Below are 227794 nucleotides of genomic sequence, written 5' to 3'. Positions count from 1 at the left end.
GTCCATGCAGGCCACGAGCCGCTCCGGCCGGTGGTCCCTGACCAGGCGGTCGATGAAGTCCAGCAGCCCGCGCACGGCGTTCACCGGCGTGCCGTCGGGGGCCCTCACGGAGTCCGGGACGCCGAAGTAGGCGCGGAAGTACAGCGATGCGGTGTCGAGGAGCATGAGTCGTCCGGTCACGTTCGCATCATGCCGCACGGCACTGACAGTCCCGGTGAGCCGCACGTCGGTGCGGAGCCGCGCGATATGAGGTGGATCACTTAAAAGTTTGACCATCTCCATACCGGGGAGGCGCGGCTTCTGTTCTGTCCACAATCCGAGAGGTACGCGTGTCAGCCAGGCTTGAGGCGGAGCACCTGTTCAAGGTGTTCGGAAGACGACCGGACGAGGCAGTGGAGCGCTTGAGGCAGGGCGTTGACCGGGAGGAACTGCGCGCCGACGGCACCACCGCCGCCGTGATCGACGCCTCCTTCAGCGTCGGAGAGGGGGAGATCTTCGTCGTCATGGGCCTGTCGGGCTCCGGCAAGTCCACCCTGCTGCGCATGCTCAACGGGCTGCTCGAGCCGACGGCGGGCAGCGTGCGCTTCGATGGCGAGGACCTGACCACGCTCACCGACCGCGCACTGCGCGAGGTCCGCTCCCGGAAGATCAGCATGGTCTTCCAGCACTTCGCGCTCTTCCCGCACCGCAGTGTCCGCGACAACGCCGCCTACGGCCTGGAAGTGCAGGGCGTGCCCCGCGCCGAGCGCGAACGCCGCGCCGACGAGGCGCTCGCCCTGTGCGGCCTGGCCGGCTGGGAGAAGTCCTGGCCCGACGAGCTGTCCGGCGGCATGCAGCAGCGCGTCGGCCTGGCCCGCGCCCTCGCCACCGACGCCGACCTGCTGCTCATGGACGAGTCCTTCAGCGCACTGGACCCGCTGATCCGCCGCGACATGCAGGACCAGCTCCTCGAACTGCAGAAGACCCTGAAGAAGACCATCGTCTTCATCACCCACGACCTCAACGAGGCCATGCGGCTCGGCGACCGCATCGCCGTGATGCGCGACGGCCGGATCGTGCAGACCGGCACCGCCGAGGACATCCTGCTGCGTCCCGGGGGCGACTACGTCGCCTCCTTCATCCAGGACGTCGACCGCTCCCGCGTGCTGACCGCAGCCGCCGTCATGGACACCGACCTGCGGGGCAACGAGGCGGACTGCGGCTGCGAGACCGCCGCTGCGGACACGCCGTTCACCGAGCTGTGCGCCATCAGCGCGCGCGTGCCCCACGCCGTCGCCGTCCTCGGCAAGGGCCGCACCCTCCTGGGCGTCGTCCCCCGGCAGCGTCTGGTCGCCTTCCTGGGGGACGAGGACGCGGAGCCGACGCCGTGCGACGGCGAGGGCGACGACAAGGGTGGCAAGAAGGTGATCACGCGTGCCTAGGATCCACCTCGGCGACTGGGTCGACTCCGGCGTCAACTGGCTGGTCGACCACCTCTCCTGGCTCTTCGACGCCATCAAGGCCGTCATGGAGGGTATGTACAACGGCATCGACACCGTCCTGGGCGCGCCCCAGCCGCTGCTGATGGCGGGCATCCTCGCCGTCATCGCCTGGTGGCTGCGCGGCCTCCTCGCCGGTGTCCTCGCCTTCGCCGGATTCGCGCTGGTCGACTCGCTCCAGCTGTGGGACCAGGCCATGTCCACGCTCGCCCTGGTCCTCGTGGCGACCGTGATCGCGCTGGTGATCTCCGTCCCGCTGGGCATCTGGGCCGCCCGTTCCAGGACGGTCAGCGCGGTCGTCCGGCCCGTCCTGGACCTGCTCCAGACGATGCCGTCGATGGTCCTGCTGATCCCGGCCATGCTCTTCTTCGGCCTCGGCACCGCCGCCGGTGTCGTGGCCACCCTGATCTTCGCGCTCGCGCCCGGCGTCCGCATGACCGAGCTGGGCATCCGTCAGGTCGACGCCGATCTGGTCGAGGCCGCCGAGGCGTTCGGCACCTCCCCGCGCGACATCCTGTGGCGCGTCCAGATGCCGCTCGCCCTGCCGACCATCATGGCCGGCGTCAACCAGGTGATCATGCTGGGCCTGTCCATGGTCGTCATCGCCGGCATGGTCGGCACCGGCGGCCTCGGCGGCGCCGTGAACGAGGCCATCGGCCAGCTCGACATCGGCTACGGCTTCGAGGCGGGCGTCGGCATCGTCGTCCTCGCCATCTACCTCGACCGGATGACCGGCGCCCTTGGCACCCAGCTCTCCCCGCTGGGCCGCAGGGCCGCCGCCAAGGCGCGCACGCGCGCGTGGTCGTACCGCCCGCGCCCGGCCGTCGCCGTCGCCGGTGTGGTCGTGCTCGCGCTCGTCGCGGGCGGCCTCGGCATCTTCGGCTCCGGCTCCGGCGCCTCCTCCGAGGCCTCCGGCACGAACGTCGGCAAGGGCAAGCAGATCAAGATCGGCTACATCCCCTGGGACGAGGGTGTCGCCTCGACCTTCCTCTGGAAGGAGATCCTGGAGGAGCGCGGCTTCAAGGTCAGCACCACCCAGTACGCGGCCGGCCCGCTCTACACCGGCCTCGCCACCGGCCAGCTCGACTTCGAGACCGACTCCTGGCTGCCCACCACGCACGCCGAGTACTGGAAGAAGTACGGCAAGCAGCTCGACGACCTCGGCTCCTGGTTCGGCCCCACCTCCCTGGAGCTGACCGTGCCCTCGTACGTGAAGGATGTGAATTCGCTCGCGGACCTGAAGGACCACGCCTCCGAGTTCGGCGGGAAGATCGTCGGCATCGAGCCCAGCGCGGGCGAGATGAGCCTGCTCAAGAACAAGGTCCTCAAGGCGTACGGCCTCGACGGCACGTACGACGTGATCGACGGATCCACTCCGGCCATGCTCGCCGAGCTCAAGCGGGCCTACGCCAGGAAGCAGCCGGTCGTCGTCACCCTGTGGTCCCCGCACTGGGCCTACAGCGACTACGACCTGAAGAAGCTGAAGGACCCCCAGGGCGCCTGGGGCAAGGGCGACGGCGTGCACACCCTGGCCCGCAAGGGCTTCGCCGCCGACAACCCGCAGGTCGGCGCCTGGCTGAAGAACTTCTCGATGACCGAGAAGCAGCTCACGGGCCTGGAGTCGCAGATCCAGCAGGCCGGCAAGGGCAAGGAGCAGGACGCCGTGCGCGCCTGGCTGCGGGCCCGTCCGGGCCTGGTCGACAAGTGGGCCCCGGTCGCCAAGCAGGCCGGCAAGAGCCAGGCGGCCGGGTGACCTGACCGGTCCGGACCGCCGCCCGAGGGGCGGGCCCCGCCGTACGCCACAGGGCGTCCGCCGGGGCCCGTCCCTCGCGGGCGTTCGGCGTCCTGAGACCCGTCCGTCTCACGCGCATCCGCGTACGAAAAGGATCCGGCCAACCACGGAACGTGACCTCCCTTGGCCCGGGCTCGGGCTCCCGGCCCAGCTCGTCGGCGTCTTCCTCACGGGCGGGAGGCCGCCGACGGCGGGTGCACGACCGCGACATAGTGGCGCGAACCATAAGGGTGGGGACGCGCGGACATGACAGGGATGTGGCAGCCGCGTGAAACGGTTTGCCGAACATGCGTAGGGTGCAGAGAAGTCATCATGAGCGACCGCGGCACGACGAGCGAGGGAGGGAGCCGGAGCGATGGGCGACCACAAAGAGCAACAGTCCGTGCGGGTGGGCGCGGCCGTCCGGCGCCGCCGCCGCGCGCTGGAACTGACCCTTGCCGCCGTGGCCGAGCGCAGCGGTCTGTCCGTGCCCTTCCTCAGCCAGGTCGAGAACGACCGGGCCCGCCCCAGCCGCACCTCCCTGGAGAAGCTCGCCGACGCCCTGCGCACCACGGCCGTCGAACTCCTCGCCGCCGCCGATCCGGCCGCCAGCGTGGACGTCGTCCGCGCCGAGCCCGTGGCCGAGTCCGACTTCGAGCCGCGCACGCGTTCCCTGGTCCGCGGTCACCACCAGCTGCACGCCTCCGAGTTCACCGGCGACCACGAGGCCGGCCGTGAGTTCCAGTACCGCAACGACCAGCTGATGTACGTCGCCGACGGCGCGGTGGAGATCGAGGCCGAGGGCCGCGCGTACCGCCTCGGCCGAGGCGACACCCTGTACCTGACCGGTGGGGTACGGCACCGCTGGCGGGCGACGGTTCCGGATACGCGGATCGTCGTGGTGGCGGTGGCGGAACACATCGAGGCCGTGCAGGACCGGCCCCGTCGGTGAGGGTCGTCTCCCTCGTCCCGTCCCTCACCGAGGCGGTCGCCGTGACCCTCCCCGGCGTCCTCGTCGGCGCCACCGACTGGTGCAGCCGTCCGGCGCACCTGGACGTCACCCGGACCGGCGGTACCAAGAATCCCCGGCTGGACCGCATCCTCGCGCTCGCCCCCGACCTGGTGATCGCCAACGAGGAGGAGAACCGCGCCCCCGACCTCGACGCGCTGCGCGAGGCGGGGCTCGAGGTGCTGGTCACGGAGGTGCGCAGCGTGCCGCAGGCCATCGGCGAGCTGGCCCGGGTGCTGGCCGCGTGCGGTGCGCCGGAGCGACCGCGCTGGCTGCAGGAGGCCGAGGCGGCCTGGGACGCGCTGCCGGAGCCGGCGGCACGCAGGACCGCCGTGGTGCCCGTCTGGCGCAGGCCCTGGATGGTCCTGGGCCGGGACACCTTCGCGGGCGACGTCCTGGCGCGGCTCGGCGTCGACCACCTCCACGCGGGCCACCCCGAGCGCTATCCCCGCATCCCGTTGGACGAACTGCGTGCGGCGGCCCCGGACTTGGTGGTCCTGCCCGACGAGCCCTACCGCTTCACCGCCGAGGACGGCCCGGAGGCCTTCGGCGGCCTGCCCTGTGCCCTGGTCAGCGGACGGCACCTGACGTGGTACGGCCCGTCGCTGGCCGAAGCGCCGCGGGTGCTGGGCGCGGCGCTGCGAGCAGCTCGCCGCTGACCAGCCCGCGCACGGTCCCGGTGGCGGCGGCCAGCCATGCGGCGACCAGGACGGCGTACAGCCCGAGTGCCAGCCCGTCGTAGCAGGCGAGGCCGGTGTGCCGGGCCAGGCCCGCGGCGCCGGTGACACAGGTGCCCACCGGGAAGGTGAAGGCCCACCAGGTCATCGCGAACCCCATGCCCTGGCGCCGGGCCCGCACCACGTGCGCGACCGAGAACGCAAGCCACAGCAGGGCGAACCCCATCACCGGCACTCCGTACAGCACGGCGAAGACGGCGAGACCGCGGTCGTACGGAGCCGGTACGACACCCGGTGCCGTGTCCGCGATCTTGCCGACGGCGGTGGTGGACTGCCCGAGCGGGCCAAGGACCAGGAACAGGGTCGGGGTGAGCGCGAGCGGCAGCGGGCCGCGGCTGATCAGCCGGGCGAAGACCAGCGGCAGCATCAGCAGCGTCGCGAACAGGCTCAGCCCGAACATCGCGAAGCAGGCCAGCAGCAGGGTCTCGCGGGGCTGGCCAGGCGGCAGATGCGGCACGAGCAGCGGACCGAGCGCCGCCGACACCATCGGCGCGACCAGGGGCAGCAGCCACACCGGGGTCGCCTGTGAGGGCTCGACGCGGTGCCGTACGGCCATCAGGTACGGCACGGCCACCGCGGCCGTGAGCCCGACTGCCGTACCGGTGGCGAACAGCACGGCGTCCAGCGCGACGGCCGCGTCCGTGCCGATCAGCGGACGCCCGGCGATCAGCGCGCCGCCGCCCACCGCCAGCAGGGCCATGGACAGGCAGCCGTAGAAGGGCGCCACGGCCGGGTCCAGGAGGTGGGCCCGGGCCTGGTCGCGGTGGCGGGCCCAGTGCAGGGCGCGGGCCGCCAGCAGGGCCGTCAGCGCGAGCAGGGACAGGGCCCAGACCCCCGCGAGCACACCGCTCCTCACCGACCCGTGGCCGGGCAGCGCGGCACCGGCCGAGCCGACGATGGCGGTGCCCATGACCGCGGCGTACCAGTTCGGGCCGAGGTACCGGACCCGGGCGGCATACAGGACGGAGGAGGCGGGCGGGGGCTGCGCTGCGATGACCATGACTCCACGGTCGCGCCGGGATCCGCCCCTGACCAGGGAGTTCCTGTGTATGAGGGCATAAGCTGGTCTTATGAGCGAGGCGGAGGGGCAGTACGAGCGCAGGGAATCGCTGGCGCACCGGGTGCCGGACCTGGCCGCACTGGAGCTGCTGCTGGCGGTGGCACGGCTGGGCAGTCTCGGCGCGGCGGCGCGCGAGGTCGGCATCACCCAGCCCGCGGCCAGCAGCCGGATCCGCTCCATGGAACGGCAGCTGGGCGTGGCCCTGGTCGACCGCTCGCCGCGCGGCTCCCGGCTCACGGAGGCCGGTGCCCTGGTGACGGACTGGGCCCGCCGGGTGGTGGAGGCGGCGGCGGCCTTCGACGCGGGCGCGCGAGCGCTGCGGGACCGACGGGACTCACGCCTGAGGGTCGCGGCGAGCATGACGATCGCCGAGTACCTGCTGCCCGGCTGGCTCCTCGCGCTGCACGCCGGGCGCCCCGACACGGCGGTCTCGCTGCTCGCCGGCAATTCGACGAAGGTTGCGGAACTGCTGCTGTCCGGCGAGGCGGACCTCGGCTTCGTGGAGGGGCTGACGGTCCCGACCGGCCTGGACTCCACGGTCATCGCCCACGACCGCCTGATCGTCGTCACCGCCCCCGGCCACCCCTGGGCCCGCCGCCGACGACCCGTCACGGCGCAGGAACTCGCCGAGACCCCCCTGATCCTGCGCGAGCGCGGCTCCGGCACCCGCCAGGTCCTGGACGCGGCCCTCGGCGGCCCGGCCCGGCCCCTGATCGAGCTGTCCTCGACCACCGCGGTCAAGGCCTCGGCGGTCAGCGGCGCGGGTCCCTCGGTCCTGAGCGAATTGGTCGTGGGCGAGGAACTGTCGCTGCGACGGCTGGTCAGCATCCCGGTGGAGGGCGTCTCGCTGCGCCGCGATCTGCGCGCGGTCTGGCCGACGGGACACCGCCCGACGGGGCCGGCCCGGGAGCTGCTGTCGCTGACGCGGGGGTGACGGAGCGGCACTTGGGGGTGCGCAGGGGCTACGGCGGCTGCACGGCCTGGTGGGGACCGCGACTTCGCGGTGGTGCGGGCGGCTGCGCGGCACACCACGGCGGACCCGCACCCGGCAGACGGCCGCGTCTGCTACGGCGCGACCCCGCCCGCCGCGGCGATCAACCCCCGTACCACCCGCAGGTCCTCGCCCATCTCCGGATGCCACTGGACTCCGAGCACCCAGCCTTGGGCCGTCGGCAGTTCCACCGCCTCCACCGTGCCGTCCGTCGCGTACGCGGAGGCGACGAGGCCCCGGCCGAGGCGGTCGACGGCCTGGTGGTGGTAGGTCGGCACGGCGGTCCGCTCCGGTACGAGCCCGGCGTACAGGGTCCCTGCCACCGGCTCGACCGGATGGTCACCGAACACCCCGACCACCTCCGCGTGCCCGTCGAGATGCTGGACGAGCGTGCCGCCGAGCGCCACGTTCAGCAGCTGCATGCCCCGGCAGATCCCGAGCAGCGGCACCCCCGCCGCCAGCGCCGCGTCGATCAGCGCCAGCTCCCACGCGTCCCGCTCCCGGGCCGGCGGCCCTGTGCGCGGCGAGCGTTCGGCGCCGTACCGGGCCGGTTCCACGTCCGGGCCGCCCGCGACGACCAGCCCGTCCAGCCGGGCCACCGTCTCGGCCGCGCGCCCGGGGGCGTCCGGCGGCAGCATCGCCGCCAGCCCGCCTGCCCGCTGCACCAGCCGTGGATAGCCGGCCGGCAGCAGCGCCGCCTCCAGCTCCCACACGCCCCAGCGCGCACCGGACTCCAGATACGTGCTGATGCCGATCAGCGGTCGCACGGTCATTGCACCCTCCCCGGAAATCAAAGGTTCAATCCCATACCTTTGCAGAGCTGCTCTACGTCAGGAAGCCCCGCAGCAGGGCCGCCGTGCCCGCGCAGTGCTCGCGCATCATCTCCCGCGCCCCGTCGGCGTCCCCGTCCAGGACCGCCTCCACCAGCGCGGTGTGCTGGCGCTGCGAGTGCTCCAGGTTGCGCACCAGCAGCGGGATGCAGTCCAGCAGGTCGTTGACGGTCGCCCGGACCGCCGCGTACTGCGCGGTCAGGGACGGGGAGCCGCACAACTCGGCCAGCGTCAGATGCAGCAGGGTGTCCAGGCGCCGGTAGTCGGCGAGCGGGGCGTCGTGCGTACGGGCCAGCGCCTCGCACAGCCGGTCCGCCTGCTCCTCGTCGAGGCCGTGTGCCGCGCACAGCCCGGCCGCGCCCACCTCCAGGACCTCGCGGAAGCGCAGCACGTCCTCGACGTCGACCTCGGCGATCCGCCGTCGCAGCTCGTCCTCGCCGCCGGCGTCCGTGCGCGGCAGGACGAACGTTCCGCCGTACCGCCCGCGCCGCGCCTCCACCAGCCCCTGGTCCTGGAGCACCTTCAGGACCTCGCGCAGCGTCACCCGGCTGATCCCGAGCCGCTCCGCCAGCTCCCGCTCGGCCGGCAGCCGCTCGCCGCCCGGTACCAGGCCCAGCCGTACGACCTGGAGGATCTGCTCCAGCGCCTCCTCGAAGCCGTTGCCGGCCCGCACCGGCCGCAACACCGGAGTGAGCCGGTCGCCCACCCCCCGGGTGCCACTCTCCCAGGACATCCGGTCGTACCCCCTTCCCAAGCAATGGTTCTGAGCAATACCTTATGGCTCCCGGCCCGGCCGAAAAAGCGCGAAGGCGCCGAAGGAGGCTCTCCCGTGGCAGACCGCACACCCCCGCTCGGCGTCGAGGAACTGCACGCCCTCGTCGTGAGTGGTGAGATCGACACTGTCGTCCTGGCCTTCCCCGATATGCAAGGGCGCCTCCAGGGCAAGCGGTTCGCCGCCCGCTTCTTCCTCGACGAGGTCCTGCACCACGGCACCGAGGGCTGCAACTACCTCCTCGCCGTCGACACCGAGATGAACACCGTCGACGGCTACGAGATGTCCTCCTGGGAGCGCGGCTACGGCGACTTCGCCATGCGCCCCGACCTCGCCACCCTGCGCCGCATCCCCTGGCACCCCGGCACCGCCCTGCTCGTCGCCGACCTCGCCTGGAACGACGGCTCCCCGGTCGTCGCCGCGCCCCGCCAGATCCTGCGCCGCCAGCTGGAGCGGCTCGCCGCACTCGGCTACACCGCCCAGGTCGGCACCGAGCTGGAGTTCATCGTCTTCAAGGACTCCTACGAACAGGCCTGGGACGCGGGCTACCGCGGCCTCACCCCGGCCAACCAGTACAACATCGACTACTCGATCCTCGGCACCGGCCGCATCGAGCCCCTGCTGCGCCGGCTGCGCAACGACATGGCCGGTGCAGGCCTCACCGTCGAGTCCGCCAAGGGCGAGTGCAACCCGGGCCAGCACGAGATCGTCTTCCGCTACGACGAGGCCCTTGTCACCTGCGACCAGCACGCGCTGTACAAGACCGGCGCCAAGGAGATCGCCGGCCAGGAGGGCGTCTCGATCACCTTCATGGCCAAGTACAACGAGCGTGAGGGCAACTCCTGCCACATCCACCTCTCGCTCACGGACGCCGACGGCGGCAACGTCATGGCCGACGGTGACGGCATGTCCGAGGTGATGCGGCACTTCCTCGCCGGACAGCTCGCCGCCCTGCGCGACTTCGCGCTCCTCTACGCCCCGAACATCAACTCCTACAAGCGGTTCCAGCCGGGCTCCTTCGCCCCCACCGCCGTCGCCTGGGGTCACGACAACCGCACCTGCGCCCTGCGCGTGGTCGGCCACGGCCGCTCCCTGCGCTTCGAGAACCGCCTGCCCGGCGGAGACGTCAACCCCCACCTCGCCGTCGCCGGTCTCGTCGCGGCCGGCCTCTACGGCATCGAGCAGAAACTCGAACTCCCCGAACCCTGCCCCGGCAACGCCTACACCGCCGACCTCGCCCACGTCCCGACCACCCTGCGCGAGGCCGCCGAACTCTGGGAGAACAGCCCCATCGCCAAGGCCGCCTTCGGCGACGAGGTCGTGGCCCACTACCGCAACATGGCGCGCGTCGAGCTGGAGGCCTTCGACGCCGCGGTCACGGACTGGGAGCTGCGCCGCTCCTTCGAACGCCTGTGAGCCGTTCCCGCGACCGCCTGTGAACCAGCCCCGGAAAGGTCAATTCGTGTCCGACTCAGACGAGTTGAAGGTCCTCAACCCCGCCACGGAAGAGGTCGTCGCCACCGTCCCCGCCGCGCGCGAGGAGGACGTCGCCGCCGCCGTCGTACGGGCCGCACGCGCCCAGACCCGATGGGCCGTCCTCGCTCCCGCCGACCGGGCCCGGCTGCTGCGCCGCTTCGCCGACACCGTCGACAACCACCTGGAAGAACTGGCCCAGTTGGAGGTCCGCGAGGCCGGCCACACGATCGGCAACGCCCGCTGGGAGGCCGGCAACGCCCGCGACCTGCTGCTGTACGCGGCCGGTGGCGCCGAACGCCTCATCGGCAGGCAGATCCCGGTGCCCGGCGGCTGGAACGTCACCTTCCAGGAACCGCTCGGCGTCGTCGGCGTGATCGCCCCCTGGAACTTCCCGATGCCCATCGCCGCCTGGGGCTCCTTCCCGGCCCTCGCGGCCGGCAACGCGGTCGTCCTCAAGCCCGCCGAGACCACCCCGCTCACCGCGCTCCGCCTCGCCGAACTCGCCCTGGAGGCGGGCCTGCCCGAGCACGTCCTCCAGGTGCTGCCCGGTCATGGCCACACCGCCGGACGCGCCCTGGTGGACCACCCGGACGTCGCCAAGATCGTGTTCACCGGGTCCACCCGCACCGGCCGCGAGGTCATGGAGCGCTGCGCGAAGCTCGTCAAGCCCGTCACCCTGGAACTCGGCGGCAAGAGCCCCAACGTCGTCTTCGCCGACGCCGACCTCGAGGCCGCCCTCGACCCCTTCTCCTTCCTCGACAACTCCGGCCAGGACTGCTGCGCCCGCACCCGCATCCTGGTCCAGGAGGCGGTGCTGGACCAGGCCCGGGACTTCCTCGCCGGTGCGCTGGCCGCCGTGGTCGTGGGCGACCCCGCCGACGAGAAGACGCAGATGGGCCCGCTGATCTCCCGCCGGCAACTGGACCGCGTACGGTCGTACGTCCCCGAGGGCGCCCCCGCCCTGCGCGGCAGCGCCCCCGACGGCCCCGGCTTCTGGTTCCCGCCGACCGTCCTCACCGGCGAACGGCACGACAGCGAGGCGGCCCGTGAGGAGATCTTCGGACCGGTCGCCGTCCTCCTGCCCTTCACCGACGAGGAGGACGCGATCCGCCTCGCCAACGACACCCCCTACGGCCTCTCCGGATCCCTGTGGACCCGGGACCTCGGCCGCGCCCTGCGGGTGTCCCAGGCCGTCCGCGCGGGCAACCTGTCCGTCAACTCCCACTCCAGCGTTCGCTACTGGACCCCGTTCGGCGGCTACAAGCAGTCCGGCCTCGGCCGCGAACTGGGCCCCGACGCCCTGACCGCCTTCACCGAGACCAAGAACGTCTTCATCAGCAACGTCTCCCCCAGCACGGAGGGCCCCGCACAGTGACCGCAGAAACTGTTTGCCGCCGCCTGGTCGGCCGTACCGCCGTCGTCACCGGAGCCGGCAGCGGCATCGGCCTCGCCACCGCCCGCCGGCTCGCCTCCGAGGGGGCCCACGTCGTCTGCGCGGACGTCGACGAGGCCCGCGGCAAGGCCGTCGCCGACGAGGTCGGCGGACTGTTCGTGAAGACCGACGTCACCGACCCCGAGCAGGTCGAGGCGCTGTTCAGGACGGCGTACGACACCTACGGCAGCGTCGATGTCGCCTTCAACAACGCCGGCATCTCCCCGCCCGACGACGACTCCATCCTGGAGACCGGTCTGGAGGCCTGGAAGCGGGTCCAGGAGGTCAACCTCACCTCCGTCTACCTGTGCTGCAAGGCCGCGATCCCGTACATGCGCCGCCAGGGCAGGGGCTCCATCATCAACACCGCCTCCTTCGTGGCGCGGATGGGCGCTGCCACGAGCCAGATCTCGTACACCGCATCCAAGGGCGGCGTGCTCGCGATGTCGCGCGAGCTGGGTGTGCAGTTCGCGCGGGAGGGGATCCGGGTCAACGCCCTGTGCCCCGGGCCGGTCAACACCCCACTCCTCCAGGAGCTGTTCGCCAAGGACCCCGAGCGCGCCGCACGCCGCCTGGTGCACATCCCGCTCGGCCGGTTCGCCGAGGCCGAGGAGATCGCCGCCGCCGTCGCCTTCCTGGCCAGCGACGACTCCTCGTTCGTCAACGCCAGTGACTTCCTGGTGGACGGCGGAATCGCGGGCGCGTACGTCACGCCACTTTAGGGCGGACACCAGCGTCGGCCGGCCGGACACCAGCGCCCGGCCGGCGCCTGTCGCCGACCGGGCCCGCGCGGCGGCCTGCGGCACCGCCGCGGGCGCAGGAACCACCGGCGCACGGTCCTGCAGTACGCCTGGGTCGCGGCGGGCGCCGAGCCCGTCGACCGGGTCCGGTCCCGCGCCGACGGCACGCTCGGGCCCGCCCTACCGGACGCGGCCCGCGGACGCGGCCTGCCGAGCGGCGCGGCTCACAGGAAGGTGCGCCCCTCGCCGCGGTAGGTCGGCACGGTCGCCGTCACCGCGTCCCCCTCGATCAGCTGCAGTGCCTCGAACCGCTCGCACAGCTCGCCCGCCTTGGCGTGCCGGAACCACACCTTGTCGCCGATCAGCAGATCGTCGGCGGGCGAGCCCAGCAGCGGGGTCTGCACCTCGCCGGGGCCCTCCTGCGGGTCGTACCTCAGGCCCTCGGGCAGATACGGCACCGGCAGCCGGTCGCCGCCGGCCGCGCCGGAGGCCGGATAGCCGCCGCCGAGCACCGTGACGACCCCCACGCCCGGCCGCCGTACGACGGGCTGTGCGAACAGGGCCGCCGCACGGCCGGTGAACGACGTGTAGTTGTCGAAGAGCCGCGGCACGTACAGCCCCGAACCGGCCGCTATCTCGGTCACGGAGTCCTCGGCCGCGGTGTGCTGGACACTGCCCGTGCCACCGCCGTTGACGAACTCCAGGTCGGGCACGACGGCCCGGACCGCACGCACGACCGCGGCCCGCCGCTCCGCCAGCTCGCGGCGGGCCGTCGCCTGCATCAGCCGGATCGCCCGCGACCTGAGCGGCCGCCCGGCCACGGAGTCCCCGACGCCGGCGATGTGCCCCTCGTAGGCCATGATCCCCACCAGCCGGAAACCCGGCCGTCGGGCCACCGTCCGTGCCAGGTCGGCGAGTTGGGCGGGGGAGCGCAGCGGAGAGCGCCGGGCCCCGACCCGGACCCGGCCGCCCAGCAGCTGCAGTGAGGTGTCCAACTCCAGGCACACACGGATGAGTTCACGGCCGCCCTCGCGGGCCGCGTCGATGAGGTCGAGCTGGGCGACGTCGTCCACCATCACGGTGACGGCACCGGCGAGCTTGGGATCGGCGGCCAGTTCCGCGAAGCCGGTGCGGTCGGCGGACGGATAGGCCAGCAGGACGTCCTCGAAACCGGACCGGGCAAGCCACAGCGATTCGGCCAAGGTGAACGACATGATGCCCTGGAAGCCGTCCTTGGCCAGAACCCGTTCCAGCAGGGCCCGGCAGCGAACCGACTTGCTGGCGACCCGGACCGGTTTGCCGGCGGCCCGGCGGACCAGATCCTCCGCGTTGGCGTCGAAGGCATCCAGATCCACGATCGCGAGAGGGGCGTCGAGATGGGCGGTGGCCCGGTCGTAACGGGCCCGGTCAGCGGCGCGCGCAGTCATGACGGAAGCCTGCCAGAGAGGATTACCGCAGGGTAGGGGGACGTACCGGGCAGATGCCACGGGGCCGCGGACTGGTTCTCTTTCTCTCCGGGACAACCCGTAGAGTGACGCGCACGTACGGCGGAACGCGCCCGGCCGCTTCGGCTGAACCAGGATGCCGGTCCGGCCGTACGGGTATGCGTGCCCGCAACGGAGCTTCCGTGCCGGGTGCGGCCGAACGGTGGAACGGCCCGCGTACGTGAAAGACGGCCCGGGCATGGGGAAACGGGGGGTGCATGAGCACGGAAGCGCGCCACGTCCCCATCCCTCCACGCCCGTCGACTCCGCCTCCACGTCCGTCGGCCCCACCATCGGCCGCGCCGACTTCACCGCACCCGCCGGTTCCTCCCGGCCCGTCGGCGTCCCCGGGGCCGTCGGCTGTGCCGCGCCCGGCTGTGGTGCAGGGACAGTCGGCTCCGCCCGTGCCGCCACGCCCCGCGACCGCGCCAGGCCTCTCGACGGCGCCAGGCCGGTCGGCCTCGCCGGGCCGGTCGGCCTCGCCGGGCCGGTCGGCCTCGCCGGGCCCGTCCGTCTCGCCCGGGCCGTCGGCTGTCGCGAGTCCTTCGCCCTCGCCGGGCCCGTTGGCTTCCCCGCGCTCCTCAGGTGCGGCGTGTCCGACGGGTGCGTCCGGTGGGGCGCGTTCGTCGCATCCGGCCGGTCGGCCGGCTGAGGCACCGCGTCCGTCCGGTCCGGCCGGGGCGCCGCGTCCGGCGGCGACGGGCGGCCCCGTCGGCGCCCGGCTGCCCGACCCGGCCCCGGTCGACGACCCCGACGACGAGCCTTCGGTGTTCACCCCGCCGCCTTCCCGGACGTCCGCCGGGGGCGCCGTGCGCGACGGCCTGGGGAGCGAGGGCGGCGACGGCGGGCAGAAGTCCGTGGTGCCCGAGGGGACCGCCTCCGTGAGTCCGCCTCCGCCGCCCGCCTCGGCGCGGTTTCCCGACGCGCCGCCGCGCACGGGACGGCAGCGGCGCGCAGCCCCGGCCGAGACCTCGTCCGAGACCACCGCCCGGCTTCGCCCCGTACGTCCCTCACAGGCCACGGCGCCGCAGGCCACGGCGTCGGAGACCACCGCCCGGCTGCGCCCGGTTCCCGGTTCCCCGCGGACCCGGCGCCCCGACGCCGCGCCCGCCCCTGCCCCGACGGGCGGTGAGCGCCGCGGCGGTGCCGCCCCTGCCCCCGCGACGCCCACGCGGGACGGCACCGCCTGGAGCCCCCTGGCACCCGCCCGTCCCGTCGGTCCGCCCGCACCGGACTCCGGTCCCGACCCGGCGCTGTCCTGGGTCGCCGGCGCGACCGCGCGGCCCGTCGTGTCGTTCGGGCAGCCCGAGGCCTTCACCGAGACCAAGGGGCACCGGGTGGGCCACCGTACCGCCGTCGCCGCCGCCTGCCTCGTGCTCGGCGTCGGCCTCATCGGCGGTGCCGTGGCCGGGAGCTTGCTCACCGGGGACGGCGGGGACGCCGCCGCCGTCGACCACTTCACCAGCGCCGCCGCGCTCTGGCACAGCGTGCCCGTCGACCAGTTGTTCCCGACCACCGTCGAGGGCGTCGGCGCCGGACCCGGCGGTGCCGACCGCACCTGGACCAGGGTCGCCGTCGCCCCGGACAGCGGCTGCGCCCACGCCTTCGACCCGCTGCTGCAGAAGGTCCTCGCCCCGCTCGGCTGCCAGCGCCTGCTGCGCGCCACGTACACCGACGCCACACAGAGCTACGTCACCACCGTCGGCCTGCTGTTCACCAAGGCCGACCCCGCCGCCATGTCCGCGCTCGCCACCCGCTTCCGCACCGAGCGCCTGGACCGGCGCACCGACCTGATGCCCCGGCCGTACGCCGCCGAGGGCAGCGTCGCGGCCGCCTTCGGCGACAAACAGCGCGCCTCCTGGACCGTCTCCGTCCTCACCGACGCCCCCGTGGTCGCCTACGCCGTCTCCGGCTGGGCCGACGGCCGAGGCGTCGACTCGCCCCAGCCCGCCGCCGACGCCGTCAGCTCCGGCGCCACCACCGCACCCGCCCAGGCGGGCCTCGGCAACGAGGCCCAGGGCCTGGCCGACCGCATCGAACGGCGCCTGCGCGAGCACCTCGGCACGGCCACGGAGAAACCTTCATGAAGCGATCCGCCGGAGCGGCGCTGAGCCTGCTGCTCACCGGCGCCCTCACCCTGCTGCCGTGCGCCGCGGCCCACGCCGACGGCATCCGTGCCCAGCAGTGGGGGCTCGACGCGCTGCGTCTGGACGAGGCCTGGCAGACCACCAAGGGCCGGGGCGCCACCGTCGCCGTCCTGGACACCGGCGTCGAGGACGACCATCCCGACCTCGCCGGAAACGTCCTGCCCGGCAAGGACATGATCGGCTTCGGCGCCAAGCGGGGCGACCGTTCCTGGGCCCGGCACGGCACCGCCATGGCCGGCATCATCGCCGGGCACGGACACGGACCCGGCGGCTCCGCCGGCGTCATGGGCGTCGCCCCCGAGGCGAAGATCCTGCCCGTCCGGGTGATCCTGGAGGACGGCGACCCCGCCCGCACCCAGGCCCGTACCGTCCGGGGCAACGCCCTTGCCGACGGCATCCGTTGGGCCGCCGACCACGGCGCCGACGTCATCAACCTCTCCCTCGGCGACGACTCGAACTCCGCGCACCCCGAGCCGAGCGAGGACGAGGCCGTCCAGTACGCCCTGAAGAAGGGCGTGGTCGTCGTCGCCTCCGCGGGCAACGGCGGCGACAAGGGCGACCACATCTCCTACCCGGCGGCCTACCCCGGGGTCATCGTCGCGACCGCGGTCGACCGCTACGGCACCCGCGCCTCCTTCTCGACCCGCCGCTGGTACGCCACGGTCAGCGCGCCCGGCGTCGACGTGGTCATCGCCGACCCCGACCACAAGTACTACGACGGCTGGGGCACTTCGGCCGCCTCCGCCTTCGTCTCCGGTGCGGCGGCCCTGGTCAAGGCCGCCCACCCCACGCTGAGCCCGGCCCAGATCAAGAAGCTCCTGGAGGACACCGCCGAGGACGCGCCGGTCGGCGGACGGGACGACTCCCGGGGCTTCGGCATGATCGACCCGGCGGCCGCACTCAAGGCGGCCGACCGCATCCGGCCGCAGAGCCTGCACGCGGCCTCGTACGCAAAGAAGTACTTCGGCGCCGGACCGGACGCCCCCAGGGCCACCTCCTCGCCCGCCGACTGGGCGGGCCCCCTGGCCGGCGGCACCGGCGGGGTCCTGCTGGTGGCGGGCGTGGTGCTGTGGCGGGGGCGCAGGCGGAGCGCGGCCTGAGGGCGTCCGGGGCAGCGGGTCGCTAACCGGCGATGTACAGGATCTCCGGATGGCGCGGCGAAGCGCCCCGCAGCAGGTGCCCGGTGTCCGGACGGCCGCGCAGCTGGAGATCGAAGAAGGCCCGCACGCTCGCCCTTACGGCGGCGACGGCCCGGTCGGCTGGGATCGTGCCGGCCTGCAGCGTCCTGCGCACCGGCTCGGGCACCTGCGGGGCGAGGGCCACGATGTCGGTGTACGAGTTGTGGTCGGCGTCGGCGAGCCGCAGACAGCGGCGCCAGTCGGTCAGGTGCGCCCAGAAGGGGGGCCAGCTCGGGTCCTGGTTCAGCCCGTCGTAGATCGCCGTGTCCATCAGCAGGAACGGCCGGTCGAGGCCGTGCTCGACCACCGGCCCGAAAAGGCCGCCGTCCAGGTCGATGCCGGCTCGCACCCGCTCGTCCAGGTACATCATGGTCGCCGACGCGGCGCCGCCCCGGGAGTGACCGAAGGTGCCCACCCGTGTCAGGTCCGGCGTGCCGCGCAGCCCGCGCGGGAGCGGACGCCGTTCGGCGTCCGGGTTGCCGCCCCGGTCCAGCACGGCCAACTGGTCGAGGACGAACCGCAGATCGGCGGCGCGCACGGCGACCGCGGCCGTGACGGCCTCGAGGCTCCCGTCGTCGGGGCGAGTGCCCACCACACGGCCGTCCGGGAACTCCACCTCGCCCGAGTCGTAGGGATGGTCGACCGCGACCACGACATAGCCCCAGGATGCCAGGTCCTCGATGAGGAGCGTGTTGAAGGTGCGGTCCGCCTGGTGGCCCGGCGAGTGAAGCAGCACCGGACGACGTCCCGGCCGCACCGGCGCGCGGTCCGCGCTGTGCGTCCGGGGGAGCGCGTAGCCGTCCACCGCGCCCCCGAAGCGGGCCTTCAGCGCCCGCTCGGCGCCCGCCGGCAGCCACGGCAGCACCGCGCGGTCACGGACGTCGGCGGCCGGGTACGTCACGGTCACCATCACCTCGCGCGCCTGCCCCGACCAGGGGTCGGTCCGCGACGAGTCGACCAGGTGCAGCTCTACGGCGCCCACCGGCGCGGGACCGGTCGGCCCGGCCAGCCGGATGGGGATGAGACCGGCCGCCGCCGCGGGCGTGGACAGCGACAGCGGAACGGCCGCTGTGGCGACGGCTCCGAGGCCACCGGCTATGAGGGATCGGCGAGTTGGGCGTACGGGAGGCACTGCGTTCCTTCCGTGGCCGGTTGCGAGGCGCTCGACACAACGGTAAAGATGGCGCCATGGACCAGCCTGCTCATCGTCAAGTTCCTTGAATTCTAGGTCAATTGGCGTCCAGATCTGGATCATTTTCCGGTTCACACCGATCGCTTACCGAGGCGCGCCGATCACGCAGCAGTGAACGCCGACACCGCCGCCTTCGCCGCCGCCTCCACCAGCGTGATGCCGCTCGCCCGGCTCCCGGTGCCCTTGGACAGCACCGCCACCAGGTAGCCGGTGCCGTCCACGGTCACCTTCCCGATGCTGTTGACGTCCCACAGTCCCGTGGTGCTGCGGGCGAGCCAACCGTTCTTCAGGGCGGTGGAGTTGTCGTCCGCCGCGGCCGACACACCCCACTGCTGGCCGGTCTCCACCGACTCCATCAGCCCCTGGACATACGACCGCGAGGCCGCGCTCAGCTGCGATGCGTCCCCGAATACCTGCTGGAGCAGTACGAGTTGGTCCTTCGCCGTGGTCTGGGTCAGCCCCCACAGCTCGCCGTCGCCTCCAGAGGTCGCCGTCAGCCCGAAGCGCTCGTTGGCCGCGTCCAGGCCGTCCGCCCGGCCGATCGCGTGCCACAGCTGCGTCGCGGAGTCGTTGTCGCTGTTCTCGATCATCTTCGTGGCGTACGCCTTCTGCGTCGCCGTCAGCTGCCGGCCCGCGTCCTGCGCCTGCAGCAGCAGCGCGGCCAGGATGTCCACCTTGACGATGCTCGCCGCGTCGAAGGCCGCCGTCCCGTACCCGGCGCTCTCGGCGGAGTCCATCGCCAGCACGGCCGCCGACACCTCGGCGCCCGACGGCACGCTCACCGCGTCCATCGCCTCGCTCAGCAGCGCGTTCCGGTCCACCGCCGGCCTCGTCACCGATGCCTCCTCGCTCACCCCGGCCGAGGGGGAGGCCGAGGGCGTCGCCGCCGACGATACGGCCGCGGCCCCTGTGCGCGCCCGCGCCTTCACATAGACCGTGCCCCCGGCCGTCACCCCGGTCACGGCGACGAGGGCGAGCGCGGTGTACAGCAGCGGACGGCGCCGGGACGGGCGCCTGCGACGGCCCCGGCGGGCTCTGGTGGACTCCATGGCCGCGATGCTCGGGGCGCGCACGGTGCGCCGCGTCGGACCGGGGTGAGATCCCGGTCAGCGAAGGCTGAGATTCCCGTGAAAGCGCTGCCACCGGGGTTCCCGGCCCGGCACCGGCCCGGCCGGCTGCCCCCGATAGGGTCGGTGACCGTGGCGAACAAGAACATTCCCGACCCCGGCTTCTCCGACGACGACGGCTCCGCCGACCCCCGGCTGAGCGCCGCGCTCGCCGCCTGGGCCGAGGACCGCGGCGCCCTCGAGCCCGTCCTCGAGGCACTCAAGGGCGCCCGTCTGCTCGTCCCGGTCGTCGCCGTGCTCGGCGAGGTCGAGGAGGACGAGAAGGGTCTGCGCCGCGAGAAGACCAGCGACATGGCCGTACCCACCCTGAAGGCCGGACACCGCACGGCGCTGCCCGCCTTCACCTCCACCACCGCACTCGCCCGCTGGGACCCCGCGGCCCGCCCGGTCGCCGTACCCCTGCACCAGGCGCTGCAGGCCGCCGCCCACGAGAAGGCCGACACGGTCGTGCTGGACCTCGCGGGGCCCGTGCCGTTCGAGCTGACCGGCCCGGCGCTGCTCGCCCTCGCGGAGGGCCGCACGAGCACCGACCCGCTCACCGACCCGGCCGTGCTGGAGGCCGTGCGTAAGGCCGTGGCGGCGGAGCCCGCCGTGCTGCGCGCCCACCTCGGACCGGGTCGGGCCGACGGCACCCTCGCCCTCGTGCTCGACCCGGCCGCGGCGCCCGCGCAGGCCGCCCGCACGGTCGCCGAGCGGCTCGCGGCCGACGAAACACTGAGGGCCCGCCTGGTGCGCGGCCTCGACCTGGCACTGCTGCCGGCCGGGACCACGCCTCCGGGCGAGCCCCTGTACATGAAGGAATGAGTCAGCCGTAGACCGGGCCGGTGTACTTCTCGCCCGGCCCCTGGCCCGGCTCGTCCGGGACGATCGACGCCTCGCGGAAGGCCAGCTGGAGCGACTTCAGGCCGTCGCGCAGCGGGGCCGCGTGGAAGGAGCTGATCTCGGTCGCGCTCGCGTCCAGCAGTCCGGCGAGACCGGTGATCAGCTTGCGGGCCTCGTCCAGGTCCTTGTACTTCTCGCCCTCCTCGCTCAGCCCGAGCTTCACGGCGGCGGCGCTCATCAGATTGACGGCGACCGTCACGATCACCTCGACGGCGGGGACCTCGGCGATGTCCCGGGTCATCGCGTCGAAGTCGGGGTTCTCAGGAGGGGTCTCACTCATGCCCCACACCCTAAGCGGTTCCCGATTACGGGTTCCCGATTAGGCCTTGTCAAGCGATCCTGCTAACCTGGTTGACGACCGGCCGGACATGCCCTGCCAACACCAGAGCACCCGGCCCACAAGTGGAGGCTCCGATCTCCCACCTGACCGTCCCCCTGGGGCGGCGGGTCACCCGGTCAGGCGGCCACCATCGTTCCGTACGGACGATGGAGTCGCCCGAAAGTGCGCCCCGCGGTCACCGCGGCGGTGCTCCGGTAGTCGTTGGAGCCCCGCCTGTGATCGTCCGGGGCATTTTTTGTGCTTCGGCGCGGTTAGGTCTAACGAACACAGACGTTACGCGGCTGTCCGCCAGACAACCGTGTGGTGCTACCGAGGAGGATCCATCAGCGCCGAGCCCCGCATCAACGACCGGATTCGCGTTCCCGAGGTGCGACTTGTCGGTCCCAGTGGCGAGCAGGTGGGCATTGTCCCGCTCGCTAAGGCACTGGAGCTTGCGCAGGAGTACGACCTGGACCTGGTCGAGGTCGCGGCGAACGCCCGTCCGCCCGTGTGCAAGCTCATGGACTACGGGAAGTTCAAGTACGAGTCGGCCATGAAGGCCCGTGAGGCGCGCAAGAACCAGGCGCACACGGTCATCAAGGAGATGAAGCTCCGGCCGAAGATCGACCCGCACGACTATGACACCAAGAAGGGTCACGTCGTCCGGTTCCTCAAGCAGGGCGACAAGGTCAAGATCACGATCATGTTCCGTGGTCGCGAGCAGTCCCGGCCCGAGCTGGGCTACCGGCTGCTGCAGCGCCTCGCGGAGGACGTCCAGGACCTCGGTTTCGTCGAGTCGAACCCGAAGCAGGACGGCCGCAACATGATCATGGTTCTCGGTCCGCACAAGAAGAAGACCGAGGCCATGGCCGAGGCCCGGCAGGCGCAGGAAGCCCGCAAGGCCGAGGCGAAGGCGAACCCCGGTAAGTCGCAGAACCCTGCCGAGGCCGAGGCACCTTCCGAGGAGCCCGCCGAGGCGTGATCCCCGGGGACGGCAGTCCCCAGTGGATGTAACCGAAAGAAGAGCGACGCTCCACCGTGCCCGGTTTCACGACCGGGCACCGGAGCGCCACCGACGAGGAGATAACGGCGCTATGCCGAAGAACAAGTCGCACAGCGGTGCCAGCAAGCGCTTCAAGATCACCGGCTCCGGCAAGGTGCTCCGCGAGCGCGCCGGCAAGCGCCACCTGCTCGAGCACAAGTCGTCCCGCGTCACGCGTCGCCTCACCGGCAACGCCGAGATGGCCCCGGGCGACGCCGCGAAGATCAAGAAGCTTCTCGGCAAGTGACGTGACCGGCGCTCGCCACCACTGAGCGCCGCACGTCAGGACCGGGACCCAGTCGTTTCCGGGTCGTGTGAGTACCACCACGACCCCGCTACAAGGAGTTAACAAGTGGCACGCGTCAAGCGGGCAGTCAACGCCCACAAGAAGCGCCGGGCGATCCTCGAGCAGGCCTCCGGCTACCGCGGTCAGCGTTCGCGCCTGTACCGCAAGGCCAAGGAGCAGGTCACCCACTCGCTGGTCTACAACTACAACGACCGCAAGAAGCGCAAGGGCGACTTCCGTCAGCTGTGGATCCAGCGCATCAACGCCGCTGCCCGCGCCAACGGCATCACCTACAACCGCTTCATCCAGGGTCTCAAGGCCGCGAACGTCGAGGTCGACCGCAAGATCCTGGCCGAGCTGGCCGTGAACGACGCGAACGCCTTCGCGGCGCTCGTCGAGGTCGCGCAGAAGGCGCTGCCGTCGGACGTCAACGCGCCGAAGGCCGCGTGACGCTGCGCCGGCTTCAGCCGACGTGACTTCGGGACCCGCAGGCTTTTGGGCTTGCGGGTCCTGCTGTTGGGGCGCTCAGCTGTCGTTTTCGGCTGCGGGCCGTGGGGGCTTGTGGCGCAGTTCCCCGCGCCCCCAGGCATACTGCAGCCCGGCGGCACTCCACAGTGAGACTTTCTGAAGGTGAAGGACAGGATGCCCACCCCCGAGCTGATTTCCCCCCGGTCCGCCCGTGTGAGCGCCGCCCGGCGGTTGGCGAAGCGGAATTTCCGGGGGAAGGACCGGCTGTTTCTCGCGGAGGGGCCGCAGGCCGTCAGGGAGGCGGCCGGGCATCGGGGTGAGGGCACTGCGACCCTCGTCGAGGTGTTCGCCACCGTGGAGGCAGCCGAGCGCTACGCCGACATCATCGGCGCCGCACGCAGCGCCGGGGCCCCGGTGCACCTCGCCTCCGAAGAGGTCATCGCCGACATCTCCACCACCGTGACCCCGCAGGGGCTGGTCGGGGTGTGCCGCTTCCTGGACACGTCCTTCGAGGACATCCTCGCCGCCCGGCCGAAGCTGGTCGCCGTCCTCGCCCACGTGCGCGACCCCGGCAACGCCGGCACCGTGCTGCGCTGCGCCGACGCCGCCGGCGCCGAGGCCGTCGTCCTCACCGACGCCTCCGTCGACCTGTACAACCCGAAGGCCGTACGTGCCTCCGTCGGCTCCCACTTCCATCTGCCCGTCGCCGTCGGCGTGCCCGTCGAGCGGGCCGTGCAGGGGCTGAAGGACGCAGGCGTGCGCATCCTCGCCGCCGACGGGGCGGGAGACCGGGACCTCGACGAGGAGCTGGACAAGGGCACCATGGGCGGGCCGACCGCCTGGGTGTTCGGGAACGAGGCGTGGGGGCTGCCGGAGGAGACGCGCGCCCTCGCCGACGCCGTCGTCCGCGTCCCCATCCACGGAAAGGCCGAGAGCCTGAACCTCGCCACGGCCGCCGCCGTATGTCTCTATGCGTCGGCCCGTGCACAGCGCGCCTCCGGAGGGTGCCGCTCCGTCACCGAGAGCTAGTAGGGTGACGTGCTCGGGGCCCTGCGCCGTCTGAGAGGTGGGGTACGGGGATGAGTGTGGCCGGCACGAGCACCGCGCCGGGGGAACCGGAGGGCCGGGACGCGCGGTACGCGTCCGCGTCCCGGAACGGCGATCACGCAGGTCTCGACCCCGACCAGCTGCCCGACGGCCTGGTCGTCGCCGACGAGCACGGGCGCGTCGTCCGCTTCAACGCCGCCGCCGAACGCATCACCGCCGTACGCGCCGCGGACGTCCTCGGGCAGCCCCTGGAGAAGGCGCTGCCGTTGGAGGACCTCGAAGGCCGCCGGTGGTGGCAGCTCACCGACCCCTACGGCGGGCTCGCCATCCGGGTACGGCAGCCGGAGCGGAACCTGCTGCTGCCCGGCGGCCGGGAGGTGCTCGTCTGTGCCCGCTACGTCCGTGCCGAGCCCCTCGGGCCCGTCCGCAGCGTCCTCGTCTCGCTGCGCGACACCGAGGCCCGCCGCCGCACCGAGCGCAGCCACGCCGAGCTGATCGCCACCGTTGCCCACGAGCTGCGCTCCCCGCTGACCTCCGTGAAGGGCTTCACGGCCACGCTCCTCGCCAAATGGGAACGCTTCACCGACGACCAGAAACGGCTGATGCTGGAGACCGTCGACGCCGACGCCGACCGGGTCACCCGCCTCATCGCCGAACTGCTGGACATCTCCAGGATCGACAGCGGACGGCTCGAGGTGCGCCGTCAGCCCGTCGACATCGGTGCCGCCGTCTCCCGCCACATCCAGGCCTACGTCGCCGCCGGCCAGCCCGCCGACCGCTTCCTGCTGCGCATCGAGCAACCGCTGCCCGCCCTGTGGGCCGATCCCGACAAGGTCGACCAGGTGCTCAGCAACCTGATCGAAAATGCGGTGCGGCACGGCGAGGGAACCGTCACCATTGACGTCACGCCCTGCGCATCCCCGCGCGACGGCGAGGAAACCGGCACGTCGGTCACGGTGAGCGACGAAGGGCCCGGCATCCCGGAGGAATCCATGAACCGCGTCTTCACCCGCTTCTGGCGGGGCAGCAAACGCGGTGGCACGGGCCTCGGGCTCTACATCGTCAAAGGCATCGTCGAGGCCCATGGCGGCACCATCACGGTCGGCCGCGCCCCCGTCGGCGGCGCCGAGTTCCGATTTACGCTGCCCGTGGGCGCCCCGGCGTTCGAGTTCGAATTGCCCCGAAGGGTCGGGTAGGGCGGTGGTGGGAGACGGGTGGGCCTGACGGCCCGCGGGCTCTTCGTACACCTCCACCCCGTTAGACTCGGCCTTTGGCACCTTTGTGTCCTTCACGCGGCCCTCGCGAGTCGGTGACGGGGACCATCCGCCAGCCAATCGGAAGTACGGGAAGAGATGTCGGCACCGAATAAGTCGTACGACCCTGTAGAGGTCGAGGCGTTGAAACCGGAAGAGATCGAGCGCATGCGGGACGAGGCGCTCGCCGCCTTCGCTGCCGCGGACTCCCTCGACGCGCTCCACGAGGCCAAGGTCGCCCACACCGGCCCCGCCTCTCCGCTGGCCCTCGCCAACCGCGAGATCGGCGCCCTGCCCCCGCACGCCAAGGCCGAGGCCGGCAAGCGTGTCGGCATGGCCCGCGGCGCCGTCAACAAGGCCCTCGCCGCCCGTCAGACCGAGCTGGAGGCCGAGCGGGACGCCCGCGTCCTGGTCGAGGAGTCGGTCGACGTCACGTTGCCGTACGACCGTGTCCCGGCCGGCGCCCGGCACCCGCTGACCACGCTCTCGGAGCGCATCGAGGACATCTTCGTGGCCATGGGCTACGAGGTCGCCGAGGGCCCGCAGGTCGAGACGGAGTGGTTCAACTTCGACGCCCTGAACATCGGCCCGGACCACCCGGCCCGCGGCGAGGCGGACACCTTCTTCGTGCAGGGCCAGGGCGGCGGCACCGAGTCCGGCGTCGTGCTGCGCACCCACACCTCGCCGGTGCAGATCCGCTCCCTGCTGGAGCGCGAGCTGCCGGTCTACGTGATCTGCCCCGGCCGCGTCTACCGCACCGACGAGCTGGACGCCACGCACACGCCCGTCTTCCACCAGGTCGAGCTGCTCGCCGTGGACGAGGGCCTGACCATGGCCGACCTCAAGGGCACCCTGGACCACATGGTCCAGTCCCTGTTCGGCGAGGGCATGAAGACCCGGCTGCGGCCGAACTTCTTCCCCTTCACCGAGCCGAGCGCCGAGATGGACATGCTCTGCTACGTCTGCAAGGGCGAGTCCGTCGGCAACCCCGACCGGCCCTGCCGTACCTGCTCCAGCGAGGGCTGGATCGAGCTGGGCGGCTGCGGCATGGTCAACCCGCGGGTGCTCATCGCCTGCGGCGTCGACCCGGAGAAGTACAGCGGCTTCGCCTTCGGGTTCGGCATCGAGCGGATGCTGATGTTCCGCCACAACGTCGAAGACATGCGAGACGTGGTCGAGGGTGACGTCCGGTTCACCCGGCCCTTCGGGATGGAGATCTGATGCGGGTCCCGCTTTCTTGGCTGCGGGAGTACGTCGACCTGCCGGCCACCGAGACCGGCCGTGACGTCCAGGCCAAGCTCATTCCCTCCGGCCTGGAGGTCGAGACCGTCGAGCAGCTCGGCGCCGACCTCAAGGGCCCGCTGGTCGTCGGCCAGGTGCTGACCATCGAGGAGCTGGAGGGCTTCAAGAAGCCGATCCGCTTCTGCACCGTCGACGTCGGCCGGGCCAACGGCACCGGCGAGCCCCAGGAGATCGTCTGCGGCGCCCGCAACTTCGCGGTCGGCGACAAGGTCGTCGTGGTCCTCCCCGGCGCCACGCTGCCCGGCGGCTTCTCCATCGCCGCCCGCAAGACGTACGGCAAGACGTCCCACGGCATGATCTGCTCCACCGAAGAGCTGGGCATGGGCGACGACGGCACCCACGGCATCATCGTGCTGCCGCCGGAGACCGAGGTCGGCAAGGACGCCATCGAGCTGCTGGAGCTGGTAGACGAGGTCCTGGACATCGCCGTCACCGCCAACCGCGGCGACTGCCTGTCCATCCGCGGTGTCGCCCGCGAGGCCGCCATCGCCTACGGCCTGCCGCTGCGCGACCCGGCCCTGATCGACGTCCCGGCCCCGAACGCCTACGGCTACCCGGTCCAGGTCACCGACCCGTTCGGCTGCGACCGCTTCACCGCGCGCACGGTCACCGGCCTGCGCCCCGAGGCCCGCTCCCCGATCTGGCTCCAGCGCCGGCTGCAGAAGGTCGGCATGCGACCGATCTCGCTCGCCGTCGACATCACGAACTACGTGATGATGGAGCTGGGCCAGCCGCTGCACGCCTACGACCGGTCCCTGGTCCAGGGCACCATCGGCGTGCGCCGCGCGCAGGAGGGCGAGAAGCTCGTCACCCTCGACGGCGTCGAGCGCAAGCTGCACGCCGAGGACCTGGTCATCACCGACGACCGCGGCCCGATCGGCCTCGCCGGCGTGATGGGCGGCGCCAACACCGAGATCGCGGATCACGAGGTCACCGAGGACGGCGTCAACGGGACCACCGACGTGGTCATCGAGGCGGCCCACTTCGACGCCGTCGCGATCGCCCGTACCTCCCGCCGTCAGAAGCTGCTGTCCGAGGCGTCCCGCCGCTTCGAACGCGGCGTCGACCCGCAGGCCGCCGCGGCCGCGGCGCAGCGCACGGTGGACCTGCTGGTGCTCCTCGCGGGCGGCACGGCGGAGGCCGGCGTCACCGAGATCATCGCGCCCTCGGCCCCGCACACCATCACGGTTCCGGCGAACCACCCGGACAAGGTCGCGGGTGTCGACTACGGCCGTGAGACCGTCGTACGCCGCCTCCAGGAGGTCGGCTGCGACGTCTACGGGCAGGACGAGCTGATCGTCACCGTCCCGTCCTGGCGGCCCGACCTGGTCGACCCGAACGACCTCGCCGAGGAGGTCATCCGCCTCGAGGGCTACGAGAACCTGCCCTCCACGCTGCCCAAGCCCCCCTCGGGCCGCGGTCTGACCCACCGGCAGCGGCTGCACCGCCGGGTCGGCCGTGCGCTCGCGGGCGCGGGCTATGTCGAGGCGCCGAACTACCCGTTCGTCGGCGAGCAGGTCTTCGACCAGCTCGGCCTCGCGTCCGACGACCCGGCCCGCCGTGTCGTCAAGCTGGTCAACCCGCTCAACGACGAGGAGCCCGCGCTGCGTACGACGCTGCTGCCGGGCCTGCTCGGTGCGCTGCGGCGCAACGTCGGCCGGGGCTCGCACGACCTGGCGCTGTTCGAGACCGGTCTGGTCTTCCATCCGCGCGAGGCGCAGCGGGCCGCCGTGCACCTGCCCGTCGACCGGCGTCCGACCGACGAGGAGATCGCCGCGCTCGATGCCGTGCTGCCCGAGCAGCCGAGGCACGTCGCCGCCGTCCTCGCGGGCGCCCGCGAGCAGGCCGGCTGGTGGGGCAAGGGCCGTCCGGCGGACTGGGCCGACGCGGTGGAGGCGGCGCGTGCCGTCGCCCGTGAGGCCGGTGCCGAACTGGCCGTCCGCAAGGGCCAGTACGGCCCGTGGCACCCCGGCCGCTGCGCCGAGCTGGTGATCGTCGCCGACGGCACGGAGCAGGTCGTGGGCCATGCGGGAGAACTGCACCCGCGCGTCCTCAAGGCCTTGGGGCTGCCCGAGCGCAGCTGCGCGATGGAGCTGAACCTGGATGCCCTGGAGACGGTCGGTGACGGCGTCCCGCAGGCGCCGGGCATCTCCACGTTCCCGGTCGCCACGCAGGACGTCGCCCTCGTGGTCGACGAGTCCGTCCCGGCCGCGGCGGTCGAGGCGGCACTGCGGGAGGGCGCGGGCGAACTGCTCGAGTCCATGCGGCTGTTCGACGTCTACGAGAACGCCGGGCAGCTGGGTGCGGACAAGAAGTCCCTGGCGTACGCGCTCCGCTTCCGGGCCGGGGACCGCACGTTGACCGTGGACGAGGCCTCGGCTGCGCGGGACGCGGCGGTTGCTCTCGCGGGCGAGCGGACCGGCGCGGTGCTGAGGGGCTAGTCCGCCTCCTGGGCGGGGACTGTTCCTGTTCGGCGGCTGCGGCTCTGCCGTGGCCGGTCGTGCGGTTCCCCGCACCCCCTCGGGGCGCTTGACCCCCACTACCAGCTGCATAAATGCGGATTGACCGGCAGAGGATCACTCATTTGGGTGGGAATCGCAGGCGATCTGGTCCTCCTGGGCCATGCCCTCGACAGAATCGGACCGGCCTTTCGGGGCCGGTCCGTCTGCTCTGTCAGGGACTCATGGGGGACCAGAGGCATGATCCGCATCAAGGCACGGGCACCCACCGCACGGGGAGCCGTACTGCCCATCGTCTGGGGCGGTGCGGCGGTCGCCTACAAGTTCGGCTGCCCGCTTTCCCAGCAGGACGGGCTCGGCGCGCGCATCGTCACCAGCGCCGTCTTCTTCGCCGTCGGTACCGGGCTGATACTCCATGTCCGCCGGGCTCTGGTGCGTGAACTGCGGCAGGCCCGCCGGGTGGCGCGGGCCGCGCAGAGCGTCGTACTGCGCCCCCTGCCCCCGTGGCTCGACGGGCTGAACGTCGCCGCCGCCCAGCTCTCCGCGGACCGGGCCGCCTGCGTCGGCGGGGATCTGTACGAGGCGGTCGCCACCGAGCACGGGGTGCGGGTGGTCATGGGTGACGTACGAGGACACGGTCTGGGCGCCCTCGGCACGGTCGCCGCCGTCCTCGGCAGCTTCCGCGAGGCCGCCCACGACGAGCCCGAACTCGGCCGCGTCCTGCGCCGGTTGGACCGCGCACTCGCCCGCCACCTGAGCGAACGGGCCCGCACCGAACACCCGGTCACGGAGGAGTTCGTCACCGTCCTGCTCCTGGAGATCGGCCGGGACGGCGAACTGCGCGCCTTCAACTGCGGCCATCCGTGGCCGTACCGGCTCAGCGGTACGAGTGTCGAGCCGCTGAGCCGCCTCGAGCCGCTGCCGCCGCTGGGTCCGTTCCCGTTGCCGACGGAACTGAAGGCCCACTCCTGCGGGCATCTGCTCCCGGGAGAGTCCCTGGTCCTCTTCACGGACGGGGCGGAGGACGCCAGGGATGCCAAGGGCCGCTTCTTCTCGCTGCCGACAGCGCTGCGGGATGCGGTACGCAGTCAACCGGTCTCACCGCAGTCGGTGCTGCGCACGGTCTTCACCGCCCTCCTGCAGCACACGGCGGGCAGCCCGACGGACGACATCGCGGTCCTGGTCCTGCGGAACGGCCGGGCCAGGATGTGCACGTCGATGGTGCGGGGAACCGCGTCCTTCGACCCGGCCAAGCCGCCGCTTTTCGAGGGGGAGCCGGAAGCTTGGCCGGGACCTCAGTCAACCGGGAGAACACGCTGAGCGACACCGCGCACACGGTGCGGATTCAGGTGTTCCGTTCACACCCCGTGTGAAGGCACGCACACTACGCTGAACGGCACCAGGCCACTCGGGGGGCATCCCATGCAGCCCAACACTCTGCTCGACGCGATCCTGGACGAGGCGGGGATCTCGCACGCCGGACTCGCCGCGCACGTCAACCAGGCCGGACGCCGACGGGGCCTCGTGCTCCGCTACGAACACACCGCCGTGGCGCGGTGGTTGAAGGGGCAGCGGCCGCGCGGCCAGGTGCCCGATCTGATCTGCGAAGTGCTGGCCGGGCGGCTGCAGCGGCCGGTGACCCTCGACGACATCGGCCTCGGGGTGCCCGGGGAACCGAGCGCCGCGCACGCCGGGTCGCTGTCCGGCTTCGTGGAGCGGGCGACCGCCCTGTGGCGCTCGGACGAACAGCAGCGGCCGCATGTGCTGGACGCCGCTGCCGTCACCGGGACCCCGGCGGTCATGCCGGTGTGGGAGTGGGAGAACCCGCCCGAGGACGTCGACGTCTCCCGTGGCGGCCGGCACCGGGTCACCACGGCCGACATCGCGATGCTGCGCGCCGCCCGCACGCACTACGAGCAGATGTACCGCAAGGCCGGCGGCATCGCGACCCGCACCCGGATCGTGGGTTTCCTCAACGCCGAGGCGGCGCCCCTGCTGCGCGGCAGCTACACCGACGCCACCGGGCGTCAACTGCACCGGGCGACCGGCGGGTTGGTGGCGGTCGCGGGCATCTGCGCCTACGACTCCGACGCGCACGGGCTCGCCCAGCGCTACTTCCACCAGGCCCTCAGACTCGCAAAGGCCAGCGGTGACCGGGGACTTGGGGCCTATGTGATAGCGCTGCTGGTCAACCAGTCGCTGTACATGCGGGAGTACCGGCAGGCCGTCGCCTTCGCGGAGGCCGCGCTGCGGGCCGCCGGCCGGCACATCACCCCGGCGCTCGCCTCCGACCTGTACGCGATGCAGGCGAAGGCGTACGCCCACCTCGGCGACGCCGGCAGTGCCCTGTCCTGCATCCGGCGCGCGGAGACGGCCGCCGAGCGGATCCGGCGCGGGTACGAACCCGACGAGACCGGGTACGTGCAACCGGGCCTGGTCAACGTGCAGGTGGCCGAGGCGTTGCTCAGTCTCGGTGAACTCGCCGCCGCCCGGGAGCATGCGGCGGCGGCCGTCGACAACCCCGCCCACGACCGGGGGCGGGTGCACCGGCTCGCCATGCTGTGCACGATCGAGCTGCGCCAGGGCCAGGCCGACAAGGCGGTGGCGACCGCCGTGCAGATGGCCGAGCAGGCGCGCGGAATGGAGTCCCAGCGGCTGCGCGACAGACTCCGCACGGTGCGCGAGCACCTGGTGAACTGCGGCTCGGCCGGCACGGCCGAGGCCGCCGAACTCATCGACGGAGCACTGCGCGTACCGCTGTAGGCCCCCTGTGGGTACTCCGTCCCTGCTGCGATATTGCCACTTACTCGACGGAAGGTGGCAGAACCGTGCAGTGGACGAAACAGAACGAGCAAACTGTGTATGAAAATCGCTGGTTCAGCGTCAATCTCGCTGATGTCGAGCTGCCGGACGGCCGGCACCTCGACCACTTCCTGATCCGGCTGCGGCCCGTGGCCGTGGCCACGGTCGTCAACGAGGCCAACGAGGTGCTGCTGCTGTGGCGGCACCGCTTCATCACCGACAGCTGGGGCTGGGAGCTGCCCGCGGGTGTCGTCGAGGACGGCGAGGACATCGCCGTGGCGGCCGCCCGGGAGCTGGAGGAGGAGACCGGCTGGCGGCCGGGGCCCCTGCACCACCTCATGACCGTGGAGCCGTCCAACGGCCTCTGCGACGCCCGGCACCACATCTACTGGTCCGACCGGGGCGAGTACGTCGGACATCCCGTGGACGACTTCGAGTCGGACCGCCGGGAATGGGTCCCCCTCAAACTCGTCCCCGACATGATCGCCCGTGGGGAGGTCCCGGCCGCCAACATGGCGGCCGCGTTACTGCTGCTGCACCACCTCAGGCTCGCCGAAGGCTGACAGGAGGCCGGGGCGGGCCTAACGGGCCGAGACGGCCTGCCAGACCGTCACGACGAGCGACCCCACGGCCGTGAGCGCGGCCAGCGAGGGCAGCGGCCAGCGCGCGTGTTCGAGCGAGACCAGGCGGGAGTTCAGCTCGTCCAGTTCCTTGGCGGTCTCCTTGGTGCGGTGACTGAGCAGCGCCAGCCCTCCCTCGACCTTGGCGTAGGCCACATCGAGGCGGCGCCGTAACTCTGCGAGTTCTTCCTGAACCACGGGATGCTCCTGATCGGCGGTCACGGGTCGGCTCCTTTCGGTAGTCGGTACGGATGGTTCCGCATCCCTTGCATGCGCATGAGGAGTCAACTCGCCTGGTGGACGCGTGGGGAGCGTGTGCGACGGGCATATGCGTGCCCGGCGCGCACACGGTGTGTGAAACAGATGAGCCCGGCACCGAGTGCGGTGCCGGGCAGTAAGGAGTAGCTCTGTGTGATCAGGCGTAGGTGTAGAAGCCCGAGCCGGTCTTCCGGCCCAGCCGGCCCGCCTCGACCATGCGCTGCAGCAGCGGGGGAGCGGCGTACAGCGGCTCCTTGTACTCGGCGTACATCGAGTTGGCGATCGAGACGATGGTGTCCAGGCCGATCAGGTCGGACAGCCTCAGCGGGCCCATCGGGTGGGCGCAGCCCATCTCCATGCCGTTGTCGATGTCCTCGCGGCTGGCGATGCCCGACTCGAACATCCGGATCGCGGAGAGCAGGTAGGGCACGAGCAGTGCGTTGACCACGAAGCCGGAGCGGTCCTGGGCCCGGATGGCGTGCTTGCCGAGCACCTTCTCGGCGAAGAGCTGGGCGCGGCTGAGGGTGCCCTCGGAGGTGGTGAGCGCCGGGATCAGCTCGACCAGCTTCTGCACCGGGGCCGGGTTGAAGAAGTGGATGCCGACCACGTGGTCCGGGCGGGAGGTGGCGACGGCCAGCTTCACCAGCGGGATCGAGGAGGTGTTGGAGGCCAGGATCGCGTCCGGCCGGGTCACCACCTGGTCGAGCACCTGGAAGATCTCCGTCTTCACCGGCTCGCTCTCCACGACGGCCTCGATCACCAGGTCGCGGTCGGCGAACTCGCCGAGGTCCGTGGTGAAGCTCAGCCGCGCCTGCGTGGAGTCCCGCTCCTCCTCGGTGATCTTGCCGCGCTCGGCAGCCTTGGACAGGGAGTTGAACAGCCGGGTACGGCCGATCTCCAGCGCCTCACCGGTGGTCTCGGCGACCTTCACGTCCAGTCCGGCGCGGGCGCACACCTCGGCGATGCCCGCGCCCATCTGGCCGCAGCCCACGACTCCGACGCGCGCAATGTCTCCCGCTGGGATGCCCGTCACATCGACCCCTTCGCTGATCTACGGCACTCGCAGACCTCCGGGTTTCGGTGCCTGCTCCGACCGTGCACGTTACCGCCAAGTATCGATGATCGATCGCGCGGGTAGGGGCATCCTGGAGCCCGGGACGATCCGTGACGGAGCGGATCCTGAGCGTGTGGGGGTGTACGGATGGGGCCACTGTCACGGCGGGCCTTCGCCTTGGCGGCACTGACGTCGCTGGTCACGGCGCCGGGCGCGGTGGCGCTGCCGGGTGCCGGAGCGCCGGTGCGCCGGCCACGGGGCACCACCGAGATGCGCGGCGTGTGGGTCGCGACGGTCGCGAACCGGGACTGGCCGTCCCAGCCCGGACTGCCGGCCGACGAGCAGTGCAGGGAGCTGATCGCCCATCTGGACAGGGCGGTCCGTGACCGGCTCAACACGGTGATCCTCCAGGTGCGGCCCACTGCCGATGCCCTGTGGCCGTCCCCCTACGAGCCCTGGTCCGAGTTCCTCGCCGGAACGCAGGGCCGGGATCCAGGCTGGGACCCGCTGGGCACCGCCGTGCGGGAGGCCCACGCCCGGGGCCTGGAGCTGCACGCCTGGTGCAATCCGTACCGGATCGCACTCGACACCGACCTCGACCGGCTGGCCCCCACGCACCCGGCCCGGGAGCACCCCGACTGGGTGGTGGCCTACGGCGGCAAGCTCTACTACAACCCGGGCCTGCCTCAGGTCCGGGCCTTCGTCCGGCGGGCGATGCTCGACGCGGTCGCGAAGTACCCGGTCGACGCCGTCCACTTCGACGACTACTTCTACCCTTACCCGGTCGCCGGGCAGACGTTCGACGACGACGAGGCCTACGACCGCTACGGCGGTGACTTCGGCAGCCGGGCCGCGTGGCGGCGGGACAACATCAACAAACTGGTGCAGGAGATGGCCGCCGGCATCCGGCGGGTGCGGCCCGGCACCCGGTTCGGGATCAGCCCCTTCGGGGTGTGGCGCAACGCCTCGACCGACCCGCGCGGCTCCGACACCCAGGCGGGCGTGCAGACGTACGACGACCTGTGCGCGGACACCCGCAGATGGGTCCGCGAGCACTGGATCGACTACATCGTTCCGCAGCTGTACTGGAACATCGGCTTCGCCGCCGCCGACTACGCGAAACTCGTCGACTGGTGGGCGGCGGTCGCGAAGGGCACGAGGACCCGCCTGTACATCGGCGAGGCCCTGTACAAGGCGGGTGCCGCCGGGCAGCCCTCGGCCTGGCAGGATCCCGTCGAGCTGTCCCGGCACCTCACCCTTGCCGCCCGCCGCCCGCAGGTGCGCGGGCATGTGTTCTTCGCCGCGAAGGACGTGGCGGCCGACCCGATCGGTGCGATGGCGCGTGTGGTCGCCGATCACTACGAGCGATCGGCGAAGCCACCACGGTGAGCTAGCGCCGCCGCTCTTCCTTGTGCTTGACCTGGCAGTCGGGTCCGGGGGACATGATCGACTCGTGCCCGTTCTCGGACCGGACGCGGTAGGGCGGGGTGCCCTCGGGGCCGAGTACTTCGACGACTTCTACTTCATGGTCGTGTTGGCCGACCACCCTGCCGTGCTGGACCAGGTGGTCACCCTTGGATGCGCGCATCTGCCGGTCCTCCTCACGATCACGACCGCTGAGTGACGGCGATGCACACGAGCACTGCGACGGCGGTCAGGGGAGCCGCCGCCGTGAACTGCTCGCCCAGCAGCAGCGCCGACCACACCAGTGTGAGCAGCGGCTGAGCCAACTGCAACTGGCTGGCCCGGGGGATCCCGATGACCGCCATCCCCCGGTACCAGACGATCAGGCCGAGGAACTGCGAGCCCAGCGCCACCCACAGCAGACCCACGATCCCGTGCCAGGTCGGATGCACGGGCTCGGACGTCAGCGCCACCGCGGCGATCGGCACGGTCAGCGGCGTGCACAGCACCAGCGCCCAGCCGATGACCTGCCAGCCCGGCATCATCCGGGCCAGTCGCCCGCCCTCGGTGTATCCGGCCGCGCACACCAGCAGGGCCGCGAAGAGACAGCCGTCGGCGGCCGTGAGCGCGCCGCCGTTCTGGGTGAGGGTGAAGACGACCACGGCCGCGGCCCCCGCGAGGGCGGCCAGCCAGAACCGGCGCGAGTGGCGGCTGCCCATGCGCACCGACGAGAGCACCGCGGTGGTCAGCGGCAGGAGCCCCACCACGACGGCGGCGTGCGCGGTGGTGGAGGTCTCCAGGGCGAGTGTGGTCAGCAGCGGGAAGCCGAGCACGACACCGGCGCCGACGACGGCAAGCCCGGGCAGATGCCGCCGCTCGGGCAGCGGCACGCGCAGGGCCAGCAGACAGCCGCCCGCGACGAGTGCGGCGAGGACACAGCGCGCGGCCACCAGCGACCACGGGCCGAACCCCTCCAGGCCCCAGGCGGTGGCCGGGAAGGTCAGGGAGAAGGAGGCGACACCGAGGAGGGCCAGGGCGGTGCCGGGGCCACGCCGCTCGCGCGGAGCGGTGACCGCTATCGAAGTTGATGCAGTAGCGCTACTCTGTGTCTTCATGCATCAGCGTAGCAGTGTCAGCGAATTGGCGGATCTTCTCCGAAGGGACCTTGACCGCTACTCTCCAGGGGGAAAGCTCCCGTCGAGCCGGGCGCTGGTCGAGCGGTTCCGGGTGAGTCCGGTGACCGTCTCGCGGGCGCTGGCCCAGCTGGCCGCCGAGGGGCTGGTGGTCACCCGGCCCGGGGCCGGTGCCTTCCGGGCCCGGCCGCGCGCGGCGGGGACCCCGGCCGGGGACACCTCCTGGCAGGAGGTCGCGCTGAGCGCCGACGGCGCCGCCGAACTCGTCCCGCGCACGGTGGACGCCTCGGGGGTCACGGTCTCGCTGGCCGTCCCGCCGCCCGGTGTGCTGGAGTTCAACGGCGGCTATCTGCACCCCTCCCTCCAGCCCGAGCGGGCCATGGCGGCGGCCCTGGCCCGGGCCGGACGGCGGCCCGGCGTCTGGGGGAGGCCGCCCCTGGAGGGGCTGCCCGAGCTGCGGGAATGGTTCGCGCGCGGCATCGGCGGGGCCGTCACCGCAGCCGAGGTGCTGATCGCGGCGGGCGGGCAGTCCGCCCTGGCCACCGCCCTGCGCGCGCTCGCCCCGCCCGGCGCCCCCGTGCTCGTGGAGTCACCGACCTACCCGGGCATGCTGGCGCTCGCGCGCGCCGCCGGACTGCGCCCGGTACCGGTGCCCGTGGACCCCGACGGCGTGCGGCCCGAGCTGCTCGCGGACGCCTTCCGGGCCAGTGGTGCCCGGGTGTTCGTCTGCCAGCCCCTGTTCCAGAACCCGACCGGTGCCGTGCTGGCCCCCGAGCGGCGCGCCGAGGTGCTGCGCATCGCCCGTGAGGCCGGCGCGTTCGTCGTCGAGGACGACTTCGTGCGGCGCCTCGTGCACGCCGACGCGGGCCCGCTGCCCCGCCCGCTGGCCGCCGACGACCCGGACGGCGTTGTTGTGCACGTCGGCTCACTGACCAAGGCGACCTCGCCCAGTTTCCGGGTGAGCGCCCTGGCCGCGCACGGGCCGGTGCTGGAGCGCCTGCGCGCCATCCAGGTCGTGGACAGCTTCTTCGTGCCCCGGCCGCTGCAGGAGGCGGCCCTGGAACTGGTGGGCTCCCCGGCCTGGCCGCGCCATCTGCGGGCGCTGTCGGCCGAGTTGAAGGAACGGCGCGACGCGATGACGGCCGCGCTCGCGACGCACCTGCCCGAACTCGCCCTGCCGCACATCCCGTCCGGCGGCTACCACCTCTGGCTGCGCCTGCCCGACGGCACTGGGGGCACCGACCAGGCTTTCGGCTCCGGGGGAGAGTCCGCGCTCACCGCGGCCGCCCTGCGCGCGGGCGTCGCCCTCACCCCGGGCCGCCCGTACTTCAGCGCCGAACCCCCTGCCGCCCACCTGCGGCTGAGCTTCGCGGCGGTGGCCGGGACCGGAGAGATCACGGAGGGTGTGCGGCGGCTGCGGGCGGCCTGCGACGAGGTGTTCTAGGGCAGAATCACCCGGGCGCTGCCGAACTCCGGCGACGCGAACTCGGCCGAGGGCGACGACGAACGAAAAGGATGTCAGGTGCCACTGACATCCCTGCGATCATCATCCGATGAGCGAGACATCGGACCTCCCCGACGGCTACGAGTTCTCGGCCGACACCGCCCGCGTGGACGTCGAGCGCGTCCATGGCTGGCTGTCCACCGACGCCTACTGGGCGATCGGCCGGCCCCGCGAGAAGCACGAGCGGGCGATGGCGTCGTCGATCAACTTCGGGATGTACGACACGGCCACCGGGGAGCAGGTGGCGTACGCGCGCGTGGTCACCGATCAGGCGCTGTTCGCCTGGCTCGCCGATGTGTACGTCGACCCGTCGGTGCGCGGCAAGGGTGTCGGCACGGCCTTCGTCGGCCGCGTCCGTGATCACCTGAAGCCGTACGGCCTGCGCCGCATGCTGCTCGCCACGGCGGACGCGCACGCGGTGTACGAGAAGGTGGGCTTCGCTCCGCTGGAGCGGCCCGAGGAGTGGATGATCCACCTCTTCGAGTGAGGAACCTTTCGAGCAGGAGCCTTCCGAACGGAGACTTTTCGAGTAGGCGCCCGCACACCCGGCGTAACTCACAGGCAACACCCCTTGACCTGCGTTCCGTCGCGGCTCACCATCACCGCATGCCACTGAGGGTGACCTTTGTCGCCGCCGCGCGCAGCGCCCCGCTGCTCGCGGAGCGCTTCGAGGACGACCGGCCGCTGGACCAGGCCGGCTGGGACGAGGTGCAGCGCGTCGCCGGGGACCTGCTGCCGCTGGCCGGCGCCGAGCTGCGCTACTGTTCGCCGACCCCGCGCAGCCGGGCCACCGGTGACGTCCTGGGGTACACCCCGCTGGTCCAGCCGGCGCTGCGGGACTGCGACATGGGCCGCTGGCGCGGGCTGACCCTGGGCGAGGCGATGGCCCGCGAGCCGGACGCGGTGGACGCCTGGCTCGCCGATCCCCGTGCCACCCCGCACGGCGGCGAGTCCCTGCTGGCGTTCATCTCCCGGGTCGGCGGCTGGCTCGACACCCGGCCGGCGGAGGACGGTGCCCGGATCGTCGCCGTCGCCGAACCCGCCGTGGTCCGTGCGGCCCTGGTCTACGCCCTGAAGGCGCCGCCCGCGACCTACTGGAACATCGACGTGCGCCCGCTGTCCACGACCAGCGTGACCGGCCGCGCGGGCCGCTGGAACCTCCGCTTCGACGCCGCTTCCGCTCAGCCCTCGCGCACGTAGTCGGTGGTGAGCAGGAGGTCTTTCGCGGGTCCGCCGACGCGCCAGACGGTGCGCCAGTGGTCGGCGTCCGGAACGGTGAACTCACCCCGGTAGAGATCGGCCGCGCACGGATGGTCGGCGACGTACCGCCCCGTGCCGAGGTCCAGCAGGTGGAAGGGCCGTCCGTCGGCGAAGCGTACGTCGGCCGTGCCCGGGGCGGCCCCCGGCAGGAAGCGCAGCGTCCGGGTCGCGGGCCGGGTCACGCCCTGCCAGGTGAAGTCCCCGGACTCCTCGTGCAGCAGCCCGCCGCCGGCCAGCGGGCCGAAGAGGGTCGCCCCGACGAAGCGTCCCTCGTCCCCGCTCGCCCGATCGTGCACGCTCCGCTCGACACGCCAGCGTCCGGCCAGATGGGCCAGCACATCGGCGACCGGCCAGAACTCTCCCATCGCCGCACTCCTTCCCGGCACCGCCCGCCCCGCAGGCGTGCCCGTACCTCTTCCCTATTCTGCCGTGCGGCATTGTGCCGTTCGCAGCACAGACCGCGGTCCGGTGCGTTCACCTGCACCTTCCCGGCGGACTCCGTCACGTTCCCCGGGATCAGGCAGAAGCAGCCGGCTGCCCCGTGGGCCGCTGTCCGAGCGGCAGCAGCCCACGCTCGGCGAAGACCTTCTTCGCGGCGAAGGTCGCGTTGAGCGCCTTGGGTATGCCGCAGTAGACGGCGGAGTGCAGCAGGGCCTCCGTGATCTGCTCCGGCGTGAGGCCCACGTTCAGGGCGGCGTTCACATGCACGTCCAGCTGGGCCTCGCAGCCGCCGAGCGCGGTGAGCATGCCGAGGGTGACCAACTGCCGGTCGCGCGGGGCGAGTCCGGGACGGTCGTAGATCTCCCCGAAGGCCCAGGTGACGATCTGGTGGCCCAGCTCGGGGCTGATGTCGGCGAGCGAGTCGACGACCCGCTGCCCGGCCTCGCCGTCCACCTTCTTGAGGACCTCCAGGCCGTGGGCGAAGCGCTCTTCACGGGTGGTGCTCTCGCTCATGCCTGCTCGTCCGTTCCCGGCCGCTGTTCGTCCAGCAGCCGCTCATAGTGCTCGATCTTGTCGTCCAGCGCGGAGGCGTTGCGCCGCAGTGCCCGCATGCGGTCGGCCAGTTCGGCGCGGTGCTCCCGGAGCATCGCCAGCCGGTCGGCGACCGTCGTGTCCCCTTCCGCCCGCAACCGGGCGTAACGCTGCATGTCGGAGATCGACATGCCCGTCTCGCGCAGCCGCAGCAGGAATTCCAGCCAGAGCAGGTCCGCCGCCTCGTAGCGACGCTGGTTGCCGGTGGTCCGGCCGACCCGCTCGATCAGGCCGGCCTTCTCGTAGTACCGCAACGTGTCGTGGCTCAGGCCCGTGCGCTCGGCGACCTGGGCGATGGTCCACGACGCTTCCCGGTCCTGCGGGAGAGGCTGTCCGCTGGTCATGACAACAACGGTAGAACCTGGAGCGCGCTCCAGGTCAAGGTCTTTCCGCGATCATCTGCCGAAGTACTCTTGAGCTGCGCGGACGCCTTCCACCAGGGCGTCCACCTCGGCCGGGGTGTTGTACACGTAGAAGCTCGCCCGGGTTGTCGCCGGGATGCCGTAGCGCCTGACGATCGGCCGGGCGCAGTGATGGCCGACCCGGACGGCCACGCCCCGCTCGTCCAGTACCTGTCCGACGTCGTGCGGGTGGATGCCGTCGACCGTGAAGGAGACGGCCGAGCCCCGGCCGGTGGGATCGGCGGGGCCGACGATCCGCACGCCCGGCACTTCGGCGAGCAGGGTCAGGGCGCGGGCGGTGAGCGTGTCCTCGTACGCCGCGACCTCCGCCATGCCGAGGCGCTCCAGGTACTCCACCGCCGCCGCGAGGCCCACTGCCTGGGAGGTCATCGGCACGCCCGCCTCGAAGCGCTGCGGCGGTGGCAGGAACGTGGTGCGGTCCATCTCCACGATCTCGATCATCGAGCCCCCGGTGAGGAACGGCGGCAGGTCCGCGAGCAGCTCCGCGCGGCCCCACAGCACGCCGACCCCGTTCGGGCCGAGCATCTTGTGCCCGGAGAAGGCGAGGAAGTCCGCGCCCAGTTCCGTGACGTCGACCGGACGGTGCGGCACCGACTGGGCACCGTCCACGACCACCAGCGTCCCGAACGCATGGGCGCGGTCGGCCAGTTCGCGCACCGGGTTGATGGTGCCGAGAACGTTGGACTGATGGCTCAGGGCGAGCACCTTGGTGCGCTCGTCCAGCAGCTCATCGGCCCGGGAGAGGTCGAGCCGGCCCTCGTCGGTGAGACCGAACCAGTCGAGCCGCGCCCCGGTCCGCTCCGCGAGCTGCTGCCAGGGGACCAGGTTCGCGTGATGCTCCATCTCCGTCACCACGATCCGGTCACCGGGGCCGAGCCGGCCGGCGTTGCCCAGGGCGTAGGCGACGAGATTGATGCCCTCGGTGGTGTTGCGGGTGAAGACCACCTCGGCGGCGGCGGCCCCGATGAACCGGGCGACCGTGACCCGGGCCTGCTCGTACGCCTCCGTCGCCTCGCCCGCCAGCTGGTGCGCGCCGCGGTGCACGGCCGCGTTGCGGTGCAGGTAGAAGTCCCGCTCGGCGTCGAGGACCTGCAGGGGTTTCTGCGTGGTGGCGCCGGAGTCCAGGTAGACGAGCGGGACACCACCGTCCAGGGTCCGCTCCAGGATGGGGAAGTCCTTGCGCAACGCGTCCACGTCGAAGGCCACGGCGGTTCACCTCTCACGGTTCTTCTCACGGCTTTCGGGAAATTCACCGTGAGTCACGCTAAGCCCTCCTCATGGAGAACCGCAAGGATTACCATCAGGACCGTGGATCACGAGGCCTCTGTCTACCTGCATCAGCTCCCGGTCCCCGGCGAGGACCGTTATGTCTCGCTGGCGCTGGTCAACACACGGTTCGCCGTCAGTCACGGCCGGGTCGACCTGCTCGACGGCACCGAGGCCGCCCATCTGTGGCTGGTCCGGCACGGGCTGCTGCCCGACCGGGTGGACCTCGACGGCAGGCAGTCGGGCCGGCTGTGCGCCCTGCGCGAGGCGCTGCGCGCCCTGTTCGAGGCCCGGGCCACCGGAACGCACCCGGCCGACGCGCCCCTCGACACCCTGAACGCGGCTCTCGCGGCCGCGCCCGCCACCCCCCGGCTCGACTGGGGTGCCGACGGCCCGCGCCGTGCCGACGTCCCCGATGCCGGCAACCCGGCCGCCGCGCCGCTCTTTCTGCTCGCCGAGGACGCGGCCGACCTCCTCACCGGCGCCGACGCCGCCCAGCTCGCCGAGTGTTCGGCTCAGGGGTGCGCCCGCTGGTTCCTGCGCTCCCACGGTGCCCGCCGCTGGTGCACCACCCGATGCGGCAACCGGGTCCGGGCGGCCCGGGCCTACGCGGCCCGCAAGGACCGGTGACGGCGCCGCCGTCGGCCGCCCTTCCGTGGGGCTTTTCCATGGCGAAAACTCCTGTTGTCCTCGCCGGAGCCTGCCCATAGTTTCCTGATCACCGGCGCACGCCGTCGTTCCGCAGCAGTTGATTGCATAAAACTGCAGCGATACGTATAGTCATGCCATCAAGAGGAGGATGGACATGGCGGTACGTGCGGCGGTGGCCGGAGCGAGCGGATACGCGGGCGGAGAGATCCTGCGTCTGCTCCTCGCACACCCCGAGGTCGAGATCGGTGCCCTGACCGGAAACTCCAACGCCGGCCAGCGTCTCGGCGCGCTCCAGCCGCATCTGCTGCCGCTGGCCGACCGGGTCCTCGCCGAGACCACGGCCGGGAACCTCGCCGGTCACGACGTGGTCTTCCTGGCGCTGCCCCACGGGCAGTCCGCCGCCGTCGCCGAGCGGCTCGGCCCCGATGTCCTCGTGGTCGACATGGGCGCCGACTTCCGGCTGCAGGACCCCGCCGACTGGGAGCGGTTCTACGGCTCCGCGCACGCCGGAACCTGGCCCTACGGCCTGCCCGAACTGCCGGGTGCCCGTGCGCGGCTCACAGGGGCCAGGCGCATCGCGGTCCCCGGTTGTTACCCCACCGCCGTCACCCTCGCCCTGTTCCCGGCCTACGCGGCCTCACTTGCCGAGCCCGAAGCGGTGATCGTCGCCGCGTCCGGCACCTCCGGCGCGGGCAAGGCCCCCAAGCCGCATCTGCTCGGCAGCGAGGTCATGGGCTCCATGTCGCCGTACGGCGTCGGCGGCGGCCACCGGCACACCCCCGAGATGATCCAGAACCTCAGCTCGGCCGCCGGGGAGCGGATCGCCGTCTCCTTCACGCCGACCCTGGCGCCGATGCCCCGGGGCATCCTCGCCACGTGCAGCGCGTCGGCCGTAGCGGGGGCGACGGCGGACTCCGTCCGCGCCGCCTACGAGAAGGCCTACGCCGACGAGCCCTTCGTCCGGCTGCTCCCCGAGGGGCAGTGGCCGGCGACCGCGTCCGTCCACGGTTCCAACGCCGTTCACGTGCAGGTCGCGTACGACGAGAGCGTGGGCCGCATCATCGCGATCAGTGCCATCGACAACCTCACCAAGGGCACCGCGGGCGGTGCCGTCCAGAGCATGAACATCGCCCTGGGTCTCGACGAGACCACTGGCCTTACGACGATCGGAGTCGCACCGTGAGCGTCACGGCTGCCAAGGGATTCGCGGCGGCGGGCATCGCCGCCGGGATCAAGGAGAACGGCAACCCCGACCTGGCCCTCGTGGTCAACAACGGGCCGCGCCGCGCCGCCGCCGGTGTCTTCACCTCCAACCGTGTGAAGGCCGCGCCGGTGCAGTGGTCCGAGCAGGTGCTCAGGAGCGGCCAGGTCTCGGCGGTCGTCCTCAACTCCGGGGGTGCCAACGCCTGTACGGGCCCCAAGGGCTTCCAGGACACCCACGCCACCGCCGAGAAGGTCGCCGAGGTGCTCGGCCGCGGCGCCATCGAGGTCGCCGTCTGCTCCACCGGCCTCATCGGCGTCCTGCTCCCCATGGACAAGCTGCTGCCCGGCATCGACACGGCCGCCGCCCAGCTGTCCGAGCACGGCGGTGAGAAGGCCGCCATCGCCATCAAGACCACCGACACCGTCCACAAGACCTCCGTGGTCACCGGGGAGGGCTGGACGGTGGGCGGCATGGCCAAGGGGGCCGGCATGCTCGCGCCCGGCCTCGCCACCATGCTGGTCGTCCTCACCACCGACGCCGACGTCGACAGCGAGACCCTGGACCGGGCCCTGCGCGGCGCCACCAAGGTCACCTTCGACCGCGTCGACTCCGACGGCTGCATGTCCACCAACGACACCGTCCTGCTGCTCGCCTCCGGCTCCTCGGGCATCACCCCGGGGGAGGAGGAGTTCGCCGACGCGGTCCGCGCCGTCTGCGCCGACCTCGGCCGGCAGCTCATCGGCGACGCCGAGGGCGCCAGCAAGGACATCAAGGTCGAGGTGGTCAACGCGGCCACCGAGGAGGACGCCGTCGAGGTGGGCCGCTCCATCGCCCGCAACAACCTCCTCAAGTGCGCGATCCACGGCGAGGACCCCAACTGGGGCCGTGTGCTCTCCGCGATCGGCACGACGAGCGCCGCCTTCGAGCCGGACCGGCTGAACGTCGCCATCAACGGCGTCTGGGTGTGCAAGAACGGCTCCGTCGGCGAGGACCGCGAGGAGGTCGACATGCGCTACCGCGAGGTGCACGTCGTCGCCGACCTGGCCGCGGGCACCGAGACCGCGACGATCTGGACCAACGACCTGACCGCCGAGTACGTCCACGAGAACAGCGCCTACTCCTCATGAGCACCACGCGTAAGCACACGGCCCTGCCGAAGGCCCAGATCCTCATCGAGGCGCTGCCCTGGCTCACCCGGCACCACGGCAGGATCGTCGTCATCAAGTTCGGCGGCAACGCCATGGTGGACGAGGACCTGAAGGCCGCCTTCGCCCAGGACGTCGTCTTCCTCAGGCACGCCGGCCTCAAGCCCGTCGTCGTGCACGGCGGCGGCCCGCAGATCAGCGCCGCCCTCGACCGGCACGGCATCGTCAGCGAGTTCAAGGCGGGCCTGCGCGTCACCACCGAGGACGCCATGGACGTCGTACGGATGGTGCTGGCCGGCCAGGTGCAGCGCGAGCTGGTCGGCCTGCTCAACCAGCACGGCCCGTTCGCCGTCGGCCTCACCGGCGAGGACGCGCACACCATCACCGCCACGAGGCACACCCCGCAGATCGACGGCGAGCCGGTCGACATCGGCCGGGTCGGCGAGATCACCGAGATCGACACCGGAGCGATCGAGGCCCTGCTCGCGGACGGCCGGATCCCGGTCGTCTCCTCCATCGCCCGCTCCCAGGACGACGGACATGTCTACAACGTCAATGCTGATACGGCGGCTGCGGCACTCGCTGCTGCTCTGGGCGCCGAAACCCTCATGGTCCTCACCGACGTCGAGGGACTCTACGAGGACTGGCCGCACTCCGACGAGGTGATCAGCCGGCTCACCGCGTCCCAACTGGAAAAACTGCTGCCGGAGTTGAGTTCCGGCATGGTGCCCAAGATGGAGGGCTGTCTGCACGCCGTGCGAGGCGGCGTGCGCACAGCCCGCGTCATCGACGGCCGGGTCCAGCACTCGATCCTGCTGGAGATCTTCACCGACGAGGGCATCGGCACCATGGTCGTGCCCGACGAAGCCGAGGGGGACAAGTCATGACGGGCAACCAGGAGCTGACCGCGCGGTGGCAGGGCGCGCTCATGCACAACTACGGCACTCCGCGGCTGCCCCTCGTGCGCGGTGCCGGCCTGAAGGTGTGGGACGCCGAGGGCCGGGAGTACTACGACTTCGTCGGCGGTATCGCCACCAACGCCCTCGGCCACGCCCACCCGGCGATCGTCGAGGCCGTCACCGAGCAGATCGCCTCGCTCGGCCACATCTCCAACTTCTTCATGGCCGAGCCCACCGTCGCCCTCGCCGAACGGCTGCTCCAGCTCTTCGGCCGCGAGGGCCGGGTCTTCTTCTGCAACTCCGGCGCCGAGGCGAACGAGGCCGCCTTCAAGATCGGCCGGCTGACCGGGCGCACCCACGTCGTCGCCACGGAGGGCGGCTTCCACGGCCGGACGATGGGCGCCCTCGCGCTCACCGGCCAGCCCGCCAAGCAGGACCCGTTCCGCCCGCTGCCCGCCGACGTCACCCACGTCCCCTACGGCGACGCGCAGGCGCTGGCCGCCGCGGTCACCGAGGAGACGGCCCTGGTGGTCATCGAGCCGGTCCAGGGCGAGAACGGTGTGGTCGTGCCCCCGCCCGGCTACCTCAAGGCCGCCCGCGCGATCACCGCCGCCACCGGCGCCCTGCTGGTCCTCGACGAGGTGCAGACCGGCATCGGCCGCACCGGCACCTGGTTCGAGTACCAGGCCCACGAGGGCGTGCTGCCCGACGTCGTGACCCTGGCCAAGCAGCTCGGCGGCGGACTGCCGCTCGGCGCCACCGTGGCCTTCGGCCGCGCCGCCGACCTGCTCCAGCCCGGCCAGCACGGCACGACCTTCGGCGGCAACCCCGTCGCCTGCGCCGCGGGACTCGCAGTGCTCGACACCATCGAGGGCGAGGGCCTGCTGGAGAACGTCAAGCGGCAGAGCGCCGCGCTGCGCGAGGGAATCGAGGCGCTGGGCCACCCGCTGATCGATTATGTTCGGGGTGCCGGTCTGCTGCTGGGTATCGTGCTCACCGGGCCGCGCGCACAGCAGGTGCAGCAGGCGGCCCAGGAGGCCGGGTTCCTGGTGAACGCGCCCGCCCCGGACGTCGTACGGCTGATGCCGCCGCTGAACCTCCGCGACGACGAGGTGGGTGCGCTGCTCGAGGCGCTGCCCGGCATCCTCGACGCAGCGAACCCGGTGGACGGGGACGGACGATCCGGAGAATGAGACGACGATGAGCGAGTCGCAGGAACACGACCAGGCGGGTGCCGGCCCGGCCGTACCGCAGACCCGCACCGCACGGCACCGCCGGATCGTGGACATCCTCAACCGGCAGCCGGTGCGGTCGCAGAGCCAGCTGGCCAAGCTGCTCGCCGACGACGGGCTGAGCGTCACCCAGGCGACGCTCTCCCGGGACCTCGACGAGCTGAACGCGGTGAAGATCCGCAACACCGACGGCGACCTGATCTACGCGGTGCCGAGCGAGGGCGGCTTTCGCACCCCGCGTGCGCCGCTGGGCGAGTCGGCGAAGGAGGAGCGGATGCGGCGCCTGTCCCAGGAGCTGCTGATCTCCGCCGAGGCCTCGGCCAACCTCGTGGTCCTGCGCACCCCGCCGGGTGCCGCCCAGTTCCTCGCCTCGGCCATCGACCAGGCCGAGCTGCACGACATCCTCGGCACCATCGCCGGTGACGACACCCTGATGCTGATCAGCCGGAATCCGACCGGCGGCCAGGCACTGGCGGACCATCTGCTGCGACTGGCCCAGAACGGGAACTGAGCCCGCATACGGCGCCCACCCGTCGGCGGAGACCGGGAAGGTGATCTTCCGCGACGGGCGGGCGGGGGGGTGCCTCTATGAAGCTTCTATGTCCCGTCAACCCCCAATTCGGCCGCGGCGGCGTTGTTGAGATGACGGTAGAGGCGTCGGGCGAGGTAGCGCTTGAGGCAGCGGCGGATCTCGCGGTCTGTCTTGCCTTCGGCCCGCCGTCGGTCAACGTAGGCGCGGGTTTGCGGGTGATGCACCATGCGGACCATCGCGATGACGTTCAGAGCTCGGTTGAGACGCCTGTCGCCGCCGCGATTGAGGCGGTGGCGAGTGGTGTTGCCCGAGGAGGCGGGTATGGGGCTCACTCCGGCGAGGGCGGCGAACGCGGCCTCGTCACGGACCCGTCCCGGGTGGGACCAGGCGACCAGGACGGTGGCAGCGGTGACGGGGCCGATCCCTGTTTCCTCGGGGAGGCCGGCCGCAGGGCTGGCGTCAACGAGCTCGCCTATCCGGTTCATGTTGTCCGCGATTTCCGTGTCAAGGGCGAGGATCCTCTTGGCCAGACGGACGGCCTCGGTGCGGGCCGTCGTGGCGGCGAGGTCCTCCTCACGGGGGCGCCAGCGGGCGATTTCGCCGATCTGCCTGGCGCTGAGGGGACGGCGGGCGTCTATGCCGAGGTCGGCGATGCGCACAAGGGCAGTCAAGGCGTTCACGGCCCTGGTCCGCTCGCTGGTGAGCTCGTCCCGGGAGGTGAGGAGGATCTGTGCTGCCGCCCGAACCCCCTCGTCCATTCGTGGAGTGCGCAGCTGTTCTTCGGGGAGCGGAAGCACGGCAGCGGCTATCCGCCGGGCGTCGATCGGGTCGGATTTGCCGATGCCGCGGCGGCCGGCGCGGCCCATTCTGGCGGCTTCAACCACCTGGTAGCCGGCGCGTGCCGTCTGGCGGGCGATCTGGGCTCCGTAACTGCCCGCCCCCTCGATCACCCACAGAGCACCGAGGTCTCCACCAGTGCGACGTCCAGCCCAGTTGATGGCTCGTGCCCTGCCAGCGTGGGTGTTGGGGAATGCCTCCGTGCCCAGGTGCTCACCACTGGAGGCGAGCACGGCGTAAGTGTGCGTTTTGGCGTGGGTGTCGACGCCGATGATGAATGAATGCGCCTGGGCGACAATGGTGTTCACGCGATCAGGGTTCCTCTCCGTGAGGCGGTGGTCCCGGTCGCTGCGGACCGGCGCCGTGCCCGGGAGAGGTCACTTCGAGGCAGAACTGTGACGGGCCACGGCCCTTTGGGGCCGGGCAGGCTTCTTATCAGGCCACCGAGGTGGGCCGGGTCGGCGCCGACCGCCCGCCATAGTCGGACAGTTCATAGGCAAGGCACCCGTGGGGGCCACTTTTGTCACGAGTCACGACTACGACGAGGCGACCGACGTCAACCCTGCCAGCCGGTCCCGGACCAGCCAGATGAAGACTCACATTTCGTCAAGCGAGGCGTGGGGTTCTGGGTTCGTAGAAGGTGCCGTCGCGGAGCATCGCGAACAGCACGTTGATCCGCTGGCGTGCCAGGCGGAGAAGTGCCTGGGTGTGGGTCTTCCCGCGGGCTCGGCAGCGGTCGTAGTAGGTGCGGGAGGCGGGATCGTGCAGGGCGGCGAATGCGGACAGGAACATCGCGCGTTTGAGCTGCCGGTTGCCGCCTCTGGGCGCGTGTTCGCCGTGGATCGAGGTCCCGGACGACTTCGTCGTCGGTGCGAGGCCGGCGTAGGAGGCCAGGTGGGCGGCGGTGGGGAAGCTGGTGCCGTCGCCGACGGTGACCAGCAAAGTGGCGGCGGTCCTGACCGCGACCCCCGGAATCGAGGTCAGGACCGCGGAAAGAGGGTGAGCCTCCAGCAGTTGCCCGATCTGTGTTTCCAGAGCTCGTCGCTGTTCGTGGACGGCCGCTAGCGAGCGGGCCAGCGACGGGATCACGAGGTCGAGCGTGCCGGTCCCGGGGACGACGACGGTCTGCTCGTCGAGGGCGTCGAAGATCTCGTCGATCAGTCGCTGAGCCATGCGCGGGGCCTTGGGCCGGATGACTTCAACCAGCCTGCGACGACCGGCCTTTCGCAGGGCGGCCGGAGATCCGTAGCGTTCCAGCAGCCAGGTCACGGCCGGGTGGTCCAGACGCGGCCCGAGGACGCGTTCCAGGCTGGGGTGGAACTGGGTGAGCAGGCCGCGTATCCGGTTGGAGGTGCGGGTGGCCTCTGCCGCCAGGTCCTGGTCGAAGCCCGCCAGCACGGTCAGCTCGGCGGTGATCTCGTCGGTCAGTTCCAGCGAGCGCAGGGTGTGCGGCATCGTCCTCGCGGCGTCAGCGATCACGGCCGCGTCGCGGGCGTCGGTCTTCGCCTCGCCCGGGTAGAGATCGGCGATCCGCCGCATCGAGAGTCCGGGCAGGTAGGCAACCTTGCAGCCGGCGTCCCGGGCGACCGTCAGAGGCAGGGCTCCGATCGAGGCGGGCTGGTCCACGATCACCAGCACGGTGCCGAACTTCGTGGCCAGCTTGTCGAAGACGGCCCGCAATTTCGGCTCGCTGTTGGGCAGCTGCTTGTCGAAGACCTTCTTCCCGGCCGGGGTCAGCCCGTGCCCGTGATGGGCGCTCTTGCCGACGTCCAGACCGAGAAAGACGCCCACGTCGTCGATGTCGTCCAACCCATCCTCCCGAACGGGGTTCGTGCGGTGCTGGCCAGGGCGTTGGCGTCGTATGCGCGCATCCACGTTATGCAGACCTGCCGCCCGCAAGCGGCCGGGCATTGCACCAGGCCAGGCGGTAGTCGGACCTCTCATCAGCGTCTCCAACGGCGCCTCCCGGGCCCGGTGACACCACCCCCCAGGTCATCTCTTCGACAGGGGGGAACAGTCATGCCGGGCCCGGAGGCCAGCGGTCCCGTTGCGGAACCGCGAAGAAGATAACGGGGGGGGCGGACAATCCCGTCCGAGGACCACTCCCGGTAACCTCGCCGGAAAACCTCGCGGTCAGCCCAGCCGTGCCGCCAGCCCCCCGGTGCAGCGCACCTCGTCGCCCGCGGTGATCAGCAGGCCCTCCACGTCCGGCAGGGACTCCAGCCACGCGGATCCGGCCCGCGAGCCCATGGCGAAGGCCGCCGTGGCCCAGCAGTCCACCCATGTCAGCCGCGGCCCGACCACCGTCACGGCGACCAGGTCCGTCACCGCGGGCTTCCCCGTGCGCGGATCCACGATGTGCGCGCCGCGCTCGGCCGTACCCGAGGTCGCCACCGACAGCTCGGCCACCCCCGCCGCCGAGACCACCGCCGCAAGGCCGCCCGGCCGCAGCGGATCGGCCACCCCCACCCGCCACGGCCGCTGCGGCTCCGGGGAGCCGAGCAGCTGCACGTCCCCACCGCCGTTGACGCTGACCCCGCACACCCCGTCGACCTCCGCCAGCCGCCGTGCCGCCCGCTCGGCGGCCCAGCCCTTGACGATGCCGGTGGGATCCAGGGCACCCCGGTAACGCGGGCTGAACCAGCCCTCGCTCACCCGCTCCGCCTCGGCCGCCAGCTCCAGCACCTCGGCCAGCTCGGGAGCGCACTCGGCGACGGTCAGTTCACCCCGGGCCAGCCGGGAGACCTCGCTGTCCTCGCGGTAGGTGGAGAAGAGCGCGTCGACCCGGTGCAGGCCCGCGACCGCCTCCGCCAGCGCCGCGTGTACCGCTCGGTGTTCCCCGCCGCGGACGTCGAAGGAGAAGACCGTCCCCATGACCTCCTCCGCATGGCGCACCGCGGCGGGAGCATCGGCCGGCCCGGTCACCGTGTCAGCCACCGGCCTGGTCCAGCGCCGACTGGAGCGACTGCTTGTAGCCGGTGCTGGTGTAGGTGGCTCCGGAGACGGTGTCGATGGTCGCGCTTCCGGCCGCCACGGCCTCCTGGTTGAGCTTGGGGACGGCCATCGCCGTCTTCTGATCGCTCAGGCCGCCCTTGGGTGCCTGGACGGCCGAGGCCTGGGCGATCCTGCCGCCGCTCACGGTGATCCGCACCTGCACCGGACCGTACTGGGTCTGCGCGACCTTCCCGGTGACCGTACGGGCCTGCGCGGCACCCGAGGAGCCGGAGGAGCCCGAAGAACGCGAGGAGCCGGAAGAGCCGGAAGAACCCGAGGAGCCGGCGGTACCCGAAGCACCTGCCGAGCCCGAGGAGCCCGCCGATCCGGCCGACTTCATCCTGTCCAGCGCCGACTGGAGCGACTTCTTGTAGCCGTTGCTCGTGTACGTCGCCCCGGACACCGCGTCGATCCGGGCGCTCTGCGCCGCCACGGCCTCCTGGTTGAGCTTGGGGACGGCCTTCGCCGTCTTCTGGTCGCTCAGGCCGCCCCTCGGCGCCTGGACCGCCTGTGCGTGGGTGATCTTCCCGCCCGCGACGGTCAGCCGTACCTGCACGACCCCGTACTGCGTCTGCGTCGCGTCACCGGTCACCGTGCCGGTGGTCGCGCCGGCCGGCTGCGTCCCGCCCTGTGTCGAGGCCTGCGCCCCCGCGGTCTGCTGCGGGGCGGCGCCCGCCGCGGCCGACGTCGGATCGGATGCCGGCTTCAGCGACAGCAGCAGCACGACGCCGGACACGCTCGCGGCCGTGACCAGCACGATCCGCCGAAGGGGGTGGCTCTTCCTCATCTCTGTGACAGCTCCCGCTCACATCTCGAACGACTCGTGGTGGATGCGGCGGGCGGGGACTCCCGCGCCGCGCAGCGCCTCGTACACCGACTGTGCGAACCCGGCCGGACCGCACATGAAGACATCGTGCCGGTCGATGTCAGGGATCTTCCGCTGGAGGTTCTCCGCGGAGATGTCCGGCCGCTCGCCCTCCGGGCTGTTCACCGCGTACATCAGCCGGGCACCGCGCTCGTCGGCGATCTTCGCCAGCTCGTCCCACAGGGCCAGGTCCTGCGTGGTGTTGGCCCGGTAGAGCAGCGTGATGTCCCCGGCCGCGCCGGGCAGGGTCTCGAACAGCGCCCGCATCGGAGTGATCCCGACCCCGCCCGCGACCAGCAGCACCTTGCCCCGGCTGCGGCGCTGCGCGGTCATCGCCCCGTAGGGGCCCTCGGCCCACACCCGGGTGCCGGGCGTCAGTTCGCGCAGCCGGGCGCTGTGGTCGCCGATCGCCTTCACGGTGATCCGCAGCATGTCCGGGCGGGGCGCCGCCGACAGCGAGTACGGGTGCGAGCTGAAGCGCATCCCGGGGGCCAGGAACCGCCAGCGGAAGAACTGGCCCGCCTCGGCCCCCATCCGGTGCAGCTTCTGCCCGCTGATCAGCACCGACACAATGCCCGGCGTCTCCTCGACGACCGCCTCGACCCGCATCCGGTGCCGGACGTTCAGCCGGATCGGGGTGAGGATCCGGTACCAGATCACCAGCGCGGTCACCGAGCCGTACAGGCCGTACCAGAAGGTCTTGGTGACCGGCTCGAGCGCGAAGTCGTTGCCGTCGGTGATCTGGTGCCAGAACGTCAGGAACACCGCCGCGTAGGTCAGCAGATGCACGTGGTACCAGGTGTCGTACGGCAGCCGGCGGCGCACCGCGCCGATCGAGGTCAGCCCGATGAGCACGAACAGCCCGGCGCCGATGGCCGCCTTGCCCATGTCGGGCAGCTGATTGATGGAGTCGACGGTCTGCTGGACGATGTAGCTCAGCGACTTGCCCGCCTGGCGCGCGTACCCCCACATGATGAGGAACACGTGCGCGACGACCAGGCAGAGCGTGTAGCGGCCGCTCATCGCGTGCCAGCGGGCCACCCGGTCCGAGCCGACCCGCCGCTCCAGCGCAGGGACGCGGGCCATCTGGAGGACGACCAGCGCCATCAGATAGCCGGCGAGCAGACCGGTGATCCGGCCCGCGTTGACGATCCGGCCGGTGTCGTCGGCGATGGACGGTGTGTTGTGCCACCACAGCCACAGCACGGCCACCGCGCCCGCCCACACGGCGAGCAGCAGCGGGACGGCCGGGGAGCGGCGCGGGCGGATGCGGCGCATCGTCTGTCGGCGGGCGGCACGGCCGCCGGCGAGGGTGGTGGTCACGGTTCCTCCGTGGGGACTCGGCCCTTGGCCCACAGGTACGTGCCGCATGCGCCGAGTGTTCAGCGGCCTGCCGCGTCCAGTGCGGACTGCAGTGACTGCCGGTAGCCGGTGCTGGTGTAGGTGGCGCCCGAGACCATGTCGATCTGCGCGCCCTGCGCGGCCAGCGCCTCGCGCCGCAGCTGGGGGAGGGCGTAGCTGTTGATCTCCTGGTCGTGCGGGTTGTCCTGCGGGTACTGCAGGGCCGTCACGTCCGTGAGCCTGCCGCCCTTGACCGTCACCCGCACCTGGACCGGGCCCCAGCGGGTCTGGACGGTGTCGCCGGTGGCTGTCCTCGTGCCGGTCCTGGTGCCGTTCTTCGCACCCGAGGCGGAGGGGCCCGGGGCACTCGAAGGGGCCGAACCGCTCGATACGGCCGGCGACTTGGCGTCGGCCGTGGCCAGCGCGGGGCTGGCGTGCGGCTTCAGCGACAGCAGCAGCACCGTTCCGCAGACCGTCGCGGCACTGGCCAGCACGATCCGACGGAGCGGGCGGTTCTTCCTCAACGCGTGCACGTCTGGGGCCTCACAACTCTCGCAGCTCTCGGAACTCTCGAAACGGTCACAGCTCGAACGACTCGTGGTGGATCCGGCGGTCCGGGACCCCGGCCGCCCGCAGCGCCTCGTACACGTCCCGCGCGAAGCCGTGCGGGCCGCAGAGATAGACGTCGTGGCCGGCGATCCCGGGAAACGTCGCGCGCAGTGCGTCGGCCGAGAGGTCCGGGCGCTCCCCGCCGGGCCCGTTCAGCGCGAACAGCACCTGCGCGCCGCGCCGGCGGGCGATCGACTCCAGCTCGCCGCCGAGCGCCAGATCCTCGGCACCGCGCGCCCGGTACAGCAGGGTGATCTCGCCGGGCAGCGTCTCGAACAGTGCGCGCAGCGGGGTGACCCCGACACCGGCCGCGATCAGCAGCGAACGGTGACTGGTGGCCCGCTCGGCGGTCAGCGAGCCGTAGGGGCCCTCCGCCCACACCCGGGTGCCGGGCCGCAGCAGCGGGACGGCCGCGCTGTGGTCACCGAGCGCCTTGACGGTGATGCGCAGCAGGTCGGGGCGCGGCGGCGCCGACAGCGAGTACGGCGTCGACGTCCAGGCCATGCCCTCGCCGAGGAACCGCCAGCGGAAGAACTGCCCGGGCCGTGCCCCCAGCTCGTCCAGGTGCCGGCCGCGTACGACGACCGAGTACACACCCGGCGCCTCCCGGTGCACCGACTCGACCCGCAGCCGGTGGCGCCGGTTGAGCCGGACCGGGGCGAGGATCCGGAACCACAGCACCAGGGCCGCGACACCCAGGTACAGCGCGTACCACAGGGCGGTCGCCACCGGCTTGCCGTTGAACTCGTCGCCCAGCGTCAGCTGGTGGAAGAAGGCCAGGAAGACGGCCGCGTAGGTGAGCAGGTGGACGTAGTACCAGAACTCGTGGCTGGTACGGCGGCGCACCGCCCGGGCCGAGGTGATGCCGACCGCGAGCAGGATCAGCGCGCCGGCGGTGGCCTTGAGCATGTCCGGATAGTCCAGCACGACGGTCACCGTCTCGTGCCAGAACGACGCGTGGTCCTGGGCGGCGTACCCGGCGAGGATCAGCACGACGTGCAGGGCGAGCAGGCAGACCGTGTACCGGCCGGCCATCGCGTGCCAGCGGGCCACCCGGTCCGAGCCGACCCGGTTCTCCAGCAGCGGCACCCGCGCCATCAGGCCGACCAGCACCGCGCAGGCGTACCCGCACAGCAGCCCGGCGATCCGCCCGGCGCCGGTCAGCCAGCCGGCCGTGCCGACCACCGAACCGGTCCCGGACCACCACAGCGCCAGCGCGCCCGCCGCCCCGGCCCACAGCACGGCCAGCACGGGCCCCGCCGGGGAACGCCGTGCGGCCAAGGGCACGGGCGGGGCCGTCCGCCGCGCATCCACCGTGGTCATAGGTTCAGCGTCCTTTCGTCCGTCATGCCCGGTCACTGTGCCCGGGAAATTTCTCAGTCACCTCTGAGCGACGCCGCTGACCAGGGCTTTCGACAGGGGACTCAGAGGGGTTTCTCATCCGGCGTTCAGCGGGGCGGGGTGCGCAGTGGTGAGCGCACTCACAGAAAACTCAGAGGGGAGGCGGTAGGACCCACCCCTCGGCAGGGGCGATGCTGGGAGACGCGATGAACACCACCCGTTCCGGCCGACCCGCCCTCACCCGCCCCGACGGCACCCCGCTGCGCGTCCTCGTCGTCGACGACGACCCCGACCTCGCGGAGGTGCTCACCGGCGCCCTGCGCTACGAGGGCTGGGAGGTACGTGCCGCCGCCGACGGCGCCGCCGCACTCGGCGCCGCCCGCGAGCTGCTGCCCGACGCCGTCGTCCTCGACGTGATGCTCCCCGACACCGACGGTTTCGCCGTACTGCGCCGGTTGCACGAGGTGAAGCCCGACGTCTGCGTGCTCTTTCTCACGGCACGGGACGCGGTCGAGGACCGGATCGCCGGCATCACCGCGGGCGGCGACGACTACGTCACCAAGCCCTTCAGCCTGGAGGAGGTCGTCGCCCGGCTGCGCGGCCTGCTGCGCCGCGCGGGCATGGCCCGCCAGCTGGAGGACGGGCCGCGGCTGGTCGTGGGCGACCTGGTGATGGACGAGGAGGCCCGCGAGGTGACCCGGGCCGGTGAGCTGGTCGAACTGTCGCCGACCGAGTTCGAACTCCTCCGCTTCCTCATGCACAACCCGCGTCGCGTGCTCAGCAAGGCACAGATCCTCGACCGGGTCTGGTCCTACGACTTCGGCGGCCGGGCCCATGTGGTCGAGCTGTACATCTCCTACCTGCGCAAAAAGGTCGACGCGGGCCGCGAGCCCATGATCCACACCGTGCGCGGCGCGGGTTACGTACTCAAGCCGGTGGCCCGGTGAGGCTCCCACGGCGGCTGCCCCACCCGAGTGACGTGCGCCGGCTGCCCCGGCCGCGCACCCTGCGCGCCCGGCTCATCGCCGGTCTGGTCGTGCTCCTTGCGATCAGCTGCGCCGCGGTCGGCGGGGCGGCCGTGGTCGAGCTGAACGGCTTCCTCACCAGCCGGCTCGACCAGCAGCTCCAGCAGGCCGGCCCCGCCTTTGCGCAGAGCCTGGAACACGGCGCCCGCAAGCCCTCGGACCACGACGGCGACGAGCACGGCGACACCCGCCGCCAGGCCGCCGAGACGTTCGGTGCCCGCCTGCTGAACGGCCAGGTCACCAGCGCGGCGGTCGTGCCCGCCAGCGACAGACAGGACCTCGGTGTCCGGCTGACCGCCGCCGACCGCGCGGCCCTTGCCAGGGTCCCGGCGGACGGCAGGGGCCACACCGTGTGCCTGTCGCGGCTGCGGGACTACCGGCTGATGGCCTGGCGCGGCCGGGACGGCGACGTGCTGGTCACCGGGCTGCCGACGGAGCCGGTACGGGCCGCGGTGCGACGCCTCGAACTGGTCGCGGTGGTCGTCCTCGGCCTGGCTCTGACCGCCGCCGGCGTGGCCGGGGCCCTGTGGGTCCGCTGGTCGCTGCGCCCGCTCAGCCGGGTCGCCGCGACCGCGACCCGGGTCAGCGAGCTGTCCTTGGCCAGTGGCGAGGTGACCCTGCCGCCGCGCGCCCCGGACAGCGACCCGCGCAGCGAGGTCGGCCAGGTGGCGGCGGCGTTCAACCGCATGCTGCGGCACGTCGAGGACGCCCTGACCAAACGGCACGCCAGCGAGGAACGGCTGCGCCGCTTCGCCGCCGACGCCAGCCACGAGCTGCGCACCCCGGTCGCCTCGGTCCGCGGCCACGCCGAACTGGCCCTGCTGCACCCCGGTCCGGTGCCGCCCGGGGTCACCAGGGCCCTGGAGCGCATCAAGGCCGAGTCCTCCCGCTTGGGCGAGATGGTGGACGACCTGCTGCTGCTCGCCCGCCTCGACGCGGGCCGCCCGCTGGAGAGCCGCCCGGTGGACCTGACGCGCCTGGTCCTGGACGCGGTCACGGATGCGCGGGCCGCGGGCCCCGATCACCGCTGGTCCCTGGACCTCCCCGAGGACCCGGTCACGGTCCCGGGCGACGACCACCGCCTCCAACAGGTGTTGGCCAACCTGTTGGCCAACGCACGTTTGCACACGCCCGTGGGCACCAAGGTGACGGTGACCCTGGAGACCGGCACCGACGCGGCCGTCCTGACCGTTCACGACGACGGTCCCGGCGTCCCCGACGAGGTCCAGCCGGGCGTCTTCGAACGCTTCACACGGGCGGAGCACCGCCGCCGCCCGAACGCCTCCGGCGGCGGCGCCGGGCTGGGCCTGTCGATCGTGGCGGCGGTGGCGGAGGCACACGGGGGACGTGTGGAGCTGGAGAGCGGACCGGGCTCCACGGCGTTCACGGTCCGCCTGCCGGTCTGAGGCGGCGCGAGTCCGTATCGACGGGCGACTCCGCCGCTCGATGCGACTTCGCCGCGCGGACGCACGGGGGTCAGTACCCGGTGACCGCCGTGGCTCCGCCGTCGGTCCCGATGGCCACGTGCGGCGCCCTCTCGGGCCTGGCCCAGGCCAGGATGCGGACCATCGCATCCTCCGGAACCGACACACACCCGGCCGTGGCCGCACGCCCGTTGACATGCAGGAAGATGCCGGCGCCGCGTCCGCGCACCGGCCGGTCGTAGTTGAACCCGACGACCAGTCCGTACGCGTACTGCTCCGCGTACGTGATCAGGTGCTCGGACTCGGACGCCCGGCAGTCCTGCGGCAGCGGGTCCACCCAGCGGTTGTACGACGTCGAGTCGTTGTCCTGGCACCACCACGAGCTGTCCTTCACCGCCCGGTACGTGACGCTCGTCCCGCTCGGCGCCGCCTTGATCCCGAAGCCGAAGGGGATGCCGTACAGCCCGGTCGGTGTCGTGTTGGTCCCCTGCTTCCGTGCGGTCCCCTCCACCAGGCCGCCCGACCCGAACCGGGCCGGTGCCTCGCCCGCCTGCACCCACTGTCCGTCCCGCAGGTCCCACCAGGTGAGCGTTCCCGACGTCGAGTCCGTTCCGGGTGCCTGGGCGATGATCAGCTGGCTGCCGCCTCCCGTGTCCTTCATCTGTGCGGGCAGCGGCACGGAACCGGGTCCGGCCGGCGCGGCACCGAGCAGGGCGAGCGAGGACGCGGACACGAGGGCGAGGAGGGCACCGGGGCGCATGGCTCAGACGGTAGACGGCGGCAGTGGCAACGGCAGCCCGGGTAGTCCGTCCAGGCTCGTCGCCACGTGCTCCTTCTTCTCGAAGTACGTGCTCAGCGAGGCGTCGTCCTCGCGCGCGAAGCGCTTTCCGTGCAGGTCGCGGTCCTGCTCGTAGGCCATGAAGGGGACGGCGTACCCGCAGGTGTCCCGTACCAGCTCGGCGTGCACGACGATGATCGCGCGCAGCCCGTGCAGGCTCGTGTCGATGCCGGGGAAGCGGGCGAGCAGCTCCTTGAAGCGCGGGTCGTCACGGAAGACCGGCTCGCCGCGGCCGTGGACGCGCACGATGTTCGGCGGGCCCTGGAAGGCGCACCACATCAGGGTGATCCGCCCGTTCTCCCGCAGGTGCGCGATCGTCTCGGCGTTGGACCCGGCGAAGTCCAGGTAGGCCACGGTCAGCTCGTCCAGAACGGCGAACGAGCCCCTCAGGCCCTTGGGGGAGAGGTTGACCGTGCCCTCGCCGGAGAGCGGAGCGGTCGCGGCGAAGAACAGGGGCTGCTCCTCGATGAACGTCCTGAGCCTGCCGTCGATGCGTTCATACGTCTTTCCCATGCTCAGCGATTATCTACGGAAATCCTTCGACTGTCTAAGGAGTTTTCGGGCGCGCCGGGAGTCATGATTGACGAATCATGCAGTGGTCTGCATACTCATGCATATCGGAGTGCAGTGTGGAGGAGGATCCCGTGACCGAGCGCGTCGTACTTGCCTATTCGGGCGGTCTGGACACCTCCGTCGCCATCGGCTGGATCGCCGAGGAGACGGGCGCCGAGGTCATCGCTGTTGCGGTGGACGTCGGCCAGGGCGGCGAGGACCTGGACGTCATCCGCAAGCGCGCGCTCGCCTGCGGTGCCGTCGAGGCCGAGGTCGCCGACGCCAAGGACGAGTTCGCCGAGGAGTACTGCCTCCCGGCGATCAAGGCCAACGCCCTCTACATGGACCGCTACCCGCTGGTCTCCGCGCTGTCCCGGCCGGTGATCGTCAAGCACCTGGTCGCCGCCGCGCAGAAGCACGGCGCCACGACCGTCGCCCACGGCTGTACCGGCAAGGGCAACGACCAGGTCCGCTTCGAGGCCGGTATCGTCGCCCTCGCCCCCGGCCTCAAGTGCATCGCCCCCGTCCGCGACTACGCGATGACCCGGGACAAGGCGATCGCCTACTGCGAGGCCAAGCAGCTCCCGATCGCCACCAGCAAGAAGTCGCCGTACTCCATCGACCAGAACGTCTTCGGGCGCGCGGTCGAGACGGGCTTCCTGGAGGACATCTGGAACGCGCCGATCGAGGACATCTACGAGTACACCGCCGACCCGGCCGTCCCGCGCGAGGCCGACGAGGTGGTCATCACCTTCGAGGAAGGCGTCCCGGTCGCGATCGACGGCACTCCCGTCACCGTCCTGCAGGCGATCCAGCAGCTCAACGAGCGTGCCGGCGCCCAGGGCATCGGTCGGATCGACATGGTCGAGGACCGGCTCGTCGGCATCAAGTCCCGTGAGGTGTACGAGGCTCCGGGCGCGATCGCCCTGATCACCGCCCACCAGGAGCTGGAGAACGTCACCGTCGAGCGTGAACTCGCCCGCTACAAGCGGCAGGTGGAGCAGCGCTGGGGTGAACTGGTCTACGACGGCCAGTGGTTCTCCCCGCTCAAGCGCGCCCTGGACGGCTTCGTCCACGAGGCCGGCCGGCACGTGAACGGCGACATCCGCATGACCCTGCACGGCGGCCGCGCGGTCGTCACCGGCCGGCGCTCCCGGTCGTCCCTGTACGACTTCAACCTCGCCACCTACGACACCGGCGACACCTTCGACCAGACCGCGGCCAAGGGCTTCATCGACATCTACGGCCTGTCCTCGCAGATCGCCGCACGGCGCGATCTGCGGGCATAGCCTGACGCACACCTCGCGTAACCGACCCACTTCTCTAGGAGCAGCGCAAGTGAGCAGCAACAGCGGTGACGTTCGGCTCTGGGGCGGCCGTTTCGCCGACGGTCCCGCCGAGGCCCTGGCGAAGCTGTCCGCGTCCGTCCACTTCGACTGGCGACTCGCGCCGTACGACATCGCCGGTTCGCGTGCCCACGCCCGTGTCCTGCACAAGGCGGGGCTGCTCACGCAGGACGAGCTGACCCGCATGATCGCCGGGCTCGACCGGCTCGAGGCCGACGTGGCCTCCGGCGCGTTCGTCGGCACCGTCGCGGACGAGGACGTGCACACCGCTCTGGAGCGCGGCCTGCTCGAGCGGCTCGGCCCGGACCTCGGGGGCAAGCTGCGCGCCGGCCGGTCGAGGAACGACCAGGTGGCGACCCTCTTCCGGATGTACCTCAGGGATCACGCCCGGACGATCGGCGCTCTGATCGCCGACCTCCAGGACGCCCTGATCGGCCTCGCCGAGGCCCACCCCGATGTCGCGATGCCCGGCCGCACCCACCTCCAGCACGCCCAGCCGGTGCTCTTCGCCCACCACGTGCTGGCCCACGTCCAGTCCCTGTCCCGGGACGCGGAGCGGCTGCGCCAGTGGGACGAGCGCACGGCGGTGTCGCCGTACGGCTCCGGCGCCCTCGCCGGTTCGTCCCTGGGCCTGGACCCGGAGGCGGTCGCGCGGGACCTCGGCTTCGAGCACGGCAGTGTCGGCAACTCCATCGACGGCACGGCCTCCCGTGACTTCGTGGCGGAGTTCGCCTTCATCACCGCGATGATCGGCGTCAACCTCTCGCGGATCGCGGAGGAGATCATCATCTGGAACACGAAGGAGTTCTCCTTCGTGACCCTGCACGACGCGTTCTCCACCGGCTCCTCGATCATGCCGCAGAAGAAGAACCCGGACATCGCCGAGCTGGCGCGCGGCAAGTCCGGCCGTCTGATCGGCAACCTGACGGGCCTCATGGCGACCCTGAAGGCCCTGCCCCTGGCCTACAACCGCGACCTGCAGGAGGACAAGGAGCCGGTCTTCGACTCCTGCGACCAGCTGGAGGTGCTGCTCCCGGCCTTCACCGGCATGATCGCCACCCTCACCGTCAACCGTGCGCGCATGGAGGAACTGGCCCCGGCCGGCTTCTCGCTCGCCACCGACATCGCCGAGTGGCTGGTCAAGCAGGGCGTGCCGTTCCGTGTGGCGCACGAGGTCGCGGGGGAGTGCGTCAAGGTCGCCGAGGCCGAGAGCAAGGAGCTGGACGACCTGACCGACGAGCAGTTCGCGAAGATCTCCGCCCACCTGACCCCCGAGGTCCGCTCCGTCCTCAACGTCCCGGGCGCCCTGGCCTCCCGCAACGGTCGTGGTGGTACGGCGCCGAGTGCGGTCGCCGTCCAGCTGGCCGAGGTCAAGGCGGACGTGGCGGCCCAGCACGAGTGGGCGGACGCGAAGAAGAAGAGCTGAGGACGGCGCCCCGGGAGGGCCGTCGGCCCTTGCCGGGGCGCCGGCAACCGTGCGAGTGACCACAGCGCACCCGCACGCGCACTCGCCGAACCACCGCACGAACCGCGTTCTTGGGCGGACCCGGAGGGCATCGCGGGTTACGTTGGTCGCAAGCCGTACCGGAGCCGACCGAACGGAACCCGCGATGCCCTTCGCCCGCCTCGCAACAGCCACCACGCCGACCTGCCACATCGGCCTCGGTCTGGCCGCAGTGGGTCGCCCCGGCTAGATCAACCTCGGCCGCGAAGAAGACCTGGGAGACAACCGCAGCGCGGAGTCGCTGCGCACCCGTACCCACGAACTCCTCGACGCCGCCTACGCCCAGGGCGTGCGCTACTTCGACGTGGCCCGCTCCTACGGCCGTTCGGAGGAGTTCCTCGCCGACTGGCTGAACGCCCGCCCCGACATCGACGACGTTGTCGTCGGCAGCAAGTGGGGCTACACCTACACCGCCGGCTGGACCACCGACGCCGAGCAGCACGAGGTCAAGGACCACAGTCTCGCCGCATACGAGCGCCAGCGCGCCGAGACCGAGGCGCTGCTCGGCGAGCGGCTCGACCTCTACCAGATCCACTCGGTGACCCCGGACAGCCCGGCCCTCACCGACAAGGACCTGCACAGCCGGCTGGCCGAGGCCGCCGCCCAGGGCCTGAGCATCGGCTTCTCCACCAGCGGCCCCGCCCAGGCCGACGCGATCCGGGCCGCGCTGGAGATCACGGTCGACGGCGAACGGCTCTTCCGTACCGTGCAGTCGACGTACAACGCCCTGGAGACCTCGGCCGCTCCCGCCCTCGCCGAGGCGCACGACGCGGGCCTCACCGTGATCGTCAAGGAGGGCATGGCCAACGGGCGGCTGGCCGCGCCGTACGCCCCGGAGGTGCTGACGGCCGTCGCCGAGGAGACCTCCCTCGGCTGTGACGCGGTGGCGCTCGCCTGGATCCTGCGCCAGCCGTGGGCCGGCGTCGTCCTCTCGGGCGCCGCGACCGTCCCGCAGCTCTTCTCCAACCTGCACGCACCCGCCGTCGACCTCGACGTGGACCAGCTGACCCGCCTCGCCACGCTCGCCGAGGACCCGCGTGCCTACTGGGAGCGGCGCGGGCAGCTGCCCTGGCACTGAGAGCGTCTGCCACGACCGGCTCTCATGAATCGCCCGTGCCCACCGTGAGACACGATTGTCTCATGTGGGCTACTCTTGTCTCATGGCCCTGGATCGTGACCACGTGCTGCGCAGCGCAGCCGCCCTGCTGACCCGTAAATCCACCGCGACCATGGACGAGGTCGCCAAGGCCGCCGGGATCAGCCGGGCCACGCTGCACCGGCACTTCGCCGGGCGCGACGCCCTCGTACGGGCGCTGGAGGCGCTCGGCATCGCGGAATGCGAGGCGGCCGTGGACCGCGCCCGGCCGGACGAAGGGTCCGCGAGCGAGGCCGTACGCAGGCTGGTGCGCGAGATCCAGCCCGCCGCCGGGCTGCTCGCCTTTCTCTACGGCGAGAGCCAGCTGTGGGAGGGCGACCGGCAGAACAACGGCTGGCCGCGCCTGGACGCCCGCATCGGCGCGGTGTTCCAGCGCGGGCAGCAGTCCGGCGAGTTCCGTATCGATCTCCCCCCGGTCTGGCTCACCGAGGCGCTGTACGGGCTGGTCGCCTCGTGCGCCTGGGCCATCCTGGACGGCCGTGTGGCCGCCCGGGACTTCCCGACCATGATCGCCGAGCTGCTGCTCGGCGGCGCCGTACGAAGAGAGGAACCATGACCAGCACCCTGCAGCCGGCCCGCGTGGCGGAGACGGAGCAGCGACCGGGCCGTTGGCTCGCGCTGTCCGTCCTCGTCCTGGCCGTGCTGCTGGTGGCCGTAGACGCCACCGTCCTCGGTCTGGCAACCCCCTACATCAGCGAAGACCTCAACCCCTCGGGCACCCAGCTGCTGTGGATCGGCGACGTCTACTCCTTCGTCATCGCCGGTCTGCTCGTCTCCATGGGCAGCCTCGGGGACCGCATCGGCCGCAAGCGGATCCTGCTCTGCGGTGCCACGGCGTTCGGTGCGATCTCCGTCCTCAACGCCTATGCCACGACATCGGAGTTGATGATCCTGGCGCGGGCGCTGCTCGGTGTCGCGGGCGCGACCCTGATGCCCGCCACCCTCGCCCTGATCCGCAACCTCTTCCACGACCCCCGCGAGCGCAGCCTCGCCATCGGCATCTGGGGCGCCACCGCCTCCGCCGGAACGGCGGTCGGCCCCATCACGGGCGGTTTCCTGCTCGAACACTTCTGGTGGGGTTCGGTCTTCCTCATCAACCTGCCGGTGATGGCGGTCCTGGTCCTCGTCGGCATCCGCACGCTGCCCGAGTCCCGCAATCCGAACCCCGGCCCCTGGGACCTGATCAGCGTGGTCCTCTCCCTGGTCGGCATGATCGGCGTCGTGTACGCGGTCAAGGAGGCGGCCACGCACGGGTTCACCTGGCCGACGCTGACCGCGGGCCTGCTGGGCGTCGCCGCGCTGTACGGCTTCGTCCACCGCCAGCTCACCATGAAGACCCCGCTGCTGGACATGCGGCTGTTCAGGCGGCGCGGCTTCAGCGGGGCGGTCCTCGCCGACCTGCTGACCGTGCTCGGCATGTCCGGCCTGGTGTTCTTCCTCTCCCAGTACCTGCAACTCGTCCAGGGCAGGCGCCCGTTCGAGGCAGGACTTGCCGAACTGCCCGCCGCCGTCGGCGCGGTGGCGGCCGGCCTGGTCGCGGGACGCGCCGCCCGGCGCTTCTCGGTGCGCGCGGTGGTCTCCGGCGGTCTGGCCGGGGTCGGCCTCGCGCTGGCCGCGCTGACGACCCTGGGCGTGTCGACGGGCTACCCGGTCCTCGGTGCCGCGCTGCTGGTCGTCGGCATCGGCGCGGGCTTCTCCTTCACCGTCACCGCCGACGTGATCCTCTCCAGCGTCCCCAAGGACCAGGCGGGCGCCGCCTCGGCCGTCTCGGAGACGGCGTACGAACTCGGCGCCGCCCTGGGCATCGCCCTGCTGGGCTCGATCGTGACGGGCGTCTACCGCGACTTCACGGGTCCGACGGGAACTCCGGCGACAGCTCATGAATCACTGGGCGCGGCGGTGGAGTCGGCGACGAAAATGCCTCCGTACACAGCCGGCCGGATGCTGGAAGCGGCCCGCGAGTCCTTCGTCCACGGCCTCCACCTGGCCTCGGGCGCGGGAGCGGCGGTCCTGCTGGCGACGGCGGCGGCGGCCTGGTTCCTGCTCAGGGGCCAGAAACTGGAAAGCGCCGAATGAGCGACCCGGCCGGGGGAGCGGAGCCGTGCTCCACCGGCCGGTCACGGAGCGCAGGTCGGCCGGTGCGTCCGTGGTCATGGCCGGGGCGTACGGCAGCCCGACAAGGGTGGTGGCGAACGACGTGAGCCGAGGGACGTGCTCGCCGCTGTCGGTGCGTGCCCCCTCGTGGTGCGTGCGCGCGGTCATCGCTCGCCCCTCGGGACTGATGCCCTGCCCGGCGAGGTCGATCGGTCCATGACGTCGGCTGTGGCGTCGTGCCACGGGGCGATCTCGTCGAAGTCGGTGAGTTCGCGCCCGTCGGCAGGCCGCAGGCCGACCGGATCCCCGACGAGCCGGCGCAGCGGGGCGGATTCGGCCGGCGGCTGCTCGATCGGGAAGCACCACTGGTGGACGAACGCGAGCGCACGATGCTCGGTACCCGGTGCCTCCGCGCGTTCGAGACGCTCCCGGACACCGGTCTCGTGGCCGGCGCCGGACACGGGGAACTCCATGGCGCGTGGGATGCCGGACGGCCCGGCGGGCGCCGATGTGCCGTCACCCGGCTCACACCGGTGTGAACGCGCCGTTCGAGGGCACCCTAGGCGGCCTTGGCCTTGGTGGCGTACATGTCCACGTACTCCTGCCCGGACAGCCGCATCACCTCGGCCATCACGGAGTCGGTGACGGCCCGCAGCACATACCGGTCCCGGTCCATCCCCTCGTAACGGGAGAACTCCATCGCCTCACCGAAGCGAACGGTGACCCGGCCGGGCCGCGGGATCCCGGCCCCGCCCGGCTGCAGCTTGTCGGTACCGATCATGGCGAAGGGAACCACCGGCGCACCGGTCATCAGCGTCAGCCGCGCGATACCGGTGCGCCCCCGGTACAGCCGTCCGTCGGGCGAGCGCGTGCCCTCGGGGTAGATGCCGAAGATCCGCCCCTCCTCCAGGATCCGCCGCCCGGTCATCAGCGCGGCCACGCCGCCGTTGGCCCCGTCCCGGTCCACCGGAACCATGCCGACACCGGTGAAGAACCAGGCCATCAGGCGGCCCTTGAAGCCCTTGCCGGTGACGTACTCGTCCTTGCCGATGAAGTGCACCTGCCGCTTGGTGACCAGCGGAAGCACGATCGAGTCGATGAACGTGAGGTGATTGCCGGCCAGGATGACCGGGCCGTCCCCCGGGATGTGCTCCACGCCCTCCACCTGTGGGCGGAACATCAGGCGCATGATCGGTCCGAGCACTGCCTTGATGAGCGCGAAGCGGGACAACGGGTCCTCCGATGTCAAGGGGGGCGTTATGAGTCTGTGCAGGTGAGGACATTACTCGCGGTCCCCGGGAGAACGCACATCGAGTAAGCCCGGTTCACCCAGGTCTTACGAAGTGTTGACGCGGGTTTACCTGCGGTGGCCGCCCGGCAACGGCCCGGCGCTCCGGCCGTCCCCTGCGCCCACCGGACACACGGCGTCACCCGGGTGTTCCGGTTCAGGTCTCCCCTCGGTCACGACCACGACCCTACGATCGGCCGGACTTCACGAGAGACACGAGCTTCACGGACTACGCGCGCCACACGGGCAGCGCGTGCTTCAGGAGCGGACGCGGACGGCAGGAGACGCCATGGGCAGCGACCAGGCGAACGAGCAGACACAGGGCACCGGACGACGGGCGATACTCGGCGCGGCGGTGTTCGGCGCGAGCGGGGCGGTCCTCGGACTGCCGGGTACGGCCGGTGCGGCCGAGGCGCGGCCCGAGCGGCCCGTCGGCCGGGGCCTGAAGAGCCTGCCGGTGCCGACGATCATCGGCCACCGCGGTTCCAGCGGCTACCGCCCCGAGCACACCTTCGGCTCCTACAACCTGGCCCTGGACCTGGGTGCCGACGTGGTCGAGGCCGGTGACCTGGTCCCCACCAAGGACGGTCACCTCGTCTGCCGGCACGAGCCGGAGATCGGCGGCACCACGGACGTCGCCGACCATCCCGAGTTCGCCGACCGCAAGACCACCAAGATGCTGGACGGCGTCGCCACCACCGGCTGGTTCACCGAGGACTTCACGCTCGCCGAGCTGAAGACGCTGCGTGCCGTCGAGCGCATCCCGGCCAACCGGCCGCACAACACCCTCTACAACGGGCGCTGGGAGATCCCCACCTTCGAAGAGGTCCTCAAGTGGCAGGACGAGCAGACCCGCAAGCGCGGCAAGCAGGTCTGGATCTACCCCGAGACCAAGCACCCCACCTACTTCCGCGGGCTCGGCCTCGGCCTGGAGGAGCGGGTGGCGAAGCTGCTCGCCAAGTACGGCAAGGACGGCCGGAACTCGCCGGTCATCCTGCAGTCGTTCGAGCCCACCAGCATCCAGAAGCTCAACCAGCTGGTCGACAACCCGCTCGTCGTGCTGCTCTCCACGGCCGACAGCCGCCCCTACGACTTCGTGGCGGCGGGCGACCCGCGCACGGTCGCCGACCTGATCACGCCCAAGGGGCTCAGGGAGATCGCCGGCTACGCGCAGGGCATCGGCCCGACCCTGGACCTGGTCATCCCCAAGAACGCCGACGGCACCCTGGCCAGGCCGACCACTCTGGTCCGCGACGCGCACAAGGTGGGCCTGGTGCTGCACCCGTACACCATGCGCAACGAGAACCCCTTCCTTCCGGCGGAGTACCGCAAGGGCAGCGCGGCCGACGCCTACGGCGACCCCTTCGGCGCGTTCAGGACGTACTTCGCGACCGGCATCGACGGCGTTTTCACCGACAACGCCGACACCGGCCTGCTCGCCCGCGCCGACTTCCTGGCCGGCTGAGCCCTCGTCAACCGTTCCACCGGCAGCACCTCGTTCGGGCCGACTCCGCGCCGCCCCGGAAACCTGCCGCCGGGGCGGCGCGTCGTTCCGCATATGACGAACGACTTGGTAGCCGTCCTGCGTCCGCTGCTCACCGCCGAGGCCTCGGCCGAGGCATATGCCGCCGGGAGCGAGCCGGGCGACCTGGAGCAGGCCGTCTGGCTGCGGCTGCTGGAGCGGCTGGAGCGCGAGGGGCCGCCGCCGGACCCCGAGAGCTGGCTGCGCAAGGCCGTCCGCGCCGAGGTCCGCCGCAGCCGCCGTACCACCCGCCTCGAACGTCCCTACGGCACGGAGCCGGCCGACGACACCCGTCCCGGCCCCGAGCAGCTCGTGCTCACGGCCGCCCGGCACCGCGCCCTGCGCGAGGCGGTCCGCCGGCTGCCCGGCCGCTGCCCGCGGCTCATCGAGGCCCTGCTCTCCCCGAAGGATCTGACATACCGGGAGATCGCGGGGGAGTTGGGTATCTCACAGGGCAGCCTTGGACCGGAACGCTCCAGATGTCTGGGATGTCTACGGCGTTTGCTCACCCCGGAGGTTGCGGCGCGCGAAGCGCGGGGATAGGAGTGAGAACGACAGGCGATCAGGTGAGCGGGAGGCGTGCGCACATGGGCATGAGCGTGACCATCTCGGTGGCGACCGGGCAGGACGCGGAGCAGATCTTCAAGCTCCAGTACCTGTGCTTCCAGAGCGAGGCGGCGTTGTACGGCAACTACCGCATCGACCCGCTCGTGCAGAGCCTGGACTCCGTCCGCCAGGAGGTCGCCTCGGACTGCGTCTTCGTCGCCCGGCTCGGCGACGAGGTGGTCGGCTCGGTCCGCGGCAAGGTCACCGACGACGGCGCGGCCGCCATCGGCAGGCTCTGTGTCCACCCGCGCCTGCAGGGCCACGGCATCGGCGCCCGGCTGCTGCGCGCGGCCGAAGGGGCGCTGGCGCAGGAGCGGGGCGCCACCAGGTTCCGGCTCTTCACCGGCCACCGCAGCGAGGGCAACCTCCGCCTCTACCGCCGCTCCGGCTACGAGACGGTGGGCCGCTCCCAGGGCACCGACGGCGTAGAGATGATCATCCTGGAGAAGCAGGCGGGGACGTACGCGGCTACGGCTTGACCGCGTTCCGCGACTTCCGCAGCCAGTACATCGCGGAGATCGGCAGCAGCACGGGAATGAAGATGTACCCCATCCCGTAGTCGGACCAGACGGTGGCGTCCGGGAAGGCCGAGCTGTCGATCAGCGTCCACGTCCCCACGATCAGCACACCCGCCAGCTCGGCGGCGCAGCACACCAACGCCGCCCGCCGGGCCCGCTCCCCGCCCCGGACCAGCGTGTACGTGATGAACCCGTACACCACACCGGCCACGGCCGACAACGCGTAGGCCAGCGGTGCCCGGTGGAAATCCGTGCCGATCTGGTACGCCGAACGCGACACCGCGCCGACCACCATCACGCCGTAGAACCAGACGAGCAGCATGCCCGGTCCACTGATCAGCCGGGCCGGCTTCTCCTCGGCCGCCGTCACGTCAGCCTCCCCAGATGTCATAGAGCCGCACCTCCAGCACGGCCAGCACCACAGCGCCGGCGGCGACCGTCACCGAGCCCCAGCGGGTCCGCTCGGCCAGCGACATCATCCCCGCCGCCGGGATGCAGGCGAACGCCCCCAGCAGATACGCCACGAAGATCGTCGTGCCCTGCTCCGCCTTCTCGCCCCGCGCCAGCTGCACGATCCCGACCACGAGCTGGATCACGCCGAGCAGGGTCACCACGGCCATGCCGATGAAGTGCCAGTCCTTGGTCGGCTGGTCGCGATAGGCGGCCCAGCCGCACCAGGCGGCGAGCAGCAGCGCGGCGACCCCGGTCACCAGCGTCAGGGCATTGAGCATGCGGAGACCTTATTACGGGCGAGGTCGCGGCCGTAACGGCCCCCCGGCGCCGGTCCCGTCGTACGCCGTAGGGTCTAGACCATGACGATCCACGCACAGGCCCTCCTCTTCGACAACGACGGCACCCTCGTCTCCTCCCTCGACTCCGTCGAGCGCTGCTGGACCCGCTGGGCCCGGGAGTACGGGATCACGGCCGAGGACTTCGGCCGCGTGGAACTGCACGGCCGGCCCGCCGCCGAGATAGTCGCCGACCTGCTGCCCGCCCATCTCGTCCCGGAGGCGGTCGCACGGGTCGAGCAACTGGAGGTGGAGGACGTGCCCAACGGGGCCGTACGACTCCTGCCCGGCACGAGTGAACTCCTGGCGGCCGTGCCCGCCGACCGCTGGGCCGTCGTCACCTCCGCCACCCGGCGGCTCGCCGAGGCCCGCCTCGACGCCGTGGGCATCCTGCCCAAGACACTGATCGCCGCCGACGACATCACCCGCGGCAAGCCCGACCCCGAGCCCTACCTCCTCGCCGCCCGGCAGCTGGGCGTCGACCCGGCCCGGTGTGTCGTCTTCGAGGACGCCCCGGCCGGACTCCAGGCGGGCCGCGCGGCCGGGATGACCACCGTGGCGTTGACCACAACCCACCGGGCCGAAGAGCTGGACGCCGACCTGGTCGTGACAGACCTGTCGGCCTTGTCCGCGCTGGTCACCGACGGGGGCGTGGAGATCTCCGTCCGCGGCTGAGGTCGCGCCACGGGCTGTCCGCCGCTGTCCAGTATGCGGACAGCGGCCGCCGGTCAGGACCATGGGTCTGGTTTACTGGCACGCATGACCACGACGACGAGCCGCACCCTTGCGACCGAGGCGACCACGACGCCCGGTGCTCGTTGTACGGGTCGTCTGATGTGTCGAATGTGCGCCTTCTAGAGGGCCCCCGCATCATCTGAGCCTCGCGCCCCGAAGCGAGAGCCGTGGCATGTCCGTGCGCCGTAGGCCGTACGAGACGCACGCCCCTCCATGCCTGAACCGCATGCACCCGTGCCCGGGCACACCCACGCCCGCGCACTCGACAGTGACGGAAATCCTGTGATCACCACCTCGGGCCTGACCAAGGTCTACCGCTCGCGCGGCCGTGAGGTCACCGCCCTCGACGGCGTCGACCTGCACGTCCGCGAAGGCGAGGTCTACGGCGTCATCGGCCAGTCCGGCGCCGGCAAGTCCTCCCTCATCCGCTGTGTCAACCTGCTGGAGCGCCCCACCTCCGGCACCGTGACGGTCGCCGGACAGGACCTCACCGCCCTGGCCGGCCACAGCCCGCGCGCCGGCCGTGAGCTGCGCCGGGCGCGCAGCCGCATCGGCATGGTCTTCCAGCACTTCAACCTGCTGTCCTCGCGGACCGTTCAGGACAACGTCGAGCTGCCGCTGGAGATCCTCGGCACGTCCGGCAAGGAGCGCTCCCGCAAGGCGCTCGAACTCCTCGACCTGGTCGGCCTCGCCGACAAGGCGGGGGCCTACCCCGCCCAGCTCTCCGGCGGTCAGAAGCAGCGCGTCGGCATCGCCCGCGCCCTGGCCGGCGACCCCAAGGTGCTGCTCTCCGACGAGGCCACCAGCGCCCTCGACCCGGAGACCACCCGCTCCATCCTCCAGCTGCTGCGCGACCTGAACCGGCAGCTGGGTCTGACCGTCCTGCTCATCACCCACGAGATGGACGTCGTGAAGTCGATCTGCGACTCCGCCGCCCTCATGGAGAAGGGCCGGATCGTGGAGCAGGGCACCGTCAGCGAACTGCTCGCCACCCCGGGCTCCGAGCTGGCCGCCGCCCTGTTCCCGGTGAGCGGCGAGCGCACCGACGCCGACCGGACCGTTCTCGACGTCACCTTCCACGGCGAGGCCGCCACCCAGCCGGTCATCTCCCAGCTCTCGCGCACCTACAACATCGACATCTCGATCCTCGGCGCCGCCATCGACACCGTCGGCGGTCTCCAGATCGGCCGTATGCGCATCGAACTGCCCGGCCGCTACGAGGACAACGTGGTGCCGATCGGGTTCCTGCGCGAACAGGGCCTGCAGATCGATGTCGTCGGCCACGAGGGCCAGGAGTCCGTGCTGGTGAAGGATGGTGCCAAGTGACCTGGTCCGAGATGCAGCCGCTGCTGCAGCAGGCGTGTTCCGACACGTTCACGATGGTGGCCTGGTCCACCCTGATCGCCGTCGCCGTCGGTCTCCCGCTCGGCATCCTGCTCGTCCTCACCGACCGGGGCGGCCTGGTGCAGAACGTCGTCGCCAACAAGGTGATCGGCCAGATCGTGAACGTCGGCCGGTCCATGCCGTTCATCATCCTGATGGTCGCGCTGATGAGCTTCACGCGCTGGGTCACCGGGACCACCATCGGTACGACCGCCGCGATCGTCCCGCTCGCCATCGGCGGCATCCCGTTCTTCGCCCGCCTGGTCGAGACGGCCGTCCGCGAAGTGGACAACGGTCTGGTCGAGGCCGTGCAGTCCATGGGCGGCAACACCTGGACGATCGTCCGCAAGGTCCTCGTCCCCGAGGCGCTGCCCTCCCTGATCGCCAGCACCACCACCACGATCATCGCCCTCATCGGCTACTCCGCCATGGCCGGCACGGTCGGCGGCGGCGGCCTCGGCGACCTCGCCGTCCGCTACGGCTACCAGCGCTTCGAGACCCAGATGATGTGGATCACCGTCGCGATCCTCGCCGTCGCCATCTCGCTCATCCAGTTCGCCGGCGACTTCGCCGCCCGCTCCCTGCACCGGCGCGGCGCCCGCTCCGGCCCCGCGCCCAGGCTCCGCCTGCTGAAGGCCGAGGAGCCGGCCACGGCCGACGTCGGCAAGGCCGCGTAAGCGGCCCCACAGCCCCCGTCCCACACACGACGGGTCGCACCACCCATAAGGAAAGGCACTTTTCGTGCGTAACACCGCCAAGCTCACCACTGCCGTCCTGGCCGCCGGAGCCCTCGCCTTCGGACTCAGCGCCTGCGGCTCCTCCAACTCCGCCGGCTCCCACGACTACAGCGGCCCGCTGGTCGTCGCCGCGAGCCCGACCCCGCACGCCGAGATCCTGAACTTCGTCAAGAAGAACCTGGCGAAGAAGGCGGGCCTCGACCTCGAGGTCAAGGAGTTCACGGACTACATCACGCCGAACACGGCGACCGAGGACGGCTCGGTGGGCGCCAACTACTTCCAGAACCAGCCGTACCTGGACGACTTCAACCAGAAGCGCGGCACCCACATCGTGCCGGTCGTCACGGTGCACCTGGAGCCGCTCGGCCTCTACTCCCACAAGGTCAAGAAGGCCGACGCGCTGAAGAGCGGTGCGACCGTCGCCGTCCCGAACGACGCCGTCAACGAGGCGCGTGCCCTGAAGCTGCTCGCCGACAACGGGCTCATCACCCTCAAGGCCGGCGCCGGCAACGAGGCCACCCCGCAGGACATCGCCAAGAACCCCAAGCACCTCCAGTTCAAGGAGGTCGAGGCGGCCCAGACCCCCCGCTCCCTGGACGACGTGGACGCGGCCGTCGTGAACGGTAACTACGCCATCTCCGCGGGCCTGAAGCCGGCCAAGGACGCGATCCTCCTGGAGTCCGCGAAGAACAACCCCTACGCCAACTTCCTCGCCGTGAAGAAGGGGAACGAGAAGGACCCGCGGGTCGAGAAGCTCGCCAAGCTCCTCGTCTCGCCCGAGGTCAAGAAGTTCATCGAGGACAAGTACCAGGGCTCCGTCATTCCGTCGTTCTGAGTCCCGCAGGAGGACCGGGACGGAGAACTGAACCGATGCGCACGACCGTCATCACCGCGGCGGCCGCCGCCGTCGCTCTCGGCCTCACCGCCTGCGGCTCGGGCCCGGACTCCGGCAAGGGCGGTGGCAAGGACGGCACCCTCGTCGTCGGCGCCACCGCCGTCCCGGCCGGCGAGGTGCTCACCTATATCAAGGACCACCTCGCCGCCAGGGCCGGACTCAAGCTGGAGATCAAGGAGTTCACGGACTACGTCCTGCCGAACACCGCCCTCCAGGAGGGCTCGCTCGACGCGAACCTCTACCAGAACCAGCCCTACCTGGACGACTTCAACAAGTCCAGGGGCACGGACCTGGTCTCCGTCGTGAAGCCCTACCTGCCGCCCATGGGGGTCTACTCCCACAAGGTGAAGGCCGTTGGCAGGCTCGCCGACGGAGCCACCGTCGCCGTGCCCAACGACACCACCAACGAAGGCCGCGCCCTCGAACTCCTGGCCGCCGGAGGCCTGATCAGGCTCAGGGCGGGCGCCGGCACCGACGCGTCCCCCGCGGACGTCACGGCCAACCCCCGGCACCTGAAGTTCAGGGAGCTGGAGGCCGCCCAGCTGCCGCGCTCGCTCGACGACGTGGACGCGGCCGTCATCAACAACAACTTCGCCCAGGACGCGGGCCTCAACCCCACCAAGGACGCCATCCTGGCGGAGTCGGCGAAGAACAACCCCTACGCCAACCTCCTCGCCGTCAAACGCGGCAACGAGAAAGACCCACGGGTACAGAAGCTCGCCAGGCTGCTGGTCTCGCCCGAGGTCCGCACGTTCATCGAGGACAAGTACAAGGGGTCCGTCCTGCCGGTGACCCGGAGCTGACGGCCCGGCCACGGCGTCGGGTCGCACACGGGGTCCGCTCCCCACACCACCGGGGGAGTGGACCCCGTCGTGCGGTTCAGTGGTTTCATGCTGCATGCTGGGCAGTTCAGCGAGCCCGGTCACGGTCCTGACGGTCTCTCAAGTTCTTCCGAAGGTTACGGAGCGGCGCATGACTAGCACCTTCCCCAACATCTCCATCAGCACGGAGCGGTTGGTGCTGCGTCCCCTCGACGCGGACGACGCGCCCGCCCTGGCCGAGATGATGAACGACGAACAGGTCGGCACCTGGACCGGTGTCCCCCAGCCCTACACCGAGGACCAGGCCCGCCACTGGATCGCCCAGTACGCCCCCGCCGAACGCATCGCCGGCCGGGGCCTCGACCTCGCCGTCACCGAGTTCCTCACCCAGCGTCTGGTCGGCATCGTCCAGCTCGCCAAGACCAACTGGCACGTACGCTCGACCGAGATGTCGTACATCGTCGCCCCCTGGGCCCGCGGCGAGGGCTATGCCTCCGAGGCCGCGCTCGCCACCGCCCAATGGCTCTTCCGCGACCAGAAGTTCGAGCGCATCGAGCTGCGCACCGCCGCCGACAACACCGCCTCCCAGCAGGTCGCCCAGAAGATCGGCTGCATCAGTGAGGGCGTCCTGCGCAACGCCTGCATAGTTCACGTCCGAGGCGAGGACGGTACCTGGAGCGACGTACGCAGCGACTACATCGTCTGGAGCCTCCTCCCCGAGGACATCGAGGGCGCCGACGAGCAGCTCGCCGACACCGGCGGCTTCGCGTCGTACTCCGACTGGAACTGAGGCACACCGCAGGGCGGCATTGGCCCCGGCGCGCGTCCGACAGCTCCACCGGGTACTCTCAACCAGCCCGCCTACGGGCCCGTACCCCTGACGACCTGCGAAAACCTGGAGACTGACGACGATGGCCGACCGGGTGACGGTGATCGGCTGGGACGGTTCGCCGCTGACCGAGGCGGCACACGCTGCCCTGGGCGCCGCCACGCTGGTGGCGGGCGCGGCCCACCATCTGGCACTGCCCGAGGTCCCGCACGCCGCCGAACGCGTCCGCCTGGGCAGCGTCGCGCTGGCCGCCCGCCGTATCGCGGCCCACCGCGGCACCGCGGTCGTGTTCGCCGACGGCGACCCCGGCTACTTCGGCGTCGTGCGCACCCTGCGCGCCCCGGAGTACGGCCTGGAGGTCGAGGTCGTCCCCGCCGTCTCCTCCGTCGCCGCCGCCTTCGCCCGCGCCGGCATGCCCTGGGACGACGCCCAGGTGGTCGTCGCCCACCGGCGCACCCTGCGCCGTGCCGTGAACGTCTGCCGCGCCCACAGCAAGGTCGCCGTCCTCACCTCGCCCGGCGCCGGCCCCGCCGAACTCGGCCTGCTGCTCGACGGCGTCCACCGCACGTTCGTCATCTGCGAGGAACTGGGCACCGAACGCGAACAGGTCAGCATCGTCACCTCCGACAAGGCCGCCGACCACACCTGGCGCGACCCCAACGTCGTCATCGTCATCGGAGGGCCGGCCGGCACGGCGGAGAGCGGCGGCTGGATCGCCGGCCGCGATCCCGGGTCGGGCCCGCGCGGCTGGGTGCAGCCCGACGAGTCGTACGACGACGGATCCGGCACCGGTCTCGGCGAGGGCGAGACCGAACTGCTGCGCGCCGCGCAACTCGCCCGCCTCGGCCCGCGGGTCGGTGACCTCGTCTGGGACATCGGCTGCGGCTCCGGCGCGTTCGCCGCCGAGGCCGCGCGGGCCGGAGCCGCCGTCATCGCCGTCGACCGGGACCCGCGGGCCTGCGCCCGCACCGACACGGCCGCCCGCCGCTCGGGCGTCCTGCTCCAAGTGGTGCAGGGCAGCGCCCCGCACGTCCTCGAGAACCTGCCCGAGCCGGACGTGGTACGGGTCGGTGGCGGAGGCGCGGCCGTGGTCTCCGCGGTCGCCGACCGGCGCCCGCAGCGCATCGTCACCCATGCCGCGACCCGTGACGCGGCCGAACTGATCGGCCGCGACCTGACCGAGCACGGCTACCGCGTCGAGTGCGCCCTGCTCCAGTCCGTCGCCCTGGACACCCGTGCCTGGACCGAGACCGAGCGGAGCGTCGCGTTCCTGCTCAGCGGTGTTCTTCCGGATCGCGCCCCGTGATCCTGTTGTCGTACTGCGCGCGGTAGGCTGGCCGATCGTTGTACTGCACCGGGTGGCCCGGAACTTCGTTCGCCAATGTCCGGAAAGCGCGCCCGTTTTGGGGTGGGTGTGGTACTGCGGAACCGGAGGACGCGCAACGTGGCGCAGTCCACAGCGGGCTGTCGCGGATCATGCTGTCGCGACGGCGCAACGGCCGGGACAATGCCACTGAATGGCTTTGTCGCCTTTTCCGGCGGGTCGTTCGTGCCGCTGGGCACGGACGCTCGTTCTTCACTACGGGCGGTCGGTGCGCCGTTCCGGGTGAGCTGGTCGTAGGAGCACTAACCGATGGGCGAGGGGTACGCATGACCGACACCGGCCAGGTCCCGGGCGAGGGACAGCCGGAGAGCGCAGGCATGGTGGAACAGCCGGGCGTCGCCGCGCACGGTGCGTACACCTACCTCTCCGAAGCACCCGCCGAGGACGAAGAGCTGCTGCTGCCGGGTGCCCAGGGCGCGTGGGGCAACGAGGTGCCGCCACCCGCTCCGGAACCGGTCCTCGAGGCGTTCCACGAGCCGGGCCCGCACGAGACGGCCGGCCGGGACAGCGGTTCCGTGGACCTGAACGGTGTCCGCCTGCCGAACCCGGCCCCGGCGTCCGCGCCGCCGTCCCCCGTCATTGCCGCCCCGCAGGAGCAGCCCGCAGCCGCGCAGCCGCCGCGCCGTCCGCTGCACCTCGGCCCGCCGATCCCGGACGCCTCCGCCAGCCCGGTCCGCTCGCTCGCCGACCGCGGCCCGGCCGGGGCACCGGTACGCCAGCCCGGTCCGCCGGCGACCGGCCCCGAGTACCTCGACGCCCAGCCCCTGCGTGACATGGCCGTCCCGCAGAGCGCGGCCCCATGGGGTACGGCACCTGTCCCGGCGCCGGCCGCGGTGGCCCAGGCGGGCGTGCAGGCACCGGCTGCGGAAACGGTTGACCCGGCCGTCGTCCCGGCGGACGCCGTGGCCCCGGTGCACGCCGCGGTGCCTGTGGAGGCAGTGGCCTCCGCGGACGCCGCCCTTCCGGCCGAGGCCGCGCTCCCGGCGCAGGGCCCCATCCCCGCGGAGGCCGCCGACCAGGCCGAGCCGTCCGCCGCCGAGGCCGCCGTCGCCCGGATCGCGCACCAGGCGGCCGTGCCGGTGGTGCACGGCCATGACGGCGTGCAGAGCGCGCACGGGCATGACGGGGTGTACCCGACGGCCCCGGCGGTGGCGGCCGAGAGCGTTGCGCCGTTTGCGGTGGAGGGTGCTCCTCAGCCCGACGCCGAGGCCGCTCAGGGTGCGGCCGTGGCCGTGGTGGAGGCCGGTACCGAGGCGGTCACGGCGGTTTCCGAGAGCGCCCCGAACACGCCGGTCGTCACCGAAGTCACCGAAGTCACCGAGGCGGCGGGCACGGTGGCCCCCGCGCAGGTGGCGCCGACGGCCCCGGCCGACCAGGCCGCCGCCGTTGTTGCTGCTGCCGTCGCCGTCGAGGAGACGCATGCTTTCGCGACGCCGGGCGAGGCCGTGCCGGCGCAGGCGGCGGAGGACGTTCCGGTTGCGACTGCCACTGCCACTGCTGCCGGCGTCACCGAGACGCCCGAGCCCGCACAGCCGACCGTGGTGGCACGACCCGGCGAGGTCGCGAACGCGCCGCAGGCGGCTTTGGCCGCCGAGGGTGCCGTCGTCGCCGAAGGTGCCGCCGAGAGTGTGACCGCAGTTCCCGTGGCCGCGGTTCCCGCGCCGGACGCGCCGGAGCCGTCGGAGCCTGCTCAGATGGTCCAGGAGACCGTCGAGGCCGAGGACGCGGCTCCTGCCCCGGCGCACCAGCCCGCCCCGGCGCCCGGCGTTGCCGCCGAGCCGCAGCCCGCCACCGCGGAGCCGCAGCCCCTCGCCGCGCAGGCCCAGCCCGTCGCTGTTCAGCCCGTGCCCGCCGTCGAAGAGGCAGAGGCCCCCGAGCGCGGGGCGATCGAGACCGGTGCCCCCGAGCCGGAGGCGATCGAGACCGGTGCCCACGCCGCTCCGGCGCAGGCCGCCGTACCGGCCCCCGCTGCGGCCGTCGTGGAGGTCGCCGCCGCGCCCGAGGCGCACGCTCCTCAACCGGCTCAGGGCCCCCAGCTGGCCGAACCGGCCGGGCCGGGCGAAGCCGAACCCGCCGCCGAAGCACTGCCGGTGATCCCGGAGGTCCAGGTCGCCGCAGTCCCCGAAGCGGCCCCCGTGACCGACCTCGTGGCTCCCGCGGGCCCGCAGACGCTGCCCGGCGCCGAGTCCGCCCCGACGCCTGCCGGCCCTGCAGGAGACGCCGCCGCCGAGCAGGAGGCGGCCGAGCCGCTGCCCTCCGGCGTGCCGCTGGAACCGCAGCCGGAGCAGCCGCTCGGGCAGTTCGTGCCCGTCGAGGGACAGGTGCCCACCACTCCGCACCTGGCGCCGACGCCGCCGCAGCCCATCGTGCTCCCCGCGCAGGAGACGCAGCAGCCGGTGGCCACGGTGCCCGCGCCGCGCGAGGGCGACCAGGTTCCCGCACCGGCGGCGCAGGACGCGGCGCACACCCCCGAGGTCGTACAGCACGCGGAGGACCTGGAGACCAGGCCCGCCGAGCAGCAAGAAGAGAGCGTGGCCCAAGTGGCGGAGGCGCAGCAGTCCGCCGGACCGGCCGCGCCCGGCTACGCCGACGCCGAGCGCGAGGCCGTTCTGAAGGTCATGCGCGAGCGCCGCGACATCCGCAACGGCTTCCGCAACGACCCCATTCCGCACGAGGTGCTGCTGCGCGTCCTGGAGGCCGCTCACACGGCGCCCTCCGTGGGCCACTCGCAGCCCTGGGACTTCGTCGTCATCCGCTCCGCCGACACCCGGCGGACGATGCACGAACTGGCGATGCGACAGCGCGACGCCTATGCCAAGTCGCTGCCCAAGGGCCGGGCCAAGCAGTTCAAGGAACTGAAGATCGAGGCGATCCTCGACACCCCGGTCAACATCGTCGTCACCGCCGACCCCACCCGCGGCGGCCGTCACACCCTCGGCCGCTACACCCAGCCGCAGATGGCGCCCTACTCCTCGGCGCTCGCGGTGGAGAACCTCTGGCTCGCCGCCCGCGCCGAAGGCCTCGGCGTCGGCTGGGTCAGCTTCTTCGACGAGCGGGAGATGGTCCGCACGCTCGGCCTGCCCGAGCATCTGGAGGTCGTCGCGTACCTGTGTGTCGGGTACGTCGACGAGTTCCCGGACGAGCCCGAGCTGATGCAGGCCGGCTGGTCCAAGCGACGCCCCCTGTCCTGGGTGGTGCACGAGGAGACGTACGGCCGCCGCGCCCTGCCCGGAGAGGAACCCCACGACCTGCTTGCCGAGACCGTCGCACAGATCCGCCCGCTCGACGCCAAGGCCCTCGGCGAGGCCTGGGAGCGCCAGAAGCGCATGACCAAACCGGCCGGCGCGCTCGGCATGCTGGAGATCATCTCCGCACAGCTGGCCGGGCTGTCCCGGCAGTGCCCGCCGCCGATCCCGGAACCCGCCGCCGTGGCCATCTTCGCGGGCGACCACGGCGTGCACGCCCAGGGCGTCACCCCCTGGCCGCAGGAGGTCACCGCCCAGATGGTGGCCAACTTCCTCGGCGGGGGAGCGGTCTGCAACGCCTTCGCCGCCCAGGTCGGCGCCGAGGTGTGCGTCGTGGACGTCGGCGTCGCCGCCGACCTGCCCGCCACGCCCGGCCTGCTGCCCCGCAAGATCCGCGGTGGTACGTCCGACATGACCACCGGCCCCGCGATGACCCGCGAGGAGGCCAAGGCGGCCATCGAGGTCGGCATCGAGACCGCCCGCGACCTGGTCGCGGCCGGCAACAAGGCGCTGCTCACCGGTGAGATGGGCATCGCGAACACCACCGCGTCCGCCGCGCTGATCTCGGTCTTCACCGGCGCCGACCCGGCGGAGGTGACGGGGCGCGGCACGGGCATCAACGACGAGACGCTGGCCCGCAAGACCGAGGTCGTCCGCCGCGCCCTGGACTTCCACCAGCCGGACCCGGCCGACCCGCTCGGCGTCCTCGCGGCCATCGGCGGCTTCGAACACGCGGCCATGGTCGGCCTGCTCCTCGGCGGCGCCTCGCTGCGTACGCCGGTGATCCTGGACGGCGTCAGCGCCGGCGCCGCGGCCCTGGTCGCCCGCGCCATCGCCCCCGAGGTGCTCGCGGCCTGCATCGCGGGCCACCGCAGCGCGGAACCGGGCCATGTGGCCGCGCTCAACAAGCTGGGCCTGCGCCCCCTGGTCGACCTGGACCTGCGGCTGGGCGAGGGCACGGGCGCCCTGCTGGCGCTCCCGCTGGTCCAGAGCACGGCGAGGGCCATGCACGAGGTGGCGACGTTCGACTCGGCGGGCGTCACCGAGAAGTAGCGGCTGCCACAGGGGCCCGGGACCGCGGTGCCGGGCCCCTGTGCTGTCCACGGCCGTGCACACGGCGACGATGCCCAGTCACCGGACGGGGACGCAGCACGAGCCGCCCGCACCGTAAAATCCCCACGTCAGGGCCACCCTCCCGCCGCCACACCAGGAGCCGCACCCCATGGCCGAACACCCCGCCTACCCCGTAGGCCTCCGTCTCTCCGGCCGTCGTGTGGTCGTCCTCGGCGCCGGGCAGGTGGCCCAGCGCCGCCTGCCCGCCCTGATCGCGGCGGGCGCGGACATCGTCCTCGTGTCCCCCGAGGCCACCCCTTCCGTGGAGGCCATGGCGGACGCGGGCGAGATCACCTGGGTCAGGCGTCGCTACGAGGACGGCGACCTCGCCGCGGCCTGGTACGCCCTCATCGCCACCAGCGACCCGGACGCCAACACCGCGGCCTCCGCCGAAGCGGAACGCCACCGCGTCTGGTGTGTCCGCTCCGACGACGCCGACCGGGCGACCGCCTGGACCCCGGCGACCGGCCACAGCGAGGGCGTCACCGTCGCCGTCCTCACCACCGAGGCGCGCGGCCGCGACCCCCGCCACACCGCGGCCATCCGTGACGCGGTGGTGGAGGGCCTGCGCGACGGCACCCTGGTGGCACCCCACCACCGCACCCGCACCCCCGGCGTCGCCCTGGTCGGCGGCGGCCCCGGCGACCCCGACCTGATCACCGTCCGCGGTCGCCGGCTGCTCGCCGAGGCGGACGTCGTCATCGCCGACCGGCTCGGCCCGCGCGACCTGCTCGCCGAACTTCCGCCGCACGTCGAGGTGATCGACGCGGCCAAGATTCCCTACGGCCGCTACATGGCTCAGGAGGCCATCAACAGCGCGCTCATCGAGCACGCCAAGCAGGGCAAGTCGGTGGTACGGCTCAAGGGCGGCGACCCGTTCGTCTTCGGCCGGGGCATGGAGGAGGTCCAGGCGCTCGCCGAGGCCGGCATCCCGTGCACGGTCGTCCCCGGTATCTCCAGCTCGATCTCGGTTCCGGGTGCGGCCGGCATCCCGGTCACCCACCGGGGCGTCGCCCACGAGTTCACGGTCGTCAGCGGCCATGTCGCCCCGGACGACGAGCGGTCGCTGGCCGACTGGCCGTCACTGGCGAAGCTCACCGGCACGCTCGTGATCCTGATGGGCGTCGACAAGATCGGGAAGATCGCCGAGACGCTCGTCGCGCACGGCAAGTCCCCAAACACTCCCGTGGCCCTGGTCCAGGAAGGCACGACGGCCGCGCAGCGCCGCGTCGACGCCACCCTCGCCACGGTCGCCGAGACCGTCCGCACCGAGGACGTGAAGGCCCCCGCGGTCATCGTCATCGGCGAGGTCGTGACAGTGGGCCCGCAGCCCCTCGCGTGATCACCTACGGCTTGATCATGCGTAACCTGGGGTAACACACTCGTTCCCAGCCGTTGGCAGCACACCCAGAGCAAGGCAGTATCACCCTGTGGCCGATCTCATCACCGTCGAGGATCCCGACGACCCGCGCCTGCGCGACTACACAGGCCTGACCGACGTCGAGCTGCGCCGCAAGCGTGAGCCCGCCGAAGGCCTGTTCATCGCCGAGGGCGAGAAGGTCATCCGCAGGGCCAAGGAAGCCGGCTACGAGATGCGCTCCATGCTGCTCTCGGCCAAGTGGGTCGACGTCATGCGTGACGTCATCGACGAACTCCCGGCGCCCGTCTACGCGGTGAGTCCGGAGCTGGCCGAGCAGGTCACCGGCTACCACGTGCACCGTGGCGCCCTCGCCTCCATGCAGCGCAAGCCGCTGCCGACGGCCGCCGAACTGCTGCGCTCCACCCGCCGGGTCGTCGTCATGGAGTCGGTCAACGACCACACCAACATCGGTGCGATCTTCCGCTCCGCGGCCGCCCTCGGGATGGACGCGGTCCTGCTGTCACCCGACTGCGCCGACCCGCTGTACCGGCGGAGCGTCAAGGTCTCCATGGGCGCGGTGTTCTCGGTGCCGTACGCACGCCTGGACACCTGGCCCAAGGGGCTGGAGTCGGTCCGCGAGGCCGGCTTCACGCTGCTCGCGCTCACCCCGGACGACAAGGCCCGCAGCCTCGACGAGGCCGCCCCGCACAGGATGGAGCGGGTCGCCCTGATGCTGGGCGCCGAAGGCGACGGGCTGTCCACCCAGGCGCTGGTCGCCGCCGACGAATGGGTCCGCATCCCGATGTCCCACGGCGTGGACTCGCTCAATGTGGGCGCGGCCGCGGCGGTCGCGTTCTACGCGGTGGCCACCGGCCGCCCACAGCCCTGACCGGCGCTCACTTCCCGGTGTCGCGACGTTGCGCCACCGCGTACCGCTCCGCTGCCGGTCCTGCGGCCTTCAGCCGCTGGTGCTGCTGAACGTGCTGGCGCTGCCCGGCGCCGTCGCCGCCGAGGCCGCGCGCCGGGCCCTGGCAGCCCTGTGCCACCGCGATCCCGAGCGCGACCAGCAGCGTCACGACCACGAACACGAACAGCCGCTGCCGCAGCAGCCGGGGGTTGGCCGGGCGCCGCCCGGTTCCCGTCGTACGCTGCGCCGGCCGCCCGGAACCGCCGCGCGGACCGGGACGGTTCCCGCTGCCGGAGCGGGGGCCGGCCGCACGCGGCGCCGGTGTCGGGCGGGCCGTGCCCGGCCGCGAGCCCGCACCCGTACCGCGCGGCCCGCTGCTGCCCCGCGACGGCGCGCCGCCGTTCCGGGAGGGGATGCCGCCGCGCGGCACCGGGGTGCCGGGCGCGGTGCGCCGCTGGGTGCGCTGCTGCTCGGGATAGGTGTCGAGGAGCCGTCCCGTGGGCCGGTCCGCCTCCGCGGCGCGCGGCGCGGGCGGCCGTGCGACGGCGTCCAGGCCCTGGGCCTCACGGGCCGCGATCTCCTTCAGCCGCAGCGAGAGTTGCAGCGTGCTGGGCCGCTCGTCGGGGTCCTTGGCCAGGCAGGCCCGTACCAGCGGGGCGAGCGCGTCCGGTACGCCGTACAGTTGCGGCTCCTCGTGCACCACCCGGTACAGCATCACCTCGGAACTGCCGTGCCCGAAGGGCGAGTCACCGGTGGAGGCGTAGGCGAGCGTCGCGCCCAGTGAGAAGACGTCGGTCGCCGGGGTGACGGCCGCGCCGCGCACCTGCTCGGGCGCGAGGAAGCCGGGGGAGCCGACCGCCGTGCCGACGTGGGTGAGCGTGGAGGCACCGGTGGCCCAGGCGATGCCGAAGTCGATGATCCGCGGCCCCTTGGGGGACAGCAGGATGTTGGAGGGCTTCAGGTCCCGGTGGACGACCCCGGCCTCGTGCACCGCGACCAGGCCCTCGGACAGGGCCGCGCCGATGGCCGCGGCGTCGGCCGCGCCGAGCGGACCCTCGTCGGCGACCTTGTCGTGCAGTGAGGGCCCGGGCACGTACTGGGTGGCGAACCAGGGTCGCTCGGCCTCCAGATCGGCCGCGACCAGCCTGGCCGTACAGCCGCCCCTGATCCGGCGGGCGGCGGAGACCTCACGCGCGAACCGCGACCGGAACTCCTGGTCCTCGGCGAGGTCCGGGCGGATCACCTTCAGCGCGACCCGCTGGCCCTTCCTGTCGGAGCCGAGATAGACCACGCCCATCCCGCCCGCGCCGAGCCGTCGGTGAAGCCTGAACGAGCCGACGACGCGCGGGTCCTCGCGCCTCAGGCGCATCATCGCCATGTTCATCCCCGCTGCCCGGCCTCTGTGACGTGGCACAGCTTACGTTTCCACGGCCGCCTGCGCGCAGAGGCCGCGCCCTCCGGGCCGAACGGATTGTGCGGACGGCACGCCCGAGGTGAAACACGGTCAGGAACCCCTGCGGCGCGGCACCCTTGAGGCGGCAGCGTCCCCAACGAGGGGACGATGTACGGAGGTTGAGGTGACGACAGGCCGGGCCGGACCGGTGCGCGCACCGTCCCGGCGGTCGCGGCGAACCGGCCGCGGCAGCGTTTCCCGTGCAGACCCCGAGGCGGGAACGACGGCCCCGCGGCGCGGCACCGGAGTGACTGAAGTCACTCTTTGTCGCACCTCTCGACACACCTCTCGACCTCGGACGCTCCGGAAATGACGGGATACGGCGGACGCCCCCTCCGGGAAGACCCCGAGAACCGGAGCCGCGTCTCCACCCTGGGGAGTACGCCCCAGGTCATGGCTCATCCTCCGGGAGGCCCGGCAATCGGTACGAGGGCATGACGCCCGGCGCGGGCCGCGCGCCTAGATTTGAGGACAAGCGGCGGGTGCAGCACTCGTCCCCCGAGGTCAGACACCCGCCGCTCCGAATGACAACCGAATCGGTCAGGAGAGGGACCATGGCCCACACGGCACCGCGACGCACGACATTCGCCGCCCGCCGGACGGGCCGTCGCCACCCCTTGGTGGCGACGCTCATGGCCCTTCCCCTGGCGGCCCTGCTCCTGATCGTCTTCGACGGCTGGAACACAGTGGCCACACAGGCGTCGTCCGTGGGTGCGATGCTGGGGCGCTGAGCGGCGACCCCAGGCCCGGAAGAGCGGTCCGGGCGGGGACATCCATCCATGAAACCCCGTGGGGACGGGGGTGCGGCGGACGGCACGAATGCCGGCGCAGCTGGGGAGCTGCGCCGGCATTGCGCCGTTTCCGGGGTCGCCGACATGTAGGTGTGTCCCACGCGTGATGTGTGTGTCGTCCCATGCGTCCGGCTGTGGACCCGCCATGGCCGGCGCGCAGTTCCCCGCGCCCCTCGGGGGCCGCGGTCGCCGTACCCGGGAAGCGGTGTGGCTCCAGCTGGTCGTGCCGCGGTGCCCCTGGCTGCGTGCGGCGGCACGACGCCCGGTGCGGGCGAGCGACCCGCCACCGTCCGGCCGCGGCGCCACTGCCCGGTCCGCCCCCGCTCCCGGCACCGTCGTACGCTCACCCACACACCCCGACCCCCGAGGCTCCGTTGACCCTGCTCGCCGCACTCACCGCCGAGGTGGAGGCCGCCGCCCACCCGCACTCCGGCGGAGCTGACTGCGCATGCCCCGTCTCCTCCACCCCGCTCGCGGACCGCCCCGACGCCACGGTCGTCCGGCACCACGACACCGTCGCGAAGGCTCACGCCCCCGGCGCCGACCCCACCGAACTGGCCCTCCGCCTCGCCACGGCGGCCCGGTTTCCGGACATCCTCCTGGCCCCGCTCGACCCGGCCCCCACCCTCCTGCACGACCGTCTGGTGTCCTTCTGGCCCTACGGCACCCCGGTGGACCCCGACGACTCCGACGTGGCGCCCTGGGAGGCCACCGCCACCCTCCTCGCCCACCTGCACCGCACGCCCCCACCCGCCGGCCTGCCCCCGATGCGCGGCCCGGCCAAGGCAGCCCGGGCCATCGCCCGGCTCCACACGGCGCTGCACGCCACGGCACGCACGACCACCGACGCCGACACCGACGACTCCGAAGTCACCGGCTCCGGTGCAGCCGACTCCAGAGTTGTCGGCCGCGAAGTCCCCGTCCCGGTGGCTCCGCCCCACCGGGCCCCCGGCCCCGCAACCCCCCGGGCCGCCGCCCCCGTCCTGGCCGCCTGGGCCGCTCTCCCCGCCTGGGCGCGCGGTGAGACGGCCATGCCCGGGGTGCCGGCCCTGTGCCACGGTGATCTGCACCTCGGTCAGCTTGTCCGTCATCCGGTGCCGGACGGGGCCTGGCGCCTGATAGACGTCGACGACCTGGGGGTCGGCGCGCCGGCCTGGGATCTCGCGCGGCCCGCCGCCTGGTACGCCTGTGGTCTCCTGCCGCCCGACGCGTGGTCCCGCTTCCTCGGCGCGTACCGGCGAGCAGGCGGTCCCGCCGTACCCGCGACCGGTGACCCCTGGCCCGCCCTGGACGTCCCGGCCCGCGCGCTCACCGTGCAGACGGCCGCCCTGGCGCTCGGCAAGGCGCTCGAGGCAAACCGCCCGCTGGACGCGGTCGAGCAGGAAATGATCGACACATGTGCCCGAATGGTCCGGATTCCACACCAGTTGGCGTCCGGATCCCCGCACTAGGCTGCAACCACCAGGAGCAGCACGGAGTCTGTCCTGGGGAAACACCAAGCAGGATCGACCGGTGAGGAGTTGAGCCGACGATGCATTGTCCGAAATGCTATGCGCCGATGCACACCTACAACCGTAACGGCGTCCAGATCGAGCAGTGCAGCGGCTGTCGCGGCATCTTCCTCGACTACGGCGAGCTGGAGGCGCTGACCCAGCTGGAGGCCCAGTGGTCCAAGCCCGTCCCGCCGGCCCCGCAGGCGTACCCGGCCCCGCCCGCGCCCGCCTGGGGCGCCCCGCACGGCGGTCACCACGGCGGCCACGGGCACTACGACCCTCACGGTCACCATGGCCGGCACGGTCACAAGAGCTGGGCGCACATGCTCTTCTCCAGCTGAGCGGCCTGAGCCCACGAAGAAGCCCCCGGCCGTACGAGACGGCCGGGGGCTCCTTGATGTGTGGACGATACTGGGATTGAACCAGTGACCTCTTCCGTGTCAGGGAAGCGCTCTCCCGCTGAGCTAATCGTCCGCAGGCTGTGACGCAAGGGTCACAGTCGGTGCGCGATACTGGGATTGAACCAGTGACCTCTTCCGTGTCAGGGAAGCGCTCTCCCGCTGAGCTAATCGCGCGGGTGAGGATCTTCGAGAAGACCCGTGGATCTTGCGAGAAGATCCAGTGGACGATACTGGGATTGAACCAGTGACCTCTTCCGTGTCAGGGAAGCGCTCTCCCGCTGAGCTAATCGTCCTTGGAGGTGGAGACGGGATTTGAACCCGTGTAGACGGCTTTGCAGGCCGTTGCCTCGCCTCTCGGCCACTCCACCAGGAGTGTAGGGGATCGGGATGATCCCTACTTCCTTCGAGCGGACGACGAGGCTCGAACTCGCGACCTCAACCTTGGCAAGGTTGCGCTCTACCAACTGAGCTACGTCCGCTTGTCGTTTCGGTCCGCTTCCGCGTCCCGGCGACGTGTTGAACTCTAGCGGATTCCCGGGCCAGCACAAAAACGCGTTTGCGCAGCGTGCTGCGGTACACCCGACGGAGTACGTGGTCAGGGCCCCCTCGGGGACATCCCGGAGCCATCTTTCGGACACCCGACCTAGACTCGATCGCGTGCTTGACCACCCTTCCCGGCTCCCTGCTCTGGCCCGCTTCGGCGACCGCGTCGCCACCGGCCTCCTGGACGTCACGAGCGACCCGGCCGCCTTGGACTCCGACGGTTTCTGGGCCGTCTGCGCGGACTTCGAGGGCCGCCTGACCTGCGCCCGCTTCGCGGACGTCCGCAAGGAGCCGGTGCCCGCCCCGGTGGCCGGCGGCTGGCGGGGCCCGGCGGTGGCGGACTGGACCTCCTCCCTGGACCACCGCGCGTACACGGCCGCGGTCCGCCGGATCCGCGAGCACATCGCGGCCGGCGAGGTCTATCAGGCCAACCTCTGCCGGGTGCTCAGCGCGCCCGTGGCCGACGACGCCGACGTGGACGCCCTGACCGCCCTGCTGGCCCGCGGCAACCCGGCGCCGTACGCCGGGACGATCCGGCTGCCGGAGCACGGCGTGGAGATCGCCACGGCCTCGCCCGAGCTGTTCCTGCGCCGGGACGGCCGTGTCGTGGAGTCGGGGCCGATCAAGGGCACCGGACGCACGGCGGCGGACCTCCTGGAGAAGGACTACGCCGAGAACGTGATGATCGTGGACCTGGTCCGTAACGACATCGGGCGCGTGTGCGCCACCGGCAGCGTGACCGTCCCCGATCTGTGCGCCGTGGAGAAGCACCCCGGCCTGGTCCACCTGGTCTCCACGGTCCGCGGCGAGCTGCGGGACGCGGCCGGCTGGCCGGAGCTGCTCACGGCCGCCTTCCCACCCGGCTCGGTGACCGGCGCGCCCAAGTCGAGCGCGCTGCGGATCATCGAGGCCCTGGAGGCCGCTCCACGCGGGCCGTACTGCGGCGGCATCGGCTGGGTCGACGCCGACCGGGGCGTGGGCGAGCTGGCCGTCGGCATCCGCACCTTCTGGATCGACCGGCCGGACGAGGGTACGGCGCTGCTGCGTTTCGGCACCGGCGCCGGCATCACCTGGGGATCGGACCCCGAAGGGGAGTGGCAGGAGACCGAGCTGAAGGCGTCCCGGCTGCTCGCGGTAGCGTCGGGGGCGTACGAGTCGAGTGGAGGCGTGTGCGCATGAGGATCTGGCTGGACGGCGGGCTGCGGGACCTGGAGTCCGCCACCGTCTCCGTCTTCGACCACGGACTGACGGTCGGCGACGGCATCTTCGAGACCGTGAAGGCGACGGACGGCAGGCCGTTCGCGCTCACCCGGCACCTCGACCGGCTGACCCGCTCGGCCCACGGCCTCGGCCTGCCGGCCCCCGACCATGACGAGATACGCGAGGCCTGCGCGGCCGTCCTGGAGGCCAACCCGATGCCGCTCGGCCGGCTGCGGATCACCTACACCGGTGGCCACGGCCCGCTCGGCTCCGACCGTGGCGAGCACGGCCCGACCCTCGTGGTCGCCCTCGGCGAGACCACGCGCCGCCCCGACACCACCGCGGTGATCACCGTCCCGTGGACCCGCAACGAACGCGGCGCCCTGACCGGCCTGAAGACCACCTCGTACGCCGAGAACGTCGTCGCCCTGGCCCGCGCCCATGAACACGGTGCCTCCGAGGCGCTGTTCGGCAACACGGTCGGGCAGCTCTGCGAGGGCACCGGGTCCAACGTCTTCGTCGTCCTGAACGGCGAGATCCACACCCCGCCGGTCGCCTCCGGCTGTCTGCCCGGCATCACGCGCGCCCTGGCAATCGAGTGGACGGGGGCCAGGGAGACGGACCTGCCGCTGGACGTTCTCCGGCGCGCCGACGAGATCTTCCTGACCTCCACCCTGCGGGACATCCAGGCCGTGCACCGTGCCGACGACCGTGAACTGCCCGCCGCCCCTGGCCCGGTGACCGCCAAGGCCATGCAGATCTTCGGCGAGCGGTCCGGGGACGACCTGGACCCCTGAGCCGGGGGCCGGGCGCCGACGCGGCGGTCCCACGGTGCGGCGCGTGCAGGGGAAAACCGGCTGACTCGAGGGTCGGCCGAGGGTAGAACACCTGTGATGACCACGACCCTGCGGCCGGTCGAGCCGCTTCAGCAGCAGCCCGACGGCACCCGCTCACGCCGCTACCAGGTGTGCGTGAACAGCCGTCCCGTCGGTGAGATCCACCTCGCCACCTCACCGTCCTTCGATGACTCGATGGCGACCATCAGCGAGCTGTGGATCGCCGAACCCGACCGGCGCCGTGGCCGGGCCACGGTGGCCGCGCTCGCCGCGGAGGAGGTGGTACGCGGCTGGGGCTGCACGCAGATCGTGGCCGTCGTCCCCGCCTCCGCGGACCTCGCGCTGCGGCTGTTCGGCACCCTCGGCTACACGCTGCGCAACCGTCGCATGGAGAAACACCTCGGCACCGTCGTGCCCGAGCTGCCGCCGGGCAGCACCGCGCGGCCCATGACGGAGACCGACTTCACGGCCTGGCAGGAGCACGAGCGCGAGCGGTACGCGCGCACGTGGATGGAGCGCGGCGTCCCCGAGCCCGCCGCCCGCGCCAAGGCGCGCGGCGATCACGAACGGCTGCTGCCGCACGGGCTCGCGACCGACGGCGTGCGCTTGAGCGTCCTGGAGCACGAAGGGGCCCGGGTGGGAGTCCTGTGGCTGGCACTCCAGGACGACAAGGCGTTCGTGTTCGGCGTCGAGACCGGCGCGGCCCACCGCGGCAGGGGACATGGCCGTACGCTGATGCTGCTGGCGGAGCGCCAGGCCGTCGAGGCGGGCCGGCGGATCCTCGGCCTCAATGTGTTCGCGGGCAACACCCCGGCGGAGCGGCTGTACGAGTCGCTCGGCTACGAGACGACGTCCCACTCGCTCGCGAAGACTCTGCTGTAGGACCGGCAGGGCCCCGGTCCCGGCGCTCCTCTCCCCGCTCCCCGTCCCCGGTCCGCCCGGCCGGGCTCCGGGCCCTACGCCTGCTCGCCGCCCAGCAGCCGGTCGGCGATCTCCTCGATGCGTCCGCGCAGGCCCTCCTGGCTCTTGCCGCCGTCCAGGCGCTCGCCACCGATGACGTACGTCGGGGTGCCGGTCACCCCGATCGCCTTGCCCTCCGCCTGGTCGGCGTCCACGATCAGGATGTGCCGGCCGTCGATCAGCGCGGTGTCGAACTCCTCGGCGTCCAGCCCGAGTTCACGGGCCACCTCGACCAGGAAGGGTTCTCCCGTACGGTCCAGTTCCTCGACCCGCCCCAGCACGGCCTCCACGTACGCCCAGCCCTTGCCCTGCTCCAGCGCCTCCTCGGCGGCCTGGGCGGCGGCGAAGGAGTGCTTGTGCTTCTCCAGCGGGAAATGCCGCAGCCGCAGCTCCAGCCGGTCGCCGTAGCGGGCGCGCAGGGCGCGGATGTCGTCCAGGGCCGTACGGCAGTCGGGGCACTGCAGCTCGCACCAGACGTCGAGAACGGGGGCGCCGGTGCGCGCGGAGGAGGAGTCGCTCATGCGGCCCAGTCTTCCAGGCCGGACCCGGCCGACCCAATCGGGACGGAACGGCATGCCGGTCGGGGGCGTACGGCACTCCAGGAGGAGACGACCCGGAGATGTCCCTGATGTCCGCCGCGGCCATGGCATCGCGGGGACAGGACGGTGCAGGATGGAAGGGACGAGGCGCGCCCGCCCGGCGTGCCGCGTCCCAGTGTTGTCTGCGTGCCCCATTCCACCCGACCGAGCCCGCCAGGAGGACCGGATGATTGCCGAGACCGTCTGCTCCGCCGTTTCCGCGGCGGGCCTGGGCATCGCGGTGGTCACGGCCTACCGCAAGCGTTTCCTGGCGGCGACCCGTATCGCGGCCTACGCGCTGGTGCCGGTCGGCCTGGTGATGACAGGGGTCGTCGGCTGGATCGCCGACACCGCCTTCAGCCCCTCCGCCTGGGCGGGCTTCGGAGTGCTGGGAGTGGCCTGGCTGCTCTTCGCGGGCACGCGTGCGGTCGAACGCCGGCGCGGCGGGGGCACTCGCGCCGAGCGCAGAGCGGCCCGTGGCGCAGCTGCCGACGCCGTGGCTCCCACGGCCTCCGCACCCTCGCTGGGCGGAAGGACCCGGCAGGCCACCGGATCCGCCACCGCCCCGCGCGCCACCGGCTCCGCCGCCGACGACTTCAGTGACATCGAGGACATCCTCAAGAAGCACGGCATATGACGGCCGCAAGGCGGGCGCAGCGGCATAAGGGCACATCGGCCCGCATGGACTGAAGTGACACAGTCCGTCACGGGCGCGTCCGGAACCGTTCACAACCCGAAGCAAGTCGGACGGGACGGCACGGAATACGGCAACTACCGCATATAGGTGGCGTGTTGATCGCGCACGAGACCTCTCCTGCGCCATGATCTTCATCGAGATGCTGGACACGACACAGAGCGAGGCCGCGCCGCCGAAGGACGAGCCGCGCGGGTGCCTCTTCGCCCTTTCCCAGCCACCGCTGATGATCTTCCTTGCGGTGATCGGGTGTCTGCTCCTCATGGCTGCGCTGCACGACCTGCTGTTGCTGTGAGCCGTACGCGTCCGTCCCGGCGCCACCCGCCGGGACCGACGTCGGCATCGGCACGCCGGGCTTCTCGAAGGCGATCCGGGATCCGGGCGCCATGCGATCGGTCAGCCCGTCGCTTCCTTGCGCCGGGCCCGGTAGGCGGCCACATGCAGTCGGTTTCCGCAGGTGCGGCTGTCGCAGTAGCGGCGCGAGCGGTTGCGGGAGAGGTCGACGAAGGCGCGTCGGCAGTCCGGCGCCTCACAGCGCCGCAGCCGCTCCTGCTCCCCGGCCACCACGAAGAACGCGAGCGCCATCCCGCAGTCGGCGGCGAGGTGGTCGGCCATGGACGCGCCCGGCGCGAAGTAGTGCACGTGCCAGTCGTAGCCGTCGTGGTCCGTCAGGCGCGGGGTGGTGCCGGCCGCGGCGACCAGCTCGTTGATCAACCCGGCGGCGGACCGGGCGTCCGGGGCCGCGAAGATCGCCGCGAAGCGCCCCCGGACCCTGCGCACCGCCGAGAGGTCGAACTCCGACAGTGCGCCGACATCGCTGATTTCGTGCTTTCGTACGAAGTCTGCGAGAGCCGGGACGTCGGGCAGTCCGTCCGCCGCCGCGCCGTCCTCCGGCGCGGTGTTCACCAGATCGACCACGGTGTCGAGGGCACACCGGGTGTCGTGGGTGATCAGCACGTTTCGCTCCCTGGCCTGGGGGTCGGGCCTCGCCCGCCGATGCTGGCCGATGGTAGCGACAAGCGCGCCCATCGCGAGGGTCTCTGCCCGACCACGACTGCCCGGAGAACGCCTCCGCGCCCGGCAGGGTTCCCGGATCCGCCTGCCCGGCCGTGGGACGCGGGAGGAGCCGGACACAGGCCGGCGCCGCCCCGTGAAGGCTCACGGTGACGGCGCCGGGCTGTGCCGTATGCGGTTGTCCTGGCCCGAGCCGTCTCCCCGAGTGGACGGCGCCGGGCTGCTTTCGATGGTCGACCTAGCTTTCCGCCAGGATGTGCGACAGCTCCTGATCCAGATCGAAGTGCCGGTGTTCCGTGCCTGGCGGCACGGCGGCGTCGGTTCGCTTCAGGAAGGACTCCAGGGCCCGCGCCGGGGCCTCGAGCAGGGCCTCCCCCTCCGGGGAGCTGAGGGCGATGCAGACGACGCCCTGACCATGGCTGCGCGATGGCCAGACGCGGACGTCGCCGGTGCCCGTGGGGCGGTGCAGCCCCTCGGCGAGGAGGTCGCGGGCGAACACCCACTCGACGGTCTCCTCGGCTCCGGTGTGGAAGGTGGCGTGCACGGCGTAGGGGTCGGCCGTGTCGTACCGCAGGCCTGCGGGGACAGGCAGGGAGGACTCGCTCGACACAACGAGGCGCAGGTGCAGCTCGCAGCTGACCGTGGTGTTCATAAGCGCCAGGGCCTTTCGCTCAGTGTGCGCTCGGGGATTCGCACGTCGGCGAAATCGACATGCCACCTACGGTGCCGTTGTAAACCCCTCTGAGGGTTTTGCGTGTCTTTACGTAACTCTTCCGGCCGAGAACTCGTACCAGACCTACGACCATTCCGGTGACCGGATTCACTCCGGTAGGGTTTGTCTGTATGAATACGGGGAGTGACGAGCCGTGCGAGGCCGCTGTGGCGGCGGACAAAGCGCCGGCGGACCGGCAGGCGCCGGGGCAGCCGGCCGGGCAGGAGGCCGGGGACGGGCTCGGGTCCCGGGCGCCGGAATTCGTCAAGTCCCGCCGTGTCCTGCATCTGAGCTGGCAGGTCGGGGTCTTCGTGGTCGGCCTCGCGGTCGTTGTCGCGGGCGTCGTCCTGCTGCCGCTGCCGGGACCCGGCTGGGTGGTGATCTTCGGCGGCATGGCGATCTGGGCGACCGAGTTCGTCTGGGCCCAGCTCGTGCTGCGATGGACCAAACGCAAGGTCACCGAGGCGGCCCAGCGGGCGCTCGACCCCAAGGTGCGCCGGCGCAACATCGCGCTGACCGCCATTGGAGTGACGATCGTCGCGGCGCTGGCCGGGACCTACCTGTGGAGGTTCGGCGTCGTCGTGCCCTGGAAGATCAAGGATCAGTGACCCGGCCTCGCCGTCCGGGGCGCTCGCCGCCCCACCCCCGTCGGAGGCACCCCCTGACATGCGGTAATGTTCTTCCTGCGCCCGGGCGATTAGCTCAGTGGGAGAGCGCTTCGTTCACACCGAAGAGGTCACTGGTTCGAACCCAGTATCGCCCACCCGGACCGACGGCCCATCTGCGAAACAGCAGGTGGGCCGTCGTCGTACGCCCCGGCTTCGGGTGCGGGAGGGGCAGGCGGCCGAGGGATCCGGTTTTGCCGGACCGGCAACAAGCCTCGTGCCCGGCGGGCCGCTCGAAGGATCATCGGGCCAGGCGCCGCGATCACCGGCACAGCGATCGGGCAGGCGCCGCGCAGGCCCTCATCGGTTCCCGCCCGCCCCGCACCCTTCAGGAGCCCCCATGCCCCAGGTCCCGACCCCCACGCCCGACCGCGCCCACCGCCTGGTTCCGTCGCCTGCCGGGCGGATCCACCTCGTGGAGCAGGGGCGCGGCCCGCTGGTGCTGCTGGTGCACGGGTTCCCGGAGTCCTGGTACTCCTGGCGTCACCAACTCCCGGCGCTGGCCGCGGCCGGCTACCGCGCGGTGGCCCTCGACGTCCGCGGCTACGGCCGTTCCTCCAGGCCGGCGGCCGTGGACGCGTACCGGATGCTCGACCTCGTCGCGGACAACGTCGCCGTGGTGGAGGCGCTGGGGGAGGAGTCCGCGGTGGTCGTCGGCCACGACTGGGGCGCCTCGATCGCCGCCGCCTCGGCCCTGACCAGGCCGGACGTATTCCGTGCCGTGGCCCTGCTGAGCGTGCCGTACACCCCGCCCGGCGGTCCGCGGCCCAGCGAGGTCTTCGCCCGGATGGGCGGGAGCGCCGTCGACGCCATGGGTGGCGACGGCGACGGTGGCAGGGGGGCCGTCGGCGTCGGCGTGAGCGGGGACGGTCCGGGCGGCGAAGGCGCTGGTGGCGAGGGGGCTGCCGGCCGTCACGCGGTCGGCGGCGACGGACGTGCCCGGGACGACAGCGAGGACGCGCGGCCCGGCCAGGGGCTCGAGGGCGCCCCGGCGTCCGACGAGTTCTACGTCTCGTACTTCCAGCGGCCCGGCCGGGCCGAGGCGGAGATCGAACCCGATGTGCGCGGCTGGCTCGCGGGCTTCTACGCGGCTCTGTCCGCGGACACCATGCCGGCACCCGGCGCCCGCGCCCCGCACTTCGTCGCCCCCGGTGGCACCCTGCGCGAGCGCTTCCCCACCGGCCCGCTGCCGGCCTGGCTGGAGGAGCGTGACCTCGACGTCCTCGCCGGAGAGTTCGAGCGGACGGGTCTGACCGGGGCGCTGAACCGGTACCGGAACATGGACCGGGACTGGGCGGACCTGGCCGGTTACGAGGGCGCCCCGATCACGCAGCCGTCGCTGTTCGTCGCCGGGGCCCTCGACGCCTCGCTCGCCTGGCTGGCGGACGCGGTCAAGGCCTTCCCCGAGACCCTGCCCGGCCTTCTCGGCTCGCACGTCCTCGACGGCTGCGGCCACTTCGTCCAGCAGGAACGTCCCGAAGAGACGAACCGGATCCTGTTGGCCTGGCTCACCGCCCTGACCAGCTGAAACCAGGCCCTCCACGCTGCGCGGAGCCGTACCCGGCGGTGCCTTCCCGGATCCGGCCATCCGATCGGTGCCGAATCCCGCCCGCACGGTAAGCGTCGAGTCCCGCTCCGCGGTGCCAAAGGACGTTTTCTCATACGCCGTCATTTTCTTTCGGAAGTACGACAAGCGTGGAATTCCTCTCGACCTCGCCTCGCAGGTAAAGGCCGGAAATCTGACTTCGACTCACTTCTGCGACGGCGCCACGAAGGTCGGCGAGGCCGACGGAAAACAGTTCGGAATTCCCGTCGGCTCCCTGACGGCGATCCATGACAGGGCGAAGTCGCGAGCCGGACCGCACGACGGCCGCCCAAGAGGAAGGACCAGGTGGAGCAGCGCCGTTGGTACGTCTGCCGGGACTACGGCGCCGGCGTCGGCGGCGACGCCTGGCACAACTCCGGGCCGTCGCCCGACCTGTGGTTCCGGTGCACGTACCTGGGAGGCGGCCGCTGCGACCTCGGCGACAGGTGCCGTAACCCGGCGCCCCGGCCGAACGTGCCGGCCGGGTGCCCCGGCCGGGTGCTCCCGCCGGTGCCGGGGAAGCGCCGTCGCACGGGCGGCGACGCTCGCCCCCCGAGTGTGGCCCGTGTCACGACGCGGCGCATGAGTACGCGTACTCAGATCCCGGATCGTCGCGCCCGGCCGGGCAGACTCCCCTCATGGACTGGAACCGCTACCGCTTCCTCAGCCTGTGGTCCCTGCCCGCTCCGCCGGCGGCCGTGTACGCCGTGCTGGAGCGGCCCGAGGACTATCCCCGATGGTGGCCCCAGGTGCGGACGGTGACCCGGCTGAACGACGCGACCGGCGTCCTCACCATCCGGTCCGTGCTGCCGTACGCCATGACCTTCACCGCACACGAGACCTGCCGCGACCCGGACGCCGGGATCCTCGAGATCGCCATGTCCGGCGACATCGACGGCTGGGCCCGCTGGACGGTCACCCCCGACGGCCCCGGCACCCTCGCCCGCTACGACCAGCTCGTGGACGTGCGCAAGCCCCTGCTCAGGCGGCTGGCCGTGCCGGGACGGCCGGTCTTCCGCCTCAACCACCGGCTGATGATGCGGGCCGGACGGCGGGGACTGGTCGGGTATCTCGAAGCGGTTTGAAGGATCGGCGCCTCGACCTGTATTGTTCAGTCCGTTCCCGGGCGATTAGCTCAGTGGGAGAGCGCTTCGTTCACACCGAAGAGGTCACTGGTTCGAACCCAGTATCGCCCACCGGGAGAAGGCCGGTTCGCCATGGCGGACCGGCCTTTCGCATGCTGTGCGGGCTCATGCCGCCGCCGGCAGGTCCGGCCGCAAGGGCCAGTCCGTGCTGACGATCTCGTCCGAGCCGCTGCGCGCGAACCACGCCTGAAGACCACGGGCCTGGGCCGCATGCCAGTTGGCCTGCAGCGTGTGCAGCTCGGCGGGAGAGAGGCGTTCCAGCCGGCTCGCGAAACGGCGGCCGACCGCCCGTACGACATCCAGCGCGGCCAGTGCGTCCGCCGCCGCGTCGTGCGCGTCCTGCAGCGCCACGCCGTAGTGCGCACACAGGTCGGTCAGCGTGCGGCGGCCCTTGCGGTACCGGTCCAGGTGCTTGTCCAGTACCCGCGGGTCCAGCACCTTGAGCGGCGCCGACTCGAACCAGCGGTCCAGCGAGGACGCCCGGTGCCGGCGCAACTCCCGGTCCAGCAGCGTCAGATCGAACGGCGCGTTCATCACCACCAGCGGACGGCCCATCGCCGCGTGCTCCGCCAGTTGCTCGGCTATCTCGTACATCACCGGCGCCGGCCAGCGGCCATGGTGCTGCAGGTGCTCCTCCGTCAGCCCGTGCACCGCGGTCGCCGCTTCCGGCACCGGCACACCCGGGTTGACCAGCCAGCGGGACACCCGCGGCCGGGTCCCCGGCGCGTCCTGGACGACGACAGCGGCCGACACGATCCGGTCGGTCTCGACGTCCACACCCGTCGTCTCCGTGTCGAAGGCGGCCAGCGCCCCCTCGTACCAGGTCGTCATCTGAACCCAACTCCTCGTTCACCCACCGCAGATGACGTTCCGTCTTCTGCCTGTTTGGTGATACCCGGGCCGTTTGCGCCGTACGCCGGGAGGAGACAACAGGAGTACGGGTCTTTGCAGTTCAGCGGCCCGCAGCGGGGACACTCATTGCTTGGAAGGCTGTTGGTCATGGCCATAGCGCAGCCCGAGCGGGGCGGGCTGCTGCCCGATCGCCCGGGCACCGTCCGCGGCTCACTCGCCACCACCGCCTGCATGGAGACACTGCAGGTCGGCTATCTGCACGCGGTCGCCGCCGCGGCGGGATGCTCGCTGTCCCAGCCCTTCCCGGACAACGGCATCGACTGGCACGTCAGTCACAGCGCGCCCGGACACACCGTCGACGACGAGGTCACCATCAAGGTGCAGCTGAAGGCCACGTACCAGGTCGCACCGAACCCGCCGGGCCGCTCCTTCTCCTTCACCCTCGACAACGACCATCTGCGCAAGCTCGCCCGCACCCCGGTCTCGGTGCACAAGATCCTGGTCGTGATGCTCGTCCCGCGTTCGCAGGACGACTGGCTCCGCGCCAGCCACGACCGGCTCGACCTCAGGCACTGCTGCTACTGGGTCAATCTCGCCGGCCATCCGATCACCGGCCGGCACCGGACCACCGTGCGGATCCCGACCTCGCGCATCTTCGACGACCGGGCGCTGTGCGAGATCATGACGCGCGTCGGGACGGGAGGCAGGCCATGAGGATCCGCCCGCAGGAGGAACTGCCACGCCAGGTCCGGCCCCATCCGGACGACCTCGCCTGGCACCGGCCCCCCGACCCCGCCCAGGTCGACCCCACCGTGCTCGGTGCCCTGCTGCACCGGCACGGCTGGCAGCGGCGCGGCGGAGCCCCGGGACGCTACGGCCGCTGGACCCCGCCCGGGCCGGGCGGTGGCGGCACGAGCCTGCTGGTGCCGGAGAGCCGCGCCTTCCCCGACAGCGACGACCTGCTCGGCGAGGCCCTTGACGCCCTCGCCCGCAGTGAGACGCCGGCCGCCCGCGAGGTGCTGATCTCCCTCGCCGTGCCCAGCGACGAGATCCGCTGGTGGCGCGACACCCCGGGCGGTCCCGCCGGGGCCGCGCCGTGGACGGCGGACGAGCAACTGCGCGGCGCCGCGAGGCAGATGCTGCTTGCCGCCGCGCTCGCCACCCGCGCGCGTGCCGGCTACTACGGCGCCCGCCACCGCCGTGCGGCCGTGTCCCTGCTGGCGGACGTCCTCGTCGGCCCCGCCGCCGAGGGCCGCCACCTCACCGCCTTCGCGCCCGTGCCCACCGGCCGTCCCCTCGCCGTCCGCCTCCACCAGGCCCTCCATGCCGCCCGTGAGGCCATCGACTACCAGCGGGCCACCGGCGGCATGGACGCCTTCGACGGCGCCGTCGAGGCAGGGGTCAGCCGCGAGCTGACCGAGGCGCTGGCCGCGCTCGTCCGAGGCACCGAGGGTGCCCGGATCGCCGTCGCCTGGGCACCCGGCGCGGGCGTCCCCGACGGCTGCGCACCCTCCGCCGAACCCGTCGAGTTCTCACCCGGTGACCTGCCCGCCCTGCGCGAGGCCGCCGCCCGCTACCTGCGCGAGGAACCCTCCGTGCCGGTCCGCGTCACCGGCGCCGTCGTCCGTATGCGCCGCTCCGGGCCCGGCGGCGAGGGCACCATACGGCTGCGCGTCCTCGCCGGCGCCGAGGTGCCGCACATCCGCGTCACCCTGGACGAGGAGGACTACCGCATCGCCGGCCACGCCCACCTCGTCGGGCTCCCGGTGCGCGTGCACGGCCGGCTGGAGCGCCGGGGCGGCTTCCGCCGGCTCACCGGCGCCTCCGGGGTCGTGCCCGTGCAGGTCGACGAGGCCGAGCGGGACCGGCTGATGAAGGCCCTCCAGGAGAACCTGGACTTCTTCGAAGAGGCATGCGGGGAGGGCTACGAGGATCAGGACTGAGGGCGTAGGCGCACGGGGACTGTGGGTGACCGTTTAGCGGTCGGTGCCGTCGGGTCGGTACGATCGCCTGTGCGCGCGCTCCTGGTATGGCGCCGCACCCCACTTCAGTCAGGAGAGACCGGTGTCAGACGTCCGTGTGATCATCCAACGCGATTCCGAGCGGGAAGAACGCGTGGTGACGACGGGCACTACGGCCGCCGACCTCTTCGCGGGCGAGCGCTCGATCATCGCCGCGCGCGTCGGGGGCGAGCTGAAGGATCTCACCCATGAGGTCAAGGACGGCGAGACCGTCGAGGGCGTCGAGATCTCCTCCGAGGACGGCCTGAACATCCTGCGCCACTCCACCGCGCACGTCATGGCGCAGGCCGTGCAGGAGCTGTTCCCCGAGGCCAAGCTGGGCATCGGCCCGCCCGTGAAGGACGGCTTCTACTACGACTTCGATGTCGAGAAGCCGTTCACGCCCGAGGATCTCAAGGCCGTCGAGAAGAAGATGCAGGAGATCCAGAAGCGGGGGCAGAAGTTCTCCCGCCGTGTCGTCACCGACGAGGCGGCCCGCGAGGAGCTGGCCGCCGAGCCGTACAAGCTGGAGCTGATCGGCCTCAAGGGCTCGGCGTCGCACGACGACGGCGCGGACGTCGAGGTCGGCGCCGGTGAGCTGACGATCTACGACAACCTGGACGCCAAGACCGGCGAGCTGTGCTGGAAGGACCTCTGCCGCGGTCCGCACCTGCCCTCCACCCGCCTCATCCCGGCGTTCAAGCTGATGCGCAACGCGGCTGCCTACTGGCGCGGCAGCGAGAAGAACCCGATGCTCCAGCGCATCTACGGCACCGCCTGGCCGTCCAAGGACGAGCTGAAGGCGTACCTGGACTTCCTCGCCGAGGCCGAGAAGCGCGACCACCGCAAGCTCGGCAACGAGCTGGACCTCTTCTCCATCCCGGAGCAGATCGGCTCCGGCCTCGCCGTCTTCCACCCCAAGGGCGGCATCGTGCGCCGCGTGATGGAGGACTACTCGCGCCGCCGCCACGAGGAAGAGGGCTACGAGTTCGTCTACACCCCGCACGCGACGAAGGGGAAGCTCTTCGAGACGTCCGGGCACCTGGACTGGTACGCCGAGGGCATGTACCCGCCCATGCAGCTCGACGAGGGCGTGGACTACTACCTCAAGCCCATGAACTGCCCGATGCACAACCTGATCTTCGACGCGCGCGGCCGCTCGTACCGTGAACTGCCACTGCGCCTCTTCGAGTTCGGGACCGTGTACCGGTACGAGAAGTCGGGCGTCGTGCACGGCCTGACCCGGGCCCGCGGCTTCACGCAGGACGACGCGCACATCTACTGCACCCGTGAGCAGATGTCCGAGGAGCTGGACAAGACGCTCACCTTCGTCCTCGGTCTGCTGCGCGACTACGGCCTGACCGACTTCTACCTGGAGCTGTCCACCAAGGACCCGGAGAAGTTCGTCGGCTCCGACGAGGTCTGGGAGGAGGCGACCGAGACGCTGCGCCAGGTCGCCGAGAAGCAGGGCCTGCCCCTCGTCCCCGACCCGGGCGGTGCCGCCTTCTACGGTCCCAAGATCTCTGTCCAGGCCAAGGACGCGATCGGCCGCACCTGGCAGATGTCGACCATCCAGCTCGACTTCAACCTGCCCGAGCGCTTCAACCTGGAGTACACGGGCCCCGACGGTTCGAAGCAGCGCCCGGTGATGATCCACCGTGCCCTCTTCGGCTCGATCGAGCGCTTCTTCGCCGTGCTCCTGGAGCACTACGCGGGCGCCTTCCCGGCGTGGCTGGCCCCGGTCCAGGCGCTCGGCATCCCGATCGGTGACGCGCACGTCGAGTACCTGGAGAAGTTCGCGGCGGCGGCCCGTAAGCAGGGCCTGCGCGTCGAGGTGGACTCCTCCTCGGACCGGATGCAGAAGAAGATCCGCAACGCCCAGAAGCAGAAGGTGCCCTTCATGGTCATCGCGGGCGACGAGGACATGTCGAACGGCTCGGTGTCCTTCCGCTACCGCGACGGCTCCCAGGAGAACGGCATCCCGTTCGACGAGGCGATCGCGAAGATCGCCCAGGTCGTCGGGGAGCGGGCTCAGGTCTGAGCCGTTCGCGAAGTCGGCGGCGTCCGCGGCGTCCGCGTCACAGGCCCTCGGGGATCATCTCCCCGGGGGCCTTTCGCCGCCCTCCCGGGAGAAGGTCCGCATCAGCCAGGACGAGAACGATCCCGTCACCGCGCCGAGCAGGGCGAGACCGGCGGCCGTCAACCCGATCGCGATCGCCCGGCGCCGCCACGAAGAGGGGGGGATCTCGGTTCGCTGCTCCCAGCGCACGGCCCGGCTGTCGTCGTCCACCGGCCAAGCTTGGCCGGACACCGTCTTCCGGGCGCCCCGGCGACACGCCGGGAACGAGCCAAGCCATATGCTGCATGGCATGACGAGTGAGCCGGAACAGCAGATCGGAGTGGGGACGCAGGACGCGTTCCAGCGCCTGTGGACACCCCACCGGATGGCGTACATCCAGGGTGAGAACAAGCCGACCGGCCCGGGGGCCGACGACGGCTGCCCCTTCTGCTCGATCCCGGCCAAGTCCGACGAGGACGGGCTGATCGTCCGGCGCGGCGAGCATGTGTACGCCGTGCTCAACCTCTATCCGTACAACGGCGGCCACCTGATGACCGTGCCGTACCGGCACGTGGCCGACTACACTGAGCTGACCGGGCCGGAGACCGCCGAGCTGGCCGAGCTGACCAAGCAGGCGATGACGGCCCTGCGCACCGCGTCCGGCGCGCACGGCTTCAACATCGGCATGAACCAGGGCACGGTCGCGGGCGCCGGCATCGCCGCCCACCTGCACCAGCACATCGTCCCGCGCTGGGGCGGAGACACGAACTTCATGCCGGTCGTGGGCCACACGAGGGTGCTGCCGCAGCTCCTGGCCGACACGCGGAAGATGCTGGCGGAGGCCTGGCCGGAGTAGACCCGGGGCGCCCTCCGGCGAGGGCACCGCTCACGCGTCGTAGAGGTCGGCCTTGCGTGGTGTCGGGTCCTGCACGTTGCCGCTGAGGAACGACGAGCGGGCGCCGAACTTCTCCGTGTTCACGCCGTTGTCCTCCAGCACCCGGATCGCGGCCGAGTGCACCACCCGCAGCACCGGAGTGGCCGCGCGCAGCGCGTCGTCGGCCATGAAGCGGTGCCGCCACGGCTGGTCGGCCCAGGCGTGCCTGAGGCCGAACGGCTCGGGCAGGGCGAGCGAGCCGCCGAGCCAGTTGAGCAGCGGCGGGTACCAGGTCAGCGGGGCGCGCGCGGCGAGCCGTACCACCTCGTCGGTGCCGACCAGCGGAAGCTTGATCGTGCGGGTCTCCCAGGGCTTGAGGGACTTGGAGACCTCCTTCGTCGGCGCCTCCGGCTTGGATGTGAACAGCGGGTTCACCGGCCCCAGCGCGTGCCCGGTCACCTCGATCCGCAGTGTCTGGTGCAGCACCGTCACCGTGATCAGCATGGTGATGACGAGCTGGCCGTCCCAGAGCGTCCACTGCACGCCCAGGTAGTGCCGGTCGCCGCTGCCGAACTGCTGCTTGTTGCAGATGTCCTGTATCGCGTGCGGCTTGACCTGGAACGCCTCGACGTCCGTGCCCTCGGGCCGGGAGACCGCCGAGGCCTTCTCGCCGATCGGCGTGACGATCCAGTGCTTGATCGACGGCTTGGGGAAGCCGCCGGTGTTCAGCGGGCCGCGCTCCAGCAGGCTCAGCTGGTCGTGGATCGCCCGTATGACGTCCCAGCTGCGGAAGGGGTGGATCTCCCGGGTCGGGTCGGCCGGCATCAGGTCCTCGGCGAGCTGCCAGGCGCCCCAGCGGGTGCCCATGCCGAGTATGCCCTTGGGGCCGGCGTAGAAGACCGAGTTGGACTGCTGCTCGGCGCTGAGCCGGGCCAGCGACTGGCGCAGCTCCTCGGCGGCGGTCTGGTTGGGGCCGCGCGGCACCGCCTCGGGGACCTTGGCACCGACGCTGGTGCCCGAGAGCAGACCGTCCCAGCGGCCCCGCAGGTCCTTGGCGGCGGCCTCGCAGATCCGCTTCGCCCAGAACCAGCCGACGACGGGCAGGATGACCGCCAGGCGCGCGTACCAGCCCCAGAAGCCGGCGAACGGCATCTTGACCAGGAACAGCACGGCGAGCACGCCGACGGCGAGGAGCAGGGCCGTGGCCAGCGACCCGGCCCGCCTGTCGTCGCGCTTGGCGATGTACGTACGCAGCTGGAAGACGAGCAGCCAGACGATCAGCCCGGGCAGGAAGAGCACCCCGCACAGGGCCGTGACGGCCGTCAGGCGGTTGTCGCGCTCCCGGCGGATGTTGTTGGCCGCGAGGCAGTGCTCCACGACGAACTGCGGCTCGGATCCGAAGGACTGGATGAGCGGCTTGCGCCCGGGAGCGAGCATCCGGGCCACCACGGCCCGCGAGAACGCCTCACCGAGATTCGGCTTCAGCAGTGCGATCCGGCCGCCCTTGACCGTCGACTGGTGCCATTCGTTGTCGGCCTTCTTGATGTCGTCCATCGCGCTGTCCCGGTACGCCGCGGAGGCCAGCGCGGAGGTCGCCGCATGACTCGCGTCGCCGGAGACAGGCACCTGGGGCCCGTCCCACTCCGTACCAATCGACATTCCCGCCCCCTCGCCGCCGTGTCGCTTCTGCGGCCTTCCCGACTTCCCTGCCCCGCACACCTGTTGAACAGGCCATCGCGCCGAAGAGCCGTACCACCACCGGACGGTTGTGGCACGACGCGATCACGTGATCAGCGTATCCGCCGCCACCGACAACCGGTGGGCGGACGGCCGAAGCCGCCCGCCCACCGGGCCCGCGACGCACCGTGAACTAGGCCGTCTCGCCCGCCTGTTCGCGGATCCGTTCGGCGATCTGTACCGGCATCGGCTCGTGCCGGGCGTAGCTCCGGTCGAAGCGGGCCGTGCCGTGCGACAGCGACCGCAGGTCGACGGCGTACCGGCCGATCTCGAACTCGGGCACCTCGGCCCGGATCAGGGTTCGCCCGGCGCCCACCTGTTCGGTGCCGAGCACCCGGCCGCGCCGGCTCGACAGATCGCTCATCACCGCGCCCACGTAGTCGTCGCCGACCAGCACCGACACCTCGGCGACCGGCTCCAGCAGATGGATCCGCGCCTCCGCCGCGGCCTCGCGCAGCGCCAGCGCGCCCGCGGTCTGGAAGGCGGCGTCGGAGGAGTCCACCGAGTGCGCCTTGCCGTCCAGCAGCGTGATCCGCACGTCCACCAGCGGATACCCGGCGGCGACACCCTTGGCGGCCTGCGCCCGTACGCCCTTCTCGACGGAGGGGATGAACTGCCGGGGTACGGCACCGCCGACCACCTTGTCCACGAACTCGATGCCCGAGCCGCCCGGCAGCGGCTCCACCTCGATCTCGCAGATGGCGTACTGCCCGTGACCGCCGGACTGCTTCACATGCCGGCCGCGCCCGGACGCCTTGTGCGCGAACGTCTCCCGGAGGGAGACCTTGTGCGGGACGACGTCGACCTGGACGCCGTAGCGGCTGCGCAGCCGTTCCAGGGCGACGTCGGCGTGGGCCTCGCCCAGGCACCACAGGACCACCTGGTGGGTGTCCTGGTTCTGCTCCAGACGCATCGTCGGGTCCTCGGCGACCAGCCGGGAAAGGCCCTGCGAGAGCTTGTCCTCGTCGGCCTTGCTGTGCGCCTGGATGGCGAGCGGCAGCAGCGGGTCGGGCATCCGCCAGGGCTCCATCAGCAGCGGGTCGTCCTTCGCGGAGAGCGTGTCCCCGGTCTCGGCGCGGCCCAGCTTGGCCACGCACACCAGATCGCCCGCGACGGCGTGCGTCACCGGGCGCTGCTGCTTGCCGAAGGGCATGGACAGGGCGCCGACCTTCTCGTCGACGTCGTGGTCCTCGTGCCCGCGGTCGGCCAGCCCGTGTCCGGAGACGTGCACCGTCTGGTCGAGGCGCAGGGTGCCGGAGAAGATGCGGACCAGGGACACCCGGCCGACGTAGGGGTCGGAGGAGGTCTTGACGACCTCGGCGACCAGCGGGCCGTCGGTGTCGCAGGGCTTCAGCTCGCGCCGCTTGCCGTCGACGGTGCTCACCTCGGGCAGCGCGTGCTCGAACGGGGTCGGGTAGCCGCCGGTGACCAGTTCCAGCAGCTCGACCGTGCCGAGCCCCTGTTTGGCGCCGTCGGCGGCGGGGGCGGCCGCCAGGACGGGGTGGAACGAGCCGCGGGCCACAGCCCGCTCCAGGTCCTCGATCAGCGTCTTGACGTCGACCTGCTCACCGCCGAGATAGCGGTCCATCAGGGTCTCGTCCTCGCTCTCGGCGATGATCCCCTCGATGAGCCGGTTGCGGGCCTCCTCGATGTCCGGCAGCTGGTCGGCGCCCGGTTCGGACTCCTTGCGCTCGCCGGTCGAGTAGTCGAACAGCTTCTGTGTCAGCAGGCCGACCAGCCCGGTCACGGGCGCGTGGCCGTCGGGTCCCTCCGGGCCGCGCAGCGGCAGGTACAGCGGGAGCACGGCGTCGGGATCGTCCCCGCCGAAGGCCTCCGCACAGGTCCGGGTCATCTCCTCGAAGTCCGAGCGCGCGGCCTCCAGGTGTGTGATCACGATCGCGCGGGGCATGCCGACGGCCGCGCACTCCTCCCAGACCATCCGGGTCGAGCCGTCCACCCCGTCGGAGGCCGAGACGACGAAGAGGGCCGCGTCCGCTGCCCGCAGACCGGCCCTCAGCTCCCCGACGAAGTCGGCGTACCCCGGGGTGTCGAGGAGGTTGATCTTGATGCCGTTCCATTCGACCGGCGCCAGGGAGAGCTGTACGGAGCGCTGCTGCCGGTGCTCGATCTCGTCGTAGTCCGAGACGGTGCCGCCGTCCTCGACGCGGCCCGCCCGGTTCAGCGCCCCCGCGGTCAGCGCGAGGGCCTCCACCAAGGTGGTCTTGCCCGAACCGGAGTGGCCGACCAGCACCACGTTCCGTACGGACGCAGGCTGGTCGGCCTCAATAGCCCTGCCGGCGGCCCCAGGGTGTGTCTGTGTCTTGTCGCCCATGATCCTGCCTCCCGTGCACGGTGAGGTCACTGTGGGCGCGGACACGCGGGATCCGCGTGCTGCGGCGGCTCCGGCGACGCCCGCGGTTATTCGAGCTTTCCACTCCCGTCATGCCGCGTCCATACGAAGGACCCGATCGCGCCACGCATGCCCCGCGCGCGGCGGCGCACACCGGTTCGCGCCATGGGGTCCGGGTGCCCGCCCGCCACGCACGCGCACGCGTGGCTACGATGGGCCAGCCGGAGGCCACCTGGGCCGCGGCGCCACCAACCGTCGGGAAGGCCATGCTGAACAAGTACGCGCGTGCATTCTTCACGCGTGTCCTCACACCGTTCGCCGCGTTTCTCATCCGGCGGGGGGTGAGCCCCGACACGGTCACGCTCATCGGCACCGCCGGTGTGGTGGCGGGCGCACTGGTCTTCTACCCCCGGGGCGAGTTCTTCTGGGGCACGGTCGTCATCACGCTGTTCGTCTTCTCCGACCTGGTCGACGGCAACATGGCCCGTCAGCTGGGCCGCTCCAGCCGCTGGGGCGCCTTCCTGGACTCCACCCTCGACCGGGTCGCCGACGGCGCGATCTTCGGCGGCTTCGCGCTCTGGTACGCGGGCAACGGGAACAACAACGTCCTGTGCGCGGTCTCGATCTTCTGTCTGGCCAGCGGCCAGGTGGTGTCGTACACCAAGGCGCGCGGGGAGTCGATCGGGCTGCCGGTCGCCGTCAACGGGCTGGTCGAGCGTGCCGAGCGGCTGGTGATCTCGCTGGTCGCGGCCGGTCTCGCAGGCCTGCACAAGTTCGGCGTGCCGGGCATCCAGTGGCTGCTGCCGGTCGCTTTGTGGATCGTCGCCGCGGGCAGTCTCGTCACGCTGGTCCAGCGGGTCGTCACCGTCCGCCGCGAATCCGCCGAGGCGGAGGCGGCGGCGGCTCGGCACAGCAGCAGCGAGGCAGCGAAGTGAGCACCGCCGACCGGCTCAGCGACGCCCTGTACGGCCTCGGCTGGAGCACCGTCAAGAAGCTCCCCGAACCGGCCGCGGTCCGGCTCGGCCGTACGATCGCCGATCTCGCCTGGAAGCAGCGCGGCAAGGGCGTCAAGCGCCTCGAGTCCAACTACGCGCGCGTGGTGCCGGGCGCCACCCCCGAACGCCTTGCCGAGCTGTCCCGCGCGGGCATGCGCTCGTATCTGCGCTACTGGATGGAGTCGTTCAGGCTGCCGACCTGGAGCCGCGAGCGCGTGCAGACCGGGTTCGACCCCAAGGACATCCACTACCTGACCGACGGGCTCGCCTCCGGCCAGGGAGTGGTCCTCGCCCTGCCGCACATGGCCAACTACGACCTGGCCGGCGCCTGGGTCACCACCAAACTGCAGACGCCGTTCACGACGGTAGCGGAGCGGCTGAAGCCCGAGACGCTCTACGACCGCTTCGTCGCCTACCGCGAGGGCCTCGGCATGGAGGTCCTGCCGCACAGCGGCGGCTCCGCCTTCGGCACTCTGGCCCGGCGGCTGCGCGACGGCGGCCTGGTCTGCCTGGTCGCCGACCGGGACCTGTCCGCTTCCGGTGTCGAGGTCGACTTCTTCGGCGAGCGGACCCGGATGCCCGCGGGCCCGGCCCTGCTCGCCCAGCAGACCGGCGCGCTGCTGCTGCCGGTCACCCTCTGGTACGACGACTCGCCTGTCATGCAGGGGCAGGTGCATCCCCCGGTAGAGGTACCCGGGACAGGCACGCGCGCGGAGAAGACGTCTGTGATGACACAGGCGCTGGCCGACGCCTTCGCCACCGGGATCGCCGGCCATCCGGAGGACTGGCACATGCTCCAGCGCTTGTGGCTCGCCGACCTCGACCCGGCGAAGGGGCCGTCGTGAGAATCGGGATCGTCTGCCCGTACTCCTGGGACGTGCCCGGGGGCGTCCAGTTCCACATCCGCGACCTCGCCGAGTACTTCGTCCGGCTCGGCCACGAGGTGTCCGTGCTGGCCCCGGCCGACGACGACACCCCGCTGCCGCCGTACGTCGTCTCGGCCGGCCGGGCCGTCCCGGTGCCGTACAACGGCTCGGTGGCCCGGCTGAACTTCGGCTTCCTGTCGGCCGCGCGGGTGCGACGCTGGCTGCACGAGGGCAACTTCGACGTGGTCCACATCCACGAGCCGACCTCGCCCTCGCTGGGCCTGCTGACCTGCTGGGCGGCGCAGGGCCCCATCGTGGCGACCTTCCACACCTCCAACCCGCGCTCGCGCGCGATGATCGCCGCGTACTCCATCCTCCAGGCCGCCCTGGAGAAGATCAGCGCGCGGATCGCGGTCAGCGAGTACGCCCGCCGCACCCTGGTCGAGCACCTGGGCGGGGACGCGGTGGTCATCCCCAACGGCGTCGACGTGGACTTCTTCGCCAAGGCCGGGCCGAAGCCGGAGTGGCAGGGCGACACGATCGGTTTCATCGGCCGTATCGACGAGCCCCGCAAGGGCCTGCCCGTGCTGATGCGGGCCCTGCCGAAGATCCTTGCCGCCCGTCCGCAGACCCGCCTTCTGGTCGCCGGCCGCGGCGACGAGGAGGCCGCCGTCGAGGAGCTGCCGAAGGAGCTGCGCGCGCGCGTGGAGTTCCTGGGCATGATCAGTGACGAGGACAAGGCGCGCTTCCTGCGCAGTGTCGACGTGTACGTCGCGCCCAACACCGGCGGCGAGAGCTTCGGCATCATCCTGGTCGAGGCGATGTCGGCGGGCGCGCCCGTGCTCGCCTCCGACCTGGACGCCTTCGTGCAGGTCCTCGACCAGGGCGAGGCGGGCGAGGTCTTCGTCAACGAGGACGCCGACGCGCTCGCCGAAGCGGCCCTGCGGCTCCTGGCGGACCCCGAGCGCCGTGCCGAGCTGAGCGAGCGCGGCAGCGCCCATGTCCGGCGGTTCGACTGGTCGACGGTCGGCGCGGACATCCTCTCGGTCTACGAGACGGTGACGGCCGGCGCCGCCGCGGTCGCGGCGGACGAGCGCACGACGGGACTGCGGGCGCGCTTCGGGCTGGCCCGGGACTGACGGTCCTGGCCCCGGACTGACGGTCCTGGTACGAGTCTGACGGTCCTCGGCCCGGGGCGCGTTCCTGACGACCCTGGTACGGGCCGAGGGGCCGGGCGGGACGGCGGCATGGGTACGGGAGCGACGGCCCTGGTCCGGGACGGACAGCCCCGGTACGGGATGACAGCCCTCGTACGGGACCGACGATCCGGGCGTGTCCGGGAGGGTTCGTCCGGTTGGCCGGGGCTCGGGACTGGCAGGAAGGGCGCCCGCGCGCAGCCGATAGCCTTCCGGCGTGACCGCAACCCTCATCTGGATCCTTGTCGTTCTCGTCGCGATCGGCGTGTATCTGAGCTGGACCGCCGGGCGGCTGGACCGGCTGCACGTGCGGATGGACGCCGCGCGCGCCGCCCTGGACGCGCAGCTGCTGCGACGGGCCTCCGTGACACAGGAACTGGCCACCTCGGGCGTGCTGGACCCGGCCGCCTCGATCGTGCTGTACGAGGCCGCGCACGCGGCCCGGCAGTCCGAGGAGGAGCAGCGTGAGGTCGCGGAGAGCGAGCTGAGCCAGGCGCTGCGCGCGGTCTTCGAGGACCCGGTGCAGGTGGAGGCGGTACGCGAGGCCCCGGGCGGCGAGGAGGCGGCCCGTGAACTGGCCGAGGCCGTCCGCCGGGTGCCGATGGCCCGCCGCTTCCACAACGACGCCGTGGGCGCCGCCCGCAGACTCCGTGGGCACCGCAAGGTCCGCTGGTTCCGGCTCGCCGGCCACGCCCCTTTCCCGCTGGCGTTCGAGATGGACGACGAGCCGCCCGCGGCCCTGGTGGAGCGGGTCGGCTGAACCCCAGGTGAACCAAAAGGATCCACCGGCTTCCCATTGGCCCTTGCTGTGGCCTGGTCCACTCGCGTTTCCTCGGTGAGGCAGAAACCCTCTTTCCCTTCAGTGAGGTCATCCGTGTCCACCAACGAGAACCAGGCTCCCGAGACCGGCACCGCGCGCGTGAAGCGCGGAATGGCCGAGCAGCTCAAGGGCGGCGTGATCATGGACGTCGTCACGCCGGAGCAGGCGAAGATCGCCGAGGACGCGGGCGCCGTCGCCGTCATGGCCCTGGAGCGGGTCCCCGCCGACATCCGCAAGGACGGCGGCGTGGCCCGTATGTCCGACCCGGACATGATCGAGGGCATCATCGACGCCGTCTCCATCCCGGTGATGGCCAAGTCCCGCATCGGCCACTTCGTCGAGGCCCAGGTGCTGCAGTCCCTCGGCGTCGACTACATCGACGAGTCCGAGGTCCTCACCCCGGCCGACGAGGTCAACCACTCCGACAAGTGGGCCTTCACCACCCCCTTCGTCTGTGGTGCCACCAATCTGGGCGAGGCCCTGCGCCGCATCGCCGAGGGCGCCGCGATGATCCGCTCCAAGGGCGAGGCCGGCACCGGCAACGTCGTCGAGGCCGTCCGCCACCTGCGCCAGATCAAGGGCGAGATCGCCAAGCTGCGCGGCTGCGACAACAACGAGATCTACGCCGCCGCCAAGGAGCTGCGCGCCCCGTTCGAGCTGGTCAAGGAGGTCGCCGAGCTGGGCAAGCTCCCGGTCGTGCTGTTCTCCGCCGGTGGCGTGGCCACCCCGGCCGACGCGGCCCTGATGCGTCAGCTCGGCGCCGAGGGCGTCTTCGTGGGCTCCGGCATCTTCAAGTCCGGCGACCCGGCCAAGCGCGCCGCAGCCATCGTCAAGGCGACCACCTTCTACGACGACCCGAAGATCATCGCGGACGCGTCCCGCAACCTCGGCGAGGCCATGGTCGGCATCAACTGCGACACCCTCCCCGAGACCGAGCGCTACGCGAACCGCGGCTGGTAAGCACACAGGTAACCGAACCCCATGAACACTCCTGTCATAGGCGTCCTGGCCCTCCAGGGCGACGTACGGGAGCACCTCATCGCCCTGGCCGCGGCCGACGCCGTGGCCAGGCCGGTGCGGCGCCCCGAGGAACTCGCCGAGGTCGACGGCCTCGTCATACCCGGCGGTGAGTCCACCACGATCTCCAAGCTGGCCGTCCTGTTCGGAGTGATGGGCCCTCTCCGCGCGCGCGTGCGTGACGGCATGCCCGTCTACGGCACCTGCGCGGGCATGATCATGCTCGCCGACAAGATCCTCGACCCGCGCTCGGGTCAGGAGACCGTCGGCGGCATCGACATGATCGTGCGCCGTAACGCCTTCGGGCGGCAGAACGAGTCGTTCGAGGCGACGGTCGACGTGCAGGGCATCCCGGGCGATCCTGTGGAGGGCGTCTTCATCCGCGCCCCGTGGGTCGAGTCCGTGGGCGCCGAGGCCGAGGTGCTCGCCGAGCACGACGGCCACATCGTCGCCGTCCGCCAGGGCAACGCGCTCGCCACGTCGTTCCACCCGGAACTGACCGGCGACCACCGCGTGCACGCCCTGTTCGTGGACATGGTTCGCGCAAACCGCGCGGCAGAGTCCTTGTAGGATCTCTGGCGTTCGTTATGTGGATGGTTACGCGAAGGAGACAGGCAGATGTCCGGCCACTCTAAATGGGCTACGACGAAGCACAAGAAGGCCGTGATCGACGCCAAGCGCGGCAAGCTCTTCGCGAAGCTGATCAAGAACATCGAAGTCGCCGCGCGTATGGGCGGTGTCGACCTCGACGGTAACCCGACGCTCTACGACGCCGTCCAGAAGGCCAAGAAGCAGTCGGTCCCGAACAAGAACATCGACTCCGCGATCAAGCGTGGTGGCGGTCTCGAGGCCGGCGGCGCCGACTACGAGACGATCATGTACGAGGGCTACGGCCCGAACGGTGTCGCCGTGCTCATCGAGTGCCTCACCGACAACCGCAACCGCGCCGCCTCCGACGTCCGCGTCGCCATGACCCGCAACGGCGGCAACATGGCGGACCCGGGCTCGGTGTCGTACCTGTTCAACCGCAAGGGTGTCGTGATCGTCCCCAAGGGCGAGCTGACCGAGGACGACGTGCTCGGTGCCGTCCTGGACGCGGGCGCCGAGGAGGTCAACGACCTCGGCGAGTCCTTCGAGGTGCTCAGCGAGGCCACCGACCTGGTCGCGGTCCGCACCGCCCTCCAGGACGCCGGGATCGACTACGACTCCGCCGAGGCCAACTTCGTCCCGACCATGCAGGTCGAGCTGGACGAGGAGGGCGCCAAGAAGATCTTCAAGCTGATCGACGCGCTCGAGGACAGCGACGACGTGCAGAACGTCTTCGCCAACTTCGACGTCAGCGACGAGATCATGGAGAAGGTCGACGCGTAGCGCGCACGGCTTAGCCGACGGGCCGACGGGACAACACCCCGTCGGCCCGTCGCGTTGTACGGCGTTGTCAGTGGCACCCGATAGCCTGCACGAACAAGCGATCGGCAGGTGATCGTCGGCCGACCGGAGGAGGGGCGCGGTGCGTGTACTGGGGGTGGATCCCGGGCTGACCCGGTGCGGCGTCGGCGTCGTCGAAGGGGTCGCGGGCCGGCCGCTCACCATGCTCGGCGTCGGGGTGGTGAGGACCCCCGCGGACGCCGAGCTGAGTCACCGCCTGCTCGCCGTCGAAGAGGGCATCGAGCAGTGGCTGGACGAGCACCGGCCCGAGTTCGTGGCCGTAGAGCGCGTCTTCAGCCAGCACAACGTACGCACGGTGATGGGTACCGCCCAGGCCAGCGCCGTGGCCATGCTGTGCGCCGCCCGGCGCGGCATCCCCGTCGCCCTGCACACCCCGAGCGAGGTCAAGGCGGCCGTCACCGGCACCGGCCGGGCCGACAAGGCACAGGTCGGCGCCATGGTGACCCGGCTGCTCCGGCTCGCCGCACCCCCCAGACCGGCCGATGCCGCCGACGCCCTGGCGCTCGCCATCTGCCACATCTGGCGCGCCCCCGCCCAGAACCGGCTCCAGCAGGCGGTCGCCCGCCACACACTCAACGCAACGAAAGGCCGTACGGCATGATTGCCTTCGTCAGCGGCACGGTCGCCGCGCTCGCCCCCGACGCAGCGGTCGTCGAGGTCGGCGGCGTCGGCATGGCCGTCCAGTGCACGCCGAACACGCTGTCCACGCTCCGCATGGGCCGGCCCGCGAAGCTGTACACCTCCCTGGTGGTCCGTGAGGACTCCCTCACCCTGTACGGCTTCGCCGACGACGACGAGCGCCAGGTCTTCGAGCTGCTGCAGACCGCGAGCGGCGTCGGCCCGCGGCTGGCCCAGGCCATGCTCGCCGTGCACACCCCGGACGCGCTGCGCCGTGCCGTCGCCACCGCCGACGAAAAGGCCCTCACGGCCGTCCCCGGCATCGGCAAGAAGGGCGCGCAGAAGCTGCTGCTCGAGCTGAAGGACCGCCTCGGCGAGACCGTCGGCGCCCCCGCGGTCGGCGCGCCGGTCAGCCAGGGCTGGCGCGACCAGCTGCATGCGGCCCTGATCGGCCTCGGCTACGCCACCCGCGAGGCCGACGAGGCCGTCGCCGCCGTGGCCCCCCAGGCCGAGGCCGCGGGCGGCACGCCCCAGGTCGGCCGGCTGCTCAAGGCCGCCCTGCAGACGCTGAACCGCGCACGCTGACCCCACGACGATCGAGGCACACGTATATGAACTGGGACGACACCACCGACACCCCCGCCGCCGAGCGGCTCGTCGGTGCGTCCGCCGACGGGGAGGACCAGGCCGTCGAGGCCGCCCTGCGCCCCAAGGACCTCGGCGAGTTCATCGGTCAGGAGAAGGTCCGCGAACAGCTCGACCTCGTCCTGCGGGCCGCACGCGCGCGTGGGGCGACGGCCGACCATGTGCTGCTCTCCGGTGCGCCCGGCCTGGGCAAGACCACCCTGTCGATGATCATCGCAGCCGAGATGGGCGCCCCCATCCGCATCACCTCGGGCCCCGCCATCCAGCACGCGGGCGACCTCGCCGCCATCCTCTCCTCCCTCCAGGAGGGCGAGGTCCTCTTCCTCGACGAGATCCACCGCATGTCCCGGCCCGCCGAGGAGATGCTGTACATGGCGATGGAGGACTTCCGTGTCGACGTCATCGTCGGCAAGGGTCCCGGCGCCACCGCCATCCCGCTCGAGCTGCCCCCGTTCACCCTGGTCGGCGCCACCACGCGCGCGGGCCTGCTGCCGCCCCCACTGCGCGACCGCTTCGGCTTCACCGCGCACATGGAGTTCTACGAGCCGCACGAGCTGGAGCGGGTCGTGCACCGCTCGGCGCACCTGCTGGACGTCGAGATCGAGCCGGACGGCGCCGCCGAGATCGCCGGTCGCTCCCGTGGCACGCCCCGCATCGCCAACCGCCTGCTGCGCCGGGTTCGCGACTACGCGCAGGTCAAGGCGGACGGCCTGATCACCCGGGAGATCGCCGAAGCCGCTCTGGCCGTCTACGAGGTCGACGCCCGCGGGCTCGACCGGCTGGACCGCGCCGTCCTGCAAGCCCTGCTGAAACTGTTCGGCGGCGGCCCGGTGGGCCTGTCCACGCTCGCCGTCGCGGTGGGGGAGGAGCGGGAGACCGTCGAGGAGGTCGCCGAACCGTTCCTCGTCCGGGAGGGCCTGCTCGCCCGTACCCCGCGCGGCCGGGTCGCCACGCCCGCCGCGTGGGCGCACCTCGGCCTCACCCCGCCGCGCACGTCAGCCGGGGGAAACGGACAAGAGGACCTGTTCGGGACCTGACAGCGGTGCGACGGGCTCGCAGGCCCGGTGACAGCGACGGCATTGGCGGGGGCAGGAACCCAGGTGCCATGCTGAGCGTTGTTCCATGCGCGCGGACTCGCTTAGACTCCGCCGATGCCGCCCTTGCGGGCGGCGCCGACCACACCCCCGTCAACAGGCCGCTCTCCGTCGCGGTCGCGCGAAGGAAACTCCGTCCCGTGAATGCGTTTACCCTTCTCCCCTTCATCGTGCTCATCGCGGCCATGTTCCTGATGACACGCTCGGCCAAGAAGAAGCAGCAGCAGGCCGCCTCCATGCGGAACGAGATGCAGCCCGGTTCCGGTGTCCGCACGATCGGGGGGATGTACGCGACGGTCAAGGAGGTGGGCGAGGAGACGGTCCTCCTCGACGCCGGCCCCGGTGTCGAGCTTCTCTTCGCCAAGAACTCGATCGGCGCCGTCCTCACCGACGACGAGTACAACCGCATCGTCCACGGCATCGAGCACGACCTGAAGTCCGACGCCGACATCGTCCCGGACGACGCGTCCTCCCTCACCGAGACCGACGAGTCCGACTCGCCCGCTGCCGCCGCCTCCGACGACAAGGCCGTCGACCTCGGTAAGAAGGACGCTGCGGAGGAAGGCGCCGACGCGGCCGAGGCCACCGAGGCCAAGGCCGACGAGGAGCCGAAGAAGACCGACGGCGACTCCGACGCGAAGTAGCCATGTCCCGGTGGTGCGCAAGGCGGCATAATCACGCCCCGCGCACCACCGGGCGCGTCTGTTTCCCGCACGGGAGCCCGACACCATGTCATGGCCGACCGCGACGACCAGCGCGCGGGGCGGCCCGAGAGGGAGTACGAGAAGGTGGCAGCACCTAAGAGGGGCCGGAGCGCGAGTGCCCAGAGCAAGCCAGGGCGCTCGCTGGCCCTCATCCTGATCGCCATCGTGGCGCTCACCGGAGGCATGTTCCTCTCCGGGAACACCACCCCGCGTCTCGGCATCGACCTCGCCGGTGGTACGAGCATCACGCTCAAGGCGAAGGCCGACCAGGGGTCCGCGGTCAACAAGGCCAACATGGACACCGCGGTCGACATCATGAACCGCCGCGTCAACGGCCTCGGCGTCTCCGAGGCGGAGGTGCAGACCCAGGGGAACGACAACATCATCGTCAACATCCCCAAGGGCACCAACTCCAAGGAGGCCCAGCAGCAGGTCGGCACCACGGCCAAGCTGTACTTCCGCCCGGTCCTGGCCAGCGAGCCCAGCGGCACCGCCACGTCGAGCCCCTCGCCGAGCGCATCCTCCAGCGGCAGCTCCTCGCCGAAGCCGGGCGCGAGCGCGAGCCCCTCCGCGAGCACCTCCTCGAAGGAGAAGGCCTCGGGCTCCTCCTCCGGGTCCCCCACGGCCACGGCGACCTCCCAGGGCCGCGCCGTCACCGACGCGCTGAAGGCCGGCTCCACCCCCTCGCCGAGCACCTCCGGCTCCGGCAGCGCCAAGCCGTCGGCCACCCCCTCGGCCTCCGCCGGCGGCGCAAGCGCAGACGCCGCCAAGCTCCGGGCCCAGTACGCCGCCCTGGACTGCACCAAGCCCGCCGAGCGGGCCAAGGTCGGAGGCGCCGCCAAGCCCGGCGACCCCACCGTGGCCTGCGGCCAGATCCGCGGCTCCTGGTACAAGTACGTGCTCGGCCCCGCCGCCGTCGACGGCACCGAGGTGAAGAAGGCGCAGGCCGTCTTCGACACCCAGGGCGCCTCCGGCTGGCAGGTCCAGATGACCTTCAGCTCGAGCGGTTCCAAGAAGTTCGCGGACATCACCGGCCAGCTCGCCAAGAACCAGCAGCCGCAGAACGAGTTCGGCATCGTCCTCGACGGCGAGGTCGTCTCCAGCCCGTACGTGCAGAACGCCATCACCGGCGGCCAGGCGGAGATCTCCGGCAGCTTCACCCAGCAGGACGCCCAGAGCCTCGCCAACATGCTGTCGTACGGCGCGCTGCCGCTGTCCTTCCAGGAGCAGTCCGTCACCACCGTCACCGCCGCACTCGGCGGTGAGCAGCTGCACGCCGGTCTGCTCGCCGGCGCGATCGGTCTCGCCCTGGTCGTGCTCTACCTGGTGGTCTACTACCGCGGCCTGTCGCTCGTCGCCATGGCCTCGCTGCTGGTCTCTGCGATCCTGACCTACGTGATCATGTCGCTGCTCGGCCCGGCCATCGGCTTCGCACTGAACCTGCCCGCCGTCTGTGGTGCCATCGTCGCGATCGGTATCACAGCGGACTCGTTCATCGTGTACTTCGAACGCATCCGGGACGAGATCCGCGAGGGCCGCACGCTGCGCCCCGCCGTCGAGCGGGCCTGGCCGCGCGCCCGGCGCACCATCCTCGTCTCCGACTTCGTGTCGTTCCTCGCCGCCGCCGTCCTGTTCATCGTCACCGTCGGCAAGGTGCAGGGCTTCGCGTTCACGCTCGGCCTGACCACCGTGCTGGACGTCGTCGTGGTCTTCCTGTTCACCAAGCCGCTGATGACGCTCCTCGCGCGCCGCCCGTTCTTCGCGAACGGCCACAAGTGGTCCGGCCTCGACCCGAAGAGCCTGGGTGCCAAGGCGCCGCTGCGCCGTACCCGCCGTCCCGCCGGTCCCGCCGCCGGCCCTGTCGACCCGAAGGAGGCGTGAGCGATGTCGAAACTCGGCAACCTCGGCGCCCGGCTGCACCGCGGCGAGATCAGCTACGACTTCGTCGGCAAGCGCAAGATCTGGTACGGCGTCTCCATCCTGATCACCATCACGGCCATCGTCGGCCTGGCGGTGCGCGGGCTGAACATGAGCATCGACTTCCAGGGCGGCGCGGTCTTCACGACGCCGACCAAGATGAGCGCGTCGGTCACCCAGGCGGAGACGTACGCGCATGACGCCTCCGGCCAGGAAGCGGTCGTGCAGAAGCTCGGCAACGGCAGCCTGCGCATCCAGATCGCCGGCATCGACACCAACAAGGCCGACCAGATCAAGCAGAAGCTGGCCGACGACCTGAAGATCAACCCCGACAAGCTCGCCGCCGACCTGGTCGGTCCGAGCTGGGGCCAGCAGATCGCCGACAAGGCCTGGGAGGGCCTGGCGATCTTCATGGTGCTCGTCGTGATCTACCTGGCCATCGCCTTCGAGTGGCGCATGGCCATCGCGGCCCTGGTCGCGCTGATCCACGACATCACCATCACGACCGGTATCTACGCCCTCGTCGGCTTCGAGGTCTCGCCCGGTACGGTCATCGGTCTGCTGACCATCCTCGGTTACTCGCTCTACGACACGGTCGTCGTCTTCGACAGCCTCAAGGAGCAGACGAAGGACATCACCAAGCAGACCCGCTTCACCTACAGCGAGATCGCCAACCGGTCGATCAACGGCACCCTGGTCCGCTCCATCAACACCACGGTCGTCGCGCTGCTGCCGGTCGCCGGTCTGCTGTTCATCGGTGGCGGCTTCCTCGGTGCCGGCACGCTGAACGACATCTCCCTGTCGCTGTTCGTCGGCCTCGCGGCCGGTGCGTACTCCTCGATCTTCATCGCCACGCCGCTCGTCGCCGACCTCAAGGAGCGCGAGCCCGCGATGAAGGCCCTCACCAAGCGGGTCCTGGCCAAGCGCGCCCAGGCCGCCGCCGAGGACGAGCTGGCGGCCGACCGTGCCGGGGACGTGGACGACAGCTCCGACGACACCGCCGCCGCCGTCGTGGGCCCGCGCAACCAGCCCGCGTCCCGCAGCCGTGGCCGCGGCGGCCGACCTTCCGGGAAGCGCCGATGACCGAGCTGGCAGACATCACCGGGCTGCTGCTCAGCCGTATCCGTGACGTGGCCGACTATCCCGAGCCCGGGGTGATGTTCAAGGACATCACCCCGCTCCTCGCGGACCCGGCCGCCTTCACGGCGCTCACCGACGCGCTCGCCGGGATCGCGACCAACACCGGCGCGACCAAGGTCGTGGGCCTCGAGGCCCGGGGCTTCATCCTCGGCGCCCCGGTCGCCGTCCGCGCGGACCTCGGCTTCATCCCGGTCCGCAAGGCGGGCAAGCTCCCCGGAGCGACGCTGCGCCAGGCCTACGACCTGGAGTACGGCTCGGCCGAGATCGAGGTGCACGCCGAGGACCTGACCTCCGCCGACCGCGTCCTGATCGTCGACGACGTGCTGGCGACGGGCGGTACGGCCGAGGCCGCGATCCACCTCATCCAGCGCGCCGGGGCCCAGGTCTCGGGCCTGGCGGTCCTCATGGAGCTGGGCTTCCTCGGCGGCCGCGCCCGCCTGGAGCCGGCCCTCGCGGGGGCCCCGCTGGAGGCGCTGCTTCAGGTCTGACCCACCCTGCGATTCTTGTCGTACGGCCGTCCCGGCACCGCGCCGGGGCGGCCGTACGCATGCGGGCGGGCGCCCGCGCGACCATGTTCAGGACACCCTCCGCACGCCCCCCGCACACCGCCAATCCATCTCCCGGAATCCGGCCGTGGCCTCATGCGTTGCACAGGCAGACGGTCCTGACAGCGGACTGAAGGCGATGACCAGCCGCAGGATCGCTACCATGGGATCTCCGGAGCCTGACCGGGGGACCCGGATCGCGCACGAGGAGCCCTCTTGCCAGACGAGGCCCAGCCACTGACCGCCGCCAAGCCCGAGCCCGCCTCGGCGCCCGCGGCCAAGCCCGCGCCGAACACGTCCGACGCGAAGAACGACACTCGCGGGCCGATCGAGCACGCCCAGTCGGCGCCCGTCGAGAAGGCTGCCGAGGCCTCCCGTCCCAAGCCCGCCCCCGCGGAGCGCCCGGTGCAACCGCCCGTGGTGCGCCAGCCGGTCGGCCAGCCCACGCGCACCGGCTCCTCAAACCGCGTCCGCGCCCGCCTGGCCCGCCTCGGCGTCCAGCGCGCCAACCCCTACAACCCGGTCCTGGAGCCCCTGCTGCGGATAGTGCGCAGCAACGACCCCAAGATCGAGAACGCCACGCTGCGCCAGATCGAGCGTGCCTACCAGGTCGCCGAGCGCTGGCACCGCGGCCAGAAGCGCAAGAGCGGCGATCCGTACATCACGCATCCGCTCGCCGTGACGACCATCCTCGCCGAGCTGGGCATGGATCCCGCCACGCTCATGGCGGGCCTGCTGCACGACACCGTCGAGGACACCGAGTACGGCCTCGAGGACCTGCGCCGCGACTTCGGCGACGTGGTCGCCCTGCTCGTCGACGGCGTGACCAAGCTGGACAAGGTCAAGTTCGGCGAGGCCGCGCAGGCCGAGACCGTGCGCAAGATGGTCGTCGCGATGGCCAAGGACCCGCGCGTCCTGGTCATCAAGCTCGCCGACCGCCTGCACAACATGCGCACCATGCGCTACCTCAAGCGCGAGAAGCAGGAGAAGAAGGCGCGCGAGACCCTCGAGATCTACGCGCCGCTCGCCCACCGCCTCGGCATGAACACCATCAAGTGGGAGCTGGAGGACCTCGCGTTCGCGATCCTCTACCCCAAGATGTACGACGAGATCGTACGACTGGTGGCCGAAAGGGCGCCCAAGCGTGACGAGTACCTGGCCATAGTGACCGACGAGGTCCAGGCCGATCTGCGGGCCGCCCGCATCAAGGCGACCGTCACCGGCCGCCCTAAGCACTACTACAGCGTCTACCAGAAGATGATCGTCCGCGGCCGTGACTTCGCGGAGATCTACGACCTGGTGGGCATCCGCGTCCTCGTCGACACGGTCCGTGACTGCTATGCCGCCCTCGGCACCGTGCACGCGCGATGGAATCCGGTTCCGGGCCGGTTCAAGGACTACATCGCGATGCCCAAGTTCAACATGTACCAGTCGCTGCACACGACGGTCATCGGGCCCAACGGCAAGCCGGTCGAACTGCAGATCCGCACCTTCGACATGCACCGTCGCGCCGAGTACGGCATCGCCGCGCACTGGAAGTACAAGCAGGAGGCCGTCGCCGGTGCCTCCAAGGTGCGCACGGACGTGCCCAAGGCCTCCGGCAAGGACAAGGACGCCATCAACGACATGGCGTGGCTGCGGCAGTTGCTGGACTGGCAGAAGGAGACCGAGGACCCCGGCGAGTTCCTGGAGTCCCTGCGCTTCGACCTGTCCCGCAACGAGGTCTTCGTCTTCACCCCCAAGGGCGACGTGATAGCGCTGCCCGCGGGTGCCACACCCGTGGACTTCGCGTACGCCGTCCACACCGAGGTCGGCCACCGCACGATAGGGGCGCGGGTCAACGGCCGGCTCGTACCGCTCGAATCCACCCTGGACAACGGCGACCTGGTCGAGGTCTTCACCTCCAAGGCGGCCGGCGCCGGGCCGTCCAGGGACTGGCTGGGCTTCGTCAAGTCGCCGCGCGCCCGCAACAAGATCCGGGCCTGGTTCTCCAAGGAGCGCCGGGACGAGGCCATCGAGCAGGGCAAGGACGCCATCGTCCGGGCCATGCGCAAGCAGAACCTGCCGATCCAGCGCATCCTCACCGGCGACTCCCTCGTCACCCTCGCGCACGAGATGCGGTACTCGGACATCTCCGCGCTGTACGCGGCGATCGGCGAGGGTCATGTCTCCGCGCAGAACATCGTGCAGAAGCTGGTCCAGGCCCTCGGCGGCGAGGAGGCGGCCACCGAGGAGATCGACGAGGCGGTCCCGCCGTCGCGCACCCGTGGCCGCAAGCGCCGCTCCAGCGCCGACCCCGGCGTCGTGGTCAAGGGCGTCGAGGACGTGTGGGTCAAGCTGGCCCGCTGCTGTACACCGGTGCCCGGCGACCCGATCATCGGGTTCGTCACGCGCGGCAGCGGCGTATCGGTTCACCGCAGCGACTGCGTCAACGTCGACTCACTGTCCCGCGAGCCGGAGCGGATCCTCGACGTCGAGTGGGCGCCGACCCAGTCCTCGGTCTTCCTGGTCGCCATCCAGGTCGAGGCCCTGGACCGCTCCCGCCTGTTGTCGGACGTCACCCGCGTCCTGTCCGACCAGCACGTCAACATCCTCTCCGCGGCCGTGCAGACCTCCCGCGACCGGGTCGCCACCTCCCGGTTCACCTTCGAGATGGGCGACCCCAAGCACCTCGGCCATGTCCTGAAGGCCGTACGGGGCGTGGAGGGCGTGTACGACGTGTACCGCGTGACGTCGGGACGCTCCCGGTCGTAGCGCCGAGCGTGCAGCGCCGACCGCCGCATGCGAAAGGGCCCCGTACGCGCGTACGGGGCCCTTTCGCAGCAAGTCGGGGAAACCCTAGCCGCCGAACTCCTGCAGGCCCTTGAGGGCCTGGTCCAGGAGCGCCTGGCGGCCCTCCAGTTCGCGCTCCAGCTTGTCGGCCTTGGAGCTGTTGCCCTGGCCGCGGGCCTGGTCGATCTGCGCCCTCAGCTTGTCCACGGCGGCCTGGAGCTGACCGGTCAGACCCTCGGCACGCGCGCGTGCCTCCGGGTTCGTCCGGCGCCATTCGGCCTCCTCGGCCTCCTGGATCGCCCGCTCGACGGCGTGCATCCGGCCCTCGACCTTCGGCCGAGCGTCCCGCGGGACGTGGCCGATGGCCTCCCAGCGCTCGTTGACCGAGCGGAAGGCGGCCCGGGCGGCCTTGAGGTCCGTGACCGGGAGGATCTTCTCGGCCTCCTCGGCCAGTTCCTCCTTCAGCTTGAGGTTCTCGGACTGCTCCGCGTCCCGCTCGGCGAACACCGAGCTGCGGGCGGCGAAGAACACGTCCTGGGCGCCGCGGAAGCGGTTCCACAGGTCGTCCTCGTGCTCGCGCTGGGCACGGCCCGCGGCCTTCCACTCCGCCATCAGCTCGCGGTAGCGGGCCGCCGTCGGACCCCAGTCCGTCGATGCCGACAGCGCCTCGGCCTCGGCGACCAGCCGCTCCTTGGTCCTGCGGGCCTCTTCGCGCTGCGCGTCCAGCTGCGCGAAGTGCGCCTTGCGGCGCTTGGAGAACGCAGACCGCGCGTGTGAGAAGCGATGCCACAGCTCGTCGTCGGACTTGCGGTCCAGCCGCGGCAGGCCCTTCCAGGTGTCCACCAGCGACCGCAGGCGCTCACCGGCGGCCCGCCACTGGTCGGACTGCGCCAGCTGCTCCGCCTCGGTGACCAGGTCCTCCTTGGCCTTGCGGGCCTCGTCGGACTGCTTGGCCCGCTGCTGCTTACGCTCCTCACGGCGCGCATCGACGGCCTGTACGAGCTTGTCCAGCCGCTCGCGCAGCACCGCCAGGTCACCGACCGCATGGTGCGCGTCCACCTGCTCACGCAGGTGGTCGATCGCGGCCTGGGCGTCCTTCGCCGACAGGTCGGTGGTCTGTACTCGCTTCTCGAGGAGGCCGATCTCGACAACCAGGCCCTCGTACTTGCGCTCGAAGTAGGCAAGCGCCTCCTCAGGGGAGCCGGCCGCCCAGGATCCGACGACCTGCTCGCCGTCGGCCGTACGCACGTACACGGTCCCCGTCTCGTCGACGCGGCCCCACGGGTCGCTGCTCACAGCGCCTCCTCCACATGATGCCTGCGGGGAGCCTCGCGCCCCCGGGCATCGTCCACAGTTTCGTCACGGCCAACATAGGCGACCGGCAGGCGGCCTGTCCGCATCCAGCGCGACCGAAATTCCGCAGTTGGCCGTCTTGGTCTTCAGGATTGCGTCAGGACTTCGTCACCGTCGCCTTGTTGATCACGACGGTCGCATTCGGCGGGGTGTTGCCCGAGGTCGGGTCGGCCGCCTGCGCACCGGCGGCGGCGATCTTCGTCAGCACCTTCATGCCCGCCTCGGAGATGGTGCCGAACGGGGTGTACTGGGGCGGCAGCGGGCTGTCCTTGTAGACGAGGAAGAACTGGCTGCCGCCGGTGTGCTTCTGGCCGGTGTTGGCCATCGCCACCGTGCCCGCCGGGTAGGTGTTCTTCTTGAGGCTCTTGTCCTTCAGGTTCTCGTCCGGGAGCGTGTAGCCCGGTCCGCCCATGCCGGTGCCCTGCGGGTCGCCGCACTGGAGCACGTAGATACCGCTGGTGACCAGGCGGTGGCACTTCGTGTGGTCGAAGAACCCCTGGCCCGCCAGGAAGTTGAACGAGTTCACCGTGTGCGGCGCCGCCGCCGTCTTGAGCGCGACGTCGATGTCACCGCACGTCGTCGCGAGCTTCATGGTGTAGTTCGCCGACGTGTCGATCGTCATTGCCGGCTCCTTCTTCCAGCTCAGCTTCTTCACCGAGCCGGCCGCGGGCTTCGCGCACGGGTCGGGGGCCTTGCTGGTCGGTGAGGCGCTGGGCGTGACGTCGGAGGCGGTGTTCTTCTTGTCGTTGCCGCCGTTCTTCATTACCCCGGTCGTGTACAGCGCGACGCTGCCGATCACGACCACGCCCAGTACCGACGCGATGACGGAGTTGCGCAGGCGGGCCTTGCGCCGCGCCTCGGTGCGCCGCTGCTGCTGCCGCAAGAACTTCTCCCGGGCGAGCTGACGCCGCCGCTGCTCCTGGCTGACCACCGGGTTCTCTCCTCATGCGTGTCGTGTGTCGACCGGTACGCGTGCGTGCTCGTGAGCCGACCGCTGCGTGTAGCCCCGTACCGTATATGGGTTCGCTGAGGAAACGGCAGCGCCGGTAGGCTCTGACTGCGGCCGACGTCGCCGGCAAGCCTTTCGCGAGCCGTCTGCAAGCCGTACCCAATCGACACAACGAAGGACGATCGTGCTCATTGCCGGGTTCCCTGCCGGGGCCTGGGGGACGAACTGTTATCTCGTCGCCCCTGCCCCCGGTGAGGAGTGCGTGATCATCGACCCGGGCCACCAGGCCGCCGTAGGCGTCGAGGAAGCACTGAAGAAGCATCGGCTCAAGCCCGTCGCCGTCGTCCTCACTCACGGCCACATCGATCACGTGGCCTCGGTCGTCCCGGTCTGCGGGGCCCACGACGTACCGGCCTGGATCCACCCCGAGGACCGGTACATGATGAGCGACCCCGACAAGGCGCTCGGCCGGTCCATCGGCATGCCGTTGATGGGCGAGCTGACCGTAGGGGAGCCGGACGACGTCCGCGAGCTGACGAACGGCACCACCCTCGATCTGGCCGGCCTGGAGTTCACCGTCGCGCACGCGCCGGGCCATACCAAGGGGTCGGTGACCTTCCGGATGCCCGAGAGCGCCGACATCCCGTCGGTGTTCTTCTCGGGGGATCTGCTGTTCGCCGGCTCCATCGGACGCACCGACCTTCCGGGCGGATCCATGCCGGACATGCTCGAGTCGCTGGCCCGCGTGTGCCTGCCGCTCGACGACTCCACCGTGGTGCTGTCCGGCCACGGCCCCCAGACGACCATCGGCCAGGAGCGCGCCACCAACCCGTACCTTCGGCAGGTGGCGGCGGGCCAGGGAACGGACATGAATACCGCTCCCCGACGAGGAATGTGACGAGAGAGCTTTCCGTGAGTACCTTCCAGGCCCCCAAGGGCACGTATGACCTGATCCCGCCGGACTCCGCCCAGTACCTGGCCGTCCGCGAGGCCATCGCCGCCCCGCTGCGCACCTCGGGCTACGGCTACATCGAGACGCCCGGATTCGAGAACGTCGAACTCTTCGCGCGCGGTGTCGGCGAGTCCACCGACATCGTCACCAAGGAGATGTACGCCTTCGAGACCAAGGGCGGCGACAGGCTCGCCCTGCGTCCCGAGGGCACGGCGTCCGTACTGCGCGCGGCCCTCGAGGCCAACCTGCACAAGTCGGGCAACCTCCCGGTCAAGCTCTGGTACTCCGGCTCGTACTACCGCTACGAGCGCCCCCAGAAGGGCCGTTACCGGCACTTCTCCCAGGTCGGCGCCGAGGCGATCGGCGCCGAGGACCCGGCGCTGGACGCGGAGCTGATCATCCTCGCCGACCAGGCGTACCGCTCGCTGGGCCTCAGCGACTTCCGCATCCTGCTCAACAGCCTGGGCGACAAGGAGTGCCGTCCGGTGTACAGGGCCGCGCTGCAGGACTTCCTGCGCGGCCTGGACCTGGACGAGGACACCCTGCACCGCGCGCAGATCAACCCGCTGCGCGTCCTCGACGACAAGCGCGAGTCGGTCCAGAAGCAGCTCACGGGCGCCCCGCTGCTGCGCGACTACCTGTGCGACGCCTGCAAGGCGTACCACGAGGAGGTCCGCGAACTGCTCACCGAGGCGGGCGTCTCCTTCGAGGACGACCCGAAGCTGGTGCGCGGCCTCGACTACTACACCCGCACCACCTTCGAGTTCGTGCACGACGGTCTGGGTTCGCAGTCCGCGGTGGGCGGCGGAGGCCGCTACGACGGTCTGTCCGAGATGATCGGCGGCCCGGCGCTGCCCTCGGTCGGCTGGGCCCTGGGCGTCGACCGCACGGTCCTCGCGCTGGAGGCGGAGGGCGTGGAGCTGGACCTGCCGTCCACGACGTCGGTCTATGCCGTCCCGCTCGGCGAGGAGGCCCGCCGTCTGCTGTTCGCGAAGGTCACCGAGCTGCGCAAGGCCGGCATCTCGGCGGACTTCTCCTACGGCGGCAAGGGCCTGAAGGGCGCCATGAAGAACGCCAACCGCAGTGGCGCCCGCTACACGCTCGTGGCCGGCGAACGCGACCTCGCCGACGGCGTCGTCCAGCTGAAGGACATGGAGTCGGGCGAGCAGACGGCGATCGCCGTGGACGAGATCCTGCCCGAACTGCGGTCCCGGCTCGGCTAGTCGAGACGCGCGAGAGGAAGGGCGCCGGAGCCTGCGGCGGCATACGATGCCGCCGCGTGGCCGGCGCCCTTCCCACTTCACTGCTCCAGCGACCCGTACCGCAGGGCGCTGGTGACGGCCGTGGTCCGGTCATCCTGCCCGGCTTGCCGAAGATGCACGGCGGAGGGGTCTTCACCGCCGACGCGTTGATGAACGGCGGCGGCCGATCTCCGTGTTCGTACAGCCTTCGGCCGGTTCGCGCCGGGGAGGTCCTGCAGCGGGTGGCCCGCCGCGCCCGCCGCCACGGCCCGCAGGATGTCCCGGTCCCTCTCGTACGCCGTCGGGACGATCACGCGGCACGGGCCCCCGGGCTGGGTCAGCCTTGCGATCGAGTCCATGCCTGAGCCGCCGGGCACGTCCAGGCCCATCGGCACGATGTCCGGGCGCGGTTCCGCCGCTGGCGCTCAGGCCTGAGGTGTCACCGGCGGCGCCGGTCGCCGGAGAGGGGCCGAAGAGGGGCCGAAGAGGGGCCGAAGAGGGGCCCGAGAGGGACGTGATGCGGCTGTCCGCCTTCACGGTCGGCCCGACCGGGCGGGGAGGACCTCCTTCGGGTCGCGCCGGCGCGGGTGGTGGGCGGGCGAGGTGGCGCGCCGTCCCGTAGACCGTCAACCCGGCGGGCGCCGATTCGTCCCGCCGGACGATTCCCAACCGGGACCTCCACGCGCGCGTGCCCGCCGCCGGACCCATACCGAGGACGGACACCTGGCCCCGTCCCGGCACCGGTTGCCCCGGAGGATCTCCGCCGTGGTGCCCTTGCCCGCTTCGTCCGGCCCGAGCAGGCAGGACACCCCACCGCGCCGGATACCGGGACCGAGGCAGTCCACCGCGGTGCCGCCCCCGCAGCGCTTGCGCAGTCCCCGGACGCCCGTCGCGCGTTCGTTCGCGTGTGCTGTCATGTCCCCCGAGCTTCGGCCGGAACCGAGCGGCCCGTGACCACCGTGCGTACCTCCTTATGTCCTTCGAACGGTGGACACATATGCGCGTGCGGCACAATGACCCGTGCCCGAAGATGGTCCAACTCTCAAGCGACGGAATCGGCGGATGAGCAAGACGACAGTCACAGACGTCCCCACGGAGCCCGGGCCCGAGCCTGCCGCCGACGCACCCCGCACGGTGGGCGGCAGCCGCGCCTTCGCCCTGCTGCTGGCGATCACCGGTGCGGCCGGACTGCTGGCGGCCTGGGTCATCACGATCGACAAGAACAAGATCCTCGAGGCGAAGGCCGTCGGGAAGACCTTCACGCCGGGCTGCAGCGTCAACCCGATCGTGTCCTGCGGCAGCGTCATGGAGAGCAAGCAGGCGGCCGTCTTCGGCTTCCCGAACCCCATGCTCGGCCTGGTCTGCTACGGCATCGTCATCTGCGTCGGCATGAGCCTGCTGACCCGCGCCCGCTTCCCGCGCTGGTACTGGCTGACCTTCAACTTCGGCACGCTCTTCGGTGTCTGCTTCGTCACCTGGCTGCAGTTCCAGTCCCTGTACCGGATCAACGCGCTGTGCCTGTGGTGCTCGCTGGCCTGGGTCGCGACGATCACCATGTTCTGGTACGTGACCTCGTTCAACGTCCGCAACGACTTCCTGCCGGCCCCGCGGTGGCTCAAGTCGTTCTTCTCCGAGTTCACCTGGGTCGTCCCGGTCACGCACTGCGGCATCATCGCCATGCTGATCCTCACCCGCTGGGGCAGCCAGCTCTGGGCCTAGCCGGCCGGATCCTCTCTCCCGGAAGGCCCCGCCCCCGGCCCGGCGGCTTTGTCAGTGCCGTGATTTAGGGTTTTGGACGTGGAACCCGACCTCTTCACCGCAGCGGCGGAAGAACGCCAGGAGAAGGACCCGGCAGGCAGCCCCCTGGCGGTGCGGATGCGCCCGCGCACCCTCGACGAGGTCGTGGGCCAGCAGCATCTGCTCAAGCCCGGCTCGCCGCTGCGCCGGCTGGTCGGCGAGGGGTCCGGCGGCCCCGCCGGACCGTCCTCGGTGATCCTCTGGGGCCCGCCCGGGACGGGCAAGACGACCTTGGCGTACGTCGTCTCCAAGGCAACGAACAAGCGGTTCGTGGAGTTGTCCGCGATCACCGCGGGCGTCAAGGAGGTCCGCGCGGTCATCGACGGCGCCCGCCGCGCCACCGGAGGCTTCGGCAAGGAGACCGTCCTCTTCCTGGACGAGATCCACCGCTTCAGCAAGGCCCAGCAGGACTCCCTGCTCCCGGCGGTCGAGAACCGCTGGGTGACGCTGATCGCGGCCACCACGGAGAACCCGTACTTCTCGGTGATCTCGCCCCTGCTGTCCCGCTCGCTCCTGCTGACACTGGAGCCCCTCACCGACGACGACGTCCGCGGCCTGCTCAAGCGCGCCCTGAGCGACGAGCGCGGCCTGAAGGACGCCGTCGGCCTCCCCGACGACACCGCGGAGCACCTGCTGCGCATCGCCGGCGGCGACGCCCGCCGGGCCCTGACCGCCCTGGAGGCCGCCGCCGGAGCGGCGCTCGACAAGGGCGAGCGGGAGATCGGCCTCGAGACGCTCGAGCAGACCGTCGACCGGGCCGCGGTGAAGTACGACCGCGACGGCGACCAGCACTACGACGTCGCCAGCGCCCTCATCAAGTCCATCCGCGGCTCCGACGTAGACGCCGCCCTGCACTACCTGGCTCGCATGATCGAGGCGGGCGAGGACCCCCGCTTCATCGCCCGCCGACTGATGATCTCCGCGAGCGAGGACATCGGACTCGCCGACCCGAACGCGCTGCCCATCGCGGTCGCCGCCGCCCAGGCCGTCGCCATGATCGGCTTTCCCGAGGCCGCCCTCACCCTCAGCCACGCCACGATCGCCCTCGCCCTCGCCCCCAAGTCCAACTCCGCGACCACCGCGATCGGCGCTGCCCTGGAGGACGTCCGCAAGGGGCTGGCGGGCCCGGTCCCGCCCCACCTGCGCGACGGGCACTACCAGGGCGCGGCCAAGCTCGGCCACGCGCAGGGGTACGTGTACCCACACGACCTGGCGGAGGGAATCGCCGAGCAGCAGTACGCCCCGGACGCCCTGAAGGACCGCACGTACTACACCCCGACCCGGCACGGCACGGAGGCCAGATACGCCGACGCGGTCGAGTGGACCAGGAAACACCTCGGTCGCAAGCGTTCCTGAGCACCCTGTAGACTGCTGCGAAGTGCTGAGTCCCGCGCTGTCAGAGCGGGACAGTCAGCCGGAGATCCGGTCCTGCGTGGACCGACTCCAGGAGCGTCGCGCACCGTCGATCGGTGTCGCGGGCAGCCCACCACCACTCGGAGTCCCGGGACGGTCGGTGGGCCACTCGCGTGCTGCACGTATGTGCCCAGACCAGGGAAGCGGCTGCCCGGCAGGTCCTTCGGGGCCCGGCGGGTTTTCCCGGCTGCGGATGCGACCTCCCTTAACCCTGACAAGCCGAAAACTACGAAAGAGATAGAGACAGTGGCGAACCAGTCCCGCCCCAAGGTCAAGAAGTCGCGTGCCCTCGGCATCGCGCTGACCCCGAAGGCCGTCAAGTACTTCGAGGCCCGCCCCTACCCGCCGGGTGAGCACGGCCGCGGCCGCAAGCAGAACTCGGACTACAAGGTCCGTCTGCTGGAGAAGCAGCGTCTGCGCGCGCAGTACGACGTGTCCGAGCGCCAGCTCGTCCGCGCCTACGAGCGTGCCTCCAAGGTCCAGGGCAAGACCGGTGAGGCCCTGATCATCGAGCTGGAGCGCCGCCTCGACGCGCTGATCCTGCGTTCGGGCATCGCCCGCACGATCTACCAGGCCCGTCAGATGGTCGTCCACGGCCACATCCAGGTCAACGGCCAGAAGGTCGACAAGCCGTCCTTCCGTGTCCGCCCGGACGACGTCGTGCAGGTCCGCGACCGCTCCAAGGACAAGACGCTCTTCACGATCGCCCGCGAGGGTGGCTTCGCCCCCGATGGTGAGACCCCGCGCTACCTGCAGGTGAACCTCAAGGCCCTGGCGTTCCGCCTGGACCGCGAGCCGAACCGCAAGGAGATCCCGGTGATCTGCGACGAGCAGCTCGTCGTCGAGTACTACGCCCGCTGATTCCAGCCGCGGCGTCATACGTCAGCCCGCCGTCCGTGCGCCCGGCCCTGCCGGGGTCGCAGGGACGGCGGGTTCGCGTTTTCCGGCCTCGTCAGGTGGCGGGCAGGTCCGGCCGTTCGGACAGCGCCGGCCGGTGAGAGCCGGCCGCGCGGTTCCCTGCGCCCCTCAGGGAGGCCTCAACCCCGCGCGGACTCGGTAGCGCATCCAGCGGCCGTCCCCCGTCACGCCGCAGCGCACGGGTCACCGCCGTGACGCGGTCGAGCCGGCCCCCTTCCGCCAGGCACTCCTCGTACCGCGCGTCCCCCAGCGCCTGCCGGGCCAGCGTCTCGCACCGCTCGTGCGGGGCGTTGTAGTACGCCGATCCGAACAGCGGCAGCCCGACCGAGGGCCACATCCGGCCCGCCGCGCCCTGCAGCACCGCCGCCTCGGCCGCCCCGCCCACCGTCGCCGTCACCAGTGCCAGCAGTTCCAGAGACAGCACCTCGGCGAGCAGATCGCGGAAGGCGTGCGCATGGTCCAGGGAGTCCGCCAGGAACTCCCGCGCACCAGCGGGGTCGCCGTCCTGCCAGGCCGCGTACGCGAGCACGTACAGTGCGTACGACCGTGCCCAGCGCTCGCCGTGGTCCTCGCACACCTGGCGCACGTCCTTGCACAGCCGCACCGCCTCCGGTAGATCCCCCTGGAACGCCCGCGTCATCGCCAGCTCGACCTGGCCCATCAGGACGTTGCTGTTCAGCTCGCCGATCTCGTGATAGCGCTCCAGCGCCGACCGCAGCAGCGTTTCTGCGTGCTGCATGTCATCGCTGACCAGGGCCAGACAGCCGGTGCGGTGCTCGGCGTACGCCAGCGCCGTCGGATCCGCGACCTGCTCCGCCTGCTCCCGGCACTCCCGCAGCGCCGCGAGCGCGGGCACGGTGTCGCCCTGCAGGATCGCCACGTAGCCGAGCACCCACAGAGCCTTCAGCCGGGACTGCTCGTACTCCGACTCCAGTTCCACGCTGCGCTCCAGCCAGCGTCGCCCCTCCGCGAGCCGCCCGCAGCCCACCCAGCAGAACCACAGCGATCCTGCCAGGCACTGGCCGAGGTGCGCCTCGTCCGGCTCGGTCAGACAGGACTCCAGAGCAGCCCGCAGATTCGGCAGCTCGGCCTCGACCCGCTCGGCGATCTCGTGCTGCCGGGGTGAGAACCAGTCCAGCTCGCACCAGGTCGCCAGGCCCAGGAACCAGTCCCGGTGCCGTCTGCGCAGCCGGCCCGCGTCCCCGGCCGCCTCCAGCCAGTCGGCGCCGTAGGCCCGTACGGTGTCCAGCATCCGGTAACGGGGACCGGCCGGGGTGTCCTCGCGGCCGACGACCGACTGGGCCAGCAGCTCCGACAGCAGGTCGAGCACGTCCTCGGCGGGCAGCCCGTCCCCGCTGCACACGTACTCGGCCGCCTCCAGGTCGAAGCTCTGCGCGAACACCGACAGCCGTGCCCACAGCAGCCGTTCGGCCGGGGTGCACAGCTCGTGGCTCCAGCCGATCGCCGTGCGCAGCGTCTGGTGGCGGGAGGGCGGCCCGCCGGGCACCGGGCGCATGACCTCGCTCCGGCCGCCCGCGGTCAGCAGCCGGAACCGGTCGTCCAGCCGCTGCAGCAACTGTCCGGGGGACAGCGCCCGCAGCCGCCCGGCCGCCAGCTCCAGCGCGAGCGGGATCCCCTCCAGCCGGCGGCACAGCTCACGCACTTCGGGACCGTCGGACACCGTCAGCCCCTGCTCCCGGGCCCGGTCCGTGAACAGCTCCACCGCCGCGTCCTCGTCGAGCGGTGCCAGCGGCACCAGCCGTTCGCCGGCCAGTCCCAGCGGACGCCGGCCCGCGGCCAGCACCTTCAACCCGGGCAGCCTGCGCAGCAGTTCCGCCGCCAACTCGGCGCAGCCCTCCACCAGATGCTCGAACCCGTCCAGCACCAGCAGGACCGGCCGGCCGGCGAGATGCTCGAGCAGTGTCTCGCGGGGCAGCCGCGTGGTGTGGTCGGTCAGGCCCAGCGACTCGACCACCGCGTACTCCACGAACTGCGGATCGCGCACCGGCGCCAGCTCGACCCGCCCGCACACCGCGGAACCCCACCCGGCGGCGGCCCGCGCGGCCAGCCGGGACTTGCCGACGCCCCCGACCCCGGTCACGGTCACCAGCCGCGCCTCGCCGAGCGCCGCCGCCAGCTCGGCGAGTTCGGCCGAGCGCCCGACGAAAGTGGTCAGTTCCAGGGGCGGATCGCCGTCGGGGAAGGGGGCTGGGCGCTGAGGACCTCGCATGGGACACGGAGCGTACTGAAGCGTGTTCATTCCGTACAATCGCTTCTCGTAACTCCGTCCCCGCCACCGGGTAATCCGGTACGGAGTCCCGGCCCCGGCGCGATAGGCTCGGACTCGACTTTTTCGATGGTGAGGCACGTTTCAGGGAGCGGGTGCACACAGTGTCCGGTGGAGAGGTGGCCGGGATCCTGGTGGCCGTCTTCTGGGCGATCCTGGTCTCCTTCCTCGCGGTGGCTCTCGCGAGGCTGGCCCAGACGCTCAAGGCGACCACCAAGCTCGTGGCGGACGTGACCGACCAGGCCGTCCCCCTGCTCGCCGACGCCTCCGCCACCGTGCGGTCCGCGCAGAGCCAGATCGACCGCGTCGACGCGATCGCCTCCGACGTCCAGGAGGTCACGTCCAACGCCTCCGCGCTGTCGACCACCGTCGCCTCCACCTTCGGCGGTCCGCTGGTCAAGGTCGCCGCCTTCGGCTACGGCGTGCGCCGGGCGCTGGGCGGCCGCAAGGAGGACGTGCCCGCGAAGGCGCCTCGGCGTACCGTGATCGTGGGCCGCACGGTCTCCACCGCCCGACGCAAGCGGAAGTAAGGACTGAGACCGAGCGATGTTCCGCCGTACGTTCTGGTTCACCACGGGTGTCGCCGCCGGTGTGTGGGCCACCACCAAGGTCAACCGCAAGCTGAAGCAGCTGACCCCCGAGAGCCTCGCCGCCACCGCGGCGAACAAGGCCCTGGAGACCGGTCAGCGGCTGAAGGACCGCGCGGTGGGCTTCGCGCTCGACGTCCGCGACAACATGGCCGTGCGGGAGGCCGAGCTGGGGGAGGCCCTGGGGATCCACGAGAACCCCGAACTCCCCGCACCCCGGCAATACACCGCCATCGAGAACCACCACAGCACCAACCGCAGCACACCGAAGTACATCGAAACGTCGTTTACTTCGCAGGCGAAGTACTCGTACAACCGGAATGAGGACCACTGATGGAGTCGGCTGAGATCCGCCGCCGCTGGCTGAGCTTCTTCGAGGAGCGCGGGCACACCGTCGTCCCTTCGGCGTCGCTCATCGCGGACGACCCGACTCTTCTTCTCGTCCCCGCCGGCATGGTGCCCTTCAAGCCCTACTTCCTGGGTGAGGTCAAGCCGCCGTTCGACCGCGCCACCAGCGTGCAGAAGTGCGTGCGCACGCCCGACATCGAAGAGGTCGGCAAGACCACGCGCCACGGCACCTTCTTCCAGATGTGCGGCAACTTCTCCTTCGGCGACTACTTCAAGGAAGGCGCCATCAAGTACGCCTGGGAGCTGCTCACCACGCCCCAGGACAAGGGCGGTTACGGCCTCGACCCCGAGCGCCTGTGGATCACCGTCTACAAGGACGACGACGAGGCCGAGCGCATCTGGCACGAGGTCGTCGGTGTGCCGAAGGAGCGCATCCAGCGCCTCGGCATGAAGGACAACTACTGGTCCATGGGCGTCCCCGGCCCCTGCGGCCCCTGCTCCGAGATCAACTACGACCGTGGCCCCGAGTTCGGCGTCGAGGGCGGCCCCGCCGTCAACGACGAGCGGTACGTGGAGATCTGGAACCTCGTCTTCATGCAGTTCGAGCGCGGCGAGGGCATCGGCAAGGACAACTTCGAGATCCTCGGCGAGCTGCCGAGCAAGAACATCGACACGGGCCTCGGCCTGGAGCGCCTCGCCATGATTCTGCAGGGCGTGCAGAACATGTACGAGATCGACACCTCCATGGCCGTCATCGACAAGGCCACCGAGCTGACCGGCGTCCGCTACGGCGACGCCCACGACTCGGACGTCTCCCTGCGTGTGGTCACCGACCACATGCGCACGTCGGTGATGCTCATCGGCGACGGCGTCACGCCCGGCAACGAGGGCCGCGGCTACGTGCTGCGCCGCATCATGCGCCGCGCCATCCGCAACATGCGCCTGCTCGGCGCCACCGGCCCGGTCGTGCTCGACCTGATCGACACCGTGATCCGGATGATGGGCCGGCAGTACCCCGAGCTGATCACCGACCGCGAGCGCATCGAGAAGGTCGCCGTTGCCGAGGAGAACGCCTTCCTCAAGACGCTGAAGGCCGGCACCAACATCCTCGACACCGCCGTCACCGAGACCAAGCAGTCCGGTGGCACGGTCCTCGCCGGCGACAAGGCGTTCCTGCTCCACGACACCTGGGGCTTCCCGATCGACCTCACCCTGGAGATGGCCGCCGAGCAGGGCCTCTCGGTGGACGAGGACGGCTTCCGCCGCCTGATGAAGGAGCAGCGGGAGCGCGCCAAGGCCGACGCCCAGGCCAAGAAGACCGGCCACGCCGGTGCCGGTGCCTACCGGGAGATCGCCGACAAGGTCGGCGAGACCGACTTCATCGGCTACGGCGACACCGAGGGCGAGACCACGATCGTCGGCATCCTGGTCGACGGCGCCTCCTCGCCGGCAGCCACCGAGGGCGACGAGGTCGAGATCGTCCTCGACCGCACCCCGTTCTATGCCGAGGGCGGCGGCCAGATCGGTGACACGGGCCGTATCAAGGTCGACTCCGGTGCCGTCATCGAGGTCCGCGACTGCCAGAAGCCGGTCCCGGGTGTGTACGTCCACAAGGGCGTCGTCCAGGTCGGTGAGGTGACCGTCGGCGCCAAGGCCCACGCCTCGATCGACGCCCGCCGCCGCAAGGCCATCGCCCGCGCCCACTCGGCCACGCACCTGACCCACCAGGCGCTGCGCGACGCCCTCGGCCCGACGGCCGCCCAGGCCGGTTCCGAGAACCAGCCCGGCCGCTTCCGCTTCGACTTCGGCTCCCCGTCCGCCGTCCCGACGGCCGTGATGACCGACGTCGAGCAGAAGATCAACGAGGTGCTCGCCCGCGATCTCGACGTGCACGCCGAGGTCATGGGCATCGACGAGGCCAAGAAGCAGGGCGCCATCGCCGAGTTCGGCGAGAAGTACGGCGAGCGGGTCCGCGTCGTGACCATCGGCGACTTCTCCAAGGAGCTGTGCGGCGGCACGCACGTGCACAACACCGCCCAGCTGGGCCTGGTGAAGCTGCTCGGCGAGTCCTCCATCGGCTCGGGTGTCCGCCGTATCGAGGCCCTGGTCGGCGTGGACGCCTACAACTTCCTCGCCCGTGAGCACACGGTCGTCAACCAGCTGACCGAACTGCTCAAGGGCCGCTCGGAGGAGCTGCCGGAGAAGGTCTCCTCGATGCTCGGCAAGCTGAAGGACGCCGAGAAGGAGATCGAGAAGTTCCGCGCCGAGAAGGTACTCCAGGCCGCTGCCGGTCTCGCCGAGTCCGCCAAGGACGTCCGCGGTGTGGCCGTCGTCACCGGCCAGGTCCCGGACGGCACGACCCCGGACGACCTGCGCAAGCTGGTCCTCGACGTGCGCGGCCGTATCCAGGGCGGACGTGCCGCGGTTGTGGCCCTTTTCACGGTGAACAATGGCAAGCCGCTGACCGTCATCGCCACCAACGAGGCCGCCCGTGAGCGTGGTCTCAAGGCCGGTGACCTGGTCCGTACCGCCGCCAAGACCCTTGGCGGCGGCGGTGGCGGCAAGCCGGACGTGGCTCAGGGCGGCGGTCAGAACCCGGCCGCCGTCGGCGAGGCCGTCGACGCTGTCGAGCGTCTCGTCGCCGACACCGCCAAGTAAACAGGTACGTAAGGAAACGGTCGGAAATGCGCAGAGGACGTCGACTCGCGATCGACGTCGGGGACGCTCGGATCGGGGTCGCCTCGTGCGACCCCGACGGGATCCTCGCCACCCCGGTGGAGACGGTCCCGGGCCGGGACATCCCCGCAGCTCACCGCCGGTTGCGTCAGCTGGTGGAGGAGTACGAACCGATCGAGGTCGTCGTCGGCCTCCCTCGTTCCCTCAAGGGGGGCGAGGGCCCGGCCGCGGTCAAGGTCCGCGCCTTCGCCGAGGAGTTGGCCAAGGGCATCACGCCGGTGCCGGTCCGCCTGGTGGACGAGCGGATGACGACCGTGACGGCCAGCCAGGGACTGCGTGCCTCGGGCGTGAAATCGAAGAAGGGCCGCTCGGTCATCGACCAGGCAGCCGCCGTCATCATCCTCCAGCAGGCCCTCGAATCCGAACGGGTGTCAGGTAAAGCACCGGGCGAGGGCGTCGAAGTGGTCATCTGATCGCGATACGGTAACGTTCCGCGCGATGTGCCGGTGTTCGAACAGCCGGGACACAGCAAGAGGAGGCGGAACGGAAGCGGGCCCACCGGCCGCGTGACCGGTCGGCCTCGCGGCTCTAGGGGATCGATGACTGAGTATGGCCGGGGCCAAGGCTCCGAACCGTGGCATCCGCAGGACCCGTTGTACGGGGACGGCGGATGGGAAGGGCAGCAGCCGCACGACGGCCGGCAGCCCTACGGCGGCCAGCCGCAGCACTATCCGCAGCAGCCGCAGTACGACAACTGGGGCCAGGAGCAGCAGCCCGGATACGGCCACGAGCAGTATCCGTACTACGACGAGCAGGGGCATCCGCAGTACGCGGGCCATCCTCAGCACCAGTACCAGCAGCAGGGCGGCTGGAACGCGACCGGTACCCACGGCCAGGTCCCGTATCCGCCCGACCCCGCCGACCCCTACGGGCAGCAGCCCGTCGGCTACGGCGGCGGGCAGCCCGACTTCTACGGTTCGGAAGACGCCTATCCGCCGCCGGAGCCGCCCGGCCGTCGGCGCCCCGACCCGGAGCCGGAGCCGGAGGCCGTGCCCGAGGAGGAGAACCACCCCTTCTTCACGGGAGGCGGCGACGATGACGACGACGAGGAGCACGAACTCGCCAACCGGCGCGACCGGCGCGGCAAGGGCAAGAAACCCGTCAAGCCGAAGAAGCGGCGTACCGGTTGCGCCTGCATGGTGGTCGTCCTGGTCTTCGGCGGCGGTCTCGGCGGTGTCGGTTACTACGGGTACAAGTTCTACCAAAATCGTTTCGCCCCGGCCCCCGACTACAAGGGTGACGGCACCGGCGAGTCGGTCACCGTCGAGATCCCCAAGGGCGCGGGCGGCTGGGACATCGGCAACCGCCTGAAGGAGGCCGGTGTCGTCAAGAGCGCCGAGGCCTTCGTCCACGCGCAGAACGACATAAAGGGCGGCAACGGCATCCAGGCCGGCGCATATCTCCTGAAGAAGGAGATGTCTGCCGCAAGTGCCGTGAAAATGATGCTGGACCCGAACAGCCAGAACAATGTCGTGGTGACCCCGGGCGAACGCAACGCGGGCGTCTACGAGGCGATCGACAAGAAACTCGAACTGTCCGCGGGCACCACCCAGAAGGCCGCCCAGGCCTCGTTCAAGAGTTTTGGAATGCCGACCTGGGCGCAGAACAACGGCGAGGTCAAGGACCCGCTGGAGGGCTTCCTCTTCCCGGGCACCTACCCGGCCGCCAAGGGCATGAAGCCGGACGCGATCCTGAAGCAGATGGTCGCGCAGGCCAAGTCCAAGTACGACGCCTACGGCCTGACCGCCAAGGCCGAGTCCCTGGGGCTGAACAACGCGTTCCAGCTCGTCACCGTCGCGAGTCTGGTGCAGGCGGAGGGCAAGACGCACGACGACTTCCGCAAGATGGCGGAGGTGGTCTACAACCGTCTCAAACCCGGCAACACCGAGACGAACCAGCTGCTCCAGTTCGACTCGACGTACAACTACCTCAAGGGCACCAGCAACATCCATATCTCCGAGAAGGAGATCAACAGCAACCACAACCCGTACAACACGTACACCCACAAGGGCCTGCCGCCCGGTCCGATCGGAAATCCCGGCGAGGACGCGATGCTGGCGGCACTGAATCCGACCCACGACGGCTGGATCTATTTCGTGGCGACCGACGGTCAGAACAACACCGAGTTCGCCAAGACCTACGCAGAATTCCAGCAGCTCAAGGAAAAGTTCAATGCCACATCGGGCAACTGACGCCCGTCGGGCGGCCGTGCTCGGGTCGCCCATCGCCCACTCCCTCTCCCCGGTGCTGCACCGGGCGGCGTACGACGAACTGGGGCTCGGCGACTGGTCGTACGACCGCTTCGAGGTCGACGAGGCCGCTCTGCCCGGCTTCCTCGAGAAGCTCGGACCGCAGTGGGCGGGGCTGTCCCTGACCATGCCGCTCAAGCGGGCGGTCATCCCGCTGCTGGACGAGATCAGCGACACCGCCGCCTCCGTCGACGCGGTCAACACCGTCGTCTTCACCGAGGACGGCCGCCGCGTCGGTGACAACACCGACATCCCGGGCATGGTGGCCGCGCTGCGGGAGCACGGCATCGAGCAGGTCGACTCGGCCGCGGTCCTCGGCGCCGGTGCCACCGCCTCCTCCGCCCTCGCCGCCCTCGCCCGGATCTGCACCGGCGACATCACCGTCTACGTCCGCAGTGAGGACCGCGCCGCCGAGATGCGGCAGTGGGGCGAACGGCTCGAGGTGGACGTCCGGACGGCGGACTGGGCGGACGCCGGGCAGGCGCTGCACGCGCCCCTGGTGATCGCCACGACGCCCGCCGGCACGACCGACGCCCTGGCCACCGCCGTACCCGAACGCCCGGCCACCCTCTTCGACGTGCTCTACGAACCCTGGCCCACCGAGCTGGCGGCCCGCTGGTCCATGTTCGGCGGCGCCGTCGTCGGTGGCCTCGACCTGCTGGTCCACCAGGCCGTCCTCCAGGTCGAGCAGATGACCGGCCGCTCCCCGGCGCCGCTGGAGGTCATGCGGCACGCCGGTGAGAAGGCGCTCGCCGCCCGCTGACCGCCCCCGCACCGCCCTTTCGCGTCCGCCTGCTGGACCGGCGGCCGGACAACCACCCCGGACGTGGGAGGATCGGAGGTGGCGTACCGGGGTCGCGCACCCGGCGGCGCCGTCGCCGTACGCGAGCACACGCCTATGGCGGGCAGTACCGGGCGCGAGCATTGAGGAGCACCGTTGAGCAGGCTGCGTTGGCTGACCGCGGGGGAATCCCACGGTCCCGCACTTGTCGCGACGCTGGAGGGCCTTCCCGCCGGCGTGCCGATCACCACGGACATGGTGGCGGACCACCTCGCGCGGCGGCGGCTCGGCTATGGCCGCGGTGCGCGGATGAAGTTCGAGCGTGACGAGGTCACCTTTCTGGGTGGCGTCCGGCACGGTCTGACCCTCGGCTCCCCGGTCGCGATCATGGTGGGCAACACCGAGTGGCCCAAGTGGGAGCAGGTCATGGCGGCCGACCCGGTCGACCCCGAGGTGCTGGCCGGGCTCGCCCGCAACGCGCCGCTGACCCGTCCGCGTCCGGGCCACGCCGACCTCGCCGGCATGCAGAAGTACGGCTTCGACGAGGCCCGCCCGATCCTGGAGCGCGCCTCCGCCCGCGAGACCGCCGCCCGCGTGGCGCTCGGCGCGGTCGCCCGGTCGTACCTGAAGGAGACGACCGGCATCGAGATCGTCTCGCACGTGGTCGAGCTGGCCTCCGCGAAGGCCCCGCGGGGCGTCTACCCGACCCCCGCCGACGTCGAGAAGCTGGACGCCGACCCGGTGCGCTGCCTGGACGCCGACGCGTCGAAGGCGATGGTCGCCGAGATCGACCAGGCCCACAAGGACGGCGACACGCTCGGCGGTGTGGTCGAGATCCTGGCCTACGGCGTGCCGGTGGGCCTGGGCTCGCACGTGCACTGGGACCGCAAGCTGGACGCCCGGCTGGCGGGCGCCCTGATGGGCATCCAGGCGATCAAGGGCGTCGAGGTCGGCGACGGCTTCGAGCTGGCCCGGGTGCCGGGCTCGCAGGCTCACGACGAGATCGTGAAGACCGACGAGGGCATCAAGCGGGTCTCCGGTCGCGCCGGTGGCACCGAGGGCGGACTGAGCACCGGCGAGCTGCTGCGCGTGCGCGCCGCGATGAAGCCGATCGCGACCGTGCCGCGGGCCCTGCAGACGGTCGACGTGACCACCGGCGAGGCGACCCAGGCGCACCACCAGCGCTCTGACGTCTCCGCGGTCCCGGCCGCCGGCATCGTCGCCGAGGCCATGGTCGCGCTGGTGCTGGCCGACGCGGTCGCGGAGAAGTTCGGCGGCGACAACGTGGCCGAGACCCGCCGCAACGTACGGTCCTACCTCGACAACCTCCGCATCCGGTGAGCGCCGTGCCTGCGGTCGTCCTGGTCGGCCCGATGGGCGTCGGCAAGTCCACCGTCGGACAGCTGCTGGCCGAGCGCCTCGGCGTCGGCTACCGCGACACCGACGACGACATCGTCGCGGCCGAGGGCCGCACCATCGCCGAGATCTTCGTCGACGAGGGTGAGCCTGCCTTCCGGGCGATCGAGAAGCGGGCGGTCGCCGTCGCACTCGCCGAGCACGAGGGCGTCCTCGCGCTCGGCGGCGGCGCCGTCCTCGACGCGGACACCCGCGCGCTGCTCGCCGGGCACCGCGTGGTCTACCTCTCGATGCACGTGGACGAGGCGGTCAAGCGCACCGGCCTGAACGCGGCCCGCCCGCTGCTCGCGGTCAACCCGCGCAAGCAGTGGCGCGAACTGATGGAAGCCCGGCGGCACCTGTACGAGGAGGTCGCCACGGCCGTCGTACCGACCGATGACCGCACCCCCGAAGAGGTTACCCAACAGGCGTTGGAAGCACTGGAGTTGAAGAAGGCATGAGCGAGGCAGTCACGCGGATCCAGGTCGCCGGCACGGCGGGCACCGAGCCGTACGAGGTGCTGGTCGGCCGCCAACTCCTGGGCGAACTGGGCGGATTGATCGGCCGACAGGCCCAGCGGGTCGCGGTGATCCACCCGGAGGCGCTGGCCGAGACCGGCGACGCGCTCCGTGCCGACCTGGCCGAGCAGGGCTACGAGGCCGTCGCCATCCAGGTGCCCAACGCCGAGGAGGCGAAGACCGCCGAGGTCGCAGCCTACTGCTGGAAGGCACTCGGCCAGTCCCACTTCACCCGTTCCGACGTGATCGTCGGCGTGGGCGGCGGCGCGACCACGGACCTCGCCGGTTTCGTGGCCGCGACCTGGCTGCGCGGGGTCCGCTGGATCGCCGTGCCGACCACGGTCCTCGCCATGGTGGACGCGGCGGTCGGCGGCAAGACCGGCATCAACACCGCCGAGGGCAAGAACCTCGTCGGCGCCTTCCACCCGCCGGCCGGCGTCCTGTGCGACCTCGCCGCGCTGGACTCCCTCGCGGTCAACGACTACGTCTCCGGGCTCGCGGAGGTCATCAAGGCCGGCTTCATCGCCGACCCGGTGATCCTGGAGCTGATCGAGTCCGATCCCGAGGGTGCCCGCACTCCGGCGGGTCCGCACACGGCCGAGCTGATCGAACGCTCGATCCGGGTGAAGGCCGAGGTCGTCTCCTCGGACCTGAAGGAATCCGGCCTGCGGGAGATCCTCAACTACGGCCACACGCTCGGCCACGCCATCGAGAAGAACGAGCGCTACCAGTGGCGGCACGGCGCGGCGGTCGCCGTCGGCATGCACTTCGCCGCCGAACTGGGCCGTCTGGCGGGCCGGTTGGACGACGCGACGGCGGACCGGCACCGTGCGGTCCTCGAAGCGGTCGGGCTGCCGCTGCACTACCGCTACGACCAGTGGCCCAAGCTGCTGGAGACGATGAAGGTCGACAAGAAGTCCCGCGGCGACCGGCTGCGTTTCATCGTCCTCGACGGTCTGGCCAAGCCGACGGTCCTGGAGAGCCCGGACCCGGCTGTGCTGCTCGCCGCGTACGGCGAGGTCGGTCAGTAGGTCCCCGACTGTTCCGTCCGTCCGGATCCGTTCCGATTCCCCTTCCGGAATGGGCACTTCGGGCCGCCCCCGGCCGTTTCACCAAACGGCGGCCGGGGGCGGTACCGTTCGGTAGGGAGCGGGGCCCGACCCCCGCTGCCAGCACGAACTGCCTCGAGTGAGCCGGAAGGCGTCGGTGTCGAGGGACCATGTGGGTCCCACCCGCGCGAGCGAAGCCGAGTGTGGGGAGCGCGCAGGCCCTGAGGGCTGAGCACGATCGGGCTGCCGACACCGACTCAGGAGCCCCGGGGGCGAACGAGCCGAAGACGACGAGACGGAGTGGCATCGGATGCAGCACGCAGTGGGGTCGCCGCTGCCGCCGCCCCAGCAGCCGGGGCACGGGCCGCAGGCCGGCTGGACACCGGCCGCCCACCACCCGCCGGTCCCCACCGCCCCGTCTCCTCCACCCATCCCGCCGCCCGCCTCCTCGCCGCACCAGATGCCGGCCGAGGGCCCTGCTCGGGCGTCTTCGCCTCATCCGGCCTCCGCTCGGGATTCCGCTTCTGCCCCGCGGTCGCGTGAGGAATCGGCCCAGGATCCTACGCCCGCGCTCTCACCGCATCCGGTGTCCGCTCGGGGTTCGGCTTCTGTGCCGTCGTCGTACGAGGGGGCCCAGGGTCCTGCTTCTGGGTTCTCGTCGCATCCGGTGGCTGCTCGGGGTTCGGCCTCTGTGCCGTCGTCGTACGAGGTGTCGGCCGAGGGCCTTGCTCCTGTGTTCTCGCCGCATCCGGTGGGCGCCCGGGATTCCGCTTCCGTGTCGCTGCCGCTTCAGGTGCCGGCCCAGGACCCTGGTTCTGCGCCGTTGTCGCATGCGGTGTCCGCACACACCCAGGGCCCTGCTCCTGTGCCCCCGCCTCATCCGGGGCCCGCCCAAGGCCCCGTGCCTGTTCCTCCTGTGCCGCCCGCCCAAGGCCCCGTGCCCGTTCCTCCTGTGCCGCCCGCCCAAGGCCCCGTGCCCGTTCCTCCTGTGCCACCCGTCCAGGGCTTCCCCGCAGCGGGTGTTCCGGCGGCTTCCTCCGGTGCCGTGCCGCCGGCTCCCGCGCAGCCGCCCGCTCCTCAGCACGGAGCCGTGTCGGCCGCACCCGACACCACCGGCCATGTGCCGCTGCCGCCCGGCGGCCCCGTCGGCGTGCCCACGGCCGCCCCGGCCCAGGCCGCGGTGCCCGACCCGACGACGACGACCCTGGCCGTCCTGCTGATCGGCCCGGCGGGCGCGGGCAAGACCAGCGTCGCCAAGTACTGGGCGGACCACCGCCGGGTGCCCACCGCGCACATCAGCCTGGACGACGTCCGCGAATGGGTCCGTTCGGGCTTCGCCGACCCCCAGTCCGGCTGGAACGACAACTCCGAGGCCCAGTACCGGCTGGCCCGCCGCACCTGCGGCTTCGCCGCCCGCAACTTCCTCGCCAACGGCATCTCCTGCATCCTCGACGACGCCGTGTTCCCGGACCGGCCGGTCGTGGGTCTCGGCGGCTGGAAGCGCCACGTCGGCCCCGGCCTGCTCCCGGTCGTCCTGCTCCCGGGCCTGGACATCGTCCTGGAGCGCAACGCCGAACGCACCGGCAACCGCCGCCTCACCGACGAGGAGGTGGCCCGCATCCACGGCCGCATGGCCGGCTGGTACGGCTCGGGCCTCCCGATCATCGACAACTCCCAACTGGACGTCCCCGGCACGGCAAGAGTCCTGGACGAGGTCCTGGCCAGAGCGATAGCAAGCCCACCGAGCTGGTAGGCGCCACCCGCCCCGCACCCCACTCGGCCCCCACGAATCGGCACAACCGGCGCAAAACTCCTACGCTCGTCTCATGTCAGAGGTGTACGCGACCCGTCGATCCCGGCTGAGGGACCACTTCACCGCGGCCGGCACCGCGGCAGCGCTCATCACTCGCCCGGCCAACGTGCGCTACCTTGCCGCCGCGGCCCCGCAGGGCTCCGCCCTGCTGCTCGGCAGGCGCGAGGACCTTCTCGTCTGCACCGGCCCGCCCGACGACCGTCCCTACGAGGGCAGGCCGGACGAGCACCTGCGTCTGCACGTCCTTGCACCGAACGGCGGCGACGCGGCAGCCGTGGCCGCGGACCTGGCCGTGTCCCAGGACGCCGACTCCCTGGCCGTCGAGGAGCACCACCTCACGGTGGCCCGGCACAGAGCCGTCTCCGCCGTCGCCCCCGGACTCCGCCTCGGCGACCTCGGCGGAGCCGTCGAGCAGCTCAGGGTGGTCAAGGACGAGGAGGAGATCTCCTGCCTCCGTATCGGCGCCGAGATCGCCGACCAGGCCCTCGGCGAACTGCTGGAGTCCATCCTGGTCGGCCGTACCGAACGGCATCTCGCGCTGGAGCTGGAGCGCCGCCTGGTCGACCACGGCGCCGACGGACCGGCCTTCCCCACCTCCGTGGCCACCGGCCCGAACTCCGGCCGGCGTGGTCACCGTCCCACCGACCGGCGGGTGGAGGAGGGTGACTTCCTCTCCGTGTGCCTGGGCGCGACCTACCGGGGCTACCGCTGCGAGATCGGCCGCACCTTCGTGATCGGTACGTCGCCCGCGGACTGGCAGGTCGAGCTGTACGACCTGGTCTTCGCCGCCCAGCGCGCCGGACGCGAGCGCCTGGCGCCCGGTGCCGCCCACCGTGACGTGGACCGTGCGGCCCGCCACGTACTTGACTCGGCCGGCTATGCGGAGGCCCTGCCACCGCTGATCGGACACGGGGTCGGACTCGAAATCGACGAGGACCCGCAGTTGGCGCCCGCGTCCATGGGTAAACTGGACGCTTGCGTGCCGGTCACCGTCGAACCGGGGGTCCACCTCCCGGGCCGGGGCGGTGTCCGGATCGATGACACGCTCGTCGTACGCCCCGAGGCGGACGGCGGACCCGAGCTACTCACCATCACGACCAAGGAGCTGCTCGCGCTGTAGCGCGTGACCCTGGGTCGTACGTCAGTCCAGGAGATTCCGCAACCGTGGCTTCCACGAACGACCTCAAGAACGGCATGGTGCTCAAGCTCGAAGGCGGCCAGCTCTGGTCCGTCGTCGAGTTCCAGCACGTCAAGCCCGGCAAGGGCCCGGCCTTCGTGCGCACCAAGCTCAAGAACGTGCTGTCCGGCAAGGTGGTCGACAAGACCTTCAACGCCGGCGTCAAGGTCGAAACGGCCACCGTCGACAAGCGCGACATGCAGTTCTCGTACATGGACGGCGAGTACTTCGTCTTCATGGACATGGACACGTATGACCAGCTGATGATCGACCGCAAGGCCGTCGGCGACGCCGCGAACTTCCTGATCGAGGGCTTCACCGCCACCGTCGCGCAGCACGAGGGCGAGGTGCTCTTCGTCGAGCTGCCGGCCGCCGTCGAGCTGGTGATCCAGGAGACCGAGCCGGGTGTCCAGGGTGACCGCTCCACCGGTGGCACCAAGCCCGCCACCCTGGAGACCGGCCACCAGATCCAGGTCCCGCTCTTCATCACCACCGGTGAGAAGATCAAGGTCGACACCCGTACGAGCGACTACCTCGGCCGGGTGAACAGCTAACCGTGGCTGCCCGCAACACGGCCCGCAAGCGCGCCTTCCAGATCCTCTTCGAGGGCGACCAGCGCGGCGCCGACGTCCTGACGGTCCTTGCGGACTGGGTCCGGCTGTCCCGGTCCGACACCCGGCAGCCTCCGGTCAGCGAGTACACGATGCAGCTGGTCGAGGGCTATGCCGAGCACGCGAAGCGCATCGACGAGCTGATCGCCCAGTACGCGGTCGGCTGGACGCTCGACCGGATGCCGGTCGTGGACCGCAACATCCTGCGGCTGGGCGCGTACGAGCTGATCTGGGTCGACGCGACCCCGGACGCCGTCGTCCTGGACGAGATGGTGCAGCTGGCGAAGGAGTTCTCCACGGACGATTCGCCCGCGTTCGTCAACGGCCTGCTGGGCCGTCTGAAGGAGCTGAAGCCCTCGCTGCGCCGCGACGAGGCATAAGCCGGTACGACATGCCGGGAGGGCCCGCAGCGAGGCTGCTGTGGGCCCTCCAGCGTTTCTGTGTGCCGGCCACCGCGGCGTGGCGCCCGCGCCATGTGCCTGCACCACGTGCCCGCACCACGCCAAACGCCGCCGGGGCGGCCGGAACCATGCGGTTCCGGCCGCCCCGGCGGCACGTTTCTGCGCAGGTGCTGAGCGGCTCAGGCCTCTTCGTGCGTGGCCACCGCGCGCCGGGCGTCCGCGTCCAGGACGCCCCAGCTGATCAGCTGCTCGGTCAGGACCGAGGGGGACTGGTCGTAGATGACGGCCAGGGTGCGCAGGTCGTCCTGGCGGATGGAGAGCACCTTGCCGTTGTAGTCACCGCGCTGGGACTGGATCGTCGCCGCGTAGCGCTGCAGAGGGCCCGCCTTCTCGGCCGGCACGGTGGCCAGCCGCTCCAGGTCCAGGACCAGCTTCGGCGGCGGCTCGGCGGCGCCGCCCGGCGTGGTGCCCGGAAGCAGCTCCTGCACCGGAACGCCATAGAAATCAGCCAGCTCGGCGAGCCGCTGCACGGTCACCGCACGGTCGCCACGCTCGTAGGACCCGACCACCACGGCCTTCCAGCGCCCCTGGGACTTCTCCTCGACACCGTGGAGGGAAAGGCCCTGCTGGGTGCGGATGGCCCGGAGCTTGGCCCCGAGCTGTTTGGCGTATTCGCTGGACATATAGCTCCCCGGACACTGTGTCGACGCGGCCGGCGCTGTTGCCCGCCGCGCGGCTGGTAACTCACTGTGAGGTTACGCAGCGTGACTCTTCTGCGTCAAGCCGAATGGTCCACACCGACTCTTCCGTGGTAGCGGCAGCCGATTAGGCCAAGGGGGTGATCGGGGCCCGTTCCGCGACCTGCTACCGTGGATGGCGCAAATCCGACGTCCTTTAAGGTCCGTCCCGTGAGGCGGAGAAGGAGGTCCGTTTCGTATGGACATGCATGACTCGTCTGCGCTTCCGCAGACGTCCGATGCGCGGCCCGTTCTCGAGGGTCCCGACATCGCGCGGGTGCTGACCCGTATCGCCCACGAGATCGTGGAGCGCGCCAAGGGCGCCGACGACGTGGTGCTGCTCGGCATTCCGACCCGGGGCGTCTTCCTCGCCCAGCGGCTCGCCGTCAAGCTGGCGCAGATCACCGACCGCAAGATCCCGGTCGGCTCCCTCGACATCACCATGTACCGCGACGACCTGCGCATGCACCCGCCGCGTGCGCTGGCCCGCACCGAGATCCCCGGTGACGGCATCGACGGCAAGCTGGTCGTCCTCGTCGACGACGTGCTCTTCTCCGGCCGCACCATCCGCGCGGCCCTGGACGCCCTGAACGACATCGGGCGCCCGCGCGCGGTGCAACTCGCGGTCCTGGTCGACCGGGGCCACCGCGAACTGCCGATCCGTGCCGACTACGTCGGCAAGAACCTCCCCACGTCGCTGCGGGAGACGGTCAAGGTCCAACTCGCCGAGGAGGACGGTCGCGACACCGTGCTGCTCGGTGTGAAGCAGACCGACCAGTAGCAGATCAGGCGCGCAAGTCCGCTCAGGCGTACCCGCACGCGCTCCTGTTTGCCCCAAATCTCCCGAATGAACTGCCTTACGGAGCCTGACAGATGCAGCGTCATCTCATCTCGGCCGCCGACCTCACCCGCGACGACGCCGTCCTGATCCTCGACACCGCCGAGGAGATGGCCCGGGTCGCCGACCGGCCGATCAAGAAGTTGCCGACCCTGCGCGGCCGCACCGTCGTGAACCTCTTCTTCGAAGACTCCACGCGCACGCGTATCTCCTTCGAAGCCGCAGAGAAGCGCCTGTCCGCCGACGTCATCAACTTCACCGCCAAGGGTTCGAGCGTCTCCAAGGGCGAGTCCCTGAAGGACACCGCGCAGACCCTCGAGGCGATGGGCGTCGACGCCGTCGTCATCCGGCACGGCGCCTCCGGAGCCCCGTACCGCCTCGCCAACTCCGGCTGGATCGACGCGGCCGTCATCAACGCGGGCGACGGCACCCACCAGCACCCCACCCAGGCCCTGCTGGACGCGTTCACCATGCGCCGCCGGCTGGTCGGCCGTGACACCGGCCTCGGCAAGGACCTGTCCGGCAGGCGCATCACCATCGTCGGCGACGTCCTGCACAGCCGGGTCGCCCGCTCCAACGTCGACCTGCTGCACACCCTCGGCGCCGAGGTCACCCTGGTCGCCCCGCCCACCCTGGTGCCGGTCGGCGTCGAGACCTGGCCGTGCGAGGTGTCGTACGACCTCGACAGCACGCTGCCGAAGTCCGACGCGGTGATGATGCTGCGCGTCCAGCGCGAGCGTATGAACGCCGCCTTCTTCCCGACCGAGCGCGAGTACTCGCGCCGCTACGGCCTCGACGGCGAGCGCATGGCGAAGATGCCCGAGCACGCCATCGTGATGCACCCCGGCCCGATGGTGCGCGGCATGGAGATCACCGCCGAGGTCGCCGACTCCGACCGCTGCACCGTCGTCGAGCAGGTCGCCAACGGCGTCTCCATCCGCATGGCCGTGCTGTACCTGCTGCTCGGCGGCAACGAACCCGCCGTCCCCAACGCCCGCACCAACGAGGAGAAGTAAGACCCATGAGCAAGATCCTGATCCGTGGTGCGAAGGTGCTCGGCGGCGAGCCGCAGGACGTGCTGATCGACGGCGAGGTCATTGCCGAGGTGGGTACCGGTCTGAGCGCCGACGGCGCGCAGGTCGTGGAGGCCACCGGCAAGGTGCTGCTCCCCGGCCTGGTCGACCTGCACACGCACCTGCGCGAGCCGGGCCGCGAGGACTCCGAGACGGTTCTGACCGGCACCCGCGCGGCCGCGTCCGGCGGCTACACCGCCGTGTTCGCCATGGCCAACACCTTCCCCGTCGCCGACACCGCCGGTGTCGTCGAGCAGGTCTACCGGCTCGGCCAGGAGCACGGCTACTGCGACGTACAGCCCATCGGCGCCGTCACCGTCGGCCTGGAGGGCAAGAAGCTCGCTGAGCTGGGCGCCATGCACGAGTCGGCCGCCGGGGTCACCGTCTTCTCCGACGACGGCAAGTGCGTGGACGACGCCGTGATCATGCGCCGGGCGCTGGAGTACGTGAAGGCCTTCGGCGGTGTCGTCGCCCAGCACGCCCAGGAGCCGCGCCTGACCGAGGGCGCCCAGATGAACGAGGGCGTCGTCTCGGCCGAGCTGGGGCTCGGGGGCTGGCCGGCGGTGGCCGAGGAATCGATCATCGCCCGGGACGTCCTGCTCGCCGAGCACGTCGGCTCCCGCGTCCACATCTGCCACCTGTCGACCGCCGGCAGCGTCGAGATCGTCCGCTGGGCCAAGTCCCGCGGCATCGCCGTCACCGCCGAGGTCACCCCGCACCACCTGCTCCTCACCGACGAGCTGGTGCGCACGTACAACCCCGTCTACAAGGTCAACCCGCCGCTGCGCACCGAGCGGGACGTGCACGCCCTGCGCACGGCGCTCGCCGACGGCACGATCGACATCGTCGCCACCGACCACGCCCCGCACCCGCACGAGGACAAGGACTGCGAGTGGGCCGCGGCCGCCATGGGGATGGTGGGCCTGGAGACCGCGTTGTCAGTGGTCCAGGAGACCATGGTCGACACGGGCCTGCTGGACTGGGCCGGCGTCGCCGACCGTATGTCCGTCAAGCCCGCGCAGATCGGACAGGCCACCGGGCACGGCCGTCCCGTCTCGGCTGGTGAGCCCGCCAACCTCACCCTTGTCGACACGGAATACCGTGGCCAGGTGGACCCCGCGGGCTTCGCCTCGCGCAGCCGCAACACCCCCTACGAGGGGCGCCGGCTGCCGGGCCGTGTGACGCACACGTGGCTGCGGGGCAAGGCCACGCTCGTCGACGGGAAGCTCACGTGACTCCTCTCATCCTGCTCGCGGAGGCCAAGAAGTCGGCCGCCGTCACCGACTGGTCGGACCGCATCGGCTGGCTCGTCGGACTCGCGCTCTTCATCGCGCTCGTCTACTGGCTGATGCGTGAGGGCTGGAAGTGGCGCGGCACGCTCCAGAGCGACCTGCCGGAGCCGCCCAGCGCGCCGGACGGGACCGGCCCGGCGAAACTGAGCATGAGCGGTCGCTACCACGGCTCCACCACCGCCGGGCAGTGGCTGGACCGCATCGTGGCCCACGGCCTGGGCACCCGCAGCCGGGCCGAGCTCACCCTGACGGAGGCGGGCCTGGAGGTCGAGCGTTCCGGAGCGTCCGACTTCTTCATCCCCGTCGACGCACTGCGCGGCGCCCGGCTGGACAGGGCCATCGCCGGCAAGGTCCTCCCCGAGGGCGGCCTGCTGGTGGTGACCTGGGCGCTCGGCGACAAGCTGATCGACTCGGGCTTCCGCTCCGAGCGCGCGGCCGAGCACACCGAGTGGGCCGACACCCTGAACCACATGATCAACGACACGGAAGGCGCACGATGACGACCTCCACCAGGGGAGCTGCCAGGGTTCCCGCCGTACTCGTCCTGGAGGACGGCCGCATCTTCCGCGGCCGCGCCTACGGGGCCGTGGGGGAGACCTTCGGCGAGGCCGTGTTCTCCACCGGCATGACCGGCTACCAGGAGACCCTGACCGACCCGTCGTACGACCGCCAGATCGTCGTCGCGACGGCCCCCCAGATCGGCAACACCGGCTGGAACGACGAGGACGACGAGTCGAGCCGCATCTGGGTCTCCGGCTACGTCGTGCGCGACCCCGCGCGCGTGCCGTCCAACTGGCGGGCCAAGCGCTCCCTGGACGACGAGCTGGTCGCGCAGAACGTGGTCGGCATCTCCGGCATCGACACCCGCGCCCTCACCCGCCACCTGCGCGAGCGCGGCTCGATGCGCGCCGGCATCTTCTCCGGCGAGGCGATCGCGGCCGAGTCCGAGCTGCTCACGCGGGTGCAGGCCCAGCCGCACATGAAGGGCGCGAGCCTGTACGAGGAGGTCGCGACCAAGGATGCGTACGTCGTTCCGGCGATCGGCGAGAAGAAGTTCACCGTCGCCGCGATCGACCTCGGCATCAAGGGCATGACCCCGCACCGCATGGCCGAGCGCGGCATCGAGGTGCACGTGCTGCCCGCGACCGCCACCGCCGACGAGATCTACGCCGTCAACCCGGACGGCGTGTTCTTCTCCAACGGTCCCGGTGACCCGGCCACTGCCGAGGGGCCGGTCGCGCTGATGACCGCCGTCCTGGAGCGCAGGACGCCGCTGTTCGGCATCTGCTTCGGCAACCAGATCCTCGGCCGCGCCCTCGGCTTCGGCACCTACAAGCTCAAGTACGGCCACCGGGGCATCAACCAGCCGGTGCAGGACCGTACGACGGGCAAGGTCGAGGTCACCGCGCACAACCACGGCTTCGCCGTGGACGCGCCGCTCGACCGGGTCAGCGAGACGAAGTTCGGCCGCGCCGAGGTCTCGCACGTCTGCCTGAACGACGACGTGGTGGAGGGGCTGCAGCTGCTCGACCAGCCGGCCTTCTCCGTCCAGTACCACCCCGAAGCGGCAGCGGGCCCGCACGACGCCGCCTACCTGTTCGACCGCTTCGTTTCCCTGATGGAGGGCCAGCGTGCCTAAGCGCACCGATATCCAGTCCGTCCTGGTCATCGGCTCCGGCCCGATCGTCATCGGCCAGGCCGCCGAGTTCGACTACTCCGGCACCCAGGCGTGCCGCGTGCTCAAGGCCGAGGGCCTGCGCGTCGTCCTGGTCAACTCCAACCCGGCGACGATCATGACCGACCCGGAGATCGCCGACGCGACCTACGTCGAGCCGATCACCCCGGAGTTCGTCGAGAAGATCATCGCCAAGGAGCGCCCCGACGCCCTGCTGCCCACCCTGGGCGGCCAGACGGCCCTGAACACCGCGATCTCGCTGCACGAGAACGGTGTCCTGGAGAAGTACGGGGTCGAGCTGATCGGCGCCAAGCCCGAGGCCATCCACAAGGGCGAGGACCGCGACCTGTTCAAGGGCGTCGTGGAGGAGGTCCGGCTCAAGACCGGCCACGGCGAGTCCGCCCGCTCGGTCATCTGCCACTCCATGGACGACGTCCTCCAGGGCGTCGAGACCCTCGGCGGCTACCCGGTCGTCGTCCGCCCGTCCTTCACCATGGGCGGCGCCGGCTCCGGCTTCGCGCACGACGAGGAGGAGCTGCGCCGTATCGCCGGCCAGGGCCTCACGCTCTCCCCGACCACCGAGGTGCTCCTGGAGGAGTCCATCCTCGGCTGGAAGGAGTACGAGCTGGAGCTGATGCGCGACAAGCACGACAACGTCGTGGTCGTCTGCTCCATCGAGAACTTCGACCCGATGGGCGTGCACACCGGTGACTCGATCACCGTCGCGCCCGCAATGACGCTGACCGACCGCGAGTACCAGATCCTGCGCGACATCGGCATCGCCGTCATCCGCGAGGTCGGTGTCGACACCGGCGGCTGCAACATCCAGTTCGCGGTGAACCCCGAGGACGGTCGCGTGATCGTCATCGAGATGAACCCGCGCGTGTCGCGGTCCTCGGCGCTCGCCTCCAAGGCCACCGGCTTCCCGATCGCGAAGATCGCCGCCAAGCTGGCCGTCGGCTACACGCTGGACGAGATCCCCAACGACATCACGCAGGAGACCCCGGCCTCCTTCGAGCCGACCCTCGACTACGTGGTCGTCAAGGCCCCGCGGTTCGCGTTCGAGAAGTTCCCGCAGGCCGACTCCACGCTGACCACCACGATGAAGTCGGTCGGCGAGGCCATGGCCATCGGCCGCAACTTCCCCGAGGCCTTCCAGAAGGCTCTGCGCTCGCTGGAGAAGAAGGGCAGCCAGTTCACCTTCGTCGGCGCGCCCGGCGACAAGCAGGCCCTGCTCCGCGAGGCCGTGCGGCCCACCGACGGCCGGATCAACACGGTCATGCAGGCCATCCGCGCGGGCGCCACGCCCGAGGAGGTCTTCGAGTACACGAAGATCGACCCGTGGTTCGTGGACCAGCTCTTCCTGATCAAGGAGATCGCGGACGAGCTGGCCGAGGCGCCCGAGCTGACCGGGGAACTGCTCGCCGAGGCCAAGCGGCACGGCTTCTCCGACCAGCAGATCGCCGAGATCCGCGGCCTGCGCGAGGAAGTCGTCCGCGAGGTCCGGCACGCCCTCGGCATCCGCCCGGTCTACAAGACGGTCGACACCTGTGCCGCCGAGTTCGCCGCGAAGACGCCGTACTTCTACTCGTCCTACGACGAGGAGACCGAGGTCGCGTCCCGTAAGAAGCCCGCCGTGATCATCCTCGGCTCCGGCCCGAACCGCATCGGCCAGGGCATCGAGTTCGACTACTCCTGTGTCCACGCCTCCTTCGCGCTGAGCGACGCGGGCTACGAGACGGTGATGGTCAACTGCAACCCGGAGACCGTCTCCACCGACTACGACACCTCCGACCGCCTGTACTTCGAGCCGCTGACGCTGGAGGACGTCCTCGAGATCGTCCACGCCGAGCAGCAGGCCGGCCCGGTGGCGGGCGTGATCGTGCAGCTGGGCGGCCAGACCCCGCTGGGCCTGTCCCAGGCGCTGAAGGACAACGGCGTGCCGGTCGTCGGCACGTCGCCGGAGGCGATCCACGCCGCCGAGGACCGCGGGGCCTTCGGCCGGGTCCTCGCCGAGGCCGGTCTCCCCGCCCCCAAGCACGGCACCGCCACCACCTTCGACGAGGCGAAGGCGATCGCCGACGAGATCGGCTACCCGGTCCTGGTCCGCCCGTCGTACGTCCTGGGCGGACGCGGCATGGAGATCGTCTACGACGAGACCCGCCTCGCCTCCTACATCGCCGAGTCGACCGAGATCAGCCCCTCCCGCCCGGTCCTGGTCGACCGCTTCCTGGACGACGCGATCGAGATCGACGTCGACGCCCTCTACGACGGCCAGGAGCTGTACCTCGGCGGCGTCATGGAGCACATCGAGGAGGCCGGCATCCACTCCGGCGACTCGGCGTGCGCCCTGCCCCCGATCACCCTCGGCGGCTTCGACATCAAGCGCCTGCGCGCCTCGACGGAGGCCATCGCCAAGGGCGTCGGCGTGCGCGGCCTGATCAACATCCAGTTCGCGATGGCGGGTGACATCCTCTACGTCTTGGAGGCCAACCCGCGCGCCTCGCGCACCGTGCCCTTCACTTCGAAGGCGACCGCGGTGCCGCTCGCCAAGGCCGCGGCGCGGATCTCGCTGGGCGCGACCGTCGCCGAGCTGCGGGCCGAGGGCCTGCTCCCGGCGCACGGCGACGGCGGCGAGCTGCCGCTGGACGCGCCGATCTCCGTCAAGGAGGCGGTCATGCCGTGGTCGCGCTTCCGGGACATCCAGGGCCGTGGCGTCGACACGGTCCTCGGCCCGGAGATGCGCTCCACCGGCGAGGTCATGGGCATCGACTCCGTCTTCGGCACGGCGTACGCCAAGTCCCAGGCCGGGGCCTACGGCCCGCTGCCCACCAAGGGCCGGGCGTTCATCTCGGTCGCCAACCGGGACAAGCGCTCGATGATCTTCCCGGCGCGTGAACTGGTCGCGCACGGCTTCGAGCTGCTCGCCACCTCCGGCACCGCCGAGGTCCTCAAGCGCAACGGCATCAACGCCACCGTCGTGCGCAAGCAGTCCGAGGGCACGGGCCCGAACGGCGAGAAGACGATCGTCCAGCTGATCCACGACGGCGAGGTCGACCTCATCGTCAACACCCCGTACGGCACGGGCGGCCGGCTCGACGGCTACGACATCCGTACGGCCGCGGTGGCCCGCTCGGTGCCGTGCCTGACGACGGTCCAGGCCCTCGCGGCGGCCGTCCAGGGCATCGACGCGCTCAACCACGGTGACGTGGGCGTGCGTTCGCTCCAGGAACACGCGGAACACCTGACCGCGGCCCGCGACTAGCAGCCCTGAGGGGGACACCGGAAACGGTGTCCCCCTCTGCACGAGGACCCCTGAGGACTTTCTGGATGTACAAGCTCTTCTTCCGTCTGGTTTTCAAACGGATGGATGCCGAGAAGGCCCATCACATGGCCTTCCGCTGGATCCGCCTGGCCGTGCGCATCCCCGTGCTGCGCACCTTCGTCGCGGCCGCCCTAGCGCCTCGCCACGAGGAACTGCGCACCGAGGCCCTCGGGCTGCGCATGCACGGCCCCTTCGGGCTCGCGGCGGGCTTCGACAAGAACGCCGTCGCCATCGACGGCATGTCGATGCTGGGCTTCGACCACATCGAGATCGGCACGGTGACGGGGGAGCCCCAGCCCGGCAACCCCAAGAAGCGGCTGTTCCGCCTGGTCGCGGACCGCGCGCTGATCAACCGCATGGGCTTCAACAACGACGGCTCGCTGGCCGTGGCGGCCCGCCTCGCCACCCGCCGGCCGGTGTTCAGCACCGTCGTGGGCGTCAACATCGGCAAGACCAAGGTCGTCCCGGAGGCGGAGGCCGTCGGCGACTACGTGAAGTCCGCCGAGCGGCTCACGCCCTACGCCGACTACCTGGTGGTCAACGTCTCCTCGCCGAACACGCCCGGTCTGCGCAATCTGCAGGCCACCGAGGCGCTGCGCCCGCTGCTGACCGCCGTGCGCGAGGCCGCCGACCGCACGGTGGCGAACCGGCGCGTCCCGCTGCTGGTGAAGATCGCCCCGGACCTCGCCGACGAGGACATCGACGCCGTCGCCGACCTGGCCGTGGAGCTGGGCCTGGACGGCATCATCGCCACGAACACCACCATCGCGCGCGAGGGCCTCGGCCTGCGCTCGGCACCCTCGATCGTGCAGGAGACCGGCGGCCTGTCCGGCGCCCCGCTCAAGGAGCGCTCCCTGGAGGTCCTGCGCCGCCTGTACGCGCGCGTGGGCGACCGGATCACCCTGGTGGGCGTCGGCGGCATCGAGACCGCCGAGGACGCCTGGCAGCGCATCCTGGCGGGCGCCACACTGGTCCAGGGCTACAGCGCCTTCATCTACGAGGGACCCTTCTGGTCCCGTGCCATCCACAAGGGCCTCGCCGCGCGCCTGCGCACCAGCCCCTACGCCACCCTCGCCGACGCGGTCGGCGCCGACGTGAGGAACCCCCGGTGACCAGCACGACCTCGTACGAGCCCTTCGGCGCCCGGCTGCGCCGCGCCATGGACGAGCGCGGCCCGCTGTGCGTCGGCATCGACCCGCACGCCTCCCTGCTCGCGGAGTGGGGCCTCGACGACGACGTGGCCGGCCTGGAGCGGTTCAGCCGCACGGTCGTCGAGGCCGTCGCCGACCGGGTCGCCGTGATGAAGCCGCAGAGCGCCTTCTTCGAGCGGTTCGGCTCGCGCGGCGTGGCCGTCCTGGAGACGGTCGTCCGCGAGGCGCGCGCGGCCGGCACGCTGGTCGTGATGGACGCCAAGCGCGGCGACATCGGCTCGACCATGGCCGGGTACGCGGAGGCCTACCTGCACAAGGACGCCCCGCTGTTCTGCGACGCGCTGACCGTATCGCCGTACCTGGGCTACGGCTCGCTCTCCCCGGCCGTCGCGCTCGCCCGACAGAGCGGTGCCGGTCTGTTCGTGCTGGCGCTGACCTCGAACCCGGAGGGCCCCGAGGTGCAGCACGCCGTCCGCGCGGACGGCCGCAGCGTGGGCGCGACGATGCTGGCCCACCTGGCCGCCGAGAACGCGGGGGAGGAGCCGCTGGGCTCCTTCGGCGCGGTCGTCGGGGCCACGGTCGGCGATCTGTCGTCGTACGACCTCGCCATCAACGGCCCGCTCCTCGCCCCCGGCGTCGGCGCGCAGGGCGCGACGGCGACCGACCTTCCGAAGGTGTTCGGGTCGGCGCTGCGCAACGTCGTGCCGAACGTCAGCCGGAGTGTTTTGCGTCACGGTCCCGACGTCGGGGCGCTGCGCACGACCGCGGAGCGCTTCGCCGAGGAGATTCAGGCCGTCGTCGCGGCTCCCTGAGCCCTTCTCGAGGGTTCCGGAGTCCTCCGATGAGTGCCCCGACGGGCACAAGCCCGGCGACTTGAGTGTGAATACATCCTCAAATCGGGGGCATTATGTCTGAAATGTCCGGCCTGACGGAGGCTGACCAGGACTTTTCCGCTGTTCTCGCTGACTCTGGCGGACTTGCCCGCTAGTCTCCGAGCAGTGGGGGCACCTCCCACGCCCTTCAGGCAGTGGGGGAGAACGGGCAGCGTGTTGCTCGTGGCTCCCCAGGTGTGGGGCGACTAGGTTCCTCACCGGTCCGTATCCGACAGTTCGACATCCGAGGTGACGTAGGCGTGGCTCTTCCGCCCCTTACCCCTGAACAGCGCGCAGCCGCGCTCGAAAAGGCCGCCGCGGCTCGCCGGGAGCGGGCCGAGGTCAAGAATCGACTCAAGCACTCCGGCGCCTCCCTGCACGAGGTCATCAAGCAGGGCCAGGAGAACGACGTCATCGGCAAGATGAAGGTCTCCGCGCTGCTCGAGTCGCTGCCGGGCGTGGGCAAGGTCCGCGCCAAGCAGATCATGGAGCGTCTGGGTATCTCCGAGAGCCGCCGCGTGCGGGGTCTCGGTTCCAACCAGATCGCCTCCCTGGAGCGTGAGTTCGGCAGCACCGGCTCCTGAGCCCGTCCGTCGACGGGCCGGGAGTCCCGGACACTCCGGGATTGCTGGAATAATCGCTGCATGAGTGAACGTCCGCGGCTGACCGTGCTCTCCGGCCCCTCGGGGGTCGGCAAGAGCACGGTCGTCGCCCATATGCGCAAGGAACACCCCGAGGTCTGGCTCTCGGTCTCGGCCACCACCCGCAAGCCGCGCCCCGGTGAGCAGCACGGAGTCCACTACTTCTTCGTCACCGACGAGGAGATGGACAAGCTGATCGCCAACGGCGAACTGCTGGAGTGGGCCGAGTTCGCCGGAAACCGCTACGGCACGCCTCGTGCGGCCGTGCTGGAGCGGCTGGAGAACGGTGAGCCCGTTCTGCTGGAGATCGATCTCCAGGGCGCCAGGCAGGTCCGGGAGTCGATGTCCGACGCCCGGCTGGTGTTCCTGGCTCCCCCCTCCTGGGAGGAGCTGGTGCGCAGGCTGACCGGCCGGGGCACCGAGCCGCCCGAGGTCATCGAGCGCCGTCTTGAGGCGGCCAGGACCGAGTTGGCGGCCGAGCCGGAGTTCGACATGACCTTGGTCAACACCTCCGTCGAGGACGTGGCGCGCGAGCTGCTAGCCTTGATGGACATTGTGTGATCGTGACTGATCTTTTCCCCTCTTTCGGAAGGTAGAGCGTGTCCTCTTCCATTACCGCGCCCGAGGGCATCATCAACCCGCCGATCGACGAGTTGCTTGAGGCCACCGACTCGAAGTACAGCCTCGTGATCTACGCCGCCAAGCGGGCCCGCCAGATCAACGCGTACTACTCCCAGCTCGGCGAGGGCCTCCTCGAGTACGTCGGTCCTCTCGTCGACACGCACGTCCACGAGAAGCCGCTCTCGATCGCCCTGCGCGAGATCAACGCGGGTCTGCTGACGTCCGAGGCCGTCGAGGGCCCCGCCCAGTAGTCCTCTGCAGTAGTACTTTCAGACTGCGATCGACTTATCCACAGGCCCGGCAACACGTTGCCGGGCCTGTGGTGTGTGATGGACTCGTACGGTGCTGAGCCGGGGAGAGATGCGGGGAGAGATGGTGGACAAGCCGAGGGTCGTCCTGGGGGTCAGCGGCGGCATCGCCGCCTACAAGTCCTGTGAGCTGCTGCGCAGGCTGACGGAGTCGGGTCATGACGTCCGTGTCGTCCCGACCGCGTCCGCGCTGCACTTCGTCGGCGCCGCCACCTGGTCCGCCCTGTCGGGCAACCCGGTCTCGACGGAGGTCTGGGACGACGTCCACGAGGTTCCGCACGTCCGCATCGGCCAGCACGCCGACCTCGTGGTCGTCGCACCCGCCACGGCCGACACGCTCGCCAAGGCCGCCCACGGCCTCGCCGACGACCTGCTGACCAACACCCTCCTGACCGCCCGCTGTCCGGTCGTCTTCGCGCCCGCCATGCACACCGAGATGTGGGAGCACCCGGCCACGCAGGAGAACGTGGCCACCCTGCGCCGGCGCGGCGCCGTCGTCATCGAGCCCGCCGTCGGCCGGCTCACCGGCGCCGACTCCGGCAAGGGCCGGCTGCCCGACCCGGCCGAGATCTTCGAGGTCTGCCGCCGCGTGCTGGCCCGGGGCGGTACCGAACCCGACCTCGAGGGCCGGCATGTCGTCGTCTCCGCCGGCGGCACCCGCGAGCCCCTGGATCCGGTCCGCTTCCTCGGCAACCGCTCCTCCGGCAAGCAGGGCTACGCCCTCGCCCGTACCGCCGCCGCCCGTGGTGCCCGCGTCACGCTGATCGCGGCCAACACGGGCCTGCCCGACCCGGCGGGCGTGGACGTCGTCCCGGTCGGCACGGCCGTCCAGCTGCGCGAGGCCGTCCTGAAGGCGGCCGCGGACGCCGACGCGGTCGTCATGGCCGCCGCCGTCGCCGACTTCCGCCCGGCGAGCTACGCCGCCGGGAAGATCAAGAAGAAGGACGGCAAGGACCCCGACCCGATCGTCCTGGTGCGAAATCCGGACATCCTCGCGGAGATTTCGGCCGACCGCGCCCGCCCGGGCCAGGTGATCGTCGGCTTCGCCGCCGAGACCGACGACGTGCTCGCCAACGGCCGCACCAAGCTCGCCCGTAAGGGCTGTGACCTGCTGGTGGTCAACGAGGTGGGAGAACGCAAGACGTTCGGATCCGAGGAGAACGAAGCCGTTGTGCTCGGCGCCGACGGAAGCGAGACCCTCGTGCCGTACGGACCGAAAGAAGCCCTGGGTGACACCGTCTGGGACCTGGTCGCACAGCGTCTGGGCTGAGCGGCGCGCGTCTCGTGTGCACCCGCTGGGGGCGCGCACGAGAAGCGATCAATTCGCGTGTGGCGACCCTGGCCAAGGCGGCCCGGCATTGTGCAGAATGCCCGTGCCGCAGGTCACAGCGCTCCCGAGAGGCGAGACGGTGACCCACAGCGCGAGCGCGACCGATAAACTGTTCAGGGTCGGCACCGGGCGCAGCCCTCGTGCCGACTGCAAATGATCAGCCAGCAGCCGCTGCAACCACAGGGAGCGTTGTGTCCCGTCGCCTGTTCACCTCGGAGTCCGTGACCGAGGGTCACCCCGACAAGATCGCTGACCAGATCAGCGACACCATTCTCGACGCGCTTCTGCGGGAGGACCCGACCTCCCGGGTCGCCGTCGAGACGCTGATCACCACCGGCCTCGTGCATGTGGCCGGCGAGGTCACGACCAAGGCCTACGCGGACATCGCAACCCTTGTCCGTGGCAAGATCCTCGAGATCGGCTACGACTCCTCCAAGAAGGGCTTCGACGGCGCCTCCTGCGGCGTGTCGGTCTCCATCGGTGCGCAGTCCCCGGACATCGCGCAGGGCGTGGACACGGCCTACGAGTCCCGGGTCGAGGGCGACGAGGACGAGCTGGACAAGCAGGGCGCGGGCGACCAGGGCCTGATGTTCGGCTACGCCTCCGACGAGACGCCGACCCTCATGCCGCTGCCGATCTTCCTGGCGCACCGCCTGTCCAAGCGCCTGTCCGAGGTCCGCAAGAACGGCACCATCCCCTACCTGCGCCCCGACGGCAAGACGCAGGTCACCATCGAGTACGACGGCGACAAGGCCGTCCGCCTCGACACGGTCGTCGTCTCCTCGCAGCACGCCTCCGACATCGACCTGGAGTCGCTGCTCGCTCCCGACATCCGCGAGTTCGTCGTGGAGCCGGAGCTGAAGGCCCTGCTGGACGAGGGCATCAAGCTGGACACCGAGGGCTACCGCCTGCTGGTCAACCCGACCGGCCGTTTCGAGATCGGCGGCCCGATGGGCGACGCCGGCCTGACCGGCCGCAAGATCATCATCGACACCTACGGCGGCATGGCCCGGCACGGTGGCGGAGCCTTCTCCGGCAAGGACCCGTCCAAGGTGGACCGCTCCGCCGCGTACGCGATGCGCTGGGTGGCGAAGAACGTCGTGGCGGCCGGCCTGGCCTCCCGCTGCGAGGTCCAGGTGGCGTACGCCATCGGCAAGGCCGAGCCCGTCGGCCTCTTCGTGGAGACCTTCGGCACCAACAAGGTCGAGACCGAGAAGATCGAGAAGGCCATCGACGCCGTCTTCGACCTGCGCCCGGCCGCGATCATCCGTGACCTCGACCTGCTCCGCCCGATCTACGCCCAGACCGCGGCCTACGGCCACTTCGGCCGTGAGCTGCCCGACTTCACCTGGGAGCGCACCGACCGCGTGGACGCCCTCCGCAAGGCCGCGGGCCTCTGAGCCGGCACCTCCTTCTCGCCGAGGCCCGGCTTCCCTCGGGGGAGCCGGGCCTCGGCGTGTGCACAGCGGCCCACGGCGGCCGGGGCCGTTGTCAGTGCGGTTTGGTAAGAATGCAAGCGTGAGCAGCGAGAACGGGGTGTTCCGAGCGGAAGGGGACGGCGGCGCCGAGGGTGCGCCGCCGGAGCAGCTCGCGTTCATTCGGGAGAGCGTGCGGGAGGCGAAGACGCCGCGTGCCAAGCCGCGCACCTGGCGGGGGGCCGCGCTCGCCAAGGAGCTGCCCGTCGCGCGGGTGCTGGTCGACAAGGGGGTACTGCACCTCGACCGGTACTTCGACTACGCCGTGCCCGAGGAACTGGACGCGCAGGCGCAGCCCGGAGTGCGGGTGCGGGTGCGGTTCGGAGCCGGACGGCACCGGGTGCGCGAGGGGCGGCGCGAGGGCGGCGGGCTCATCGACGGGTTCCTCGTCGAGCGCCGGGCCGAGTCCGACTACTCCGGGCCCCTTGCCGCGCTCGCCCAGGTCGTGTCGCCCGAGCCGGTGCTGAGCGAGGAACTGCTGGGCCTCGCCCGGGCCGTCGCCGACCGCTACGCGGGGAGCCTCGCCGATGTGCTCCAGCTGGCCGTGCCGCCACGCAGTGCACGTGCCGAGCAGCGGCCGTCGCCCGTGCCGCTGCCACCGCCGGACGCCCCGGACGCCGGCTCCTGGGCGCGGTACGAACACGGGGGTGCCTTTCTCGAGGCGCTGGCCTCGGGCGGAGCACCCAGGGCCGTCTGGAACGCGCTGCCGGGCCCGTCGTGGAGCGAGGAACTGGCCCGGGCCGTCGCCGCCACGCTCGCCTCGGGCCGCGGCGCCCTCGTCGTCGTACCGGACGGGCGGGCCGCCGCGCGGGTCGACGCCGCGCTCACCGCGCTGCTCGGCGCGGGCCGGCATGCGTTGCTCACCGCCGACGCGGGGCCCGAGAAGCGGTACGCGCAGTGGCTCGCGGTGCGGCGCGGATCCGTACGGGCCGTTGTCGGGACGCGGGCGGCCATGTTCGCGCCCGTGCGGGATCTCGGGCTCGTCGCCGTCTGGGACGACGGCGACGACAACCTCAGCGAGCAGCATGCCCCGCAGCCGCACGCGCGCGACGTGCTGCTGCTGCGCGCCGCGCTGGACAAGTGCGCCTTCCTGCTCGGTGGATTCGGCTGCACGGTGGAGGCCGCCCAGCTGGTCGAGAGCGGCTGGGCCCGGCCGCTGGTCGCCGGCCGCGAGGAGGTACGGCGGGCCGCGCCCCTGGTCCGGACGGTCGGGGACGAAGACCTCGCGCGTGACGAGGCCGCCCGCGCCGCCCGGCTGCCGACCCTCGCCTGGCAGGCGGCCCGGGAGGGGCTGCGGCACGGGCCGGTGCTAGTGCAGGTGCCCCGGCGTGGCTACGCACCCCGTATGGCCTGCGCCCAGTGCCGGGCGCCCGCCCGCTGCCGGCACTGTTCAGGGCCGCTCCAGGGACAGGACGCGAGGGTGCTGCGGTGCGACTGGTGCGGACGCGACGAGGGCGCGTGGCACTGCCCGGAGTGCGGTGGCTTCCGGCTGCGCGCCCAGGTCGTGGGGGCGCGGCGGACGGCCGAGGAACTGGGCCGCGCCTTTCCCGCCGTACCGGTGCGGACCTCGGGGCGCGAACACGTCCTGGACACCGTCCCGGGCACGCCCGCGCTGGTGGTGAGCACCCCGGGCGCCGAACCCGTCGCCGAGGGCGGTTACGCGGCGGCCCTGCTGCTGGACGGCTGGGCCATGCTCGTACGCCCCGACCTGCGGGCCGGTGAGGATGCGCTGCGCCGGTGGATCGCGGCGGGTGCGCTGGTCCGGCCGCAGAGCGAGGGCGGCACCGTGGTCGTGGTGGCCGAGCCGACGCTGCGGCCGGTGCAGGCGCTGGTGCGCTGGGACCCCGTCGGGCATGCGGTCAGGGAACTGGCCGAGCGGGCCGAGCTGGGCTTCCCGCCGGTGTCCCGGATGGCGGCCGTCAGCGGGCCGCCCGAGGCCGTGGCCGAGTTCCTGACCTCGGTCGAACTGCCGCCGGACGCCGAGGTGTTGGGGCCGGTGCCCGTGCCGCCGACACCGCCCGGCAGGCCACGTAGACCCGGGGGGCCGCCCGCCGGTGAGCACTGGGACCGGGCGCTGGTCCGGGTACCGCCAGGGAGCGGGGCGGCGCTGGCCTTCGCGCTCAAGACCGCGCAGGCCGCTCGGATGGCGCGGGGGAGCGGGAGCGGGGAGGCGGTTCGGGTGCGCGTCGATCCGCCGGACATCGGATGACGGATCGAATGACGGACCGGCCGGCAGTTCCGCTGAGGGGAGGAGCAGGGGGATGCCGTGGGGGAGAGAGCCGTCGAGACAGGATTGCCCTCCCGGAAAGGGGCCGGGAGGGCAGAGCGGGGCGTCAGCCGTTGCGCGGACCGGGGAAGGCCGTCGGGCGGGCCTCGTCGCGCAGTGCGGGGCTGCCCGCGGTCGGCTGGGTGGGCATGGAGCGGGCCGCGGGGACCGTGGGCACCGACGGCAGGCCCGAGTTGGCGTTGAGTGTGCGTGTGCCGGACGGCTCGGGCGCCCGCTCGGCCTCGGCGGCGGCCTGGGCCGTCGCGCGGCGGGCGCCGTAACGGCGGTGCACCGCCTGCTTGGTGACTCCGAGCGCCGAGCCCACGGCGTCCCACGAGAAGCCGAGTGAGCGGTCGAAGTCCACGGCGGCCGTGACCAGGGTTTCCACGCTGTCGCGGAGTTCCTGGGCGAGCCGGACCGTCGGGGCGGGGGCACGTCCGTAGACGACGAAGCCTGTGGACGGGCCGGAGCGGCGAGGGCGGTAGACGTTGCCCAGTTGGGCGGTGAGCGTGCGCAGTGCGTCCACCTGCCGGCGGACCCGCTCGATGTCCCGCACCAGCAAGTGCAGGCTGGCCCGGGCCTGGGCGTCGTGGGTTGCGTGGTCGGCCATGAACAAGCCTCTCGAACCGGCGTTGAAAGGAATTGGGCCGCGAAAGCGGCCCGATGTGGTCAACTCTTTCTTGACCAACGCGTGTGCGCTCGGCTGGTCACGGGGTGGGGGCGTACGGGCATATGCGTACGCCGGGCAGGCGTGCGCGCGCCTGTCTGTGGTGCCGGAATTGTTCTCCTCCCTTCTGCGCGCCGGCCCGTTTCCCGTCGGCTGACAGGCTGGACAACCTGTGCGGATCGCTCGCCGTCGGCGTCCGCACGTCGGTGGTCATAGACTGGTGCGCTGCCCGTCCAACCCCCGCCCGAGAGGCCCGATCCCGCCCATGAAGCTCGTCTTCGCCGGTACCCCCGAGGTCGCAGTTCCCGCCCTGGACGCTCTGATCGCCTCCGGGAGGCACGAGGTGGCCGCCGTCGTCACGCGGCCCGACGCACCGGCCGGACGCGGGCGCAGGCTGGTCGCGTCGCCCGTGGCCGAGCGGGCGGAGGAGGCAGGGATCGAGGTGCTCAAGCCCCTCAAGCCGCGCGACCCGGAGTTCCTGGAGCGGCTGAAGGAGATCGCCCCGGACTGCTGCCCGGTCGTCGCCTACGGCGCCCTGCTGCCCAAGGTGGCCCTCGACATCCCGGCGCACGGCTGGGTCAATCTGCACTTCTCGCTGCTGCCCGCCTGGCGCGGGGCGGCGCCCGTGCAGCACGCGATCATGGCGGGCGACGAGATCACCGGCGCCTCCACCTTCCTCATCGAGGAAGGGCTCGACTCCGGACCCGTCTACGGCACCGTCACCGAGGAGGTCCGGTCCACCGACACCAGCGGTGACCTGCTCACCCGGCTCGCCTTCGCCGGCGCCGGGCTGCTCGCCGCGACCATGGACGGCATCGAGGACGGCACCCTGAAGGCCGTACCGCAGCCGGCCGACGGCATCACCGTCGCGCCCAAGATCACCGTCGAGGACGCCCAGGTGGACTGGGCCGCGCCCGCGCTGCGTGTGGACCGCGTCGTGCGCGGCTGCACCCCGGCACCCGGCGCCTGGACCACCTTCCGCGGCGAGCGGCTCAAGCTGATCCAGGTCACGCCGGTGCCCGAGCGCACCGACCTCGCACCGGGCCGGGTGGCCGCCGGCAAGAACAGCGTGCACGTGGGAACGGGTTCGTACGCCGTCGAGCTGCTCTGGGTGCAGGCCCAGGGCAAGAAGCCGATGCGGGCGGCCGACTGGGCCCGCGGGGTGCGCATCGCCGAGAGCGAGACGCTGGGCGGCTGAGGCCCGAAGGCCCGGCGTCCAGCGGCAGGGGCGTGGTGCCTTCGCGGGCGACGGGTGACGGGCATGTCAGGTGGCCGACGACGGGTGACGGGGCCGCGGGGTGGCCTGGTGCCGGGACCGCGGGTGCAGCAGGCCGGTGCCCCGGAACGTCGGTGCGGCGTCGCCGGGACGTAGGCTGGAGCCTGCATCCTCTCTTCGTATCCGGAGCACCTTTTTCGTGAGTGAGCAGTCCCGGCGGCCGCGTAAGCCCGCCAAGCCCTACCGTCGTCCGCAGAAGGATCCCGTCCGCATCCTGGCCTTCGAGGCGTTGCGCGCGGTCGACGAGCGGGACGCGTACGCCAATCTCGTGTTGCCGCCATTGCTGCGCAAGGCGCGGGAGAAGGGGGACTTCGACGGCCGGGACGCGGCTCTCGCCACCGAGTTGGTGTACGGCACGCTGCGGCGGCAGGGGACGTACGACGCCGTGATCGCCGCGTGTGTCGACCGGCCCTTGCGCGAGGTCGACCCGCCGGTGCTCGACGTGCTCAGCCTCGGCGCGCACCAGCTGCTCGGAACCCGGATCCCGACGCATGCCGCAGTGTCGGCCTCCGTGGAGCTGGCCCGGGTGGTGCTCGGCGACGGGCGGGCCAAGTTCGTCAACGCCGTGCTGCGGAAGGTGGCTCAGAACGATCTCGACGGGTGGCTGGAGAAGGTGGCGCCGCCGTACGACGAGGATCCGGAGGACCATCTCGCCGTCGTGCACTCGCATCCCCGGTGGGTCGTCTCCGCGCTCTGGGACTCCCTGGGCGGCGGGCGTGCCGGTATCGAGGATCTGCTGGAGGCCGACAACGAGCGGCCCGAGGTGACCCTGGTCGCCCGTCCGGGGCGGGCCACCGCCGAGGAGCTGCTGCGTGAGGAGGCCGCCGTGCCGGGGCGCTGGTCGCCGTACGCCGTGCGGCTCGCCGAGGGCGGTGAGCCGGGCGCGGTGGAGGCCGTGCGCGAGGGACGGGCCGGGGTGCAGGACGAGGGCAGCCAGCTGGTCGCCCTGGCCCTCGCCAACGCGCCCGTCGAGGGGTCCGACACGAAGTGGCTCGACGGGTGCGCCGGGCCCGGCGGCAAGGCCGCGTTGCTGGCCGCCCTCGCCGCCGAGCGCGGAGCCACGCTGCTGGCCTCGGAGAAGCAGCCGCACCGGGCGGGGCTGGTCGCCAAGGCGCTGGCCGGCAACCTTGGGCCCTACCAGGTCATCGCCGCCGACGGCACTCGGCCGCCGTGGCGGCCCGGGACCTTCGACCGTGTGCTGATGGACGTGCCGTGCACGGGTCTCGGCGCGCTGCGCAGGCGGCCCGAGGCCCGCTGGCGGCGCCGCCCGGAGGACCTGGAGAACTTCGCGCCGCTCCAGCGTGCCCTGCTGCGCACCGCGCTCGACTCGGTGCGCGTCGGCGGGATCGTCGGCTATGCCACCTGCTCGCCGCACCTCGCCGAGACCCGGGCGGTCGTCGCCGACGTGCTCAAGCAGCGCCGGGAGACGGAGCTGGTCGACGCGCGCCCGCTGCTGCCCGGTGTGCCGATGCTCGGTGACGGGCCGGACGTCCAGCTGTGGCCGCATCTGCACGGCACCGACGCGATGTATCTGGCACTCATCCGTCGTACTGGCTGAGGCCACGGGCGTACTGGCTGAGGCCATGGGCTCGTGGGGCGTTGTCCACAGGTGCGCGAGTTTGTCGTACGCGTACGATGAACGGCTCCGCCTGTGGACCGGCGCGAACATCAGTGCCCCAGACATGGCAGTCTTGGGGCATGGCCCAGATCAACCCCAGCATCCTGTCCGCCGACTTCGCCCGCCTCGCGGAGGAGGCCAAGGCGGTCCAAGGCGCCGACTGGCTCCATGTCGACGTCATGGACAACCACTTCGTCCCGAACCTCACGCTCGGCGTGCCGGTCGTGGAGTCCCTGGCGCGTGCGACGGACACCCCGCTGGACTGCCATCTGATGATCGAGGATCCCGACCGCTGGGCCCCTCAGTACGTCGAGGCGGGCGCCTCGTCCGTCACCTTCCACGTGGAGGCCGCTGCCGCGCCCGTGCGCCTCGCCCGTGAGATCCGCGCCAAGGGTGCCCGTGCCTCCATGGCGCTCAAGCCGGCGACGCCGATCGAGCCGTTCGAGGACCTGCTGCCGGAACTCGACATGTTGCTGATCATGACGGTCGAGCCCGGCTTCGGCGGCCAGGCCTTCCTCGACATCATGCTGCCGAAGATCCGCCGCACCCGGGAGCTGATCAACAAGCACGGTCTCCAGCTGTGGCTGCAGGTGGACGGCGGTGTCTCGGCGTCGACCATCGAGCGGTGCGCGGAGGCGGGAGCGGACGTCTTCGTGGCCGGCTCGGCGGTGTACGGGGCCGAGGACCCGGCGGAGGCGGTCCGTGCCCTGCGGGCCCAGGCGGAGGCGGTCACCGCCCAGGCGTCCTGGGCATGCGACCACTGAGCCACAGATACATGAACGGTTAAGTGAACGGCGCCCATCAGGGCAGATCAGTCGCCCCGAATCTGCAAGGATGAACGGCGAATCCAGAGTGTGAACAGCAGTGAGGAGATCGCCGTGTCGGGTATGTCGGCGGGCCGGTCAGCCATGCGGATGGGACCCGCTGAGCTGGTCCAGGCGGCGGCCATGGCCCGCCGCTTCTACCTCGAGGGGAAATCCAAGATCCAGATCGCGGAGGAGTTCGGCGTCAGCCGCTTCAAAGTGGCCCGGGTCCTGGAGACGGCCCTCGAACGGGATCTCGTGCGTATCGAGATCCGCGTGCCGGCCGAGCTGGACGCCGAGCGCTCCGACGCGCTCCGCGCCCGCTACGGCCTGAGGCACGCCGTCGTGGTCGAGTCCCCGGCCGAGGCCGAGGAGACCCCCGACCCGGAGAACCTCGGCGAGGTCGCCGCCGACCTGCTCGGCGAGCTTGTCAACGAGGGCGACGTGCTGGGGCTGGCCTGGGGCCGGTCCACCATCCACATGGCGGCGGCGCTCGACCGGCTGCCGCCGTGCACGGTGGTGCAGCTGACGGGCGTGTACGACGCCGGGACCGCCGAGCGCGGCTCGGTGGAGGCCGTGCGCCGTGCCGCCCAGGTGTCGGGCGGGGACGCGCACCCCATCTACGCGCCGATGCTGCTGCCGGATGCGGCCACCGCGGCGGCGCTGCGCAACCAGACCGGGATCGCCCGGGCCTTCGAGTACTTCGACAAGGTCACGGTCGCCTGCGTCTCCATCGGCTCCTGGGAGCCGGGTATCTCGACGGTGCACGACATGCTCAGCGACGAGGAGCGGGCGCACTACGCCTCGCTCGGTGTCGCCGCCGAGATGTCCGCGCACCTCTTCGACGCCGAGGGACGCAGGATCGGCCGCGACCTGGGGGAGCGCTGCATCACGGTCAAGGCCGACCAGCTGCGCCGTATCCCGGAGGTCGTGGCGATAGCGGGCGGGCAGCGCAAGGCGGCCGCGATCGACGCGGTGCTGCGGTCCGGGCTGGTCACCAGCCTGGTCACGGACACCTCGGCCGCGGACTACCTGATGACGGCGGGCCCGACCCCTAAGCCCGCACTCAACCGGGCGGACCCGGACGGGCTCTGACAGGACCAGCGAGGCGCGTGTGCGTCGCAAGGGGGTTGCGCGGCGGGTCGGGGACGGCTCGGTGGGCGATACGGGGACGTGGCGAAACGGAGTCGGATCCGCAGCGGGGCGAGTGACCCTTGGTCTCCGCACCCGGGGCGGGCCGTGGCGGCTCGGGGTGCGTTCTCCGGCGGGCCGGACGCCCGGTCGGCGCCGGGCCCGTGGCGGTGTCGTGCGGCCGGCTCTGCAGCAGGTCGCCGTGGCTTCCGGACGCGCGGTGGCCGCCCCGGCAGGTCTGTCACACCTCGACGGGCCGAGGTGGCCGGTCCCGGCCGCGGAGCACAGTGAGAGACGGGCGGCCCTGGCCGGAACACCGTGCCACAGGGGGTCCAGCCCACTGCCCGGCGGACCGTGGCCGCTCGAGCAGAGTGGGCCGCCTGGCCGGTCAGGCGGATCTCCGCGGGTGCGGCGGGCTGGTCGGGCATGGTGTTCCGGCAGGTCTAGGCGTCCGAGTCGCCGACCGCGTCCCGGTAGGTCGAGGCGTCCAGGTCGGTCATCGCGCCCCGCAGGCCAAGCCGTCCCGGCAGGGCGTGGCGGCTCGGTCGTCCACCGCGTTCCGGCACGTCAGGGCGAGCACGGTCGGGAAGGGGGTCCCTGCGCGTCATGGTGGCCACGGAGCGGGCCGGGCGTGGCAGCATCGTCCGCATGTTGTCGCGGTTCGTCCCCCACATGCCCCGACGGTCCCCGAGCCCGTCCCGTGCGCGGTCCCTGACGCTGCCCCGTGCCCTCGCGGGGCTGCTGGCCGTCGTTCTTGCCGTCCTGCTCGCGGGATGCTCGTCCGGCTCGCATGCGAGTTCCCGTTCCGGTACGGGGCCCGGTGCGTCCGCCCCGGCGTGGGCCCATGGCATGGGCACCGTCAGGGAGTCCCAGCTGCCGGCCGAGGCCCGCAGGACCCTCGCCCTGATCGACCAGGGCGGCCCTTTCCCGTACACCAAGGACGGGGTCGCCTTCGGGAACTTCGAGGGGCATCTGCCCAAGCACCAGCGCGGCTACTACCACGAATACACGGTGAACACGCCCGGCTCGCGCGATCGCGGGGCCCGGCGCATCGTCACCGGCCAGGGTGGGGAGATCTACTACACCGATGATCACTACAACTCGTTCCGGGCGGTGCTGAGATGAGCGAAGACCTGGCGGGCCGCTACCTGGTCACGCTGGACCTCGACGGGGTCGTCGACAAGGCCGGCCTGATGGACCGCGTCGCCCGCGCCCTGGCGCTGCCTGACTGGTTCGGCCGCAACTGGGACGCGCTGGCCGACTCCCTGACCGACCACACCGTCTGGCCCGAGGGGGCCGTCGAGCAGGGGCTGCTCGTCGTCGTCCGGGGCTGGCAACCGTATGCCAAGGCGCGTCCGGAGGAGTGGCGGACGGCCCAGGAGGTGTTCACGGAGGCGGGAGACCGTACGCCGTCCCTGGTCGTCGCGCTGGCTCTTGGAGGAACCTCCTAGGGCCGTACCGCCGGCCTGGATGTTCTGTTGGGGCATGACAAGCGCCTCGTCATGGGACAATGAAGTACGTGCTCTTTTCCCCTGGCACACCTGTCGGGGGGTCACCTCTGATCGACTGGGATGTGCAGCACGTGCGTTTCCTCAATGACATCCAGCCCGCGTACGACCTGACGTACGACGACGTGTTCATGGTGCCGAGCCGCTCCGCGGTCGGTTCGCGTCAGGGCGTGGACCTCAGCTCGCCGGACGGCACGGGCACCACCATTCCGCTCGTCGTCGCCAACATGACCGCCATCGCGGGCCGCCGCATGGCCGAGACCATGGCCCGCCGCGGCGGCCTCGTGGTCATCCCGCAGGACATCCCGATCGACGTCGTCACCGACGTCGTCTCCTGGGTGAAGGGCCGCCACCTGGTGCTCGACACCCCGATCGTGCTGGCCCCGCACCAGACCGTCGCCGACGCCCTGGCGCTGCTGCCCAAGCGGGCGCACAACGCCGGTGTGGTCGTCGACGAGAACCACCGGCCCGTCGGTGTCGTCACCGACCAGGACCTGACCGGCGTCGACCGCTTCACGCAGCTCGAGGTCGTCATGTCCAGGGACCTGCTGCTCCTCGACGCGGACATCGACCCGCGCGAGGCCTTCAACCGGCTGGACGGCGCCAACCGCCGCTACGCCCCGGCCGTCGACAAGGACGGCAGGCTCGCCGGCATCCTCACCCGCAAGGGCGCCCTGCGCGCCACGCTGTACACGCCGGCCGTCGACGCGAACGGCAAGCTGCGCATCGCCGCCGCCGTCGGTATCAACGGCGACGTCGCGGGCAAGGCCAAGCAACTGCTCGACGCGGGCGTGGACACGCTCGTCATCGACACCGCGCACGGCCACCAGGAGTCGATGATCAGCGCCGTCAAGCTGGTGCGCGCCCTCGATCCGCAGGTGCCGATCGTCGCGGGCAACATCGTCTCCGCCGAGGGCGTCAAGGACCTGATCGACGCCGGTGCGGACATCATCAAGGTCGGTGTGGGCCCCGGCGCCATGTGCACCACCCGCATGATGACCGGTGTGGGCCGGCCGCAGTTCTCCGCGGTGCTGGAGTGCGCCGCCGAGGCCAAGAAGTACGGCAAGCACGTGTGGGCCGACGGCGGTGTCCGGCACCCGCGCGACGTGGCCATGGCCCTCGCGGCCGGCGCGTCCAACGTGATGGTCGGCTCCTGGTTCGCCGGTACGTACGAGTCGCCGGGCGACCTCCAGCACGATGCGAACGGCCGCGCCTACAAGGAGTCCTTCGGCATGGCGTCCGCGCGCGCCGTGGCCAACCGTACGTCCGAGGAGTCGGCCTACGACCGCGCCCGCAAGGCGCTGTTCGAGGAGGGCATCTCCACCTCCCGGATGTTCCTCGACCCGGCCCGCCCGGGCGTCGAGGACCTGATCGACTCGATCATCGCGGGCGTCCGCTCCTCCTGCACCTATGCCGGTGCCGGCTCCCTGGAGGAGTTCGCCGAGAAGGCCATCGTCGGCATCCAGAGCGCCGCCGGCTACGCCGAGGGCAAGCCGCTGCACGCCAGCTGGAGCTGACCCGCGGCACGTCGTCCACGACGGCCCCCGTCCTTCCCGCCACCCGGGAAGGGCGGGGGCCGTCGGCGTTTCGGGCGTCCCGGCCCCGCGCAGCACGAGCGCCGTCTCCCGCTGCCCGGAAGCCCTCCACTCACCGGAAGCCATCCACTCATTTGTGAGGGCGCAGGTGCATCCGAGGTCGCAGTGCAACGGTCGACAGCCCACGCGCAACGATTTGTCATTCCGGTCCGATGAACGCAATGATCACCCGGGGACGCGCAAGGTTGCTGCATTACGCCCGTGAAGGCCTGGCTCATAGGGTGCTCGTCTGTACGTGGCGTGGCGGGGACCCCGCTCGGTGGGTTCCTGCCCTCGCAGGGCTGCCCCCGGTCCCCGTCCGCAATGACCGGCAGCGATAAGGAGCCAGCGCGTGCTCGACCAAGGCGCACCCCCGCACGACCGCACTGCGACCACCCCCGCGTCCCCGGGTGTCGCCGCGCGCCTCATGCGGCGCAAACCCGTGGAACGCCTGGTCGCGGAGGGCGGCCAGGGTGAGGGAGGCGCGCTGCGGCGCTCCCTCGGGCTGTGGCAGCTGACCATGATCAGCATTGGTGCCACGCTTGGCACCGGCATCTTCGTCGTCCTCGGCGAGGCCGTCCCCAAAGCCGGTCCGGCCGTGGTCCTCTCCTTCGTGATCGCCGGTCTCACCGCACTGTTCTCGGCTCTGTCCTACGCCGAGCTGGCGGGCACCATCCCGGTCTCCGGCTCCTCGTACTCGTACGCATACGCAACGATGGGTGAGTTGATCGCCTGGGTCTGTGGCTGGTGTCTGCTGCTGGAGTACGGCGTGTCGGTGGCCGCAGTGGCCGTCGGCTGGGGCCAGTACCTGAACGAGCTGCTGGACGGCACCATCGGTGTCACCCTCCCCGACGCCCTGTCGGCCCCGCCCGGCCAGGGCGGCATCTTCAACCTGCCCGCCCTGATCGTCGTCCTGCTCGGGATGGTGTTCCTGCTCGGCGGCGCCAAGGAGTCCGCGCGGGCCAACACCATCATGGTGTCCGTGAAGATCGCCGCACTGATCCTCTTCTGCGCCATCGGCTTCATGGGCTTCAAGTCCGGCAACTACGCGAACTTCATGCCGCTCGGCATGGCGGGCGTCAGCGCGGCCGGTGCCACGCTGTTCTTCTCGTACATCGGCTTCGACGCCGCCTCCACGGCCGGTGAGGAGGCGAAGAACGCCCAGCGCGACCTGCCCCGCGCGATCATGCTGTCCCTGGTCATCGTGACCGGGCTGTACGTCCTCGTCGCGGCCGTCGCTGTGGGCGCCTGGCCGTGGAAGAAGTTCAAGGACTCCGAGGCCGCGCTCGCGCAGATCATGACGGACGTCACCGGGCAGAGCTTCTGGGGCACCCTGCTCGCGTTCTGCGCGGTCATCGCCATCGCCAGCGTCGTGCTGACCGTGCTCTACGGCCAGACCCGCATCCTGTTCGCGATGGCCCGCGACGGCCTGGTGCCCAAGATCTTCGCCAGGGTCCACCCGAAGACCGGCGCGCCGCGCGCCAACACGATCATCGTGTCGGTGTTCTGCGGTGTCCTTGCCGCCGCCATCCCGCTGGGCCAGCTGGCGGACGCCACCAGCATCGGCACGCTGTTCGCCTTCGCGCTGGTCAACGTGGCCGTGGTCGTGCTGCGCCGGACCCGCCCGAACATGCACCGCACCTTCCGTGTGCCGCTGTCGCCGGTGCTGCCCGCGCTGGGCTTCTTCTTCTGCATCTGGATGATGGGCAGCCTGTCCGAGGTGACCTGGATCGTGTTCGGTGTCTGGATGGCCGTCGGGCTCGTGTTCTACTTCGTATACGGCTATCGCCGTTCCCGTCTCGCGACCGGTGAGGACCTCGTGGTGACGGCAGAGAAGTGACCGAACCGAAGAAGTGAACCACCCCCTGTGCTGAACGATCTCGACGAACGCATCGTGCACGCCCTCGCCGAGGACGCCCGCCGCTCCTACGCGGACATCGGGCAGCTGGTCGGACTGTCCGCGCCCGCCGTGAAGCGGCGCGTGGACCGGCTGCGGGCCACCGGAGCCATCACCGGATTCACCGTCCGGGTGGACCCGGCGGCGCTCGGCTGGGAGACCGAGGGGTTCATCGAGATCCACTGCCGGCGCAACACCTCGCCGGAGACCATTCAGCGGGGCCTGGAGCGCTACCAGGAGGTCGTGGCCGCGTCGACCGTCACCGGCGACGCGGACGCGATCGCCCAGGTCTTCGCCTCCGACATGCGTCACTTCGAACGGGTGCTGGAACGGATCGCCGGGGAGCCGTTCGTGGAACGGACCAAGTCGGTACTGGTGCTGTCGCCGTTGCTGCGGCGCTTTTCGTCCGGGGCGCCGGGTTAAGGGCAGTTCCCCGACCTGCCCGGGGACTACGAGTTCGAGGACGACCTCTTCCCAGGGCATCACCGCGAGCACCACGCCGATCGGTCGGCACGTGACGAATGTCTGCTGTGTGCCCACGCGTTCGGCGTTGCCCTCCGGGTACCACAGGAACGCGGGGCCTTCGGCGGAGTGGAAGCGCAGTTCGTCAGCCGGGACGAGGCGGCCGAACCGGTCTCACCCGACGAGCACCGAGCACCGCACCCGCATGCGTGTCCCGCGTAGGCGCGGCACCATGCCGAGGTCCTGAGCGGCGGCCGTGGGGACCGGCGCCGGGACCGTTTCCTGCCCTGTCGCACTGCCCGAGCCGCTTTTCGGCCTGTCGGCGAGAGCGAGGCACCCATGACGCGGATGCAGGCGGCCCGGATGCACGGATACAAGGAACCGCTTCGTATCGAAGAGGTTCCCGTGCCCGAGCCCGGGCCGGACGAGATTCTCCTGAAGGTCGCCGCAACGGGCATGTGCCGAAGCGGCTACCGGCTCCTCGACGGCTACTTCGAGGGTCCGTTCCCGGTGGACCTGCCCTACATCCCCGGTCCCGAGGTCACGGGCCGAGTGGCGGCACTGGGCAGCGCCGTGCCCTCGGCGGTGGGCTACTCGGAGGGCGACATGGTCGTGGTCAATCCCGGCTGGGGAGACGGCACGTGCCGGCAGTGTCGCGAGGGCAACGAACGGCTGTGCAGCGGCAACGGCAGGTGGGTGGGTTTCGGCCCTCCCGGAGGCTTCGCCGAGTACATGGCCGTCGAGTGCCGCCATGCGATCCCGGTCTCGGGGGAGGCCGCGAAAGCACCTGAACACCTCGCCCCCATGACCGACGCGGGCATGACCCCGTACCGGGGGATGAGGAAGCTGCGGGACGCAGGCAAACCGGGTCCCGGTCGGACCGCCGCGGTCACGGGCATCGGCGGGCCGGGAAGCTACGCGGTCCAGTGCGCGAAGCTGCTCGGCGGCGGTGCGAGCGTGGTGGCCTTCGCGCACGGACAGCAGAACCGAGGTAGGACAACTCCATTCCCACGAAGGGGAACTGGCGGTGCTCGACGCGGTCGCTCATGAGCCCGACGGCCGCCAGTGCGCCTTCCGGGCCCAGCAGATCGAACCCCATGGAGATGGACGCCTCGCTGCCGACGCAGTCCAGGACGGCCTCGTCAAACACAGCGTGACCAAGGTCGGGCTCGAAGACATCAACGAGAACCTCGAGGCCCTGGGCCGCGGCGATGTCGTCGGATGCCAGGTCGTCGTCTTCGAATGACGTGCGAACGACGATCACTGCGAACGACGATTACAGAGCTTCGACGAGTTCCTTCGCGAGAGGGGCCGAGGACGCGGGGTTCTGCCCGGTGAAGAGGTTGCGGTCCACGACCGTGTAGGGCTCCCAGGCGGGACCCCGCGAATACTGGGTGGGCAGCTCCTTCAGCTCGTCCTCCAGCAGCCACTTGGCCTTGTCGGCGAAACCGACACCGGCCTCCTCCTCGTTGCAGAAACCCGTCACCCGGTAGTTCGCGAACGGCGTGTCGCCCTTTGCGTCACGGGTGGCGAGGAGAGCGGCCGGGGCGTGGCAGACGATGCCGAGCGGACGGCCGGAGGCGAGTGCCTCCCGCAGGAGTGCCCCGGAGTCGGGGTCGACCGAGAGGTCCTCCATCGGGCCGTGACCGCCGGGGTAGTAGACCGCGTCGTAGTCCTCCAGGCGCACTTCCTGGAGGGAGATGGGGTGCCGCAGTTCGTCCGCGACCTCGATGACGGCCTCCTCCCGCAGGGCGTTCTCCTCGCCGCCCGCCATGCCGGGCCTCAGGCTCATGGTGTCCACAACGGGCACGACCCCACCGGGAGTTGCCACGGTGACCTCGTGTCCGGCGTCGGTGAACACGCTGTAGGGCGCCACGAACTCCTCGGCCCAGTAGCCGGTGGGATGCCGGTGTCCGTCCTTCAGGGTCCAATAGCTCGCGCCGGTGAGCACACAAAGGATCTTGGCCATGGGGCGCTCCTGTGAAAGAGGTTGCCCCGGAACGGGCACGGGGCCACCGGTTTTCGCGTGCCCATCAAGTGTGAGCGGGCACCTTGGCCCCTGCAACCGGTACCCGACCGGGGCCTGTGCGCATCGTCCCGTGGAACGGGAACAGGATTTCGGCGCCACGTTTTCTTCTGCGGGTGCGGAGGTCTGTCCGGGTAAGTAAACCGACCGGTCCGGAGTTCCAGAGGACTGCCGTGATCAAACCCTGTGGCCCCTACGATTTCCTGCCGCCGATACGGACCTTCTCGTTGACCTCGCAGTCCGTGGCCCGGGGCGAGCAACTGGCCCGCGAGCAGGTGAGCGGCATCCTGGGAGCAGGCGGGTCGGACATCTCACCGCAGCTGAGCTGGTCGGGCTTCCCGAGGAGACACAGAGTTTCACGGTGGCGATGTCCGACCCCGATGTGCCCACACTTTCTCGTCGTCCATGCCGTCGGCGTGGAGGAACTGAACGTGTCCGGGACATCGACCCCTGCCTGTCTGGACTTCCTCCTGTTCACCCACGCCATTGCGAGGGCGGCCGTGTACGGCACCTTCGAGCGGGTCTGATTGCTGCGCAGCCGCCCTTTTTCCGGTCGCCTTGTCCCCACGGCAAGGGCGGGGCTACTCCGCCGTCTTCCGTGCCAGCGCGTTGTTCCCGATCGAGTTGCGTACGGCGAAGCTCACCGCGTCCGAGCGGTAGCGGTCGTCCGACCATTCCACCGGGCGCCCCTCGCGTGTCGTCGTCACCCGGCGCACCCGCAGCAGCGGACTGGTACGGCGGATGCCCAGCAGCTCGGAGTCCTGGGCGCCCGCCGCCACCGCGTCGATGATGTGCTCGCCGTAGGCGAAGACCAATCCCGTGTCGTCGAAGAGGCGTTGGGTGACCGAGGGGCAGTCCGGCTCGATCGACTCGACCGCCGGGGAGATCCAGTCGGCGTACACCGTGCGCTCCAGCAGCACCGGCTCGCCGTCCAGGCCGCGCACCCGGAGCACGTGCAACACCTGTGTGCCGATGGGGAGTTGGAGACGCACTGCGTCCTCGTGGGTCGCCGGGCGGTACTCCTGCGTCACCACGTGGCCCGTGGCCTCGCGGCCCATCGCGCGGGCCCACTGGGCGAAGCTGCGCAGTTCCTCGAAGCTCTGGCTGCGGCGGCTGGCGAGCACCACGCGCCGGGCGCCCTGGCGGGAGCCGATCAGCCCCTCGGCGGTCAGGGTCGCGACGGCCTGACGGACCGTGCCTCGTGAGACGCCGTAGTGCGTCGCGAGTTCCGCCTCCGAGGGCAGTCGGCTGCCGACCGTGTACTCCTCGCGGTCGATGGCCCGCCGCAACTCGTCGGCGATCTCCTCGTGTCGCGCCGTCATGCTTCCCCTCTGCTCAGGTCACTGTGCACAGCGTGACCAGCCTAATCGACGCACCTTGGTGATCCGTGTCAGTCGGAAGTGTGCAGGGAAACGGGGGGCGGTGTTTGGGCTCCGTTCATGAACAGGACACCGAGGCCGGGCGTACTGGGGCCAACTTGTTCAGACAAGTTCTCCCTCGCTCCGCATGTGTCCCCCTGGAGAGACCGTGACCGTGTCCCTGCCGAGAAACGCCGTGCTCGGCGGCTGCACCGCCGTCGTCGCCGCGCTCGCCCTGAGCGCCTGCGGCGCCGCCCCCGACAAGGCGTCGACCACCACCAAGGACGGCAAGAGCGCCGCCACCGCCACCTCCGCCGCCGACTTCGGCGGCATGGACGCCCTGGTCAAGGCGGCCAAGAAGGAGGGCTCGCTGCACATCATCGCGGTGCCCCGTGACTGGGCCGACTACGGTGCCGTCATCGACGGCTTCCAGAAGAAGTACGGCATCAAGATCGAGGACGAGAGCCCCGACGGCACCAGCCAGGACGAGATCAACGCCGTCACCTCCCGCAAGGGCCAGGACCGCGGCCCCGACGTCCTCGACCTCGGCTCCTCCTTCGCGCTGAGCGCCGCCCAGCAGGGGCTGCTCGCGCCGTACAAGGTCGCGTCCTACGCCGACATCCCCGAGGCCCAGAAGGACCCGCAGGCTCGCTGGTACAACGACTACGGCGGCTACATCTCCATCGGCTGCGACGACAAGCGCGTCAAGGACTGCCCGACCAGCTTCAAGGACCTGCTCAAGCCCGAGTACAAGGGTCAGGTCGCCCTCAACGGCAACCCCACCAAGTCCGGCTCCGCCTTCGGCGGCGTCTACGCGGCGGCGCTCGCGAACGGCGGCTCCTTCGACAGCATCCAGCCCGGCCTGGACTTCTTCGCCAAGCTCAAGAAGAGCGGCAACTACACGCCCGTCGAGTCCACCCCGGCCACCGTCGAGAAGGGCGAGACCCCGATCTCCATCGACTGGGACTACCTGAACGCCGGCTACGCCAAGGAGTTCAAGTCCAAGGGCCTCGACTGGAAGGTCGTCATCCCGAGCGACGGCCAGTACGCCCAGTACTACTCCCAGGCCGTCAACAAGGACGCCCCGCACCCGGCGGCGGCCCGCCTGTGGCAGGAGTACCTCTACAGCACCGAGGGCCAGAACCTCTGGCTCCAGGGCTACGCCCGCCCGGCGCTGATGGCCACCATGGAGAAGGCCGGCACCCTCGACAAGACGGCCGCCGCCCAGCTGCCGAAGGTCACCGGCACGCCGTCCTTCCCGACCGAGGACCAGCAGAGCAAGGCCAAGACGGTCATCGCCCAGGGCTGGCAGAAGGCCGTCTCCGGATGACCGCCGCTCTCCCGCGTGCGGACGTGGCGCCCGTCGCTTCGGCGAAGCGGCGGCGCCGCGCCCCCGGCTGGCTGGCGGTCGTACCGCTGCTGGTCTTCGTCGCCATCGCCTTCGGCCTGCCCGCCGTGGCCATCGTGAACGGCGCCTTCTCGGTCGACGACGCCACCACGGGCGCGACCACCTACACCGGCTCCAACATGACGGCCTCGCTGCAGGGCCCCTACCTCACCGCCCTGCTCGGCAGCGTCAAGCTGTCCGCGATCGCCGCCGCGCTCGGCGCCCTGCTCGGGCTGCCGCTGGCGCAGGCCGTGGTCAGCTCCCGCTCCCGCTGGCTGCGCGAGGCCGTGCTGACCGCCTCCGGCGTGCTCGCCAACTTCGGCGGTGTGCCGCTCGCCTTCGCCTTCGTCGCCACCCTCGGCAACGCGGGCGTCCTCACCGTGCACCTCGGCCTGAAGGACAGCGGCTGGGACCTCTACAGCTTCTGGGGCCTGGTCCTCGTCTACCTGTACTTCCTCATCCCGCTCATGGTCCTCACGATCACCCCCGCGCTGGACGGCCTGCGCGCGCAGTGGCGCGAGGCCGCGCTGAACAACGGCGCCACCGGTGTGCAGTACTGGCGCCACGTGGCCCTGCCCGTGCTCGCGCCCTCGCTGCTCGGCGGCCTCGTGCTGCTCTTCGGCAGCGCCTTCGCCGCCTACGCCACCGCCGCGGCGATGGTCGGCAGTGCGGTCCCGCTGGTCACCCTGCAGATCGCCGACGCGCTCTCCGGCAACGTCCTCGTCGGCCAGGAGAACATCGCGCTCGCCCTCAGCCTGGACATGGTCCTGGTGGCCGGCCTGGTGATGGCCGTGTACCTGCCCCTTCAGCGACGGAGTGCCCGATGGCTCGACGCCTGACCCCGTGGCGGTGGGTCGTCCTCGGCCTCGCCGCCCTGTACTTCCTGGTGCCGCTCGCCGCCTCCGTGATCTTCACGGTGGACGTGCCCGGCCAGGGCGTCAGCTTCGACGCCTACACCAAGATCCTGTCCACCGACGGCTTCGTCTCCAGCCTGCTGCTCTCGCTGGAGCTGGCCGTGGCCACCATCGCGGTGGTGCTGCTGCTGATGGTGCCCGCCGTGGTCGCGCTCCGGCTCGGCTCGCCCCGGCTGCGGCCGGTGGTCGAGGTGGTCTGCTCACTGCCGCTGGTGGTGCCGCCGATCGCGTTCGTCGCCGGGATCGTCACCGTGCTCAAGTGGGGTCCGGAGCACCTGTCCCGGACCCCGCTGTTCGAGACCTTCGTGGTGATCCAGAACGACAAATTCCCCGTCGTCCTGGTCCTCGCCTACGTCGTGATGGCCCTGCCCTTCGTCTACCGGGCGCTGGACGCCGGCCTGCGCGCCATCGACGTGCGCACCCTCGTCGAGGCGGCCCGCAGCTGTGGCGCCTCCTGGCCGCAGGCCCTGCTGCAGGCCGTCCTGCCGAACCTGCGCGGGGCCCTGCTCAACGCCTCCTTCCTGACGCTGGCCCTGGTCCTCGGCGAGTTCACGGTCTCCCACCTGCTCGGATACGCGCCCTTCGCCGTGTGGATCTACAACGTCGGCGGCGAACAGGCCCAGATGTCCGTCGCCGTGTCCGTGCTCAGCCTGCTCGTCACCTGGGCCCTGCTCCTCGCGCTCGCCGGTGCCGGCGGCGGACGCACCCGAACCGCCAACTCCCGGGGATGACACACAACATGACCGCCACCATGCTCGAGAAGGCCACCGCGGAGAAGGCCGCCACCGTCGAATTCCGTTCCCTGCGGCGAGAGTTCGGGGCCACCGTCGCCCTCGACGGACTCGACCTGACCGTTCGCCCCGGGGAGTTCCTGGCCCTGCTCGGTCCCTCCGGCTGCGGCAAGACCACCGCGCTGCGCATGCTCGCCGGCTTCGAACACCCCGACTCCGGCGCGGTGCTGGTGGACGGTGAGGACATCACTCACGTCCCGGCCCACCGCCGCGACGCCGGCATGGTCTTCCAGTCGTACAGCCTCTTCCCGCACCTGAACGCCGTCGACAACGTCGCCTTCGGGCTGCGCATGCGCGGTGTCCGTACGGCCGAACGCAGGACCCGTGCCGGTGAGTTGCTGGAGCTGGTCGGACTCGGAGACAAGGGGGAGCGCTATCCGCACCAGCTCTCCGGCGGCCAGCAGCAGCGCATCGCGCTGGCCCGCGCCCTCGCGCTGCGTCCGCGCGTGCTGCTCCTCGACGAGCCGCTGTCCGCGCTCGACGCCAAGGTCCGCCTGACCCTGCGCGAGGAGATCCGCCGACTCCAGCAGGAACTCGGCATCACCACCCTGTTCGTGACACATGATCAGGAGGAGGCCCTGTCGGTCGCCGACCGGGTCGCCGTCATGCGCGCCGGACGCCTCGAACAGTGCGCCGCGCCCGCCGAGCTGTACGGCCGCCCCGCGACCGCCTTCGTCGCCGAGTTCGTCGGCACGATGAGCCGGATCCCGGGCGAACTGGCCGACGGCTCGGTCCAGGTGCTCGGACAGCGGCTGCCCGCCGACGGCGACGTGCCGGACGGTCCCGTCGACGTACTGGTGCGGCCCGAGGCCGTCCAGGTGGCGGCCGACGAGCAGGGCGGTGCCCGCGTCGTCGCCACCGCCTTCCTCGGCGCGGTCCTCCGGGTCACCGTACGGCTCGCCGACGGCACCGAGGCCAAGGCCGACCTGCCCGCACACGAGGCCACCGGGCTCGGCGCCGGTGCCGCCGTCGCCGTGTCGCTGCCCGAGCGGCCCGTGCTGGTGGCCGAACGTATCCAGAAGTGAGGACTGACCCGAACGTGACCCCCCACACCCACCGACGCCCGCTGCAGGCCGTCCTGTTCGACATGGACGGCACGCTCGTCGACACCGAGCGACTGTGGTGGGAGGCGGTCGAGCAGGTCGCCGGCCGACCGCTGACCGAGACCGACCAGCCGGACGTGCTCGGCCGCCCGGTCGAGCACACCGCCGCCTGGCTCGCCGCGGACACCGGCAGGACCGCCCCGGACCTCGCCGCCGACCTGCACCGCGAGTTCGCCGCCCGCGTCCGCACCGGCATCGTGCCGCGTCCCGGCGCCCTGGAACTGCTGGACGCGCTGGCCGCCGCCGGCGTTCCGACCGCGCTGGTCACCGCGTCCCCGCGCGCGGTGGCCGACGTCGTCCTCGACGCCCTGGGCGCCCACCGGTTCGCGGCCTCCGTCACCGCCGACGACACCGCCCGAACCAAGCCGGCCCCCGACCCCTATCTCGCCGCCTGCCGGGCCCTCGGCGTCGAGGCGGCCGGCTGCGTGGCCGTCGAGGACACCGAGACCGGGGTGGCCTCCGCCGAGGCCGCCGGCTGCGCCGTGCTCGCCGTACCGTCCCTCGCCCCGATCGGCGCGGCACCCGGCCGGACCGTCCGGGAGAGCCTTGCCGGGGTCTCGGTCGAGAAGCTGTGCGCGATGGTCGCGCCCGAACTGCGGGTCATGAGCTGGAACCTGTGGCTCGGCGGCAGCCCCGTCGACGACCACCGGGCCAAGCAGCTCAAGGCCGTCCTGGAGAGCGGCGCCGACGTCGTCGGCCTCCAGGAGACGGGCGGGACGGCGGCCCAGGAGCTGGCCGAGGCCCTCGGCTGGCACCACCACCGGGCCGGCGAGAACCTCGGCGTCATCAGCCGCCACCCGATCACCGCCCGCTTCGGCGACCCGGACGTCGGCTTCTACGGTGCCGCGGGTGTCCGGATCGCCGTGGCGCCCGGCCGCGAGGTCGACGTGTGGACCGCGCATCTGCACTACACGCCGTACGGGCCCTACGAGTCCGTCTTCGACGGGCTGCCGGCGGCCGAGCTGATCGCCCATGAGGAGGTCCGGCTCGCCCAGATGCGGGACACGCTGGAGCGGATCGCCGACTCCGCGGCCGAAGGAGTCCCGGTCGTCCTCGTCGGCGACTTCAACTGCCCCTCGCACCTGGACTGGCCGGACGTGACGTGGCCGGTGACCCTGGCCGCCGAGCAGGCGGGCTTCGCCGACTCCTACCGTGCGGCGCACCCGGACCCCGCCGCCGCGCCCGGGCACACCTGGTCGCCGATCCATCCCGTGCACGAGGACGGCAGCGGGCGGCCCGAGCCGCAGGACCGGATCGACTACGTCCTGCACCGCGGTCTCACCGTGCTGGACGCGCACACCCTCGTCACCGGCACTGCGCGCCCCTGGCCGGACGTGGCGGGCAACGACTGGCCGTCCGACCACGCGGCCGTCGTCACGACCTTCGCCCTGTCCCCGAGGTGACCCGGGGTTACCGCAGGTCACCATTGCGGTGCACAGATCGATCCCGTAGGTTGTGCCGCGCTCTCTACTGATTGGTAACACCGGTAGGTACCCCATGCGCTGGCCCCTCCGTCGCCCTACCACCGTCCGTGCGCGGATCGTGGCGCTCGCGCTCGCCCCGGCCGTCGCGCTGATGGCGCTGTGGAGCTTCGCCATGTGGTCCGTCACCGGCGAACTGCGCGCACTGGTCCGGGTCCAGGGGGTGTACGACGACTTCGGCACCCCCGTGGACACCGCGATCGGGCAGATCCAGATCGAGCGCCGGATGTCCGCCGCCTACCTGGGCGCCCGCCTCGACACGGCCGCCGCCGGGCAACTGCTCGAGCAGCAGCGCCGTACCGACCGGGCCGTCGAGGCCATGAAGCAGGCGGTGCAGGGCGGCGGCCGGAGCCGGCTCACGCTGCGCCAGCGGCAGGCCGTGGACGCCATGGTCGCGGCCACCGGCAGGCTGGAGGGGCTGCGTGAGCGCGTGCTGTCCCGGGACATCACCTGGGACCGGGCGGTCGACGAGTACAGCGCACTGGTGGAGCCCGGCTTCGGCGTGCAGTCCACGCTCACCGCCCTGCAGGCCGGACAGCTCGCCCGCGAGGCCCAGGTCGTCATCGAGCTGGTGCGGGTCCGGGAGTACGTGTCCCGCGAGGACGCGCTGGTCGCCGGGGCGCGGGCGGCCGGCACCCTGAGCGACCGGCAGTACGACGCACTGACCGAGACCATCGAGGACCGGCGCGTCTTCCAGCGGACGTACGTACCGGACCTGCCCGCCGACTCGCGCGGCCTGTTCGACCACTTCCAGCGCGGTGACCTCTACCGCTCACTGGTGGGCGGCGAGGACGCGCTGCTGCGGTCCGGTGCGTCCGGCGCCGGGAAGGCGGTCGCGGCCGGCACCTGGCGCTCGACCGTCGACCGGGCCGTCGTCCGCTACCGCGAGCTGTGCACCAGCTCGGCCGAGAACTCCGCCACGCGCGGGCGTGCCTTCGCCTACCGGGAACTGGCCAAGGCGGCGGTCGTCGGCGCGGTCGGGCTGGCCGCCGCGGGCGTGTCCCTGTGGTTCGCGGTGCGCGGCGCCCGGCGCATCTCGCGGCGCCTGGAGACCCTCCGGGACGCGGCCGACGTCCTCACCAGGGATCAACTTCCCGACGTCATGCGGAGATTGAGTGCCGGTGACGAAGTGGACGCGCTCACCGAGGCACCGCCCCTGGCCGCCGACGAGGTCCACGACGACGAGATCGGGCAGGTCGGCCGGTCCTTCAACACCGCGCGGCTCGCCGCCGTCGAGGCCGCCGTCCAGCAGGCCGGGCTGCGGCGGGGGCAGTTCGCGGTGCTGCTCACCATCGCGCGCCGCAACCAGGCGCTGGTGCACCGCCAGCTCAAGCTCGTCGACACGCTGGAGCGGCGCACCGACGACCCGGACGTGCTGCGCGAGCTGTTCCGTATCGACCACCTCACCACGCGCATGCGGCGGCACGCGGAGAGCCTGATCATCCTCTCCGGTGCCACGCCCGGCCGCCGCTGGCGCCGACCGGTACCGCTCGCCGACGTCGTCGCCTCGGCGGTGGGCGAGATCGAGGACTACGCGCGCGTGGTGGTGCCGCCGATGCCCGAGGTGGGGGTGGCCGCGGACGCGGTCGCCGACGTCGTCCATCTCGTCGCCGAACTCCTGGAGAACGCCACGGTGTTCTCGCCGCCGCACACCAGGGTCACCCTGCGCACCGGGCGTGTCGGCAGCGGGTTCGTCGTGGAGATCGACGACCGCGGTCTCGGCCTCGACACCGACGCACGCGCCCAGGCCCACGCCACACTCACCGATCCCGAGGCCTTCGACCCCACCCGCCACGACCGGCTGGGCCTCTACGTCGTCGGCCGCCTCGCCGCCCGGCACGGCATCGAGGTCAGCCTGCGCGACTCGCCGTACGGCGGGACGACGGCGGTGGTGCGACTGCCTTCGGCGGTGCTGGCGGAGGAAGCGGTGCAGGAGCCGACGGGCGTGCGGGTGGGGTCCGCTGCCGGGCCGCGGCAGGCGGACGCGCCCGCCGGGCAGCGGCCCGCCGGTACGACCGCGGTCGTACGAGAACTGCCGACCCGGCGCCGGACCGGAGCCCGGCCCGCCGCCGGCCGGGCACTGCCGGCGCGGGAACCGTCCGGCCCGGACACCCCCGCGACACCGCAGGTGCCCGCGGAACCAGGAATGCCGGAGCAGCCTCCGGGACGGGAAACCGCCCCCGCCCTTCCCACCCGCACCCGGCAGGCCTCCCTCGCCCGGGAGCTGCGGGACGATCCGCCGCCGCGGTCGGCGCCGCCCGGGCGCGAGGTCGACGCCGAGGAGATGCGGGCGATCTTCGGTGCCTTCCAGCGTGGCCTGGACCGCGGACGCCAGGGCCTGCCGGCGACAGCGGACAAGGCGCCCTCCGGCTCCGGTGCCACGGAGCCGACGCAACCGCAGCTCCCCGGAGACGCAGGGAGCGACACGACCAGCCCCCTGGCACCGGCATCCGACCGGGCATCCTTTCCTGATCAGGCATCTGCCCCTGACCGGGGACCTGCCCCTGACCGGGCGTCCTTGCCCGATGGAGGACCTGCCTCTGACGGGGGACCCGCCCCTGACGGGGGACCTGCCGCTGACCGGGCACCCGCCGCTGACCGGGCGTCCTTGCCCGATGGAGGACCTGCCTTTGACGGGGGACCTGCCGCTGACCGGGCACCCGCCGCTGACCGGGCGTCCTTGCCCGATGGAGGACCTGCCTCTGACGGGGGACCCGCCCCTGACAGGGCACCCGCTCCCGATCAGGCCCCCGCGCCCGACCGAGCCCCCGCCCCCGACCGCGCGGATCGCACGGCCACCGGCACCGTGACCACCCATGCCCACGAAGGGACGGAGACCGACGATGCACGGTGACGACCAGAACGCCGAGCCCGCTGCTCCGCCCGCGGGAGCGCCCGGCACGGATCTCGGCTGGCTGCTGGACGACCTCGTGGCCCGCACCGGCGACGTCCGCCAGGCCGTCCTGCTCACCGCGGACGGGCTGCCGCTCAGCAGCTCCGACGGCATGCGCCGACGGGACGTCGAGCACCTGGCCGCCGTCTGCTCCGGATTCCACGGCCTTGCCCGCTCGGCGGGGGAGCGGTTCGGGGCGGGCGAAGTGCGCCAGACCATGGTGATGCTCGACGACGCCTACCTCTTCATCACCCCGGCCGGTCACGGCAGCCGGCTCGCCGTCCTCAGCGAGGCCCACACCGATGTCGGCCAGCTCGCCCACGAGATGGCCCTGCTCGTCCGCCGCCTGGGCCGCCACCTGGACGCAGCCGCCCGCACAACCCCCTGATCCCCCCGTGAGCGACGAGCACTGGTACGAGGACGAGACCGGGTCGATGGTGCGCCCCTACACCGTGACCCGGGGCCGCACCCGGCCCTCCGGCGCGCACCCCATCGACCTGATGTCCCAGGTCAGCGCCGTGGAGACGGACGCTCCGGGCCCGGACATCGACCATGCCCGTGCCACGCTGCTCGACCTGGTCCGGCGCGGCCGGCGTCCCGTCGCCGAGCTGGCCGCCGACGCCGACCTGCCCCTGACCGTGCTGCGCGTCCTGCTCGGCGACCTGGCCGAGGCGGGCCTGATCCGCATCGACGCACCCCGCCGCTCCCCGGCGGGCGGACCGGTCGCTGATCCGGAGCTGCTGCGGGAGATCGTGGACCGGTTGCGGGAGATCTGAGCGGGTCCCGAGCATCTTGTAACAGGCATGTACTAGGGGCGCATCGAGCGGAACGGCTCACAGGCCCGTGACGGTCTCCCCGGTTGGCACGTCACCAGCGCCGCTCGTGCCGCTCGGTGAGCGGCAAGCCTTGAAGGGGAACCATGCGCGTCCAGAAGCTCTCGCTGCTCGCCGTCGTCGCCGTCGCCGGTCTGTCGCTCACCGCCTGCTCGGGCAGCGACAACGGCTCGTCCGACAAGAGCGGCTCCTCGACCCCCAGCCAGAGCGCCGCCTCCGAGGGTTCCGGCTCGCAGGACTCCGGCTCCCAGGGCACCGGCGGCAGCGGCGCGTCCTCCGGCAAGGGCACCGCCGCCGGCACCGGCCAGTCGGGCACGGGCGGCGGTGGCACGGCCGTGGGCGGCGGCGCGGGCGCGTGCAAGACCTCCTGGCTCGCCTTCAGCACCTCCGGCGCGATGGCCGAGGGCGAGCTGATCGTGAACCTGAAGAACACCGGCTCCGCCGCCTGCACCCTCAAGGGCTTCCCCGGTGCCGACCTGAAGAGCAAGGACGGCACCCTCAGCGCCAAGCGCAGCACGGTCGCCCCGGTGGCGGTGAGTGTCAAGCCGGGCGAGGAGACCCGGTTCACGCTGCACTACCCGCGGAACACCTCCGGCGGCAGCGGCGAGACCTTCACCAGCCTGATCGTCACGCCGCCGAACGAGACGCACTCCCACTCCCTGCCGGTCACCATCAACGTCCCCGTCACCGACGGCACCGGCTCCGCCATCACCGTGGACCCGGTCAGCACCGGGAAGTAGCAGCACCCTCGGCCGCCGCTCACGGCCCGGCATCACCCGGTCCCCGTCCGTACCCCGCCTGCCCGGGGTGGGCGGGGACCGTCCTTTGGGGCACGCAACGAATCGCCGCCTCACCCCCGCTGCACGCAACGAACCGCGCACCGGCGCGCAACGGCTCCTTCTTGTCCGGCCGAGCGGGCCGACCGTACCTTCTTTACGGCCCCATAACTCCCGTCCGGTGAGGATCACGCATGCGCACCGCCCTGCTCCAGAGCTCCGGCCGCCCCGGCTCGATCGTGGAGAACCTCGAGGTCCTCGACGCCGCCGCGGGCCGGGCCGCCGCCGCGGGCGCCGCGCTGCTGACGGCCCCGGAGATGTTCCTGACCGGGTACGCGATCGGTGACGACATCGGCCGCCTCGCCGAGCCCGCAGACGGCGCCTGCGCCGACGCCATCGCCGAGACCGCCACCCGGCACGGCATCGCGATCGCCTACGGGTATCCGGAGCGCGACGGCGAGAGCGTCCACAACTCCGCCCAGCTGATCTCCGCCGACGGGACCCGGCTCGCGAACTACCGCAAGACCCACCTCTTCGGCCGCTTCGAGCGCGAGCACTTCACCCCCGGCGAGCAGCCGGTCGTGCAGGCCGAGCTGAACGGCCTGACCGTGGGCCTGATGATCTGCTACGACGTCGAGTTCCCGGAGAACGTCCGCGCCCACGCCCTGGCCGGCACCGACCTCCTCGTCGTCCCCACCGCGCAGATGCACCCCTTCCAGTTCGTCGCCGAGTCCCTCGTGCCGGTGCGCGCCTGGGAGAACCAGATGTACATCGCGTACGTCAACCGGGTCGGCCAGGAAGGGGAGTTCGAGTTCGTCGGGCTCTCGGTCCTCGTCGGCCCCGACGGTGTCGCCCGCGCCCGGGCCGGCCGCGCCGAGGAACTGGTGTTCGCCGACGCCGACCCCGCCTTCCTGGCCGCGTCCCGCGAGGCCAACCCGTATCTGCAGGACCGCCGCCCCCGTCTGTACGGGTCCCTGGTCTGACACCCCCGAGCTTCCCCCGAACTTCTGAACTTCCCCCCGAGTTCTTTCGCGCAAGGAGTCCGTACCCCATGACGTCCACGGTGCCCAACGCCGTCGAGCACACCGACGAGCAGCAGCCGCCGATCACCATGTTCGGCCCGGACTTCCCCTACGCCTACGACGACTTCCTCGCCCACCCCGCGGGCCTCGGCCAGATACCCGCGACCGAGCACGGCACCGAGGTCGCGATCATCGGCGGCGGTCTGTCCGGCATCGTGGCCGCGTACGAGCTGATGAAGATGGGTCTCAAGCCCGTCGTCTACGAGGCCGACCAGATCGGCGGCCGACTGCGCACGGTCGGCTTCGAGGGCTGCGACGAGTCGCTCACGGCCGAGATGGGCGCGATGCGCTTTCCGCCCTCCTCCACCGCGCTGCAGCACTACATCGACCTGGTCGGCCTGCAGACCAGGCCCTTCCCCAACCCGCTGGCCGAGGCGACTCCGTCCACCGTCGTGGACCTCAAGGGCGAGTCGCACTACGCCGAGACCGTCGACGACCTGCCCCAGGTGTACCGGGACGTCGCCGACGCCTGGAACAAGTGCCTCGACGAGGGCGCCGACTTCTCCGACATGAACCGCGCCATGCGCGAGCGGGACGTGCCGCGTATCCGCGAGATCTGGGCGAAGCTCGTCGAGAAGCTCGACAACCAGACCTTCTACGGCTTCCTCTGCGACTCCGAGGCCTTCAAGTCCTTCCGGCACCGTGAGATCTTCGGCCAGGTCGGCTTCGGCACCGGCGGCTGGGACACCGACTTCCCGAACTCCATCCTGGAGATCCTGCGCGTCGTCTACACCGAGGCCGACGACCACCACCGCGGCATCGTCGGCGGCTCCCAGCAGCTGCCGCTGCGCCTGTGGGAGCGCGAGCCGGAGAAGATCGTCCACTGGCCGTACGGCACCTCGCTCAAGTCCCTGCACGTGGACGGCGAGCCGCGCCCGGCCGTGACCCGGCTGCACCGCACCGCGGGCAACCAGATCACGGTGACGGACGCCAACGGTGACATCCGCACCTTCCAGGCGGCGATCTTCACCGCCCAGTCCTGGATGCTGCTGTCCAAGATCGCCTGCGACGACTCGCTCTTCCCGATCGACCACTGGACGGCGATCGAGCGCACCCACTACATGGAGTCCAGCAAGCTCTTCGTGCCGGTCGACCGGCCGTTCTGGCTGGACAAGGCCGTCGACGACAGGGGGAATCCGACCGGCCGGGACGTCATGTCGATGACGCTCACCGACCGCATGACCCGCGGCACCTACCTGCTGGACGACGGCCCGGACAAGCCCGCCGTGATCTGCCTGTCCTACACCTGGTGCGACGACAGCCTCAAGTGGCTGCCGCTGTCCGCGAACGAGCGGATGGAGGTCATGCTGAAGTCGCTCGGCGAGATCTACCCCCAGGTCGACATCAGGAAGCACATCATCGGCAACCCGGTGACCGTCTCCTGGGAGAACGAGCCCTACTTCATGGGCGCGTTCAAGGCCAACCTGCCCGGCCACTACCGCTACCAGCGGCGCCTGTTCACGCACTTCGTGCAGGACCGGCTGCCCGAGGACAAGCGGGGCATCTTCCTCGCCGGCGACGACATCTCCTGGACGGCCGGCTGGGCCGAGGGGGCGATCCAGACCGCGCTGAACGCGGTCTGGGGCGTCATGCACCACTTCGGCGGCGCGACCGACGCGACCAACCCCGGCCCGGGCGACGTCTACGACGAGATCGCACCGGTGGAGCTTCCCGAGGACTGACCGGGTCCACCGGGAGCAAGGACCAAGGCGTGGGCGGCCGGCCTCAGACTCCGGCCGCCCGCGCCTTCTCGAACACCTCGGCGGCGACGTCCTTCAGCTCCTGAGCGTCCCGCGCGCCGCTCTGCAGGTCGATCAGGATCTCGTCCATGCCGATCGCCGCGTGCTCCACGAGATCCGAAACGATCTGCTCGACACTGCCTTGGAAGGGCCTGCGGTCGGCACCCTCGTACGGCTTCGCCTCGCGCGCGGTGTTCACGCGCAGCACCGTCCGGATCGGCCGCGTACGACCCCGCTCCTCGGCCAGCTCCCGCAACTGCCGCCACTGGCCGGCGACCTGCTCGGCGCTGAAGCCCGCCGGCAGCCAGCCGTCGGCGTGGTCGACCAGCCGCTGGAAGGCCCGCCTGTTGCCCGCGGCCAGCATGACCGGGATCGGCCGCACCGGCTTGGGCCCGACCACGGCGGAGGCGATCTTCGTCAGGGTGCCGTCGTAGCCGACCGGATCCGGACCCCACACCGCGCGGCACACCTCGATGATCTCGTCCAGCACCTTGCCGCGCTCCTCGAAGGGGCGGACCGCGGAGGCGGCGTACTCGTCCAGGGACCAGCCGGTGCCCAGGCCCGCGATCACCCGTCCGCCGCTCGCCACGTCCAGCGAGGCGAGGGCCTTGGCGAGCTGGAACGGCATGTGCAGCGGGGCCACCAGGACGCTGGAGCCCAGCTCCGCACGCTCGGTGGCGGTCGCGGCCAGGGCGAGGGTGACCAGCGGATCCGCCACGTTGCGGTACTCGTCCGGCCAGGGCACGCCCGCCATGTTGTACAGCCCCTGGGTGGCGGGCTCGGGGAACAGGGCCCGTTCGAAGACCCACAGGCTCTCGTAGCCGATCCGCTCGGCGGCACGGGCCACGTCGGGCACGTCCTTGCCGATGGAGTACTGACGCATCTGGGGAAGACCGAGACCGAGCCGTGTGGTCATGTTCGCTCCTTCGCGAGGGGGTGCCGGAGGTCAACGCGCGGCGATGACACGGCTGTTCCGGGGTGCCTGGCGCGGGGTCCGGATCCGGCCAGGCCGGTCGAGGCTCAGTCCGCGAACGGAGTGAGCAGCATCCGGCCCGCGAAACCCACGGCGGCGTCCAGCCGTTCGGTGAACTCCTCGGCGACCTCGCCGCAGTGGCGCAGCGCCCACAGCGCCCGTGCTGCCGCCCAGGTCGCGTCCCGGGCCCGGTCCAGACTCCAGGAGCCCAGCAGATGGGTGAGCGGATCGGCGATCTGGAGCAGGTCGGGCCCCGGCATCAGGTCCTCGCGGATGCGCTCCTCCAGCGAGGCGAGGAGATCGCCCACCCGGTCGAACTCGTCCTCCAGATCGGCCGGTTCGCAACCGAGCACACGGCAGGCGTCCACCACGGCCAGCGCCAGGTCGTGGCCGATGTGCGCGTTGATGCCCGCCAGAGCGAACTGCAGCGGTCGTACCCCGCGATGGCCGCGGAGCTGGAACAGCGGCCGCCAGCAGGCGGGCGGCCGGTGCTCCGCCGCGGCCGCGTCGACCGCGGCCAGGTAGCGCTGCGCGAACCGCACGTCCAGGGCGATCGCCGCCCGTGGGTCCGGGAACTCCCCCGCGTCCAGGCGCCGGTCGATCTCCTCGGTGACGGTGAGGTAGACGCGGTTGAACACGGCGACCCCGTCACGCTCGGGCAGGGCCGCGTCCAGGGCGCGCATCCGGGAGACCACCGCGTCGACGGGAGTGGTGAAGTGTTCCAACTGCGCCATGGGGGAAGGGTCCCAGCCCCGGACCGGCCGACGTGCCGACCGGCCCGGCGCTTCCCCGGAACGGGGGAACGCCGGGGGACGCATCCGTGCACGCAGGGGGGAACGGCACGGTGTCGGGCCCACGCGTCCGGCGCCGGTGGGAGGCCGAGGTTCGGCGGTGTCCCCGAGGGGCACGGGGAACCGCGCGATCAGCCGTGTTGGGGCCGCGGGTGGCCGACGGCCCGGCACGGCCCTCCCGCGGAGCCCCGGCACGATCGCCGTCCGGGTCCGGGCGTGATCCTCCGGGCGGATCCGAAGGTCCGGGTCGGCCGCCCGACCGAGTCCGGCCGCACCGCCCGGTTCACCTCGCGGGCCCGCGGGAGCCGGGTGCCGCAGGCGGCGGATCCCAAGGCGCGGGTCCGCCACGACACCGGCCGCCTTGGCCGGGAACCCCGACGACCCGGCCGCACTGTTCGGGCCGCCGGGGGCAGCCGACCCGGACGGCGCCTTGAGCACCGTCTCCGCCCTCCGCGCCGCGGCCGACGACATCGTCAACGACCGCCGGGTCCTCGGCGCGCTGATCGACACCGGCCGCGACGGCGACGGCGGCCCGCCGGCCGGCGATGTGACCCGGCCGGCCGGAGGATCGGCAGGGCGCCGACGGGCCGTGGGGGAGCTTGCGTCGTACGCCTACGACTGGGCGCGCGACTCGTCCGCGTCGTAGCTGGAGGTGCCCTCGTCCAGCAGCGGTTCCTGCTTCTTCAGATGGGCCGGGGCGAAGGCGCGCAGGGCGTGGTAGCCGGTGATGACGACCAGGGTGCCGAGGGCGATGCCGCTGAGCGAGAAGTTGCTGGTGAACTTCATGCTGACGTTGCCGACACCGATGATGACGCCCGCGGCGGCCGGCACCAGGTTCAGCGGGTTGCGCAGATCCACCTTGGCGTTGAGCCAGATCTGGGCGCCGAGCAGGCCGATCATGCCGTAGAGGATGACGGTGATGCCGCCGAGCACACCGCCCGGGATCGCGGCCACGATCGCGCCGAACTTCGGGCAGAGGCCGAAGAGCAGCGCGAAGCCGGCGGCGGCCCAGTAGGCGGCGGTGGAGTAGACGCGGGTGGCGGCCATCACGCCGATGTTCTCGGAGTACGTGGTGTTCGGCGGGCCGCCCACGGCGGTGGACAGCATGGAGGCGACGCCGTCCGCCGAGATCGCCGTGCCGAGCTTGTCGTCCAGCGGGTCGCCGGTCATCTCGCCGACCGCCTTGACGTGGCCCGCGTTCTCCGCGACCAGCGCGATGACGACCGGGAGCGCGACCAGGATCGCCGACCACTGGAAGCTCGGTCCGTGGAAGTGCGGCAGCCCGATCCAGTCGGCCTTGCCGACACCGGAGAGGTCCAGGCGCCAGTGGTCGGTGATCCGGCCGCTGCCGTCGGTCGAGTGGATCTTGCCGAAGATCCGGTCGAAGGCCCAGGAGATGCCGTACCCGAAGATCAGGCCGAGGAAGATCGCGATGCGCGACCAGAACCCGCGCAGGCAGACGATGGCCAGACCGGTGAAGAGCATGACCAGCAGGGCGGTCCACTGGTCCTGCGGCCAGTAGGTGGAGGCGGTCACCGGGGCCAGGTTGAAGCCGATCAGCATGACCACCGCGCCGGTGACGATCGGCGGCATGGCCGCGTGGATGATCCGTGCGCCGAAGCGCTGTACCGCGAGCCCCACCAGGAACAGCACGGCGCCGACGACGAACACCGCACCGGTCACGGTGGCGCTGGTCCCGCCCTGGGCGCGGATGACGGCGGCCACACCCACGAACGACAGGGAGCAGCCGAGGTAGCTCGGCACCCGGCCGCGGGTGGCGAGCAGGAAGATCACGGTCGCGACGCCCGACATCATGATCGCGAGGTTCGGGTCGAGACCCATCAGAACGGGTGCGACGAAAGACGCCCCGAACATCGCGACCACATGCTGGGCGCCCAGGCCCACCGTGCGGGGCCAGGAGAGCCGTTCGTCGGGGCGTACCACCGCTCCGGGCGCGGGCGTGCGCCCGTCACCGTGCAGTTTCCAGCGCACGCCGAGGTCCATGGTGCGGTTTCGCTTTCTTACGTACGTGAAGACGGTCCGAACCATTGTCACGGGTAACGAGCGGCTCTACGCTCGCACGGTCGTACTCATGAACATCGTTCATATGCATGACTGGCGTCTGATCCGTGACCGATCGGAGTGCTCGATGAGTGGAAGTTCCCGTGCGGCCGTGCTGCTGGCCGCCGTGGTGACGTTCGGGGCCGCGCTCGTCCCGTCCGCGCACGCCGCGCCCAGGGCCCCGAGGACCGCCGTCCTCGACGGCGGCCGCCTCCAGCAGACGCGCGCCCGGCTGGGCCACGACCCCCGGCTGCGGCGTGCGCTCGACGACCTGACCACGCGCGCCGACGGCTGGCTGGACCAGGGTCCCTGGACGGTCGTCGACAAGCCGAGGCCCGCACCGGGCGGCGACGTCCACGAGTATCTGAGCCAGGCCCCGTACTGGTGGCCGACGACCACCCCCACCGCCGACAACCCCTGGGGCTGCCCGTACGTCCAGCGCGACGGGCAGCGCAATCCGGAGGTCGACAGCGGCACCGACCGGCAGGACGTCGAGAAGGTCTTCGACTCGGCGTACGATCTCTCGCTCGCCTGGTACTACACGGGCAAGCGCGCCTATGCCGAGAAGGCCGGACAGATCATGCGCACCTGGTTCCTGGACCCGGCCACCCGGATGAACCCCGACCTGAACCACGCGCAGTTCATCCCGTGCAAGTACGACGGCAGGTCCATCGGCATCATCGACTTCTCGCAGTCGTACACGAGCGTCCTCGACGCCCAGGCGATCCTCGCCTCCGGTGCCCCCGGCTGGAGCGCCAAGGACCGCACGGCGATGGGCAAGTGGAACGCGGACTTCCTGGGCTGGCTGACGAACAGCGACTTCGGCAAGGAGGAGGGCGCCGCCGCCAACAACCACGGCACCTTCTACGACATGCAGCTCGCCGCCCTCGCCTACGCCACCGGCGACACCGCCCTCGCCCGGCGGACCGTGCTCGACGCGCGCGCCAGGCGGATCGACCCGCAGATCGCGGCCGACGGCAGCCAGCCCCAGGAACTCGCCCGCACCCGCAGCTGGCACTACTCGACCTTCGACCTCGTCGCCTACACCCGGCTCGCGGCCATCGGCCGGCACGTCGGCGTGGACCTCTGGTCGTACCGGGGGCCGGACGGGCAGAGCCTGTTCAAGGCGGTCGACTACCTGCTGCCGGCCGCGACCGGCGCCGCCGCCTGGTCGCATCCGGAGCTGGAGTTCCACCGGTACGCCGCCACCGACGTCGTCCATGCGGCGGCCGACGCGGGGGACAGTGCGGCGAAGGCGGCCGTCGCACAGCTTGAGACCCCGCCCGGCGGCGACCTGTGGGCGCTGCGGCCCGCCGCCGAGCAGCTGGACTCCATCGCGGGCTGAGCGGGCGCCGGCCAGGGCTCCTGAGCGGTCGCTTAGTATGTAACCGTCTCACCAGCTATGTTCAGGAGCCCCACCCGTGACCGCCGAAGCCCCGATCGCGCCGGCCCTCTCCTACGGCCGGCTGATCCCCGTCACCGTCCACTTCGACGACCTCGACGCGCTCGGACTCCTGCACAACGCCCGCTACCCGCTCCTGGTCGAGCGCGCCTGGACGGAGCTGTGGAACGAGTACGGCGTCCGCTTCGAGGGCGACTGGCACGCGGCCGGCGACGCCTGCAACGCCGTCCGCGAGCTGCGCATCAGCTATGAGGCACCGGTGACCAGTCCCGGCGCCTACGCCGTCCACCTCTGGCTCGAGCGGCTCGGCACCACCGGCCTGACCTACGGCTTCCGGTTCTGCTCGGCGGACGGGACGCAGACCTACGCCCAGGGCGCCCGGGTGCTGGTCCGGCTGGACGCCACCACCATGCGCCCGGCGCCCTGGACGGACGGCTTCAGGACCGTCGGCAGGGAACTGCTGCGCCCTGCCGACTGAGCTTCCTGGCAACGAGGGGCGCGGGCTGCCGGCACGGGGATGGGTCGAGGGCGGGCCGGGGGCGGCCGTCAGGGTCGTGGACGCCCGCACGGCCGCGGCTCGGGAACGGCTCTCAGGGCCGCGGGTCGGGAACGGCTCTCAGGGCCGCGGGTCGGGAACGGCTCTCAGGGCCGCGGGTCGGGAACGGCGGCGGGCCGCGCACCGACCTCCGGGCGGCCTGCGCGCTCGGCGCTGCGCAGCACGCCCGCGAAGACCGCGAGCCCGCATGCCAGCATCGTCACCACGCAGAACGACACCACCAGACTGGTCGCCTGGGCCACCCCGCCGATCAGGCTCGGCGCGATCAGCCCCGAGGTGTAGGTGATCGTGGCCACGCCCGCTATGGCCTGGCTGGGATTCGGGCCCGCGTGCCCGGCCGCCGCGAAGCACAGCGGTACCACCACCGCGATACCGAGCCCCATCAGCCCGAACCCGCCCATCGCCACCGCCGGGTGCCCGGCCAGGACGATCAGCAGACCGCCCAGCACGGCCAGTACCCCGCCGGCCCGCACGGTGCGGACCGTGCCGAACCGGTTCACCATCACGTCACCGGCGATCCGGGCCACGGCCATCGTCAGCATGAAGCCGGTCGTACAGGCCGCAGCCACGGCGGCCGAACTGCCCAGCCGGTCCCGCAGAAACACCGCCGACCAGTCCAGGCTCGCGCCCTCCGCGAACACCGCGCAGAAGCCGACCGTGCCGATGAGCAGCGCCGAGCGCGGCGGCAGCGCGAACCGCGGCGGCGGCTCCTCGTCCTCGGCGGGCTGCAGGTCCAGCACCCAGGAACAGGCCACCACTCCGAGCACGGTGAGCGCGGCCGCGGCGAGCACGAAGTGCAGCCGGGCGTCCGCGCCCAGGTGCGCGGCGAGCGTGCCGGCCGCCGATCCGGTCAGCGCGCCCGCACTCCACATGCCGTGCAGCCCCGACATGACCGACTTGCCCAGCAGTCGCTCGACCTCGACGCCGAGCGCGTTCATCGCGACGTCGGCCGTGCCCGCGCTCGCGCCGTAGGTGAACATCGCCAGGCACAGCGTGTACAGGTTCGGCGCCAGGGACGGCAGGACGAGTGACAGCGTCCACAGCGCGAGCAGCCCGCGCAGGGCCGTACGGCTGCCGAAGCGGTGGCTGATGCGGCCCGCGAGCGGCATCGCGCACGAGGCGCCGAGCGCCGTGAACGCCAGCGCGAACCCCAACTGGCCCGTGCTCAGCGCCGCGTGGTCCTGGATCCACGGCACCCGGGTGGCGAAAGAGCCGGTCACGGCACCGTGCACCGCGAACACGGCTGCCACGGCGTATCGAGCGCGCCTCACTTCGCCGGGCGCGTACCTCACGTCACTCATGTTCCGGCCCCTCCCCACGGGTCGCCCTCGCGGCACGCGGCGTAAACTATCAGGGACCCTGCCTGATAGATAGACGGTTTTACGGCCGCCGCCCCGGGGCGCGCCGGTCCCGGGGGCGGCCGATCTGGGAGGATTCCCGCCATGCCCGCATCACCCAGCACCGCCCGGGCCATCAACGACCGCCTCGCCCTGCGCCTGCTCCAGCAGGAAGGCCCGCTGACGGCAGGGCAGTTGAAGCAACTGACGGGGTTGTCCCGGCCGACCGTCGCCGATCTCGTGGAGCGGCTCGGCACCGCCGGGCTGATCACCGTGGTCGGCGAGTCCGGGGAGCAGCGCCGTGGCCCGAACGCACGGCTGTACGGCATCGTCGCCGGCCGCGCGCATCTGGCCGCGCTCGACGTCCGTACCGAGGGCGTGTTCGTGCTCGTCTCCGACCTGCTCGGGCGGGTGCTGGCGGAGGCGTCCGTGCCGATCGGCGGGGACACCGGGACCGGGCCCGCCGTGGAGCAGGCGGTGGCCGCGGTGGAACGCACCGCCAAGGAGGCGGGAGCCGACCGGCTGCACACCGTCGGCATCGGCGCCCCGGGTCTCATCGACCCGGCCACCGGCGATCTGCGGGACTCCGGCGGGCTGCCCGCCTGGCACCGCAGCCTGGCCGCCGCCCTGCAGGAACGGCTGCCCGGGGCCCGCGTCACCGTGGAGAACGAGACCAACCTCGCCGCCCTGGCCGAACAGCGCGAGGGGGTCGCCCGGGACCGGGACACCTTCGTCCTGCTCTGGCTCGGCCACGGCGTCGGCGCGGCGGTCGTCCTCGACGGCACCCTGCGCCGCGGCGCCTCGGGCGGGACCGGCGAGATCGGCTTCCTGCCGGTCCCGGGCACCGGCTCGCTGCCCTCGGCGACGGACTGCGACGGCGGCTTCCACTCCCTGGCGGGCGCGGCGGCGATCGGCTCCCTGGCGGCGGACTGCGGCCTGCCGGTACCGGCCACGATGGACGGTCCGGGGGCGGCGGTGGTGGTACGCGAAGCCGTGACGAAGGCCGCCTCGGCCGCCCCCGGCGACGGGTCCGCCACGACGGCTTCCGGTGTTCCCTCGGCATCGGCGGTGTCCGGTGGTGGGTCTGCTGAGGTGGTTTCCGGCGTTCCTTCGGCCTCGATGGTGTCCGGTGGTGGGTCTGCTGAGGTGGTTTCCGGCGTTCCTTCGGCCTCGATGGTGTCCGGTGGTGGCTCTGTCGAGGTGGTTCCCGGCGTTCCCGGCGTTCCCTCGGCCTCGGCTGTGTCCGGCGATGGATCCGTTGCGGCGGCTTCCGTTGTTCCTTCGGTCTTGGCCTCGGCCGCGCCCGGCGACCCGTCCCCTGCGGCGGCTTCGGGTGCCCGCCCGGCCTCGGCCGCCCCCGGCGACCGGTCCGCCACGACCGGTCCCGGCGCTCAGACCGCCCGGCCCGTCTCCGGCGCTGACGCGGCGTCGGCCGTTGCCGGCACCGACCCGGCGTCGGCCGTCTCGGGCGTTGCCCCGACGCAGCCCGTTTCCGGTGCCCTCCCCGCTTCAGCCGTCCCCGGTGATCATCCCGCCGGCCGCTTCCTCCACCTCCTCGCCGATCGGATCGCCGTGGGGGTCGCCTCCGTCGTGGCCGTCCTCGATCCCGGTTGTGTGGTGCTCGGCGGGGAGGCCGGGCAGGCCGGCGGCGCGGTGCTCGCGGGGCTGGTGGAGGAGCGGCTGCGCCGGATGTCGCCGCTGCGCACGCAGGTGCGGGCGAGCACCCTCGGCGGCTCGGCGGTGCTGCGCGGGGCGCTCCTGACTGCCCGGGACCGTGCTCAGGACGAGCTGTTCGCGCCGCCGGGCCCGAGCTGACCCTCCTCGGTCGGCGAACCGCCGTCGCCGTCCCGGGCGCCCCCCGAACGTCACCTTCCCCACCGCCTGTTCCGGAGCCGGACGGCTGCCGTGCGGAAGGCGCGGGCCAGGATGCGGAGGAGCGGATCCGAGCCGCCCCTGTCCGCCCCCCGCCCGGCCGGCCGGCGTGGCGAGCGTCAACTCGGGCGGCTCGTCGGCGACTTCGGTCACTCGCGCGCACCCACGCAGGGAACGACGACGTACGGTTGCGCATGCTTCACCGACCGAGGCCGGACAACCCCCGGGAAGCGCAGGCCCCTGCCCTCCGGTCCGACGCCCGTCGGCGCCGAGCCGCTCGAGCCGCACCGGCCCTGCCGTCGAGACCTGGTGGAGCCACTCCGCCGATCCCGGGCGGGCGATCCGGCCGCCGGACGCACCCACCGGCTCCGGCGGCGCAGGGGCAGGGACCCTCCGAACGCTCTCAGTGCCGCGCCCGGGCCGAGGAGAGCCGGTTCCGGTACGAGCCGGCGTCGGCGGCCTCGGCGAGCCGTGGGCCCGGGCGCGCGAGCGGCGATCGGCGGCAGTGTCGGGCCCGTCGGCCTGCAGGAACACGCTCCGCGTCCTGTCGGCGTGGCCTGGCGGCCCGGCGGCGGGCAAGGGCCGTCGTCACCGCCGCCGGACCCGCCCGCACCCTAAAAGGACTAGACCAGTGCGGTCAATGGTCCGAACCACCGTCAAGCAGGTGCTCACACGCGGCAGTTGACCCATGTGACTGCGCCGCGCAAGTCCGGTGACACGGGCTGTGAGGGAGCCCACACCGCCCGCCTGTCTGGATGACGGTCCGGCGTGGCACACTGGCCGTGTACCAGAAGCAGCGCACTCCGGGGTCGGTGAAAGTCCGAACCGGCGGTTACAGTCCGCGACCCGGTCGCTTCCAGCGGCCGGTTGACCAGGTGAAATTCCTGGACCGACGGTTAAAGTCCGGATGGGAGGCAGTGCGCGGCGAGCGGGCACGTCTCCGTGCGCGCCGTCGTATCTGGGCTCGTCCGTACCCGGACGGGTCCTTGTCGACGTCGTTCCGGTGTGCTCACTCGTACATTCTGTCGTCATCGACAGGCCCCGGAGTCCGTGCCCGAATGAGGCAGGAGGACCCGGGAAGTGTTCACCGGAATCGTCGAAGAGCTGGGTGAGGTCACCGCCGTCGAGAACCTCGACGACGCCTCCCGCTTCAAGCTCCGTGGTCCCGTCGTGACCGAGGGCGCGCAGCACGGCGACTCCATCGCCGTGAACGGGGTCTGTCTCACCGTCGTGGAGCACGAGGGCGACGAGTTCACGGCCGACGTCATGGCCGAGACCCTCAAGCGCTCCAGCCTCGGCGCGCTCACCGTCGGCTCCCGCGTCAACCTCGAACGCCCCATGGCCGTCGGTGCCCGCCTCGGCGGCCACATCGTCCAGGGCCACGTCGACGGCACCGGCCAGGTGCTGGCCCGCACGCCCTCCGACCACTGGGAGATCGTGAAGATCTCCCTCCCCGCGGACCTCGCCCGCTACGTCGTCGAGAAGGGCTCCATCACCGTCGACGGCATCAGCCTCACCGTCGTGGAAGCGGGCCCCGACCACTTCACCGTCAGCCTCATCCCGACCACCCTCGCCCTGACCACGCTCGGCCTGAAGCAGCCCGGCGACCCGGTCAACCTGGAGGTCGACGTCGTCGCCAAGTACGTCGAGCGGCTCCTCGGCGACCGCGTCCCGGGGGCCGGCAAGTGAACTGGCTGAACTCCGAGGCCTTCACCCTCTTCGGCCAGCGCATCATCTGGTCGGACATGGTCGGCAACATCCTCGGCCTGATCACCCTCGCCCTCGGCTGGCGCCGCTCCCTGTGGACCTGGCCCGTGCAATTCCTGTCCGGCCTCGTCCTGTTCGCCGCCTTCTACGGCCATCTGACCGGCAGCGCCGGCAAACAGGCCGTCGTCATGGCCGTGGCCCTCTACGGCTGGTGGCAGTGGCAGCGCACCAAGGACCGGGCCGGCGACGGCCACATCACGCCCCGCTTCGCCACCTGGCGCGAGCGCGCGACCATGCTCGCCGCGGCGGCCGTCGGCACGGTCGCCGTCGCCCTGTTCTTCCAGGCGTACCCGAGCCTGTCCTGGGACCCCTGGCCCGACGCCTACATCTTCGTCGGCACCATCGTCGCCATGTACGCCCAGGCCAAGAGCATGGTCGAGTTCTGGATCGCCTGGCTCCTCGTCGACCTCGTCGGCGTCCCCCTCAACTTCACCAACGGCTACGCCTTCTCCGGTTTCGTCTACGTCATCTACGGCGCGCTCGTCCTGTGGGGCATGCGCGACTGGTGGCTGCGCTCCCGCAGGCGTCCGCAGCCCGTCCTGGAAGGAGCACCGGCATGACCGCGGCAAGTCTGCTCTATGACACCGACCCCATCGAGGGCTTCCTGCTCGACCCCGTCGAGCAGGCCATCGCCGACATCGCCGCCGGCCGCCCGGTCGTGGTCGTGGACGACGAGGACCGGGAGAACGAGGGCGACCTCGTCATCGCAGCCGAGAAGGCCACCCCCGAGATCGTCGCCTTCATGATGAGCGAGTGCCGGGGCCTGATCTGCGCCCCCATGGAGGGTGCGGAACTGGACCGGTTGCGGCTGCCGCAGATGGTCGAGGACAACACCGAGTCGATGAAGACGGCGTTCACCGTCTCCGTGGACGCCTCCGCCGCGCACGGGGTGACCACCGGCATCTCGGCCTCCGACCGCGCCACCACGCTCCAGCTGCTCGCGAGCGGTACGGCCGAGCCGACGGAGTTCGTCCGCCCCGGCCATGTCTTCCCGCTGCGCGCCAAGCCCGGCGGTGTCCTCGTGCGCAACGGCCACACCGAGGCCGCCGTCGACCTCGCCCGGCTCGCGGGCCTGCGCCCGGCCGGCGCCATCGTGGAGATCGCCGGCGAGGACGGCCGGATGCTGCGGCTGCCCGAGCTGATCCCGTTCGCCCGCAAGCACGGCCTGACGATCATCTCCATCGAGGACCTGATCGCCTACCGCCGCGGCAGCGAGCCCACCGTCCGCCGTGAGGCCGAGACCCGCCTGCCCACCGCGCACGGCACCTTCACCGCCTACGGCTACCGGTCCACTGTCGACGGCGTCGAGCACGTCGCCCTCGTGCACGGCGAGATCGGCGACGGCGAGGACGTCCTGGTCCGCGTCCACTCCGAATGCCTCACCGGCGACGTCTTCGGCTCCCTGCGCTGCGACTGCGGCCCGCAGCTGGACGCGGCCCTGGAGCGCATCCAGAAGGAGGGCCGGGGTGTGGTGGTCTACCTGCGCGGACACGAGGGGCGCGGCATCGGCCTGCTGTCCAAGCTCAGGGCGTACGAGCTGCAGGAACAGGGCCGTGACACCCTCGACGCCAACCTCGAACTCGGCCTGCCCGCCGACGCGCGCGACTACGGCGCCGGCGCGCAGATCCTCACCGACCTCGGTGTGCGCAGCGTCCGGCTCATGACCAACAACCCGGACAAGACCGACGCACTGCTGCGCCACGGCCTGAGGGTCACCGGCCGCGAGCCGATGCCGGTCCAGGCCGGCGAACACAACCTGCGGTACCTGCGCACCAAGCGGGACCGGATGGGGCACGATCTGCCCTGGCTGGACACGCCCACCGAACCGACCGGCACGGCCGCTTCGGCGGCGGGCTGCGGCAACCAGTAAGCGAGAAGGCCGAAAAGGCCGAAAGGCACGGAGAGGAAACACGTGAGCGGCAAGGGTGCACCGGAGCTGTCCGTACGGGGCGCGAGCGACCTCAGGGTCGCCGTCATCGCGGCGCAGTGGCACGAGAAGGTGATGGACGGTCTGGTGAACGGCGCCCTGCGCGCCCTGCACGACCTGGGGATCGACGAGCCGACCCTGATCCGGGTCCCCGGCAGCTTCGAGCTGCCGGTCGCCGCCAAGGCCCTGGCGGGCCGCGGCTACGACGCGGTGGTCGCCCTCGGCGTCGTGATCCGCGGTGGCACCCCGCACTTCGACTACGTGTGCCAGGGCGTCACCCAGGGACTCACCCAGGTCAGCATCGAGACCGGTGTGCCCGTCGGCTTCGGTGTGCTCACCTGCGACACCGAGGAGCAGGCCCTGGACCGGGCCGGCATCGAGGGCTCGAACGAGGACAAGGGGCACGAGGCGGTGACCGCCGCGGTGGCGACCGCGGCCACGCTGCGCTCAGTATCCGAACCCTGGCACTAGGTCGGCCGCCTCAACGGCTAGGGTGGGGCACACCATGTCCAAGAAGACGTTCGAGCAGCTCTTCACCGAGCTCCAGCACAAGGCCGCAAACGGCGATCCCGCCACCTCCCGCACCGCAGAGCTGGTCGGCAAGGGCGTCCATGCCATCGGCAAGAAGGTCGTCGAAGAGGCCGCCGAGGTCTGGATGGCGGCCGAGTACGAGGGCAAGGAGGCGGCCGCCGAGGAGATCTCGCAGCTGCTGTACCACGTCCAGGTGATGATGGTCGCCCGCGGGATCTCCCTGGACGACGTCTACGCCCATCTGTGAACCGCGCGCCGCGACACGCCCAGAAGCGGTAAGCCGTAAAGCCGTACACATCCCTTCACGCAAAGGAAGCCGACCTCATGCTGCGCATCGCCGTCCCCAACAAGGGTTCCCTGTCCGGCCCTGCGGCGGACATGCTGCATGAGGCCGGCTACCAGCAGCGACGTGAGTCCAAGGAACTGCGGATCGTCGACCCGGAGAACGAGGTCGAGTTCTTCTACCTCCGCCCCCGTGACATCGCGATCTACGTCTCCTCCGGCCGCCTCGACATCGGCATCACCGGCCGTGACCTGCTGATCGACTCCGCCGCCGACGCCGAGGAGATCCTCCCGCTCGGCTTCGCCCGCTCCACCTTCCGCTTCGCCTCCAAGCCCGGCACGGCCAACGGCATCGAGGACCTCAAGGGCAAGACGGTCGCCACCTCCTACGAGGGCATCGTCGCCAAGCACCTCGCGGACAGCGGCATCGACGCCTCCGTCGTTCACCTGGACGGCGCCGTGGAGACCGCGATCGAGCTGGGCGTCGCCGAGGTCATCGCCGACGTCGTAGAGACCGGCACCAGCCTGCGCAACGCCGGCCTGGAGGTCTTCGGCGAGCCGATCATGAAGTCCGAGGCGGTCGTCATCCGTCGCACCGGTGCCGACGCCGACGAGGCCGCTGAGCCCAAGGTCCAGCAGTTCCTGCGCCGCCTCCAGGGTGTCCTGGTCGCGCGGACGTACGTGATGATGGACTACGACTGCCGGGTGGAACAGCTGGAGAAGGCCGTCGCGCTCACTCCGGGCCTGGAGTCCCCGACCGTATCCCCGCTGCACAACGAGGGCTGGGTCGCGGTGCGGGCCATGGTTCCCGCGAAGGAGGCGCAGCGGATCATGGACGACCTCTACGCCATCGGCGCCCGCGCCATCCTGACCACGGCCATCCACGCCTGCCGCCTGTAGAGGGGTACGCCGACCGATGTCCGACCTGACCCCCCTTCCCGATCTCCCCGTCACCTTCCGGCCGGGCCACACCCGGGCGATCCTGCTCACCGCCGGCGTGGCGATCTTCCTGACCATCTCGGCAGTCGCCCTGCTGCTGGAGCAGCTGAGCCCGGGGGAGCGGCTCAGCTTCATCTTCACCGGAGCGCTCATCTGCTGGGTGCTGGCCCAGCTGGCCCGCATCAAGGTGGTTGCCGACGAGTCCGGTGTCACCGTGGTGAACATCGTCACCAAGCGGCACCTGGAGTGGGCGGAGATCGTTCAGGTGAACCTCCGCCCGGGCGACCCGTGGGTGTTCCTCAACCTCAGCGACGGCACCAGCCTGCCCGCGCTCGGCATCCAGCCTGGCCTCGCCAAGCAGCGGGCCATCGCCGACGCGCGGGCCCTGCGGGAACTGGCCGAGGTCCGCTCGACGGCCGGCGGAGCCGAGGACCGGGGCTGATCCGGGAGCGGGTCGGGGCTCACTCGGGGGTGGATCGGGGCCGACTCGGGGGCGCCCGCCCTGCCCGACCGGCCCGTGACTTGATTAATCTGGTGGCGGAGGCCTTTTCGCTGCGCCTCCGCCCCTGCGCGCCCCCCGGTGCCCAGGGGTTCCTGCTACCCGAGGAGTGACTCCCTCCAGCGATGGACGGATCGTCCTGTAGTACCTGCGCCGCCCCGACCCGACATACCGGGAAGGCGGCGGCATCGTGACCACCTCTCTGCTGCTCCTGGCAGCCGCCCTCCTGCTGATTCTCGCCAACGGATTCTTCGTGGCGGCCGAGTTCGGCCTCGTGACGGTCGAGCGCCCGGAGGCCGAGAAGGCCGCCGCCGACGGCGACCGACGCGCCCGTACGGTCGTGGAGTCGCTCAAGGAGCTGTCCTTCCAGCTCTCCGGCACCCAGCTCGGCATCACCATCACCTCCCTGGTCGTCGGCATGCTCGCCGAACCGGCCCTGGCCCGGCTGCTGCACGGCCCGTTCGCCGCGCTCGGGCTCCCTGACGGCGCCGTCTCCGGGATCGCCGTGGTCGTCGGCATGCTGCTGGCCTCCGCGATCCAGATGGTGATCGGGGAGCTGGTGCCCAAGAACTGGGCCGTGTCCAAGCCGCTCCAGGTCGCGCGCTTCGTCGCCGGACCCCAGCACCACTTCTCCCGCCTGTTCCGGCCGGTGATCGCCGCGCTCAACACCGTCGCCAACCGCCTCGTGCGGGCCCTCGGTGTCGAGCCGGCCGAGGAGCTGGCCTCCGCCCGCACCCCGGGCGAGCTGGTCTCCCTGGCCCGGCACTCCGCCCAGGCAGGCGCCCTGGAGCAGGACACGGCCGACCTGTTCGTGCGCACCCTGTCCCTGGGCGAGCTGACCGCGCAGCACGTCATGACCCCGCGCGTGAAGGTCAGCGCCCTGCAGGACTCGGCCACCGCCGAGGACGTCGTCAACCTCACCCGTGCCACCGGCCTGTCCCGCTTCCCCGTCTACCGGGAGAAGATCGACGAGATCGTCGGCATGGCCCACCTCAAGGACGCCCTGGCCGTCCCGGTGCACGACCGGCTGCGCACCCCGGTCACCCGCATCGCCCGCAAGGCGCTGCTGGTCCCCGAGACCCTGCCGGTCCAGCCCCTGCTCGCCCTGCTGCGCAGCGAGCAGCCCATCGCGGTCGTCGTCGACGAGTACGGCGGCACGGCAGGCGTCGTCACCCTGGAGGACATCGTCGAGGAACTCGTCGGCGAGGTCCGCGACGAGCACGACAGGCCGGACGCGCCGGAACTCGCGGCGGCCCCGCCGCAGGACGGCAAGCCCGCCTGGGACGTCGACGGCAGCGTCCGAGTCGACATCCTCCAGCGCATAGGCCTCGACGTGCCCGAGGGGCCGTACGAGACGGTCGCGGGCCTGGTGGCCGACCTGCTCGGCCGGATCCCCGCCCCCGGCGACCGGGCCGAGCTGCCCGGCTGGCGGCTCTCCGTCCGCCAGGTCGGCCACTACCGCGCCGAACGGGTCCGCCTGGTCAGGACGGCCCCGGCGGCGAATGTGATGGAGGCGGCCCGATGAGCGTCCTCCAACTGGGCTTCGCCGCCCTGCTCGTGCTCGCCAACGGCTTCTTCGTCGGCGCCGAGTTCGCGCTTGTCTCCGTCCGCCGCAGCCAGATCGAACCGCTCGGCACGGCGCGGGCCCGTCAGGTGCTCTACGGTCTGGAGCGCCTGCCGCAGATGATGGCCGCGGCCCAGTTCGGCATCACCGTCTGCTCCCTGACGCTCGGCGCGGTCGCCGAGCCGACGGTGGCGCACCTGCTGGAACCGGTGTTCGCGGCCGTCCACCTCCCGGACGGCGTGATCCATCCGCTGGGCTACGTCATCGCCCTGGCCGCCGTGGTCTTCTTCCACCTGGTCATCGGGGAGATGGTGCCGAAGAACCTCGCCATGGCGGCACCCGAGAAGGCGGCGCTCTGGCTCAGCCCGGGCCTGGTCTACTTCGCCCGCCTGTGCAGGCCGATCACGGTGTCCCTCGGCGCCTGCGCCCAGGCCATCCTGCGCCTGTTCCGGGTCGAGCCCAAGGACGAGGTGGAGGCCGTCGTCACCAGCGAGCAGCTCAACCGCCTGCTGGAGGACTCGGGCCAGGCCGGCCTGCTCGACCCCGAGGAGCAGGAGCGTCTGGAGGACGCCCTGGAGCTGGGCTCCCGCCCGGTCACCGACGTCCTGCTGTGCCGGGAGTCCCTGGTCACCGTGACCCCGTCGGTCACCCCGGGCGAGATCGTCGAACTGACGGCCCGCACGGGCTACTCCCGCTTCCCGGTCGCGGCGACGGACAAGGGCACCTTCATGGGGTACGTCCACGTCAAGGACGTCCTGGACGTGGAGCACTCCGACCGCGCCGTGCCGCAGCACCTCTGGCGCCCCATGACGACCCTGCGGGCCGAGCTGCCGCTCGACGACGCCCTCACGGTCATGCGCCGGGCGGCCACCCACCTGGCCCAGGTGGCGGACGGCTCGGGCAAGGTGCTGGGCCTGGTGGCCCTGGAGGACGTACTGGAGCTGCTGGTGGGCGAGGTACGGGATCCGGCTCACCGGGAGCTTCCGGAGGTGAAGCTGACCGAGCCGCGGGTGAGCGGGGAACCGGAGGGAGCGCTCGCCAACTAGACCGCATGGTGGTGGGGGCCGGGCGAGCGCGCGCCGGGTGTGGCCGACCGGCCACACCCGTGCGGCGCAGCCGCAGGCCGACACGGCCCCACGCCTCTTGGGGGCACACCTGTACCCGCGCTCACAAGCCAGGCGGATCCTGCGGCCCCCGCCCCGAAAGCACCTCCCCGTACGCCTGCATCAGGTCCGGCAGCCGCAGGGTCGCCAGGTCCGCCCGGGAGAGCGTGCCCAGATAGGCGGACAGCCGCAGATCCCGGTACGCACAGCTCTTCTCGTACAGGGTCCGCAGGAAGCGCCCGTTGCCCAGCTCGTCGATCCAGCCCTGCTCGACCACGTGCCCGGCGATGGACCGCAGCTCCTCCAGCGCCTCCTCGTCCCACAGGTCCCCGTTCTCCGCCGCCAGGACCTTGCCGATCTCGGTGAGTTCCTGCGGCCGGTAGGAGGGGAAGTCGACACGGGTCGTGAAGCGGGAGGACAGGCCGGGGTTCGCCGCCAGCAGCCGGTCCATGCCCTCGGGGTAGCCGGCCAGGATCACCACCAGGTGGTCCCGGTTGTCCTCGGCCCGCTTCAGCAGTACCTGCAGGGCCTCGTCGCCGTACGCGTCCCCCTTGCCGTACCCGGAGTTGGACAGCGAGTACGCCTCGTCCACGAACAGCACGCCGCCGATCGCGGAGTCGATCAGCTCGTTGGCCTTCACGGCGGTCTGGCCGAGGTACTCGCCGACGAGATCCGCCCGCTGGGCCTCCACCAAGTGGTCGCCGCCGAGCAGACCCAGCGCGTAGAAGACCCGGCCGAGGATCCGGGCCACCGTGGTCTTCCCCGTCCCCGACGGCCCCGAGAAGACGAAGTGCCGTTTGGGCGGCTGCACCGGCAGCCCCTGCCCGGCCCGCAGCCGGGCCATGTTCAACTGCGCGGACAACGCCTTCACCTGGCGTTTCACCGGCTCCAGCCCGACCATGCGCTCCAGCTCGGCGAGTGCCTCCTCGAGCAGGGCGGAATCGGTCGGCCCGGCCGGGATCGGCGAGGAGACACCGGACTTCACCCGCACCGCGGGATCGGGCGCCGACGGCAGCGGTCCGGTCGGCAGGTCCGGCTCCGGCAGCCGCAGATCACGGCCCTCGGTGCCGAAGAGCGGATCGAACCCGTCGGGCCCGTCGACGCTGTCCTGCCCGCCGGTGAGGCTGATCGCGGCGAGGTCGGCGGTGTCGTCGTACCCGTCGCCCTCGGCGATCGCCGCGAGCCTCGCCGAGGTGTCCATGAAGGCCGGGTCGACGCGGTGCACGGCCCGGTACAGGGGCAGCGCCGCCGCCGAGCGGCCCGTGCCCTCGTGCGCCCGCGCCAGCCAGTAGCGCAGTTCCTTGCGCTGCGGCTGCTCGCTGCGGCAGCGCATCAGCGCCGCCGACAGCAGCGGCTCGGCCTGTCCGTACGTCTCCAGCCGGACCCGGGCCATGCCGCCGAACAGACCCGCCTCGATGCCGAGCAGGGGATCGTCCAGTAGCGGGTCGGTGTGCCGGACCAGCTGCTCCCAGTCCTTGACCAGATAGGCGCGGCAGGCGTGCAGGAAGCGCACCTGGGGGTCGGTGTCGACCGGGGGCAGCCCGGCCAGCGCCCGGTCCAGCTCGGGCACGTGCCGGCCGTCCAGCCAGTGCGAGGCGTGCGCCAGCAGCAGGTCGCGCGGACTTTCCAGCACCGGCTGCACCCACCAGCCCAGCCAGTACCACGAGTTGAGGGTCCTGCGGTGCCGGGCGCGCTGTTCGCCGAAGCGGTCGCGGTGCCGGAACATCCGCAGCAGCGCGGTCGTCGTGTCGACCCGCAGCGCGTGCAGCCCGAGCCAGCCGTCGGCCATCCCGGGGTCCATCCGCACCGCGGTGCGGAACTCCTCCTCCGCCTGCGGATAGGCCCCCATCGTGTAGGCGTCCACACCTCGCAACCAGGCGAGGTCGGCCGGGGCGTCGGGGCCCTGCGTGCCGAAGTCCATCCGTCCCCCCACAGACCGTGCCCCCGTGGTTCACCACCGGGCGGTCGCCCGGGGTCCGCCGCGGTCGAACCGCTGTGCCGCGGACCGGAGTTGCAGGTGCGCGAGGCAGCCGCTCGAAGGTCGCACCGAAGGCATCGTACCCGCGGTACGACCGCGTGCCGAAGGGTGCCGTACGGGCCGTTTGACGAGGTGGGAGCAGACGGGGCGCACAGGCTGTCGTGACCGAGTGTGAGCGGATCGGTGCATGGGGCGTCCGGAAAGCTGCTTTGGCGCAGAACGAAGCCCCCGGTCACGGGGGAACAACCGGGGGCTTCGCGTTGGTGGGCGGTCCCGAATGACCGCACATTGAGAACGTAAGACCTGTACGGGCCCCGGGTCAAGCGGAGTTGAGGCACTCGGAGAAGTTCACCCGCAGGCGCCTTCACGACTTCACCACAATGCGGATGACCCATCACGCTGGGTCACATTCTGGTCCGGTCCAAGGGTTGACCCGGGCCCCGGCAGTACCTCGTACCCCCCGGGTGTCTGCACCACCAGGGCGTCGGCATGGGGGCGCGAGGGGTCCGCGGTGAAGTGCGCGCGCTCCGCCGCGACCCAGCCGTCCCAGAACTCCCGCTGCTCCGCCCCGTCCCTTTGTCGGCCGCGCGTCCAGGACTCCTCGTGAGGCAACTCCATCCACAGCAGCCGGGCCAGATACGGCCGCAGCGCACGGCGGCCGGCGCCGACGCCCTCCATGAGGACCACGGGCGCGGCCGGCAGCGGGCGCGGCGAGCCGAAGGCCCGGGCCCGCCAGTCGTAGGGGGCGTAGTGCCCGCTCTCGCCGCGGGCGAGCGGGCGGATCACCTGGGCCGTGAGCCGGTCGGTCCACGCGAAGAGCTGCTCGTGGCTGGCGATGTCGTCGAGGTGCAGCACCGGCGCCCCGCCCAGCGCGGCGGCCAAGTGCCCCGCGAACGTGGACTTTCCGGAGCCGGCGTGCCCGTCGACGCCGATGAGCCGGACCGGCCCGAGCGAGGGGGGAAGCCGGCGCAGCCGGGCGGCGAGGTCGCGAATGGTGCATCCCGAGGTGTGGGGCGGTGTGGGCGGTTTTCCGGAAACAGTGTAGTAGTGGCCCATAGGGTCCGGGTCGCGCGGAGTCAAGGCCGGAAAGGTCGCAGATTGAATCATCGGCTGGCGACCAGTCAATGACCCTCATAAACATCCGTGAACCACCTGACCGATATGTCGAATCAGGCGTTCCGGGGATGCCCTCCGCTGAGTATGGTGCCTCCAGCGCAACTGCTGCGCGTCGTACGGGGACTGGCAGGGGGACATGGCCGCGGAGTTATTCGAAGGGCACTATATGTGGCATCCGGCGGCCGACGACCGTGTGCTGGCGAGCGTATGCGTCGATGTGCGCGCCGGACGTTATCGATACGCGTACGAGGCGCTGGCCGAGACGCGTTCCGACTTCGGTCTGCGTGCCCATCGCTCGCTGGTCCTCGCCTCCGAGGCCGCCGGTACCGATCTGGCCGAGCGCTGGCTCGCCGAGGAGCAGAGCCCCGAGGCCGCGCTGCTGTGGGCCCGGGTCGCCGTGCAGCGTGCGCTGCGGGCCGCCGACGCGCGCGACGAACGCGTCGAGGCGCTCGAGCGGATCGCGCTGACCGCCTGCGACCGGGCCGCCGCCCTGGCCCCCGAGGACCCCACCCCCTGGGTCGCCAAGCTCGCCATGGCCCGGCTGCACCGGCTGCGCGATCCCGCTCCGCAGGGCCTGCTGACCCAGCCCAAGGGCCCCTGGCGGCTGTTCGCGCACATCCTTTCCCTCGACCCCTGGAACCGTGAGGCCCACCACCGCTTTCTGTCGTCCTTCTTCACGCGCCACGGCGGGTCCGTCAACGCGGCCTGGGACGTGGCCGCCTTCCTCAGCCAGCGGGCGCCCGTCGACTCCGCCCTGCGGCTGCTGCCGCTGGTGGCTCTGGTGGAGAGCTACAACCCGACCCAACTGCTCGCCGACCGGGTCTGGGAGCAGCCGCAGTGGCGCTCCACGGCGCTGGCGATCTACCAGAACTGGTTGCCCGCGGTGGCCGGTTACCGCTTCACCCCGGTGCTCGACCTGGCCTACCTCGCGCACGCGCTGGTGATGGCCCAGCGCGAGTTCGAGGCCCGGGCGGTGTTCGCGGCGATGGGGCCGTACGCCTCGCGCATGCCCTGGAGCGCCTTCGGCGACCCCGCCGAACAGCTCTCCCGGGCCCGGCGAGCCTGCGGCCTGCCCGTCCCGGGAGCCGCCTGACCCTGTACGTCCCCTCCCCCCACCGAGAGAAAGGCGAACTGTGTCGGAACGGATGTCCGCGTCCCGGGCGAAGGCCCGCGCGGGAGAAGACCGGATCATGCTCGACGACGACGCGACCCTGCATGCGATGGGTTATCCGCGCAAACTCACACGGCGTTTCCAGGCGTTTGACAATTTTGCGATCTCCTTCACCATCATCAATATCCTCTCGGGTATTTTCTCCTCTTTTGGATTCGGAATGGGTGCGGGTGGCCCCCGTATTCTCGTATTCGGCTGGATCGGTGTCTCCGTCATGGTGCTGCTCATTGGCGCATCCATGGCGGAAGTGGCTTCCGCCTATCCGACGAGCGGCGCCCTCTATTTCTCCGCCGGGAAACTCGCCAAGCGGCACAAGGGGGCCTGGTCCTGGTTCACCGGCTGGCTGAACTTCGTGGGCCAGATCGGCGGCACCGCCGCCACCGGCTATGCGGCCGCCACCTTCATCCAGGCCTTCGTGCACCTCCAGTGGCCCTCCTACCAGCCGACCACGCACCAGACGGTGCTGATCACGGCCCTGATCATCGTGGTGCAGGGGCTCGCCAACACCTACACCGTCCAGCTCGTCGCCGTGCTGAACCGTATTTCCGTGTGGTGGCTGCTGATCGGACTCGTCGTGATCGTGGGCGCACTCATAGTGATGCCCGATCACCATCAGCCGGTGTCCTTCGTGACGCATTTCGAGAACAACACCGGCTTCACGAGCGGACTTTACGGCGGCATGCTCGGTCTGCTCGTCACCAGCTGGACCTTCACCGGCTTCGACGGCAGCTTCCACATGTCCGAGGAAACGGTCCGCGCTACGGTCAACGCACCCAAGGGGATCACCCGGGCCATCGGCTATTCGGCGATCACCGGCCTGATCCTGATGCTCGCATTGGTCTATAGCATTGGTGACTATGCCAAGGTGGCCTCTTCCGATGCGCCCCCCGTCCAGATCCTCATCGACGGCCTCGGCCTGGGCGCCGCGAAGGTCATGCTGCTCATCGTCATCGGGGCGATGCTCTTCTGTGGTCTCGCCAATCTCACCAGCAACACCCGGCAGATCTTCGCCTTCTCCCGGGACGGGGCGATGCCCGGCTCGCGCTGGTGGCACTCGGTCTCGACGCGCACCCGTACGCCCGTGAAGGCGGTGTGGCTCGCGGTGGTCTGCTCGCTCGCGCTCGTCGTGCCCGGCTGGTGGTCCCACACGGCCTTCACCGCGATCGTCAGCGTCAATGTGGTCGGCCTCTTCCTCGCCTACGCCGTACCGATCTTCCTGCGGCTGCGGCTCGGCGACGCGTTCCAGCCGGGCCCCTGGCACCTGGGCCGCTGGGGACGGCCGGTCGGCTGGCTCGCGGTGATCTGGATCCTGCTCAGCAGCGTCCTGTTCATGCTGCCGCAGGCCTCGCCGATCACCGTCGACTCCTTCAACTACGCGCCGATCGCCCTCGCCGTCGTCCTGCTCGTGGCCACCGTGTGGTGGTTCGCCACGGCCCGCCGCCGCTTCCAGGGCCCGGTCAGCTACGGCCGCCCCGACGAGGTCGCGGCGATGGACCTCGTCTGAGGAGCCGGTCCGGCCCGGGCGGGTGCGCGCCGCGCCGGGGTGTGGGGGTGTGGGGCCGGTCGCGCGCGTGCGGCGCAGCCGCATGGCGACAGGGCCCCACCTCCCTCGGGCTCGTTTCAGTGGATCAGACCAATATTCATGACGCGGCATGCGCCGAACGGCTGGCAGGGCCATGCCGCCTGCCTCATAGTTGGCGGAAACCGTGCACCGGATCAGCACCGACCCGGACATCTGGGGGTACCCGCGCCCATGAGCAGAGCCCAGCAGCCGTCCCGTAGAACCGTCCTCACCGCTGCCGCAGCGGTCGCCGCGGCAGCGGCCGCGCCCCCCGCTGCCGCCGCCGTGCAACGGCCGTCCGCCGAAGCCGACGACCCCGCCCAGGCTCGCCCGATCGACTACCGGGCCTGGACCACGTACCGCGAGTGGCGCCTGGGCGCCGCCCAGGGCGTCCGGGCCGTCTCCGGCGCCCGGCCCGGCATCGTGATCGGCACCCCCGTCGGCCGCACCGACTACACCGACCCGCACACCGGCACGACCGCCGGCTGGGAGTACGCCGTGTGGACCGGCCCGGTCCACCGCCTCACCGTCCCCGCCACCGAGGTCGTCGCCTCCTGGAACGCGCACACCCCGGCCGGCACCTGGCTCCAGGCGGAGCTGCAGGGCACCTACTCCGACGGCACCGAGACCCCCTGGTACGTGATGGGCCGCTGGGCGGCCGGTGACCAGGACATCAAGCGGACCTCGGTGGACGGCCAGAGCGACGGCAGGAGCGGCATCTCGACCGACACCTTCGCCATCGCCGACGCCGGCACCGGTCTGCGCCTGACGTCGTACCGGCTGCGCCTGACGCTCTACCGCAGGCCCGGTACCCGGCTGACCCCGACCGTCTGGCGGCTCGGCGCCATGGGCTCCGACATCCCCGACCGCTTCACGGTCCCCGCCTCCACCCCCGGCCTGGCCCAGGAACTGATCGTCCCGCGCTACTCGCAGGAGATCCACAAGGGCCAGTACCCGCAGTACGACAACGGCGGCGAGGCCTGGTGCAGCCCCACCTCCTCGCAGATGATCATCGAGTACTGGGGCGGCCGGCTCACCCCCGGGCAGCTGTCCTGGGTCGACCCCTCCTACGCCGACCCGCAGGTCGACAACGCGGCCCGCTTCACCTACGACTACCAGTACGAGGGCTGCGGCAACTGGCCGTTCAACGCCGCCTATGCAGCCACGTTCGAGGGAATCCAGGGTGTGGTCACCCGGCTCGCCTCGCTCACCGACCTGGAGACGCTGATCGCGGCCGGGATTCCGGCCGTAACGTCCCAGTCCTTCCTGGCGAGCGAGCTGACCGGCGCGGGCTACGGGACCTCCGGCCATCTGATGACCGTGATCGGCTTCACCGCCGACGGCGACGTGATTGCCAACGATCCGGCCTCGCCCGGCGACGACGCCGTACGGCGCGTCTATCTGCGCCGGGAGTTCGAGAACATCTGGCTCAGGACCAAGCGGTACAACGCCGCCGGCAAGGTCGCCTCCGGCAGCGGGGGAGTCTGCTACCTCTACTTCCCGGCCCGTCCGACCCCGCACCAGCGCAAGGCGCTCGAGGCGGTGGGCGTGCGCTGACCGTGTGAGCAAGCTCATCACCGCAAAAGCCGTCGCGGGTGGCAAGGTGGACAAACGGGTGGGGGCCTGCTCTGTACGTCCGACCTTTGCGAGTAACACCATGACCGCACACCCGGCCACTGCCACCCGCGCCCGCACCGGCGGCCCTCGGGAAGACGGCCCGAAGATCCTCGAGCACGTCATGGGCTGGGTCCTCGTCGCCGTGTTCGCGATGCTCGTGACCCAGCTCGGACTGCTGTGAACCGATCCGCTCACGCGTGCGGCATGTTCTGACATACTGCGGATGTCCCGACGGCCGTCTGGAACAGGGTCGAAATTGACTATGCCGCAGCAGCGTGCCGCCGCCCGTCCCCGGGCGCGCGGCACCGAACGCTCGGAAGCGCGTCGTGCCGAACTCATCGCCATAGGGCGGAAGTTGTTCGCCGACACGTCCTACGACGCGCTGTCCATGGACGACATCGCACGCCAGGCGCATGTCGCCAAGGGGCTGATCTACTACTACTTCCAGTCCAAGCGCGGCTACTACCTGGCGATCATCAAGGACTCCGTGGCCGATCTGGTCACCTTCGCCGCGAGCGGGCTCGAGCTGGCCGCCGTCGACCGCGTCCACCGCACCATCGACAGCTATCTGCGCTACGCCGAGCACCACCAGGCCGCCTACCGCACCATCGTCAGCGGCGGCGTCGGCTTCGACACCGAGGTGCACTCCGTCCGGGACGGCGTGCGCGAGGCGATCGTCGCCACCATCGCCGAAGGCGCCTACGGACGCCGTGACATCTCCGCGCTGGCCCGGATGAGCCTGTTCTCGTGGGTGTGCAGCGTCGAGGGCGCGACCCTGGACTGGATCGACCATTCCGAACTGTCCCGCGACACCATGCGCGAGCTGCTGGTGAAGACGCTCGGCGGCGCCCTGCGCGCCGTGGAGGAACTGGACCCGGCCTACCCGGCCCCGCAGCCGGCCCGCCGCGACACCTGACGCGCCCGCTCCTGCGGCGGACGCCCCCCGACGCACAAGGGAGCGGAGGCTCGTGGTCCTCCGCTCCCGAGTCCCCTCTGTGCGGGGCTAGTTGATGGCCTTGATCAGTTCACCGTTCGCGGTGTCGCCGCTCAGCTCCCAGAAGAAGGTGCCGCCGAGGCCCTGCTGGTTCTTGTAGGTCATCTTCGTGGCGATGGTGGCCGGGGTGTCGTAACTCCACCAGTCGCTGCCGCACTTGGCGTAGGCGGTGCCGCCCACGGTGCCGGTCGCCGGGCACTTGGCCCTGAGCACCTTGTAGTCGTCGATGCCCTGCTCGTACGTCCCTGCCGCCGGGCCGGTCGCCGTGCCGCCGGGCGCCGCCCGGGTGACACCGGTCCAGCCGCGGCCGTAGAAGCCGATGCCGAGCAGCAGCTTGGCCGCGGGGATGCCGAGCCCCTTGAGCCTGGCGATCGTCGCCGAGGTGTTGAAGCCCGCCTTGGGAATGCCCGAGTAGGAGGTCAGCGGGGAGTGCGGGGCGGTCGGGCCGCTCGCGTCCCAGGCGCCGAAGTAGTCGTACGTCATCGGGTTGTACCAGTCGACGTACTGGGCCGCGCCCGCGTAGTCCGTCGCGTCGATCTTGCCGCCGGCGGTGGCGTCCGCCGTGATCGCGGCCGTGACCAGCTTGCTGGAGCCGAACTTGGACCGCAGCGCCGCCAGCACGTTCCTGAAGGCCTCCCGGCCGCTGGTGTCGCAGGTGTTGCCGCAGGCGTTCGGGTACTCCCAGTCGATGTCGATGCCGTCGAACAGGCCCGCCCACTTGGAGTTGTTCACCAGGTCGTAGCAGGACTGGGCGAAGGCGGCCGGGTTCTTCGCGGCCTCGCCGAAGCCGCCGGACCAGGTCCAGCCGCCGAAGGACCACAGGATCTTCAGGCCCGGGCGCTTCTTCTTCAGCTTCAGCAGCTGGTTGAAGTTGCCGTGCAGCGGCTGGTCCCAGGTGTCGGCGACGCCGTCGACGGACTCGTCGGCGGTGTACGCGCGGTCGGTGGCCGCGTAGGAGTCGCCCATCGCGCACTTGCCGCCGGTGACGTTGCCGAAGGCGTAGTTGATGTGGGTCAGCCGGGCCGCGGACCCGGAGGTCTCGACGTTCTTGGCGTAGTACTTGCGGTCGTAGGTGCCCCATTCGGTGAAGTAGCCGACGACTTTCGAGCCGGCCGTGACCCGGGGTGGGGCGGCCGCGGTCGCGCTGCCCGCGCCGGCCAGCAGCCCGGCGCCGAGGACGGCGGTACACGCGGCGGCGACCAGCGCCCGGAACCGGGAGCGGTGGGGAGTGTGCATATCGGGTGTCTCCTCGTGGGGGAGAGGGGAACGCGCGCCGATTGGCATGAACGCGGTAAAGCGTTGGTCATGCACAGTAGGAGGACTAGACCAGTGCGGTCAATGGTTCGGACCAATTTCGGGGGAGTGGAGGGTTCCGGCTGGATTCCTGAAGTAAGCGGTCGTTAACTGGTGACGGGAGGTCGCTGATCGGGCATACTCACAGCGCACAGCCGCTGGTCAGCAGCTCCCGAGACCCGGGAGCGGGCGCCTGTGGCCATCCGGAACCACCAGGCGGAGCCGCCCCCACCCCACGGGCCACCCGCCCGTGCCCGACAGGGAGGAGAGCGACGCCATGTCCGACCGCGACCCGCAGCCGGTGGAGCGTCAACTGCCGACGGAGGAGTCGAGGGAACTGCTCGCCCTCGTCCGTGAGATCGCCCGGCGCGAGATCGCGCCCAAGGCGGCCGAGGAGGAGGACGCGGGACGCTTCCCGCGCGAGGTCTTCACCCTGCTCTCCGAGTCCGGCCTGCTGGGCCTGCCGTACGACGCCGAGTACGGCGGCGGCGACCAGCCCTACGAGGTCTACCTCCAGGTCCTGGAGGAGCTGGCCATGGCCCGGCTCACCGTGGGCCTCGGCGTCAGCGTGCACACACTCGCCTCCTACGCGCTCGCCACCTACGGCACCAAGCAGCAGCAGGTCGAGCACCTGCCCGCGATGCTCGGCGGTGGCCTGCTCGGCGCGTACTGCCTCTCCGAGCCGTCCTCGGGCTCCGACGCGGCCTCGCTGCGCACCAGGGCCGTGCGCGAAGGCGACAGCTGGGTGATCAACGGCACCAAGGCCTGGATCACGCACGGCGGCATCGCCGACTTCTACACGGTGATGGCCCGCACCGGCGAGGACGGCCCGCGCGGCATCACCGCCTTCCTGGTCCCCGGCGACGCCCCCGGCCTGAGCGGGGCCGCGCCCGAGAAGAAGATGGGCATGAAGGGCTCGCCCACCGCGCAGGTCCACCTCGACGGCGTCCGGGTCGGTGATGAGCGGCGCATCGGCGAGGAGGGCCAGGGCTTCTTCATCGCGCTGTCCGCCCTCGACTCCGGACGGCTCGGCATCGCCGCCTGTGCCATAGGCCTCGCCCAGGCCGCCCTGGACGAGGCGGTCGCCTACGCCACCGAACGCCGGCAGTTCGGCCGCCCCGTCGCCGACTTCCAGGGCCTGCGCTTCATGATCGCCGACATGGCCACCCAGATCGAGGCCGGTCGCGCGCTCTACCTCGCCGCGGCCCGGCTGCGCGACGCCGGCAAGCCGTTCGCCAAGCAGGCCGCCATGGCCAAGCTGCACTGCACCGACACGGCCATGAAGGTCACGACCGACGCCGTGCAGATTCTCGGCGGCTACGGCTACACCGCCGACTTCCCGGCCGAGCGCTACATGCGCGAGGCCAAGGTCCTGCAGATCGTCGAAGGCACCAACCAGATCCAGCGGATGGTCATCGCCCGTCACGTGGCGGGACCCGAGGGTCGCTGAACTGCCCCCTGCGGACTGTCGGGGCCGCCAGCCTGATCCACTCCGGGTCGTGGCGCCCCGGCAGGGTACGGCCCCGGTCCGCCCAGGCCCGCATCAGATCGCGGTAGATGGGCGGGTCCGGCGGAACCGGCGGCGGAACCGATTCTGCGGGCCGGGGCACGAAAATTCGACGCCCGGTGGCCGAGTACATGAGGGTCATGCCTGGGCAACGCGGGATCAGCCGGACAGGTCACCGCCCGGCGGAATCGAGCGTCAGTTCACGTATGTCCCGTTCCGGCTCTGGCCTCCGTCACCTGGCTGACGTACCGTCAGCGCACTGTCCAGCAGGGGGTGTCCGTGGCCGACGACCGTCCCGTACCGCTCGACGAGTACCCCGTGCACCAGGTGCCGCTGTCCATGCGGCACGTGGCGACCGGGGACCGGAACGCGTACGACCGCTGCATCTTCCACGTCTTCGACCATGCCGGGCGCGCCCTGCTCATCCTCGGCCTCGGCGTCTACCCCAACCTGGGGGTGATCGACGCCTACGCCACCCTGCGCACCGGGGACACCCTGCACGCCGTCCGCGCCTCGGACGCCCTCGGCGAGGACCGGATGCGGCTCGCCGTCGGCCCGCTGCGCATCGAGGTCGCCGAGCCCCTGCGCCGGCTGCGCCTGATCTGCGAGGGCGAGGCGTTGTCGTACGACCTGACCTGGTCGGCGGCCTTTCCGGCCCTGTGGGAGCCGCACCACCTCCAGCGCCGTGGCGACCGGCTCACCCTGGAGGGCCGCCGCTTCGTCCAGGCCGGGACCGCCGAGGGCGTGATCCGGGCCGGGGGAGCGGAGTTCCGGGTCACCGCCGAGGACTGGACCGGCACCCGGGACCGCAGCTGGGGCGTGCGGCCCATCCCCGGCGAGGACGGCGGACCGCTCGCCGAGGGGCATCCCACCGAGGGCTTCCACTGGGTCTGGTGCCCGGTCCGCTTCGACGACCGCTTCCTCATGGTCATCACCCAGGAGGATGCCGACGGCCACCGCTCCCTGAACGACGCCACCCTGGTCCGTCCCGGCCACCGCGACCGCCAACTGGGCTGGCCCCAGGCCGAGATCGCCTACCGGTCCGGCACCCGTCACCCGGAGCGGGCCGTCATCCATCTGGGCGACGCACGTGGCGCGCAGAAACTTGACGTCGAGATCCTGGCCTCCTCCCCGCTCGCCGTCGGCGCCGGCTATCCGCCCGCCGACGACTGGCAGCACGGCACCTGGCGGGGACCCGGCTGGACCGACCGCCGCACCTACGACATGACCGCGCCCCAGCCGCTCGCCGCGTACGGGGTCACCGACCACTCGGCCCGCTTCCGGCTCGACGGACAGACCGGGTACGGCATCTTCGAGCACGGCTCGTTCGGCCGGCACGACCCGAGCGGCTTCACCGGTTTCGACTCGGTCGCACCCTGAGGGGGCCCGGCATGGCCACGGCACCGCGTCCGCGCACCAGCACCCGCGAGCCCGGGGAACTGGCCCGGCGCCTCACCGCCTGGCTGGGCACCCGGCTGCCCGGCGCCAAGGCCACCGGCGTCACGGTCCCCGCCTCCAACGGCATGTCCAGTGAGACCCTGCTGTTCGACATCGAGCACCCTCGACCACCGTCCCCCGCTCCCGGCTTCGATCGAGCGGGCGGTACCTCCAGCGTGGCCTGCGCATTGCGGCTGGCGGCGGACCCGTCGGCGTACACCGTCTTCCCCGAGTACGACATGGCCCGCCAGTACCGCACCCTGCGCCTGGTGGCCGAGCACACGGACGTGCCCGTACCCCGGGTGCTCTGGCTCGAGGAGGATCCGGGCCCGCTCGGGGCGCCGTTCTTCGTCATGGAACGCGTCGCCGGCCGGGTGCCTCCGGACGTCATGCCGTACACCTACGAGGGCAGTTGGCTGCACGCGGCGAGTGAGGCCGAGCGCGCGCACCTGGAAGCGGCGACGATCGGCCTGCTGGCCCGGCTGCACGACCAAGTCCCGCTCGATCAGGCCGAGTTCATGACGCTCCCCGGATTCGGCGACGCCCTGCGCCGTCATGTCTCGGCCCAACGTGCCTACTACGCCTGGGTGATCGACGGCCTGCCCCGGTCACCGCTCATCGAGGCCGCCTTCGACCGGCTCGAGCGACTGTGGCCGAGCGAGCCCGGCGAACCCGTTCTGACCTGGGGAGACGCACGCATCGGGAACGTCGTCTACGACGGCTTCGACCCCGTCGCCGTGCTCGACTGGGAGATGGCGGCGCTTGCTCCGCGCGAGGTCGACCTCGGCTGGACGATCTATCTGCACCGCTTCTTCCACGACCTCACGGTCGCCTCCGGGCAACGCGGACTGCCCGAACTCCTGCGCCGTGACCGGGTCGAGGCCCGGTACGCGGACCTGACCGGGCACGTTCCACGGGACATGGACTTCTACATCCTCTACGCCGCCCTGCGGCACGCGATCGTCATGCTGCGCGTCGCCTACCGCCAGGTGCACTTCAAAGAGGCCGTCGTCCCCGCGGACCCGGACACACTGATCCTGCACCACGACAGCCTGCGCGCCATGGTGCACGGCACATACGGGAATTGAGCCGGGTCCGGCCGGAAAGGGCTCAGGCGGCCTGGCGGCGCATCGCCGGCACGCGCATCGGGCGCGAGCCCGGGCCGCCGACGTGCGAGAAGGGCTGCGTCCGCCAGTTCAGACCCTGGGGAAGCGTCAGGAGCAGGGCGGTGTCCTGCTCCTGCGGCTCGAAGGAGTCGTCGGCGGGGTGGGCGTCGGCCGCCGCGCGACCCGTACCCGCACAGGCCGTGAGCCCGAACGGGTTCCACGGCGAGGCGCACAGCGCGTGCTCCGGCAGGATCTCCTCGTCCGCCAGCAGCGCGATCGGCTGCGCGCAGTCCGGGCAGATCACCCGGTACATCTCGAAGGTGTCGTAGGCATCCAGCTCGTCGTCGAAGGAGTCGGGTTCGACGGCCTCCGGCTCGGGCTCGGCGACGAGCTGCTGCCGCTTGGACGTGCTGCGACCAGGGCGATGGACACTCTGCATGCGATTCTCCCCCTAAGGCTGGGCCGTGAAGGCACTGCGGCCTCGACCACAGCAAGCACTTCCCGTCCGCCCTCGGGGGTAATCACGAGAACATCACGGAGCCCGTTCGAGGTGTGTGGCATTCGTCACATGCCGCATGCAGGTGCGCTCGGGGGGCGGTTCGCGGTGCTTTTTGTATCGAACCGGCCATGACCTGCGCTCTCGGCTATCCCAGGGGATCAAGCGCACTGTAGGTTTTGGCGCCATGGAGGAGCTGGACCGACAGATCGTGCAGCTGCTCGTCAAGGACGGGCGGATGAGCTACACAGACCTGGGCAAGGCCACGGGCCTGTCCACGTCGGCCGTGCACCAGCGGGTGCGCCGGCTGGAGCAGCGTGGCGTCATCCGCGGCTATGCCGCGGTGGTCGACCCCGAGGCCGTCGGGCTGCCGTTGACCGCCTTCATCTCGGTGAAACCGTTCGACCCCAGCGCCCCCGACGACATCGCGGACCGCCTCGCGGACGTCCCCGAGATCGAGGCCTGCCACAGCGTCGCCGGCGACGAGAACTACATCCTCAAGGTCCGTGTGGCCACCCCGCACGAACTGGAGGAACTGCTGGCCAGGTTGCGCAGCCTGGCCGGGGTGTCGACCCGGACGACGGTCGTCCTGTCGACGCCGTACGAGGCACGGCCGCCGAAGATCTAGCCCGGGCGGCCGACGGCCCCACGTGCAACTCCGCCCCCGCGGCGAGAGAAACTGTCGGTCATGAGTGAGCGCACCGCCGAGCCCCCCAAGACCGTCCTCCTGCGCCGCGGTGAGGTGCACAGCCCCGCGGACCCCTTCGCGACCGCGATGGTCGTCGAGGCGGGCCAAGTCGCCTGGGTCGGCTCCGAGGGTGCGGCCGACGCCTTCGCCGACGGCGTGGACGAGGTGGTCGACCTCGACGGCGCTCTCGTGACCCCGGCGTTCACCGACGCCCATGTGCACACCACCGCCACCGGCCTCGCCCTGACCGGCCTCGACCTCTCCTCGGCGCCCTCGCTGGAAGCGGCTCTCGTCCTGGTCCGCGAGTTCGCGGCCGGCCGCCCGCACGACCGCGTCCTGCTGGGGCACGGCTGGGACGCCGCCCGCTGGCCCGGCGGCCGCCCGCCGACGCGCGCCGAACTGGACGAGGCCACCGGCGGACGCCCGCTGTACCTCTCCCGCATCGACGTCCATTCGGCGGTCGTCACCACTGCCCTGCTGGATCTGGTCCCCGGCGCCGTCCCGCGCACGGACGCCCCGCTCACCCGCGACGACCACCACGTCGTACGCCAGGCCGCGCTCGCCGCGATCACCCCGGCGCAGCGCGCCGAGGCCCAGCACACGACCCTCGCGCACGCGGCCTCCCTCGGCATCGGCTCGGTGCACGAGTGCGGCGGCCCGCAGATCTCCTCCGAGGACGACTTCACCGGCCTGCTCCGGCTCGCCGCCGAGCTGCCGGGCCCGCGGGTCGTCGGCTACTGGGCCGAGCAGGGCGATGAAGGCGTGGCCAGGGCCCGGGAACTGGGTGCCGTGGGGGCGGCAGGCGACCTCTTCGCCGACGGCGCCCTCGGCTCGCACACCGCCTGTCTGCACGAGCCGTACGTCGACGCCGACCACACCGGCACCGCCTACCTGGACGCCGAGGCCGTCGCCGCCCATGTCGTCGCCTGCACCGAAGCGGGTCTGCAGGCCGGCTTCCACGCCATCGGCGACGCCGCGGTGACGGCCGTCGTGGAGGGCGTGCGCGCCGCCGCCGACAAGCTCGGCCTCGCTCGCGTCCGTGCCGCCCGGCACCGTGTCGAACACGCCGAGATGCTCACCCCGGAAACCGTCGCCGGCTTCGCCGAACTGGGCCTGATCGCCTCTGTGCAGCCCGCCTTCGACGCGCTGTGGGGCGGCGAGGACGGTATGTACGCCCGGCGGCTGGGCGCAGGGCGGGCCCGCACCCTCAATCCCTTCGCGGCCCTGCTGCGGGCCGGTGTGCCGCTCGCCTTCGGCTCCGACAGCCCGGTCACCCCGCTCGACCCGTGGGGCACCGTGCGCGCCGCCGCCTTCCACCAAACGCCCGAGCACCGGGTCTCCGTGCGCGCCGCGTTCACGGCGCACACACGCGGCGGCTGGCGCGCCGTGGGGCGGGACGACGCGGGGGTCCTCGTGCCGGGTGCCCCCGCCGACTACGCCGTCTGGCGCACCGACGAGCTGGTCGTCCAGGCCCCCGACGACCGGGTGGCCCGCTGGTCCACCGACCCGCGCTCCGGCACCCCCGGACTGCCCGACCTCACCCCGGGCCGCGACCTGCCGGTCTGCACGCGCACGGTGGTGGGCGGGCGGACGGTGTTCGTACGGCCGGGCGAGTGATCTACGGGGGTGGCGCGGCGGACACCGGGCGCCCGCCGCCGCGCCGCCCGACCTGCACATCCTCTCCGCGGAATCCGCCGTACGGGCCGTCTTAGCAGGCCAGAGGGCTATTGACAGTCGGCGGCCGGGGGCCGGTAGGTTCGTCCGAGTCCACCACCGGACGCCCGACCGGGGAGCGTTCACGCCACTCGTCGCAGCGCCGCTGGGTCAGGGACGGTGTGCCGCACCGGGGCACCGTCGCTGGGAGCCAGGCTCAGCGTCCGCGCCGACGAGGGAACGTTCCGGCCGGTCGGCAAGGTGTGACCCGGGTGGGGCCCGGGCGCTCAGTAGACAACGGCTTTCGGTCGATCCGCAGCCAGCGGGTCCCAGGTCGGCCCGAAGGGCGCCGGGCCCCCATCCGCAGTGGCGGAAAACTATCGGACACGCGCCATCAAGGTGCCGAAAAACACGTCCTTACCCCACTCTTGTGGAATCGACACCACCATACGAACGAGGCCGGTGCGCCCGGTCGGGCCGCGGCCACTATGGTGGACCCCTGCGTACGATCAGAAGGGGCAGTAGTGAACGACGGCGACGGGACCCTGGACGCCAAATCCCAGGGAAGGCAGTTCGGTCCGCTCGGCACGGCTTTGGTGATCATTCCGACCTACAACGAGGCGGAGAACATCAAGACGATCGTCGGCCGGGTACGCAAGGCCGTCCCCGAGGCGCATGTGCTGATCGCGGACGACAACAGCCCCGACGGCACCGGCAAGCTTGCCGACGAACTGGCTGCCGAGGACGGACACGTCCAGGTCATGCACCGCAAGGGCAAGGAAGGCCTCGGCGCCGCCTATCTCGCGGGCTTCCGCTGGGGTCTGGAGCGCGACTACGGCGTCCTGGTCGAGATGGACGCCGACGGCTCCCACCAGCCCGAGGAGCTGCCCCGGCTGCTCACCGCCCTCAAGAGCGCCGACCTGGTGCTCGGCTCCCGCTGGGTGCCCGGCGGCCGGGTGGTGAACTGGCCCAAGTCCCGCGAGTTCATCTCCCGCGGTGGCAGCCTCTACTCCCGCCTCGCGCTCGACCTTCCGCTGCGCGACATCACCGGCGGCTACCGGGCCTTCCGGCGCGAGACGCTGCAGGGCCTGGGCCTGGACGCCGTCGCCTCGCAGGGCTACTGCTTCCAGGTCGACCTGGCCCGCCGCGCGGTCAAGGCCGGCTTCCACGTGGTCGAGGTCCCGATCACGTTCGTCGAGCGCGAACTCGGTGACTCCAAGATGAGCAAGAACATCCTCGTCGAGGCGCTGTGGCGGGTCACCGCCTGGGGCGCCGAGGAGCGCGTCGCCAAGCTCAAGGGCAAGGGCAAGCGGGCCTGACGCCCGCCGCACGGCTGGGGTTCAGCCCCCTTATCCCGTGCTGAGCCGGGGCCAGGCACACTGGGAGCATGACGACTGG

General features: G+C 71.4%; 212 protein-coding genes, 7 tRNA genes, 2 pseudogenes and 1 riboswitch (2 of these 222 cut by a window edge). Of the genes and pseudogenes, 163 read left to right on the top strand and 58 right to left on the bottom strand.

Annotation, left to right across the window (positions count from 1 at the left end; translation table 11 throughout):
- Positions 1 to 180: the start of a 5'-3' exonuclease gene (locus GQF42_RS10770; protein ID WP_158919408.1), read on the bottom strand. It extends 741 nt beyond the left edge of the window; the window shows 180 of its 921 coding nt (coding positions 1-180); the start codon lies at positions 178 to 180; the stop codon falls past the left edge of the window.
- A gap of 149 nt (positions 181 to 329) precedes the next feature.
- Here GQF42_RS10770 and GQF42_RS10765 point away from each other — a divergent pair, with 149 nt between their 5' ends.
- From GQF42_RS10765 to GQF42_RS10750, 4 genes are all read left to right on the top strand, one after another.
- Positions 330 to 1421, top strand: a complete 1092-nt coding sequence (locus tag GQF42_RS10765) for a quaternary amine ABC transporter ATP-binding protein (RefSeq protein WP_158919407.1) — start codon at positions 330 to 332, stop codon at positions 1419 to 1421.
- A complete protein-coding gene (locus GQF42_RS10760) occupies positions 1414 to 3231 on the top strand; it encodes an ABC transporter permease/substrate binding protein (protein ID WP_158919406.1) in 1818 nt (605 codons plus the stop codon). The genes GQF42_RS10765 and GQF42_RS10760 overlap by 8 nt, the downstream gene beginning before the upstream one ends.
- Positions 3232 to 3625: 394 nt before the next feature.
- Positions 3626 to 4201: a helix-turn-helix domain-containing protein gene (locus GQF42_RS10755; protein ID WP_158919405.1), complete on the top strand. Its 576-nt coding sequence runs from the start codon at positions 3626 to 3628 to the stop codon at positions 4199 to 4201.
- On the top strand, positions 4198 to 4917 hold the full coding sequence (locus GQF42_RS10750; RefSeq protein ID WP_158919404.1) for a helical backbone metal receptor: 720 nt from the start codon (positions 4198 to 4200) through the stop codon (positions 4915 to 4917). The genes GQF42_RS10755 and GQF42_RS10750 overlap by 4 nt, the downstream gene beginning before the upstream one ends.
- On the opposite strand, the gene GQF42_RS10745 is transcribed toward GQF42_RS10750, so the two are convergent.
- Positions 4829 to 5995 (bottom strand): TDT family transporter, encoded by a 1167-nt coding sequence (locus GQF42_RS10745; protein ID WP_158919403.1) that lies wholly within the window; start codon positions 5993 to 5995, stop codon positions 4829 to 4831. The genes GQF42_RS10750 and GQF42_RS10745 overlap by 89 nt on opposite strands.
- 70 nt (positions 5996 to 6065) lie before the next feature.
- Here GQF42_RS10745 and GQF42_RS10740 point away from each other — a divergent pair, with 70 nt between their 5' ends.
- Positions 6066 to 6989 (top strand): LysR family transcriptional regulator, encoded by a 924-nt coding sequence (locus GQF42_RS10740; RefSeq protein WP_158919402.1) that lies wholly within the window; start codon positions 6066 to 6068, stop codon positions 6987 to 6989.
- 131 nt (positions 6990 to 7120) lie between these two features.
- On the opposite strand, the gene GQF42_RS10735 is transcribed toward GQF42_RS10740, so the two are convergent.
- Together GQF42_RS10735 and GQF42_RS10730 are read right to left on the bottom strand one after the other, a co-directional pair.
- On the bottom strand, positions 7121 to 7819 hold the full coding sequence (locus GQF42_RS10735; protein WP_158919401.1) for a gamma-glutamyl-gamma-aminobutyrate hydrolase family protein: 699 nt from the start codon (positions 7817 to 7819) through the stop codon (positions 7121 to 7123).
- 52 nt (positions 7820 to 7871) lie between these two features.
- Positions 7872 to 8609 (bottom strand): FadR/GntR family transcriptional regulator, encoded by a 738-nt coding sequence (locus GQF42_RS10730; protein ID WP_158919400.1) that lies wholly within the window; start codon positions 8607 to 8609, stop codon positions 7872 to 7874.
- Between the two features lie 96 nt (positions 8610 to 8705).
- Here GQF42_RS10730 and GQF42_RS10725 point away from each other — a divergent pair, with 96 nt between their 5' ends.
- Genes GQF42_RS10725 through GQF42_RS10715 form a run of 3 tightly spaced genes read left to right on the top strand, consistent with a single transcriptional unit; the run spans position 8706 to position 12278 of the window.
- Positions 8706 to 10064, top strand: a complete 1359-nt coding sequence (locus tag GQF42_RS10725) for a glutamine synthetase family protein (RefSeq protein WP_158919399.1) — start codon at positions 8706 to 8708, stop codon at positions 10062 to 10064.
- Between the two features lie 46 nt (positions 10065 to 10110).
- Complete coding sequence (locus tag GQF42_RS10720) at positions 10111 to 11499, top strand: aldehyde dehydrogenase family protein (protein WP_158919398.1); 1389 nt, start codon at positions 10111 to 10113, stop codon at positions 11497 to 11499.
- A complete protein-coding gene (locus GQF42_RS10715; protein ID WP_158919397.1) occupies positions 11496 to 12278 on the top strand; it encodes a 3-oxoacyl-ACP reductase in 783 nt (260 codons plus the stop codon). The genes GQF42_RS10720 and GQF42_RS10715 overlap by 4 nt, the downstream gene beginning before the upstream one ends.
- 242 nt (positions 12279 to 12520) lie before the next feature.
- On the opposite strand, the gene GQF42_RS10710 is transcribed toward GQF42_RS10715, so the two are convergent.
- Positions 12521 to 13723: an amino acid deaminase/aldolase gene (locus GQF42_RS10710; protein ID WP_158919396.1), complete on the bottom strand. Its 1203-nt coding sequence runs from the start codon at positions 13721 to 13723 to the stop codon at positions 12521 to 12523.
- 271 nt (positions 13724 to 13994) lie between these two features.
- On the opposite strand from GQF42_RS10710, the gene GQF42_RS10705 reads away from it, so the two are divergent.
- The 3 genes from GQF42_RS10705 (at position 13995) to mycP (ending at position 17027) form a co-directional block, all read left to right on the top strand.
- Positions 13995 to 14432: a collagen-like domain-containing protein gene (locus tag GQF42_RS10705; protein WP_158919395.1), complete on the top strand. Its 438-nt coding sequence runs from the start codon at positions 13995 to 13997 to the stop codon at positions 14430 to 14432.
- A gap of 157 nt (positions 14433 to 14589) precedes the next feature.
- A complete protein-coding gene (locus GQF42_RS45820; protein ID WP_233273321.1) occupies positions 14590 to 15867 on the top strand; it encodes a hypothetical protein in 1278 nt (425 codons plus the stop codon).
- On the top strand, positions 15864 to 17027 hold the full coding sequence (gene mycP / locus GQF42_RS10695; RefSeq protein WP_158919394.1) for a type VII secretion-associated serine protease mycosin: 1164 nt from the start codon (positions 15864 to 15866) through the stop codon (positions 17025 to 17027). Before GQF42_RS45820 ends, mycP begins: the two co-directional genes overlap by 4 nt.
- A gap of 22 nt (positions 17028 to 17049) precedes the next feature.
- On the opposite strand, the gene GQF42_RS10690 is transcribed toward mycP, so the two are convergent.
- Both GQF42_RS10690 and GQF42_RS10685 read right to left on the bottom strand, forming a co-directional pair.
- Positions 17050 to 18237 carry an alpha/beta hydrolase family protein gene (locus GQF42_RS10690; protein ID WP_233273320.1) on the bottom strand — a complete coding sequence of 396 codons (1188 nt, stop codon included), beginning with the start codon at positions 18235 to 18237 and terminating at the stop codon, positions 17050 to 17052.
- A 161-nt stretch (positions 18238 to 18398) separates the two neighbouring features.
- Complete coding sequence (locus GQF42_RS10685; protein WP_158919393.1) at positions 18399 to 19346, bottom strand: serine hydrolase; 948 nt, start codon at positions 19344 to 19346, stop codon at positions 18399 to 18401.
- Between the two features lie 150 nt (positions 19347 to 19496).
- Here GQF42_RS10685 and GQF42_RS10680 point away from each other — a divergent pair, with 150 nt between their 5' ends.
- On the top strand, positions 19497 to 20228 hold the full coding sequence (locus GQF42_RS10680; protein ID WP_158919392.1) for an SseB family protein: 732 nt from the start codon (positions 19497 to 19499) through the stop codon (positions 20226 to 20228).
- 1 nt (position 20229) lies between these two features.
- Here GQF42_RS10680 and GQF42_RS10675 read toward each other — a convergent pair whose 3' ends face one another.
- Positions 20230 to 20586 carry a DUF1844 domain-containing protein gene (locus GQF42_RS10675; RefSeq protein WP_158919391.1) on the bottom strand — a complete coding sequence of 119 codons (357 nt, stop codon included), beginning with the start codon at positions 20584 to 20586 and terminating at the stop codon, positions 20230 to 20232.
- A gap of 358 nt (positions 20587 to 20944) precedes the next feature.
- Between GQF42_RS10675 and infC the strand changes: the two genes are divergently transcribed.
- The 10 genes from infC (at position 20945) to GQF42_RS10620 (ending at position 31847) form a co-directional block, all read left to right on the top strand.
- Positions 20945 to 21607, top strand: coding sequence for a translation initiation factor IF-3 (infC, locus tag GQF42_RS10665; protein ID WP_030654735.1), 663 nt, complete (start codon positions 20945 to 20947; stop codon positions 21605 to 21607).
- Positions 21608 to 21719: 112 nt separating this feature from the next.
- Positions 21720 to 21914, top strand: coding sequence for a 50S ribosomal protein L35 (gene rpmI / locus GQF42_RS10660; RefSeq protein WP_003977225.1), 195 nt, complete (start codon positions 21720 to 21722; stop codon positions 21912 to 21914).
- 105 nt (positions 21915 to 22019) lie between these two features.
- Positions 22020 to 22403 carry a 50S ribosomal protein L20 gene (rplT, locus tag GQF42_RS10655; RefSeq protein WP_006141703.1) on the top strand — a complete coding sequence of 128 codons (384 nt, stop codon included), beginning with the start codon at positions 22020 to 22022 and terminating at the stop codon, positions 22401 to 22403.
- A 192-nt stretch (positions 22404 to 22595) separates the two neighbouring features.
- On the top strand, positions 22596 to 23450 hold the full coding sequence (locus GQF42_RS10650) for a TrmH family RNA methyltransferase (RefSeq protein WP_158919390.1): 855 nt from the start codon (positions 22596 to 22598) through the stop codon (positions 23448 to 23450).
- A gap of 50 nt (positions 23451 to 23500) precedes the next feature.
- Positions 23501 to 24664, top strand: a complete 1164-nt coding sequence (locus tag GQF42_RS10645) for a sensor histidine kinase (RefSeq protein ID WP_158919389.1) — start codon at positions 23501 to 23503, stop codon at positions 24662 to 24664.
- A gap of 156 nt (positions 24665 to 24820) precedes the next feature.
- Complete coding sequence (gene pheS / locus GQF42_RS10640) at positions 24821 to 25942, top strand: phenylalanine--tRNA ligase subunit alpha (RefSeq protein WP_158919388.1); 1122 nt, start codon at positions 24821 to 24823, stop codon at positions 25940 to 25942.
- Complete coding sequence (gene pheT / locus GQF42_RS10635; RefSeq protein ID WP_158919387.1) at positions 25942 to 28464, top strand: phenylalanine--tRNA ligase subunit beta; 2523 nt, start codon at positions 25942 to 25944, stop codon at positions 28462 to 28464. The genes pheS and pheT overlap by 1 nt, the downstream gene beginning before the upstream one ends.
- 258 nt (positions 28465 to 28722) lie before the next feature.
- Entirely contained in the window at positions 28723 to 29802 is a 1080-nt protein-coding gene (locus tag GQF42_RS10630; RefSeq protein ID WP_158919386.1) for a PP2C family protein-serine/threonine phosphatase, read from the top strand.
- Positions 29803 to 29904: 102 nt separating this feature from the next.
- A complete protein-coding gene (locus tag GQF42_RS10625; RefSeq protein WP_158919385.1) occupies positions 29905 to 31245 on the top strand; it encodes a transcriptional regulator in 1341 nt (446 codons plus the stop codon).
- A 65-nt stretch (positions 31246 to 31310) separates the two neighbouring features.
- Entirely contained in the window at positions 31311 to 31847 is a 537-nt protein-coding gene (locus GQF42_RS10620) for an NUDIX hydrolase (RefSeq protein WP_158919384.1), read from the top strand.
- An 18-nt stretch (positions 31848 to 31865) separates the two neighbouring features.
- On the opposite strand, the gene GQF42_RS10615 is transcribed toward GQF42_RS10620, so the two are convergent.
- Positions 31866 to 32126, bottom strand: coding sequence for a hypothetical protein (locus tag GQF42_RS10615; RefSeq protein WP_158919383.1), 261 nt, complete (start codon positions 32124 to 32126; stop codon positions 31866 to 31868).
- A gap of 193 nt (positions 32127 to 32319) precedes the next feature.
- The gene (locus GQF42_RS10610; protein WP_158919382.1) at positions 32320 to 33195 is read right to left on the bottom strand and encodes a 3-hydroxybutyryl-CoA dehydrogenase; all 876 of its coding nucleotides are present in this window, start codon (positions 33193 to 33195) and stop codon (positions 32320 to 32322) included.
- Between the two features lie 168 nt (positions 33196 to 33363).
- Between GQF42_RS10610 and GQF42_RS10605 the strand changes: the two genes are divergently transcribed.
- Positions 33364 to 34605 carry a glycoside hydrolase family 10 protein gene (locus GQF42_RS10605; protein ID WP_158919381.1) on the top strand — a complete coding sequence of 414 codons (1242 nt, stop codon included), beginning with the start codon at positions 33364 to 33366 and terminating at the stop codon, positions 34603 to 34605.
- Between the two features lies 1 nt (position 34606).
- Here GQF42_RS10605 and GQF42_RS10600 read toward each other — a convergent pair whose 3' ends face one another.
- Both GQF42_RS10600 and GQF42_RS10595 read right to left on the bottom strand, forming a co-directional pair.
- On the bottom strand, positions 34607 to 34804 hold the full coding sequence (locus tag GQF42_RS10600; RefSeq protein WP_158919380.1) for a DUF1918 domain-containing protein: 198 nt from the start codon (positions 34802 to 34804) through the stop codon (positions 34607 to 34609).
- Positions 34805 to 34823: 19 nt separating this feature from the next.
- Entirely contained in the window at positions 34824 to 35735 is a 912-nt protein-coding gene (locus tag GQF42_RS10595; protein ID WP_158919379.1) for a DMT family transporter, read from the bottom strand.
- Here GQF42_RS10595 and GQF42_RS10590 point away from each other — a divergent pair.
- The 3 genes from GQF42_RS10590 to GQF42_RS10580 all read left to right on the top strand — a co-directional run bounded on the left by GQF42_RS10590 (position 35734) and on the right by GQF42_RS10580 (position 38457).
- Positions 35734 to 37197: an aminotransferase-like domain-containing protein gene (locus GQF42_RS10590; RefSeq protein ID WP_158919378.1), complete on the top strand. Its 1464-nt coding sequence runs from the start codon at positions 35734 to 35736 to the stop codon at positions 37195 to 37197. The genes GQF42_RS10595 and GQF42_RS10590 overlap by 2 nt on opposite strands.
- 109 nt (positions 37198 to 37306) lie before the next feature.
- On the top strand, positions 37307 to 37744 hold the full coding sequence (locus tag GQF42_RS10585) for a GNAT family N-acetyltransferase (protein WP_158919377.1): 438 nt from the start codon (positions 37307 to 37309) through the stop codon (positions 37742 to 37744).
- 119 nt (positions 37745 to 37863) lie between these two features.
- Positions 37864 to 38457: a histidine phosphatase family protein gene (locus GQF42_RS10580; protein ID WP_158919376.1), complete on the top strand. Its 594-nt coding sequence runs from the start codon at positions 37864 to 37866 to the stop codon at positions 38455 to 38457.
- On the opposite strand, the gene GQF42_RS10575 is transcribed toward GQF42_RS10580, so the two are convergent.
- From GQF42_RS10575 to GQF42_RS10560, 4 genes are all read right to left on the bottom strand, one after another.
- Positions 38439 to 38882 (bottom strand): DUF6314 family protein, encoded by a 444-nt coding sequence (locus GQF42_RS10575; RefSeq protein ID WP_158919375.1) that lies wholly within the window; start codon positions 38880 to 38882, stop codon positions 38439 to 38441. The two genes, GQF42_RS10580 and GQF42_RS10575, sit on opposite strands and share 19 nt — an antisense overlap.
- Before the next feature lie 151 nt (positions 38883 to 39033).
- Entirely contained in the window at positions 39034 to 39471 is a 438-nt protein-coding gene (locus GQF42_RS10570) for a carboxymuconolactone decarboxylase family protein (protein ID WP_158919374.1), read from the bottom strand.
- Positions 39468 to 39893: a MerR family transcriptional regulator gene (locus GQF42_RS10565; protein WP_158919373.1), complete on the bottom strand. Its 426-nt coding sequence runs from the start codon at positions 39891 to 39893 to the stop codon at positions 39468 to 39470. Before GQF42_RS10565 ends, GQF42_RS10570 begins: the two co-directional genes overlap by 4 nt.
- A gap of 51 nt (positions 39894 to 39944) precedes the next feature.
- Positions 39945 to 41177, bottom strand: coding sequence for a cysteine desulfurase (locus tag GQF42_RS10560; RefSeq protein WP_158919372.1), 1233 nt, complete (start codon positions 41175 to 41177; stop codon positions 39945 to 39947).
- Positions 41178 to 41279: 102 nt separating this feature from the next.
- Between GQF42_RS10560 and GQF42_RS10555 the strand changes: the two genes are divergently transcribed.
- The 6 genes from GQF42_RS10555 to GQF42_RS10530 all read left to right on the top strand — a co-directional run bounded on the left by GQF42_RS10555 (position 41280) and on the right by GQF42_RS10530 (position 46879).
- The gene (locus GQF42_RS10555; protein ID WP_158919371.1) at positions 41280 to 41867 is read left to right on the top strand and encodes a CGNR zinc finger domain-containing protein; all 588 of its coding nucleotides are present in this window, start codon (positions 41280 to 41282) and stop codon (positions 41865 to 41867) included.
- 175 nt (positions 41868 to 42042) lie between these two features.
- Positions 42043 to 43071: an N-acetyl-gamma-glutamyl-phosphate reductase gene (gene argC / locus GQF42_RS10550; protein WP_158919370.1), complete on the top strand. Its 1029-nt coding sequence runs from the start codon at positions 42043 to 42045 to the stop codon at positions 43069 to 43071.
- Positions 43068 to 44219 carry a bifunctional glutamate N-acetyltransferase/amino-acid acetyltransferase ArgJ gene (argJ, locus tag GQF42_RS10545; protein WP_158919369.1) on the top strand — a complete coding sequence of 384 codons (1152 nt, stop codon included), beginning with the start codon at positions 43068 to 43070 and terminating at the stop codon, positions 44217 to 44219. Before argC ends, argJ begins: the two co-directional genes overlap by 4 nt.
- Entirely contained in the window at positions 44216 to 45124 is a 909-nt protein-coding gene (gene argB / locus GQF42_RS10540; protein ID WP_158919368.1) for an acetylglutamate kinase, read from the top strand. Before argJ ends, argB begins: the two co-directional genes overlap by 4 nt.
- Positions 45121 to 46329 (top strand): acetylornithine transaminase, encoded by a 1209-nt coding sequence (locus GQF42_RS10535; RefSeq protein WP_158919367.1) that lies wholly within the window; start codon positions 45121 to 45123, stop codon positions 46327 to 46329. Before argB ends, GQF42_RS10535 begins: the two co-directional genes overlap by 4 nt.
- Before the next feature lie 7 nt (positions 46330 to 46336).
- Positions 46337 to 46879 carry an arginine repressor gene (locus GQF42_RS10530; RefSeq protein WP_158919366.1) on the top strand — a complete coding sequence of 181 codons (543 nt, stop codon included), beginning with the start codon at positions 46337 to 46339 and terminating at the stop codon, positions 46877 to 46879.
- Between the two features lie 86 nt (positions 46880 to 46965).
- On the opposite strand, the gene GQF42_RS10525 is transcribed toward GQF42_RS10530, so the two are convergent.
- The 7 genes from GQF42_RS10525 to GQF42_RS10495 form a co-directional block, all read right to left on the bottom strand.
- Positions 46966 to 48045, bottom strand: a complete 1080-nt coding sequence (locus tag GQF42_RS10525; RefSeq protein WP_158918164.1) for an IS110 family RNA-guided transposase — start codon at positions 48043 to 48045, stop codon at positions 46966 to 46968.
- Positions 48046 to 48343: 298 nt separating this feature from the next.
- The gene (locus tag GQF42_RS10520) at positions 48344 to 49546 is read right to left on the bottom strand and encodes an IS110 family RNA-guided transposase (RefSeq protein ID WP_158918162.1); all 1203 of its coding nucleotides are present in this window, start codon (positions 49544 to 49546) and stop codon (positions 48344 to 48346) included.
- A 324-nt stretch (positions 49547 to 49870) separates the two neighbouring features.
- Positions 49871 to 50674, bottom strand: a complete 804-nt coding sequence (locus GQF42_RS10515) for an FAD:protein FMN transferase (protein ID WP_233273319.1) — start codon at positions 50672 to 50674, stop codon at positions 49871 to 49873.
- Positions 50667 to 51518: an FMN-binding protein gene (locus tag GQF42_RS10510; RefSeq protein WP_158919365.1), complete on the bottom strand. Its 852-nt coding sequence runs from the start codon at positions 51516 to 51518 to the stop codon at positions 50667 to 50669. Before GQF42_RS10510 ends, GQF42_RS10515 begins: the two co-directional genes overlap by 8 nt.
- 18 nt (positions 51519 to 51536) lie before the next feature.
- Complete coding sequence (locus tag GQF42_RS10505; protein ID WP_199272637.1) at positions 51537 to 52919, bottom strand: ferredoxin reductase family protein; 1383 nt, start codon at positions 52917 to 52919, stop codon at positions 51537 to 51539.
- A 59-nt stretch (positions 52920 to 52978) separates the two neighbouring features.
- Positions 52979 to 53470, bottom strand: a complete 492-nt coding sequence (locus tag GQF42_RS10500; protein ID WP_158919364.1) for an FMN-binding protein — start codon at positions 53468 to 53470, stop codon at positions 52979 to 52981.
- 46 nt (positions 53471 to 53516) lie between these two features.
- Entirely contained in the window at positions 53517 to 54869 is a 1353-nt protein-coding gene (locus GQF42_RS10495; RefSeq protein WP_158919363.1) for a ferredoxin reductase family protein, read from the bottom strand.
- Positions 54870 to 55093: 224 nt separating this feature from the next.
- Between GQF42_RS10495 and GQF42_RS10490 the strand changes: the two genes are divergently transcribed.
- Together GQF42_RS10490 and GQF42_RS10485 are read left to right on the top strand one after the other, a co-directional pair.
- Positions 55094 to 55834 (top strand): response regulator transcription factor, encoded by a 741-nt coding sequence (locus GQF42_RS10490; RefSeq protein ID WP_158919362.1) that lies wholly within the window; start codon positions 55094 to 55096, stop codon positions 55832 to 55834.
- Positions 55831 to 57318, top strand: coding sequence for a sensor histidine kinase (locus GQF42_RS10485; RefSeq protein ID WP_233273318.1), 1488 nt, complete (start codon positions 55831 to 55833; stop codon positions 57316 to 57318). Before GQF42_RS10490 ends, GQF42_RS10485 begins: the two co-directional genes overlap by 4 nt.
- Positions 57319 to 57388: 70 nt before the next feature.
- Here GQF42_RS10485 and GQF42_RS10480 read toward each other — a convergent pair whose 3' ends face one another.
- Positions 57389 to 58096 (bottom strand): L,D-transpeptidase family protein, encoded by a 708-nt coding sequence (locus GQF42_RS10480; RefSeq protein ID WP_158919361.1) that lies wholly within the window; start codon positions 58094 to 58096, stop codon positions 57389 to 57391.
- A gap of 3 nt (positions 58097 to 58099) precedes the next feature.
- Entirely contained in the window at positions 58100 to 58687 is a 588-nt protein-coding gene (locus tag GQF42_RS10475) for a pyridoxamine 5'-phosphate oxidase family protein (RefSeq protein WP_158919360.1), read from the bottom strand.
- A 131-nt stretch (positions 58688 to 58818) separates the two neighbouring features.
- On the opposite strand from GQF42_RS10475, the gene GQF42_RS10470 reads away from it, so the two are divergent.
- From GQF42_RS10470 to GQF42_RS10450, 5 genes and pseudogenes are all read left to right on the top strand, one after another.
- Complete coding sequence (locus tag GQF42_RS10470; RefSeq protein ID WP_158919359.1) at positions 58819 to 60015, top strand: argininosuccinate synthase; 1197 nt, start codon at positions 58819 to 58821, stop codon at positions 60013 to 60015.
- Between the two features lie 49 nt (positions 60016 to 60064).
- On the top strand, positions 60065 to 61498 hold the full coding sequence (gene argH, locus GQF42_RS10465) for an argininosuccinate lyase (RefSeq protein WP_158919358.1): 1434 nt from the start codon (positions 60065 to 60067) through the stop codon (positions 61496 to 61498).
- A gap of 184 nt (positions 61499 to 61682) precedes the next feature.
- A pseudogene (locus GQF42_RS10460) lies at positions 61683 to 62654 on the top strand (aldo/keto reductase).
- Positions 62655 to 62736: 82 nt separating this feature from the next.
- Positions 62737 to 63288, top strand: coding sequence for a TetR/AcrR family transcriptional regulator (locus GQF42_RS10455; RefSeq protein WP_158919357.1), 552 nt, complete (start codon positions 62737 to 62739; stop codon positions 63286 to 63288).
- On the top strand, positions 63285 to 64808 hold the full coding sequence (locus tag GQF42_RS10450; RefSeq protein WP_158919356.1) for an MFS transporter: 1524 nt from the start codon (positions 63285 to 63287) through the stop codon (positions 64806 to 64808). The genes GQF42_RS10455 and GQF42_RS10450 overlap by 4 nt, the downstream gene beginning before the upstream one ends.
- Before the next feature lie 182 nt (positions 64809 to 64990).
- Here the strand turns inward: GQF42_RS10450 and GQF42_RS10445 are convergent, their stop codons facing one another.
- Together GQF42_RS10445 and GQF42_RS10440 are read right to left on the bottom strand one after the other, a co-directional pair.
- Positions 64991 to 65299: a hypothetical protein gene (locus GQF42_RS10445; RefSeq protein ID WP_158919355.1), complete on the bottom strand. Its 309-nt coding sequence runs from the start codon at positions 65297 to 65299 to the stop codon at positions 64991 to 64993.
- Positions 65300 to 65385: 86 nt separating this feature from the next.
- Positions 65386 to 66057, bottom strand: a complete 672-nt coding sequence (locus GQF42_RS10440) for a lysophospholipid acyltransferase family protein (protein ID WP_158929998.1) — start codon at positions 66055 to 66057, stop codon at positions 65386 to 65388.
- A 346-nt stretch (positions 66058 to 66403) separates the two neighbouring features.
- Between GQF42_RS10440 and GQF42_RS10435 the strand changes: the two genes are divergently transcribed.
- The 3 genes from GQF42_RS10435 (at position 66404) to GQF42_RS10425 (ending at position 68721) form a co-directional block, all read left to right on the top strand.
- Positions 66404 to 67579: a glycerophosphodiester phosphodiesterase gene (locus GQF42_RS10435; RefSeq protein WP_158919354.1), complete on the top strand. Its 1176-nt coding sequence runs from the start codon at positions 66404 to 66406 to the stop codon at positions 67577 to 67579.
- A gap of 93 nt (positions 67580 to 67672) precedes the next feature.
- Entirely contained in the window at positions 67673 to 68179 is a 507-nt protein-coding gene (locus GQF42_RS10430) for a sigma-70 family RNA polymerase sigma factor (RefSeq protein ID WP_158919353.1), read from the top strand.
- A gap of 44 nt (positions 68180 to 68223) precedes the next feature.
- Entirely contained in the window at positions 68224 to 68721 is a 498-nt protein-coding gene (locus GQF42_RS10425) for a GNAT family N-acetyltransferase (RefSeq protein WP_158919352.1), read from the top strand.
- Here GQF42_RS10425 and GQF42_RS10420 read toward each other — a convergent pair.
- Together GQF42_RS10420 and GQF42_RS10415 are read right to left on the bottom strand one after the other, a co-directional pair.
- Positions 68711 to 69151, bottom strand: coding sequence for a hypothetical protein (locus GQF42_RS10420; protein WP_199272636.1), 441 nt, complete (start codon positions 69149 to 69151; stop codon positions 68711 to 68713). The two genes, GQF42_RS10425 and GQF42_RS10420, sit on opposite strands and share 11 nt — an antisense overlap.
- On the bottom strand, positions 69132 to 69491 hold the full coding sequence (locus tag GQF42_RS10415) for a hypothetical protein (RefSeq protein ID WP_158919351.1): 360 nt from the start codon (positions 69489 to 69491) through the stop codon (positions 69132 to 69134). The genes GQF42_RS10420 and GQF42_RS10415 overlap by 20 nt, the downstream gene beginning before the upstream one ends.
- 81 nt (positions 69492 to 69572) lie before the next feature.
- Here GQF42_RS10415 and GQF42_RS10410 point away from each other — a divergent pair, with 81 nt between their 5' ends.
- From GQF42_RS10410 to GQF42_RS10365, 10 genes are all read left to right on the top strand, one after another.
- Positions 69573 to 70223, top strand: a complete 651-nt coding sequence (locus GQF42_RS10410; RefSeq protein ID WP_158919350.1) for an HAD family hydrolase — start codon at positions 69573 to 69575, stop codon at positions 70221 to 70223.
- 342 nt (positions 70224 to 70565) lie between these two features.
- Complete coding sequence (locus tag GQF42_RS10405) at positions 70566 to 71609, top strand: methionine ABC transporter ATP-binding protein (RefSeq protein ID WP_158919349.1); 1044 nt, start codon at positions 70566 to 70568, stop codon at positions 71607 to 71609.
- A complete protein-coding gene (locus tag GQF42_RS10400) occupies positions 71606 to 72343 on the top strand; it encodes a methionine ABC transporter permease (RefSeq protein ID WP_199272635.1) in 738 nt (245 codons plus the stop codon). Before GQF42_RS10405 ends, GQF42_RS10400 begins: the two co-directional genes overlap by 4 nt.
- 64 nt (positions 72344 to 72407) lie before the next feature.
- The gene (locus tag GQF42_RS10395) at positions 72408 to 73238 is read left to right on the top strand and encodes a MetQ/NlpA family ABC transporter substrate-binding protein (RefSeq protein WP_158919348.1); all 831 of its coding nucleotides are present in this window, start codon (positions 72408 to 72410) and stop codon (positions 73236 to 73238) included.
- Between the two features lie 35 nt (positions 73239 to 73273).
- The gene (locus tag GQF42_RS10390) at positions 73274 to 74101 is read left to right on the top strand and encodes a MetQ/NlpA family ABC transporter substrate-binding protein (RefSeq protein WP_158919347.1); all 828 of its coding nucleotides are present in this window, start codon (positions 73274 to 73276) and stop codon (positions 74099 to 74101) included.
- 169 nt (positions 74102 to 74270) lie between these two features.
- Positions 74271 to 74909, top strand: a complete 639-nt coding sequence (locus GQF42_RS10385; protein ID WP_158919346.1) for a GNAT family N-acetyltransferase — start codon at positions 74271 to 74273, stop codon at positions 74907 to 74909.
- A gap of 121 nt (positions 74910 to 75030) precedes the next feature.
- Positions 75031 to 76254, top strand: coding sequence for a precorrin-6y C5,15-methyltransferase (decarboxylating) subunit CbiE (gene cbiE, locus GQF42_RS10380; RefSeq protein ID WP_158919345.1), 1224 nt, complete (start codon positions 75031 to 75033; stop codon positions 76252 to 76254).
- Positions 76255 to 76598: 344 nt separating this feature from the next.
- Entirely contained in the window at positions 76599 to 80630 is a 4032-nt protein-coding gene (gene cobT / locus GQF42_RS10375) for a nicotinate-nucleotide--dimethylbenzimidazole phosphoribosyltransferase (protein ID WP_158919344.1), read from the top strand.
- 169 nt (positions 80631 to 80799) lie between these two features.
- Positions 80800 to 82032: a uroporphyrinogen-III C-methyltransferase gene (gene cobA / locus GQF42_RS10370; protein ID WP_158919343.1), complete on the top strand. Its 1233-nt coding sequence runs from the start codon at positions 80800 to 80802 to the stop codon at positions 82030 to 82032.
- Between the two features lie 88 nt (positions 82033 to 82120).
- Positions 82121 to 82939, top strand: a complete 819-nt coding sequence (locus tag GQF42_RS10365) for a TrmH family RNA methyltransferase (RefSeq protein ID WP_158919342.1) — start codon at positions 82121 to 82123, stop codon at positions 82937 to 82939.
- 7 nt (positions 82940 to 82946) lie between these two features.
- Here GQF42_RS10365 and GQF42_RS10360 read toward each other — a convergent pair whose 3' ends face one another.
- Entirely contained in the window at positions 82947 to 84341 is a 1395-nt protein-coding gene (locus tag GQF42_RS10360; protein ID WP_233273316.1) for a serine/threonine-protein kinase, read from the bottom strand.
- A 623-nt stretch (positions 84342 to 84964) separates the two neighbouring features.
- Between GQF42_RS10360 and GQF42_RS44895 the strand changes: the two genes are divergently transcribed.
- The 3 genes from GQF42_RS44895 (at position 84965) to GQF42_RS10350 (ending at position 87035) form a co-directional block, all read left to right on the top strand.
- Complete coding sequence (locus tag GQF42_RS44895) at positions 84965 to 85141, top strand: hypothetical protein (protein WP_199272634.1); 177 nt, start codon at positions 84965 to 84967, stop codon at positions 85139 to 85141.
- 434 nt (positions 85142 to 85575) lie between these two features.
- Complete coding sequence (locus tag GQF42_RS10355; protein ID WP_158919341.1) at positions 85576 to 86652, top strand: phosphotransferase family protein; 1077 nt, start codon at positions 85576 to 85578, stop codon at positions 86650 to 86652.
- A gap of 80 nt (positions 86653 to 86732) precedes the next feature.
- Entirely contained in the window at positions 86733 to 87035 is a 303-nt protein-coding gene (locus tag GQF42_RS10350; protein ID WP_158919340.1) for a TFIIB-type zinc ribbon-containing protein, read from the top strand.
- Positions 87036 to 87096: 61 nt separating this feature from the next.
- Here GQF42_RS10350 and GQF42_RS10345 read toward each other — a convergent pair.
- The 5 genes from GQF42_RS10345 to GQF42_RS10325 form a co-directional block, all read right to left on the bottom strand.
- A tRNA-Val gene (locus GQF42_RS10345) sits at positions 87097 to 87168 on the bottom strand.
- Positions 87169 to 87197: 29 nt separating this feature from the next.
- Positions 87198 to 87269: transfer RNA gene (locus tag GQF42_RS10340), tRNA-Val, on the bottom strand.
- Between the two features lie 47 nt (positions 87270 to 87316).
- Positions 87317 to 87388 (bottom strand) — tRNA-Val (locus GQF42_RS10335).
- Position 87389: 1 nt separating this feature from the next.
- A tRNA-Cys gene (locus tag GQF42_RS10330) sits at positions 87390 to 87463 on the bottom strand.
- Between the two features lie 38 nt (positions 87464 to 87501).
- A tRNA-Gly gene (locus GQF42_RS10325) sits at positions 87502 to 87574 on the bottom strand.
- Between the two features lie 178 nt (positions 87575 to 87752).
- Between GQF42_RS10325 and GQF42_RS10320 the strand changes: the two genes are divergently transcribed.
- The 3 genes from GQF42_RS10320 (at position 87753) to GQF42_RS10310 (ending at position 90556) form a co-directional block, all read left to right on the top strand.
- Positions 87753 to 88817, top strand: a complete 1065-nt coding sequence (locus tag GQF42_RS10320) for a chorismate-binding protein (RefSeq protein ID WP_158919339.1) — start codon at positions 87753 to 87755, stop codon at positions 88815 to 88817.
- On the top strand, positions 88814 to 89635 hold the full coding sequence (locus GQF42_RS10315; protein WP_158919338.1) for an aminotransferase class IV: 822 nt from the start codon (positions 88814 to 88816) through the stop codon (positions 89633 to 89635). Before GQF42_RS10320 ends, GQF42_RS10315 begins: the two co-directional genes overlap by 4 nt.
- A 96-nt stretch (positions 89636 to 89731) precedes the next feature.
- Complete coding sequence (locus GQF42_RS10310) at positions 89732 to 90556, top strand: GNAT family N-acetyltransferase (RefSeq protein WP_158919337.1); 825 nt, start codon at positions 89732 to 89734, stop codon at positions 90554 to 90556.
- A 74-nt stretch (positions 90557 to 90630) separates the two neighbouring features.
- Here the strand turns inward: GQF42_RS10310 and GQF42_RS10305 are convergent, their stop codons facing one another.
- Positions 90631 to 91155 (bottom strand): DsbA family protein, encoded by a 525-nt coding sequence (locus tag GQF42_RS10305; protein WP_199272633.1) that lies wholly within the window; start codon positions 91153 to 91155, stop codon positions 90631 to 90633.
- Between the two features lie 244 nt (positions 91156 to 91399).
- Here GQF42_RS10305 and GQF42_RS10300 point away from each other — a divergent pair, with 244 nt between their 5' ends.
- Both GQF42_RS10300 and GQF42_RS10295 read left to right on the top strand, forming a co-directional pair.
- Positions 91400 to 91849: a hypothetical protein gene (locus GQF42_RS10300; protein WP_158919336.1), complete on the top strand. Its 450-nt coding sequence runs from the start codon at positions 91400 to 91402 to the stop codon at positions 91847 to 91849.
- Between the two features lie 184 nt (positions 91850 to 92033).
- Positions 92034 to 92201, top strand: coding sequence for a hypothetical protein (locus GQF42_RS10295; protein ID WP_158919335.1), 168 nt, complete (start codon positions 92034 to 92036; stop codon positions 92199 to 92201).
- 101 nt (positions 92202 to 92302) lie between these two features.
- On the opposite strand, the gene GQF42_RS10290 is transcribed toward GQF42_RS10295, so the two are convergent.
- Together GQF42_RS10290 and GQF42_RS10285 are read right to left on the bottom strand one after the other, a co-directional pair.
- Positions 92303 to 92863 (bottom strand): CGNR zinc finger domain-containing protein, encoded by a 561-nt coding sequence (locus tag GQF42_RS10290; RefSeq protein ID WP_158919334.1) that lies wholly within the window; start codon positions 92861 to 92863, stop codon positions 92303 to 92305.
- A gap of 295 nt (positions 92864 to 93158) precedes the next feature.
- Entirely contained in the window at positions 93159 to 93572 is a 414-nt protein-coding gene (locus tag GQF42_RS10285) for an SsgA family sporulation/cell division regulator (RefSeq protein WP_004002642.1), read from the bottom strand.
- Between the two features lie 191 nt (positions 93573 to 93763).
- On the opposite strand from GQF42_RS10285, the gene GQF42_RS10280 reads away from it, so the two are divergent.
- The 5 genes from GQF42_RS10280 (at position 93764) to GQF42_RS10260 (ending at position 97078) form a co-directional block, all read left to right on the top strand.
- Entirely contained in the window at positions 93764 to 94240 is a 477-nt protein-coding gene (locus GQF42_RS10280; RefSeq protein WP_158919333.1) for a TIGR02611 family protein, read from the top strand.
- A gap of 83 nt (positions 94241 to 94323) precedes the next feature.
- Positions 94324 to 94395: transfer RNA gene (locus tag GQF42_RS10275), tRNA-Val, on the top strand.
- A gap of 242 nt (positions 94396 to 94637) precedes the next feature.
- A complete protein-coding gene (locus GQF42_RS10270) occupies positions 94638 to 95825 on the top strand; it encodes an alpha/beta hydrolase (RefSeq protein ID WP_158919332.1) in 1188 nt (395 codons plus the stop codon).
- A 695-nt stretch (positions 95826 to 96520) separates the two neighbouring features.
- Positions 96521 to 96967, top strand: coding sequence for an SRPBCC family protein (locus GQF42_RS10265; RefSeq protein ID WP_158919331.1), 447 nt, complete (start codon positions 96521 to 96523; stop codon positions 96965 to 96967).
- Positions 96968 to 97006: 39 nt separating this feature from the next.
- Positions 97007 to 97078: transfer RNA gene (locus tag GQF42_RS10260), tRNA-Val, on the top strand.
- A gap of 54 nt (positions 97079 to 97132) precedes the next feature.
- Here the strand turns inward: GQF42_RS10260 and GQF42_RS10255 are convergent.
- Positions 97133 to 97858, bottom strand: a complete 726-nt coding sequence (locus tag GQF42_RS10255) for a 3'-5' exonuclease (RefSeq protein ID WP_158919330.1) — start codon at positions 97856 to 97858, stop codon at positions 97133 to 97135.
- Between the two features lie 168 nt (positions 97859 to 98026).
- On the opposite strand from GQF42_RS10255, the gene GQF42_RS10250 reads away from it, so the two are divergent.
- From GQF42_RS10250 to thrS, 3 genes are all read left to right on the top strand, one after another.
- Positions 98027 to 98593: a DUF4365 domain-containing protein gene (locus GQF42_RS10250; protein ID WP_158919329.1), complete on the top strand. Its 567-nt coding sequence runs from the start codon at positions 98027 to 98029 to the stop codon at positions 98591 to 98593.
- The gene (locus GQF42_RS10245; RefSeq protein ID WP_158919328.1) at positions 98590 to 99822 is read left to right on the top strand and encodes a hypothetical protein; all 1233 of its coding nucleotides are present in this window, start codon (positions 98590 to 98592) and stop codon (positions 99820 to 99822) included. Before GQF42_RS10250 ends, GQF42_RS10245 begins: the two co-directional genes overlap by 4 nt.
- A gap of 121 nt (positions 99823 to 99943) precedes the next feature.
- Positions 99944 to 101920 (top strand): threonine--tRNA ligase, encoded by a 1977-nt coding sequence (gene thrS / locus GQF42_RS10240; RefSeq protein ID WP_158919327.1) that lies wholly within the window; start codon positions 99944 to 99946, stop codon positions 101918 to 101920.
- A 54-nt stretch (positions 101921 to 101974) separates the two neighbouring features.
- Here the strand turns inward: thrS and GQF42_RS45815 are convergent.
- Positions 101975 to 102094 (bottom strand): annotated as a pseudogene (locus GQF42_RS45815) (potassium channel family protein); the annotation flags it as partial.
- A gap of 142 nt (positions 102095 to 102236) precedes the next feature.
- Here GQF42_RS45815 and GQF42_RS10230 point away from each other — a divergent pair.
- Positions 102237 to 102794 (top strand): HIT family protein, encoded by a 558-nt coding sequence (locus GQF42_RS10230; protein WP_158919326.1) that lies wholly within the window; start codon positions 102237 to 102239, stop codon positions 102792 to 102794.
- Between the two features lie 30 nt (positions 102795 to 102824).
- Here GQF42_RS10230 and GQF42_RS10225 read toward each other — a convergent pair whose 3' ends face one another.
- Both GQF42_RS10225 and GQF42_RS10220 read right to left on the bottom strand, forming a co-directional pair.
- Positions 102825 to 104471 carry a hypothetical protein gene (locus tag GQF42_RS10225; protein ID WP_158919325.1) on the bottom strand — a complete coding sequence of 549 codons (1647 nt, stop codon included), beginning with the start codon at positions 104469 to 104471 and terminating at the stop codon, positions 102825 to 102827.
- Positions 104472 to 104682: 211 nt separating this feature from the next.
- Positions 104683 to 106881 carry an elongation factor G-like protein EF-G2 gene (locus tag GQF42_RS10220; protein WP_158919324.1) on the bottom strand — a complete coding sequence of 733 codons (2199 nt, stop codon included), beginning with the start codon at positions 106879 to 106881 and terminating at the stop codon, positions 104683 to 104685.
- 230 nt (positions 106882 to 107111) lie between these two features.
- Here GQF42_RS10220 and pgsA point away from each other — a divergent pair, with 230 nt between their 5' ends.
- The 15 genes from pgsA to relA all read left to right on the top strand — a co-directional run bounded on the left by pgsA (position 107112) and on the right by relA (position 122659).
- On the top strand, positions 107112 to 107834 hold the full coding sequence (pgsA, locus tag GQF42_RS10215) for a phosphatidylinositol phosphate synthase (RefSeq protein WP_158929990.1): 723 nt from the start codon (positions 107112 to 107114) through the stop codon (positions 107832 to 107834).
- Positions 107831 to 108739 (top strand): phosphatidylinositol mannoside acyltransferase, encoded by a 909-nt coding sequence (locus GQF42_RS10210; RefSeq protein ID WP_158919323.1) that lies wholly within the window; start codon positions 107831 to 107833, stop codon positions 108737 to 108739. The genes pgsA and GQF42_RS10210 overlap by 4 nt, the downstream gene beginning before the upstream one ends.
- Positions 108736 to 109899 carry a glycosyltransferase family 4 protein gene (locus GQF42_RS10205; protein ID WP_158919322.1) on the top strand — a complete coding sequence of 388 codons (1164 nt, stop codon included), beginning with the start codon at positions 108736 to 108738 and terminating at the stop codon, positions 109897 to 109899. The genes GQF42_RS10210 and GQF42_RS10205 overlap by 4 nt, the downstream gene beginning before the upstream one ends.
- 274 nt (positions 109900 to 110173) lie before the next feature.
- Positions 110174 to 110716, top strand: a complete 543-nt coding sequence (locus tag GQF42_RS10200) for a LemA family protein (protein WP_158919321.1) — start codon at positions 110174 to 110176, stop codon at positions 110714 to 110716.
- A 114-nt stretch (positions 110717 to 110830) separates the two neighbouring features.
- The gene (pdxS, locus tag GQF42_RS10195; protein ID WP_158919320.1) at positions 110831 to 111736 is read left to right on the top strand and encodes a pyridoxal 5'-phosphate synthase lyase subunit PdxS; all 906 of its coding nucleotides are present in this window, start codon (positions 110831 to 110833) and stop codon (positions 111734 to 111736) included.
- Positions 111737 to 111757: 21 nt separating this feature from the next.
- Positions 111758 to 112363 (top strand): pyridoxal 5'-phosphate synthase glutaminase subunit PdxT, encoded by a 606-nt coding sequence (gene pdxT / locus GQF42_RS10190; protein WP_158919319.1) that lies wholly within the window; start codon positions 111758 to 111760, stop codon positions 112361 to 112363.
- A gap of 48 nt (positions 112364 to 112411) precedes the next feature.
- Positions 112412 to 113164 (top strand): YebC/PmpR family DNA-binding transcriptional regulator, encoded by a 753-nt coding sequence (locus GQF42_RS10185; RefSeq protein WP_158919318.1) that lies wholly within the window; start codon positions 112412 to 112414, stop codon positions 113162 to 113164.
- A 139-nt stretch (positions 113165 to 113303) separates the two neighbouring features.
- Positions 113304 to 113843, top strand: coding sequence for a crossover junction endodeoxyribonuclease RuvC (gene ruvC / locus GQF42_RS10180; RefSeq protein ID WP_158919317.1), 540 nt, complete (start codon positions 113304 to 113306; stop codon positions 113841 to 113843).
- Positions 113840 to 114445, top strand: a complete 606-nt coding sequence (ruvA, locus tag GQF42_RS10175) for a Holliday junction branch migration protein RuvA (protein WP_158919316.1) — start codon at positions 113840 to 113842, stop codon at positions 114443 to 114445. Before ruvC ends, ruvA begins: the two co-directional genes overlap by 4 nt.
- Before the next feature lie 26 nt (positions 114446 to 114471).
- A complete protein-coding gene (gene ruvB / locus GQF42_RS10170; RefSeq protein ID WP_158919315.1) occupies positions 114472 to 115542 on the top strand; it encodes a Holliday junction branch migration DNA helicase RuvB in 1071 nt (356 codons plus the stop codon).
- 197 nt (positions 115543 to 115739) lie between these two features.
- Positions 115740 to 116243, top strand: a complete 504-nt coding sequence (gene yajC / locus GQF42_RS10165) for a preprotein translocase subunit YajC (RefSeq protein ID WP_158919314.1) — start codon at positions 115740 to 115742, stop codon at positions 116241 to 116243.
- Positions 116244 to 116387: 144 nt separating this feature from the next.
- Positions 116388 to 118184 carry a protein translocase subunit SecD gene (secD, locus tag GQF42_RS10160; RefSeq protein ID WP_199273043.1) on the top strand — a complete coding sequence of 599 codons (1797 nt, stop codon included), beginning with the start codon at positions 116388 to 116390 and terminating at the stop codon, positions 118182 to 118184.
- Positions 118185 to 118187: 3 nt separating this feature from the next.
- Complete coding sequence (gene secF / locus GQF42_RS10155) at positions 118188 to 119303, top strand: protein translocase subunit SecF (RefSeq protein ID WP_158919313.1); 1116 nt, start codon at positions 118188 to 118190, stop codon at positions 119301 to 119303.
- Positions 119300 to 119848 carry an adenine phosphoribosyltransferase gene (locus GQF42_RS10150; RefSeq protein ID WP_158919312.1) on the top strand — a complete coding sequence of 183 codons (549 nt, stop codon included), beginning with the start codon at positions 119300 to 119302 and terminating at the stop codon, positions 119846 to 119848. Before secF ends, GQF42_RS10150 begins: the two co-directional genes overlap by 4 nt.
- Positions 119849 to 120121: 273 nt before the next feature.
- Positions 120122 to 122659: a GTP pyrophosphokinase gene (gene relA, locus GQF42_RS10140; RefSeq protein ID WP_158919311.1), complete on the top strand. Its 2538-nt coding sequence runs from the start codon at positions 120122 to 120124 to the stop codon at positions 122657 to 122659.
- A gap of 84 nt (positions 122660 to 122743) precedes the next feature.
- On the opposite strand, the gene GQF42_RS10135 is transcribed toward relA, so the two are convergent.
- Both GQF42_RS10135 and GQF42_RS10130 read right to left on the bottom strand, forming a co-directional pair.
- Positions 122744 to 123973 (bottom strand): DUF349 domain-containing protein, encoded by a 1230-nt coding sequence (locus GQF42_RS10135; protein WP_158919310.1) that lies wholly within the window; start codon positions 123971 to 123973, stop codon positions 122744 to 122746.
- Positions 123974 to 124127: 154 nt separating this feature from the next.
- Entirely contained in the window at positions 124128 to 124961 is an 834-nt protein-coding gene (locus tag GQF42_RS10130) for a peptidylprolyl isomerase (protein ID WP_158919309.1), read from the bottom strand.
- A gap of 202 nt (positions 124962 to 125163) precedes the next feature.
- Here GQF42_RS10130 and GQF42_RS10125 point away from each other — a divergent pair, with 202 nt between their 5' ends.
- The 5 genes from GQF42_RS10125 (at position 125164) to rpsD (ending at position 131243) form a co-directional block, all read left to right on the top strand.
- Positions 125164 to 125877, top strand: a complete 714-nt coding sequence (locus GQF42_RS10125; RefSeq protein ID WP_158919308.1) for an MBL fold metallo-hydrolase — start codon at positions 125164 to 125166, stop codon at positions 125875 to 125877.
- A 14-nt stretch (positions 125878 to 125891) separates the two neighbouring features.
- Positions 125892 to 127154 carry a histidine--tRNA ligase gene (gene hisS / locus GQF42_RS10120; RefSeq protein ID WP_158919307.1) on the top strand — a complete coding sequence of 421 codons (1263 nt, stop codon included), beginning with the start codon at positions 125892 to 125894 and terminating at the stop codon, positions 127152 to 127154.
- Between the two features lie 1080 nt (positions 127155 to 128234).
- Positions 128235 to 128891 carry a vitamin K epoxide reductase family protein gene (locus GQF42_RS10115; protein ID WP_158919306.1) on the top strand — a complete coding sequence of 219 codons (657 nt, stop codon included), beginning with the start codon at positions 128235 to 128237 and terminating at the stop codon, positions 128889 to 128891.
- 78 nt (positions 128892 to 128969) lie between these two features.
- Positions 128970 to 130325, top strand: a complete 1356-nt coding sequence (locus GQF42_RS10110; protein WP_158919305.1) for a replication-associated recombination protein A — start codon at positions 128970 to 128972, stop codon at positions 130323 to 130325.
- A gap of 303 nt (positions 130326 to 130628) precedes the next feature.
- Entirely contained in the window at positions 130629 to 131243 is a 615-nt protein-coding gene (gene rpsD / locus GQF42_RS10105; RefSeq protein ID WP_158919304.1) for a 30S ribosomal protein S4, read from the top strand.
- Between the two features lie 91 nt (positions 131244 to 131334).
- Here the strand turns inward: rpsD and GQF42_RS10100 are convergent, their stop codons facing one another.
- Positions 131335 to 133530: an ATP-binding protein gene (locus GQF42_RS10100; protein WP_233273315.1), complete on the bottom strand. Its 2196-nt coding sequence runs from the start codon at positions 133528 to 133530 to the stop codon at positions 131335 to 131337.
- 152 nt (positions 133531 to 133682) lie between these two features.
- Here GQF42_RS10100 and GQF42_RS10095 point away from each other — a divergent pair, with 152 nt between their 5' ends.
- The 13 genes from GQF42_RS10095 (at position 133683) to nusB (ending at position 147231) form a co-directional block, all read left to right on the top strand.
- On the top strand, positions 133683 to 134117 hold the full coding sequence (locus tag GQF42_RS10095; protein ID WP_199272631.1) for a DUF948 domain-containing protein: 435 nt from the start codon (positions 133683 to 133685) through the stop codon (positions 134115 to 134117).
- 16 nt (positions 134118 to 134133) lie between these two features.
- Positions 134134 to 134508 carry a hypothetical protein gene (locus GQF42_RS10090; protein ID WP_158919303.1) on the top strand — a complete coding sequence of 125 codons (375 nt, stop codon included), beginning with the start codon at positions 134134 to 134136 and terminating at the stop codon, positions 134506 to 134508.
- On the top strand, positions 134508 to 137180 hold the full coding sequence (gene alaS, locus GQF42_RS10085; protein ID WP_158919302.1) for an alanine--tRNA ligase: 2673 nt from the start codon (positions 134508 to 134510) through the stop codon (positions 137178 to 137180). Before GQF42_RS10090 ends, alaS begins: the two co-directional genes overlap by 1 nt.
- Positions 137181 to 137206: 26 nt before the next feature.
- A complete protein-coding gene (gene ruvX, locus GQF42_RS10080) occupies positions 137207 to 137671 on the top strand; it encodes a Holliday junction resolvase RuvX (RefSeq protein WP_158919301.1) in 465 nt (154 codons plus the stop codon).
- A 126-nt stretch (positions 137672 to 137797) separates the two neighbouring features.
- On the top strand, positions 137798 to 139450 hold the full coding sequence (gene mltG / locus GQF42_RS10075) for an endolytic transglycosylase MltG (protein ID WP_233273314.1): 1653 nt from the start codon (positions 137798 to 137800) through the stop codon (positions 139448 to 139450).
- Complete coding sequence (locus GQF42_RS10070; RefSeq protein WP_158919300.1) at positions 139431 to 140270, top strand: shikimate dehydrogenase; 840 nt, start codon at positions 139431 to 139433, stop codon at positions 140268 to 140270. Before mltG ends, GQF42_RS10070 begins: the two co-directional genes overlap by 20 nt.
- Positions 140271 to 140444: 174 nt before the next feature.
- On the top strand, positions 140445 to 141629 hold the full coding sequence (aroC, locus tag GQF42_RS10065; RefSeq protein WP_158919299.1) for a chorismate synthase: 1185 nt from the start codon (positions 140445 to 140447) through the stop codon (positions 141627 to 141629).
- Positions 141630 to 141661: 32 nt separating this feature from the next.
- Positions 141662 to 142144 (top strand): shikimate kinase, encoded by a 483-nt coding sequence (locus GQF42_RS10060; RefSeq protein ID WP_199273042.1) that lies wholly within the window; start codon positions 141662 to 141664, stop codon positions 142142 to 142144.
- Positions 142141 to 143232, top strand: a complete 1092-nt coding sequence (gene aroB, locus GQF42_RS10055) for a 3-dehydroquinate synthase (RefSeq protein ID WP_158919297.1) — start codon at positions 142141 to 142143, stop codon at positions 143230 to 143232. Before GQF42_RS10060 ends, aroB begins: the two co-directional genes overlap by 4 nt.
- Positions 143233 to 144073: 841 nt before the next feature.
- The gene (locus GQF42_RS10050; RefSeq protein WP_407699487.1) at positions 144074 to 145003 is read left to right on the top strand and encodes an AAA family ATPase; all 930 of its coding nucleotides are present in this window, start codon (positions 144074 to 144076) and stop codon (positions 145001 to 145003) included.
- Between the two features lie 73 nt (positions 145004 to 145076).
- Positions 145077 to 146183 (top strand): aminopeptidase P family protein, encoded by a 1107-nt coding sequence (locus GQF42_RS10045; RefSeq protein WP_158919295.1) that lies wholly within the window; start codon positions 145077 to 145079, stop codon positions 146181 to 146183.
- 44 nt (positions 146184 to 146227) lie between these two features.
- On the top strand, positions 146228 to 146794 hold the full coding sequence (efp, locus tag GQF42_RS10040; protein ID WP_158919294.1) for an elongation factor P: 567 nt from the start codon (positions 146228 to 146230) through the stop codon (positions 146792 to 146794).
- A gap of 2 nt (positions 146795 to 146796) precedes the next feature.
- Positions 146797 to 147231 (top strand): transcription antitermination factor NusB, encoded by a 435-nt coding sequence (nusB, locus tag GQF42_RS10035; RefSeq protein WP_158919293.1) that lies wholly within the window; start codon positions 146797 to 146799, stop codon positions 147229 to 147231.
- 200 nt (positions 147232 to 147431) lie between these two features.
- On the opposite strand, the gene bldD is transcribed toward nusB, so the two are convergent.
- Positions 147432 to 147935, bottom strand: a complete 504-nt coding sequence (bldD, locus tag GQF42_RS10030; protein ID WP_014671524.1) for a transcriptional regulator BldD — start codon at positions 147933 to 147935, stop codon at positions 147432 to 147434.
- A 253-nt stretch (positions 147936 to 148188) separates the two neighbouring features.
- Here bldD and pyrR point away from each other — a divergent pair, with 253 nt between their 5' ends.
- From pyrR to GQF42_RS09960, 14 genes are all read left to right on the top strand, one after another.
- Positions 148189 to 148770: a bifunctional pyr operon transcriptional regulator/uracil phosphoribosyltransferase PyrR gene (gene pyrR / locus GQF42_RS10025; RefSeq protein ID WP_158919292.1), complete on the top strand. Its 582-nt coding sequence runs from the start codon at positions 148189 to 148191 to the stop codon at positions 148768 to 148770.
- A 92-nt stretch (positions 148771 to 148862) separates the two neighbouring features.
- Positions 148863 to 149843, top strand: coding sequence for an aspartate carbamoyltransferase catalytic subunit (locus GQF42_RS10020; RefSeq protein ID WP_158919291.1), 981 nt, complete (start codon positions 148863 to 148865; stop codon positions 149841 to 149843).
- Between the two features lie 5 nt (positions 149844 to 149848).
- The gene (locus GQF42_RS10015) at positions 149849 to 151135 is read left to right on the top strand and encodes a dihydroorotase (protein WP_158919290.1); all 1287 of its coding nucleotides are present in this window, start codon (positions 149849 to 149851) and stop codon (positions 151133 to 151135) included.
- Positions 151132 to 151692: a PH-like domain-containing protein gene (locus GQF42_RS10010; RefSeq protein WP_158919289.1), complete on the top strand. Its 561-nt coding sequence runs from the start codon at positions 151132 to 151134 to the stop codon at positions 151690 to 151692. Before GQF42_RS10015 ends, GQF42_RS10010 begins: the two co-directional genes overlap by 4 nt.
- Positions 151689 to 152831, top strand: coding sequence for a glutamine-hydrolyzing carbamoyl-phosphate synthase small subunit (gene carA / locus GQF42_RS10005; RefSeq protein WP_158919288.1), 1143 nt, complete (start codon positions 151689 to 151691; stop codon positions 152829 to 152831). The genes GQF42_RS10010 and carA overlap by 4 nt, the downstream gene beginning before the upstream one ends.
- Entirely contained in the window at positions 152824 to 156132 is a 3309-nt protein-coding gene (gene carB, locus GQF42_RS10000) for a carbamoyl-phosphate synthase large subunit (protein ID WP_158919287.1), read from the top strand. Before carA ends, carB begins: the two co-directional genes overlap by 8 nt.
- A 65-nt stretch (positions 156133 to 156197) precedes the next feature.
- On the top strand, positions 156198 to 157304 hold the full coding sequence (locus GQF42_RS09995; RefSeq protein ID WP_158919286.1) for a quinone-dependent dihydroorotate dehydrogenase: 1107 nt from the start codon (positions 156198 to 156200) through the stop codon (positions 157302 to 157304).
- On the top strand, positions 157301 to 158155 hold the full coding sequence (pyrF, locus tag GQF42_RS09990) for an orotidine-5'-phosphate decarboxylase (RefSeq protein ID WP_267906136.1): 855 nt from the start codon (positions 157301 to 157303) through the stop codon (positions 158153 to 158155). Before GQF42_RS09995 ends, pyrF begins: the two co-directional genes overlap by 4 nt.
- A 320-nt stretch (positions 158156 to 158475) precedes the next feature.
- A complete protein-coding gene (locus GQF42_RS09985) occupies positions 158476 to 158799 on the top strand; it encodes an integration host factor (RefSeq protein WP_003977346.1) in 324 nt (107 codons plus the stop codon).
- A 60-nt stretch (positions 158800 to 158859) separates the two neighbouring features.
- Entirely contained in the window at positions 158860 to 159417 is a 558-nt protein-coding gene (gmk, locus tag GQF42_RS09980; protein WP_158919285.1) for a guanylate kinase, read from the top strand.
- Positions 159418 to 159455: 38 nt separating this feature from the next.
- Positions 159456 to 159728 (top strand): DNA-directed RNA polymerase subunit omega, encoded by a 273-nt coding sequence (rpoZ, locus tag GQF42_RS09975; protein ID WP_003982715.1) that lies wholly within the window; start codon positions 159456 to 159458, stop codon positions 159726 to 159728.
- A 124-nt stretch (positions 159729 to 159852) separates the two neighbouring features.
- Positions 159853 to 161055, top strand: coding sequence for a bifunctional phosphopantothenoylcysteine decarboxylase/phosphopantothenate--cysteine ligase CoaBC (coaBC, locus tag GQF42_RS09970; protein WP_158929980.1), 1203 nt, complete (start codon positions 159853 to 159855; stop codon positions 161053 to 161055).
- Between the two features lie 251 nt (positions 161056 to 161306).
- A complete protein-coding gene (gene metK / locus GQF42_RS09965) occupies positions 161307 to 162515 on the top strand; it encodes a methionine adenosyltransferase (protein ID WP_158919284.1) in 1209 nt (402 codons plus the stop codon).
- A 118-nt stretch (positions 162516 to 162633) separates the two neighbouring features.
- Positions 162634 to 164799: a primosomal protein N' gene (locus tag GQF42_RS09960; protein ID WP_158919283.1), complete on the top strand. Its 2166-nt coding sequence runs from the start codon at positions 162634 to 162636 to the stop codon at positions 164797 to 164799.
- A 124-nt stretch (positions 164800 to 164923) separates the two neighbouring features.
- Here GQF42_RS09960 and GQF42_RS09955 read toward each other — a convergent pair whose 3' ends face one another.
- Entirely contained in the window at positions 164924 to 165466 is a 543-nt protein-coding gene (locus GQF42_RS09955; protein WP_158919282.1) for a hypothetical protein, read from the bottom strand.
- Between the two features lie 322 nt (positions 165467 to 165788).
- Between GQF42_RS09955 and fmt the strand changes: the two genes are divergently transcribed.
- The 4 genes from fmt (at position 165789) to GQF42_RS09935 (ending at position 170315) form a co-directional block, all read left to right on the top strand.
- Positions 165789 to 166721, top strand: coding sequence for a methionyl-tRNA formyltransferase (fmt, locus tag GQF42_RS09950; protein WP_158919281.1), 933 nt, complete (start codon positions 165789 to 165791; stop codon positions 166719 to 166721).
- 217 nt (positions 166722 to 166938) lie between these two features.
- The gene (locus tag GQF42_RS09945) at positions 166939 to 168357 is read left to right on the top strand and encodes an RsmB/NOP family class I SAM-dependent RNA methyltransferase (protein ID WP_158919280.1); all 1419 of its coding nucleotides are present in this window, start codon (positions 166939 to 166941) and stop codon (positions 168355 to 168357) included.
- A gap of 140 nt (positions 168358 to 168497) precedes the next feature.
- Positions 168498 to 169181 carry a ribulose-phosphate 3-epimerase gene (rpe, locus tag GQF42_RS09940; protein WP_158919279.1) on the top strand — a complete coding sequence of 228 codons (684 nt, stop codon included), beginning with the start codon at positions 168498 to 168500 and terminating at the stop codon, positions 169179 to 169181.
- Between the two features lie 90 nt (positions 169182 to 169271).
- On the top strand, positions 169272 to 170315 hold the full coding sequence (locus GQF42_RS09935; protein ID WP_158919278.1) for a sugar-binding transcriptional regulator: 1044 nt from the start codon (positions 169272 to 169274) through the stop codon (positions 170313 to 170315).
- A gap of 479 nt (positions 170316 to 170794) precedes the next feature.
- Here the strand turns inward: GQF42_RS09935 and GQF42_RS09930 are convergent, their stop codons facing one another.
- Positions 170795 to 171025 (bottom strand): hypothetical protein, encoded by a 231-nt coding sequence (locus tag GQF42_RS09930; protein WP_199273173.1) that lies wholly within the window; start codon positions 171023 to 171025, stop codon positions 170795 to 170797.
- Here GQF42_RS09930 and GQF42_RS09925 point away from each other — a divergent pair.
- From GQF42_RS09925 to GQF42_RS44885, 7 genes are all read left to right on the top strand, one after another.
- Entirely contained in the window at positions 171024 to 171476 is a 453-nt protein-coding gene (locus tag GQF42_RS09925; protein ID WP_233273313.1) for a ribonuclease domain-containing protein, read from the top strand. The genes GQF42_RS09930 and GQF42_RS09925 overlap by 2 nt on opposite strands.
- Entirely contained in the window at positions 171473 to 171802 is a 330-nt protein-coding gene (locus GQF42_RS09920; protein ID WP_158919275.1) for a barstar family protein, read from the top strand. Before GQF42_RS09925 ends, GQF42_RS09920 begins: the two co-directional genes overlap by 4 nt.
- A 131-nt stretch (positions 171803 to 171933) precedes the next feature.
- Positions 171934 to 173376: a GuaB1 family IMP dehydrogenase-related protein gene (locus GQF42_RS09915; RefSeq protein WP_199272630.1), complete on the top strand. Its 1443-nt coding sequence runs from the start codon at positions 171934 to 171936 to the stop codon at positions 173374 to 173376.
- A gap of 409 nt (positions 173377 to 173785) precedes the next feature.
- On the top strand, positions 173786 to 175273 hold the full coding sequence (locus tag GQF42_RS09910) for an amino acid permease (RefSeq protein ID WP_158919273.1): 1488 nt from the start codon (positions 173786 to 173788) through the stop codon (positions 175271 to 175273).
- A gap of 27 nt (positions 175274 to 175300) precedes the next feature.
- On the top strand, positions 175301 to 175753 hold the full coding sequence (locus GQF42_RS09905) for an Lrp/AsnC family transcriptional regulator (RefSeq protein ID WP_067046378.1): 453 nt from the start codon (positions 175301 to 175303) through the stop codon (positions 175751 to 175753).
- Between the two features lie 378 nt (positions 175754 to 176131).
- Positions 176132 to 176842 carry an alcohol dehydrogenase catalytic domain-containing protein gene (locus tag GQF42_RS09900; protein WP_199272629.1) on the top strand — a complete coding sequence of 237 codons (711 nt, stop codon included), beginning with the start codon at positions 176132 to 176134 and terminating at the stop codon, positions 176840 to 176842.
- Positions 176820 to 177038, top strand: coding sequence for a hypothetical protein (locus GQF42_RS44885; RefSeq protein ID WP_199272628.1), 219 nt, complete (start codon positions 176820 to 176822; stop codon positions 177036 to 177038). Before GQF42_RS09900 ends, GQF42_RS44885 begins: the two co-directional genes overlap by 23 nt.
- Positions 177039 to 177068: 30 nt before the next feature.
- On the opposite strand, the gene GQF42_RS09895 is transcribed toward GQF42_RS44885, so the two are convergent.
- Together GQF42_RS09895 and GQF42_RS09885 are read right to left on the bottom strand one after the other, a co-directional pair.
- Positions 177069 to 177761 (bottom strand): type 1 glutamine amidotransferase domain-containing protein, encoded by a 693-nt coding sequence (locus GQF42_RS09895; RefSeq protein ID WP_158919272.1) that lies wholly within the window; start codon positions 177759 to 177761, stop codon positions 177069 to 177071.
- Between the two features lie 638 nt (positions 177762 to 178399).
- A complete protein-coding gene (locus GQF42_RS09885; RefSeq protein WP_158919271.1) occupies positions 178400 to 179140 on the bottom strand; it encodes a GntR family transcriptional regulator in 741 nt (246 codons plus the stop codon).
- A gap of 205 nt (positions 179141 to 179345) precedes the next feature.
- Here GQF42_RS09885 and GQF42_RS09880 point away from each other — a divergent pair, with 205 nt between their 5' ends.
- From GQF42_RS09880 to GQF42_RS09830, 11 genes are all read left to right on the top strand, one after another.
- Entirely contained in the window at positions 179346 to 180506 is a 1161-nt protein-coding gene (locus GQF42_RS09880) for an ABC transporter substrate-binding protein (RefSeq protein WP_158919270.1), read from the top strand.
- The gene (locus tag GQF42_RS09875) at positions 180503 to 181402 is read left to right on the top strand and encodes an ABC transporter permease (RefSeq protein WP_158919269.1); all 900 of its coding nucleotides are present in this window, start codon (positions 180503 to 180505) and stop codon (positions 181400 to 181402) included. Before GQF42_RS09880 ends, GQF42_RS09875 begins: the two co-directional genes overlap by 4 nt.
- Entirely contained in the window at positions 181387 to 182208 is an 822-nt protein-coding gene (locus GQF42_RS09870) for an ABC transporter permease (protein WP_158919268.1), read from the top strand. The genes GQF42_RS09875 and GQF42_RS09870 overlap by 16 nt, the downstream gene beginning before the upstream one ends.
- Positions 182209 to 182216: 8 nt before the next feature.
- Positions 182217 to 183293 carry an ABC transporter ATP-binding protein gene (locus GQF42_RS09865; protein ID WP_158919267.1) on the top strand — a complete coding sequence of 359 codons (1077 nt, stop codon included), beginning with the start codon at positions 182217 to 182219 and terminating at the stop codon, positions 183291 to 183293.
- Between the two features lie 14 nt (positions 183294 to 183307).
- Positions 183308 to 184774, top strand: a complete 1467-nt coding sequence (locus GQF42_RS09860) for an HAD-IA family hydrolase (RefSeq protein WP_158919266.1) — start codon at positions 183308 to 183310, stop codon at positions 184772 to 184774.
- 94 nt (positions 184775 to 184868) lie between these two features.
- Entirely contained in the window at positions 184869 to 187706 is a 2838-nt protein-coding gene (locus tag GQF42_RS09855) for a sensor histidine kinase (RefSeq protein ID WP_158919265.1), read from the top strand.
- Complete coding sequence (locus GQF42_RS09850; protein WP_158919264.1) at positions 187696 to 188133, top strand: roadblock/LC7 domain-containing protein; 438 nt, start codon at positions 187696 to 187698, stop codon at positions 188131 to 188133. The genes GQF42_RS09855 and GQF42_RS09850 overlap by 11 nt, the downstream gene beginning before the upstream one ends.
- Before the next feature lie 7 nt (positions 188134 to 188140).
- Complete coding sequence (locus tag GQF42_RS09845) at positions 188141 to 188521, top strand: DUF742 domain-containing protein (protein WP_233273312.1); 381 nt, start codon at positions 188141 to 188143, stop codon at positions 188519 to 188521.
- A gap of 143 nt (positions 188522 to 188664) precedes the next feature.
- Positions 188665 to 189318, top strand: coding sequence for a DUF4232 domain-containing protein (locus GQF42_RS09840; protein ID WP_158919263.1), 654 nt, complete (start codon positions 188665 to 188667; stop codon positions 189316 to 189318).
- A gap of 230 nt (positions 189319 to 189548) precedes the next feature.
- A complete protein-coding gene (locus GQF42_RS09835) occupies positions 189549 to 190337 on the top strand; it encodes a carbon-nitrogen hydrolase family protein (protein ID WP_158919262.1) in 789 nt (262 codons plus the stop codon).
- A 68-nt stretch (positions 190338 to 190405) separates the two neighbouring features.
- On the top strand, positions 190406 to 192118 hold the full coding sequence (locus tag GQF42_RS09830) for a flavin monoamine oxidase family protein (RefSeq protein ID WP_158919261.1): 1713 nt from the start codon (positions 190406 to 190408) through the stop codon (positions 192116 to 192118).
- A 43-nt stretch (positions 192119 to 192161) separates the two neighbouring features.
- On the opposite strand, the gene GQF42_RS09825 is transcribed toward GQF42_RS09830, so the two are convergent.
- Positions 192162 to 193091 carry an LLM class F420-dependent oxidoreductase gene (locus GQF42_RS09825; protein WP_158919260.1) on the bottom strand — a complete coding sequence of 310 codons (930 nt, stop codon included), beginning with the start codon at positions 193089 to 193091 and terminating at the stop codon, positions 192162 to 192164.
- 104 nt (positions 193092 to 193195) lie between these two features.
- Complete coding sequence (locus GQF42_RS09820; RefSeq protein ID WP_158919259.1) at positions 193196 to 193882, bottom strand: DUF5995 family protein; 687 nt, start codon at positions 193880 to 193882, stop codon at positions 193196 to 193198.
- 418 nt (positions 193883 to 194300) lie between these two features.
- On the opposite strand from GQF42_RS09820, the gene GQF42_RS09815 reads away from it, so the two are divergent.
- Positions 194301 to 194585 carry a hypothetical protein gene (locus GQF42_RS09815; protein ID WP_158919258.1) on the top strand — a complete coding sequence of 95 codons (285 nt, stop codon included), beginning with the start codon at positions 194301 to 194303 and terminating at the stop codon, positions 194583 to 194585.
- Here GQF42_RS09815 and GQF42_RS09810 read toward each other — a convergent pair.
- Positions 194552 to 195943: a uracil-xanthine permease family protein gene (locus GQF42_RS09810; RefSeq protein WP_158919257.1), complete on the bottom strand. Its 1392-nt coding sequence runs from the start codon at positions 195941 to 195943 to the stop codon at positions 194552 to 194554. The two genes, GQF42_RS09815 and GQF42_RS09810, sit on opposite strands and share 34 nt — an antisense overlap.
- Before the next feature lie 145 nt (positions 195944 to 196088).
- Here GQF42_RS09810 and GQF42_RS09805 point away from each other — a divergent pair, with 145 nt between their 5' ends.
- Together GQF42_RS09805 and GQF42_RS09800 are read left to right on the top strand one after the other, a co-directional pair.
- Complete coding sequence (locus GQF42_RS09805) at positions 196089 to 197345, top strand: alginate lyase family protein (RefSeq protein WP_158919256.1); 1257 nt, start codon at positions 196089 to 196091, stop codon at positions 197343 to 197345.
- Positions 197346 to 197421: 76 nt separating this feature from the next.
- Positions 197422 to 197880, top strand: a complete 459-nt coding sequence (locus tag GQF42_RS09800; RefSeq protein WP_158919255.1) for an acyl-CoA thioesterase — start codon at positions 197422 to 197424, stop codon at positions 197878 to 197880.
- Positions 197881 to 198044: 164 nt separating this feature from the next.
- Here the strand turns inward: GQF42_RS09800 and GQF42_RS09795 are convergent, their stop codons facing one another.
- Positions 198045 to 199259: an MFS transporter gene (locus GQF42_RS09795; protein ID WP_158919254.1), complete on the bottom strand. Its 1215-nt coding sequence runs from the start codon at positions 199257 to 199259 to the stop codon at positions 198045 to 198047.
- Between the two features lie 141 nt (positions 199260 to 199400).
- Between GQF42_RS09795 and GQF42_RS09790 the strand changes: the two genes are divergently transcribed.
- From GQF42_RS09790 to GQF42_RS09745, 10 genes are all read left to right on the top strand, one after another.
- Complete coding sequence (locus GQF42_RS09790; protein ID WP_158919253.1) at positions 199401 to 201110, top strand: ROK family transcriptional regulator; 1710 nt, start codon at positions 199401 to 199403, stop codon at positions 201108 to 201110.
- A gap of 851 nt (positions 201111 to 201961) precedes the next feature.
- Positions 201962 to 202092, top strand: a riboswitch (FMN riboswitch).
- Positions 202093 to 202247: 155 nt separating this feature from the next.
- Entirely contained in the window at positions 202248 to 202856 is a 609-nt protein-coding gene (locus tag GQF42_RS09785; protein WP_158919252.1) for a riboflavin synthase, read from the top strand.
- Complete coding sequence (gene pnuC / locus GQF42_RS09780) at positions 202853 to 203494, top strand: nicotinamide riboside transporter PnuC (RefSeq protein WP_158919251.1); 642 nt, start codon at positions 202853 to 202855, stop codon at positions 203492 to 203494. The genes GQF42_RS09785 and pnuC overlap by 4 nt, the downstream gene beginning before the upstream one ends.
- Positions 203491 to 204804: a bifunctional 3,4-dihydroxy-2-butanone-4-phosphate synthase/GTP cyclohydrolase II gene (locus GQF42_RS09775; RefSeq protein ID WP_158919250.1), complete on the top strand. Its 1314-nt coding sequence runs from the start codon at positions 203491 to 203493 to the stop codon at positions 204802 to 204804. Before pnuC ends, GQF42_RS09775 begins: the two co-directional genes overlap by 4 nt.
- Before the next feature lie 42 nt (positions 204805 to 204846).
- Entirely contained in the window at positions 204847 to 205332 is a 486-nt protein-coding gene (ribH, locus tag GQF42_RS09770) for a 6,7-dimethyl-8-ribityllumazine synthase (protein WP_158919249.1), read from the top strand.
- 34 nt (positions 205333 to 205366) lie between these two features.
- Positions 205367 to 205639 carry a phosphoribosyl-ATP diphosphatase gene (locus tag GQF42_RS09765; protein ID WP_158919248.1) on the top strand — a complete coding sequence of 91 codons (273 nt, stop codon included), beginning with the start codon at positions 205367 to 205369 and terminating at the stop codon, positions 205637 to 205639.
- Between the two features lie 77 nt (positions 205640 to 205716).
- The gene (hisG, locus tag GQF42_RS09760) at positions 205717 to 206574 is read left to right on the top strand and encodes an ATP phosphoribosyltransferase (protein WP_158919247.1); all 858 of its coding nucleotides are present in this window, start codon (positions 205717 to 205719) and stop codon (positions 206572 to 206574) included.
- Between the two features lie 16 nt (positions 206575 to 206590).
- Entirely contained in the window at positions 206591 to 207055 is a 465-nt protein-coding gene (locus GQF42_RS09755) for a PH domain-containing protein (protein WP_158919246.1), read from the top strand.
- Between the two features lie 247 nt (positions 207056 to 207302).
- Positions 207303 to 208637 carry a hemolysin family protein gene (locus GQF42_RS09750; protein ID WP_158919245.1) on the top strand — a complete coding sequence of 445 codons (1335 nt, stop codon included), beginning with the start codon at positions 207303 to 207305 and terminating at the stop codon, positions 208635 to 208637.
- Positions 208634 to 209722 (top strand): hemolysin family protein, encoded by a 1089-nt coding sequence (locus GQF42_RS09745; RefSeq protein WP_158919244.1) that lies wholly within the window; start codon positions 208634 to 208636, stop codon positions 209720 to 209722. The genes GQF42_RS09750 and GQF42_RS09745 overlap by 4 nt, the downstream gene beginning before the upstream one ends.
- 121 nt (positions 209723 to 209843) lie before the next feature.
- Here GQF42_RS09745 and GQF42_RS09740 read toward each other — a convergent pair whose 3' ends face one another.
- Complete coding sequence (locus GQF42_RS09740; RefSeq protein ID WP_158919243.1) at positions 209844 to 211700, bottom strand: AAA family ATPase; 1857 nt, start codon at positions 211698 to 211700, stop codon at positions 209844 to 209846.
- A gap of 429 nt (positions 211701 to 212129) precedes the next feature.
- On the bottom strand, positions 212130 to 212813 hold the full coding sequence (locus tag GQF42_RS09735; protein WP_233273311.1) for a uridine kinase family protein: 684 nt from the start codon (positions 212811 to 212813) through the stop codon (positions 212130 to 212132).
- A gap of 226 nt (positions 212814 to 213039) precedes the next feature.
- Between GQF42_RS09735 and GQF42_RS09730 the strand changes: the two genes are divergently transcribed.
- The 5 genes from GQF42_RS09730 to GQF42_RS09710 all read left to right on the top strand — a co-directional run bounded on the left by GQF42_RS09730 (position 213040) and on the right by GQF42_RS09710 (position 218138).
- Positions 213040 to 213966, top strand: coding sequence for a hypothetical protein (locus GQF42_RS09730; protein ID WP_158919242.1), 927 nt, complete (start codon positions 213040 to 213042; stop codon positions 213964 to 213966).
- 97 nt (positions 213967 to 214063) lie between these two features.
- Positions 214064 to 215548: an amino acid permease gene (locus tag GQF42_RS09725; protein WP_375996482.1), complete on the top strand. Its 1485-nt coding sequence runs from the start codon at positions 214064 to 214066 to the stop codon at positions 215546 to 215548.
- 249 nt (positions 215549 to 215797) lie between these two features.
- The gene (locus tag GQF42_RS09720; protein ID WP_158919240.1) at positions 215798 to 217162 is read left to right on the top strand and encodes a peptidase C39 family protein; all 1365 of its coding nucleotides are present in this window, start codon (positions 215798 to 215800) and stop codon (positions 217160 to 217162) included.
- 4 nt (positions 217163 to 217166) lie between these two features.
- On the top strand, positions 217167 to 217403 hold the full coding sequence (locus tag GQF42_RS47230; RefSeq protein WP_325100318.1) for an SCO1431 family membrane protein: 237 nt from the start codon (positions 217167 to 217169) through the stop codon (positions 217401 to 217403).
- 81 nt (positions 217404 to 217484) lie between these two features.
- Positions 217485 to 218138, top strand: a complete 654-nt coding sequence (locus GQF42_RS09710; protein ID WP_407699486.1) for a TetR/AcrR family transcriptional regulator — start codon at positions 217485 to 217487, stop codon at positions 218136 to 218138.
- Between the two features lie 87 nt (positions 218139 to 218225).
- Here GQF42_RS09710 and GQF42_RS09705 read toward each other — a convergent pair whose 3' ends face one another.
- On the bottom strand, positions 218226 to 219452 hold the full coding sequence (locus tag GQF42_RS09705) for a glycoside hydrolase family 18 protein (RefSeq protein WP_158919238.1): 1227 nt from the start codon (positions 219450 to 219452) through the stop codon (positions 218226 to 218228).
- A 334-nt stretch (positions 219453 to 219786) separates the two neighbouring features.
- On the opposite strand from GQF42_RS09705, the gene GQF42_RS09700 reads away from it, so the two are divergent.
- From GQF42_RS09700 to GQF42_RS09685, 3 genes are all read left to right on the top strand, one after another.
- Positions 219787 to 220959 (top strand): acyl-CoA dehydrogenase family protein, encoded by a 1173-nt coding sequence (locus GQF42_RS09700; RefSeq protein ID WP_158919237.1) that lies wholly within the window; start codon positions 219787 to 219789, stop codon positions 220957 to 220959.
- Positions 220960 to 221295: 336 nt separating this feature from the next.
- The gene (locus GQF42_RS09690; RefSeq protein ID WP_158919235.1) at positions 221296 to 222396 is read left to right on the top strand and encodes a hypothetical protein; all 1101 of its coding nucleotides are present in this window, start codon (positions 221296 to 221298) and stop codon (positions 222394 to 222396) included.
- Positions 222397 to 222407: 11 nt separating this feature from the next.
- On the top strand, positions 222408 to 223541 hold the full coding sequence (locus GQF42_RS09685) for a phosphotransferase family protein (protein WP_158919234.1): 1134 nt from the start codon (positions 222408 to 222410) through the stop codon (positions 223539 to 223541).
- Positions 223542 to 223563: 22 nt separating this feature from the next.
- On the opposite strand, the gene GQF42_RS09680 is transcribed toward GQF42_RS09685, so the two are convergent.
- Positions 223564 to 223998, bottom strand: coding sequence for a hypothetical protein (locus GQF42_RS09680; protein WP_158919233.1), 435 nt, complete (start codon positions 223996 to 223998; stop codon positions 223564 to 223566).
- 244 nt (positions 223999 to 224242) lie between these two features.
- On the opposite strand from GQF42_RS09680, the gene GQF42_RS09675 reads away from it, so the two are divergent.
- The 4 genes from GQF42_RS09675 to fxsA form a co-directional block, all read left to right on the top strand.
- Positions 224243 to 224683, top strand: coding sequence for an Lrp/AsnC family transcriptional regulator (locus tag GQF42_RS09675; protein ID WP_158919232.1), 441 nt, complete (start codon positions 224243 to 224245; stop codon positions 224681 to 224683).
- A 60-nt stretch (positions 224684 to 224743) separates the two neighbouring features.
- The gene (locus tag GQF42_RS09670; protein ID WP_158919231.1) at positions 224744 to 226360 is read left to right on the top strand and encodes an amidohydrolase; all 1617 of its coding nucleotides are present in this window, start codon (positions 224744 to 224746) and stop codon (positions 226358 to 226360) included.
- Between the two features lie 560 nt (positions 226361 to 226920).
- Complete coding sequence (locus GQF42_RS09665; RefSeq protein ID WP_158919230.1) at positions 226921 to 227715, top strand: polyprenol monophosphomannose synthase; 795 nt, start codon at positions 226921 to 226923, stop codon at positions 227713 to 227715.
- Positions 227716 to 227783: 68 nt separating this feature from the next.
- Positions 227784 to 227794: the start of an FxsA family membrane protein gene (gene fxsA / locus GQF42_RS09660; protein WP_158919229.1), read on the top strand. Its footprint extends 544 nt past the window's final position; only the first 11 of its 555 coding nucleotides appear in the window; the start codon lies at positions 227784 to 227786; its stop codon lies off the right edge, out of view.

Source organism: Streptomyces broussonetiae (genome assembly GCF_009796285.1).
GTDB classification, from domain to species: domain Bacteria; phylum Actinomycetota; class Actinomycetes; order Streptomycetales; family Streptomycetaceae; genus Streptomyces; species Streptomyces broussonetiae.
This window is presented reverse-complemented; position numbering and strand designations above follow the sequence as displayed.

What these genes read in the sequence shown, in the direction of transcription:
- GQF42_RS10755 (WP_158919405.1), top strand. Translation starts at nt 3,626, where the DNA reads ATGGGCGACCACAAAGAGCAACAGTCCGTGCGGGTGGGCGCGGCCGTC.
- GQF42_RS10745 (WP_158919403.1), bottom strand. Translation starts at nt 5,995, where the DNA reads ATGGTCATCGCAGCGCAGCCCCCGCCCGCCTCCTCCGTCCTGTATGCC.
- GQF42_RS10740 (WP_158919402.1), top strand. Translation starts at nt 6,066, where the DNA reads ATGAGCGAGGCGGAGGGGCAGTACGAGCGCAGGGAATCGCTGGCGCAC.
- GQF42_RS10735 (WP_158919401.1), bottom strand. Translation starts at nt 7,819, where the DNA reads ATGACCGTGCGACCGCTGATCGGCATCAGCACGTATCTGGAGTCCGGT.
- GQF42_RS10730 (WP_158919400.1), bottom strand. Translation starts at nt 8,609, where the DNA reads ATGTCCTGGGAGAGTGGCACCCGGGGGGTGGGCGACCGGCTCACTCCG.
- GQF42_RS10710 (WP_158919396.1), bottom strand. Translation starts at nt 13,723, where the DNA reads ATGACTGCGCGCGCCGCTGACCGGGCCCGTTACGACCGGGCCACCGCC.
- mycP (WP_158919394.1), top strand. Translation starts at nt 15,864, where the DNA reads ATGAAGCGATCCGCCGGAGCGGCGCTGAGCCTGCTGCTCACCGGCGCC.
- GQF42_RS10685 (WP_158919393.1), bottom strand. Translation starts at nt 19,346, where the DNA reads ATGGAGTCCACCAGAGCCCGCCGGGGCCGTCGCAGGCGCCCGTCCCGG.
- GQF42_RS10675 (WP_158919391.1), bottom strand. Translation starts at nt 20,586, where the DNA reads ATGAGTGAGACCCCTCCTGAGAACCCCGACTTCGACGCGATGACCCGG.
- rpmI (WP_003977225.1), top strand. Translation starts at nt 21,720, where the DNA reads ATGCCGAAGAACAAGTCGCACAGCGGTGCCAGCAAGCGCTTCAAGATC.
- GQF42_RS10650 (WP_158919390.1), top strand. Translation starts at nt 22,596, where the DNA reads ATGCCCACCCCCGAGCTGATTTCCCCCCGGTCCGCCCGTGTGAGCGCC.
- GQF42_RS10645 (WP_158919389.1), top strand. Translation starts at nt 23,501, where the DNA reads ATGAGTGTGGCCGGCACGAGCACCGCGCCGGGGGAACCGGAGGGCCGG.
- pheS (WP_158919388.1), top strand. Translation starts at nt 24,821, where the DNA reads ATGTCGGCACCGAATAAGTCGTACGACCCTGTAGAGGTCGAGGCGTTG.
- pheT (WP_158919387.1), top strand. Translation starts at nt 25,942, where the DNA reads ATGCGGGTCCCGCTTTCTTGGCTGCGGGAGTACGTCGACCTGCCGGCC.
- GQF42_RS10630 (WP_158919386.1), top strand. Translation starts at nt 28,723, where the DNA reads ATGATCCGCATCAAGGCACGGGCACCCACCGCACGGGGAGCCGTACTG.
- GQF42_RS10625 (WP_158919385.1), top strand. Translation starts at nt 29,905, where the DNA reads ATGCAGCCCAACACTCTGCTCGACGCGATCCTGGACGAGGCGGGGATC.
- GQF42_RS10605 (WP_158919381.1), top strand. Translation starts at nt 33,364, where the DNA reads ATGGGGCCACTGTCACGGCGGGCCTTCGCCTTGGCGGCACTGACGTCG.
- GQF42_RS10600 (WP_158919380.1), bottom strand. Translation starts at nt 34,804, where the DNA reads ATGCGCGCATCCAAGGGTGACCACCTGGTCCAGCACGGCAGGGTGGTC.
- GQF42_RS10590 (WP_158919378.1), top strand. Translation starts at nt 35,734, where the DNA reads ATGCATCAGCGTAGCAGTGTCAGCGAATTGGCGGATCTTCTCCGAAGG.
- GQF42_RS10595 (WP_158919379.1), bottom strand. Translation starts at nt 35,735, where the DNA reads ATGAAGACACAGAGTAGCGCTACTGCATCAACTTCGATAGCGGTCACC.
- GQF42_RS10585 (WP_158919377.1), top strand. Translation starts at nt 37,307, where the DNA reads ATGAGCGAGACATCGGACCTCCCCGACGGCTACGAGTTCTCGGCCGAC.
- GQF42_RS10580 (WP_158919376.1), top strand. Translation starts at nt 37,864, where the DNA reads ATGCCACTGAGGGTGACCTTTGTCGCCGCCGCGCGCAGCGCCCCGCTG.
- GQF42_RS10575 (WP_158919375.1), bottom strand. Translation starts at nt 38,882, where the DNA reads ATGGGAGAGTTCTGGCCGGTCGCCGATGTGCTGGCCCATCTGGCCGGA.
- GQF42_RS10570 (WP_158919374.1), bottom strand. Translation starts at nt 39,471, where the DNA reads ATGAGCGAGAGCACCACCCGTGAAGAGCGCTTCGCCCACGGCCTGGAG.
- GQF42_RS10565 (WP_158919373.1), bottom strand. Translation starts at nt 39,893, where the DNA reads ATGACCAGCGGACAGCCTCTCCCGCAGGACCGGGAAGCGTCGTGGACC.
- argC (WP_158919370.1), top strand. Translation starts at nt 42,043, where the DNA reads ATGGCGGTACGTGCGGCGGTGGCCGGAGCGAGCGGATACGCGGGCGGA.
- argB (WP_158919368.1), top strand. Translation starts at nt 44,216, where the DNA reads ATGAGCACCACGCGTAAGCACACGGCCCTGCCGAAGGCCCAGATCCTC.
- GQF42_RS10535 (WP_158919367.1), top strand. Translation starts at nt 45,121, where the DNA reads ATGACGGGCAACCAGGAGCTGACCGCGCGGTGGCAGGGCGCGCTCATG.
- GQF42_RS10530 (WP_158919366.1), top strand. Translation starts at nt 46,337, where the DNA reads ATGAGCGAGTCGCAGGAACACGACCAGGCGGGTGCCGGCCCGGCCGTA.
- GQF42_RS10510 (WP_158919365.1), bottom strand. Translation starts at nt 51,518, where the DNA reads ATGAGGAAGAGCCACCCCCTTCGGCGGATCGTGCTGGTCACGGCCGCG.
- GQF42_RS10495 (WP_158919363.1), bottom strand. Translation starts at nt 54,869, where the DNA reads ATGACCACGGTGGATGCGCGGCGGACGGCCCCGCCCGTGCCCTTGGCC.
- GQF42_RS10490 (WP_158919362.1), top strand. Translation starts at nt 55,094, where the DNA reads ATGAACACCACCCGTTCCGGCCGACCCGCCCTCACCCGCCCCGACGGC.
- GQF42_RS10480 (WP_158919361.1), bottom strand. Translation starts at nt 58,096, where the DNA reads ATGCGCCCCGGTGCCCTCCTCGCCCTCGTGTCCGCGTCCTCGCTCGCC.
- GQF42_RS10475 (WP_158919360.1), bottom strand. Translation starts at nt 58,687, where the DNA reads ATGGGAAAGACGTATGAACGCATCGACGGCAGGCTCAGGACGTTCATC.
- GQF42_RS10455 (WP_158919357.1), top strand. Translation starts at nt 62,737, where the DNA reads ATGGCCCTGGATCGTGACCACGTGCTGCGCAGCGCAGCCGCCCTGCTG.
- GQF42_RS10450 (WP_158919356.1), top strand. Translation starts at nt 63,285, where the DNA reads ATGACCAGCACCCTGCAGCCGGCCCGCGTGGCGGAGACGGAGCAGCGA.
- GQF42_RS10445 (WP_158919355.1), bottom strand. Translation starts at nt 65,299, where the DNA reads ATGGAGTTCCCCGTGTCCGGCGCCGGCCACGAGACCGGTGTCCGGGAG.
- GQF42_RS10435 (WP_158919354.1), top strand. Translation starts at nt 66,404, where the DNA reads ATGGGCAGCGACCAGGCGAACGAGCAGACACAGGGCACCGGACGACGG.
- GQF42_RS10430 (WP_158919353.1), top strand. Translation starts at nt 67,673, where the DNA reads ATGACGAACGACTTGGTAGCCGTCCTGCGTCCGCTGCTCACCGCCGAG.
- GQF42_RS10425 (WP_158919352.1), top strand. Translation starts at nt 68,224, where the DNA reads ATGGGCATGAGCGTGACCATCTCGGTGGCGACCGGGCAGGACGCGGAG.
- GQF42_RS10420 (WP_199272636.1), bottom strand. Translation starts at nt 69,151, where the DNA reads ATGACATCTGGGGAGGCTGACGTGACGGCGGCCGAGGAGAAGCCGGCC.
- GQF42_RS10415 (WP_158919351.1), bottom strand. Translation starts at nt 69,491, where the DNA reads ATGCTCAATGCCCTGACGCTGGTGACCGGGGTCGCCGCGCTGCTGCTC.
- GQF42_RS10410 (WP_158919350.1), top strand. Translation starts at nt 69,573, where the DNA reads ATGACGATCCACGCACAGGCCCTCCTCTTCGACAACGACGGCACCCTC.
- GQF42_RS10390 (WP_158919347.1), top strand. Translation starts at nt 73,274, where the DNA reads ATGCGCACGACCGTCATCACCGCGGCGGCCGCCGCCGTCGCTCTCGGC.
- GQF42_RS10385 (WP_158919346.1), top strand. Translation starts at nt 74,271, where the DNA reads ATGACTAGCACCTTCCCCAACATCTCCATCAGCACGGAGCGGTTGGTG.
- cbiE (WP_158919345.1), top strand. Translation starts at nt 75,031, where the DNA reads ATGGCCGACCGGGTGACGGTGATCGGCTGGGACGGTTCGCCGCTGACC.
- cobT (WP_158919344.1), top strand. Translation starts at nt 76,599, where the DNA reads ATGACCGACACCGGCCAGGTCCCGGGCGAGGGACAGCCGGAGAGCGCA.
- cobA (WP_158919343.1), top strand. Translation starts at nt 80,800, where the DNA reads ATGGCCGAACACCCCGCCTACCCCGTAGGCCTCCGTCTCTCCGGCCGT.
- GQF42_RS10360 (WP_233273316.1), bottom strand. Translation starts at nt 84,341, where the DNA reads ATGAACATGGCGATGATGCGCCTGAGGCGCGAGGACCCGCGCGTCGTC.
- GQF42_RS44895 (WP_199272634.1), top strand. Translation starts at nt 84,965, where the DNA reads ATGGCCCACACGGCACCGCGACGCACGACATTCGCCGCCCGCCGGACG.
- GQF42_RS10350 (WP_158919340.1), top strand. Translation starts at nt 86,733, where the DNA reads ATGCATTGTCCGAAATGCTATGCGCCGATGCACACCTACAACCGTAAC.
- GQF42_RS10315 (WP_158919338.1), top strand. Translation starts at nt 88,814, where the DNA reads ATGAGGATCTGGCTGGACGGCGGGCTGCGGGACCTGGAGTCCGCCACC.
- GQF42_RS10310 (WP_158919337.1), top strand. Translation starts at nt 89,732, where the DNA reads ATGACCACGACCCTGCGGCCGGTCGAGCCGCTTCAGCAGCAGCCCGAC.
- GQF42_RS10305 (WP_199272633.1), bottom strand. Translation starts at nt 91,155, where the DNA reads ATGAGCGACTCCTCCTCCGCGCGCACCGGCGCCCCCGTTCTCGACGTC.
- GQF42_RS10300 (WP_158919336.1), top strand. Translation starts at nt 91,400, where the DNA reads ATGATTGCCGAGACCGTCTGCTCCGCCGTTTCCGCGGCGGGCCTGGGC.
- GQF42_RS10295 (WP_158919335.1), top strand. Translation starts at nt 92,034, where the DNA reads ATGATCTTCATCGAGATGCTGGACACGACACAGAGCGAGGCCGCGCCG.
- GQF42_RS10285 (WP_004002642.1), bottom strand. Translation starts at nt 93,572, where the DNA reads ATGAACACCACGGTCAGCTGCGAGCTGCACCTGCGCCTCGTTGTGTCG.
- GQF42_RS10280 (WP_158919333.1), top strand. Translation starts at nt 93,764, where the DNA reads ATGAATACGGGGAGTGACGAGCCGTGCGAGGCCGCTGTGGCGGCGGAC.
- GQF42_RS10270 (WP_158919332.1), top strand. Translation starts at nt 94,638, where the DNA reads ATGCCCCAGGTCCCGACCCCCACGCCCGACCGCGCCCACCGCCTGGTT.
- GQF42_RS10265 (WP_158919331.1), top strand. Translation starts at nt 96,521, where the DNA reads ATGGACTGGAACCGCTACCGCTTCCTCAGCCTGTGGTCCCTGCCCGCT.
- GQF42_RS10255 (WP_158919330.1), bottom strand. Translation starts at nt 97,858, where the DNA reads ATGACGACCTGGTACGAGGGGGCGCTGGCCGCCTTCGACACGGAGACG.
- GQF42_RS10250 (WP_158919329.1), top strand. Translation starts at nt 98,027, where the DNA reads ATGGCCATAGCGCAGCCCGAGCGGGGCGGGCTGCTGCCCGATCGCCCG.
- GQF42_RS10245 (WP_158919328.1), top strand. Translation starts at nt 98,590, where the DNA reads ATGAGGATCCGCCCGCAGGAGGAACTGCCACGCCAGGTCCGGCCCCAT.
- GQF42_RS10230 (WP_158919326.1), top strand. Translation starts at nt 102,237, where the DNA reads ATGCTGCATGGCATGACGAGTGAGCCGGAACAGCAGATCGGAGTGGGG.
- GQF42_RS10225 (WP_158919325.1), bottom strand. Translation starts at nt 104,471, where the DNA reads ATGTCGATTGGTACGGAGTGGGACGGGCCCCAGGTGCCTGTCTCCGGC.
- GQF42_RS10220 (WP_158919324.1), bottom strand. Translation starts at nt 106,881, where the DNA reads ATGGGCGACAAGACACAGACACACCCTGGGGCCGCCGGCAGGGCTATT.
- pgsA (WP_158929990.1), top strand. Translation starts at nt 107,112, where the DNA reads ATGGGCCAGCCGGAGGCCACCTGGGCCGCGGCGCCACCAACCGTCGGG.
- pdxT (WP_158919319.1), top strand. Translation starts at nt 111,758, where the DNA reads ATGAACACTCCTGTCATAGGCGTCCTGGCCCTCCAGGGCGACGTACGG.
- GQF42_RS10185 (WP_158919318.1), top strand. Translation starts at nt 112,412, where the DNA reads ATGTCCGGCCACTCTAAATGGGCTACGACGAAGCACAAGAAGGCCGTG.
- ruvA (WP_158919316.1), top strand. Translation starts at nt 113,840, where the DNA reads ATGATTGCCTTCGTCAGCGGCACGGTCGCCGCGCTCGCCCCCGACGCA.
- ruvB (WP_158919315.1), top strand. Translation starts at nt 114,472, where the DNA reads ATGAACTGGGACGACACCACCGACACCCCCGCCGCCGAGCGGCTCGTC.
- secF (WP_158919313.1), top strand. Translation starts at nt 118,188, where the DNA reads ATGTCGAAACTCGGCAACCTCGGCGCCCGGCTGCACCGCGGCGAGATC.
- GQF42_RS10150 (WP_158919312.1), top strand. Translation starts at nt 119,300, where the DNA reads ATGACCGAGCTGGCAGACATCACCGGGCTGCTGCTCAGCCGTATCCGT.
- GQF42_RS10115 (WP_158919306.1), top strand. Translation starts at nt 128,235, where the DNA reads ATGAGCAAGACGACAGTCACAGACGTCCCCACGGAGCCCGGGCCCGAG.
- GQF42_RS10100 (WP_233273315.1), bottom strand. Translation starts at nt 133,530, where the DNA reads ATGCGAGGTCCTCAGCGCCCAGCCCCCTTCCCCGACGGCGATCCGCCC.
- GQF42_RS10090 (WP_158919303.1), top strand. Translation starts at nt 134,134, where the DNA reads ATGTTCCGCCGTACGTTCTGGTTCACCACGGGTGTCGCCGCCGGTGTG.
- alaS (WP_158919302.1), top strand. Translation starts at nt 134,508, where the DNA reads ATGGAGTCGGCTGAGATCCGCCGCCGCTGGCTGAGCTTCTTCGAGGAG.
- ruvX (WP_158919301.1), top strand. Translation starts at nt 137,207, where the DNA reads ATGCGCAGAGGACGTCGACTCGCGATCGACGTCGGGGACGCTCGGATC.
- mltG (WP_233273314.1), top strand. Translation starts at nt 137,798, where the DNA reads ATGACTGAGTATGGCCGGGGCCAAGGCTCCGAACCGTGGCATCCGCAG.
- GQF42_RS10070 (WP_158919300.1), top strand. Translation starts at nt 139,431, where the DNA reads ATGCCACATCGGGCAACTGACGCCCGTCGGGCGGCCGTGCTCGGGTCG.
- GQF42_RS10060 (WP_199273042.1), top strand. Translation starts at nt 141,662, where the DNA reads ATGGGCGTCGGCAAGTCCACCGTCGGACAGCTGCTGGCCGAGCGCCTC.
- aroB (WP_158919297.1), top strand. Translation starts at nt 142,141, where the DNA reads ATGAGCGAGGCAGTCACGCGGATCCAGGTCGCCGGCACGGCGGGCACC.
- GQF42_RS10045 (WP_158919295.1), top strand. Translation starts at nt 145,077, where the DNA reads ATGTCAGAGGTGTACGCGACCCGTCGATCCCGGCTGAGGGACCACTTC.
- bldD (WP_014671524.1), bottom strand. Translation starts at nt 147,935, where the DNA reads ATGTCCAGCGAATACGCCAAACAGCTCGGGGCCAAGCTCCGGGCCATC.
- pyrR (WP_158919292.1), top strand. Translation starts at nt 148,189, where the DNA reads ATGGACATGCATGACTCGTCTGCGCTTCCGCAGACGTCCGATGCGCGG.
- GQF42_RS10020 (WP_158919291.1), top strand. Translation starts at nt 148,863, where the DNA reads ATGCAGCGTCATCTCATCTCGGCCGCCGACCTCACCCGCGACGACGCC.
- GQF42_RS10015 (WP_158919290.1), top strand. Translation starts at nt 149,849, where the DNA reads ATGAGCAAGATCCTGATCCGTGGTGCGAAGGTGCTCGGCGGCGAGCCG.
- carA (WP_158919288.1), top strand. Translation starts at nt 151,689, where the DNA reads ATGACGACCTCCACCAGGGGAGCTGCCAGGGTTCCCGCCGTACTCGTC.
- GQF42_RS09995 (WP_158919286.1), top strand. Translation starts at nt 156,198, where the DNA reads ATGTACAAGCTCTTCTTCCGTCTGGTTTTCAAACGGATGGATGCCGAG.
- gmk (WP_158919285.1), top strand. Translation starts at nt 158,860, where the DNA reads ATGAGTGAACGTCCGCGGCTGACCGTGCTCTCCGGCCCCTCGGGGGTC.
- GQF42_RS09955 (WP_158919282.1), bottom strand. Translation starts at nt 165,466, where the DNA reads ATGGCCGACCACGCAACCCACGACGCCCAGGCCCGGGCCAGCCTGCAC.
- fmt (WP_158919281.1), top strand. Translation starts at nt 165,789, where the DNA reads ATGAAGCTCGTCTTCGCCGGTACCCCCGAGGTCGCAGTTCCCGCCCTG.
- rpe (WP_158919279.1), top strand. Translation starts at nt 168,498, where the DNA reads ATGGCCCAGATCAACCCCAGCATCCTGTCCGCCGACTTCGCCCGCCTC.
- GQF42_RS09925 (WP_233273313.1), top strand. Translation starts at nt 171,024, where the DNA reads ATGCCCCGACGGTCCCCGAGCCCGTCCCGTGCGCGGTCCCTGACGCTG.
- GQF42_RS09930 (WP_199273173.1), bottom strand. Translation starts at nt 171,025, where the DNA reads ATGTGGGGGACGAACCGCGACAACATGCGGACGATGCTGCCACGCCCG.
- GQF42_RS09920 (WP_158919275.1), top strand. Translation starts at nt 171,473, where the DNA reads ATGAGCGAAGACCTGGCGGGCCGCTACCTGGTCACGCTGGACCTCGAC.
- GQF42_RS09900 (WP_199272629.1), top strand. Translation starts at nt 176,132, where the DNA reads ATGACGCGGATGCAGGCGGCCCGGATGCACGGATACAAGGAACCGCTT.
- GQF42_RS09895 (WP_158919272.1), bottom strand. Translation starts at nt 177,761, where the DNA reads ATGGCCAAGATCCTTTGTGTGCTCACCGGCGCGAGCTATTGGACCCTG.
- GQF42_RS09885 (WP_158919271.1), bottom strand. Translation starts at nt 179,140, where the DNA reads ATGACGGCGCGACACGAGGAGATCGCCGACGAGTTGCGGCGGGCCATC.
- GQF42_RS09875 (WP_158919269.1), top strand. Translation starts at nt 180,503, where the DNA reads ATGACCGCCGCTCTCCCGCGTGCGGACGTGGCGCCCGTCGCTTCGGCG.
- GQF42_RS09870 (WP_158919268.1), top strand. Translation starts at nt 181,387, where the DNA reads ATGGCTCGACGCCTGACCCCGTGGCGGTGGGTCGTCCTCGGCCTCGCC.
- GQF42_RS09865 (WP_158919267.1), top strand. Translation starts at nt 182,217, where the DNA reads ATGACCGCCACCATGCTCGAGAAGGCCACCGCGGAGAAGGCCGCCACC.
- GQF42_RS09855 (WP_158919265.1), top strand. Translation starts at nt 184,869, where the DNA reads ATGCGCTGGCCCCTCCGTCGCCCTACCACCGTCCGTGCGCGGATCGTG.
- GQF42_RS09850 (WP_158919264.1), top strand. Translation starts at nt 187,696, where the DNA reads ATGCACGGTGACGACCAGAACGCCGAGCCCGCTGCTCCGCCCGCGGGA.
- GQF42_RS09840 (WP_158919263.1), top strand. Translation starts at nt 188,665, where the DNA reads ATGCGCGTCCAGAAGCTCTCGCTGCTCGCCGTCGTCGCCGTCGCCGGT.
- GQF42_RS09835 (WP_158919262.1), top strand. Translation starts at nt 189,549, where the DNA reads ATGCGCACCGCCCTGCTCCAGAGCTCCGGCCGCCCCGGCTCGATCGTG.
- GQF42_RS09830 (WP_158919261.1), top strand. Translation starts at nt 190,406, where the DNA reads ATGACGTCCACGGTGCCCAACGCCGTCGAGCACACCGACGAGCAGCAG.
- GQF42_RS09825 (WP_158919260.1), bottom strand. Translation starts at nt 193,091, where the DNA reads ATGACCACACGGCTCGGTCTCGGTCTTCCCCAGATGCGTCAGTACTCC.
- GQF42_RS09820 (WP_158919259.1), bottom strand. Translation starts at nt 193,882, where the DNA reads ATGGCGCAGTTGGAACACTTCACCACTCCCGTCGACGCGGTGGTCTCC.
- GQF42_RS09810 (WP_158919257.1), bottom strand. Translation starts at nt 195,943, where the DNA reads ATGGACCTCGGCGTGCGCTGGAAACTGCACGGTGACGGGCGCACGCCC.
- GQF42_RS09805 (WP_158919256.1), top strand. Translation starts at nt 196,089, where the DNA reads ATGAGTGGAAGTTCCCGTGCGGCCGTGCTGCTGGCCGCCGTGGTGACG.
- GQF42_RS09795 (WP_158919254.1), bottom strand. Translation starts at nt 199,259, where the DNA reads ATGAGTGACGTGAGGTACGCGCCCGGCGAAGTGAGGCGCGCTCGATAC.
- GQF42_RS09790 (WP_158919253.1), top strand. Translation starts at nt 199,401, where the DNA reads ATGCCCGCATCACCCAGCACCGCCCGGGCCATCAACGACCGCCTCGCC.
- GQF42_RS09775 (WP_158919250.1), top strand. Translation starts at nt 203,491, where the DNA reads ATGACCGCGGCAAGTCTGCTCTATGACACCGACCCCATCGAGGGCTTC.
- GQF42_RS09765 (WP_158919248.1), top strand. Translation starts at nt 205,367, where the DNA reads ATGTCCAAGAAGACGTTCGAGCAGCTCTTCACCGAGCTCCAGCACAAG.
- hisG (WP_158919247.1), top strand. Translation starts at nt 205,717, where the DNA reads ATGCTGCGCATCGCCGTCCCCAACAAGGGTTCCCTGTCCGGCCCTGCG.
- GQF42_RS09755 (WP_158919246.1), top strand. Translation starts at nt 206,591, where the DNA reads ATGTCCGACCTGACCCCCCTTCCCGATCTCCCCGTCACCTTCCGGCCG.
- GQF42_RS09745 (WP_158919244.1), top strand. Translation starts at nt 208,634, where the DNA reads ATGAGCGTCCTCCAACTGGGCTTCGCCGCCCTGCTCGTGCTCGCCAAC.
- GQF42_RS09740 (WP_158919243.1), bottom strand. Translation starts at nt 211,700, where the DNA reads ATGGACTTCGGCACGCAGGGCCCCGACGCCCCGGCCGACCTCGCCTGG.
- GQF42_RS09735 (WP_233273311.1), bottom strand. Translation starts at nt 212,813, where the DNA reads ATGGGCCACTACTACACTGTTTCCGGAAAACCGCCCACACCGCCCCAC.
- GQF42_RS09730 (WP_158919242.1), top strand. Translation starts at nt 213,040, where the DNA reads ATGTGGCATCCGGCGGCCGACGACCGTGTGCTGGCGAGCGTATGCGTC.
- GQF42_RS09725 (WP_375996482.1), top strand. Translation starts at nt 214,064, where the DNA reads ATGCTCGACGACGACGCGACCCTGCATGCGATGGGTTATCCGCGCAAA.
- GQF42_RS09720 (WP_158919240.1), top strand. Translation starts at nt 215,798, where the DNA reads ATGAGCAGAGCCCAGCAGCCGTCCCGTAGAACCGTCCTCACCGCTGCC.
- GQF42_RS09710 (WP_407699486.1), top strand. Translation starts at nt 217,485, where the DNA reads ATGCCGCAGCAGCGTGCCGCCGCCCGTCCCCGGGCGCGCGGCACCGAA.
- GQF42_RS09705 (WP_158919238.1), bottom strand. Translation starts at nt 219,452, where the DNA reads ATGCACACTCCCCACCGCTCCCGGTTCCGGGCGCTGGTCGCCGCCGCG.
- GQF42_RS09700 (WP_158919237.1), top strand. Translation starts at nt 219,787, where the DNA reads ATGTCCGACCGCGACCCGCAGCCGGTGGAGCGTCAACTGCCGACGGAG.
- GQF42_RS09685 (WP_158919234.1), top strand. Translation starts at nt 222,408, where the DNA reads ATGGCCACGGCACCGCGTCCGCGCACCAGCACCCGCGAGCCCGGGGAA.
- GQF42_RS09680 (WP_158919233.1), bottom strand. Translation starts at nt 223,998, where the DNA reads ATGCAGAGTGTCCATCGCCCTGGTCGCAGCACGTCCAAGCGGCAGCAG.
- GQF42_RS09675 (WP_158919232.1), top strand. Translation starts at nt 224,243, where the DNA reads ATGGAGGAGCTGGACCGACAGATCGTGCAGCTGCTCGTCAAGGACGGG.
- GQF42_RS09670 (WP_158919231.1), top strand. Translation starts at nt 224,744, where the DNA reads ATGAGTGAGCGCACCGCCGAGCCCCCCAAGACCGTCCTCCTGCGCCGC.